Source organism: Streptomyces griseoaurantiacus, assembly GCF_036189845.1.
GTDB classification, from domain to species: Bacteria; Actinomycetota; Actinomycetes; order Streptomycetales; family Streptomycetaceae; genus Streptomyces; species Streptomyces griseoaurantiacus.
Map to the genome: position 1 here is coordinate 1 of NZ_CP108326.1, position 229,467 is coordinate 229,467.

Annotated in this window: 187 protein-coding genes and 14 pseudogenes (1 of these 201 only partly in view); 115 read left to right on the top strand and 86 right to left on the bottom strand. The window is 72.4% G+C overall.

Annotated elements, in window-relative coordinates; genetic code table 11:
- Nucleotides 1–55 precede the first annotated feature (55 nt).
- From OHB09_RS00005 to OHB09_RS00015, 3 genes are all read left to right on the top strand, one after another.
- Nucleotides 56–433 carry a hypothetical protein gene (locus OHB09_RS00005; protein ID WP_328921377.1) on the top strand — a complete coding sequence of 126 codons (378 nt, stop codon included), beginning with the start codon at nt 56–58 and terminating at the stop codon, nt 431–433.
- Between the two features lie 43 nt (nt 434–476).
- The gene (locus OHB09_RS00010) at nt 477–3,140 is read left to right on the top strand and encodes a DEAD/DEAH box helicase (RefSeq protein ID WP_328921378.1); all 2,664 of its coding nucleotides are present in this window, start codon (nt 477–479) and stop codon (nt 3,138–3,140) included.
- Between the two features lie 149 nt (nt 3,141–3,289).
- Entirely contained in the window at nt 3,290–4,060 is a 771-nt protein-coding gene (locus OHB09_RS00015) for a transposase (protein WP_328921379.1), read from the top strand.
- Nucleotides 4,061–4,173: 113 nt separating this feature from the next.
- On the opposite strand, the pseudogene OHB09_RS00020 reads toward OHB09_RS00015, so the two are convergent.
- Nucleotides 4,174–4,830: pseudogene (locus tag OHB09_RS00020) on the bottom strand (DUF4238 domain-containing protein); the annotation flags it as partial.
- A 915-nt stretch (nt 4,831–5,745) separates the two neighbouring features.
- Here OHB09_RS00020 and OHB09_RS00025 point away from each other — a divergent pair.
- Nucleotides 5,746–5,998 (top strand): annotated as a pseudogene (locus OHB09_RS00025) (DUF6332 family protein).
- 37 nt (nt 5,999–6,035) lie between these two features.
- A pseudogene (locus OHB09_RS00030) lies at nt 6,036–6,233 on the top strand (transposase); the annotation flags it as partial.
- Nucleotides 6,234–6,263: 30 nt separating this feature from the next.
- Here the strand turns inward: OHB09_RS00030 and OHB09_RS00035 are convergent.
- Nucleotides 6,264–7,484: an IS256 family transposase gene (locus tag OHB09_RS00035; protein WP_328921381.1), complete on the bottom strand. Its 1,221-nt coding sequence runs from the start codon at nt 7,482–7,484 to the stop codon at nt 6,264–6,266.
- Between the two features lie 161 nt (nt 7,485–7,645).
- On the opposite strand from OHB09_RS00035, the pseudogene OHB09_RS00040 reads away from it, so the two are divergent.
- Nucleotides 7,646–8,259: pseudogene (locus tag OHB09_RS00040) on the top strand (IS5 family transposase); the annotation flags it as partial.
- Nucleotides 8,260–8,297: 38 nt separating this feature from the next.
- Here the strand turns inward: OHB09_RS00040 and OHB09_RS00045 are convergent.
- Nucleotides 8,298–9,087: pseudogene (locus OHB09_RS00045) on the bottom strand (transposase).
- Nucleotides 9,088–9,146: 59 nt separating this feature from the next.
- The gene (locus OHB09_RS00050) at nt 9,147–9,506 is read right to left on the bottom strand and encodes a hypothetical protein (RefSeq protein WP_234525776.1); all 360 of its coding nucleotides are present in this window, start codon (nt 9,504–9,506) and stop codon (nt 9,147–9,149) included.
- Between the two features lie 435 nt (nt 9,507–9,941).
- Here OHB09_RS00050 and OHB09_RS00055 point away from each other — a divergent pair, with 435 nt between their 5' ends.
- Entirely contained in the window at nt 9,942–10,235 is a 294-nt protein-coding gene (locus OHB09_RS00055; RefSeq protein ID WP_328921382.1) for a hypothetical protein, read from the top strand.
- Between the two features lie 602 nt (nt 10,236–10,837).
- On the opposite strand, the gene OHB09_RS00060 is transcribed toward OHB09_RS00055, so the two are convergent.
- From OHB09_RS00060 to OHB09_RS00080, 5 genes are all read right to left on the bottom strand, one after another.
- Entirely contained in the window at nt 10,838–11,122 is a 285-nt protein-coding gene (locus OHB09_RS00060; protein ID WP_167796130.1) for a hypothetical protein, read from the bottom strand.
- Nucleotides 11,123–12,332: 1,210 nt separating this feature from the next.
- Entirely contained in the window at nt 12,333–13,454 is a 1,122-nt protein-coding gene (locus OHB09_RS00065) for a glycosyltransferase (RefSeq protein ID WP_328921383.1), read from the bottom strand.
- Nucleotides 13,455–13,788: 334 nt separating this feature from the next.
- Complete coding sequence (locus tag OHB09_RS00070; protein ID WP_006138753.1) at nt 13,789–15,111, bottom strand: Nramp family divalent metal transporter; 1,323 nt, start codon at nt 15,109–15,111, stop codon at nt 13,789–13,791.
- A 975-nt stretch (nt 15,112–16,086) separates the two neighbouring features.
- The gene (locus OHB09_RS00075) at nt 16,087–16,749 is read right to left on the bottom strand and encodes a DNA-processing protein DprA (protein WP_191892011.1); all 663 of its coding nucleotides are present in this window, start codon (nt 16,747–16,749) and stop codon (nt 16,087–16,089) included.
- A 60-nt stretch (nt 16,750–16,809) separates the two neighbouring features.
- Entirely contained in the window at nt 16,810–17,019 is a 210-nt protein-coding gene (locus OHB09_RS00080) for a hypothetical protein (protein ID WP_328919472.1), read from the bottom strand.
- Between the two features lie 473 nt (nt 17,020–17,492).
- Between OHB09_RS00080 and OHB09_RS00085 the strand changes: the two genes are divergently transcribed.
- Complete coding sequence (locus OHB09_RS00085; protein ID WP_328921384.1) at nt 17,493–18,056, top strand: hypothetical protein; 564 nt, start codon at nt 17,493–17,495, stop codon at nt 18,054–18,056.
- Nucleotides 18,057–18,082: 26 nt separating this feature from the next.
- On the opposite strand, the pseudogene OHB09_RS00090 reads toward OHB09_RS00085, so the two are convergent.
- Both OHB09_RS00090 and OHB09_RS00095 read right to left on the bottom strand, forming a co-directional pair.
- Nucleotides 18,083–18,478 (bottom strand): annotated as a pseudogene (locus tag OHB09_RS00090) (transposase); the annotation flags it as partial.
- A gap of 72 nt (nt 18,479–18,550) precedes the next feature.
- Nucleotides 18,551–20,791: a glycoside hydrolase family 9 protein gene (locus tag OHB09_RS00095; RefSeq protein ID WP_328921385.1), complete on the bottom strand. Its 2,241-nt coding sequence runs from the start codon at nt 20,789–20,791 to the stop codon at nt 18,551–18,553.
- A 584-nt stretch (nt 20,792–21,375) separates the two neighbouring features.
- Here OHB09_RS00095 and OHB09_RS00100 point away from each other — a divergent pair.
- The 3 genes and pseudogenes from OHB09_RS00100 to OHB09_RS00110 form a co-directional block, all read left to right on the top strand.
- Nucleotides 21,376–21,519, top strand: a pseudogene (locus OHB09_RS00100) (aminotransferase); the annotation flags it as partial.
- Between the two features lie 11 nt (nt 21,520–21,530).
- On the top strand, nt 21,531–22,247 hold the full coding sequence (locus tag OHB09_RS00105; protein WP_328921386.1) for a class I SAM-dependent methyltransferase: 717 nt from the start codon (nt 21,531–21,533) through the stop codon (nt 22,245–22,247).
- Nucleotides 22,248–22,319: 72 nt separating this feature from the next.
- Nucleotides 22,320–22,406, top strand: a pseudogene (locus OHB09_RS00110) (IS5/IS1182 family transposase); the annotation flags it as partial.
- On the opposite strand, the gene OHB09_RS00115 reads toward OHB09_RS00110, so the two are convergent.
- Nucleotides 22,385–22,621, bottom strand: a complete 237-nt coding sequence (locus tag OHB09_RS00115; protein ID WP_328923082.1) for a hypothetical protein — start codon at nt 22,619–22,621, stop codon at nt 22,385–22,387. The pseudogene OHB09_RS00110 and the gene OHB09_RS00115 overlap by 22 nt on opposite strands.
- A 134-nt stretch (nt 22,622–22,755) precedes the next feature.
- Between OHB09_RS00115 and OHB09_RS00120 the strand changes: the two genes are divergently transcribed.
- The 3 genes from OHB09_RS00120 (at nt 22,756) to OHB09_RS00130 (ending at nt 24,467) form a co-directional block, all read left to right on the top strand.
- The gene (locus OHB09_RS00120) at nt 22,756–23,286 is read left to right on the top strand and encodes a hypothetical protein (RefSeq protein WP_328923083.1); all 531 of its coding nucleotides are present in this window, start codon (nt 22,756–22,758) and stop codon (nt 23,284–23,286) included.
- Nucleotides 23,287–23,842: 556 nt separating this feature from the next.
- Complete coding sequence (locus OHB09_RS00125) at nt 23,843–24,265, top strand: hypothetical protein (protein WP_328921387.1); 423 nt, start codon at nt 23,843–23,845, stop codon at nt 24,263–24,265.
- Nucleotides 24,222–24,467, top strand: a complete 246-nt coding sequence (locus OHB09_RS00130; RefSeq protein ID WP_319119525.1) for a hypothetical protein — start codon at nt 24,222–24,224, stop codon at nt 24,465–24,467. Before OHB09_RS00125 ends, OHB09_RS00130 begins: the two co-directional genes overlap by 44 nt.
- 123 nt (nt 24,468–24,590) lie before the next feature.
- Here OHB09_RS00130 and OHB09_RS00135 read toward each other — a convergent pair whose 3' ends face one another.
- Entirely contained in the window at nt 24,591–26,189 is a 1,599-nt protein-coding gene (locus OHB09_RS00135; protein ID WP_191854354.1) for an MFS transporter, read from the bottom strand.
- A 265-nt stretch (nt 26,190–26,454) separates the two neighbouring features.
- Here OHB09_RS00135 and OHB09_RS00140 point away from each other — a divergent pair, with 265 nt between their 5' ends.
- The 5 genes and pseudogenes from OHB09_RS00140 to OHB09_RS00160 all read left to right on the top strand — a co-directional run.
- Nucleotides 26,455–27,156 (top strand): TetR/AcrR family transcriptional regulator, encoded by a 702-nt coding sequence (locus OHB09_RS00140; protein WP_328921388.1) that lies wholly within the window; start codon nt 26,455–26,457, stop codon nt 27,154–27,156.
- A 23-nt stretch (nt 27,157–27,179) separates the two neighbouring features.
- On the top strand, nt 27,180–27,707 hold the full coding sequence (locus OHB09_RS33245; protein WP_407077300.1) for an IS5 family transposase: 528 nt from the start codon (nt 27,180–27,182) through the stop codon (nt 27,705–27,707).
- Nucleotides 27,643–27,897 (top strand): annotated as a pseudogene (locus OHB09_RS00145) (nucleotidyltransferase family protein); the annotation flags it as partial. The gene OHB09_RS33245 and the pseudogene OHB09_RS00145, both read left to right, overlap by 65 nt.
- A gap of 357 nt (nt 27,898–28,254) precedes the next feature.
- A complete protein-coding gene (locus tag OHB09_RS00155; protein ID WP_328921389.1) occupies nt 28,255–29,106 on the top strand; it encodes an NAD(P)H-binding protein in 852 nt (283 codons plus the stop codon).
- Nucleotides 29,107–29,250: 144 nt separating this feature from the next.
- Nucleotides 29,251–29,806: pseudogene (locus OHB09_RS00160) on the top strand (transposase); the annotation flags it as partial.
- Here OHB09_RS00160 and OHB09_RS00165 read toward each other — a convergent pair.
- Together OHB09_RS00165 and OHB09_RS00170 are read right to left on the bottom strand one after the other, a co-directional pair.
- Nucleotides 29,781–30,131 (bottom strand): annotated as a pseudogene (locus OHB09_RS00165) (transposase); the annotation flags it as partial. The pseudogenes OHB09_RS00160 and OHB09_RS00165 overlap by 26 nt on opposite strands.
- A gap of 82 nt (nt 30,132–30,213) precedes the next feature.
- Nucleotides 30,214–30,405: pseudogene (locus tag OHB09_RS00170) on the bottom strand (siderophore-interacting protein); the annotation flags it as partial.
- A 226-nt stretch (nt 30,406–30,631) separates the two neighbouring features.
- Between OHB09_RS00170 and OHB09_RS00175 the strand changes: the two are divergent.
- Both OHB09_RS00175 and OHB09_RS00180 read left to right on the top strand, forming a co-directional pair.
- Nucleotides 30,632–31,417 (top strand): helix-turn-helix domain-containing protein, encoded by a 786-nt coding sequence (locus OHB09_RS00175; RefSeq protein ID WP_328921390.1) that lies wholly within the window; start codon nt 30,632–30,634, stop codon nt 31,415–31,417.
- 230 nt (nt 31,418–31,647) lie between these two features.
- The gene (locus OHB09_RS00180) at nt 31,648–32,820 is read left to right on the top strand and encodes a 4-hydroxybenzoate 3-monooxygenase (RefSeq protein WP_191854350.1); all 1,173 of its coding nucleotides are present in this window, start codon (nt 31,648–31,650) and stop codon (nt 32,818–32,820) included.
- 139 nt (nt 32,821–32,959) lie between these two features.
- Here the strand turns inward: OHB09_RS00180 and OHB09_RS33250 are convergent.
- A pseudogene (locus tag OHB09_RS33250) lies at nt 32,960–33,643 on the bottom strand (Tn3 family transposase); the annotation flags it as partial.
- Nucleotides 33,644–33,893: 250 nt separating this feature from the next.
- On the opposite strand from OHB09_RS33250, the gene OHB09_RS00190 reads away from it, so the two are divergent.
- Nucleotides 33,894–34,061, top strand: coding sequence for a hypothetical protein (locus OHB09_RS00190; protein ID WP_319351960.1), 168 nt, complete (start codon nt 33,894–33,896; stop codon nt 34,059–34,061).
- Between the two features lie 177 nt (nt 34,062–34,238).
- Here the strand turns inward: OHB09_RS00190 and OHB09_RS00195 are convergent, their stop codons facing one another.
- From OHB09_RS00195 to OHB09_RS00205, 3 genes are all read right to left on the bottom strand, one after another.
- Nucleotides 34,239–35,666 (bottom strand): aldehyde dehydrogenase (NADP(+)), encoded by a 1,428-nt coding sequence (locus tag OHB09_RS00195; protein WP_328921392.1) that lies wholly within the window; start codon nt 35,664–35,666, stop codon nt 34,239–34,241.
- A 20-nt stretch (nt 35,667–35,686) separates the two neighbouring features.
- Nucleotides 35,687–36,385 (bottom strand): GntR family transcriptional regulator, encoded by a 699-nt coding sequence (locus OHB09_RS00200; protein ID WP_050811105.1) that lies wholly within the window; start codon nt 36,383–36,385, stop codon nt 35,687–35,689.
- Between the two features lie 83 nt (nt 36,386–36,468).
- Nucleotides 36,469–37,353, bottom strand: coding sequence for a dihydrodipicolinate synthase family protein (locus tag OHB09_RS00205; RefSeq protein ID WP_006138719.1), 885 nt, complete (start codon nt 37,351–37,353; stop codon nt 36,469–36,471).
- Between the two features lie 172 nt (nt 37,354–37,525).
- Here OHB09_RS00205 and OHB09_RS00210 point away from each other — a divergent pair, with 172 nt between their 5' ends.
- The 3 genes from OHB09_RS00210 to OHB09_RS00220 are packed head-to-tail and all read left to right on the top strand — an operon-like array spanning nt 37,526 to nt 40,523.
- The gene (locus OHB09_RS00210) at nt 37,526–38,878 is read left to right on the top strand and encodes an MFS transporter (protein WP_191854346.1); all 1,353 of its coding nucleotides are present in this window, start codon (nt 37,526–37,528) and stop codon (nt 38,876–38,878) included.
- The gene (locus OHB09_RS00215; RefSeq protein WP_328921393.1) at nt 38,875–39,882 is read left to right on the top strand and encodes a dihydroxyacetone kinase subunit DhaK; all 1,008 of its coding nucleotides are present in this window, start codon (nt 38,875–38,877) and stop codon (nt 39,880–39,882) included. The genes OHB09_RS00210 and OHB09_RS00215 overlap by 4 nt, the downstream gene beginning before the upstream one ends.
- On the top strand, nt 39,879–40,523 hold the full coding sequence (locus tag OHB09_RS00220; protein ID WP_167795526.1) for a DAK2 domain-containing protein: 645 nt from the start codon (nt 39,879–39,881) through the stop codon (nt 40,521–40,523). Before OHB09_RS00215 ends, OHB09_RS00220 begins: the two co-directional genes overlap by 4 nt.
- 129 nt (nt 40,524–40,652) lie before the next feature.
- On the opposite strand, the gene OHB09_RS00225 is transcribed toward OHB09_RS00220, so the two are convergent.
- Complete coding sequence (locus tag OHB09_RS00225) at nt 40,653–41,585, bottom strand: LysR family transcriptional regulator (RefSeq protein WP_328730311.1); 933 nt, start codon at nt 41,583–41,585, stop codon at nt 40,653–40,655.
- 95 nt (nt 41,586–41,680) lie between these two features.
- Between OHB09_RS00225 and OHB09_RS00230 the strand changes: the two genes are divergently transcribed.
- The 4 genes from OHB09_RS00230 (at nt 41,681) to OHB09_RS00245 (ending at nt 43,889) form a co-directional block, all read left to right on the top strand.
- Nucleotides 41,681–41,998 (top strand): hypothetical protein, encoded by a 318-nt coding sequence (locus OHB09_RS00230; protein ID WP_093598996.1) that lies wholly within the window; start codon nt 41,681–41,683, stop codon nt 41,996–41,998.
- A gap of 509 nt (nt 41,999–42,507) precedes the next feature.
- On the top strand, nt 42,508–43,398 hold the full coding sequence (locus tag OHB09_RS00235; protein WP_328921394.1) for a GNAT family N-acetyltransferase: 891 nt from the start codon (nt 42,508–42,510) through the stop codon (nt 43,396–43,398).
- A gap of 39 nt (nt 43,399–43,437) precedes the next feature.
- On the top strand, nt 43,438–43,587 hold the full coding sequence (locus tag OHB09_RS00240; protein ID WP_328921395.1) for a hypothetical protein: 150 nt from the start codon (nt 43,438–43,440) through the stop codon (nt 43,585–43,587).
- Nucleotides 43,584–43,889: a transposase gene (locus OHB09_RS00245; protein WP_328921396.1), complete on the top strand. Its 306-nt coding sequence runs from the start codon at nt 43,584–43,586 to the stop codon at nt 43,887–43,889. The genes OHB09_RS00240 and OHB09_RS00245 overlap by 4 nt, the downstream gene beginning before the upstream one ends.
- Nucleotides 43,890–43,966: 77 nt before the next feature.
- Here the strand turns inward: OHB09_RS00245 and OHB09_RS00250 are convergent, their stop codons facing one another.
- Entirely contained in the window at nt 43,967–44,461 is a 495-nt protein-coding gene (locus tag OHB09_RS00250; protein ID WP_328921397.1) for a MarR family winged helix-turn-helix transcriptional regulator, read from the bottom strand.
- Between the two features lie 127 nt (nt 44,462–44,588).
- On the opposite strand from OHB09_RS00250, the gene OHB09_RS00255 reads away from it, so the two are divergent.
- Genes OHB09_RS00255 through OHB09_RS00265 form a run of 3 tightly spaced genes read left to right on the top strand, consistent with a single transcriptional unit; the run spans nt 44,589 to nt 47,159 of the window.
- Complete coding sequence (locus OHB09_RS00255) at nt 44,589–45,341, top strand: SDR family NAD(P)-dependent oxidoreductase (RefSeq protein ID WP_093599132.1); 753 nt, start codon at nt 44,589–44,591, stop codon at nt 45,339–45,341.
- A gap of 11 nt (nt 45,342–45,352) precedes the next feature.
- Complete coding sequence (locus OHB09_RS00260) at nt 45,353–46,261, top strand: NAD-dependent epimerase/dehydratase family protein (protein WP_328921398.1); 909 nt, start codon at nt 45,353–45,355, stop codon at nt 46,259–46,261.
- A gap of 40 nt (nt 46,262–46,301) precedes the next feature.
- Nucleotides 46,302–47,159, top strand: coding sequence for an alpha/beta fold hydrolase (locus tag OHB09_RS00265; protein WP_328921399.1), 858 nt, complete (start codon nt 46,302–46,304; stop codon nt 47,157–47,159).
- 679 nt (nt 47,160–47,838) lie between these two features.
- Here OHB09_RS00265 and OHB09_RS00270 read toward each other — a convergent pair.
- The 4 genes from OHB09_RS00270 to OHB09_RS00285 all read right to left on the bottom strand — a co-directional run bounded on the left by OHB09_RS00270 (nt 47,839) and on the right by OHB09_RS00285 (nt 50,952).
- Nucleotides 47,839–48,219: a beta/gamma crystallin domain-containing protein gene (locus tag OHB09_RS00270; RefSeq protein WP_191854338.1), complete on the bottom strand. Its 381-nt coding sequence runs from the start codon at nt 48,217–48,219 to the stop codon at nt 47,839–47,841.
- A gap of 290 nt (nt 48,220–48,509) precedes the next feature.
- A complete protein-coding gene (locus OHB09_RS33255; RefSeq protein WP_191854434.1) occupies nt 48,510–48,959 on the bottom strand; it encodes a hypothetical protein in 450 nt (149 codons plus the stop codon).
- A 208-nt stretch (nt 48,960–49,167) separates the two neighbouring features.
- Nucleotides 49,168–50,025: an aldo/keto reductase gene (locus OHB09_RS00280; protein WP_191854337.1), complete on the bottom strand. Its 858-nt coding sequence runs from the start codon at nt 50,023–50,025 to the stop codon at nt 49,168–49,170.
- 261 nt (nt 50,026–50,286) lie between these two features.
- Nucleotides 50,287–50,952, bottom strand: a complete 666-nt coding sequence (locus OHB09_RS00285; protein WP_191890996.1) for an NADPH-dependent F420 reductase — start codon at nt 50,950–50,952, stop codon at nt 50,287–50,289.
- Between the two features lie 118 nt (nt 50,953–51,070).
- Here OHB09_RS00285 and OHB09_RS00290 point away from each other — a divergent pair, with 118 nt between their 5' ends.
- On the top strand, nt 51,071–51,655 hold the full coding sequence (locus tag OHB09_RS00290; protein ID WP_006138697.1) for a TetR/AcrR family transcriptional regulator: 585 nt from the start codon (nt 51,071–51,073) through the stop codon (nt 51,653–51,655).
- Between the two features lie 203 nt (nt 51,656–51,858).
- A complete protein-coding gene (locus tag OHB09_RS00295) occupies nt 51,859–52,701 on the top strand; it encodes an SDR family oxidoreductase (protein ID WP_328921400.1) in 843 nt (280 codons plus the stop codon).
- Nucleotides 52,702–52,950: 249 nt separating this feature from the next.
- Here OHB09_RS00295 and OHB09_RS00300 read toward each other — a convergent pair whose 3' ends face one another.
- The 6 genes from OHB09_RS00300 to OHB09_RS00325 all read right to left on the bottom strand — a co-directional run bounded on the left by OHB09_RS00300 (nt 52,951) and on the right by OHB09_RS00325 (nt 61,409).
- Nucleotides 52,951–53,568, bottom strand: coding sequence for a dihydrofolate reductase family protein (locus OHB09_RS00300; protein ID WP_006138693.1), 618 nt, complete (start codon nt 53,566–53,568; stop codon nt 52,951–52,953).
- A 286-nt stretch (nt 53,569–53,854) separates the two neighbouring features.
- A complete protein-coding gene (locus tag OHB09_RS00305; RefSeq protein WP_319117516.1) occupies nt 53,855–56,986 on the bottom strand; it encodes a glycoside hydrolase family 38 N-terminal domain-containing protein in 3,132 nt (1,043 codons plus the stop codon).
- A gap of 84 nt (nt 56,987–57,070) precedes the next feature.
- Nucleotides 57,071–58,276, bottom strand: a complete 1,206-nt coding sequence (locus tag OHB09_RS00310) for a glycoside hydrolase family 76 protein (protein WP_319350064.1) — start codon at nt 58,274–58,276, stop codon at nt 57,071–57,073.
- Nucleotides 58,277–58,320: 44 nt separating this feature from the next.
- Complete coding sequence (locus OHB09_RS00315) at nt 58,321–59,136, bottom strand: carbohydrate ABC transporter permease (protein ID WP_006138688.1); 816 nt, start codon at nt 59,134–59,136, stop codon at nt 58,321–58,323.
- Between the two features lie 3 nt (nt 59,137–59,139).
- Nucleotides 59,140–60,099: a carbohydrate ABC transporter permease gene (locus OHB09_RS00320; RefSeq protein ID WP_191854333.1), complete on the bottom strand. Its 960-nt coding sequence runs from the start codon at nt 60,097–60,099 to the stop codon at nt 59,140–59,142.
- Nucleotides 60,096–61,409, bottom strand: coding sequence for an ABC transporter substrate-binding protein (locus OHB09_RS00325; protein ID WP_319117520.1), 1,314 nt, complete (start codon nt 61,407–61,409; stop codon nt 60,096–60,098). The genes OHB09_RS00320 and OHB09_RS00325 overlap by 4 nt, the downstream gene beginning before the upstream one ends.
- A 292-nt stretch (nt 61,410–61,701) precedes the next feature.
- Between OHB09_RS00325 and OHB09_RS00330 the strand changes: the two genes are divergently transcribed.
- The 3 genes from OHB09_RS00330 to OHB09_RS00340 are packed head-to-tail and all read left to right on the top strand — an operon-like array spanning nt 61,702 to nt 65,392.
- Nucleotides 61,702–63,420, top strand: coding sequence for a class I mannose-6-phosphate isomerase (locus OHB09_RS00330; RefSeq protein ID WP_328921401.1), 1,719 nt, complete (start codon nt 61,702–61,704; stop codon nt 63,418–63,420).
- Nucleotides 63,417–64,346 (top strand): ROK family protein, encoded by a 930-nt coding sequence (locus tag OHB09_RS00335; RefSeq protein WP_328919467.1) that lies wholly within the window; start codon nt 63,417–63,419, stop codon nt 64,344–64,346. Before OHB09_RS00330 ends, OHB09_RS00335 begins: the two co-directional genes overlap by 4 nt.
- A 44-nt stretch (nt 64,347–64,390) precedes the next feature.
- Nucleotides 64,391–65,392 (top strand): LacI family DNA-binding transcriptional regulator, encoded by a 1,002-nt coding sequence (locus OHB09_RS00340; RefSeq protein WP_328730296.1) that lies wholly within the window; start codon nt 64,391–64,393, stop codon nt 65,390–65,392.
- A gap of 33 nt (nt 65,393–65,425) precedes the next feature.
- On the opposite strand, the pseudogene OHB09_RS00345 reads toward OHB09_RS00340, so the two are convergent.
- A pseudogene (locus tag OHB09_RS00345) lies at nt 65,426–65,764 on the bottom strand (ABC transporter ATP-binding protein); the annotation flags it as partial.
- Nucleotides 65,765–65,779: 15 nt separating this feature from the next.
- On the opposite strand from OHB09_RS00345, the gene OHB09_RS33260 reads away from it, so the two are divergent.
- The 4 genes from OHB09_RS33260 (at nt 65,780) to OHB09_RS00365 (ending at nt 69,402) form a co-directional block, all read left to right on the top strand.
- Complete coding sequence (locus OHB09_RS33260) at nt 65,780–65,986, top strand: hypothetical protein (protein WP_407077301.1); 207 nt, start codon at nt 65,780–65,782, stop codon at nt 65,984–65,986.
- 154 nt (nt 65,987–66,140) lie between these two features.
- A complete protein-coding gene (locus OHB09_RS00355) occupies nt 66,141–66,896 on the top strand; it encodes a (5-formylfuran-3-yl)methyl phosphate synthase (protein ID WP_319117523.1) in 756 nt (251 codons plus the stop codon).
- Nucleotides 66,897–66,904: 8 nt separating this feature from the next.
- Nucleotides 66,905–68,314 carry an aldehyde dehydrogenase family protein gene (locus OHB09_RS00360; protein WP_328921402.1) on the top strand — a complete coding sequence of 470 codons (1,410 nt, stop codon included), beginning with the start codon at nt 66,905–66,907 and terminating at the stop codon, nt 68,312–68,314.
- Nucleotides 68,311–69,402 (top strand): NAD(P)-dependent alcohol dehydrogenase, encoded by a 1,092-nt coding sequence (locus OHB09_RS00365; RefSeq protein WP_040894263.1) that lies wholly within the window; start codon nt 68,311–68,313, stop codon nt 69,400–69,402. The genes OHB09_RS00360 and OHB09_RS00365 overlap by 4 nt, the downstream gene beginning before the upstream one ends.
- Before the next feature lie 33 nt (nt 69,403–69,435).
- Here OHB09_RS00365 and OHB09_RS00370 read toward each other — a convergent pair whose 3' ends face one another.
- Nucleotides 69,436–70,344 (bottom strand): SAM-dependent methyltransferase, encoded by a 909-nt coding sequence (locus OHB09_RS00370; protein WP_040894262.1) that lies wholly within the window; start codon nt 70,342–70,344, stop codon nt 69,436–69,438.
- 297 nt (nt 70,345–70,641) lie between these two features.
- Here OHB09_RS00370 and OHB09_RS00375 point away from each other — a divergent pair, with 297 nt between their 5' ends.
- Nucleotides 70,642–71,592, top strand: coding sequence for an endo-beta-N-acetylglucosaminidase H (locus OHB09_RS00375; RefSeq protein WP_328921403.1), 951 nt, complete (start codon nt 70,642–70,644; stop codon nt 71,590–71,592).
- Nucleotides 71,593–71,814: 222 nt separating this feature from the next.
- On the opposite strand, the gene OHB09_RS00380 is transcribed toward OHB09_RS00375, so the two are convergent.
- Nucleotides 71,815–73,524 (bottom strand): prenyltransferase/squalene oxidase repeat-containing protein, encoded by a 1,710-nt coding sequence (locus OHB09_RS00380; RefSeq protein WP_328921404.1) that lies wholly within the window; start codon nt 73,522–73,524, stop codon nt 71,815–71,817.
- Between the two features lie 493 nt (nt 73,525–74,017).
- On the opposite strand from OHB09_RS00380, the gene OHB09_RS00385 reads away from it, so the two are divergent.
- The 6 genes from OHB09_RS00385 to OHB09_RS00410 all read left to right on the top strand — a co-directional run bounded on the left by OHB09_RS00385 (nt 74,018) and on the right by OHB09_RS00410 (nt 81,012).
- The gene (locus tag OHB09_RS00385) at nt 74,018–74,644 is read left to right on the top strand and encodes a sulfotransferase family protein (RefSeq protein WP_063822148.1); all 627 of its coding nucleotides are present in this window, start codon (nt 74,018–74,020) and stop codon (nt 74,642–74,644) included.
- A 928-nt stretch (nt 74,645–75,572) separates the two neighbouring features.
- Nucleotides 75,573–76,598: an aminotransferase class I/II-fold pyridoxal phosphate-dependent enzyme gene (locus OHB09_RS00390; protein ID WP_191854324.1), complete on the top strand. Its 1,026-nt coding sequence runs from the start codon at nt 75,573–75,575 to the stop codon at nt 76,596–76,598.
- On the top strand, nt 76,595–77,620 hold the full coding sequence (locus tag OHB09_RS00395) for a polyprenyl synthetase family protein (protein WP_191854323.1): 1,026 nt from the start codon (nt 76,595–76,597) through the stop codon (nt 77,618–77,620). Before OHB09_RS00390 ends, OHB09_RS00395 begins: the two co-directional genes overlap by 4 nt.
- 2 nt (nt 77,621–77,622) lie before the next feature.
- Nucleotides 77,623–78,624, top strand: a complete 1,002-nt coding sequence (locus tag OHB09_RS00400; protein WP_191854322.1) for a UbiA family prenyltransferase — start codon at nt 77,623–77,625, stop codon at nt 78,622–78,624.
- Between the two features lie 232 nt (nt 78,625–78,856).
- Nucleotides 78,857–80,119 carry an FAD-dependent oxidoreductase gene (locus OHB09_RS00405; RefSeq protein ID WP_006138665.1) on the top strand — a complete coding sequence of 421 codons (1,263 nt, stop codon included), beginning with the start codon at nt 78,857–78,859 and terminating at the stop codon, nt 80,117–80,119.
- A gap of 41 nt (nt 80,120–80,160) precedes the next feature.
- Entirely contained in the window at nt 80,161–81,012 is an 852-nt protein-coding gene (locus OHB09_RS00410; protein ID WP_040894261.1) for a TauD/TfdA dioxygenase family protein, read from the top strand.
- Nucleotides 81,013–81,195: 183 nt separating this feature from the next.
- Here the strand turns inward: OHB09_RS00410 and OHB09_RS00415 are convergent, their stop codons facing one another.
- A complete protein-coding gene (locus OHB09_RS00415; RefSeq protein WP_328921405.1) occupies nt 81,196–84,324 on the bottom strand; it encodes a discoidin domain-containing protein in 3,129 nt (1,042 codons plus the stop codon).
- Nucleotides 84,325–84,499: 175 nt separating this feature from the next.
- A complete protein-coding gene (locus OHB09_RS00420; RefSeq protein ID WP_191854320.1) occupies nt 84,500–85,384 on the bottom strand; it encodes an SDR family NAD(P)-dependent oxidoreductase in 885 nt (294 codons plus the stop codon).
- A gap of 68 nt (nt 85,385–85,452) precedes the next feature.
- Here OHB09_RS00420 and OHB09_RS00425 point away from each other — a divergent pair, with 68 nt between their 5' ends.
- Nucleotides 85,453–86,193: a TetR/AcrR family transcriptional regulator gene (locus tag OHB09_RS00425; protein ID WP_328921406.1), complete on the top strand. Its 741-nt coding sequence runs from the start codon at nt 85,453–85,455 to the stop codon at nt 86,191–86,193.
- Between the two features lie 168 nt (nt 86,194–86,361).
- Here OHB09_RS00425 and OHB09_RS00430 read toward each other — a convergent pair whose 3' ends face one another.
- From OHB09_RS00430 to OHB09_RS00445, 4 genes are all read right to left on the bottom strand, one after another.
- Nucleotides 86,362–87,372 carry a YdcF family protein gene (locus OHB09_RS00430; RefSeq protein WP_319117532.1) on the bottom strand — a complete coding sequence of 337 codons (1,011 nt, stop codon included), beginning with the start codon at nt 87,370–87,372 and terminating at the stop codon, nt 86,362–86,364.
- 99 nt (nt 87,373–87,471) lie between these two features.
- A complete protein-coding gene (gene tpg, locus OHB09_RS00435) occupies nt 87,472–88,029 on the bottom strand; it encodes a telomere-protecting terminal protein Tpg (RefSeq protein ID WP_328921407.1) in 558 nt (185 codons plus the stop codon).
- A gap of 12 nt (nt 88,030–88,041) precedes the next feature.
- Nucleotides 88,042–90,282 carry a telomere-associated protein Tap gene (gene tap / locus OHB09_RS00440; RefSeq protein ID WP_328921408.1) on the bottom strand — a complete coding sequence of 747 codons (2,241 nt, stop codon included), beginning with the start codon at nt 90,280–90,282 and terminating at the stop codon, nt 88,042–88,044.
- A 276-nt stretch (nt 90,283–90,558) separates the two neighbouring features.
- Complete coding sequence (locus OHB09_RS00445; RefSeq protein WP_167795545.1) at nt 90,559–91,269, bottom strand: TetR/AcrR family transcriptional regulator; 711 nt, start codon at nt 91,267–91,269, stop codon at nt 90,559–90,561.
- Between the two features lie 111 nt (nt 91,270–91,380).
- On the opposite strand from OHB09_RS00445, the gene OHB09_RS00450 reads away from it, so the two are divergent.
- The 3 genes from OHB09_RS00450 to OHB09_RS00460 all read left to right on the top strand — a co-directional run bounded on the left by OHB09_RS00450 (nt 91,381) and on the right by OHB09_RS00460 (nt 94,918).
- Complete coding sequence (locus OHB09_RS00450) at nt 91,381–92,280, top strand: aldo/keto reductase (protein WP_191854316.1); 900 nt, start codon at nt 91,381–91,383, stop codon at nt 92,278–92,280.
- 241 nt (nt 92,281–92,521) lie between these two features.
- Nucleotides 92,522–93,607: an AraC family transcriptional regulator gene (locus OHB09_RS00455; protein WP_328730281.1), complete on the top strand. Its 1,086-nt coding sequence runs from the start codon at nt 92,522–92,524 to the stop codon at nt 93,605–93,607.
- A gap of 123 nt (nt 93,608–93,730) precedes the next feature.
- Entirely contained in the window at nt 93,731–94,918 is a 1,188-nt protein-coding gene (locus tag OHB09_RS00460; protein ID WP_006138653.1) for an alpha/beta fold hydrolase, read from the top strand.
- 116 nt (nt 94,919–95,034) lie between these two features.
- Here OHB09_RS00460 and OHB09_RS00465 read toward each other — a convergent pair whose 3' ends face one another.
- Nucleotides 95,035–95,568: a 2'-5' RNA ligase family protein gene (locus tag OHB09_RS00465; RefSeq protein ID WP_319117539.1), complete on the bottom strand. Its 534-nt coding sequence runs from the start codon at nt 95,566–95,568 to the stop codon at nt 95,035–95,037.
- A gap of 35 nt (nt 95,569–95,603) precedes the next feature.
- Complete coding sequence (locus OHB09_RS00470) at nt 95,604–96,602, bottom strand: GlxA family transcriptional regulator (RefSeq protein WP_093599084.1); 999 nt, start codon at nt 96,600–96,602, stop codon at nt 95,604–95,606.
- Nucleotides 96,603–96,654: 52 nt separating this feature from the next.
- Between OHB09_RS00470 and OHB09_RS00475 the strand changes: the two genes are divergently transcribed.
- Nucleotides 96,655–97,065 carry a cupin domain-containing protein gene (locus OHB09_RS00475; protein ID WP_006138650.1) on the top strand — a complete coding sequence of 137 codons (411 nt, stop codon included), beginning with the start codon at nt 96,655–96,657 and terminating at the stop codon, nt 97,063–97,065.
- Between the two features lie 44 nt (nt 97,066–97,109).
- Here the strand turns inward: OHB09_RS00475 and OHB09_RS00480 are convergent, their stop codons facing one another.
- Nucleotides 97,110–97,988: an NADPH-dependent F420 reductase gene (locus tag OHB09_RS00480; RefSeq protein WP_328921409.1), complete on the bottom strand. Its 879-nt coding sequence runs from the start codon at nt 97,986–97,988 to the stop codon at nt 97,110–97,112.
- Nucleotides 97,989–98,086: 98 nt separating this feature from the next.
- Between OHB09_RS00480 and OHB09_RS00485 the strand changes: the two genes are divergently transcribed.
- The 6 genes from OHB09_RS00485 (at nt 98,087) to OHB09_RS00510 (ending at nt 107,166) form a co-directional block, all read left to right on the top strand.
- The gene (locus OHB09_RS00485; protein ID WP_328921410.1) at nt 98,087–98,668 is read left to right on the top strand and encodes a TetR/AcrR family transcriptional regulator; all 582 of its coding nucleotides are present in this window, start codon (nt 98,087–98,089) and stop codon (nt 98,666–98,668) included.
- Between the two features lie 257 nt (nt 98,669–98,925).
- Complete coding sequence (locus tag OHB09_RS00490; RefSeq protein WP_328921411.1) at nt 98,926–102,141, top strand: alpha-L-rhamnosidase; 3,216 nt, start codon at nt 98,926–98,928, stop codon at nt 102,139–102,141.
- Nucleotides 102,142–102,357: 216 nt separating this feature from the next.
- On the top strand, nt 102,358–104,040 hold the full coding sequence (locus tag OHB09_RS00495; protein ID WP_319350096.1) for an FAD-dependent monooxygenase: 1,683 nt from the start codon (nt 102,358–102,360) through the stop codon (nt 104,038–104,040).
- A gap of 155 nt (nt 104,041–104,195) precedes the next feature.
- Complete coding sequence (locus OHB09_RS00500; RefSeq protein ID WP_040894253.1) at nt 104,196–105,101, top strand: NADP-dependent oxidoreductase; 906 nt, start codon at nt 104,196–104,198, stop codon at nt 105,099–105,101.
- Between the two features lie 116 nt (nt 105,102–105,217).
- The gene (locus tag OHB09_RS00505) at nt 105,218–106,255 is read left to right on the top strand and encodes an SPFH domain-containing protein (protein WP_328730274.1); all 1,038 of its coding nucleotides are present in this window, start codon (nt 105,218–105,220) and stop codon (nt 106,253–106,255) included.
- Nucleotides 106,252–107,166, top strand: coding sequence for an NAD(+)/NADH kinase (locus tag OHB09_RS00510; protein WP_006138642.1), 915 nt, complete (start codon nt 106,252–106,254; stop codon nt 107,164–107,166). Before OHB09_RS00505 ends, OHB09_RS00510 begins: the two co-directional genes overlap by 4 nt.
- Before the next feature lie 34 nt (nt 107,167–107,200).
- Here OHB09_RS00510 and OHB09_RS00515 read toward each other — a convergent pair whose 3' ends face one another.
- The 3 genes from OHB09_RS00515 to OHB09_RS00525 form a co-directional block, all read right to left on the bottom strand.
- Nucleotides 107,201–108,145, bottom strand: coding sequence for a DUF2071 domain-containing protein (locus OHB09_RS00515; RefSeq protein WP_328921412.1), 945 nt, complete (start codon nt 108,143–108,145; stop codon nt 107,201–107,203).
- A 135-nt stretch (nt 108,146–108,280) separates the two neighbouring features.
- The gene (locus tag OHB09_RS00520) at nt 108,281–108,871 is read right to left on the bottom strand and encodes a YdeI/OmpD-associated family protein (RefSeq protein WP_328922973.1); all 591 of its coding nucleotides are present in this window, start codon (nt 108,869–108,871) and stop codon (nt 108,281–108,283) included.
- Nucleotides 108,872–109,031: 160 nt separating this feature from the next.
- Nucleotides 109,032–109,868 (bottom strand): PIG-L family deacetylase, encoded by an 837-nt coding sequence (locus tag OHB09_RS00525; RefSeq protein ID WP_093599111.1) that lies wholly within the window; start codon nt 109,866–109,868, stop codon nt 109,032–109,034.
- A gap of 352 nt (nt 109,869–110,220) precedes the next feature.
- On the opposite strand from OHB09_RS00525, the gene OHB09_RS00530 reads away from it, so the two are divergent.
- From OHB09_RS00530 to OHB09_RS00545, 4 genes are all read left to right on the top strand, one after another.
- Complete coding sequence (locus OHB09_RS00530; protein WP_040894247.1) at nt 110,221–110,535, top strand: type II toxin -antitoxin system TacA 1-like antitoxin; 315 nt, start codon at nt 110,221–110,223, stop codon at nt 110,533–110,535.
- A complete protein-coding gene (locus tag OHB09_RS00535) occupies nt 110,532–110,915 on the top strand; it encodes a hypothetical protein (RefSeq protein ID WP_006138637.1) in 384 nt (127 codons plus the stop codon). The genes OHB09_RS00530 and OHB09_RS00535 overlap by 4 nt, the downstream gene beginning before the upstream one ends.
- Nucleotides 110,916–111,051: 136 nt before the next feature.
- Nucleotides 111,052–111,723 (top strand): FadR/GntR family transcriptional regulator, encoded by a 672-nt coding sequence (locus OHB09_RS00540; protein ID WP_040894281.1) that lies wholly within the window; start codon nt 111,052–111,054, stop codon nt 111,721–111,723.
- A 58-nt stretch (nt 111,724–111,781) separates the two neighbouring features.
- Nucleotides 111,782–112,639, top strand: coding sequence for an amidohydrolase family protein (locus OHB09_RS00545; RefSeq protein WP_328921413.1), 858 nt, complete (start codon nt 111,782–111,784; stop codon nt 112,637–112,639).
- 52 nt (nt 112,640–112,691) lie between these two features.
- Here the strand turns inward: OHB09_RS00545 and OHB09_RS00550 are convergent, their stop codons facing one another.
- Nucleotides 112,692–113,633, bottom strand: coding sequence for an aldo/keto reductase (locus OHB09_RS00550; RefSeq protein ID WP_191854305.1), 942 nt, complete (start codon nt 113,631–113,633; stop codon nt 112,692–112,694).
- Nucleotides 113,630–114,928: an enolase C-terminal domain-like protein gene (locus OHB09_RS00555; RefSeq protein ID WP_328921414.1), complete on the bottom strand. Its 1,299-nt coding sequence runs from the start codon at nt 114,926–114,928 to the stop codon at nt 113,630–113,632. The genes OHB09_RS00550 and OHB09_RS00555 overlap by 4 nt, the downstream gene beginning before the upstream one ends.
- Before the next feature lie 209 nt (nt 114,929–115,137).
- Here OHB09_RS00555 and OHB09_RS00560 point away from each other — a divergent pair, with 209 nt between their 5' ends.
- The 4 genes from OHB09_RS00560 (at nt 115,138) to OHB09_RS00575 (ending at nt 118,665) form a co-directional block, all read left to right on the top strand.
- Nucleotides 115,138–115,974 (top strand): fumarylacetoacetate hydrolase family protein, encoded by an 837-nt coding sequence (locus OHB09_RS00560; protein WP_328921415.1) that lies wholly within the window; start codon nt 115,138–115,140, stop codon nt 115,972–115,974.
- Entirely contained in the window at nt 115,971–116,711 is a 741-nt protein-coding gene (locus OHB09_RS00565) for an SDR family NAD(P)-dependent oxidoreductase (protein ID WP_006138630.1), read from the top strand. Before OHB09_RS00560 ends, OHB09_RS00565 begins: the two co-directional genes overlap by 4 nt.
- A gap of 88 nt (nt 116,712–116,799) precedes the next feature.
- On the top strand, nt 116,800–118,140 hold the full coding sequence (locus OHB09_RS00570) for an alpha-L-fucosidase (protein ID WP_006138629.1): 1,341 nt from the start codon (nt 116,800–116,802) through the stop codon (nt 118,138–118,140).
- Between the two features lie 87 nt (nt 118,141–118,227).
- On the top strand, nt 118,228–118,665 hold the full coding sequence (locus OHB09_RS00575) for a VOC family protein (protein WP_191854302.1): 438 nt from the start codon (nt 118,228–118,230) through the stop codon (nt 118,663–118,665).
- 103 nt (nt 118,666–118,768) lie between these two features.
- On the opposite strand, the gene OHB09_RS00580 is transcribed toward OHB09_RS00575, so the two are convergent.
- Entirely contained in the window at nt 118,769–119,899 is a 1,131-nt protein-coding gene (locus OHB09_RS00580; RefSeq protein WP_328730536.1) for a metallophosphoesterase, read from the bottom strand.
- Nucleotides 119,900–120,209: 310 nt separating this feature from the next.
- Nucleotides 120,210–122,108, bottom strand: coding sequence for a CASTOR/POLLUX-related putative ion channel (locus tag OHB09_RS00585; RefSeq protein WP_328730264.1), 1,899 nt, complete (start codon nt 122,106–122,108; stop codon nt 120,210–120,212).
- 261 nt (nt 122,109–122,369) lie between these two features.
- Here OHB09_RS00585 and OHB09_RS00590 point away from each other — a divergent pair, with 261 nt between their 5' ends.
- Nucleotides 122,370–123,572, top strand: a complete 1,203-nt coding sequence (locus tag OHB09_RS00590; RefSeq protein WP_328921416.1) for a PP2C family protein-serine/threonine phosphatase — start codon at nt 122,370–122,372, stop codon at nt 123,570–123,572.
- A 6-nt stretch (nt 123,573–123,578) separates the two neighbouring features.
- Here the strand turns inward: OHB09_RS00590 and OHB09_RS00595 are convergent, their stop codons facing one another.
- A complete protein-coding gene (locus OHB09_RS00595; protein ID WP_191854298.1) occupies nt 123,579–124,307 on the bottom strand; it encodes an SDR family oxidoreductase in 729 nt (242 codons plus the stop codon).
- A 243-nt stretch (nt 124,308–124,550) separates the two neighbouring features.
- Between OHB09_RS00595 and OHB09_RS00600 the strand changes: the two genes are divergently transcribed.
- A complete protein-coding gene (locus OHB09_RS00600) occupies nt 124,551–125,540 on the top strand; it encodes a S66 peptidase family protein (protein ID WP_006138623.1) in 990 nt (329 codons plus the stop codon).
- 54 nt (nt 125,541–125,594) lie between these two features.
- Here the strand turns inward: OHB09_RS00600 and OHB09_RS00605 are convergent, their stop codons facing one another.
- Entirely contained in the window at nt 125,595–126,863 is a 1,269-nt protein-coding gene (locus OHB09_RS00605) for a GNAT family N-acetyltransferase (RefSeq protein WP_328921417.1), read from the bottom strand.
- A 390-nt stretch (nt 126,864–127,253) separates the two neighbouring features.
- Between OHB09_RS00605 and OHB09_RS00610 the strand changes: the two genes are divergently transcribed.
- Complete coding sequence (locus tag OHB09_RS00610; protein WP_328921418.1) at nt 127,254–136,268, top strand: hypothetical protein; 9,015 nt, start codon at nt 127,254–127,256, stop codon at nt 136,266–136,268.
- 21 nt (nt 136,269–136,289) lie between these two features.
- On the opposite strand, the gene OHB09_RS00615 is transcribed toward OHB09_RS00610, so the two are convergent.
- The 5 genes from OHB09_RS00615 to OHB09_RS00635 form a co-directional block, all read right to left on the bottom strand.
- Entirely contained in the window at nt 136,290–137,279 is a 990-nt protein-coding gene (locus OHB09_RS00615; RefSeq protein WP_191854294.1) for an NAD(P)-dependent alcohol dehydrogenase, read from the bottom strand.
- 126 nt (nt 137,280–137,405) lie between these two features.
- A complete protein-coding gene (locus OHB09_RS00620; RefSeq protein WP_191854293.1) occupies nt 137,406–138,173 on the bottom strand; it encodes a class I SAM-dependent methyltransferase in 768 nt (255 codons plus the stop codon).
- Nucleotides 138,174–138,272: 99 nt separating this feature from the next.
- Nucleotides 138,273–139,484, bottom strand: a complete 1,212-nt coding sequence (locus OHB09_RS00625) for an aminotransferase class V-fold PLP-dependent enzyme (RefSeq protein WP_006137269.1) — start codon at nt 139,482–139,484, stop codon at nt 138,273–138,275.
- 2 nt (nt 139,485–139,486) lie between these two features.
- Nucleotides 139,487–140,824 (bottom strand): pyridoxal-phosphate dependent enzyme, encoded by a 1,338-nt coding sequence (locus OHB09_RS00630; RefSeq protein WP_191892318.1) that lies wholly within the window; start codon nt 140,822–140,824, stop codon nt 139,487–139,489.
- Nucleotides 140,821–142,347, bottom strand: coding sequence for a Y4yA family PLP-dependent enzyme (locus OHB09_RS00635; RefSeq protein ID WP_191854292.1), 1,527 nt, complete (start codon nt 142,345–142,347; stop codon nt 140,821–140,823). Before OHB09_RS00635 ends, OHB09_RS00630 begins: the two co-directional genes overlap by 4 nt.
- A 192-nt stretch (nt 142,348–142,539) precedes the next feature.
- Between OHB09_RS00635 and OHB09_RS00640 the strand changes: the two genes are divergently transcribed.
- From OHB09_RS00640 to OHB09_RS00650, 3 genes are all read left to right on the top strand, one after another.
- The gene (locus tag OHB09_RS00640; RefSeq protein ID WP_319117564.1) at nt 142,540–143,259 is read left to right on the top strand and encodes a TetR/AcrR family transcriptional regulator; all 720 of its coding nucleotides are present in this window, start codon (nt 142,540–142,542) and stop codon (nt 143,257–143,259) included.
- 161 nt (nt 143,260–143,420) lie between these two features.
- The gene (locus tag OHB09_RS00645) at nt 143,421–143,765 is read left to right on the top strand and encodes a hypothetical protein (protein WP_006137262.1); all 345 of its coding nucleotides are present in this window, start codon (nt 143,421–143,423) and stop codon (nt 143,763–143,765) included.
- A 251-nt stretch (nt 143,766–144,016) separates the two neighbouring features.
- Nucleotides 144,017–145,159, top strand: coding sequence for an FAD-dependent oxidoreductase (locus OHB09_RS00650; RefSeq protein ID WP_191854290.1), 1,143 nt, complete (start codon nt 144,017–144,019; stop codon nt 145,157–145,159).
- Here the strand turns inward: OHB09_RS00650 and OHB09_RS00655 are convergent.
- Both OHB09_RS00655 and OHB09_RS00660 read right to left on the bottom strand, forming a co-directional pair.
- Nucleotides 145,134–145,751 carry a GNAT family N-acetyltransferase gene (locus tag OHB09_RS00655; RefSeq protein ID WP_374192345.1) on the bottom strand — a complete coding sequence of 206 codons (618 nt, stop codon included), beginning with the start codon at nt 145,749–145,751 and terminating at the stop codon, nt 145,134–145,136. The two genes, OHB09_RS00650 and OHB09_RS00655, sit on opposite strands and share 26 nt — an antisense overlap.
- 112 nt (nt 145,752–145,863) lie before the next feature.
- On the bottom strand, nt 145,864–146,838 hold the full coding sequence (locus tag OHB09_RS00660) for a LysR family transcriptional regulator (protein WP_093596387.1): 975 nt from the start codon (nt 146,836–146,838) through the stop codon (nt 145,864–145,866).
- 127 nt (nt 146,839–146,965) lie between these two features.
- Here OHB09_RS00660 and OHB09_RS00665 point away from each other — a divergent pair, with 127 nt between their 5' ends.
- The 3 genes from OHB09_RS00665 to OHB09_RS00675 are packed head-to-tail and all read left to right on the top strand — an operon-like array spanning nt 146,966 to nt 148,554.
- On the top strand, nt 146,966–147,988 hold the full coding sequence (locus tag OHB09_RS00665) for a DUF5937 family protein (RefSeq protein WP_318295256.1): 1,023 nt from the start codon (nt 146,966–146,968) through the stop codon (nt 147,986–147,988).
- A 60-nt stretch (nt 147,989–148,048) separates the two neighbouring features.
- A complete protein-coding gene (locus tag OHB09_RS00670) occupies nt 148,049–148,192 on the top strand; it encodes a hypothetical protein (RefSeq protein WP_319350127.1) in 144 nt (47 codons plus the stop codon).
- A 38-nt stretch (nt 148,193–148,230) separates the two neighbouring features.
- A complete protein-coding gene (locus OHB09_RS00675) occupies nt 148,231–148,554 on the top strand; it encodes a hypothetical protein (RefSeq protein WP_319350129.1) in 324 nt (107 codons plus the stop codon).
- Between the two features lie 25 nt (nt 148,555–148,579).
- Here the strand turns inward: OHB09_RS00675 and OHB09_RS00680 are convergent, their stop codons facing one another.
- On the bottom strand, nt 148,580–149,098 hold the full coding sequence (locus OHB09_RS00680) for a cupin domain-containing protein (RefSeq protein ID WP_040893276.1): 519 nt from the start codon (nt 149,096–149,098) through the stop codon (nt 148,580–148,582).
- Between the two features lie 138 nt (nt 149,099–149,236).
- Here OHB09_RS00680 and OHB09_RS00685 point away from each other — a divergent pair, with 138 nt between their 5' ends.
- The 14 genes from OHB09_RS00685 (at nt 149,237) to rph (ending at nt 165,227) form a co-directional block, all read left to right on the top strand.
- Complete coding sequence (locus OHB09_RS00685) at nt 149,237–149,695, top strand: RrF2 family transcriptional regulator (protein WP_093596379.1); 459 nt, start codon at nt 149,237–149,239, stop codon at nt 149,693–149,695.
- The gene (locus tag OHB09_RS00690) at nt 149,692–150,663 is read left to right on the top strand and encodes a DsbA family oxidoreductase (protein WP_328921419.1); all 972 of its coding nucleotides are present in this window, start codon (nt 149,692–149,694) and stop codon (nt 150,661–150,663) included. The genes OHB09_RS00685 and OHB09_RS00690 overlap by 4 nt, the downstream gene beginning before the upstream one ends.
- A 582-nt stretch (nt 150,664–151,245) precedes the next feature.
- On the top strand, nt 151,246–152,835 hold the full coding sequence (locus tag OHB09_RS00695; RefSeq protein WP_328919440.1) for an ABC transporter substrate-binding protein: 1,590 nt from the start codon (nt 151,246–151,248) through the stop codon (nt 152,833–152,835).
- A 65-nt stretch (nt 152,836–152,900) separates the two neighbouring features.
- Nucleotides 152,901–153,941, top strand: a complete 1,041-nt coding sequence (locus tag OHB09_RS00700; RefSeq protein ID WP_191854286.1) for an ABC transporter permease — start codon at nt 152,901–152,903, stop codon at nt 153,939–153,941.
- A 3-nt stretch (nt 153,942–153,944) separates the two neighbouring features.
- The gene (locus tag OHB09_RS00705) at nt 153,945–154,835 is read left to right on the top strand and encodes an ABC transporter permease (protein ID WP_328921420.1); all 891 of its coding nucleotides are present in this window, start codon (nt 153,945–153,947) and stop codon (nt 154,833–154,835) included.
- Complete coding sequence (locus OHB09_RS00710; protein WP_328921421.1) at nt 154,832–155,716, top strand: ABC transporter ATP-binding protein; 885 nt, start codon at nt 154,832–154,834, stop codon at nt 155,714–155,716. The genes OHB09_RS00705 and OHB09_RS00710 overlap by 4 nt, the downstream gene beginning before the upstream one ends.
- Before the next feature lie 77 nt (nt 155,717–155,793).
- Nucleotides 155,794–156,606, top strand: a complete 813-nt coding sequence (locus OHB09_RS00715) for an ABC transporter ATP-binding protein (RefSeq protein ID WP_328922974.1) — start codon at nt 155,794–155,796, stop codon at nt 156,604–156,606.
- A gap of 97 nt (nt 156,607–156,703) precedes the next feature.
- Nucleotides 156,704–158,044, top strand: coding sequence for an LLM class flavin-dependent oxidoreductase (locus OHB09_RS00720; RefSeq protein WP_328921422.1), 1,341 nt, complete (start codon nt 156,704–156,706; stop codon nt 158,042–158,044).
- 29 nt (nt 158,045–158,073) lie between these two features.
- Nucleotides 158,074–159,108, top strand: a complete 1,035-nt coding sequence (locus OHB09_RS00725) for an LLM class flavin-dependent oxidoreductase (protein WP_191891098.1) — start codon at nt 158,074–158,076, stop codon at nt 159,106–159,108.
- A 1-nt stretch (nt 159,109) separates the two neighbouring features.
- Entirely contained in the window at nt 159,110–159,877 is a 768-nt protein-coding gene (locus OHB09_RS00730; protein WP_191854281.1) for an alpha/beta hydrolase, read from the top strand.
- 78 nt (nt 159,878–159,955) lie between these two features.
- A complete protein-coding gene (gene ssuE, locus OHB09_RS00735; protein WP_328921423.1) occupies nt 159,956–160,510 on the top strand; it encodes an NADPH-dependent FMN reductase in 555 nt (184 codons plus the stop codon).
- Nucleotides 160,511–160,646: 136 nt separating this feature from the next.
- Nucleotides 160,647–161,168 carry a DinB family protein gene (locus OHB09_RS00740; protein ID WP_191854280.1) on the top strand — a complete coding sequence of 174 codons (522 nt, stop codon included), beginning with the start codon at nt 160,647–160,649 and terminating at the stop codon, nt 161,166–161,168.
- 76 nt (nt 161,169–161,244) lie between these two features.
- Nucleotides 161,245–162,411 carry an NAD(P)/FAD-dependent oxidoreductase gene (locus OHB09_RS00745; RefSeq protein WP_328921424.1) on the top strand — a complete coding sequence of 389 codons (1,167 nt, stop codon included), beginning with the start codon at nt 161,245–161,247 and terminating at the stop codon, nt 162,409–162,411.
- Nucleotides 162,412–162,608: 197 nt separating this feature from the next.
- A complete protein-coding gene (gene rph / locus OHB09_RS00750; protein WP_328921425.1) occupies nt 162,609–165,227 on the top strand; it encodes a rifamycin-inactivating phosphotransferase in 2,619 nt (872 codons plus the stop codon).
- Between the two features lie 231 nt (nt 165,228–165,458).
- On the opposite strand, the gene OHB09_RS00755 is transcribed toward rph, so the two are convergent.
- Nucleotides 165,459–166,379: an NADP-dependent oxidoreductase gene (locus tag OHB09_RS00755; protein ID WP_328921426.1), complete on the bottom strand. Its 921-nt coding sequence runs from the start codon at nt 166,377–166,379 to the stop codon at nt 165,459–165,461.
- Between the two features lie 87 nt (nt 166,380–166,466).
- On the opposite strand from OHB09_RS00755, the gene OHB09_RS00760 reads away from it, so the two are divergent.
- On the top strand, nt 166,467–167,036 hold the full coding sequence (locus OHB09_RS00760) for a TetR/AcrR family transcriptional regulator (RefSeq protein WP_319350146.1): 570 nt from the start codon (nt 166,467–166,469) through the stop codon (nt 167,034–167,036).
- Between the two features lie 334 nt (nt 167,037–167,370).
- On the top strand, nt 167,371–174,357 hold the full coding sequence (locus OHB09_RS00765) for a glycoside hydrolase domain-containing protein (RefSeq protein ID WP_328921427.1): 6,987 nt from the start codon (nt 167,371–167,373) through the stop codon (nt 174,355–174,357).
- Nucleotides 174,358–174,446: 89 nt separating this feature from the next.
- Here the strand turns inward: OHB09_RS00765 and OHB09_RS00770 are convergent, their stop codons facing one another.
- Entirely contained in the window at nt 174,447–174,785 is a 339-nt protein-coding gene (locus tag OHB09_RS00770; RefSeq protein WP_191891124.1) for an EthD domain-containing protein, read from the bottom strand.
- A gap of 123 nt (nt 174,786–174,908) precedes the next feature.
- On the opposite strand from OHB09_RS00770, the gene OHB09_RS00775 reads away from it, so the two are divergent.
- Nucleotides 174,909–175,277 (top strand): MerR family transcriptional regulator, encoded by a 369-nt coding sequence (locus tag OHB09_RS00775; protein WP_191891102.1) that lies wholly within the window; start codon nt 174,909–174,911, stop codon nt 175,275–175,277.
- Between the two features lie 7 nt (nt 175,278–175,284).
- Here the strand turns inward: OHB09_RS00775 and OHB09_RS00780 are convergent, their stop codons facing one another.
- Genes OHB09_RS00780 through OHB09_RS00825 form a run of 10 tightly spaced genes read right to left on the bottom strand, consistent with a single transcriptional unit; the run spans nt 175,285 to nt 187,757 of the window.
- Entirely contained in the window at nt 175,285–176,529 is a 1,245-nt protein-coding gene (locus tag OHB09_RS00780) for a 2-hydroxyacyl-CoA dehydratase family protein (RefSeq protein ID WP_328921428.1), read from the bottom strand.
- Entirely contained in the window at nt 176,526–177,644 is a 1,119-nt protein-coding gene (locus OHB09_RS00785; protein ID WP_328921429.1) for a 2-hydroxyacyl-CoA dehydratase family protein, read from the bottom strand. The genes OHB09_RS00780 and OHB09_RS00785 overlap by 4 nt, the downstream gene beginning before the upstream one ends.
- A 2-nt stretch (nt 177,645–177,646) precedes the next feature.
- Nucleotides 177,647–178,915 (bottom strand): CaiB/BaiF CoA transferase family protein, encoded by a 1,269-nt coding sequence (locus OHB09_RS00790; protein WP_006137214.1) that lies wholly within the window; start codon nt 178,913–178,915, stop codon nt 177,647–177,649.
- Nucleotides 178,912–180,045 (bottom strand): CapA family protein, encoded by a 1,134-nt coding sequence (locus OHB09_RS00795; RefSeq protein ID WP_167793821.1) that lies wholly within the window; start codon nt 180,043–180,045, stop codon nt 178,912–178,914. The genes OHB09_RS00790 and OHB09_RS00795 overlap by 4 nt, the downstream gene beginning before the upstream one ends.
- Complete coding sequence (locus tag OHB09_RS00800; RefSeq protein ID WP_328921430.1) at nt 180,042–180,887, bottom strand: alpha/beta fold hydrolase; 846 nt, start codon at nt 180,885–180,887, stop codon at nt 180,042–180,044. The genes OHB09_RS00795 and OHB09_RS00800 overlap by 4 nt, the downstream gene beginning before the upstream one ends.
- Nucleotides 180,884–182,368 carry an alpha/beta hydrolase domain-containing protein gene (locus OHB09_RS00805; RefSeq protein WP_328921431.1) on the bottom strand — a complete coding sequence of 495 codons (1,485 nt, stop codon included), beginning with the start codon at nt 182,366–182,368 and terminating at the stop codon, nt 180,884–180,886. The genes OHB09_RS00800 and OHB09_RS00805 overlap by 4 nt, the downstream gene beginning before the upstream one ends.
- The gene (locus tag OHB09_RS00810; protein WP_328921432.1) at nt 182,365–183,423 is read right to left on the bottom strand and encodes an ABC transporter ATP-binding protein; all 1,059 of its coding nucleotides are present in this window, start codon (nt 183,421–183,423) and stop codon (nt 182,365–182,367) included. Before OHB09_RS00810 ends, OHB09_RS00805 begins: the two co-directional genes overlap by 4 nt.
- Before the next feature lie 8 nt (nt 183,424–183,431).
- Complete coding sequence (locus tag OHB09_RS00815) at nt 183,432–185,375, bottom strand: dipeptide/oligopeptide/nickel ABC transporter permease/ATP-binding protein (protein ID WP_006137206.1); 1,944 nt, start codon at nt 185,373–185,375, stop codon at nt 183,432–183,434.
- Nucleotides 185,372–186,313, bottom strand: a complete 942-nt coding sequence (locus OHB09_RS00820; RefSeq protein ID WP_006137205.1) for an ABC transporter permease — start codon at nt 186,311–186,313, stop codon at nt 185,372–185,374. The genes OHB09_RS00815 and OHB09_RS00820 overlap by 4 nt, the downstream gene beginning before the upstream one ends.
- A 37-nt stretch (nt 186,314–186,350) precedes the next feature.
- The gene (locus OHB09_RS00825; protein WP_006137204.1) at nt 186,351–187,757 is read right to left on the bottom strand and encodes an ABC transporter substrate-binding protein; all 1,407 of its coding nucleotides are present in this window, start codon (nt 187,755–187,757) and stop codon (nt 186,351–186,353) included.
- Nucleotides 187,758–188,200: 443 nt separating this feature from the next.
- Between OHB09_RS00825 and OHB09_RS00830 the strand changes: the two genes are divergently transcribed.
- Nucleotides 188,201–189,148: a PaaX family transcriptional regulator gene (locus OHB09_RS00830; RefSeq protein WP_006137202.1), complete on the top strand. Its 948-nt coding sequence runs from the start codon at nt 188,201–188,203 to the stop codon at nt 189,146–189,148.
- A 35-nt stretch (nt 189,149–189,183) separates the two neighbouring features.
- Here the strand turns inward: OHB09_RS00830 and OHB09_RS00835 are convergent, their stop codons facing one another.
- The 4 genes from OHB09_RS00835 to OHB09_RS00850 form a co-directional block, all read right to left on the bottom strand.
- Nucleotides 189,184–190,155, bottom strand: a complete 972-nt coding sequence (locus OHB09_RS00835; protein WP_328921433.1) for a PaaX family transcriptional regulator — start codon at nt 190,153–190,155, stop codon at nt 189,184–189,186.
- A 119-nt stretch (nt 190,156–190,274) separates the two neighbouring features.
- The gene (locus tag OHB09_RS00840) at nt 190,275–190,661 is read right to left on the bottom strand and encodes a glyoxalase/bleomycin resistance/dioxygenase family protein (protein ID WP_040893392.1); all 387 of its coding nucleotides are present in this window, start codon (nt 190,659–190,661) and stop codon (nt 190,275–190,277) included.
- A 45-nt stretch (nt 190,662–190,706) separates the two neighbouring features.
- Nucleotides 190,707–191,387: an SDR family NAD(P)-dependent oxidoreductase gene (locus tag OHB09_RS00845; RefSeq protein WP_328921434.1), complete on the bottom strand. Its 681-nt coding sequence runs from the start codon at nt 191,385–191,387 to the stop codon at nt 190,707–190,709.
- On the bottom strand, nt 191,384–192,244 hold the full coding sequence (locus OHB09_RS00850; protein ID WP_328921435.1) for an oxidoreductase: 861 nt from the start codon (nt 192,242–192,244) through the stop codon (nt 191,384–191,386). Before OHB09_RS00850 ends, OHB09_RS00845 begins: the two co-directional genes overlap by 4 nt.
- A 147-nt stretch (nt 192,245–192,391) precedes the next feature.
- On the opposite strand from OHB09_RS00850, the gene OHB09_RS00855 reads away from it, so the two are divergent.
- On the top strand, nt 192,392–193,216 hold the full coding sequence (locus OHB09_RS00855; RefSeq protein ID WP_328921436.1) for a helix-turn-helix domain-containing protein: 825 nt from the start codon (nt 192,392–192,394) through the stop codon (nt 193,214–193,216).
- A 242-nt stretch (nt 193,217–193,458) separates the two neighbouring features.
- Complete coding sequence (locus tag OHB09_RS00860) at nt 193,459–194,142, top strand: response regulator transcription factor (protein WP_319350161.1); 684 nt, start codon at nt 193,459–193,461, stop codon at nt 194,140–194,142.
- Between the two features lie 26 nt (nt 194,143–194,168).
- Here OHB09_RS00860 and OHB09_RS00865 read toward each other — a convergent pair whose 3' ends face one another.
- Nucleotides 194,169–194,810 carry a DUF6461 domain-containing protein gene (locus OHB09_RS00865; protein WP_328730234.1) on the bottom strand — a complete coding sequence of 214 codons (642 nt, stop codon included), beginning with the start codon at nt 194,808–194,810 and terminating at the stop codon, nt 194,169–194,171.
- Nucleotides 194,811–195,169: 359 nt separating this feature from the next.
- Between OHB09_RS00865 and OHB09_RS00870 the strand changes: the two genes are divergently transcribed.
- Both OHB09_RS00870 and OHB09_RS00875 read left to right on the top strand, forming a co-directional pair.
- Complete coding sequence (locus OHB09_RS00870) at nt 195,170–196,477, top strand: MFS transporter (protein ID WP_328921437.1); 1,308 nt, start codon at nt 195,170–195,172, stop codon at nt 196,475–196,477.
- 166 nt (nt 196,478–196,643) lie between these two features.
- Entirely contained in the window at nt 196,644–197,045 is a 402-nt protein-coding gene (locus OHB09_RS00875) for a YunG family protein (RefSeq protein WP_328921438.1), read from the top strand.
- 93 nt (nt 197,046–197,138) lie between these two features.
- On the opposite strand, the gene OHB09_RS00880 is transcribed toward OHB09_RS00875, so the two are convergent.
- Nucleotides 197,139–198,770: a tannase/feruloyl esterase family alpha/beta hydrolase gene (locus OHB09_RS00880; protein WP_328921439.1), complete on the bottom strand. Its 1,632-nt coding sequence runs from the start codon at nt 198,768–198,770 to the stop codon at nt 197,139–197,141.
- 406 nt (nt 198,771–199,176) lie between these two features.
- Between OHB09_RS00880 and OHB09_RS00885 the strand changes: the two genes are divergently transcribed.
- The gene (locus OHB09_RS00885) at nt 199,177–201,594 is read left to right on the top strand and encodes a beta-L-arabinofuranosidase domain-containing protein (RefSeq protein WP_328921440.1); all 2,418 of its coding nucleotides are present in this window, start codon (nt 199,177–199,179) and stop codon (nt 201,592–201,594) included.
- A 175-nt stretch (nt 201,595–201,769) separates the two neighbouring features.
- Nucleotides 201,770–202,720 (top strand): SDR family NAD(P)-dependent oxidoreductase, encoded by a 951-nt coding sequence (locus OHB09_RS00890; RefSeq protein WP_328921441.1) that lies wholly within the window; start codon nt 201,770–201,772, stop codon nt 202,718–202,720.
- A 36-nt stretch (nt 202,721–202,756) separates the two neighbouring features.
- Here OHB09_RS00890 and OHB09_RS00895 read toward each other — a convergent pair whose 3' ends face one another.
- The gene (locus OHB09_RS00895) at nt 202,757–203,119 is read right to left on the bottom strand and encodes a DoxX family protein (protein ID WP_328921442.1); all 363 of its coding nucleotides are present in this window, start codon (nt 203,117–203,119) and stop codon (nt 202,757–202,759) included.
- A gap of 271 nt (nt 203,120–203,390) precedes the next feature.
- Here OHB09_RS00895 and OHB09_RS00900 point away from each other — a divergent pair, with 271 nt between their 5' ends.
- From OHB09_RS00900 to OHB09_RS00925, 6 genes are all read left to right on the top strand, one after another.
- A complete protein-coding gene (locus OHB09_RS00900) occupies nt 203,391–204,308 on the top strand; it encodes a LysR family transcriptional regulator (protein WP_328921443.1) in 918 nt (305 codons plus the stop codon).
- 230 nt (nt 204,309–204,538) lie between these two features.
- Nucleotides 204,539–206,014, top strand: coding sequence for an amidohydrolase family protein (locus tag OHB09_RS00905; protein WP_371788858.1), 1,476 nt, complete (start codon nt 204,539–204,541; stop codon nt 206,012–206,014).
- The gene (locus tag OHB09_RS00910; RefSeq protein WP_319117624.1) at nt 206,011–207,144 is read left to right on the top strand and encodes a M20 family metallopeptidase; all 1,134 of its coding nucleotides are present in this window, start codon (nt 206,011–206,013) and stop codon (nt 207,142–207,144) included. Before OHB09_RS00905 ends, OHB09_RS00910 begins: the two co-directional genes overlap by 4 nt.
- Nucleotides 207,141–208,043 (top strand): GNAT family N-acetyltransferase, encoded by a 903-nt coding sequence (locus OHB09_RS00915; protein ID WP_328921445.1) that lies wholly within the window; start codon nt 207,141–207,143, stop codon nt 208,041–208,043. The genes OHB09_RS00910 and OHB09_RS00915 overlap by 4 nt, the downstream gene beginning before the upstream one ends.
- Complete coding sequence (menC, locus tag OHB09_RS00920; RefSeq protein ID WP_006137184.1) at nt 208,040–209,146, top strand: o-succinylbenzoate synthase; 1,107 nt, start codon at nt 208,040–208,042, stop codon at nt 209,144–209,146. Before OHB09_RS00915 ends, menC begins: the two co-directional genes overlap by 4 nt.
- A gap of 93 nt (nt 209,147–209,239) precedes the next feature.
- The gene (locus tag OHB09_RS00925) at nt 209,240–210,937 is read left to right on the top strand and encodes a PucR family transcriptional regulator (protein ID WP_328730219.1); all 1,698 of its coding nucleotides are present in this window, start codon (nt 209,240–209,242) and stop codon (nt 210,935–210,937) included.
- Between the two features lie 94 nt (nt 210,938–211,031).
- Here the strand turns inward: OHB09_RS00925 and OHB09_RS00930 are convergent, their stop codons facing one another.
- Nucleotides 211,032–212,180, bottom strand: coding sequence for an FAD-dependent oxidoreductase (locus tag OHB09_RS00930; RefSeq protein ID WP_328921446.1), 1,149 nt, complete (start codon nt 212,178–212,180; stop codon nt 211,032–211,034).
- 172 nt (nt 212,181–212,352) lie between these two features.
- Here OHB09_RS00930 and OHB09_RS00935 point away from each other — a divergent pair, with 172 nt between their 5' ends.
- The 3 genes from OHB09_RS00935 to OHB09_RS00945 all read left to right on the top strand — a co-directional run bounded on the left by OHB09_RS00935 (nt 212,353) and on the right by OHB09_RS00945 (nt 214,855).
- Complete coding sequence (locus OHB09_RS00935; RefSeq protein WP_319350184.1) at nt 212,353–213,036, top strand: TetR/AcrR family transcriptional regulator; 684 nt, start codon at nt 212,353–212,355, stop codon at nt 213,034–213,036.
- A 185-nt stretch (nt 213,037–213,221) separates the two neighbouring features.
- On the top strand, nt 213,222–213,836 hold the full coding sequence (locus OHB09_RS00940) for a DUF4232 domain-containing protein (protein WP_167795278.1): 615 nt from the start codon (nt 213,222–213,224) through the stop codon (nt 213,834–213,836).
- A gap of 179 nt (nt 213,837–214,015) precedes the next feature.
- Entirely contained in the window at nt 214,016–214,855 is an 840-nt protein-coding gene (locus tag OHB09_RS00945) for an HD domain-containing protein (protein ID WP_191891119.1), read from the top strand.
- 10 nt (nt 214,856–214,865) lie between these two features.
- Here OHB09_RS00945 and OHB09_RS00950 read toward each other — a convergent pair whose 3' ends face one another.
- A complete protein-coding gene (locus OHB09_RS00950) occupies nt 214,866–215,783 on the bottom strand; it encodes an alpha/beta hydrolase (protein ID WP_006137178.1) in 918 nt (305 codons plus the stop codon).
- Between the two features lie 47 nt (nt 215,784–215,830).
- On the opposite strand from OHB09_RS00950, the gene OHB09_RS00955 reads away from it, so the two are divergent.
- Nucleotides 215,831–216,298: a MarR family winged helix-turn-helix transcriptional regulator gene (locus OHB09_RS00955; protein ID WP_006137177.1), complete on the top strand. Its 468-nt coding sequence runs from the start codon at nt 215,831–215,833 to the stop codon at nt 216,296–216,298.
- Nucleotides 216,299–216,622: 324 nt separating this feature from the next.
- Here OHB09_RS00955 and OHB09_RS00960 read toward each other — a convergent pair whose 3' ends face one another.
- Nucleotides 216,623–217,501 carry a cyclase family protein gene (locus tag OHB09_RS00960; protein WP_191891847.1) on the bottom strand — a complete coding sequence of 293 codons (879 nt, stop codon included), beginning with the start codon at nt 217,499–217,501 and terminating at the stop codon, nt 216,623–216,625.
- Nucleotides 217,502–217,654: 153 nt separating this feature from the next.
- Entirely contained in the window at nt 217,655–218,671 is a 1,017-nt protein-coding gene (locus OHB09_RS00965; RefSeq protein ID WP_191891848.1) for a DMT family transporter, read from the bottom strand.
- Between the two features lie 66 nt (nt 218,672–218,737).
- On the opposite strand from OHB09_RS00965, the gene OHB09_RS00970 reads away from it, so the two are divergent.
- Nucleotides 218,738–219,241 carry an Lrp/AsnC family transcriptional regulator gene (locus tag OHB09_RS00970; protein WP_006137174.1) on the top strand — a complete coding sequence of 168 codons (504 nt, stop codon included), beginning with the start codon at nt 218,738–218,740 and terminating at the stop codon, nt 219,239–219,241.
- Nucleotides 219,242–219,630: 389 nt separating this feature from the next.
- Nucleotides 219,631–223,728, top strand: coding sequence for a discoidin domain-containing protein (locus OHB09_RS00975; protein WP_328921447.1), 4,098 nt, complete (start codon nt 219,631–219,633; stop codon nt 223,726–223,728).
- A gap of 73 nt (nt 223,729–223,801) precedes the next feature.
- Here OHB09_RS00975 and OHB09_RS00980 read toward each other — a convergent pair whose 3' ends face one another.
- Nucleotides 223,802–224,689: an alpha/beta fold hydrolase gene (locus OHB09_RS00980; RefSeq protein WP_328922975.1), complete on the bottom strand. Its 888-nt coding sequence runs from the start codon at nt 224,687–224,689 to the stop codon at nt 223,802–223,804.
- Between the two features lie 125 nt (nt 224,690–224,814).
- On the opposite strand from OHB09_RS00980, the gene OHB09_RS00985 reads away from it, so the two are divergent.
- Complete coding sequence (locus OHB09_RS00985) at nt 224,815–226,818, top strand: AfsR/SARP family transcriptional regulator (protein ID WP_328921448.1); 2,004 nt, start codon at nt 224,815–224,817, stop codon at nt 226,816–226,818.
- A 32-nt stretch (nt 226,819–226,850) separates the two neighbouring features.
- Here OHB09_RS00985 and OHB09_RS00990 read toward each other — a convergent pair whose 3' ends face one another.
- The gene (locus OHB09_RS00990) at nt 226,851–227,753 is read right to left on the bottom strand and encodes an alpha/beta fold hydrolase (RefSeq protein WP_191891851.1); all 903 of its coding nucleotides are present in this window, start codon (nt 227,751–227,753) and stop codon (nt 226,851–226,853) included.
- Nucleotides 227,754–227,881: 128 nt separating this feature from the next.
- On the opposite strand from OHB09_RS00990, the gene OHB09_RS00995 reads away from it, so the two are divergent.
- Nucleotides 227,882–228,367, top strand: a complete 486-nt coding sequence (locus OHB09_RS00995; RefSeq protein WP_191891852.1) for a MarR family winged helix-turn-helix transcriptional regulator — start codon at nt 227,882–227,884, stop codon at nt 228,365–228,367.
- A gap of 55 nt (nt 228,368–228,422) precedes the next feature.
- Here OHB09_RS00995 and OHB09_RS01000 read toward each other — a convergent pair whose 3' ends face one another.
- Nucleotides 228,423–229,163 carry an NADPH-dependent F420 reductase gene (locus tag OHB09_RS01000; RefSeq protein WP_093596262.1) on the bottom strand — a complete coding sequence of 247 codons (741 nt, stop codon included), beginning with the start codon at nt 229,161–229,163 and terminating at the stop codon, nt 228,423–228,425.
- Between the two features lie 157 nt (nt 229,164–229,320).
- Between OHB09_RS01000 and OHB09_RS01005 the strand changes: the two genes are divergently transcribed.
- Nucleotides 229,321–229,467, top strand: partial view of a LysR family transcriptional regulator gene (locus tag OHB09_RS01005; RefSeq protein WP_006137167.1) — the start only. The gene runs 702 nt beyond the window's last position; the window shows 147 of its 849 coding nt (coding positions 1–147); the start codon lies at nt 229,321–229,323; its stop codon lies beyond the right edge, outside the window.

The window sequence follows — 229,467 nt, forward strand, 5'->3', positions numbered from 1 at the left end:
GTGAGCGGAGACCGCACAGCGGTTGAGGGGGAACGGTTCCTTCTACACGTTCGAGATGGACCGGGAGCGGTTGGCTTTCATCTGGCTGGCCAAACATGCTGAGTGGCAGCGTGTCAGGGACTTGATGCGTGCGCTGGGTTGGGGTGTGTACCAGCCGGAGCAGGATGTTCAAGGCTCGATGTGGGCTCGTGAGCGTGAGGAACGGCTTGCTGGTGCGCTTGAGGCGCAGTCCTCCTCCGGGGAACAGGGACAGGAAGGAGCGGACGAGCTGCATACCGAGGTCTGGCTGTCCGCCGCTTCCAGCCGACTACTCCGGTCGGTGGCCTACCGGGCGGGGCTCCCTCCCTCTCAGGTTCTGGCCCAGCTCGCCGAGCGAATCGTGGTAGGCGAGGACGGTACGGTGTCCGTGCCGCCCTTCACACCGTCCCAGTGATTCCCGAAGCGAGTGAAAAAGAAGCCAGAGGAAGGGCTTGAGAATGCTGAGAATTCAGCTTCGGGAACACCAGGTGGTCCAGAAAACTGCTTTCCGTAAGTGGGTGAGATTCCCTGCAAGGACGTCTGTGCCCGCTCAGGGAGCACGGGGCACGATCGTGTCCGCGACCGGGTCGGGCAAGACGATCACGGCCGCCGCGTGCGCGCTGGAGTGCTTCCCCACCGGGCGGATCCTGGTGACCGTGCCGACCCTGGACCTGCTCGTGCAGACCACCCAGGCATGGCGCCGGGTGGGCCACCGGGCCTCCATGGTCGCGGTGTGCTCGCTGGAGAACGATCCAGTGCTCACCTCGCTGGGGGTACGCACCACCACCAACCCGATCCAGCTCGCCCTGTGGGCCGGGTCCGGACCGGTCATCGTGTTCGCCACGTACGCCTCCCTGGTGGACCGCGAGGACATCGACGCCCCCGAAGGCCAGCGGAAGGTCCGCGGGCCACTGGAGGCCGCCCTGACGGGCGGAGACCGGCTCTACGGCCAGCACATGGACGGCTTCGACCTCGCCGTCGTGGATGAGGCCCACGGAACCGCCGGTGATCTAGGTCGTCCGTGGGCGGCGATCCACGACAACGCCCGCATCCCCGCGGACTTCCGGCTCTACCTCACCGCCACCCCGCGCATCCTCGCCGCGGCCCGCCCGCAGAAGGGCACGGACGGCCACGAGGTGGAACTCGCGACCATGGCCGACGACCCCAACGGGACCTACGGCGCGTGGATCGCAGAACTCGGGCTCTCTGAGGCGATCGAGCGCGAGATCCTCGCCGGGTTCGAAATCGACGTGCTGGAGATCCGCGACCCCTCCCCCGTTCTCGGGGAGTCGGAGGAGGCCCGGCGCGGCCGGCGCCTGGCGCTACTGCAGACCGCGCTCCTGGAGCACGCCGCCGCTTGGAATCTGCGTACGGTCATGACGTTCCACCAGAAGGTCGAGGAAGCCGCCGCATTCGCGGAGAAGCTGCCCGAGACGGCAGCCGAGCTGTACATGAACGACGCCTCAGACGACGACCTGGCCGCTGCGGACAAGCTGCCGAAGTCCTCCATCGACGCGGAGTCCTACGAACTCCAGGCCGGCCGCCACGTACCCCCGGACCGCGTATGGTCAGCGTGGCTGTGCGGCGACCACCTCGTCACCGAGCGCCGCGAGGTCATCCGCCAGTTCGCCAACGGCATCGACACAGCCGGGCGGCGGGTGCACCGTGCGTTCCTCGCCAGCGTTCGCGTGCTCGGGGAAGGCGTCGACATCACCGGCGAACGGGGCGTGGAAGCCGTCTGCTTCGCCGACACCCGCGGCTCCCAGGTCGAGATCGTCCAGAACATCGGCCGCGCGCTGAGGCTCAACAGAGACGGCTCTACCAAGGTCGCCAGGATCATCGTGCCGGTGTTCCTGGAACCCGGCGAAGACCCGACCGACATGGTCGCCTCCGCGAGCTTCAAGCCGCTCGTGGCCGTGCTCCAGGGTCTGCGCAGCCACGATGAGCGCTTGGTCGAGCAGCTCGCCTCCCGCGCCCTCACCCACGGGCAGCGCAAGGTCCACCTCCGGCGTGACGAGGACGGGCGGATCGTCGGGGCCGGCGGCGAGGGCGACGGCGAGGACCAAGAGGACGACACGCAGGCCGCCGCCGAAGCGGCGCTACTGTACTTCTCCAGCCCGCGCGACGCCGCGACCATCGCGGCCTTCCTGCGCACCCGGGTCTACCGCCCGGAGTCGCTGGTGTGGCTCGAGGGCTACCAGGCCCTGCTCCGCTGGCGGAAGGAGAACCAGATCACCGGCCTCTACGCCGTCCCGTATGACGTTGAGGTCGAAGTCGGCGTCACCAAAGACTTTCCGCTTGGACGGTGGGTGCACCAGCAGAGGAAGGCGCTGCGGGCCGGTGAGCTGGAAGAGCGGCGCAAGAGACTGCTCGACTTGCCGGAAGCCGGGATGGTCTGGGAACCCGGTGAGGAAGCGTGGGAGGCCAAGCTCGCCGCCCTCCGGTCCTACCACCGGGCCACCGGGCACCTCGCCCCGCGTCAGGACGCCGTGTGGGGCGAAGGCGAGGCGATAGCGCCCATCGGGCAGTACATGGCCAACCTGCGCCGGAAGGGTGGTCTCGGGAAGGACCCGAAGCGCACGGCGGAGCGCGCGAAGCAGCTGGCCGCGATTGACCCGGACTGGAACTGCCCCTGGCCGCTCAACTGGCAGCGGCACTACCGCGTCCTCACCGACCTCGCCGCCGACGAACCCGCCGGCCGGCTCCCCGACATCGCACCCGGCGTCCTCCACGAAGGCGACGACATCGGCAAATGGCTCCAGCAGCAAACCCAGCCAGCCACCTGGAAGCTACTGTCGAGCGAGCAGCAGGAACGGCTGGCCCGGCTGGACATCAAGCCGCTGGAGGAGCCTTCCGCCCCGGCCTCCAAGCGTGCGGCGAAGGGCCAGGGCAAGGCGCAGCAGGCGTTCCAGCGCGGCCTCGCGGCCCTCACACAGTGGGTGGAAAGGGAAGGACAGCGGCCCGTGCCACGGAGTCACAGCGAACAGATCACGCTCGACGGCGAGACGAAACCGGTGCCTGTACGACTGGGCGTATGGCTTTCGAACGCGAAATCAAGGAGGGACCGGCTGGACGCCGACCAGCTGGCTGCGCTCGCGGAGCTGGGCATGGACTGGACGTGATACTGCGTGCAGGGGATTCGGCCAGTGCGGAAGTCCGTCTGACTGGCAGCGCCGGACTGATCATCTCCCTTAAATTACCGAGGGTAGGACGTAGTTGCACGTCTAAGGGCTGTCCCGTAACTGCTGGTCACGGGTGAGATGATCTTGTTGTGTCTGGTGTGATCACGGCGTCGGAGCCCTCCTGGATAGCCCCGTTCACCGGGCTGAGCCCGCGCCAGTTCGGCAAGCTGATCACCGCGCTCCGGCGTGAGGGTGCGGACCCGGTGCGCAAGGGCCGGCCTTGGAGCCTGCCGCTGGAGGACCGCGTGCTACTGGTTGCCGCGTACTGGCGGACGAACCTGACCCTGCGCCAACTGGCCCCGCTGTTCGGGGTGTCCAAGTCCGCGGCCGACCGCATCATCGACCACCTCGGGCCCGCGCTCGCGCTCCAGCAACGCAAGCGGTTCCGCAAAGACACCGTGCTGATCGTGGACGGCACCCTCGTTCCCACCCGCGACCACACCATCGCCGAGCAGTCCAAGAACTACCGGTACTCCACCAACCACCAGGTCGTCATCGACGCTGACACCCGGCTCGTCGTCGCGGTCGGCCGACCAGTCGCAGGCAACCGCAACGACTGCAAGGCGTGGGAGCTGTCCGGCGCGAAAGACGCCGTCGGCAAGACCACGGTCATCGCAGACGGCGGCTACCGCGGCACCGGCCTGGTCATCCCGCACCGCCGCGAGAAAGGCCAGACCGAACTCCCGGCCTGGAAGGAGGAGCACAACGCCTCCCACCGCAAAGTCCGTGCCCGCGTGGAGCACGCCTTCGCCCGGATGAAGGGCTGGAAGATCCTTCGCGACTGCCGACTGAAAGGCGACGGCGTCCACCACGCCATGCTCGGCATCGCCCGCCTGCACAACCTCACCCTCGCCGGGTGACGCAGAAACCACCAGGTCACCCCAGCACACCAAAGATCATTTACGGGACAGCCCTTAGGGCCGAAAGGCAACACGATCGCGGTGGAGTCGCCTATTGCGACAGGGAAGGTGGTCCTGGTTTCACTCTGCCGTATTGCCAGGGCCGGGGTGTCGCCCAATATGAACTCCCCAGCGGCGGGCACAAGGATCTCCAACCCCGCACTGCTGATCATCTCTTTCGCCTTGCCGAAGGTGAGCTCGATCCGCGCGCGGAAGTCCGCACCGTTCTCGAAGTTCGCCAGGTGCGGGCTCAAGATCTGGTCTGCCGCCGCGGCCAGGCCCTGCGGTCCGGAAAGGTGAAGCCCGCTGCGTTGCAGCACCGCGAGCCGCAGCAGGTCGGACTTATCTGTAAGCAGGGCGGTGCGGTGCTCGGAGTAGACTTTGGCGAAGGTGCGCTCGTGGATATTGCGGTAGTGCAGCGAGCGGACCAAGTGCAGGGCAATCAGCTCCTTCAGGGTCTGTACATGCTGCTCGTGCTGGAAGACATCGCCCCGTTCCACCGCGCGCGCGGCGTCAGGTATCTGCGTCTCGAGCTTGCCCCACACCTGTTCCAGGGAGGCGGAAGCGAAGCGTGCGAAGTGCTTGACCTTGCCGCACTCGCGCGGACTCGCCCTCTTGTGCAAACGGTCGGGGTGGTCAAGGTTGAAGGGCACGAGCTTGAGCCCGTGGCTGCCGGATGGAGTGGCGAAGCGCTTGAGTAGCACTTGAGAGACCACGTGCTGACCGACCACGTGACGATCGGCCTCAGGGCGGAGTTCCTCGATCCGGGCATCGATCTGCTGCGCCGCCACCAGCCACGGATTGGATGATCCCTCGTTCATCCGCCCAGTGTGGCAACCAGGTCCGACAAGCGAGACGAAATTTCCGTCTGCCCTGATCGCCTCATCCGACAGCCGTAGTCGGCAACCGCGCCACGCCAGGTTCGTCCTTGATCCGCGCTCAGCATCGGATCGCCCTTAACGGCTTCGCCCCAGGGTGCCTGAAGAATCGGAACCCGACCAGATTGGAAGAGGAGCCGTCACTGGTCCAACGCCTCGTCCTCGAAGGCAGACACCTCCTCGTATGGAGCCGGTTCTACTGGGCCCTTCCATGAACGTTTCCCGAACGGCGTCTCCGGGTTCCAGTTGAGCTCGTGCGCTCGCTCCTGCACCGCGGATCTACATCGGCCCCAGACGCCTGGAGGCCGGACTCGATGTCGTCTGCCTCAGCGTACGTGCCGAAGGGAGGTCTACGAAGCGTGAGTGGGACCCCTCCGTCGTCGCGCCGGCTGCGGTGGTCTGACTTACCACACCCACGAGTGAGTAACCTCGGGATGCCCCACCTGCCCGCCTGTCCTACCGCTACGAAGGTCACGACTCTTCGGACTTCGGAAGGACCCGCCCGTGCGCATCCTCGCCGCCTTCGCGGCCGCCGCTGCCGCTCTCGCTGCACTGATCACCCCGGCGCACGCCGACGGCCCGCTCGGGGCCAAGGGCGACACCCTGTCCATAGCTCGCCGACGCACTTGCCGCACTGCCCGCCGCGGGAGAGAACCGCGCCGGCTACCAGCGCAGCGCGTTTAAGAGGTCATCTCAATTGGTGAGGACGCTCGCCCGTCAGGTTGCAGTGCAGGCGTGAGGGCTTGACCGTGATGTGAGACTTTCGGCATGGACATGGGGCGTGAGTCGCGGTGGGAGAAGGACGCGATGACGGTGGAGATCGTCTTCGCTCTGGTGACTGCCGCCGTGCTGGCTGGGTTGGTTTTGCCGTCTCCTGGACTCTCGCCCTGACCCTTGACCTGTCGGGATCGGCAGAGAGACACGTACTCGCGGGGGTGCGCTGCTCGGAGCGGTGGCCGGAGCGTGGCGTCTTGTGCGGGTGCTGCTTCGGTTCGACAAGCAGCGCCGCTTGGGCCGCTGACCACGGATCTTCCTGTTGGGGTCGGTAGCCTCTCAACATGGGGATCGTTGAGCGCCTGGTGCCCGATGAGCTATGGGAGCTGTTCCAGCGGGTGGTTCCGGAGGCGCCGTCACGGCCGCAGGGAGGCGGCCGACGCCGACATGGCGACCGTGAGGTGCTGGCTGCGATCGTGTTCGTGGCAACCTCGGGCTGCACGTGGCAGCAGTTGCCGGCGGCGTCCTTCGGGCCCTCGGGCGGGTTATGTCCCTTGACGTGGTGTAGGGGATCAGTCGTTTGATGCGGCCGGTAGGACGATGTTGTCGTCGGGGTAGAGGGCGTCCATGCTCTCGTTGGAGAGGTAGCGGCGTGGGAAGGCGATCCATTCGTCGTGGAGTTCGGCGAGGACCGCAGTCGCGAGGCGGAGGACGGCGGGTGGGTTCGGGAAGACCTGGACGACGTCGGTGCGGCGTTTGATCTCCCGGTTCAGTCGTTCCAGCGGGTTGGTGGACTGGATTTTCTTCCAGTGCTGGTGGGGGAAGTCCGCGAACGCGGTCAGGTCCTCCTTCGCCTCCAGCAGCATCTCTCTGACCTTGGGGAACTGCCGTCCGAGCATGTCGGCGACCGTGTCGAGCTGGGTACGGACAGCGTCCGCGGTGGGCTGGGCGAAGACCGTGCGGATCGTCGCGGCGACCATCTCCGCCGAGCCTTTCGGGATCGCGGCGAAGACGTTGCGGACGAAGTGGACCCGGCACCTTTGCCAGGCGGCGCCCAGCATGACCTTGCGGATCGCTTTGACCAGGCCGCTGTGACTGTCGGAGATGACCAGGCGGACGCCACCCAGTCCGCGTTCGCGCAGGTGACGCAGGAACTGGGCCCAGAACGCTTCGGTCTCGCTGTCCCCGACCATGACACCGACGACCTCGCGTCCGCCGTCCTGCGTGACACCGGTGGCGATGACGACCGCCTGCGAGACGATGCGGTGGTCGACACGGGCCTTGACGTAGGTGGCGTCGAGGAACAGGTAGGGAAACCGGATGTGGTCCAGTGGCCGGGTCCGGAAAGCGTCGAGCTGTTCGTCCAGCTCGGCGCAGATCCGGGAGACCTCACTCTTCGATATCCCGGTGTCGGAGCCGAGGGCTTTGACCAGGTCATCGACCGAGCGGGTGGACACGCCGTGGACGTATGCCTCCATGATCACTGCATAGAGGGCCTGGTCGATGCGCCGCCGGCGCTCCAGGAGGCTCGGGAAGAAGCTCCCGGCCCGCAGTTTCGGGATCGCGAGTTCCAGGTCGCCGGCCTGTGTGGTCACCGTCTTCTCCCGGTGGCCGTTGCGCCAGGTGGTGCGGGTGTCGGTGTGTTCTCCCCACTCGGCGCCGATCTTTGTGGTGGCCTCGGCCTCGATCAGTTCCTGCAGCAGCCGTTCGGCGACCTCGCGGACGAGTTCAAGACCATCTGCCGAACGTAGTGACTCAAGCAGGCGAAGTAGGTCATGCTGGGACAAGGCCACCGTGCACCCCCTGGGGTCGAACTGCCCGTTCACTCCGGACAGTTGCACGGTGGCCTGCCAGTTGAGCAGGGAGCAGACACCGGCAGACGGTGCACCCGAGGGAGCAGAACCCGCGCACTCAACCGCGGAGATCCCCTACACCACACAGCGGGACGCCATCCTCGGGCGCGACGGCCCACCGCAGGTTCACTGAGTGGACGAAGGCCAGAGTCTGGGCCAAGCTGCACCGCCTGGTCCTCGACGAACTCGGTGTCCGTGGCGACCTGGACTGGTCGCGGTGTGCGATCGACTCGGTGAACATGCGGGCCCTGGAAAGGGGGACCTGACAGGTCCGAATCCTGTTGACCGAGGCAAGTTCGGCTCGAAGATCCACCTGATCACCGAGCGGACCGGTCTGCCCCTGTCCGTCGGCATCTCGGGTACCAACGTCCACGACAGCCAAGCCCTGATCCCGCTCGTGAAGGGCATACCCCCCATCCGGTCCCGCCGAGGCCCCCGCCGGCGCAAGCCTGCCAACCTCCACGCCGACAAGGGCTATGACTACCACCACCTGCGGCAATGGCTGTCACGGCGCGGCATCCAGCACCGCATTGCTCGCAGAGGCGTTGAAGCCTCACAGCGACTCGGGCGGCACCGTTGGACCATCGAACGCACCATGGCCTGGCTCGCCGGCTGCCGCCGACTCCACCGCCGCTACGAGCGCAAAGCCGAGCACTTCCTCGCCTTCACCAGCCTCGCTTGCACTCTCATCTGCTACCGCAGACTCCCCAAATGAGATGGCCTGTAAGGGCTGTCCCGTAAATGATCTTTGGATCACTTCGGGCGTGCTTGGCCGCCGCGTGTCCCGCGCTCGTCTATCCGGCGCCGAGCGAGGTTGTGCAGGCGGGCGATGCCGCGGATGGCGCGGTGGACTCCGTCGCCTTTGAGGCGGCAGTCGCGGAGGATCTTCCAGGTCTTCATGCGGGCGAAGGTGCGCTCGACGCGGGCCCGGACCTGCTTGTGTGACTTGTTGTGTGCTTGCTTCCAGTCCGGCAGTTCCTCGCCCCTGCGGCGGCGGTGAGGCATCACGAGGCCGGTGCCTGGGTAGCCGCCGTCGGCGATCGTCATGGTGTTGTCGACGGCGGCCTTGGCCCCGGACTCCTCCCAGGCTTTGCAGTCATTGCGGTTGCCGGGAAGCGGTCGGCCGACCACGACGACGAGCCGGGTATCGGCGTCGATGACGACCTGGTGGTTCGTGGAGTAGCGGTAATTTTTTGACTGCTGGGCGACGGCGTGGTCGCGCGTGGGCACCTGAGTGCCGTCCACGATGAGCACGGCGTCCTTGGCGAACCGCTTACGGGGCAGAAGCGCGAGCATGGGGCCGAGATGGTCGATCACACGGTCCGCTGCGGACTTCGACACTCCGAACAGCGGCGCGAGCTCGCGCATCGTCAAGTTGATAGGCCAGTAAGCCGCGACCAGCAGTGTCCGGTCCTCCAAGGACAGGCCCCACGGTCGGCCCTTGCGGACCGAGTCCGCACCGTCGCGCCGCAGCAGGGTCACCAGCTCCCCGAAGGCGCCCGGTGAACGGGGTTATCCAGGACGGCTCCGACGACGTGATCACACCAGCCCCCCTGGGATCATCGCACCGGCCCGGCGTGCCGCCACAGCATCCCCCTCGCCTCAGCGGAACTCGTGGACCACCTGGATCTCGCCGACGATGTGGGCGTTGAAGTCGTCCAGCTCCTCGGCCGGAACCCAGAGCTCGAGGATCGTCTGCCCGCCGGCCTGCTGGACGGGATACCGGCTCAAGAACTCCGACTCGACCTCAAAACGGGTGACGAAGCCTGCGCCGTCGTGCTTCACGTTCCAGTCCCGGGCGATCCTGATCGCGTAGTCCTCGTTCAGGACCGGGTAGAAGATCGGCTGCCCGGGCAGCCGGGGCGGCCACGCACGCCAGTTCAGGTCCCGAACCAGATCCAGCTCCTTGGGGCCGGTGGGGCGCCACAGGGTCGTCGTTGCTTGCTGGCTGGTCATGTGCATCGCTCTCTGAACGTGGGCCGCTGGCATGGCGGGGCGTCAGACCGGACGATAACGACACCGCGAACTCAGTAGCGACCCAGTTTCCGCAGCGTGGGCAGCTCCATGACCAGCAGTTACGGGACAGCCCTTAGTAGAGACGCATGACATCCAGATGAGAACCATTGGTGACGCCGAAATGAGAAGTCGCACCGGTCCTTGAGGACGAGGTTGTCCCCGCGGCTGACGGTCTGGAGCAGCTGCGCGCACACGGTCGCTTCAACGGCGAGGCCGGCCGGGCTGCCCAGGACAGGGAAGGCGGCGCGGACGCGGGCCGCGGTGTCCGGGCGGAGCAGCGAGTAGGGCTGCCGTACGGCGACGCGGCCGGTGTCGAGCGACCGACGCCTTGTCCAGCGTCCCGGCGAGGTCGCTCCACCAGGAGTCCGGCAACACGAGACCGTGCCAAAGGACCGGCTCGTCGGACAGGACCGGGTCGTCGACGCGGACCGGCAACTCCGCCCGGTAGGCGATGGTGTCGTCGACGGCGTCGTGGACCACCAGGAGAGCGGGCCGGTGGCCCTCGAGGTCGCCGAAGGCGTGCCGGGCCCGTCGATCTGCACGTCGATGCTTCCTTGGACGGCGCTCTCCCGGCCGCCGGCCTGGGTGACGGTGGAGCCTGCGGTGATCCCTCCGGAGGAGGTGAGAGTGAAGTCCGCCGTGCCGCCGGCGCCGCTGCCGACAACGACCTGGTGACCTACCGGACATCGGACCGGACGACAGCTACAAAACCACCGCCCTCACCGCGACCATGAACTGAACACCGCACGGCCGTCACACCACTTAGCCCCACAAAGATCCGCCAACGGCCGCAGCCCGACACCCGCCGCGACCACCGACACCCTCCACCAGCACGGCACGGCAGCAGGGGACGGCACAGCACAGCACGGCAGCAGGACAGGGTAGGGCACGGCAGCAGGGCAGGGCAGAGCGAACCGTTCCGGATCCGGCAGACACTCGATCACTTGGACAGAAGAACGATGGCGTGCGGGATTTCAGCGCCGTCTTGTGAAGCAGCCGTACTGGTGCAACTTGCAGATGACCACGGGGGCCAGAACCAGCCACAGGGCCAGGAACGCCCATTGCGCCCACGGAGGTCCGTCCGGCCTCGTGCTCTGGGCCGGCTGTACAGCGGCCGCACTCGGCCGAGCCATGCTCCTCCAGCGTCCTCTCCGTCGGTCAACACCACGATGGCGCACCACAGGTGTGAAAGGGGCCCCGCCTCGCGTTCCAAAGCGGTGGGACTCCCTGCTGCCTGGGAGCAGCAGGGAACTCCGCCGGCCCGCCGGGGGAACTGGTCAGCGTCTGCGCGGCCAGGTGCTGCCGATTCCCGCCACATGCAGCGCCAGTGCGGTCAGACCCAGCAGCATGACGTTCGTCGAGGAGAACACATCGTTGGTACTGAGGTCTGCCGCATTGATGAGGAACGAGATGAAGAACAGCACTGCCGCGACTATGCCGAGCATGACGAGTCCCTTTCGGTAGGAAGTGAAACCCGTATGCCCGGCCATCGGCGCTACAGGCCCCGACAGATCCGAAACCGTGTCCTGCTCCCGCAGAAGCCGGCCAGGCTGACGTGCCATCAGGCGTGAGCGTGGCGGGTGTTCGCAGCCTTGCGCGGGGCCGCATGATGCGCAGGCCGACGAGCAGCGGGAGCCCTCAGCGAGCGCAGCAACAGGCCCGCCGCGGCGAGAAGAGCGGTGAAGACCGCCAGGAGAAGGACGGACACCCACATCTGCCGGCTTCCCGGCGCCCGCCATCCGGCCCAAACGGTGGACCCCGCCCACAGCAGAACACCTGCGATGTAGAAGGAACGGACGCGGTGCAACTGCCGCACAGCCCGCAGAAACTGAATACCCTCGGTCTTCGGTGCCATGCGCAGCCGTGTACCCCGTCACACCAAAGAACACCACGTTCCCGTGAAGCTCACGCACGCACTCCCCACAGAAAGATCCCTGCCCCAGCCCCCTGTTGCAATGCAACATGCGGCATGCAACGTCGGCACCCCTTTTGGGCACACCCCAACCCCACACCCCACGGGAAGCAACGCGCATGGTGATACACAAGCGCCTCCCGCACCCGACACTGCCCACTTCAGCACAGCCACAAGCACCATCCGGAGCCGAGTCCTGCGTGGGTGGGTGCGGGTGGGGGAGTGTAATTATTGGTGGTTTTGTGGGTTTCGTTCGTGTTCGTGGGGTCGGTGTCCGTGTTGTGGTGGGTGTAGGGCCTGTCTGTGCTGGTCTGGGTGGTGTTCAAGGGCTCGCGATGCCTGGGCGGGCCTTTTGGGTGTGTTGATGTCTTCATGGCCCACCCGTGGCGTGTGCGCTAGGGGCACGAGCAGCGGTCCGGACCCGGTCGGTATGTCTGTACAGTCCCGTCGCGGTGACACCCACCACCACCGAACCAACCACCACCCCAACACCGAAGACCTGGCGACTTCTTCGCACGCTCCGGTGCTCGACCACCCGAATCACCTGCCGTGTCCCAGGCCATCCTCACCCTGTAACTGGCCAGCTCAGCGTGAGGATGGAAAAGGCTCATCGTCAGCGTGTCCGCACAACCGGGGTCGCCTCACCTGCGGCCGTCTCCGGCATCGACGACGCCATCGACCTGCCCCTGCCCGATCCCGACTTCACCGACCACATCACCGCCCTCACCTCCTCCTCCCTCCCCCCACACACACCGCCGGTCGCCGCGGCCCTCACACCGCTCCCCCACTGCCGCCCGAGAGGTCACACGCCGTCGATGATGTCGAGAACGGCATGCACTGGGTCTGCGGACCGGTACTCCTCACTCAGGTCCTTGCGCCCGGCGTCGGAACGCCGGCTCGTCAAGCACCCGCCGGACGGCCTGTCCGACCGCGGCGGTTCCCGGTCGTCCGGTGCGCAGGTCGACACCGACTCCGAAGTCCGCGACCCGGGCGGCCACGGCGGGCTTGTCCTCGCTGCCGCCCGCCACGACGAGCGGCACACCGTGGTGCAGGGCGAGCTGCACACCGCCGTATCCGCCATTGGTGACCACGACGTCGGCCAGTGGGAACAGCGCGTCGAACGGGAGGAACGACTCAACACGCGCGTTCGACGGCACGCGCAGCTCGCCGGCGACTATTTCGCGTCCGCCGAGCCCGGCCACGACGAGCACGCCCTCGTCGGCGAGCGCGTCGAGCGCCGGTTGGACGAGATCAGTCAGGTCGTGGTCGGCCACGGTGCCCTGCGCGAGCGCGACGACCCGGCGCTGCGACAGCTCGGGCCACCAGGAAGGCGGCTGCCATGCGGTGGGCGGCCCGGGCGGCAGCGCCCCGATCAGCCGCAGTGCCGGCGGCGCATCGATCCGGGGATACTCGAAGGACGGGACGGTGAGCTGAGCGAACACGCCAGGCAGCAGGATCTGTGCGTCGCTGATCACGGGCAGCATGGCCGTCGCGCCCAGCCCCGCCATGACGTACTGGGCGTGCGCGGTGGCGCCGGTCAGCTGGGCGGCGAGTTCCGCGTTGAACGCCGCAGCCGCTCCCCGCACGTCGAGCCCGGCGCGCGGGGGAGGAGGTCCCATCATGGTCAGTTCTGCCCCGCTGAGGGTCAGAGGGAAGATCCCGAGGCCGACGGTGCGCCGTGACCGGATCCCGGGAGCGCCCAGCAGCTGCGGCCACGTGCCGCAGAAGCCTGCCCCGTGGATGACGGCAGCGTCCGGCTGCTGTGCCAGCACCTGTTGCAGCACAGCATTCTGCGTTAATGCCATACCGGTCAACCAGCCGAACAAGGCCCCCAGGAAGACCCGACCCGGCGACAGCTCGTGCAGCCACGGCCGCAGCTCACCGACGCGGCGGTCACCGAAGCCGGCCGGCCCGGCCAGCGGGACGAACACCACCCCCACCGCGTCGGCCAGCCACACGAACCAGCTGCCACTGACGACCAAGACCCGTCATCCAGCCGCCACAAGGTGCCGGACAAGGCTCAGGACCGGCCGGACGCGACCAGTCAGCGGGCTCGCGGCAAACACAACGGGAGCAGCCGTCATAGGGGGCTTCCCCGGGGTCGACGGAGGCCCGCCCGCAGGCACGACCGACCCGATAAACCCGACCCTGACCCCCACACCCCGGAGAAACCACCAGACAACGACCAGACAACACCCGTACGGACAGACGACCCGGCTCAACCCCACCCAGAAACCGCCCCGACACACCAGACAAGCTCCCACAACCGCACACCAAGCCGATCGGAGCCCAAAACCGAACCCAAACCAACCACCGTTAGAAGAACTCCGACCACGGCTGGTCCCAGATCTGCTTCACGCACAGGACCAGGAACAGCAGCCCCGCGATCGCGAGCATGCCGTTGCTGAGGCCGCCGTTGCGCCATTCGCGGGGTGTGCGGGAGGAGTTGAGGAGCCACATCAGGGTCAGCGCGAGGAAGGGCATGAAGGCGGCGCCCAGGACGCCGTAGATGATGATCAGGCGGAAGGGCTCGTCCTGGAAGAGCAGGATCATGGGCGGGAAGGTCAGCCAGAGAAGGTAGGCGCGGAAGGTCCAGGACTTCTCGCGGCGGCCCGAGGCCAGTTCGTCGCCGCGGGCCTCGCGTTCGCCGCGCTGCCGGGCCAGGAAGTCGGCGAACATCAGGCTCACGCCGTGCCAGACGCCGATCAGGGAGGTGAAGGAGGTGGCGAAGAACCCGATCAGGAAGAGCTTGCCGGTGGCTGTGCCGTACTGCTGCTCCAGGATGTCCCCGAGCTGGATCAGCCCCTTGTCGCCGCTCGCGATCGCGATGTTCGCCGAGTGCAGCAACTCCGCGCCCACGAGGAGCATGGCGATCACGAAGATGCCGGTCGTCGCGTAGGCGACCCGGTTGTCCAGGCGCATGACCTTCATCCAGCCGGCGTTGGTCCAGCCCTTGGCGTTGACCCAATAGCCGTACGCGGCCAGCGTGATGGTGCCGCCCACGCCGCCGATCAGGCCCAGGGTGTTGAGGACCGAGTCCTTCTCGTCCGGGAGGACCGGGAGCAGGCCGGCGAAGGCGTCGCCGAGGTTCGGGGTGACGCGAATGCCCAGGTAGACGGTCACGACGAACATGACGCCCACCAGGATGGTCATGACCTTCTCGAAGACGTCGTACTTGTTGAACCAGACAAAGACCAGGCCCACCAGACCTGAGGCGATGCCCCACCATTCGAGGCCCATCACGTCCGGGAAGAGGGCCTGGAGGGGCAGGGCACTGGACGACATCGCCGCCGCGCCGTAGACGAAGCCCCAGATCACGGCATAGATCGCGAAGAACCACATCGTCCAGCGGCCGAGGCTCGCCCATCCGTCGAACAACGTGCGGCCGGTGGCCAGATGCCAGCGGCCGCACGCCTCGGCAAGGAAGATCTTCACCACGCAGCCGATGACGGCCGCCCACAACAGGGTGTAGCCGAAGTTGCTGCCCGCGATGAGGGTGGCGACGAGGTCGCCGGCGCCCACCCCGGTCGCCGCGACGACGATGCCAGGGCCGATATAGCGCCAACTGGACTTACGAGGAGCCGGACCGGCCCCGACCGGTACGCCTGCGCCGGTGGTGTTGCCCGTGGTGTCCGCCATGGGAGCCAAGAAAGCCCATGGCGGGCAGCGGGACAAGAGGGCGTACGCGGATCTTCACCCGATGCGCTTACTCAGCGCGGGCGGCGTGCGTCCTTGCCGGTCCCTTCGTCGGTCTTTCGTCCGCCTTGTTGTCGTCCCTACGCATCTCTGCAGGGGTTCGTCGGATGCGCACTGTCATCGCCGGATGGGAAAGTGATGCCTCTCCCCCTTGCCTGCGCGTGGTGCGAAGGCGCCGGGTCATCCGCTCCAGGGGACGCGCGCAAGGACGAGTCCGCGGACGTCGGCGGCGCCGGAGGTCCGGAGCCGGAGTGCGACCTGCTGGAGTTGCGACCCGCTGGTGAAGACGTCGTCGACGAGCAGGATCGCGGCCCCCTCGATGTCGCCTGTGTCGCCGGTCCAGGTGAGGGCGGCAGCGTGTGCGGTTGCGGCCGCCCGTTCGTCGTCCAGGTTCCGGTTTGCGGATCGGGGCGTCTGGCTCCCTCCGACCAGGCGGTGCGCGCTCGGAGGGCTGAGCGGGAGGGCGCGGTGACGTCCTCGGTGTAGACGGCGTCCATGATCGCTTCGGTGTGCTGGAGGGGCTGGCGGCCGGTGTGGGTCGGGTTGCCGACGACGTGGTCGATGCCACGCATCCGCTCGGGGTGGCTCTCCGTCCAGCCGACGAGGAGCCGGCCGAAGATCATCGCCCAGCCGTACGTCCCGTCGTACTTCAGCTTGTGGATCTTGTCGCGCAGGGCTCCGGAGTGCACGGCCACGGCGTCGACTCGGGAGAAACCCTGCTGGTCTACCGGCCGCGCGCACAACCGGTTGGCGCACGACTTGCCGGGCAGGGTGGTCTGGGAGCAGACCGGGCAGTGGCTGTCGGCGACGGGCTGAAGGGTGCGGCCGGCGCAGTCGGAGCACAGGCGCGCGGTGCCGGTGACGGCGTGGCGCACACGGGGCAGTGGGGGAAGCCCGCCGGGTCGGGAAGACTGGTCGTCACAGGCCGGCCAGGGCCGGCTGCTGGCGCTGCTGTCCGGCGTGCTGGATGCCGGCGGCGCGTCCGAGGCGGTCGGTGATCTCGCTGGAGGCGGTGACCAGGATCGCCCTGCTTTCGTCCAGCGTCTTCCTGGCCCAGGGTTGGGTGTCAGCCAGGGAGTGGATCAGGAAGACGAGCTTGCCGTGCTCGGCAGCCAGGCGTGCCTGCATCTTCGCGCCGGAGGTGCAGGAGGCCTCGATGACGACGCTGCCGAGTGTGGTACCAGACGTGACGACGTTGCGGCGCGGAAGGTGTACTTCGCCGGCGGGCTGGTGGGCCAGAACTTGCTCAGCAGCGCTCCCCCGCGCTCCCCCAGCGCTGAGGATCGCCTTCGCGAGCGGACGGTTCTCGGCCGGGAAGATCGGGGCGGCGATGCCGGTGCCCGTGACGGCGAAGGTCCGGCCGCCTGCGGCCAGAAGGGCCTGGTGGGCGGCTGCGTCGATGCCCTTGGCGAGACCGCTGGCGATTACGACGTCGTGCTCGAGGAACTCGCGAGCCATCCGTGCCGCCCGGCGCAGTCCGTCCTCGGAGCCCTGGCGGGTGCCGACGACGGCGATGGAGCGGGCGTCACGTGCGTCGAGTTCGCCGCGATAGAAGAGGAAGGGCGGCAGGTTGCCGATCAGGCGGAGATTCGCCGGCTAGCTGACGGCGCCGACAGTTCTCCTCTGTGCGCCCGGTTGGGGTCAGCGGACGGGGCCGGGCTGTGGCCCTTGGCGTGGGTCCGGCCGCTGGGGGTGATGCGTGCGTTGGTCGTCCTGGCGCGTCGGACGCACTGCGTCGGCGTCAGCCTGTCCGGCGTATCGGTGCATGGTGGCGTGGGCGCGGTCGGCGGCCGCGGTGGACGCCTCCTCGAGGTAGCGCAGGCGTTCGGCGGTGAGATCGAGGGCTGCCATGTCCGTGCGGCATTCCCGCAGGGCCCGCAGCGACGTCAGGTCCGGCCCCTCGCGGCGGCCGGGCTGTTGCCTCCTGGTCGTCGTATTCGGAGTCGGTCAGCTCGGGCGCGAGCAGCTGCTCGGGCGTCGCCTCCTGTCGGTGGGCGACGACGTTGTACGCCCGGCTCCGCACGGCGGTGGTGTGCAACTGCTCGCGCACGACCGCACCAGCGAGGACGGCGCGCTCGTACTGGAGCGGGATGCGGGGGTCTCCCACTCCCCCGCATCCTGGCCCGGGGGCCGCATGGCCGGGTCGCCGGGATCGGCCGGGGGTTGCCGGTCCGGGTCGGGCACGGGGGTCGGAGGGCGGCGGCCGGGGAGATCGGACAGGGCCCACCGGGCGGTGAAACAGCTCAGGCGGTCAACGTGTCAAGCTGCGGCTCCCAGCCCGCTGTGTAGCCTGTCGATCTGTTCGAACGGGATGGGGGTGAGACGTGGGGACGCTGGTGGAGGGGGCCGTCGAGCAGGCGCTTCGCGACGGGCGCGGCCTTGCGGTCCGCCTCTATGTCGCCGCCTGTGCGGAACGCGTGGCGCCACTGTTCGTGGGCCTGCGGGCGGGCGAACCAGGGCGGGCAGCAGACGTGGACCTCTATGTGGAGTCCGTGAGCGCTCTTTGGCTTGCCGACAGGCCACTCGCCGACGCCGCAGAGCGACTGCGCGGGCTGGAGCGGTTTCCGGAACTCCAGCCGGACGAGGAGGGGATCACCGGTATCGCGGACACGTACGCGTTCTTCGCAGCCCTCTGCATGCGTTATGCCCTGCTGGCCCACAGCTCGGGCAACGCTGATGACGCGGTGTCCTGCGGCCACGCGGCCCTCACGGCGATGGGCATGCTCGACCAGAATGTGGCGGGTGCCGGCTTTCAGGCTGACGAGCAACGGCTGCAGTCGCTCTCGCTGAGCGGTGACGCCGCAGGTCTGTGGGACGCGAGCGTCATGGCAGGGCGGGAGAGGTTCCGTGTCGTGGTGGGCCGCTTGTCTCGACAGGCGTCCTCGTGATCGCTGTCGTGCGACATCGCCTCTGCTCACGCGGCCGCTGTGACGGCTTTGTCGGTCGGAGCCGGGAAGGCCAATGCCTCATCGTATCGCTGCCCCTGTTGGAGGCAGTGATCAAGCCGGCCGAGGATGCGTGAAGAGGTTTCTCTGGGGGCAGCGTGCCAGTCGCCGTGGTCGTCGCGGCAGCGTCGGTAGTGGGTCTTGGCGCTGGGTGAGGCGGTGATGGAGGCGAAGGCCCAGAGGTGGCCCGCGTGGTTGAGCCGGTCGTTCTTGATCCGCCTGCGGGTGACACTGGACTTCTTCCCGGAGGCCCTGGTGCTGGGCGAGGCGCCGGCGTATGCCTTCAGCCCTCGGGGGTCCGCGAAGCGAGTCCTGTCGTCACCGACCTCGGCCAGCACCCGAGCCGGCATGTCCTTAGCGGTACCGCTCGGGTACTGACCCGCAAGTATTCTCAGGTCAGTGCGGTACCCGAGCGGTGCCTCAGGCGTGCCGGACGGTCACCCCTGATCGGCCGCGAAGGAGGCCATGCGGGCGAGGGCCGCGTTCCAGTTGATCGCTGTCTCGTTGGTCGACCAGGACTGGATGTCGTCGATGTAGCAGAACTGGCCGACGCAGCCCGTGAGCTTGGACTGGGCGTACGGGTCCTGGATGCTCGAGTTGGGGCCGCCGGCGAGGGTGCCGGACGGCGGGTTCGGCAGGGTGGGGTCGAGCTCGTGGGCGTACCAGCGGCTGTGCTGGTTGTGGGAGCTGACCTCGCCGTAGCCGGTGACGTAGGACATGTTCAGGGCATTGCGCCCGAGGACGTAGTCCATGCCCTGCAGCGCTCCGTCGCGGTACTTGGCGACGCCGGTGAGGTCGTATGCGCTGGCGAGGACCACGCCGTTGTTGAGGACCTGATGGCTGGAGCCCCAGTCGTAGCGGTTGCCTGCGGGGGCGTACGGCATGCCGTAGGGGTGGGCGGTGAGCGTGGCGCGGTAGGTGTCGGCGGCCCTGATGACCGAGCGGCGTACCTGGTCGCGGCCGGGAAGCCGGTTGGGCACCAGGGCCAGGTCGAGCCGGCCGGCAGTGGCCGTGTGGCCCCAGTCGAAGCCGATCGGGCCGAAGATGTCGGCGGTGTGGAGCGGGGAGGCGAGGACGTGGTCGGCGAACTGCCGCTCCCCCGTGGTCAGGTAGAGCTCGGCCGCGGCCCAGTAGAACTCGTCGGTGACGTCGTCGTCGTTGTAGGCGCCTCCGCCGGTGCCGTCGTTCGGGTCGGCGTAGAGGTCGGGGTGGGCGAGAGCGGCTTGCCAGGCCGTGCGGGCGGCCGTCAGCGCCCGCGCGGCGAACACCTTGTCGAAGGGCCGGTACAACCGGGCGGCCTGAGCGGCCGTCGCGGCCAGGTTGAGGGTCGCCGCAGTGGTCGGCGGGTGCAGCTCCCGCTTCTGCGGGTCCTGGCTCGGCAGCAGGGGCAGGCCGGTCCACTGTTCGTCATGCACCTTGTGGTGGGCCATCCCGGCCAGCGGCTGCCCGGCGGGCACCTGCATCTTCAGCAGGAACTCCAGTTCCCAGCGGGCCTCGTCGAGGATGTCCGGCACCTTGTTGCCACTCTCGGGCAGCGCCAGGGTGCCGTCGCCGAGGGCGGCCGGGTGGCCGGTGCGGGCCAGCAGCGACCGTTCGTAGGTGCTGAGCAGCTCCCAAGTGGCGATGCCGCCGTTGACGACGTACTTGCCGTGGTCGCCGGCGTCGTACCAGCCGCCGGTGACGTCGAGGGTGTAGTCGCACACGCCCGGCTGGCAGGGGACCTTCCCGTCGCCCTCGTTGGGGGCGACGTCCAGGTGGCCGGCCGCGCGGCCGTAGCCGGGCCTTAGGTGGTCGCGGATCGCGATGCCGCTGCGCTGCGTGTAGTAGTACTTCACGGAGTCCAGCCGCAGGCGGCGGTAGGCCGCCGCGTCGATGTCGAACGGGTGGCTGGTCTCGCCGTCGGTGACCAGGGTGTAGCCGGTGCCGTGCCGGCGGTAGGAGCCGAAGTCGATCGAGTGCACGTTCTGCCCGGAGGAGGCGTCGACGCCGCGCGGCACGGTGAGGCCCCGGGCGACCGTCGCGCCCTTGGCGTTCCTGAGCTGCCAGGGCAGCCGGGCGGTGGCGTCGGTGACGAGGGTGGCGTTCTTCGGCCCGGCGGGCAGGTAGGCGACCTGGTTGACGCGCACCCGGGGCCCGGTGTCCGGCTCGTAGACCTCCGGGGGCACCCCGCCGAGCAGGGACACGTCGTCCACACAGAACCGCCAGGCGTCGGTGCTGCCGCCGACCTGGAAGGCGACCTGCCCCTGGGTGGTGTCGACGGGCGCGGTGAAGGTGTAGGAGTACGAGCCGTCGGCCTCGGTGAGCACCGGGCTCGCCTCCTGCCAGGTGTCGTACGGCGAGACGGCCAAGCCCACGACCGCCCGCACGACGTGCCCCTCGGGGATGCCGGAGGCGTGGAAGGAGAACCGGTACGTCTCCCCCTTCACCAGCGTGATGTCGTTCTGCCCGATCGCGGAGTCCCAACGGTTGGTGGTGCCGCCGGGCACGTCCGCGCACAGCCGGCCGTCGCTCAAACCCGCTGTGACGTTGCTGGTCCACCAGGGGTCGCTGGTGGTGTCGAAGGTGCCGTTCCTGACCTGCTCGACCTCCTCGGCACCGGCCTGCTGCACAGGTAGCGCGGTCAGCGCCGTGCCCAGCAGGGCGGTGAGGGTCAACACGGCGGTTGTGCGTCGTTTCACGTCTGGGCTCCTCGGGATGTGCGGGGGCACCAAGGGACGTGGGAGCGCTCCCATGGCTCGGACGCCAGTCATGCTTGCCGCGCACATGACGCCCCGTCAACGGTCCGGACACGACAGATTTATGCCTAGTGAGGCCTTCCGGGATCGTCGCAGACGGTTCCCCTCCAGTCGGCCTCTGCGGGCCGGCTGTCGCACTCAGATGCCTACCGGCGTGCTCGAGGGTCAACCACGGCGCTCAGTCACAGTTCTCCGGCGGAATTTCGCGCGAGGAGTGCAGGATGCCGCCGAGCTGGGCGTCGAACTGGCCGGTCTTACCCGGGAAACTGGCGGTGGGCGCTTCTCCTACCAGCGCCGCCCTCATCCTGGAGACCCTCGGCCCGGGGCCGTGAATGCCCCCCCCTGGCCAACGGCGACGCTCCGACACACTGGATGTGACTGAGCGCTCTGGCCGGCCGCTCTGGGTGTCACAGTTGGCCACGTCCCGTGCCCTCAGCCATACGACGCAGCCCAGACGAGATGTTGGCTTCCCAAGCGGCAACTTGGTAAAACCAAGCAACACCACATTCCGGAGGGGCGGCACACGCATGGAATTCCGGCAGTCGAGCAAGCTGAGCGACGTCTGTTACGAGATCCGCGACCCGGTCATCGAACACGCGGACGCCCTGAAAACGGCCGGCCACAGGGTGCTGCGCCTGAACACCGGCAACCCCGCCGCGTTCGGCTTCGAGGAGTGTCCTTGGTGAACTCGATCGTGCAACCGGACGGAGTCGCAGGCGAGTGGCGGGAGCGAGTGGCCGCCGTACGCCGCGAGCTCACCGAACACGGGCCGTCGCGGAGGCCTGATGGCGCTCCGGACTTCGCCACCGTCACGTTGCCGGAGCGCGACTGTGACCAGGTACGTGACCTCCTGGTGGATGAGCGAGTCGGCACGGTCGTCGAGATTGGGCTCGCTTATGCCAGCTCGGCGCTAGCGATCAGTGAGGCGCTTCTGCGCACCGGTTCACGAAACCTGCGACATGTGCTGATCGACCCGTTCCAGTACACGGCGTACGACGGTGTCGGGTGGGAGCTGCTGCTCAGCGCCGGCCTGGAGGACATCGCCGAGCTGGTGACCGAACCATCGCAACGGTTCCTTGCCCGGTTGGCCGACGCGGGTTTCACCGCGGACGCGGCGTTCGTCGACGGCAGCCACCACTTCCACAACGTGTTCGTCGACCTCCACTTCCTAGGCGAAATCGTCCGTCCTGGCGGCGTCGTGCTGCTCGACGACGTCTGGTGGCCCTCCGTCGAAGCTGCCGTGGCGTACTTCGAGGCCAATCTCGGCTGGCGTCCGATACCGGGCGCTCTGGCCGACGGGACCGCCGACCCGGACAGCGGTCGGCCGCGGATTGGCGCCTACCGGCTGCCCGATCCGCGCCCGACGCCGGACTTCAAGAAGTTCCGACCGTTCTGCTGATTCAGGTGGGCTCGCGAGGCCCACTTCAACCGGGCCGCCGCACGTCAGCCACAGCGATGACACCGCGTTCCTGTGGCTGGTGTGATCACGGCATCGGAGCCGTCCTGGGCGGCCCCCTTCGCCGGGGTGAGCCCGCATCAGTTCGGCAGGCCGATCACGGACTGGCTCTGCGGGCGTCGTCCGTGCGTGCGGCCGGTGGCGATGAGAGCGCCCTGCTCCATGGGGGCGACCATCCCGTTGCTCCAGTCCGCTGTGCGCGCGGGGATCTGTCCGTTATCGAGGATGCCGAAGCTGCCTTCAGGAACGAACGCAGTGTCTGCTGCGGTGATCGGTCCTCCCTGCCTTTCCCAAATGGTTGTGTCGGAGCCTGCCACCCCCCGCTTCCGGGCATGGCGGGCGCACGGTGCGGTCGCTGGAGTCCCGACTTGCCGCCAGGCGATGCGGGGACTGGGGGTGTGCCGGTCTCCAGTCCGGCTGATCGGTCACCGGAGGCTGCGATACTGCGGTCGTGCTGCAAGCTCAACTGGCTCCCCTGGCCACTGCGGTGGGACAGGTCATCGTGTGCGAGATCGACATACCCGAATGGGGCGCTACCGGCCCTGACCGCTACACCCATGCCTATGTCGCCGTCATCACCCGGCCCACTCCCCTCTACGAGGGTGCGCGCCTTGGGATGATCGTCAAAGTCCATGATCCCCGCGAGGCCCCAGCGGCGCTGCGCGAGGACCCTCCGCCGAGTGCGACCTGGCTGCGCGCTCCGCTCAAGCCCACCGTCGCGGATGCGTACGCCCGCCCGTCCTTCCGCGTGCGCGCCGCACCACAGGGCAGGCCTGCCGTACAGGTGGGGCGCCAACTCGTCCAGGAAGGCCTGCTGTTGCGGCATTCGACGGCCCGTTCCAAAAATGGCAGCGAGTGGGCTGAAGCCGTCGGCGGGGACATCCCGCCACTCGAGGAGGACGTCACCAGCAACAGCTTCGGCCCCTGGGCCGAGCGTGAACTGGACCGGCTGGAGCACCAGCCGTGGTGGCAGAACCTGTAGGCACCGCAGCGCACGCTGCCCTGAACGCTGGCTCCAGCGGGTGTTCCGCCGCCTGCCCCTCGGCCCGCCGTGGCCCGGCGCGCACGGCACCTGGCGAGACAGCCGGGTGGCCGCCCGAACCAGTCCGTCTGTCTTCCAGCCGACATTTACCACACTGCGCGCATCGGATGACCAGGGCTTTCCCGGCTGGGTACAAGGATTCAGCCAGCGAGGCCAGGCCGGTGCCGCTCGGAGCGGCACCGACGATGAGATGCCACACCACGGCAGTGGGATTTCTCCGAGCGGTACCTGCGACGACCACATCGACCACCCCCACGGCCGCCTCAGTCCGCCGTCATCGGTATCCAAAACGACGGCGCCCTGGGCGAGTTCGACAACTGCGGCATATGGCCGGATCAGGGCTCTGAACCCCCACTGATCCCCTTGATGGACCACTCCCGCTGTCCCCGCTCAACGCGCCGCGGCGGAGGACGAAACTGCGCCACCTGACCTCGACGAGCGGGTGCGGCAGGCTGTACGCACCGTTCTTGCCGATGAACTCGGCACGCTGCGGACCATGCTGGCCGGACTCCACGACGCCCAGGACAGGCAGGCCCCCTCCCGCGGCGAACAGCACCAGCAGCTCACGGAGATCCGCCAGGAGCTGACAGCGCTGACGGCGCTGACGGCCACGCTGCAGGAGTGGCAGCTCGAACAGGCCGCGTCCGCACAGGGTGCAGGCGCTCCCGATGTCACCGAGGATCACAGCGGCCTGCTGCAGCAGGCCGCGCGTGTTTCTTCGGCCATCGTGATCTGCCGCCGCGACATGTGGGAGTTCATCACCGCGCACGCCGGACGCCACGCCCACTTCCGCGTCCCGCCACAGATCACCGATCACCGATCACGGCGACGAACGCGTCAGCACCACCATCTCCGGGCGTTCCTTGATCGCCGTCTTGATCAGCCTGTACAACGTCAAGCACAGTGCCGAAGAGGGTGACGGTGACTGGGAGCCGGCCACCACCCTCTATCACCGGATCCATCACGGGCTGACCGCCCTTGCGGCCGACGGAGAACCTGTCACCATCACCTTGGACGACCGTTCCTACCCCGTCCCGGAAGACATCACGGACGATACGACACCACTCGCCGACCCGCCCGAAGCACCCGACACCACCCTGCCTCCGCATCCGTCGAAGTAGAGGGCTGCCATACCTGGCTGCACCAGGGTATTGCAGGCGTCCTCCACCCAGGTGAGGTTGGATCCGACGGGCTCGTCGAGGACCGTCACGTCGGCGGGCCCGTCTGTCCGGTCTCCTACGGGATCATCGGGCAGCGACGTTCTCGGTGACCTCTGCCTCGTCCGCGGCCACGGGGGCCGGGTTCTTCGGTCCGCGCAGAACGATGTAGACCAACAGAGCGCCCATGATGGCGGTGCCCACCCACATGGCCTGCTGCCATCCGTCGACGAAGGACTGCTGGGCGGCGTGGACCAGGTCCTGCGCGCGCGGGCCTGCGCCGGGTGCGGTCTCCAGGGCGTTGGCGATGCCGTCGCGTGCGGTGTCCGCGGTGCCCTGCGGGATGCCCTGAAGCTTGCCGTCGATGGAACTGCGGTAGCCGGCCGAGAGCAGCGCGCCCAGCAGCGCGACGCCCAGTGCGGTGCCGAACTCCCGGGTGACGTCGTTGAGGGCGGAGGCGACGCCCTGCTTCTCGCGTGGCAGTGAGCTGGTGATGGCCTCCGTGGACGGCGTCATCGCCAGCCCCGAGCCGAATCCCATGGCGAGCAGGCCGGCCAGGACGGACAGATAGCCGCCGTCGACGGAGACGAACAGGGCCAACAGGGCCAGGCCGACACCGGTCAGCGCGATGCCGAGGGCCAGGGTCCAGCGGACGCCGATCTGTGCGGCCGACCTGGGGGCCACGCCGGAAGCCACGATCAGCGCCACGGCCATCGGCAGCATCGCCACCGAGGAGAGCAGCGCCGACCAGCCCAGCACGGCCTGGAAGAACGGCAGGAGGACCACGGTGATACCCGCCTGGACACCGAAGGTCACCAGCAAGGTGATCGCACCGCCGGCCAGGCCGCGCTCACGGAACAGCCGCACGTCCAGCAGCGAGGCGTCCCGGCGGTGCAGCTCCCAGAGCGCGAAACCGACGGTGGCGACGGAACCGACGGCGAGGCTGATCAGGGTCACCGGGGCGGTCCAGCCGCGCTCCGGCCCCTCCTGCAGGACGAAGATGAGGCCGACGACGGCGACCGTGGACACCAGCGCGCCGATGGTGTCGAAGGAATGCCGGGACCGCTCGAAGGAGTTGGGAATCGACTTCAGCGTCATGGCCATGGCCACGACGACCAGGACCAGCGGCAGGACGAACAGCCAGCGCCAGTCTGCGGCGTCGACCAGGAACGCCGCCAGGAACAGGCCCACGACGCCGCCTCCTCCGCCCACCCCGGTCCACACCCCGATGGCCTTCCCACGCTGTTCCTCGGGGAAGGTGGAGGTGATGACGGCAAGGGTGACGGGCATGATCATCGCCGCTCCGACACCGGCGCCCGTCCGCGCGGCGATCATCACCTCCGCGTTCGGCGCCAGGGCGCCCGCGACGCTCGCGACACCGAAGACGGCCAGCCCGGCGATCAGCATGGGCTTGCGGCCCAGACGGTCACCGATGGCGCCGAACGGCAGCAGCAGGGCGGCCAGGGCGAGGGTGTAGATGTTGATGATCCACAGGACGGTGCTCTGCGAGACCCCGAAATCGACGGCCAGGTCGGTCTGAGCCACGTTCAGCCCCGACACCGAAGCGATGACGGCCATCAGCGCGACCGAGACAGCGATCAGGATCGTCCGCAGCTGACGCGCATCCGGCGCGCTGCCGTCACTCGCGGCAACGGCTGCCGTCCGGGGAGACTGACTCAGGGGCATGGGCACCTCTCAGAAATGGGCACGGGAAGTCAGCGCCGGCACAGTGCCGGTCGCCGAGCGAGGGGGTGGGGCCCGGTCACGGCGGCGCCCTCGGGGCGCTCGCGCGAGTCCGGGATTCGAGCGGTGGCGGTCGCGTCCTGCGCCGCGGCGACGGCCGCGCCGGCAGTGACCGCCGGGGCGCGAGCGGAAGGGGATCCTCCTGCTTGCTCATCCACCGTATCGGCGTAACCGGGCGACACCTTCCACTTCCGTTAAAGTGGGAGACATGCCTGCTCGGAGCTCTCGAAAACCAGGCCGACCACTACCGGTTCCCACCGAAGGACCTCCGCCGCCCGCGCCGGCCACCGGGCTGCGCGCCGATGCCAGGCGCAACCGCGACCGGATCCTCGAAGCCGCCCGCGAGGCATTCGCGATGCAGGGGATCGACGTACCCATCACCGCGATCGCCCGCCGCGCAGGAGTCGGCGCGGCCACCCTCTACCGGCACTTCCCCACCCGGGCCTCGCTCGTCACCGAAGCCTTCGCCGCGCAGATGGCCGACTGCGTCGCCGCCCTCGACGACGCGCTGGCCGACCCTGATCCCTGGCGTGGGTTCTGCAGTGTGATCGAGAAGGTGTGCGTCATGCAGGCCACCGACCGGGGCTTCACGGCCGCCTTCCTCTCCCAGTTCCCCGACGCCGTCGACTACGAGCGCGACCGCACCCGCGCGGAGAGAGGCCTCGCCCAACTGGTGCAGCGGGCCAAAGACACGGGACGACTTCGGGCCGACTTCCACCCCGCCGACCTCACACTCCTGGTCCTGGCCAACAGCGGCGTCGTCGGAGAATCCCAGCAGGTCTCGCTGGCCGCGTCCCGCCGCCTGACCGCCTACCTGCTCCAGTCCTTCCGGACCGCCCCCACCGAGCCCCTGCCCCCGCCCGCACCGCTGGGGCTCCAGCACATCCACCAGCCTCAGTCCACCCACTAGGGTCCGTCTTCAAAGATCGCTAGATGGTGGATCATGGTGGGGGGGTACACCGTCATGAACTCACCGACCAGGAGTGGGAGTTACTCGCTCCGCTCATACCGAGAGCCTCGACAGGGCGTCCGCGGGTGGAAGACCGTCGGGTGATCAACGGCATGGTCTACAAGATCCGGACCGGGATCTCCTGGCGTGACCTGCCGGAACGCTACGGGCCATGGAAGACGGTCTACACCCGCTTCCGCCGCTACGCCCTCTACGGCATCTTCACCCGAGCCCTGCAGCAGGTGCGGGCCCGGGCGGATGCAGCTGGAGACATCGACTGGCTGCGCCAGATCGACTCCATCCTCGTCTGCGCCCACCAACACGCTGCCGCCACGGGCCGAAAAGGGGGACCCGCCGGAAGGGCGAACCGGATGATCACGCCCTCGGCCGGTCCGGGCTTCGCGAAGTGGATCTGCCGTGGTCCTGGGCGAGTTCTGGCAGGCAGGGATGGTGATCAGTGGACTTCCTCTCGACGAGCAACTCGAGTCTCCGCGTGCGGTGCTGTCGCGTGACGATGTGTTGACGGAGGTGCTGGCGCGGACTGCGACGTTGGGTCTGCCTGGGTGGAATGTGTCCGCGGGATGCCTGTTCCAGGCCGCGTGGAACGTGGCCACGGACAGACCACCGACCAGCGGCATCAAGGACCACGACGTCTTCTACTTCGACGCGGCCGATCTGTTCTGGGAAGCAGAAGATGCCGTGACTCTCAGCCCACACCGGTGCGGACATCCGCCGCTGGGCGAAGAAGAACAAGGTCGAACTGTGCTTCACCCCGACGTCCTCGCCGCACAACGCCGAGAGCGTCTCCGCATCCGCAGTGAGAAGGGCATCCGCTGGGGCGGATGCCCCCTCACCCCAGCGGCCTGAACACAACCCGGCGAACCTGATGCGGTCACAGCACGAGCAGGTGGTTGGTTGCTGTCGAGGCTCAGGATCCTGGGGCTCGGAAAAGGCTTTGACGCGCGGTTCGCTGTTCATCGATGGTGAGCCGGACGTCCGGACCGAGCGGCCACGAATCGCCGCGTCGGCGACGGCTACACCACGGTGAGGGAGTTGTGGATGATTGTTGTGTCGGCCGCTTCGGGAGCTTTCGGCCGACTGGTCATCGACCAGTTGCTGGCCCGGTGCCCCGCTGATCGCATCGTCGCCGCGGTGCGCAATCCGAAAGGGGTCGCGGATCTCGCCGCTCGCGGGGTCCGTGTCCGCCTCGGTGACTACGATGACCCGGCAACGCTGCGCACCGCTTTCGAGGGAGCCGACCGGCTGCTGCTGATCTCCTCTCCGGAGCTGGAACCCTCCCGCCGCGTCGGCCAGCACCAGGCAGCCATCGACGCGGCCCGCACCGCCGGAGTCGGTGCGATCGTCTACACCAGTTTCCTGGGTGCCGACACTCAGGCCCACGGTGTCACCGCAGCTCATCACGCCACCGAGCGCACCCTGTTCGCAAGCGGGCTGCCCCACACGCTGTTGCGCCACCCCTACTACAGCGAGGCATTCCTCAACGCGGGCCTGCGCGCCGCCGTCACCTCAGGTGAACTGGCCAGCGGCACCGGCGGGCGTGGCATCAATACCGCTTTCCGCGGTGAACTCGCAGAGGCCGCCGCCCACGTCCTCACCGAGGATTGCCACCTCGGCCGCGCCTACGACTTCACCGGCAACCTGTGGACCTACGGCCAGCTCGCCCACGCACTCAGCCGTATCTCCGGCAGACCCGTCGTCCACCGAGACCGGCACGGCCGCGCGCCCGGTGCCCAGGGCTGGCTTGAGGACCAGGTACGTGCCGGCGCACTGGAGCGACAGACCGACGATCTCCAGCGCGTCCTCGGTCACCCAGCCGCCACCCTCGACCAGGCCGTCACCGCAATCCTCGCCGAACCCGCCCCACCAGCCGCCGGCCCTGCCCCGGAGTGACATTCTGGTCCTACGCGATGATGTCGCATGGGAGCAGGAGTGGAGAATGTGCATGCCCCGACGCCCCGGCGCACCTATGTGGTCACAGCACTAGGCTGGTCCCGAAGCCATCGCAAGGCGCCCAGCGGGTCCAGGGAACACCACGTGGTCCAGCGGCTGCTGGACGATGCCTTCGAGGCGTTGGACGAGCAGACCACGGTGGTCCCGGGGACCGGCACCCTGGACATCGTCGTGCCCGCACTGGCCCGCTCGCTCGCCGCTGTCCACGAACAGCGCCGGGCCCTGGAAGCCCAGATCAACGCCCTACTGGAGGCCCCCGTCCTTCCCCGGTCCTGACGTCGACGTCAGGACCGCCACCCTCCTGCTGGTCACCGTCGGCGACGGCACCAGCTTCCCGAGCGCCGCCCGCCTGGCCTCCTACGCCGGACTCGCCCCGACCACGAAGTCGTCGGGGACCTCGATCCACGGCGAACACGCACCCCGAGGCGGCAACCGCCTGCTCAGACGCGCCATGTTCCTCTCCACCTTCGCCTGCCTGAATGCCGATCCCGCCTCCCGCGCCTACTACGACAAGCAACGAGCCCCCGGCAACACCCGCGCCCAGGCCCTCCTCCGACTCGCCCGCCAACGCATCGGTGGCCTGTTCGCCGTGCTCCGCGACGGCACCTTCCACAAACCTCAACCCGCCACGTCAGGCTGAATCGTCGAGAACCTGTCGCGCCGCACGAGGCGGTGTCGGTGGCGGCATGGACACTGACCTCGACCTGGCAGTTCGCCCGCTTGCCGACCGCTGCGCGGTACTGGCGGGCCACCCCGACCGACGCCTTGCCGCACTTGGCGAACGACACGTCGTCGATCACCCACACCTCAGGGCGGATGGCCTCGCACAACCACTCGGCGATCCGCCGCCTGACCGGTAACGGATCCCACGGCGACCGGTTCACGAACTGCCGCAGGGCCTGCATGTTCCCGTCCGGCAGACGCTCGGCCATCGGCTGGACGGACTTGCGCCGGCCGTCGAGCATCAAGCCTCGCAGACAGCACTCGCCCCGGAGCCGCTCCACTTCCCCCCAACCACTCCAGGAAGCTGTCCACGATCAGCCGAGATCAGATCTCGATGTCGAACTCCGACACCTCGGGCCGAAGGCGCCGGATCGAATAGGTCCGCACCCGCGGACGCTGCTTGCCGCCCTGGAGCGTGGACTGGAGAATCCATCGCTCACTGCCGGGCAGGAACACCTCTGCGTCCTCGTCGGAGTCGGCGAAGAACGGACGTCCCGACTGGTCGAAGCCCTGACCGCTGAAGGTGTCGGACGTCCTCGTCGTCCAGCGTGACGGTCATGAAATGTGGACTGGGCTGTTCGCTTCCCCGCACGGTCAACGACAGCATCCGTCGCTTGCACACGGGCGCTGGACCGGGCGGCCACCACTGCCTGCCCCGGGGAAGGGACTTGAGCTTCATCGTGGTCATGCGACCACTGTCGGCGAGACGCTTCGTGCGACGCCACCGGTAAACTGACGTCTGATGCCGAGAACCCGTCAACCATCATCAACGCCCGCCGATACAGGCGGTGGGATCCTGCAAGGGGGCGCCTGGCTGCCGCACGGCTTCCAGCTCGCCCCTCACAGCCACGTTCAGGGCCAGCTGGTGTACGCCGCCGCCGGCGCCCTCGCCACGGCGACGGAGCGCGGCACCTGGGTTGCTCCGGCGGATCGGATTACCTGGACGCCCCCGCGCTTCGCCCACTCGCACCGCTTCTACGGCCAGACCGACGTGCGGCTGGTGTCCGTACCGCCTGATCTGTGCGCCGAGCTCATCGATCACCCCGGTGTCTTCGCGGTGAGCCCACTGCTGCGCGAGGCCCTCTTGACGCTCACCGACGAACCAGAACGAAGGGCCGGCGCCCACCGGCGCCTGCTCGCCGTCATCATCGACGAGCTGGCTGACGCCGCCGAGGCCTCCCTGCACCTTCCCGAAGCCAGTGACGACCGGCTGTGTGCCGCCACCGACCTGCTGCGCGCGAACCCCGCCCGGCCTTCCACCCTGGCCGAGCTGGGCCGGGCGGTGGGAGCCAGCGAGCGCACGCTCAGCCGCCTGTTCCGCACCGAGCTGAACATGAGCTTCCACCGCTGGCGGACCATCCTGCGCATCCACCACGCTCTGGCACACCTGACCGACGGCATGACGGTGACGGAAACCGCGGTCGCATGCGGCTGGTCCAACCCGTCCACCTTCATCGACGCCTTCACCGAGGTCGTCGGCCAGACACCCGGCCGTTACCAGGCCGGGCTCCGCATTCGCGGACGCTAGCCACTGAGCCGACCTGTCCGCTTCGAAGCTGTCGAGTGTGCAATGAGCGTCACCCGAATCGACTTGGCGGGTTTCCGGTATCGAGTGTCGACCTACCAGTGGTTCGCAACCCGCCCGGTCTTTCACAGTGGACAGCGAGCGGGCACCGGCCTCCGACCTCATGGCCGGCGCCGCGACGTACGCGCTCGGCGCGTATCGACCACCGTACGGATCATGAAGGGCCTGAACGCATGACTGAGACACGCGACGACACGTCCGTCGTCATCATCGGGGCCGGCGTCGCCGGTCTGACCCTCGGCAGCTTCCTGCTGCGCAACGGCGTCGACTGCTTCGTGCTGGAGAAGCACCCGCGAGCCTATGTCGAGAAGCGCCAGCGCGCCGGAACGATCGACACCTTCGGGGTTCGCCTGTTCCGCGACTGGGGCTTGGAGGAAGTTCTGGAGGGCGACCCGATTCCGCACAGCGAGGGCGGTTTCTACATCGACGGCCAAGCGATGCCGATCGACGTGGACGAGGGCGACAACGAGAGCCTGTACTGCCCGCAGCAGGTCCTGGTGCGCAACCTCACCGAGGTCTTTCTCCGCGAAGGCGGTGACCTGCGCTACGAAGCTGCGGACGTCGCCCTGGAGAACATCGCCCAGGGCCGCCCGGTGGTGCGCTACCGAGATGCCGACGGTGCGGCGCGAGTCATCGACTGCGACTTCGTCGCCGGCTGCGACGGCTTCCACGGCGTCTCCCGCCGCTCCATCCCCGCCTCCGCGCTGACCGAGTACTCCTACGAGTACGGCTACTCCTGGCTCAGCGTCCTGGCCGCCACCGAGACCAGGCCCTCGGGCATGGCGATCCATGAACGGGGCCTGGCCGGGATGATCCCCCGCGGCCCCGCAGGCAGCCGCATCTACCTCCAGTGCGCGGTCGACGACACCCCCGAGCAGTGGCCGGACGAACGCATCTGGAGCGAGCTGGAGGCCCGGTTCGGCACGCGGCCCTCACACGGCGAGATCCTTTCCAAGCAGATCGTTCCGCTGCGCAGTGTGGTGTTCGACCCGATGAGCTACGGCAACCTGTACCTCCTGGGCGACGCCGCGCACATCGTTCCTCCAATGAGCGCCAAGGGCATCCACCTCGCTCTGCATGACACCGAGGTCTTCGCCCGCGCGGTGATCCGCCATGCCGCCGAGGGCGACTCGAGCCTCCTCGAGAGTTACTCGCAGACCTGCCTGCCGCACATCTGGAACTACCAGGCGTTCGCCACGTGGATCACCGACACCATGCACAACGCCGGATTCACGGGTTTCGAGGGCGAGTTCAAGAGGCAGATCGCCCGCGCTGAGCTCCAGCGCCAATTCGCCTCGGAGTCGGCGAACAAGCTGTTCAGCGAACTCACAGCCGGAACCAACTAAGGCCCGCTTCCTCCGGGACTGCGCTGCGTCCTCCTCATCCGGTTCCGGGCCCTCCGGGTCGCGCAGGGGGCGCAGGGCACGGGCCGCCGGGGCGGAGGCGTCGAAGCCGTGGCAGGTCCGGCAGGTCCGGCAGGTCCGGCAGGTCCGGCAGGTCGATCTTCGGGAGCGCCTTCTCGACCCGCTTGCGCAGCCAGGTCAGGGACGTCGACTCGCCGAGCGCGCCGAGCCCAGCGACGTTCAGCTTCACCCGCCCGTCGTCCTGCACCTCGATGGAATCTTCGCGGGCGGCCTCGCTTCTGCAAGGCGCTCGGTGAGCTGCTTCCACGCGGCGTCCGGGCCCCGCGCCGGCTCCACCAGGTGTTCCTCTCGGCGGGCGGTCCCGGCTCAGTGCCGTCAGGACCTCCTCCTCGGCCGCGCCCCAGTCGGGCCGGTCCAGCGGCGGGCACGCAGGCTGGACCGGCGGTGCGAAGGTGAGGCAAAGACATCGCGGTTGTTCAAGGCCCGGTGCAGTTGCTCCAGCACGCACACCACGTATGCGTCCCGGCCCAGTGCGCTCTGCGGCAGGCCGGGGTTGGCGCACACCGCCCTGCGCCACGCCGGCGGCACGAACTCGTCGTCCACCTCCCGGCAGCAACGGCTTGGCTCCCGCCTTCCGCCGCGCCAGCACCGGCAGGCAACGGACCTCGCCCAGGGCCCACTTGCCCGCGCTCACCGCATCAAGCGCCTTCGACTCGCCCAGCAGCGACAGGAACGGCCGCACCGTGGCGCACTGGGTCGCGAGCCCAGCCCGCAGGGCGATCTCCGCGGAGTCCTCGTCCTCGGGCGCAGCGGGGCCGGGCCGCCGCCGGCTTTCTTGCAGTCGCGTGCGCACCGAGACACGGGAGGGCTGGGGGTCGTGGAGTTCAACGGCGGCGGCGACGCAGAGGCAGGAGGGGTGGTGGGAAAGACGTCGACGGCGGCGAGGAAGGGTGTGCGGGGCGTGAGATCGGGGCGGTCCAGCACGTCGGGCAGCACAGAGGCGTCGAACCGGCGCAGCGAGGGACAACGCGGTACGGCCCGCACTGCAGCGCCTCATGGTCCGGGAGATCGACGCCGTCTCCGCGCGGCCGACGAGAGTCGTGGAGATCGACTCCTCCCACTCACCGTTCCTCTCCCCGCCGGCCACGCTCGCGGAGGTCATCGAGGCGGCACACACAGCACTGCGCGCGGCCGACGAGCCCGCGCGGACTGCCCGGGTCTGATTCCGCCCGGGTGGCCGGCGGGCTTCGAACAGGCGGCGTTGTCCGGTGGGTCGGCCGGTGCGGAGGCGTGCCGGTGAGCCGGTGGCAGGGCGATACAGGACGCGAGAGCCCACTCACCGGCCTGCCCCTCCGGCAGGCCCTCGAAGCGTCGGCGGACGGCCCGGACCCGACGAAGCACTACCGGCGGTCCCGGACGGCGGGCGGCAGGCCGCGCTCGGGGACGTTCTGGAAGGCGACCGGGCGGCGGAAGCGGTGCACGGCCGCCGTGCCGACGGAGGTGGTGGTGGGCGCCGTCGAGGCGGGCCAGGGGCCGCCGTGCTGCTGGGCGTCGCTGACGGTGACCCCGGTGGGCCACTCGTTCCAGATGACGCGTCCGGCGTGCCGGGTGAGGGCGTCGAGCATGCGCAGTCCGTCCTCGTCGAGGGCGTGGCCCCCCTGGACGGTGCCGGTCAGGGTGCCCCCGAAGTCGCCGAGAACCTCCTCGACCTCGTCCAGGGTGTCGTACTCGACGAGAAGCGAGGCCGGGCCGAAGACCTCCGTGGAGATCAGCGAGGGGGTGGTGCGCACGGCCTCGGTGGTGGTCCGCAGCACCACGACGTCGGGGAGCCCGTCGCCGCCCGGGGTGCGCGCGGCGACGCGTACTCCGTCCTGGGCGGCGAGGTCGTCGAGCGCGGTCGCGTAGCCGGTGGCGGTGCGGGCGTCGAGCATCGGACCGGCGACGAGTGGCGGCATGGCCGCGAGGAAGGCGTCGACGTCGGGGACGAACACCACGCCGGGCTGGGTGCAGAACTGCCCCGAGCCGAGGGTGAAGGACGCGGCGAATCCGTCGGCGATGTCCGCGCCCCGTTCGGCCCACCCTGCGGGGGTGACGACGACCGGGTTGGTGGAGCCGAGTTCGCCGTAGAACGGAATGGGGTCGGGACGGCCGGCGGCCAGCTGGAAGAGCTGGTGCCCGCCGCGCGTGGACCCCGTGAAGCCGACGGCCTTGATCCGGTGGTCGCGTACGGCGTCGGCACCGTCCCGCTCCCCCTCGATCAACTGAAGCAGGTCGGGGGCGGCTCCCACGTCGGCCAGGGCCGCCGCCGCGACGGACGCGGTGAGCCGGGAGAGCGCGGGATGCCCGGGGTGGGCCTTGACGACGACGGAGCAGCCCGCGGCGAGCGCGCTGACCGTGTCACCGCCCAGCACGCCGAACGCGAAGGGGAAGTTGCCCGCGGCGAAGACCAGGACGGGGCCGAGCGGCACGGTGGTGCGGCGGATGTCGGGGCGGGCGCCCATCGGCCAGTCGGGGTCGGCGTGGTCGATGCGGACGTCGTCCAGGGCGCCGGTGGCGAGGCGGTCGGCGAACAGCCGGCACTGGAAGGTGGTGCGGGCGAGCTCGCCGGTGAGCCGGGCCTCGGGCAGATGCGTCTCGCGGTGGGCGACGGGGATCAGTCGGCCCGCGGCGGCGTCGAGCGCGTCGGCGAGCACGGTCAGCAGCCGGGCGCGGTCGGCCGGCGAGGAGGTGCGGATTCGTTCTGCCGCGGCCGTCGCCCTGGCGAGGACGGTGTCGAGTGGTGGCGCGGCGGGGGCGGAGGTGAGGGTGGCGGGTGGTGCGGAGTGCATGTGGAGGACCTCGTAAGGGGTCAGGTGACGATGTCGTGGGAGGCCATGTCGGCCAGCGTCCACTCCTCGACCTCGGTCAGATGGAGTGCGGCGGCCTCCTGGGCGGCGGCGATGTCGCGCGCGGCCATGGCGTCCAGGATCTCCAGGTGGCGCCGGGTGGAGCCGGCGAGGCGGTGCGGGCCGGTGGCGCCGAGGACCCGCAGCCAGTAGACGAACGGTTCGACGGACTCGCGGGCGGCGATCAGCCGGCTGTTGTCGGTGTGGGCGATGATCTCGTGGTGGATGCGGGTGTCGCTCGCGAAGAACGGCTCGTAGTCGCCCTGTTCGGCGGCGCGCAGCGCGGCGACGGCCTCCTCGCGCAGGTCGGCGATCTGCTCCAGGGGCATCGCCTCGGCGGCGACGCCGGTGGCGAGCCACTCCAGGCCCTTGCGCAGCTGGCACACCTCGTGGACGTCCTGACGGGAGGGCCGAGTGACGAAGGTGCCCGAGCGGGGCCGGGTCTCCACGAGGCGGTCGTGCTCCAGGCGCACCAGCGTGTCGCGGACCGGGGTGCGCGACACGCCGAACTCGGTGGCGATGGCCTGCGGGTCGATCCGGGAGCCGGGCGCGTAGACGCCGGTGGTGATCCGGTCGCACAGGATCGAGTAGAGCTGTTCGGAGATCGACTCCACGACGAGCGGGGCGGCGCCGCCGCGGCTACGAACGGAGGGAGTGGCCATGATCGCCCTTCTTGTCCGGCTTCCGAGGGACCCGCCGGCACCGGCCGACGCGGTACCGGCGCCGGTCGACAGCATCTGATGGATCAGATCAGGTTAGCGGCTTCGAGAGCGGCGCGGATGCGTCCCCGTTCTGCGTCCGTGGCGGGCTTGAACGGACGGCGCGGGAGGCCGGGCGAGCGGCCCTGGAGCTCCAGGGCGGCCTTGAGGGTTGCGGGCAGGTTGGGGGCGTCGATGGCCCGCCAGACGGTGAGGATGCGCTCGTGCAGTGCGAGGGCCTTGGCGTGGTCGCCGGCCTGGACGGCGTCCCAGAGTTCGACGCTGAGGCGCGGTGTGACGGTGGGGATGGCGGCGAGCGCACCGTGGGCGCCCATGACGAAGGCCGGGTAGTGCAGGTCGTCGAGGGCGGCGAGGACGGTGAACCGGTCGCGCATGCGGTGCAGCAGGTCTGCGAGGAGGTGGATGTCGCCGCCGGACTGCTTGACGGCGACGACCTGCGGGACGTCGCGCAGCAGCTCGATGGTGTCGACCGGGACCAGCGCCCAGGGCACCACGTTGTAGAGCACGATCGGCAGGTCGGTGGCCTCGCCGATCTCGCGGTAGTGGGCGACGGTCTCCTCCGGTGAGGGCGCGAAGACGTAGTGGACCGGGGTGACCTGGAGCGCGTCGACGCCGGCGTCCTTGAGCGCGAGCGAGTACCGCTTGGCCTGGGCGGTGGAGTTCTGGATGACTCCCCCGATGACCGGAACTCGACCGCCGACCTCGTCGACCACGGTGGCACAGATCGCCGCGCTTTCCTCCAGGGAGAGGGTCTGCCCCTCGCCGGTGCTGCCGCAGGCGCAGATGGCGGTCACGCCCTGTTCGAGGAGGTACTTGACCTCGCCGCGCAGCAGAACCAGGTCGACCTGGTCGTTCTCGTCGAACGGCGTGACGACGGTGGAGATCATGCCGCCGAGCTGGATGTCCTTCACGTGTGTCTCCCGGGTATTGCCGCGACCTCAGTGCGGATGTAATGTCTGATGCATCAGATGCTAGCACGCGGTTCCAGACATAAGAACCGTCGATTTCCGGACACGGTCCCCCTCCTCCACTCTGGGGGAGTGCCCACCGCGTCATCCGAGCCGCCACCGCAATGGAGCGAGCATGCCCCAACCGGCCGCCACCCCCGCTTCCCGGGAGTCCTCCCTGCGCAAGGTCGTCACCGCCAGCGCCCTGGGAACCACCGTCGAGTACTACGACTTCACCCTGTACGCCACCACCGCGGCGCTCGTCTTCGACAAGGTGTTCTTCCCCGACGCCTCTCCCCTGGTGGGCACCCTCGCCGCCTTCGCCACGTACTTCGTCGGCTACGCCGCCCGACCACTGGGCGGCATCTTCTTCGGACACTTCGGCGACCGCCTCGGCCGCAAGAACGTCCTGATCATCACCATGCTGATGATGGGTCTCGGCACGTTCGCGATCGGCCTGCTGCCCTCCTACGACAGCATCGGCGTCGCGGCCCCCGTCCTGCTCGTCCTCATCCGGCTGATACAGGGCCTGGGCATGGGCGGCGAGTACGGCGGCGGCGTCCTGATGGCCCTGGAGTACAGTCCCCGCTCCCGCCAGGGCTTCTTCACCTCACTGGTGCACATCGGTACTCCGGCCGGTGTACTCATCCCCGTCGGCCTGGTCAGCATCCTCGACGCCACCCTGCCCCCGGGCTCCTACGACTCCTGGGCCTGGCGCATGCCGTTCCTCGCCAGCATCCTGCTGGTCGGCGTCGGCCTCTGGATGCGCCTGCACGTCACCGAGAGCCCCGAGTTCGTCAGGATGCGCGAGGACCGCGAGGTGCAGAGCCTGCCCGTCAAGCAGGTCCTCACCCGGCAGCCGGCCACGGTCGTCCTCTCCGTCCTGGCCAAGATCGCCGAGAGCGGTCTGTTCAACATCTACTACGTGGTGGCCATCACCTACGTCACCACCGAACTCGACCTGGCCAAGGGACCCGTTCTCCTCGCCGTCCTGATCGCCTGTGCCGTCGAGTGCGTCACCCTGCCCTGGTTCGGTGCCCTCTCCGACCGCATCGGCCGGCGCAAGGTGTACATCTTCGGCGCCGCCTTCCAGGCCGTCCTCGCGCTGCCGTTCTTCCTGCTGATGGAGACCGGCCAGTTCTGGGGCTACACCGTCGGCATGACCCTCGGGCTCGGCGTCGGACACGCCGCGATGTACGGCGCGCAGGGCGCCCTGTTCTCCAACCTCTACCCGGTCAACGTCCGCTACACCGGACTGTCCGTCACCCAGCAGATCGGCGCCACCCTCGGCGGCGGACTCTCCCCGCTCATCGGCACCGCCCTGCTCTCCGCGGCCGGCGGCCACTGGTCCTGGCTGATCGCCTACTGCGTCGGTGTCGCCGTCCTGTCCGGACTGGCCGCCACCCGCCTGCGCGCCGGCGAGGCCCCCGAGCACACCGCGCCCGCGACGGACGCCGCACCCCACCCTGAAAGGACCCAGGTCTCGTGAACCGCCTGTTCCTGCCGGCCGAAACCCCCGTCGAGCAGGCCCTGCACGGCCTGGCCGCCGCCCACCCCGGGCTGCTGGACCTGCATGAGGACCCTCTCTACGTCACCGCCCGCGAACGCCACCCCGCCCGGCGCGTCGGCCTCGTCTCCGGCGGCGGCTCCGGCCACGAGCCGCTGCACACCGGCTTCGTCGGCGCCGGGATGCTGGACGCCGCCGTCCCCGGCCGGATCTTCGCCTCCCCGCACAACCGGCAGGTCTACGAGGCGTCCAAGGCCGTCACCGGACCCGAGGGCGTCCTGCACGTCGTGAAGAACTACACCGGCGACCGCATCAACTTCGGCATCGCCGCCGAACGCCTGCGGGCCGACGGCATCCCCGTCCGGCGCGTCCTCGTCGACGACGACCTCGCCACCGAGAGCGAGGAGACCGCGACCGGACGACGTGGCACCGGAGCCACCGTACTGGTGGAGAAGCTTCTCGGCGGCGCCGCCGACACCGGCGCGGGGCTCGACGAACTGGCCGCGCTCGGCGCCGAGTTCTCCGCCGCCTCGCGCAGCGTCGCGGTCGCCGCCCGCGCCCAGACCGCGCCGTCGCGCGGCGGGGAGGCGTTCGCGCTGCCGGACGGCACCCTGGAGTACGGCGTCGGCATCCACGGCGAACGCGCCGCCACCACCGTGGAGCACCCCGGCTTCGAGCGGCTCGTCGACCGCATGACCGCGCAGGTCGCCGACGCCCTGCCCGCGACGACCGGCTCCGTCCTCCTGCTCGTCAACGGCCTGGGCGCGACCACCCTGCTGGAGCTGTACGCGATCCACGCCCGGGTGTCCGAGACGCTCGGGAAGCGGGGCCTGGAAGTGGCCGGCCGGCTCGTCGGCACGTTCGTCCCCGCCCTCGACATGAGCGGCTTCTCCCTCACCCTCACCGCGCTGCGCGAGGACTGGGCCGCCCACTGGCACGCCCCCGCCCGCACCCCCGCCTTTCCCGCACCGGAGTCCGCCCGATGACCACCGACCAGAGCCTGGTGCTGCGCACCTACGCCGACGCCGCGCGCACCGCCCACGCCACCCTCACCGCCCTCGACCAGCTCTCCGGAGACGGCGACTTCGGCGACAACCTCCGCGAGGGCCTCGACCGCGTCACCGCCGCCCTGGACGCCCACCCGGACCGGCCGCCCTACGCCGTCGCCGCCTCCGTCTTCCTCGACGAGGTCGGCGGCACGAGCGGCCCGCTCATCGGGCTGCTCTTCCAGGAACTGGCCCGCGCGCACGAGGCCCACTCCGACGAACGGGACGCCTGGCGTGCCGGGACCGGAGAAGGGCTGGCGGCGATCCAGCGGGTCGGCGAGGCCGAGCCCGGGGACCGCACCATGGTCGACGCCCTCGTTCCCGCCCGGGACGCCCTCGAAGCGGGGTCCGGTCCCCGCGAGGTGGCCCTCGCCGCCCTTGAGGGCGCCCACGCCACCGCCGCCCTGCGCGCCCGCCGCGGCCGCGCCTCCTACGTCGGACAACGGGCCGTCGGGTTCCCCGACCCCGGCGCCCTCGGCGTCGCCCTGCTGTTCTGGTCCCGCGCACGGGCACGGAAGGAGGCACCCGGTGAACTCAGCGCGTATCTGCCGACGGTGCCGGGGACGGAGCCACCGGCCTGACTCCCCCGCCGCCGCGGACTCCTCGGGCCGCAGGCGCGGCGCACCGGCAGAGGGCGGACCCCGCAAGCGGGGAACCGGCCGGGCGTCTGCCATCGGTCGCCACCGTCGGCAGCGGGCTCGACCGCCTCATCAGGGTCGACCGGCGGTCTCCGGCGGCGCTGCCGGGCCACGACCCGCAGCCCCGGACACCACCCCGTCCGCCTCCTCCGCCTCCTCCGCCGCCTCCACCGCGGCGGCGACGAAGGAGGCGACCAGGGGGCGGCGGTCGTCCTGCGCCCAGGCGACGACCAGTGCGCTGCGGGCCGCGTCGGCCACCGGCCGGTAGACGAGGCCGGGTCGGGCCGGCAGCGCCAGCGAGCGGGGCAGGACCGCCACCGTGCGCCCCAGCCTGATCATGTCCAGGAGGACCGCCCCGTCCTCGACCTCGGGACCCGGCCGGCCCTCGGGCGCCCCTGTCCAGCGCACACCCTTCCAGCGGGGCAGTGCCTCCTGGGCGAGGTCGGCGAGCGTGATCTCGGGGCGGGAGGCGAGCCGGTGGCCCGGCGGCAGGATGGCGACACGTCCCTCGACCGCCAGCGTCTCGTGGTGCAGCCCGGTCGTGTCGTCGAAGGGCACGTACAGCAGGGCGGCGTCCGCGCGGCCGTCGCGCACATGGTCCGCGCGATCCGTGGCGCCGCCGAAGAGCACGTCCACCTGGCGGGCGTCGGGTCTGCGGGCGTAGGCGGCCAGGATGCCGGACAGGAGGTTGGCGTCGCCGCCGGCCTTGATGACCAGGCGCAGCCGGCCCTGCCGGTCGCCGGCCCGGCGGGCCTTCTCGGCGGCGGCGCCGACGGCGTTGAGCGCGTGCCGGCCGTGGGTCAGGAGCGCCTCGCCCGCGGGGGTGAGGGCGACCTGTCTGCTGGAGCGGTGCAGCAGCGTCGTACCGAGCCGGGACTCCAACCGCCGTACCGCCTTGGACAGGGCGGGCTGGGCGATGGCGAGTCGCGTCGCGGCACGGCCGAAGTGCAGTTCCTCGGCGACGGCGACGAAGTACTCCAGCTCGCGGGTCTCCAGCTCGGCCATGCGGACCAGCCTACCGGTCGATCCATTCCCCCTAGGCATGGATCGGGAACGGACGGATCTTGGACGGACGGGAAAAACGCCTGTTCACTGGCCTCATGATTCACCACACGATGATCGTCGCGTTCGACCGTCCGATTCCCCCGAGCGAGCTGGAGCAGTATCTGAAGGAGTTCGAGGAGCTGGTGACGGGCTCCGGCCTGGTCGACTCGTGCGCGGTTCGGCCGCACCTGCGCGTCCCGGGCGACGACCACGCCCCGGTGGCCGTCGCCGACGCGATCGTGCGACTGGGCGTGGCCGACCTCGACGCCCTGAACGCCAGCTTCGCGATGCCCGGTGTCGGCGAGTTCGTCGCACGCTGGCAGGCCCGCCACCCGTACAAGGCGATATGGGCCAACCACGAGCCACTGAGCTGAGGACGCGGAGACCGGCGGCGCGGCTCGAAGCCCATGCCCGGACCGCCCGGTCGGCCCTGCCGACTGCCGGGGTCCGACATCGATCCGGCACCCTGGCCGGAGCCGCCGCCCTCCCGTAGCCCGATCCCGCATCACCGATACTCCTCGACGGACGCCGAGGGCCGCTCCGCCCGGGCACCCGGACGCGACCCACCGCTCTCCGCGGCACCGCTGCGGCCGAGCGTCTTCGTCGTGGCCCCGCCGTCCTATGCGTGGCACGGCACGGCGCTCGGACACACAACCCCCGCGGGACCGCCCGGGCACATCGATCACGGATCAGGGCGTGAGCAAATCCGTGGACGGGCCCTCAGCGCATCACTTAGGGTGTGGCTCCACGCCCTGAGAGAACGGAAGGAGGCGAGTGCCGTGCGGTTCACACCTTTCCAGCGCTCCCTCCTTCCGCTGTCCTTGCGTGGTTCGTGAGTTCTGACCGGGAGCGCTCCAAGCAGCCTGTATCCCGGAGGAATCCCATGACCGATCCGGTCATCCGCGCGCTCTCCGCGAGCGACGCTCATCTCTTCGACGCACTCCCCGACCCCCTGGGCGCCCGTGAAGGCCATCGGCGTACCCGGTTCCGCCCCGACTGGAAGCGCGTCGCCCTTCGCGACGGCGAGGTCGTCGCACGTGGCGCGTGGTGGGGCGGCCCCGACGACTCGGAGCCCGTCAACATCAACTGGTTCGACGTGGCCGAGGGCGAGGAGGAGGCCGGGGCCGAACTCCTGCGCTCCGCTCCCTGGCAGGTCGAACTCGAGATCAACCTGCCCGGTGGCTGGCGGGAGAAGACCGGCCTGCGCGCCGCCGCCGAGGCGCGCTTCGCCGCCGCACGAGCCGCGGGGTACGCACTCCTGGTGGAGCGCTTCCTGTACCGCTGGACCCCGCGGCGAGGTCTGCCCGAGCGGCCCGGACGCCTGCGCTTCAGCGCCGAACCCGACGACACCGTGTTCTTCGACGCGTTGCGCCGCATCCATTCCGTGACCCTGGACGCCCACGCGCTCAGGGCTGTCGAGGAGGGCGGCCTCGACCGGGCAGCCCAGGACGAACTCGACTTCTTCCACTGGTGCCCCTCCCCACGGGAGTGGTGGCGGATCGCGCACACTCCGGAAGGCGACCTGGTCGGCATTCACATCCCGGCCCACAATCCCTCCGGCCCGACCATCGGCTTCATCGGAGTCGTCCCGGAACAGCGCGGTCACGGCTACGCCTACGACCTCCTCGCGGACTGCACCCACCTCCTCGTCGAGCAGGGCGCGGAGTTCATCGGCGGAGCGACGGACCAGGGCAACTTCCCCATGGCCGCGAACTTCTCCAAGGCCGGCTTCCCCGTCATCGCCGAACGCATCAACTTCCACCCGGCGGGCTGAACTGCCGAGGTGTGTCGATCACGGGCGTCGTTGACGGTCGTGATCAACACACCTCGGCAGTTTCGTTTGGATCAGCCGGTCGTCGGTCCGGGTGTGCCGTTGGCTGATGCGCAGTTGACGCAGATCGAGCCGTTGCTCCCGGACGGACGCGAAGGCGGGGTGGCCGCTGGCGTGACCGTCGTGAAGTGATCGACGCAATCGCCTTCGAGTTCCAGACCGGCACGCAGCGGGTCCACCTGCCTGAGAAGTACGGCAACTGGCGAGGGGTCTACAACCGGCTGCGGATGTGGGCCGTGGACGGCACCTGGGAGCGGGTGTTCACCGCTCTGGTGGCGCAGGCCGACGCGGACGAGGACCTCGACCGGGCCGTCTCGGTCGATTCCACGATCGTGCGGGCCCACCAGCACACGGCCGGAGCCCGAAAAGAACTGGGGCGGTCCGCCCCAGCGAGCCCACCGACCATGCACTCGGACGCTTCCGAGCCGGCCTGAGCACCCGTAGTCAGGTGGACGTGTGCTCTGGATGCCGCCAAGCGAGCCGTTGCCGACCTGCGCCGGCGGCTCTCGCGTCAGCAGTCGACGTCACTGGCGGTGATGTTGTCCTGCGCGGTACGGGCGACGCGGGCGAGCAAGGCGCGCAACTGAAGGTTGTCGTGTTCGTCGAGGTCCATGAGCAAGTCCGCTTCGGCGGCGGCGAGCTTCTCTCGGACCTCGCTCAGGCGCATGCGGCCGGTGTCGGTGAGCAGGACCTGTCGGGCACGGCGATCGCGGGGGTCGGGCCTACGGCTGACCAGCTCGTGGTCTTCGAGGTCGTCGAGGAGATAGGTCAGCACGGTCCGGTCCAGGCTCACTGCTCGGGCGAGGGCCAGCTGGGAGGGCGGCTCGCCGTCGGCGAGGGCAACCAGGATGAGGTAGGCGCGTGCCCCGCCCGGCAGGTCGGCGACAGACGCGGTGGCGAGCCGACTGAACGCCGACGAGACCATGCGGATCGCCCAGCCCAGGTCAGTTTCCAGCGCCAGCCCAGCGGCCTCGCCGGCGGCATTGTCGGACATGGGTGCGCTCATGCCCCGAACTCTAACACGATGAGCGTCAAAGCAGATGTTCTTGCGAACAGAACATCTTGCGTCCATAGTGTTTTGGGTGGTTGGCGATCTCTGACCACCCGCAACCCCTACCGCAAGGGACATGACCATGAGCAGCAGCAGTGTTCTGCAGGGCCGCACGGCACTGGTGACCGGAGCCACATCGGGGATCGGCAAGGCCATTGCCCAGAACCTGGCACGTCAGGGCGCAATGGTCGTGCTGCACGGTCGGGACCAGTCGCGGGGCGAGACGCTGGTGAAGGACCTCGTGACCCAGGGGGCCACGGCACGCTTCATCACCGCTGACCTCTCCGACGCCGAGGGCCCCCTGCGGTTGGCCGCCGAGGCCGGATCGGTCGACATCCTGGTGAGCAACGCGGGCCTGTACGAATTCACGCCCACCGCCGCGACGGACGCGGCGAGCTTCGACCGGCACATCGCTGTCAACACTCGCGCGCCCTTCCTCCTGGTCGGCGCGCTGGCACCGGCGATGGCTGAGCGCGGGCAGGGCTCGATCGTGCTGGTCGGCTCCAACGCCGCCCGCTTGCCCGCCCCGATCGGCGCAGCCTACGGTGCCTCCAAGGCCGGTGTGGAAATCCTCACCCGCTACTGGGCCACCGAGTTCGGGCCTTCCGGCGTACGGGTCAACACCGTCTCCCCGGGCCCCGTCCACACCGAAGGCACGCAGGCGATCTTCGGCGAGCACCTCGCAGTCCTGGACTCCACCAACGCCCGCGGCCGTGCCGGAGACCCCGCCGAGATCGCCGAGATCGTCTCGTTCCTCGCCGGTCCGGCCAGTTCGTACGTCAACGGCGCCGTACTGTTCGCCGACGGCGGCGAGCGCAGCGTTCTTCCCGTGTGAGGAGCGGCGTCATGAACGTATTCATCATCGGTGCCACCGGCTTCGTCGGCGGCCACCTCGCCCGCCACTTGATCGCCGAGGGCCACACCGTCACCGGTCTGGCCCGAACCGAAAGTGCTGCCCTCACCCTCCGGGCCCGGGGCATCAGCCCGGTGGCCGCCGATCTGGACACCCGACGTGCCGGCGCAGTCGAGGCGGCTCTGCGTGCCGATGCCGTCATCTACGCGGCCCAGGCCGACCCGGAGCACGAGACCGCGACCGTCGCCGACCTGACCCGGGCGCTGACGGGAACAGGCAAGACACTCATCTTCCTGTCCGGCAGTGGGGTGCTGATGCAGCGCACCGCCGGCGCCTGGAGTCCGGATACCTTCGCCGAGGACGACCCGTTCCTTCCCGAGCCACTGGCAGGCTCCCGCAAGGCCGCCGAGGACACCGTCCTGGCCGCCGTAGCCCACGGCACGCGCGCCATGGTCGTCCGCCCCGGCCTGATCTGGGGACCTGGCGACCACGGCCACATGTCGATGATCTACCAGTCCGTCGCCGTGGTCGGGGCTGCTGCCTATATCGGCAACGGGCTGGCCACCTACAGCCACGTCCACATCGACGATATGACCCGGCTGTTCGGCCTCGCACTGGCCAGGGGCAGGTCGGGCGGGCTCCACCATGCGGTGGCTGGCGAGACGCCCAACCGGTGGATCGCGGAGAGAGTCGCCCAAGACCTCGGCGTCAAGGCGCGCAGCGTCACGCTCGAGGAAGCCGAACAGGTGTGGGGGCCGTTCGGCGCCCTCATCATGGCCGCCTCGAGCCGCATCCGTGCCGTCGCCGCCCACCGGGAACTGGGGTGGCAGCCTCAACACGCCGACATGCTCACCATGATCGGCGACCAGCAGCTGCGAGCCCTCGCAACCCCCAGTCCCTGACTCATCCGCAGAACATCCCAGCGATGAAAGGAAATGTGTAGTGAACACAACCGACTGGCTACCCGACGGCTTCACCATCAAGCGCACCGCCACCAACGACCCACACCTCTCGGTAGCGGTCGCAGGCAGCGGGCCTGTCCTGGTCCTCCTCCACGGCTGGCCCCAAACCTCCCGCGCCTGGGCACGGGTCATGCCGGCCCTGGCCCGCACCCACACAGTCGTCGTCCCCGATCTGCGCGGCACCGGAGACAGCGACCGCCCCGCAGACGGCTACGCCAAGACCAACCAGGCCGACGACATCCGAGGCGTCCTCCACGCCCTGAACCTGACAGGCCCCGTCGCGGTGACTGGCCATGACATCGGCTCGATGATCGCCCTGGCCTGGGCAGCCTCCCACCCCGAGGACATCTCCCATCTGGTCCTGGTCGACGCTCTGTTGCCCGGCCTCGGCCTGGAAGAAGCGATGAACGTCGCGGAGGGCGGCATGTGGCACTTCGGCTTCTTCATGACTCCCGACATACCAGAGATGCTCCTCGACGGCCACGAACTGGAGTTCGTCACCGCCACGTTCACCGCCATGTCCAATCCGGGCACCTTCAGCGAAGCCGACCTGGCCGCCTACGCCCAGGCCTACACCGGCAGGGAGAGACTGCGCGCAGGCTTCGCCCACTACCGCACACTCCTTGATGACGGTCACGACAACCGCACCCTGCTCGCGCGGCGCAAGCTGTCCATGCCTGTCCTGGCCGTCGGCACCACGCACTCCGGCACCAGCCTCGCCGAGTTCCTCGCCCCTCACGCGGACGATGTGCAAGGCGCCGTCGCACCCACCGGACACTTCGTCGCTGAAGAAGACCCTGACTGGTTCCTCACGACCCTGACCGACTTCCTCTCCTGACATCACCTTTATGACCTCCTGCACCTTGCCGCACGTAGATCCGATCGGATCGGGCCAGGCAGGGCAGGGCCAACACGGCCTCGCCTGGCCGGAGGCAGAGGCGCGCCGCTCTGGTGTACGGCCGCGGGCAGAAGTCTGTGCCGGCCCCCGCTGAGGATGTGACGGGGGCGAGATAGGGCCGTTGGTATGGAGCAGGAGGGTGTCTCCGGGCGGCGATACGGCAAGTGGGACTGGCCTCACTGTTCACTCCGCGGGGACTCCTGAGCACCCATGGCGGCGGCAATGTGTGTGCGGGAGGTGACGCCGAGTTCGGTGAGGATGCGTACGACCTGGGTGTCGGCGGTGCGTTTTCGAGGAACGCGGTCGTCCGTTCCCCGCGTCTGATCGCCTCCTCACGATGAGACCGTGCGTCGCTGCCCGGTGCCAGCAGCGCCCGGGAACGTGGGACGAACATCGCGAGATGGCCGGAGTTGCTGGAAGCAAGGACGACCGTTGCCATGTCGAGCCGGCCCTCCATTGCCTCCGGCCGGCCAGCTGTCACGGCGGCTTCGGTAAGGTCGTCACCCGCCCGGACGCCGATGGGCGGATGCTCGATCCTCGAAATGGCACTGCCGACCCGGGACGGCCAGGAAGGGAATTCTGGCCGTCGCGGGCAGAGGAGTTCGTCAGTGCTGCCCGGTCACCAGATAACCACCGAAGTCACGCGGGCAGTGAGACCGAACGTCAGGGAGTGGTCCTGCCACTTCTCCAGAGTGAGGGCGTTCTGATAAGTGCCCCCTTCGATAGTGTAGAAAAACGTGACCTTATTGTTACCCGAATGGAAATTCGCGACATCGTGAATATTCACGTTCATCGAACCAGAATTCGCGAAACATGTCGGCAAGCCGTATGACGTCACGCGAGCATACTCGTCGATCGTCGAGGGCCATCCACAATTAACGGAGCTGACTGCAGCGGCGGGAGTCGCTGGGATTGCTATCGTCAATCCGGCAGCAACTGCCGCCGCGACGGAAATCCTCTTAAGTAATCCCTGAACTCTACCGGGGTTAGTTTTTTTCACGGGGAGAACGGTACTTGAATCCCAGGAGCCCTTGCAAGATCGAAGATCGCCTGGTTCGCCGGGAACGTCGCGAAGTAGGGGTGAGTGTTCCTGTTCGGATAGGGTAAACGCAGTACAAACATGGTCCCAGCGGTCATGTGAGTGACGCCGGACTGGTGTAGAGCCCGCGAGAGCGAGGGCCGTCCCGTACGAGGAATGCCGGAGAGAGCCGACGCTCCTACAGCTAGCGGGCCATGGAGTTCTCTGAATTGACATCTACATGAGAATCGCATGCGGCACGCCAGTAAGAGTCAGCAGCGTCGACGTGCGGCTTCGCGGCGTTGTCCGACTTCGCTCCGTCTCGGGCTCGGGCCCGGGCCCGACGCCGTCTCCGGTCCGTCGTCCTCGAAGTAGGCGTCCAGGACCTCGTCGACGGCGAAATCCCACTCCGCGAAACGGCACCGGGACGCCGCCTCGATCTCGATCGGGCACCAGCGGCGGTCCGGTGTGCGCACCGTGACGGCGGCGAACCGCTTGCCGAAGCGGCCGGTCTCCGTCGCCACGAGCCGTGGCTGCCCGGGTCGCACTGCGACCCCCTGCTGATCAGCCGCACCCACCTGCACGGCCCTGGGCCTGGAACACTGCCCGCTGCCGGACGGCGATGCCCGCATCCTCCGGGCCCTTGCCACCACCGCGGCCGAGAGATGGCATACCACCGTGAGCACGGCCACGAGGCCCTGGAACAACTCTTCGATGAGCACACGATCGTCCCCACCGGTCCCAGGCGTCCGTCCGTCGCCTGCTCCTCGTGCCAGGCCGGGCACAAGCGGCAGCCGGGGAGTGGGCGAAGCCACGGCCCCGGCCCCCCCGGGTCGCAACCACCTCCAGGTGCCGTGACACGTCACACCGTCCGCAGAAGCGGGTGTGACGTGTCCGGCGGCACCGGACGAGAACCGAGTACCGGACCTGTCAGGCGGACAGCCACGCGACCTGCTCGGCCGTGAGGTCGAGGTCGGCCGCGGCTGCGGAGTCACGGATGCTCTCCGGGCGAGAGGCTCCCGGGATCGGGACGACGACAGGAGCGAGCGCGAGCTCCCACGCCAGGGTGACCCGGTGGACACTGACACCGACCTCGTCGGCGACCTGCTGGAACGCCCCGTGGTGCTCCGCGAGGTCCTTGGCGTTCGCGATACCGCCCAGCGGGCTCCACGGCAGGAAAGCGATGCCGAGCTCGGCGCAACGCTCCAGCTCCGGCAGACTCGAACGGAAGGCGGGCGAGAACTGGTTCTGCACCGACACCAGTCGGCCGCCGAGCACTTCCTGTGCCACGTCGATCTGCGTCACGTCCGCGTTCGAGATCCCGGCCATCAGGATGACGCCCTCGTCCAGCAGCTCACTCAGCGCACCGACGGACTCGGCGTACGGCACGGCGGGATCGGGACGGTGGAACTGGTACAGGCCGATCGCCTCGACACCGAGCCGCCGGGCGGACTCCTTCGCGGCCCGCTTCACGTACTGCGGATCGCCGTTGAGCGTCCACGTCCCGTCGCCGGGACGCAGGTGCCCGCCCTTCGTGGCGACGAGCACGTCCGCGGCGCCCGAGCCGTACTCGCGCAGCGCCCGGGCGATGAGTTCCTCGTTGTGACCGACCTCCCCCGCCTTGAGGTGATAGGCGTCCGCCGTGTCGATCAGGGTGACACCGGCCTCCAGCGCGGCGTGAACGGTCGCGATCGAGCGCTCCGCGTCCGGACGCCCCTCGATCGACATCGGCATCCCGCCCAGACCCACCGCGGAGACGGCTCGCCCACCAATAGTGCGCTCCCGCATGGAACTCCTCCAGGACATCCTCGTACGTGCACGGCGCCGTACGGCGCCACACCCCCACACTAAAAACCAACGGCCCAGGAAACCAACGCCCGTTCCTGCTGACACCCACAAGCACAACAGGTGAATCGCCTCCGACCAGCGCAAACAGCCTTGGACCACCGAGGGCGGGTGACGTGAGGGCGCCCCCGACCGGGTGTCGGACCTCGCCCACCCACCCATGCGCTGCCGGGGAAGAGCCGGGGGTGCCGGTCATGGCGTTCCTCAGGCCGAGAGGAGCCTCGCGAGGTCGGCCGCCGACACGGGACGTCCGGGGGCGTCGAGCATGCCGTCCGGGTCGAGATGGGCGTGCTGGGCGGGCGTGCCCGGGGCGAACCGGCGGCTTTCGTCGAGAGGACCGACGTCGTATGCGTCGTAGCCGACTGAGTCGATCAGCGCGGCGACTTCCCTCTTGGCGTCGGTGTCGTCGCCTGCGATGGGCAGTGCGCTGCGGTCGGGGGCGTCGGCGGGGCGTCCCAGGGTGGCGAGGTGTCTGAAGAAGATGCTGCTGAATGCCTTGACGACGTGCGATTCGGTCAGGTGTGTCCGTAGCAGGAGGTGTGCCGGGGTGGGGTCGGCCTCTATCTCGGGGACACGGCCCTGGCGGACGGGGTCGTAGTTGAGGGTGTCGATGACGACCTTGCCCCGCAGGGGCTCGGTGGGGACGTGTTGGTAAGCCCTGATCGGGATGGTCACCACGACGAGGTCGCCGGCGGCCGCGGCCTCGACGGGGGTCGCCGCGCGGGCCCGCGGGCCGAGCCGCATGACCAGGTTCCTCAGGGTGTGCGGACCGCGGCTGTTGCTGAGGACGACGTCGTGGCCGGCATCGACCGCGAGGCGGGCGAGCGTGCTGCCGAGGTTTCCGCTGCCGATGAAGCCGATGGTGGTCATGATCTCCCGCAGGGTCCGAATAAGGTAAGGCATGCCTGCGCATAGGTGAAGGCATGCCTTGACTTTAGCGCAGGCCTCCCTTCGTTTGACAAGGGCTGGAGATCAGGAGGAATGCGTGATGGCCACCACCGGGTCCGGCGGGCGACCTCGAACCGGTTTCGTCGTGAGCAGACCGACGCGCGCCGATGCACGCCGCAACTTCGACGCACTGCTGGACGCCGCTCGCGAGGTGTTCGCCGCCGAGGGGGCCGGCGCCTCGCTGGAGGGCATCGCCCGACGGGCAGGGGTCAACATCGCGACGCTCTACCGCAACTTCCCCACACGCCAGCATCTGTTCGAAACCGTCTACCTGGACGAGGTCGAGGCCCTCGGCCGCCTTGCGGCCGAGCCCGGCGGCCTGGGACCGTGGGACGCCCTGGAGAGCTGGCTGCGCCAGTTCGTCAGCTACGCGACCACCAAGAAGGCCATCTACGACGCCATCGCGCACCGCGCGGAGATGTTCGCGACCGGCCGCGACATGATCCATGCGGCGGGCCGACCGCTTCTCGAACGCGCCCAGGCCGCCGGCAAGGCCCGGACCGACGTGAGCTTCGACGACGTCCTCTTCCTGGTCAACGGCGTCAGCGGGGCGAACTTCGTCCAGGAGGCCCAGCGGGACCGGGTGCTCGCCATGGCACTGGACGGCATCAAGGCCCCCGGGTGAGCGGCACGCTGGGGCGGGGCTTCGCCCTGGCCGAGTTCCCCGGATCTTGAACCGGTCGTATCCGACGTGCTTGCCGCCACGACATGACAACCGCCCCGACACCGCGCCCCGGCGTCGCTGAGGGGGTGCGCCGCACCCCGGGACGGCATGCCCGGGCGAGGGCCTGCCTGGTAGCCCGCGTCGCACGCCCCGACAGTGGACGCATGACTTCTTCCACAACCTCCTCGACCTCTTCGACCTCCTCGATGTCCTGGACCGCGCCCGCGGCGCGCACCGGTTCTCCGGCCGCAGCGTCCCTCCCCCTCGCCGGGCGGGTGGCGGTGGTCACCGGGGCCACCGCCGGCATCGGGGCCGCCACCGGCCGCCGTCTGGCACTCCTCGGTGCGCGCGTCGCCCTCATGGGTCGGCGGGAGAGCCGGCTGGTGGAGCTGGCCGACGAGTTGCGCTCCAGCGGCGGGCAGGCTCTGCCGGTCGCCGTGGACGTAACCGATCCGCAGGCACTGAGCCGGGCGGCGGACTCCGTCCGCTCCGAGCTCGGACGGGTGGACCTCGTCGTGGCCAACGCCGGCGTGATGCTGGGGTCGCCGTTCGAGGACGCCGACACAGCGGAATGGGACCGCATGATCGACGTCAACCTGCGCGGGTTGATCCACACCGGGCGTGTCTTCGCCGACGACCTGCTCACCGCGGCGGAACACGGCCCTGCCGACCTGGTGCACGTCGGTTCCGTCGCGGGTCACCTGCTCTACCCGAACTGGTCCGTCTACAGCGCCACCAAGGCGGCGGTCGCCCACCTGACGCGCAACCTGCGGGCCGAGTTCGGACCGCGCGATGTGCGGGTGCACAACATCGAACCGGGTGTCACGGCGACCGAACTGGGTGACGACATGAGCGACGAGCGGATGCGCGAGGGACTGGCGCAGATGCGCCGGGGCCTTCGTCCCCTCTCCGCCGACGACCTCGCCCACGCGGTGGCCTTCGCGGTCTCCGCGCCCGCCAACGTCAATGTGGCCGACATGGCCGTGGTCTCGGTCCGCCAGGGCTGACATTGTCCGTCCGGCGGCGGTGGGAGTACGCCTCGGCAGGGGCGTGCTCCCACCGCCGCGCCACGACCGAACCCCTCCGCCGGTGGCGCGTGGGGCGGACGGTTCTGCCGGCGGACCCACTGCCGGGTCCGCTGCGCGGCGGCCTCGCACCACAGCGCGTGGGCATGGTCAGCCACGGGACGCGCAGGGTCGCCGGACTCCGCCGGGAGGAGGCTTCGGTCCTCGCCCGGGTGAACGTACTGCCGGCCGTCACAGCACGCGATAAGTCACATGTGTGACCGAGTCCGCTGTTCGCGACTCCACCTGCTCAAGATTCAGTGCCGGCACGCCGTCGAACAACCGCGTGCCGGCGCCGAGTGTGAACGGCACGATGTGTAGCCGCAGCTCGTCGATCAAGCCTGCGGCCAGGTACTGGTTGATGGTGGTCGCGCCCCCGTGGATCGACACGTTGCGGTCGCCTGCCGCCTCACGAGCCTGCCGCAGCGCGGATTCGATTCCGTCGGTGACGAAGTGGAAGGTGGTACCGCCGTCCATCGGTTGCGGGTCACGCGGGTGGTGGGTCAGCACGAAGACCGGTGCGTGGTACGGCGGATTCTCGCCCCACCAGCCCTTCCACGGCCGGTCCCACCCGCCGCGTACGGGGCCGAACATATTGCGCCCCATGATGAAGGCGCCGACCGCTGTCAGCCGGTCGAGCTCGGCCTGCCGCTGCTCCGGGGTCTCGAACATCCACGCGTGCAGCCTGTCGCCCCAGCCGTCGCCGGCGTCGTCGCCGAACGGGCGTTGCTCGGTCTGATCGAGCCCTGCCGAGTAGCCGTCGACGGAGATCGAGAGGTCGCAGGTCACCGCGCCCGAACGTCTGGTCACTGTCTCCTCCTCCTGGCGACCTTCCGTCACCTGCGGAGTGGGCCACCTGATCCGTTGATTACTGGAGTAGACCGCTTCGAGCCCACGAACTCATCGCGCAGCCGTACCGGCGTTTCCGACCCCGCCGAAGAGGGACGGCCCGCGGCGGGAGTGGAAGGCCGCCACGACGGTCGGCCGGTTGCCTCTCATGGCGGCCGAGCAGCGGTCGAGCGGCTCGGGCACCCGACACAGAGGCGGGTGTGCCCGTGGGCCGCGGGCGCAGACCGTCCGCGGGAGCCGCCGCGGATCAGGCTCCACTCCCGGACGCGGACAGGTGCAGCACGACCGCCGCCGTACCGAGCGCCGGAACGTCGACCGCGACCGTGCCGTCCGGCTCCGGACCGATGTCGCGCGGGCCCAGCCCCAGATAGGTGGTGCGCGCCGCGCGGGTCACCGGGAAGGGGGTGCGCAGGCGGCAGGTGACGGGCGTGCCGGCCACCGACTGCAGGCGCACCAGGAGCCGGCCCTCGGCGGGGACGGTGAGCCCGACAAGCCGTACCCGGGGGTCGTCCACGGTCAGGAACTGCGTCCGCGCCGGGGATGCGGCCCCGGCTCCGGCACGGGCGCGGACCGGCACCAGAGGGTGGCTGGTGACGGCGGCGACACGTGCGGCGTGGGCCGAGGGGTCCTCCTCGGCCGTGGTGAAGCCGACGCTGTAGCGGAAGACGTGGTCGAACGCCTGCTGGGCGGGGAAGTTGGTGTCCCAGATGTTGTTGTGCACCCAGGAGAAGACGGTTCCCGGCTCCTCACGGGGCAGCGACGGCGGGTAGGGCACGTAGGGGATCGCGATCCCGCCGAGCTGCACGAGCGGGGCGTCGGCCGTCGCCAGGGCGGCGTGGTGGGTGCCGTCGCTGAGGCTGATCCAGCGCCGTACGGCACGCATGTGGGCCGCCGAGCCCGGCACGGTCTCGCGGTCGGTGCCCAGGACGCCGCCGGTGGCCTCCGTGCGCACGGTGGGGTGGTCGAGGGCGAAGGGGAAGGCGAAGAAGGCGCTCTCCTTGGTGAGGGTCGCGGTCTTGTCGATCCGGTTCTCGATGTCGACACGGGCAGCGTGGTGCGGGAGGTGCACTCGTACGCGGAGCCTGCGGGTACCGGCGGGCGCGCATTCGTAGACGAGCGTCTGGCCGGTGGCGTCCGTGGTGCGGTCGACGAGTGCCGCGGGCGGGGCGGTGCTGCGGGAGGCGAGCAGGTGCATCGAGTCGTCGGCAACGGTCTTGCTTGACTGGTGGTTGAAGCCGCCGGCTGTGGCGTACTCGTCGTAGACGTACCCGTTGAGGCCGACGGCGGCGTCCTGGCGCACCATCTCGCGGCCGGTGGCCTTGTCGACGACGGAGGAGACGCACGCCTCGCGCAGGTCGACCGTGACGCGCAGGTGGTCGTTCTCCAGGACGGTGGCCCCGCCGACCGCTTCCGCCGGCTCCCGCGCCGGGGAGGCCCCGGCGGCCACGACGTCCAGGCGTACGGCCCCGCAGGCCGGCACCTCCGTGACGGGTACGTTCAGGAAGCGGCCCGCCGCGCGGTGGCGGTCGTTGCTCTGGGCCTCCTCGGCGAACGAGAGGGGCTCTCCGGTGCGTCCGTCGAGGACGTGGACCGCCTCGTCGAGCGCGACCGTGCTCTCGGGGAGGAAGAGCCGGGCCGTCTCGGTCCGCGGCCAACTGCACGTGTTGACGGCGTAGAAGGACGCGAGCGCGTCGGCGGCGGGGGCGAGGGCCTCCCCCAGCAGGGCGGAGGCGGCGTCCAGGAGGGTCTCGGCGTCGTCGTGGGCGCGCAGGGCCTGGGCGTACTTCCAGTGCCACTGCTTCTCGCCGGAGCCGTGGCCGTGGTCGCCGTGGGTCCAGGGGTCGCCGGCGCCCCAGGTGTGCTCGTTGAACAGCGAGGCGGAGCGGTAGACGGCCGGGGCGGCCGCGGTGACCGCCGTGCTGTCGGGGACGCCGAGCAGCTGGGCGTACCCGGCGACGGTCTGTGCCTCGGCGAGGGCCGCCTGGCCGCGCCGGGTGGCGGCCAGCGGGACGGCGCCTGCGCCGACGCCGTCGACCCACCAGTCGCTCCAGTCGCCCCGGTAGGTCTCCAGGCGGTCCCCGACCCGCTTCTCCGCGTCCTCGAAGAAGTCCTGGTTGCGGGAGGCACGCAGACGCGGGTACGCCCACTCCTCGTTCCAGCGGCGCACGGTGTCGGAGATGACGCGGCGGGGCGGACCGTTGTCCGCGAACTTGCCGAGCACCCGCAGGTGCAGGACGTCCCACGGGTACGGGTCCGCCGTGCCGGGCAGGTCGAGGGCCGGGAAGCCGGGGATGCCGCGCCCCTGGTGCGGGTACGGGAAGCGGGCCAGGGCGCCGAGGTAGGCGGGCAGCAGGTCGTCGACGTGGTCGTAGGACTCGTCGAAGCCGAGGATCGAGCCCTCCATGTAGGCCAGGCCGTGCGGGGTGTCGGTGCGCCACACCAGGACGCTGTTGCCGCTCGGTGCCTGCCAGCGGAACAGCCGGGGCAGGTGCTCCCCGCCGACGAGGTGGGGCACGGCGCGGCCCGCCCAGTTGTGGGCGACGGACAGGTAGCGGATGCCGTTGTCCGCGAGGACGTCGGGCAGCCCGACGACCTGGCCGGGCACGTCCGTCTGCATGGCGGTGGTGAGGTCGATGCCGTGCCGTTCGCGCAGTTCGGCCACGGGGCGCAGCAGTTCGTGCAGTTCGTCGGTGGAGCAGGTCTCGGTGTGCAGGTTGAACGGCATGGCCGTGAGTTCGACACGCCCCTCGCGGACCCGGTCCAGGAAGCGCTCCACCTGGCGCCGGGGCCGGTGGGCCCGCCAGTCCTGGAAGGAGTGGAACCCCTCGACGGCCCAGCGGAACCGGGCGGGGTCCGGCCAGTCGTCGGTGTCGCTGCACAGTTCCAGGAGGGAGTCGAGGTAGGCGCGGCTCTCGGCCATCACCCTGCCCTGCGGGTCGGTGTAGCCGATGTCCAGGTGGGAGTGCTGGACGAGGTGCAGGGTCCAGTGGCGCTGCGGGTGTGCCTCGAAGGGGAGGTGGGTGCCTTCCTGGAGTTCGGGGAGTTCGATCGACAGGGGGGTGGGCGCGGTCACTTCGGGGACGAGAAGGCGGGTGTCGCCGTCCGGGCCCGGGAGCAGCTCGCAGTGGACGGGGGTGCCTCCTGCGGTGGTGACCCGGGCCCTGGTGAGGCGCGGCGGGCGGGTGCCGTCGGGGTGGTCCACCCGCAGCCGGACGGACTGCAGCAGGCCGCCCCTGCCGTCGTGACGCAGCAGTGGCTCGCCGGAGAGCCGCACCCGAGCGCCGCCGAGGTGGGCGGTGGTGGCCACGCGCTCCTTCAGCAGGTCGCGCGCGAGGTCGGCGTCCCACCAGGAGGGCCGGGTGAGCGGTGGCTTGGACATGGTGCGTCGAGGTCCTTTGCGTCGGGGTGCGGTGGTGCGGTCCGTCGTGTCGGGAACGCCGGTGAGGGTGGTGGGTTCCGCGTGTCAGGAACGCCGGTGCTTGTGGTGGGTGGCGTCGGCGAGGGTGGCGAAGATCTGGACCATGGCCGACTGGTTGAGGGTCGCGGCCGGCGCCGCCGGGTCGTAGTCGCCGCCGTTGGAGGGCTGGAAGCGGAACAGCCCGGTAGCGGAGTCCCGGTTGGACTTGTACGTGCTGTCGGCGTAGGCGCTCATGGCCTTGAGGTAGGCGGGGGCGGGCCGCACGGCGTCCAGGTCGAGCAGGTCCTTGAAGTAGAAGGAGTTGAACACCGCCGGCTGGTCGTGCAACCTGCTGCCCTCGGTCCAGTACGCCAGGGAGCCGCGGGCGTCGGCCACCGCCTTGTCGAGGTATCCGGTGTCTCCGGTGCCGCGGTAGAGGGCGGTGGCGGTGCCGATCATGGCACCGGAGTTGTAGGTCCACAGGGTCTCGTTCGTGCTGCCGTCGTCGCCGCGGTCGTTGACGTACAGGCCGGGCGCCTTGCGCATGCAGGAGTACACCCAGCCGTACCACTGCCGCGCCTTGTCCAGGTGGGCGCGGTCGTGGGTGTGCGTGTAGAGGCGGGCGGCGAGCTGGGCGGACAGAGCGGTGACGTTGGTGGCGCGGATGGTGTTGTTCGGCGAGTCGTACCAGTCCATGCCGCCCGGGCACGCCTTGGTCGTGTCGTCGTCCCAGGCCCGGGAGACGACGGGCAGGATTCGCTCGGCCCGCTCCAGGTAGCGTGCGTCGCCGGTGGCCTCGTACTGGTCGAGTTCGGTGAGGGCGACCACGGCGTTGTCGTCGTAGTACGTGTCGCCGCCCGTGCCGAGGGGGGCGGGCAGATAGGAGGCGTAGCCGGGGCGGTCGCCGCCGGTGTGGTACAGCTCGGCGGTGTCGAAACGCTCGGCCGCGTCCTGCCGGTAGGCGGACCCGGTGCCCGGCAGTTCCTGCATGTCGACGGCGGCCTGCGCGGCCTCGCGGAACGGCCAGAGGAAGGAGTGCTCCTGGTCGCCGGCCTGCCGGGGGGTGTGCTCCAGGTACAGGCCGTGCCGGCCGGAGCCCTCGTACAGGTGGTCCTGGAGCGCCCGGTAGGCGTCGGTGGCGCGGTCGGCCCAGGTACCGGAGGAGACGGGGCGGGCGGGTGCGGGGCTCTGGGCGTGGGCGGGGGCGGCGGTCCAGAGCAGTCCGGCGCAGAGCACGGGGGCGGTGGCACGGGTGAGCAGTGAGCGCGGCATGGAGGTGTCCCTTGGTGACGGCGGAAGGGGGTGGGGGTGCGGGATCAGCGGTGGATCTTCAGGCTGCTGACGAAGAAGCGCTGGGCGGAGAAGAACAGCACCAGGGTCGGCAGCGAGACCAGCAGGGCGCCGGCCAGTACGACGGGCGGCCCGACGTTGGAGTAGTTGCCCTGCAGATCGGCGAGCGCGGCCATCACGGGGCGGATGTTGCGGCTGGTGACCATGGTGATGCCGAACATGAGGTCGTTCCAGACGGCCACGAACTGGAACACGAACACGGCGATCATCGCGGACCGGGTCAGCGGGACGTGGATCTGCCAGAACACCCGCCACCAGGAGGCGCCGTCGATCCGCGCGGCCTCCACGACCTCGCGTGGCAGCGTCAGGGCGTAGTTGCGCAGGACGAAGAACGCGAACGGGACCGCGATCGCCGTGTAGATGAGCACGAGCCCGAGCTGCGTGTCGTAGAGCGAGGTGTGCGCGTACGACAGGAACAGGGGCCGCAGGAAGACCTGGAGGGGCAGGAGGGTGCCGGAGTAGATGACCCAGAACCACACCGCCTGCCGTCCGACGGGCATGATGACGGTGGCGAAGGCGGCGAGGCCGGCGAGCACCGCGGCGGCCACGGCGCTGACCACGGCGTACAGGAGGCTGTTGCCGAGGGCCGGTCCGAGGTGCGCCTTGTCCCAGGCCTGGGACATGTTGTCGAACAGTCCGAAGTCCTGGGGCAACCAGTGCGGGCTGCCGGAGTAACTCGTCGCGGGGACCAGCGCGTTGACAACGAGGAGCCAGGTGGGGACCAGCCACGTCAGGGCGAGGACGGCGAGGGTGGCATTGCGCAGAACGCGGCCGAGGGACATGGGTCACACGCCTTTCACGTCGAGCTGGCGGCGCAGATAGAGCCAGGAGGCCGCCAGCACGATCACGGTGAGGACGACCGCGATCGCCGCTCCCGCGCCGGGCCGCAGTTCCAGGAAGGTCTCGTTGTACATGGACACGGCGAGTGTCTCGGTGGCCCGTCCGGGGCCGCCCTGGGTGAGCACCCAGATCAGGTCGAACGACTTGAGGCCGTTGACCAGGCTCATCCCGATCACGATGATCGACACGGGGCGGAGTTGGGGCAGGACGATGTGGCGGAACTGCTGCCAGCCGCTCGCACCGTCCAGGGCGCCGGCCTCCAGGGTCTCGGGCGGGATGGACTGCAGTCCGACGAGGAAGAGGATGACGGCCACGCCGGTGGCCTGCCAGGCGTTGGCGAGGATCATCACCAGGGTGTTGCCGGGCCAGGTCAGCAGCCACCCCTGCGCCAGCGAGTCCAGGCCCAGGGTGGTCAGGACCTGGTTGACGGCGCCGTCGGTGGTGAGCATGAAGTTCCACACCACCGCCACCGCGGACCCCGAGAGGGCGTAGGGCAGGACGACGCAGAGCCGGACGAGACGGGAGAAGCGGCCCGCGTCGGTCATGCAGGCGATGGCGAGGCCGAGCACGAACGGGAGGGCGACCGTGCCCACCACCCACAGCAGGGTGTTCTGGACGGAGCGGGCCAGGGCCGGGTCGGAGGCGAACAGCGCGTAGTTGTCGAACCAGCTGAACGGCGAGGTCCGCGAGTCGCCGAAGAAGCTGCGGTAGACCGTCCACACGAACGGGGCCAGCAGGAACAGGGCGACCAGGACGACGGACGGGGCCAGGAAGCCGCCGGCCACCAGCCGTTCGCGCACGGTGTGCCGGGAGCGCCCGGCGGGTGTCGCGCGCCGGGGTGCGGTCGGTCCGCCGGCCGCGCTCGGCGGGCGTCGGTCGGTGAGGGAGGTGAGGGAGGTGCTCATGCTTCGTCTCGCTTCCAGGCCGCCCATTCGTCGTGTGCGCGCTCCTGCATCCGGCGCAGGGTCGTGGCCGGAGAGGTCTGCCCGGCCATGAATCCGCCGAGGTCGTCGGTGTTGCCCTGGATGAGGCTGGGCGGACTGGCCTCCCAGTAGCGGACCAGCGGCAGCCGGTGGTCGCGGGCGATGTCCCGCTGGAGTGCCGCCACCACCGGATTGCTGGAGCGGACCTCGGGGTTGGCGGAGCTGTCCTGGAGGAAGTCGCTCCACACCCGCTGCACGGACGGGTCGAGCCAGGCCGCGACGTTCGCCATGGCCGCCCTGTGCGAGGAGGCCCGGCTGGGCACGACGAAGACGCCCGACTCGGCGATCACGCTCTTGGCGGTGGTGGGGCGCACCGTCGGCAGGAGGAAGGCGCCGTAGTCGGTGCCCGGTTTCATGCCCGCCGCGGCCATGCCGGCGGCCTGCCAGGTGCCGTGCAGGAACATGCCCAGCGTGCCCTCCTTGAGGGCGCCGGGGCCGCGCGCCTGGTCGAAGTCGGGGGGCGTCATCCAGCCCTTGCGCATGAAGTCCTGCCAGAGGTCCATCGCCCGGCGGGCCGGCTCGTCGGTGTAGGAGGCCTGCCCGGCCACCAGCCGCTGGTAGAAGTGCGGATCGGTCTTGCTGACCAGCTCCTGGAACCACTCGATGGCGGGCCAGCCGCCCACCTGGCTGGCGAGGAACGGCGTGATCTTGTTGCGTTTGAGGACCTCGGCGCAGTGCAGGAGCTCGTCCCAGCTCGCCGGGGCGGACAGGCCCAGCTTCTTGAACACCGGCTTGCTGTAGAAGAGCACGTAGTACGACTCGTACAGCGGGATGCCGTACACCGTGCCGCGGTAGGAGAAGGCGTCCCGGGACGCGCCGCGGACCCAGCCCTTGTCCGCGTAACTCTTCCAGACCCCGCCCAGGTCGGTGAGCCCGCCGGCCCGGGCCAGCCGTTTGAGCTGGTAACCGGAGGCCCATTTGACGAGGTCGGAGGATTTCGAGGTCTGCAGGGTCATCTGCACGACCTGCTGGTAGGAGGTGACCGACGGGTTCGACAGCGGCCTGAGCGAGTACCCGGTGATCTTCTTCAGCTGCCGGCCGGCCGTGCGGTAGCCGTCGTCCCAGGTGGCGTTGTCGTTGGAGATGCTCGTGGTTCCCGGCTGCGCGGACGTGCTCGTTCCCCGTGCGCACCCTCCGGCCGTCAGAGCGGCCGCACCGGCGGCCACCCCGGCGAGGAAGCGGCGCCGGGCGAGCGGCCCCGCCGCACGGCTGGTCCTGCCCGATGCTGACATTGATCACCTTCACGGAATCGGGCCACTGCATGGCCGGATGTGAAGCACAGGGCGCGTGACGCCGGAGGAACCCCGGAGCTGCCCGGTACGTGTTGCGTGGAGGTTAACGACACCATTCCAGCAGTAGCAAGACTCCGAAGGGAAAAGAATCCATCCCGCGAGCAGCACTCAGTGAAATCCCTGGTCATTGATGTGCGGATGTTCCGAGAAGGTTGGCCTGGCCACCATGGACACCTTCGGCCAAGCGTTGTTATCGTTAACTGACACCGTGGAGCCGAGCAAGGAGCAAGCTGTGCCCGTGTCCCGTTCGTACGACCCCCTGCCCAGCTATCCGCCCGCCGCCGGGGAGGTGGCCGTCGGCTGGTCCGTCCCGGCCGCGGCGCTGCCGCCCGGCCCGCTCGTCCTGGCGGTGGAGGGTCCCGCGGCGCTCGACTGGGCCGCGCTGGCCGACGGCCTCGCGGAAGCCGTGCGCGCCACCGGCCGCGAGGTGTCGCTCCTCGACGTCCGTGCGCACTACGCGGCGGACGCCGGCGAGCGGATCGCCGCCCGCCCCGTCCCCGACGGCGACCCGTTCTTCACTCCCCTGTCCACGGCCCGGGTCGCGGACCTGTTCGACGCCGTTCCGCGGCCCGGACGCCCCGCCGGGGACGGGGTGTCGGTGGTGTACGGGCCGGGCGCCGCGCTGTGCGCGCCGGACGTGCTGTGGTACGCGGACCTGCCGAAGCGGTACGCCGAGGCGGCCGTGGCCAAGGGCGAACTGCCGGTCGGCGTCAATCTGGGACGGCCCGCCGCACCCGGCGGTCTGGTCCGCCTGTTCTACACCGACTGGCCCGTACAGGACCGGCACCGTGACGCGCTCGCCGGCCGCGTCGAGAGGTGGATCGACGTCCAGGACCCCGCCCGGCCGGCCTCGCTGGACGGTGCCGCGCTGCGCGCCACGCTGGCCCGTCTGGCCCGGGGCCCGGTGCGCACCCGTCCGTACTTCAACTCCACCCCGTGGGGCGGTCAGTGGGCGGCGAGCGAGCTCGGCTTCACCCCGCAGGCGGGCAACACGGCCCTCGGCTACGAGCTGATCGCGCCCGAGGCGGGCGTCCTGGTCGGCGAGAAGGGCGGGGCGCAGGTCGAGATCCCGTTCCAGCTGCTGTGCGTCGAGCATCCCCAGGAGATGCTCGGCGAGGAGGTGCACCGCCGGTTCGGCACGTCCTTCCCCATCCGGTTCGACTACCTCGACACCATGGGCGGCGGAAACCTGTCGCTGCACCTCCACCCCCGCGAGCAGTACATGCGGGAGGTCTTCGGCTGGCCGTACACCCAGCACGAGACGTACTACGTCACGGCGGGCGAGGACGGCTCCCGGGTGCTGCTGGGACTCACCGACGAGGCGGACCCCGAGGCCATGCGGCGCCAGGTGGAGGACTCCATCGCACACGGCACCCCGATGCCGGTGGAGGACCACGTCCAGTCCCATCCGGCGACCGTGGGGCAGCTCTTCATGATCCCGGCGGGCACGCCGCACGCCTCCGGCGCGGGCAACCTGGTGCTGGAGGTGAGCGCGACGCCGTACCTGTACTCGCTGCGGCTGTACGACTGGCTGCGCAAGGACGCCGCCGGCGCGTCCCGTCCACTGCCCTACGCACACGGCTTCGCCAACCTGGACACCGCCCGGCGCGGGGCGGACGTCACCAAGGACCTTGTCCAGCAGCCGCGCACGCTCCGCTCCGGGGAGGGCTGGCGCGAGGAGGTCCTCGGCGCGCTGCCCGAGATGTTCTACGCGGTGCACCGCCTCGTGGTGGCGCAGGGCCGCGAGGCCCCCGACGACACCGCGGGCCGCTTCCACATCCTCAACGTCGCGCAGGGCGAGGGCGCCGTCGTCGAGACGCGGGACGGCCGTACGCACACGATGGCGTTCGCGGAGACCCTCACCGTCCCGGCCTCCGTCGGCGCCTACCGCGTCCGCGCGGTGGGCGGCGACGAGGTGCGGATCGTCAAGGCGCTGGTGGTCGAACCGTGAGCGACGCCCGCGCGGGAGGGGTCCCGGTGCCGGTCCTCGACATCGGCGGTACGCATGTCACCGCCGCGCTCGTGGACCCCGGCACGCGTCGGCCCGTCCCCTCGACGGTGCTCCGCGCCCCGCTGGACCCGCGGGCGGCGGCCGGCGACCTCCTCGACGCCGTCGCCGGGGCCGCCCTCGCGTTGCCCGCCGGGCACGGCGGGTGCTGGGGTGTGGCGATCCCCGGCCCCTTCGACTACGCCACGGGTGTCGGCCGCTTCACCGGCGTGGGCAAGTTCGAGTCGCTGTCCGGCGTCGACGTCGGGGCCGGTCTGCGCGCGCGACTGGCCGACCGGGCGGAGCGGCTGTGCTTCCTCAACGACGCCGACGCGTTCGCCCTCGGCGAGTACGGCGTCGGTGCCGCCGCGGGCCACGACCGTGTCGTCTGCCTGACGCTGGGCACGGGGGTGGGCTCCTCGTTCCTGGCCGCCGGACGCCCGGTCCACACCGGCCCCCTGGTCCCGCCGCACGGACACGTGCACCGGCTGACGGTGCACGGCCGCCCGCTGGAGGACACCGTCTCCCGCCGAGGCATCCGGAGGCACTACGCGCGCCTCTCCCCCGAGGTGGGACAACTCCTCCCCGACGTCCGCGAGCTGGCCGCACGTGCCACGGCGGGCGACGCCGCCGCGGTGTCGGCCTTCCGCTACGCTTTCGAGGCACTCGGCCTTGCCCTGGCTCCCTGGATCGACCGCTTCGACGCCACCGCGGTGGTCGTCGGTGGCTCCATGGCCCGGTCGTGGGACCTGATCCACCCCGCGCTCACCGCGGGGCTGGCCTCGGCCGGCGGACCGGACGACGTACCCGTCCGGCCGGCCCGGAACCCCGAGGAGGCTCCCCTGACCGGGGCGGCCGAGTGGGTGCGGGGCGTCCCGGAGACCCGGTGAGGCCGGGGGTGCCGGTGCAGGCAGACGGAGGAAGGGGCAGGGGCATGACCGCTCGCCGGGGCAGCGGGCCGACCATGCACGATGTCGGCAAGCTCGCGCAGGTCAGCGCCATGACCGTGTCCCGCGTGCTCAAGAACGACCCCGGCGTGTCCGAGGCGACGCGCGAGCGGGTCTTCGCGGCGGTCGACCGGCTGGGCTACCGCCGCAACCAGACCGCGCGCAGTCTGCGCCTCGGGGGCAGCGGGATGATCGGCCTGGTCGTCACCAACCTCGCCAACCCCTTCTACTCACGGCTCGCGCTCGGCGTCCAGGAGATCGCGACGGAGTACGGCTTCCGCATGCTGCTGAGCAACTCGGGCGAGCAGCCCGAACGGGAGCCCGAACTCATCGACGGGCTCGTCGACCACCAGGTCGAGGGACTGATCGTCGTCCCGGCGGGCAGCAGGCAGCAGCATCTGGCCGCGGCCATGCGGCACGTCCCGGTCGTCTTCGCCGCGCGGCCGCCCGCCGGACTCGACACCGACTGCGTCCTGGTCGAGGACTTCCACGGCGCCCGCGAGGCGACCGCCTGCCTCCTGGCCGACGGACACACCCGGATCGCCTTCCTCGGCAATCCGCCGGCGCTCTACACCGGCGCCGAGCGCCTGCGCGGTTTCTGGGCGGCGCACGAGGAGGTCGGCACCGAGCCGGACAACGCCCTCATCCGTCAGGGTCTGGTCGACTCGGCCGCGGCGGAACGGGCCACCGTCGAACTGCTCGGGCAGTCCGAAGGCCCCACCGCGCTGTTCTGCACCAACAACCGCATCAGTCAGGGTGCGATCCGGGCCCTGTACAAGGCGGGGGTCACCCTTCCCGTCGCCGGTTTCGACGACTTCGACCTCTCCGACGTCCTCGGTCTGCCGCTGACCCTCGTCTCCTACGACGCCGACGAGATCGGCAGGCAGGCCGCGCGGCTGCTGATCGACCGCCTCGAACACCGGGACACGGCTCCGCCGGCCGCCCGCCGCGTCACCGTTCCGACCCGGGTGGTCCGCCACGGCCCGTGACCCGTTCACCCCTTCCCCGTGCCCGAGGCCGTGTGCGAGGGGGCGGGCGGCGTAGGTGAGGCGGACGACGCCGTCGGTGTGGCGTGCGGCGCTCGCGCGGACGCCGAAGACGTCGGCGAGGAGGTCCGGCGTGAGCACCTCCAGGACGGTCCCGCCGCGGCCACGGCGCCCTCGTGCAGGACGACCTTGCGATCGCAGAAGCGGGCGGCGAGGTCGAGTCGTGCAGGACGGCGAGGGCGGCGACGCCGGTGGCACGGATCTGGTCCAGCAGTTCGAAGCGGGCCCGGACGCCTAGGTGGTCGGTGAGTTCGTCCCGCACGAGCAACCCGGGGTCCTGGGCCAACGCCCTTGCCGCAACACGCGTTGACGCTCCCGGTCCTGCGCGACGTGAGCCCGCGGGTCCGCAAGGGCGACATAGTCGGCCTCGTCGCCCCCAACGGCAGCGGCGAGTCCACTCTGCTGCGGAGCGTCCACCGCTCCCTGCGCCCGTCGGACCACCGGGCCGTCTCCGACGCCGTCGACCGCTGCGGGGTACGGCCCGGGGGCCGCCGCGCCCGACGTGCCGGATGGGCACCGGCGCGGACGGCGCACTGAGGGGGTGTGCGGTGCACGGTGGGTGGTCGGGTCGGATTCCGCGCGCTCTACCGGTGACCGTCGGACCGCTGTGACCATGAGGTGATCGCCCGGGATTCCGTGACGGCGCGGCCTGCCCGTCGTGGCCCGTGCGCACACGGGGAAGGAGTGCACGGTGTTGCTTCTCGTCTCACCGGACAGTGTCGAGGAGGCCCTCGACTGCGCCAAGGCGGCCGAACACCTCGACATCGTGGACGTCAAGAAGCCCGACGAGGGCTCGCTCGGCGCGAACTACCCCTGGGTGATCAGAGCGATCCGCGAGGCGGTCCCCGCGGACAGGCCGGTCTCCGCCACCGTGGGGGACGTGCCCTACAAGCCCGGTACCGTGGCCCAGGCCGCGCTCGGCGCGGTCGTCTCGGGGGCCTCGTACATCAAGGTCGGGCTCTACGGCTGCACCACGCCCGAGCAGGCCGTCGAGGTCATGCGCGGCGTCGTCCGGGCCGTGAAGGACCACCGGCCCGACGCGTTCGTCGTCGCCTCGGGCTACGCCGACGCCCACCGGATCGGCTGCGTCAACCCGCTCGCGCTGCCCGACATCGCCCGCCGTTCCGGCTCCGACGGGGCCATGCTCGACACGGCCGTCAAGGACGGGTCACGGCTGTTCGACCACACCCCGCCGGAGGTCTGCGCCCGGTTCGTGGAGCTGGCGCACGAGGCGGGTCTCCTCGCCGCTCTCGCGGGCAGCGTCAAGGCCCCCGACCTGGAGGAACTGGCCCGTATGGGCACGGACATCGTGGGGGTGCGCGGGGCCGTCTGCGAGGGCGGCGACCGCAACGCCGGCCGGATCCGGCCCTCTCTGGTGGCCGCCTTCCGGGCGGAGATGGACCGGCACGTCCAGGCGCACGCGGCGGCCGTCGCCGCCGCGAACTGACCGCCCGGATGCCGGCCCGGCGTGTCCGCCGTGCGCCCACCGTCCGCGCCGGACGGTTCCCCGTGGCCGATCCGGCGACGGGCGAGGTCGTCGGCACGGCCGCCGAGCTGCGGCCGGGGGAACTGGACGCGGTCGTCGACCGTGCTCGTGCCGCCTGGTACGGGTGGCGTACGGACGCCGCCGCCCGTACGGCCGCGCTGTGTGCGGCGGCCGACGCCGTGGAGGCGGCCGGGACCGACCTCGCGCCCCTGCTCACCCGGGAACAGGGCAAACCTCTGGCCGAGTCGCGGGCGGAGGTCGCCCGTACGGCCGCGCGGCTGCGCTATTTCGCCGCGCTGGACCACGGCCCCCGCCCCCTCGTCGACGAGCGGCCGGTCCGCAGCGAGCTGCGCTGGCGTCCGCTGGGGCCGGTCGCCGCGATCGTGCCGTGGAACTTCCCGCTCCAGCTCGCGGCGGCGAAGTTCGCCCCGGCGCTCGCCGCCGGCAACACGGTGGTGCTCAAACCCTCCCCCTACACGCCGCTGTCCACCCTGCTGCTGGGGTCCGTCCTCTCCGCCGCCCTCCCCGCCGACGTCCTGACGGTCGTCACCGGACGTGAGCCGCTCGGTGCCCGTCTGGTTGCCCACCCCGGGATCCGGCACGTGACCTTCACCGGTTCGATCCCCACCGGGCGGGCCGTCGCCCGCGCGGCGGCGGACACACTCGCCCGGGTCACCCTGGAGCTGGGCGGCAACGACGCCGCGATCCTGCTGGAGGACGTGGACGTGGACGGCATCGCGGACCGGCTGTTCTGGGCGGCCTTCCGCAACTGCGGCCAGGTCTGCATGGCCGTCAAACGGCTCTACGTCCCCGCCCGGCGCCACCCGGAGGTCGTCGAGGCGCTGGCGCAACGCGCCCGGGACACGGTCGTCGGGCCGGGGCTCGATCCCGCCACCCGCCTCGGCCCGCTCAACAACGCCCCGCAGCTCGCCCGTGTCGCACACCGCACGCGTCAGGCGCTGGCGGCCGGCGCCCGCGCCGCGGCCGGTGGCCGACGGCTCCCCGGGCCGGGCCACTTCTTCGCCCCGACGATCCTGACCGATGTGCCGGCCCACAGCCCGATCGTGACCGAGGAGCAGTTCGGGCCCGTCCTGCCGGTGCTGCCGTACACACGTCTGGACGACGCCGTCGAGGCCGCCAACGGCACCGGCTTCGGGTTGGGCGGTTCGGTGTGGGGCACGGACCTGGACCGGGCCGAGGAGGTCGCGGACCGGCTCGACTGCGGCACGGCGTGGATCAACCACCACGCCGAACTCTCCCTCGCCCAGCCCTTCGCGGGCACCAAGGAGAGCGGTGTGGGGGTGGCGGGCGGGCCGTGGGGTCTGTACGGCAACCTCCAGCCGTTCGTCGTGCACCGCCCGGAGGAGACGTGTCCTTGAGGTTCGACGCGGCGGTGCTGCGTTCGTACGACGCTCCCTTCGCCGTCGAGGAGGTGCTCCTGTCGGCCGGACCGGCCGAGGGCGAGGTGCTGGTGCGCGTCGCCGGCTGCGGGATGTGCCGCACGGATCTCGCGGTCCGGAGCTCGGCGGGCCGCTCTCCGCTGCCCGCGGTCCTGGGCCACGAGGGCGCGGGTGTCGTGGTGGAGACCGGCGGCTCCGGCACGGGCCTGGACGTCGGCGATCATGTCGTGCTGAGCTTCGACTCCTGTGGGCACTGCGCGCACTGCCGGGGCGCGGCGCCCGCCTACTGCGACTCGTTCGCGCCGCTGAACCTGTTCGGCGGGCGTCAGGAGCACGCCGCACGGTTCACGGACGCGGCCGGGGGCGCGCTCGCCCCCCGCTGGTTCGGCCAGTCCGCGTTCGCCGGCTTCGCGCTGGTCCTGGCGCGCAACGCGGTCCGGGTGGACCCCTCGCTGCCCCTGGAACTGCTCGGGCCGCTCGGCTGCGGCTTCCTCACCGGGGCCGGCGCGGTACTGAACACCTTCGGCGCGGGCCCCGGCGACACCGTCGTCGTCCTCGGGGCGGGGGCGGTGGGTCTGGCCGCGGTGATGGCGGCGACGGCGGCCGGGGCGAGGGTCGTCGCCGTGGACCGGCACCCCGAACGGCTCCGGCTCGCCGAGGAATTCCACGCGTCGCCGCTGCCCGCCGCGACGCCGGATCTGCCCGGGCACATCCGGCGGCTGACCGACGGCGGCGCGCGGTACGCGCTGGACACCACGGGTTCGGGCAGGCTCATCAACGACGGGCTCCTGGCGCTGCGGCCCACCGGGCACCTCGGTCTCGTGGCCCGGCTGCACACCCCGTTGTCCCTCGATGTGGGCACTCTGGAGCAGGGCCGCAGGATCTCCCACATCTGCGAGGGGGACGCCGTGCCCGCGCTCCTCGTCCCGCGGCTGACGGCGCTGTGGCGAGCGGGGCGTTTCCCGTTCGACCGGCTGATCCGTACGTATCCGCTCGCCGACGTCAACGAGGCCGAACGGGACTGCGACGCGGGCCTCGTCGTCAAACCGGTACTGATCCCGTGGTGAGGCCCTACGCGCCGTCCTCCCCCGGCCCCCGGGTCAGGACCCGGCGGGCTTGTCCGCGAACACCCAACGGTTGCCCTCCAGAGCGTCGTTGGGCTCGGGCAGCGGTCCTCGTCCGTACCGGCGGGTGAAGTCGAAGGGCGTACGGACCACGGTGGACCAGCCCCGGCCCACCAGGTCTCCGACGGAGTCGGGGCGCGGCTCGCCGTTGAAGAGGTCCAGCAGGTCGATGCCGATCTGTTCCCTCGTCGCGGTGTAGAGCGCGCTGTCGCGGTACGCCCGCAGGTCCTTCTCCAGCTTGACCTCGTAGGCCAGGGTGCTTCCGCGCGCGCTCAACCGGTCGACGGCGTCGACGAGTTGCCGCTCGGCGGCGGGAGGCAGATAGAACAGCAGCCCCTCCGCCAGCCATGCCGTCGGCACGCTCGGGTCGAAGCCCGCGCCGGTCAGCGCGCCCTCCCAGTCGGCACGCAGATCGATCGGCACCGGGACCCGGGTCACCCGGGGCGTCGCCGGTGCCCCGGCGAGCACCCGGTGCTTGAACTCCAGCACGCCTTCCCGGTCGAGTTCGAACAGGACGCGGCCCTCGGGCCAGTCGAGCCGGAACGCCCGGCTGTCCAGGCCCGCGCCGAACAGCACCACCTGGCGTGCCCCTTCCCGCACCGAGCGGAGGAGGTGGTCGTCGAGGACCCTCGTGCGCAGGCCGAAGTAGCGTGCGAAGCGCCCCCACAGGGGATCGGTGTCCACGTCCGGCACCTGGTGCGGTCGCACGGGCCAGCCCGCGGAGGCGACGGCCGCCCGCACGAAGTGCTCGGCGTGGACGTCCCGCACCAGGCTGTCCTCGCGGTGGGTCTCCAGCGCCCGGGCCGCGGCGACCAGCAACGCGGTGGCGCCTACTCCCCCGTCGACGCCGTACGCTGCGGCGTTTCGTGACTCCGTGTCGACCATGGGTCCTCCTGGGCGGGGGTGAGCAATCGCGGTGGGGCGGGCGGAGAGAAGGGCGAGACGGTACGAAGCGCCTTCCTGTCCCCCACTATCCGGTCGCCGCTCCTCCCCCATCCGCGAATCCTGCGGCATTCATCCCCCCGGGTGACCGGGGCCAGTCGCACGTGAGGCACGTGGGGAAGCCGTGAAGAGTTCACGCACGCTTGTCGGTGTGCAGTCATAAAGGTGGAAAACTTGGAGGGCTCACCAGCGTCCTCGAGCACGTCGGACACCAACCACGCGAGGGGAGACCGGCCACCGATGTTCACTCCGCTACGGAGCACGATACGAACCGCCGCACTCACGCTTTCGGCCGTCACGGCCCTGGTCCTCGGCACCACCGCCATGACCGGCGCGGCAGCCGCCCCGGCCACCGCACCCGCACCCGCACCCGCACCCGCACCCGCACCCGCCAAGCAGGGTCCGACCTCGGTGGCCTACATCGAGGTGAACAACAACAGCATCCTCAACGCCGGCAAGTACACGCTCGCCCGGGGCGGCAACGTCTTCGACATCGCCGTGATCTTCGCGGCGAACATCAACTACGACACGGCCACGAAGACGGCCTACCTCCACTTCAACGACAACGTGCAACGCGTCCTGGACAACGCCGCCACCCAGATACGGCCACTGCAGCAGAAGGGGATCAAGGTCGTCCTCTCCGTGCTGGGCAACCACCAGGGCGCGGGATTCGCCAACTTCACGTCACAGCGGTCGGCCGCGGCGTTCGCACACCAGATGTCGGACGCCGTGCGCACCTACGGCCTCGACGGCATCGACTTCGACGACGAATACGCCGAGTACGGCAACAACGGCACGGCGCAGCCCAACGCCAGTTCCTTCGTGCAGTTGGTGACGGCACTGCGCGCGGACATGCCTGACAAGATCATCAGCCTGTACAACATCGGCCCTGCCGCCTCGCGCCTGTCCTACGGCGGCAACGACATCTCCAGCGCATTCGACTACGCCTGGAATCCCTACTACGGCAGCTGGCAGGTGCCCCGCATCGCGCTGCCCAAGTCGAAGCTGTCGCCGGCGGCCGTCGAGATCGGCCGCACCTCACGCAGCACGGTCGCCGACCTCGCCCGCCGCACCGTCGGCGAGGGATACGGCGTCTACCTGACATACAACCTCGACGGCAGCGACCGCAGCGCCGACATCACCGCCTTCACCAGGGAGCTCTACGGCAGCGACGCCCTCTACACACCGTGAGAACCCGCGCGGGCCGCGCTGCCGACATCGTTGTCGACACCACGGCCCGCCACCCCCGGCCGACCCGCAGCGCAACCTGGCGCCGGCCGCGGGCCGGTTCTGCGACCACCTCGGCGGCCGACATGCCCGATATCGTGCTGCCGCCGCCCGCCTCCCTCCACGCGGACCGGCAGCAGGCCGGTCCCGGCCGACGCCCGCACCCCGGCCATGCCCCTTCGGGTGTCAGACGACCCGGCCCGCGGAGGCGTCGAGGAAGGCTGCCAGGGCGCGCAGCGCGAGGCCGTTGGTCAGTCCGCCGTTCGGGAAGCGTGAGGCGCCGCGGATGAACTCGCTGACCGGGGCCTGCGGCCACCGGCCGTCGGATTCCTGGGCGAGCAGCCAGACGACACCCCGGCGGACGGCCTCCTCGTCCGTGCCGCGCCCGGCGGCCAGCAGGGCGCACACCGCCCATGCGGTCTCCTCCACCGTTCCCGGTGCGACCCCGTCCCCGGTACTCCACGAACCGTCCGGACGCTGGGTGCGCGCCAGCCATTCCGCGGCCCGCAGAGCGGCAGGATGCCCACCGGCCCCCGCCTTCACCAGCGCCTCCAGCACGACCGACGTCCCCGAGGTGTAGCTGCGGTACCAGACCGAGTCGAAGGAGCCGTCGGGGCGCCCACTGGACAGCAGCCAGCGCAGCGCCGTCCGAACGACCCGGCCGTCGGCGGGCACCCCCGCGTTCAGCAGCGCCAGGAGGGCCTGGGCCGTGGTGTGGGGGCAGGGGCCGCAGTTGTCGACCCTGGTGTTGCGGACGCACAGGCTCCACGAACCCCGGCCGTCCTGCTGCGCGAGCAGCCACTGCACACCGCGGGCGACGTGTTCGTCCTCGCGTCCGCCCGGCATGCGCGCCAGCGCGGACGTGATCTCGGCGGTCTCCACCGCCGCCGGCCAGCCGTGCGGCGAGGACCAGCCCCAGAAACCCGCGGGGCAGCCGAAGGCGGTGAACGGCCGGTCCTGCTGGCGGTCGTGGAACAGCGAACGGGACAGGGACAGTCGCGGGTCGGCTGTGTGACCGGCCTCCATCAGGCCTTCGACGGCGTAGACGGACCAGGTCAGATCCAGCGGCATCATGTTCCACGAACCGTCCGGATTCGCCTTCGACCGCAGCCACTCCACAGTCGACGCCACCAGGTCCGGGGCCGCACCGGACCGTGCCAGTGCCTCGCAGGTCAGTCCGGCCGCCCAGGGGTCCTCACTGAACTCCCCCGTCATCCCCTCGTGCTCGTAGATCTGCCGGATCAGCCGGAGCGCGGAGGGCCTGCCCACCCGGTTGAGCAACCTCCGCACCGGGCCCTGCGCGCGGGTTCGGGCCTGGGCGAGTGCCGCGGCGGCGACCAGAGGAGCGCGGAAGTCGAGCAGCTCACGGAACAGCCGGGGGAACGCGGCAAGTTCCAGCGGGAGCCGCGGAAGGTCCTCGGGGTCGAGCCATCCGGCACGGGCGTAGAACCGCCGGCACACCGCGGCCATCTCCCGATGAGAGATCGCCTCCAGCCCACCGAAGTCCTCGAGCCACGACCGCGCCGCACGGATCGTCTCGGCCGCCCGCTCCGGCGCGAGGTGCTGCAAGGTCGCGGCGGCGACCGCAGTGGGACCGGCCTCGGTCGGCATGTGGGGAATGGTGCTCCATCCGCCGTCGGCGGCCTGGGTGCGGCACAGCCACTCCACGCCCTTCCCGACGAGGTCCGCGGACCGCACGGGATCGGCACAGTGCAGTGCCGAGACGGCCCCCACCGTGGCCAGGACCGAGGTCCATCCCTCGGCTCCGTGATCGAAGACCCCGTCGGGCCGCTGCACTTCCCAGAGGGCACGCGCGCCGGCGTGCATCGCGTCATTGGCTTGGTCAAGCAGTCGCGGACTCGTCGGCTGCAACTGCTCCTCCTTTCTCCTGGTCACAGTGGCCTCGAAAGGAGCTGGGCCGGCGGGGCGTCCCATCTCTGGAATGGCGCATCCGTGTGACCGGTCCGCCATCGAGGGTCTCTGGTCATTGTGTGTCGGAGGGCCTTCACGAGCTGTCCGGATCGGGCGCACACGGGCGCGACAACTCTTGTTCGGGTGCGGGCAATGCGGCGAGAAATTCACGCGGGTGATTCCCGCCTGCTCGCCAATCCGCACGTCACGGAGTTGCAGACCTGCCTTCCCACGAGAGTTCCCCAGCCTTGCCCGGAATGTCAAGAGGCACCCCGTGCGCCGGCCCGTCTTTAATTCCTCCCCCGTCGGCGCCTTTATCCAGTAACCATCTCAGCGAGGGACAAAGCCACCCTTACTCGAAACCAAACCCCACCGCACGCAAAGAATCATCCGTCTCACGAAATCGCCATTCCTTGACAACGCCGGATCACTTCTCGTAGCTTTCAGCCGACTGCGCCGAATCGAACGGAGATCGCCAGTGTCATTACGCGCCATCGGAGCAGGAATCGGTCGCACCGGAACGTTCTCTCTCCATCTCGGCCTGAGCGCATTGCTGGGCCAGAAGTGCTATCACATGCTCGAGGTGACCCAGCGTCCCGAGCATGTATCGCCGTGGGAACAGGCCTTCACGGAAGGCAGCCCCCCATCCGGCTGGGAAAGCTTCTTCGACGGTTACGGGGCCGCGGTCGGCGGCCCGACATCGGCGTTCTGGCGGGAGTTGCAGACCGTGTTCCCGGAGGCGCTCGTGGTGCTTTCGGTCCGCGACACCGAGGAATGGTGGCGGAGCTTCTCGCAGACGGTCGTCCCCGTGCTGGAGCGGCACCTGGCGCACCCGGAGCACGCGGACGCGCGGATCATCGAGCTGGGCCACCTCACGACCGTCGAGCACCTGACGACCGCATGGTCCGACGAGACCGCAGCCAAGGCCGCCTACGAAGCGCACAACGACGAGGTGCGCTCGCTCGTGCCGGCCGAGCGGCTGGTCGAGTGGTCCCCCGCCGACGGATGGGGTCCGCTCTGCCGCGCGCTGGACGTCCCCGAGCCCGAAGAACCGTTTCCGCACCGCAACACCACCGCGGAGTTGCGGGCCATGGCCGAGTTGTGACCGGCCCGGCGTCCACCGCGCCCCTCCGCGGCGCCCGACGCCGGGGAACGGCCGGCCGCTGTCGGGCCCCTCGGGCCCGGCGGCGGCCCGACGCCTTCCGTCCTCCTGCCGGAGCCGGTGTTCCGCGTCGGCGCACGGCGGTATCCACATCTTTTCCTTTCCTGGCCGGTGACCAGGCCGCCGTCCGGATTCCAGGGCGGGGTCGCGAGAGGAGAGCTGGGGTCTGTTTTCGGACGATGAGCAAGTAATCAGCCATCGTTTTCGGAAGCGCCGGCATTACCGGTTCCGTGGTACCAGCAACCCTCTCCTTTGTCAGGAGTGCGGCGGCCGACGGCGGCCGCGCCCGTACCGGATCGTCACATGGAGCCGGGGGCGCCGTCGTCGCCTCGGGCCCGGTACCGTCCACGCCCTTCATCACGCCAGATCAGACCGGCGCGAAGGAACGCGGCAGCCGTCGCTCCCGGGCCCGGTCGCGGCCCGGCCCGCTTTCCCCCACAAGTCGTCGCGACGCGGAAATAAACATGGCGAAGGTCACACCGTGACACCGAGAAACGTCCCCTGACTACCGCCCACAGTCCTCGCCCGCAGCCCTCCGCGCGCCGATTCGGCAATTGCTGCTCCATCCGTTCATCCGGAACAAATCGCCCTCTTCCGGGTTTCATCGGACCGGTCTTGCGCGGGGAGCCGTCTCATGGTCACACTGAGAGAGTCGGCGCTCTTTCAGTCGCCCGGCGGAACAGTGCCCCCATTCTCGTGCCTGTTCTCTTCCCCGGCCTCTCCCCCACTTCTCCCCCTGCCGATTCCTGCACATCACCCCCCGCTTCACAGCGCCTATTCCTTTCGCCGCGCCGTCTTCTGCAGACGGTCGCGGTCGCCTTCTCCATGCCCCGTGGCACGTCGACAGGAAGGCCATCCCGTGGATCCGGCAATGTACGAACTCTCTCTCAACGAAAACCATTCGGCACTGTTACCGGGTGTGGCCCGGGCGGTCCGGGATTCCGGCGAGCGCGTCAACCTCACCCTCGACGCGCTCGCCACCGGGCTCACCGAGGAACTCGCACGCCGGCTCGGCCTTCCGCCCACCCGGGTCGTGGCGGGCCCGGGGTCGGGCGCGCTGCTCCAGCAGTTCCTGAACGCGCACGCCGGGCCGGGCACCGAGGTGCTGCACGCCTGGCCGTCGTTCGAGATGTATCCGCTCCTCATCCGCAACGCCCGGGCCGAACCCGTCGCGGTGCCGCTGACCGGCCAGGAGCACGACCTGACCGCCATGGCCGCCGCCGTGACGGACCGCACCAGGATGGTGCTGCTGTGCAACCCGAACAATCCGACGGGCGAGGTGCTCGGGCACGACCGCCTGAGGGACTTCGTGGCCGCGCTGCCGCCGGGCGTTCTGGTGCTGGTCGACGAGGCGTACCGCGAGTTCGCCCCACCCGGCGAGCTCGCCGACGCCATGGCGCTGGCCAAGGAGGACGAACGGGTCGCGGTCGTGCGGACGTTCTCCAAGTCGCACGGGCTGCTCGGACTGCGGGTGGGTCACCTGGCCGGCGCGGAGGCGGTGGTCGGGCCGCTGCGGAGGATGACGCCGTTCTTCCGGGTGAGCACCGTCGCGCAGGCCGCCGCGATGGCCGCGCTGGAGGCCGAGGACGTGATGCGGGAGCGATGTGCGGAGGTCGCCCGGGAGCGGGACCGGGTCCGGGCCGGACTGCTGGACCTGGGCCTGCGGGTGCCGCCCAGTGGCGCGAACTTCCTCTGGCTGCCGCTCGGTGAGCGGAACAAGGCCTTCGTGGACCATCTGGCCGCCCACGGTGTGGTGGTGCGTGAGATCGCGGGAGCGGGCGTACGGGTGAGCACCGGAACCCCGGAGGCCAACGACGCCGTCCTGGCGCTGGCGAAGGACTTCGTCGCGAAGGAGCCCACCGCTCAGGAGAGCCCGGCGCCGGAGTGTGCCGGATGACCGCCGAGGCCGTGGCGGCGCGGACGGCGGTGCGGGAGGTCACGCTGTCCCCCGCGGCCAGGGAGCTGCGCCGGGAACTCGACCTCCGCTGGCCGGCCGGCGGGGACCGGATGCACGAGATCGCCCGCTACGCGCTGCTGGCCCCCGGCAAGTTGCTGCGACCGCTGCTGCTGGTGGCCTCCGCCGAGGCGACCGGCGGATCGCGCAGCGAGGTGGTGCCGGCGGCACTGGCCGTGGAATACCTGCACGTCGCCTCATTGATCCACGACGACGTCATCGACGGTGACGACCTGCGGCGGGGCCAGAGTTCCGTGCACGCGCTGTACGGCGTGCCGGACGCCATCGCCACCGGGGACGCGCTGCTGTTCCGGGTGTTCTCGGCGGTCGCCGAGTGCGTCGCGCTCGGGGTGCCGGACACTGCCGTGCTGGCCGCGGTCCGGGTGCTCGCGGAGGCCGGCGAGGACTTGTGCCGGGGGCAGGTCCAGGAGGCGGAGCTGGCCGCCGCGTGGCCCGGCGCGGGTGGTCTGGAGGCCTACCGGGAGATGGCCTCGCTGAAGACCGGGGCCCTGCTGCGGGCCGCCTGCCGGGCCGGTGCGCTGCTCAGCGGCGGCTCGCCCGAGGAGACCGAGGCGGTCACCGTCTTCGCCGGTCACCTGGGACTCGCCTTCCAGATGTACGACGACCTCTTGCCGTATCTCGCGGACCCGGCCGTCACCGGCAAGCCCGGCACGAGCGACGCCGCCAACCTGCGCCCCACCTTCCCGGTGCTGCTGGCGCATGAGGCCGCGGGACCGGAGGACCGGCACCGTCTGGAGCAGGCCCTCGGCGGCGATTTCACCCCGGAGCGCACCTTCGCCGTGCTGCGCGAGGTGCTCCTCGCGACCGGCGCCCTCGACCTCGCCCGGGACCGGGCGTACGCCGAGATCGCGCGGGCGAGGGCGGCGCTGGCCCCGCTGCCCTCCGGTGACGCGCACGGGCTTCTCTCGGCGATCGCGGACCTGACCGTGCACCGGGACCGCTAGCGATGGCGGGCCGGTGGACACGCGGCCGGACGACCGTCCTGGCCCATGTGCAGACCTGGCGTCCGTACACGACCAGCTATCCCGCCCTGCTCGGACTGGCCGGCGCCGCCTGGGCCGCGGACGCCGGTGTGCGGCGGCCGGCCGTCGCCGCGGGCGCGGCGGCACTGGGCTGGCTGTCCGGGCACTACCTGGGTGACTGGTTCGACCGGGGGCTGGACGCGATCGCCAAGCCGCAGCGGCCGATTCCCTCCGGACGTCTGTCGGCGGACGCGGCGCTGGTGGGCGGGGTGCTGTGCGCGACGGCCAGCGCCGTCCTGGTGGTGGCCGCCAACTGGGCCGTCCTGCCGCTGTTCCTGATCGCGATGGCCGGCATCGTCGGCTACAGCCGGGTCTTCAAGAAGCGTGGCCTGTCCGGGAACGTGTCCCGGGGCGCGCTGACCGCCCTCGCGGTCGTGATCGGCGCGATGATCGCGCGTCCCGCACCGCCCTGGTCGCTGCTGCCGGTGGCGGCCGGGCTCCTGCTGCACGACACGGCGTCGAACCTGGTCGGCACCGTACGGGACGTGGACGGCGACCGGGAGGGCGGGTACCGGTCGGTGCCGGTGCGGCACGGCGTGCGGCGCGCGGTCCGGCTGGCGTTCGCCCTGTACGCGGGCGGACTGGCGCTGGTCGCCTCGGCCGCCGGATGGGCGCCGCGCGACGCGGCCGGGCAGGTGGCGCTGCTCGTCGTGGCCGCGGGCTGCGGTGCGGCCGCGTTCGTCCCACTGCTGCGCTCGGGTCCGGTGATCGACGCCCGGTCCGCGCTGCGCGCGCACGAGGTGCTGGTGGCGGAGCGGCTGGTGCTGGCCGCCGCCGTCCTCGCCGGCGCCCGGGGGGTGGTGACGGCCACCGTCGTGCTGCTGCCGGTCCTGCTGTTCTCCCTGGTCACCCAGAAGCTGATGCGTGCGGGCCACGAGTTCCCGCCCGCCCCGGCTCCCCTCTTCGGAAAGGATCCCTCGGCGTGAGAAGTTCCCTGCTCGTACGCGTGGGCCGCCCCGCCCGCGGCCGGAGTGCCTCCGCGGAGGCTGCCGCCCGGCGTGCGGTGACTCCCGGCGGTCCGGCCGGCGTACGGGGACGGCCGGCCGGGACGGTCGGCGCGGGCGTACGGCACGCGTCGCGCTGTCACATGCGGCCGCTCCCGCTCACCCAGGGTCTCGCGCCGCGGGCGCCGGCCCGCTACCGGCAGGAGAACACCCGATGAACGTGGATGTGGTGGTGTGCGGCGCGGGCGTCGGCGGCCTGGCCGCGGCCTGCGCGCTCGGCCGGCTGGGCCTGCGCGTGCTGCTGTTGGAGAAGCAGCCCCGGCCCCGGCCGGTGGCGAAGGGCGAGGTCTTCCAGCCCGGTGCGCTGCGGGTGCTGCGCGAGTGGGGCGTGTCCGGCCTGCTGGAGCGGGCGGGTGCGCTGCGCCTGGACAGGCTCGTCGCCCGCGACCGGGACGGCACCGCGCGGATGGCGCTGGACTACCGGCGGCTGCCCGTCGACGGGAACTGGCTGCTCGCGCACGACTACCCGGCCATCCTGCGCGCGTTCACCGAGGCGTTGCCGCCCTCCGTCGAGCTGCGCCGCGGCGTCCTCGCGGACGAGCCGGCCCGGTCCCCCGACGGCCGGGTCACGGGAGTGACTCTGACCGAGGACGGCGCGCGGCGCACCGTGTCGGCGGCGCTGGTCGTGGCGGCCGACGGGATCTCCTCCCGGCTGCGGCGGGCGGCCGGGATCGACCTGGACCGGCGGGAGTACCCGCACCGGCTGGTCGCGATGGAGCTGACCGGCGCGCCGGAGGTCGAGGCCGACTTCTCGGCGTACGTCACCGCGCGCGGGCTGCGACTGCGCTACCCGCTTCCGGGGGGCCGGATCCGGCTGTACGCGCAGGCCGGGCCCGGGGAACTGCGTGGGGCGGGGCCGGGTGAGCTGGACCGCTGGGCCGCCGCGCTGGTCCGGGACACCCCGGCGCTGGCCCCGTTGGAGGACGCGATCCACGAGGCCCTGCCGCGGCGTCAGACCCTGCCGGTGGTCCGGGCACTGGCGCCCCGGCTGACCGTGCCGGGCCTGGCGCTGGTCGGTGACTGCGGGCACGTCGTGCATCCGATGGCGGCGCAGGGCATGAACAGCGCCGTCGCCGACGCCGACCGTCTGGCCGAGGTGCTGCGGGAGTGCGGCGACCTGACGGCCGCGTCCGTGGACCGGGCACTGCACGCGTACGGGCGTGCTCGTCACGCCGATCTCGTACAGGTGGGGCGGACCAGTCACAACGCCGCGCGGATGGTGACCGACCTGTCGTGGACGGGCCGGCTGCTGGGTCGGCGTGCCCTGCGGTACACGGGCGCCAACGACCGGATCCGCTACACGGTCATGCACAACATGGCCGGGCTCGGGGCGCATCCGCTGACCCCTCTGGACCGGCTGCATCAGATCGGGCTGCTGCCGGACCCGAGGGCCCGGCGGCGGCCGGTGTGGGCGTAGCGGACAAGGAAGCCAGGAGACCAGGGGAAGGTGATGTGGTGATGACGAACGACGGGACCCGGTTCGAGGTCCGCCCGATGTCCGGCGCGCTCGGCGCCGAGGTGCGCGGGGTGCCGCTCGACCGGATGACGGAGGCGGATTTCGAGGCCGTGCGCGACCTGCTGCTGGAGCACCTGGTGTTGTTCTTCCCGGACGCGGCGGGCCTGGCTCCCGAGGCGCACAAGGAGTTCGGCCGCTGGTTCGGCGAACTGGAGGTGCACCCCTTCCTGCCCAAGCTGCCCGGACACGAGGAACTCGTGGTGCTCGACTCGGAGCAGGGTGCGAAGGCCGACGTCTGGCACACCGACGTGACGTTCTCGCCCTCTCCACCGTTGGCGTCGGTGCTCCAGCTCGTCGAGTCTCCGCCGGCCGGCGGGGACACGATGTGGAGCAACCAGTACCTGGCTTACGAGGCGGTGTCCGCGCCTCTGCGGGAGATGCTCGACGGGCTCACCGCGGTGCACGTCTTCGAGCACCCGTCCATGCCGTTCCGCGGTGAGGCGGAGCATCCGGTGGTCCGCACGCACCCGGAGACCGGCCGCCGGTCCCTGTACGTCAACCGGCTGTTCACCCGGCGCATCGCGCAACTGGCGCCCGGGGAGAGCGACGCGCTGCTGCGATACCTGTTCGAACTCTCCGAGAGCCCGCAGCGGGTGTGCCGCTACCACTGGCGGCCGGGCGCGCTCGCGATGTGGGACAACCGGGCCACCCAGCACTACGCGGTCAACGACTACACGGGCCGCCGCGTCGGCTGGCGGGTGACGGTCCTGGGCGACAAGCCGGAGGGCGAGGAGCCGCGTTGGCCGCACTGGTCGTCGGGAACGGAGGGCGACAGCGCCGAGAGCACACGGTGAACGGAGCGTCACCCCCGCGCCCTCACGGTTCCTGACCTCACCGTTCGCAGACCCACCGCCGGGCGGGGGCCCACGGCCCCCGCCCGATCGACGGCCGGGTCTCCCCTCGGTGGGGACCGGTGCCGGTGGAGGGGAGAACCGCGCGGCGTCAGAGGGAACGACCGGCCTGTCACCGGCCCGGCGTCACCGCAGGGAGAGGTGGACCAGGCGGGCTCCGCTCTCGTGCCCCGCGTCGGTCGCCAGGGCCACGTAGCGGGCGGTGACGTCCGTGCCGAGGTGCCGGGTGCGGGCGCGGCCCGTGAGCCGGCCGGCCGGGGTGTAGGTGAGGCCGTCACCGCTGAACTCGGCGTGCAGTGCGGGGACACGGCCGTTCGTCCAGTCCGTCCGGATGTCACGAACACGGACCTGGGCGCCGAGGTCGACGACCAGACGGCCGTTCGGACCGGGCGTCCACGCCGTCGCCGGATCACCGTCGACAGCCGCGGAGGGGTCCGACATGCCCGTCGGCAGCGGGCTGGTCGGGAACACCGTGCGGCCCAGTGCCAGATCGCGCAGGGGGTAGGCGGTCGCCCGCTTCAGGGTGACCGTCGTGGGGCGGCCCGGGCGGACCACGGCCACCTCGCTGCGGCCCTGGGCGGTCACCCGCACGCGACAGGCCGGTCCCGTGAGCTCGACCGACGCGGCGTCGATCACCCGCGCCCGCAGGCCCGTCGGCAGCCGGCGGCCGTCGAGGGGACGCAGGGTCAGTCGTGGCGGCAGCAGCCGGGCGTCGGCCGCGTCGAGTGCGGCGTCGTATGCGGTCCCAGCGTCGGTGAGGGTCTGGCTTCCCTCGAAGAGCAGCCTCGCGGATCCCGTCTGCGGTATGTCGACGCGCGTGGTGACGGGCTCGTCCGACAGGTTGAACAGGCTGAGGTGGTCGTCGGTGAGCGTCGCGCGGACGGCTTCGGCGTCCGCGCGTGGCGTGGGTACCGCGGCCCGCTCGCGCAGCGTACGGGAGGAGGCACCGGGGAGTCCCTCGACCACGAGGGGTGCGGCCGGGCCGTCGGCCAGGATGATCTCGTCCTGGTGGACCGTCAGGGGAGAGCCGGAGCCGCGCACCACGAGGCCCGCGCGGCCGTCGACGTCCAGCCACCCGCCCCGGCTGGTGACGTCGGGCACCGGCCAGGACGCGAGGTCCTTCCACCGGAGTCCGTCCGCCGACCCCTGCACCGTGTAGGCGCGCCCGGCGGCGGCCTCCCAGCGCAGGGTGACCCGGTCCACCGCGTGCGGAGCCCCCAGGTCGACGGCGAGCCAGCTGTCCGCGCGGGGGCGGTCCGCCCGTGAGACGGCCCACCGGGTGGTGGTGCTGCCGTCCACCGCCAGTGCCGGCTCCTTGCCGGTGTCGTAGGAGGAGGCGGTGGCCGTGCCGCTCCGGGCCAGATCGGCGCCGTCCGCCCCGTCGCGCGCCTCGAGCGCGAAGAGCGAGTATCCGTAGGCCGGGTCGGGACGCAGGCCGAGCATGCGCACATGCCGTACCTCGGTGCGCGCGAACGTCACCTCGTCGACGCGCCCGGCCGACGGGGCGGGCTTGGAGTCGGAGGAGGCCACGGTGGCGCTGCCCTCGGCGAAACGGTAGGTCCGCGCCCCGGTCAGGCCCGGCACACCCGGCATGGTCAGGTTGTGGATCTCCAGGTGCCCCTCCCCCGCCGCGACGCCCGACGTCGCGTAGACGACGGCACCGGTGGGAAGCGTGGTGAATCCCGCGTATCCGGGTCCCACCTGCAGCATCGTGGCGCTGCCGTCGAACCCGTCCCGGCTCCTGTGGTACGTCCGCACCTGGCGTCGCGTCGCCTTCAGGGACGTCGCCGGCAGGAACATCGCCGTGGCGCCGCTGAGCTTGAACAGCCAGTCGTCGTGGCCCGGTTGCCAGGCGAACTTCACGAAGCCGGGCTTGGTCACCGCGCCCGCCCACGCCGCGGGCGTCTGGTGCGACACCAGGCCGGGGCCGGGGCCGAAGTCGGTGACCCCCGCGGCGCGTTCGAACAGCTCGTCCGAGGTGAGGGGGCGGACCGTGCGGCCCCGGTCGTGCGCCCACTGATGCAGGAGACAGCTGATGGCGAGTTCCGCGCGCGCCTCCGGCTCGTACTTCGGCTCACCCGAGAACTTGGCGATCCTGTATTCGGGCGGGTAGCTCTGGTACGCCTCCAGTCGCTCCGCCAGCGCGGCTTCCGCCCGTGCGGCCGCCCTGTCCCCCAGCACCTGGGCGAGGAACGCGAGCGGGATGACGTCACGGCCGTAGAGGTGCTCACGGTCGTTGACCATGGGCATCAACGGCTCACCGGCGTCGCTCATCACGCCGAGGAGGGTGCTCCAGAGCTGGTCGGCGTTCGGCTGGTTGGTGAGCACCTGCGGCATCGCCCGGCCGGCGGCGATGAAGTGGGCGGCGTTACGGCCGGACGTGCGCCACAGTTCCTCCTGGTAGTGCGGTCCGAACGAGCCGTGGTTCTCGACGATGAAGGTGTCGTACAGGTTGCGGGCGGTGTTGTCGGAGACGGGGGCTCCGTCCACGCGCGCCGGGTTCGCCAGATCCGCCTGGGGCAGTCCGGTCTCGTTGCGCGACCACGCACCGAATGCCGCGGTCCAGTCGCCGTGCCGCGGGTCGTCGGCGGCCCACGCCAGTCCCGGGGCCAGGGACTGCGCGTAGACACCCATCTCCTCGAGCTTGGTGTCCCCTTCGTGACCGCCGAGCAGCCCCCGAGGCGTCCAGCTGCCCGATGCGGGGTCGTTGCCGGTGCCCAACGCGGTGGTGTACGCGGCCTGTTCACGGGCGATGGTGTCCACATGGGCGCGCGTGGTCTCGTCGAGGTCGTCCCACAGCAATCGCGCCGCGAGTACGAAGTACAGCTGGAACGTGGTGTCGAAGAACAGCGTCCGGCCCCATTGGGTGCCCCCCGTCAGCCTGTTGGACGCGGCGAAGTGCTTGATGGTGGCTATGGTGCGGGCCTTCAGGACCTGCTTGTCGATCCCCGCTCGGTCGGCGTCGTAGCCGCCGCGTGTGAGCAGGACCGCATGGCCGAGCACGACGGCGAAGCCGAAGTCCTTGTCCGTGTAGTAGCCGCGGGCCGCGTCCCACTGGGTCTCCGTCCAGCGGGTGTGGTTCAGCAGGACGCGGTGATAGATGTCCGCCACCGGGGCCGACTCCGTGTGGCCCTGCTTCCGCCCCTGAGCCCGAGCCTCGCCGCTGCCGAGGGTCAGCGGCAGCGAGGCGAGCGCGCCGGTGGCGCCGAGGAGTTGGACGAAGCGACGGCGGTCGATCGGGGATCTCGGCAGCACGTGCGGCACCTCTCGGTCGGACAACGTTGTCAGGGGTGGCCTGAATTCTTCGGTCCCGCAGGTCGCTACGTCAAGGGGTCGGAGACACGGGAGCGGGAGGCCGGGGAGCGCCCCTTCGCGTCGCGGGAGGGTGCCGGCCTCCCGCGGACAGCTCGCCCCCCTCCCCGGGCCCGCCCTACGCCGGCGGCAGCTCCACGGGGAACGGCTCCGCGAAGTCGGCCGAGCGGCTCACCGCCTCCCAGTCACTCGCCTCGGCCACCTGACCGCGGGAGTACTCGAGCGCCATGGTCACCGCGTTGACCCCGAGCAGCAGATGGCTCGGAACCTCGCCACGCCGCACCGTACGCACGACGATGTCGGCGGCCCGCTCCGGGTCGCCCGCGGCGCCCACCGCGCTCTGGCGCACCCGCCGGTTCATCGCGCCGACCGTCTCGTCGTAGGCCTCCGGGATCGCGTGGACGGTCATGGACGAGCCCGCCCAGTCGGTGGCGAAGCCGCTCGGCTCGACCACCATGAACCGCACCCCGAAGGGCGCGGTCTCCGCGGCCAGGGACCGGGTGAATCCGTCGACCGCGAACTTGGCCGCCTGATAGGAGGCGATGCCCGGGGACCCGCCGACGCGTCCGCCCACCGAGCTGAACTGGACCACGGTGCCCGATCCCTGCCGGCGCATAGCGGGCAGTGCCGCCTTGGTCACGTGGTAGACGCCCCAGAAGTTCGTCTCGAACTGGGCGCGGAAGTCGTCGTCGTCCGCCGTCTCCACCGGTGACACGTTGGCGTATCCGGCGTTGTTCACCAGCACGTCGATGCGGCCGAAGCGGTCGAGCGCGGCGTCGACCGCCTTCCGGGCCGCGTCGGCGTCGGTGACGTCGAGCGGCAGGACCAGCGCGCGGTCGCCGTGGCTCCCCAGTTCCTTGGCGAGCGCGTCGGGGCGGCGGGCGGTGGCGACGACGAGATCGCCTGCGGCGAGGGCCGCGGTCACCAGGGCGCGGCCGAGCCCGCGGGACGAACCGGTGACGAACCAGACCCGTGCGGCATGTGCTTCTTCAATCTCACTCATACATATAGTGCAACACCGTTCTCTAAATAATGCAACACCGTTGCGCTACCTGTTTCTATGATGGCCGTATGACTCAGCCAGCCGCCTTCCGGCGAGCCCGCAGCACGGAGGCCAAACAGGCGCGAGAAGCATCGATCCTGGAGGCGGCCCGGCGGCTCGGCCGGGAGCGCGCCATCCGCGAGGTGACGCTCACCGACATCGCCGCCGAAGTGGGCATGCACAAGTCGGCACTGCTGCGCTACTTCGAGACGCGGGAGCAGATCTTCCTCGAGCTGACCGCGGAGGGCTGGCGGGAATGGTCCGCGACGTTGCGCGCCGACCTGGGGACGAGGCGGGAGGCCACCGCCGCGGAGGTCGCGGAGGTGTTCGCCGGGACATTGGCCGCACGTCCCTTGTTCTGCGACCTGCTCGCCCAGGCCCCGCTCAACCTGGAGCGCAATGTGTCGCTGGAGACGGTGCGTGCGTTCAAGCTCGTGACGCTGCACGAAGTCGCTCTGATCGGCGCCGAGCTGGACCGTCTCCTGGGGCTCGACGAGCAGCAGGTCCTCGACATGATCTCCACCGCCACGGGCATGGCCGGCGCCCTGTGGCAGATGGCCAGTCCCGGCCCCCGCCTGCGGGAACTCTACGCCGACGACCCTCGGCTCGGGCACGCGGTCGTCGAGGTGGAGCCACGCCTGCGCCGCGTCCTCGGCGCTTTCCTCACGGGTACGGGTACGGGCGCGGGGGCCGGCGCCCCGGCCCGGGGCGCGAGCGCGGCAAGCGGGACGAGCGGAGCAGGCGGGGCCACCACGGCCAGAAACGGCTGACCCCAGACACCCCGCCCCGGCCCACCCCACCCGTGGGACCGGGGGCTCGCCGGTGCGCACGGCGGCGGCGATCCCGTCGAACGGCTGGGCCCGGTCACCGGCTCCCCGCCCTCGGGACCGGGCAGTCGTCCCGCTGGGGATGCTCGACCTCTACGCAGCGGTCCCCGGCTACGGCCACCCCAGCCACCAGATGAACAGGCCGCTCAGCAGGACGAGCAGGAAGAGCGCGGCGTTGGTGCGACGGTAGGCGACCAACAGGGCCACGAACTCGCGGATCATGGCGCTGGGCCAGAAGTACGCGGCTGTCGGGGCGCCGATCACGTGGCCCCGGACGCCGGTGCGCCGGGCGGTGACCGCCGCACGGAAGACGTGGTAGTTGTTCGTGACGATCACGCACCGGTAGTCGGGGTTCGCCCGTTCCATCAGGGCCTTGCTGAACGTCAGGTTCTCGTCCGTGGTCGTCGAGCGGTCCTCCCGTTCGATCAAGTCGGCGGGGAAGCCCTGGGCGACCAGGTAGTCGGCCATCGCGTGGGACTCCGGTACCTTCTCGTCGGGTCCCTGTCCTCCCGAGGTGAGCATGACGGGGCGCCGGCCCTTCCGGGACAGCCTGGCGTGTTCCTTCCGGGCCCGGTCGAGGCGCCCGGCCAGCAGCGGGGGCACGGTGGTGCCGCCGATCAGGCCCGAGCCGAGCACCACCACGTAGTCCGCTCGGCGCCGGATGCGCAGCCGGCCGTACATGGCCCCGTAGACGAGGAAACAAAGGAACAGGAAGGCGATGTATCCGGCGAGCGCCATCGCCGTCGCCGCCACCACCACGAGCGTGTGCGTGCGCAGCACGAGAGCGGTGATCAGCAGCGCGAGCAGGGCGACCAGGGCGATGCCCGCCCCCAGGGACAGCAGGTTCGCCGGGCTCCTGCCTTCCTTGCGCACCATGTTGATCCCGTTGGCGATGAGGAACCACGCCAGCGTGATGACACCCACGCTCGCAAGGGTGAGCAGCACGACGGCCAGATCGCGGCCCGACTGGGCCCGTTCGGAGGCCACATGCAGGAAGAGCGCGACCCCCGCGAAGACGGCGGACAGGCCCAGGAGGACCGCGTTGCTCACTCGGCGGCGGTCTCGTGCCACACCCACGCAGAACAGGAAGAAGCACACGGACGACGGTACGAAGGCCACCATGCGCCGATCCTACGAGGCGTGGCGGGGCCCCGGGCGAGCGGGTGAAGGTCCGCTCGGAACAGTCTCCTCCTCCCGCCCCTGCCCCGGCCGTCGCGGCCGTTACAGCTCGAACTCCAGGTGTTCGATGTCGGTGAAGCGGACCTCTTCCAGTTGGCCGGCGCGGCGGCCGCCGTCCTGGAAGTACACCTCTTTGAGTCCTTCGGCGGCGATCTGCCGGAGCCGCTGGTCGTCGGCGCCGGCCTCCCGGGCGTCGAAGAGGCGGGCGGCGTACTGCGGGGGCAGGGCGACGGTCAGGTGCCGGACGCGGTCCTGGTCCGTCGAACCGATCGGTGCGGTGTAGCCAAGGCGGGCGCGGGCGTCGATGACGATGCCGCCCGTGGACGCCGCCCGCTGCCTGGCCCTCGCGCGGACCTGGGGCTGCCAGCGCTGTTTCACCTCGCGCTCCAGGCGGGCGGCGAGGTCGGCGCGCGGCTTCCTGATCTGGTCCTTCACGTAGCGTTCGACGGTGCGCTGGGAGACGCGCAGGAGCTGGGCGGCCGCCTTGGTGCCCTTCATCCGCTTGACCAGGTACCGCATCTGCGCGCCGGCCGACTTCGGTGCCGGGCGGGTGAACGTCTTCTGCTCCGCGGCGTCCAGGCCGTCCCCGAACAGGCTCATCCCCGGCTTCCCCTACTCTCCGTCGTCGGCGCCGGTGACGGTGCCGTCCTTGATGTACCGGGCCAGGTTGAGCTCCGGTGCCTCGAAGCGTTCGCGGATCTCCTCGCCCCACAGCACGGGCTGCGTCCCCTCGTGCTTGACCAGGCCCGGGTTGACGCCCAGTCTGAACCCGCCCGGCAGCGGTTTGCCCTCCCGGTAGGGCAGGAAGTCCAGGGGTGAGGGGCCGGCGGCCGCGTAGACGACACAGTCCGAGAGGATCGCGACGGGGTACTGCCCGGTGAACGCGGCATGCTTGACGATCTTGCGGTGCAGGTTGATCCGGGTGCGGGAGATGACCGCCGCCCGGATGTCCGGCCGCCAGGTCGGCCGGGACAGGGCACGCCAGGGCTCGCCCGGCCGCCAGCCCTCCCCGCGCGGTCGTTCGCGCAGTTTGCCCAGGCCGCCCTTGACCGTCGCCTTGATCGCCGAGACGACGAGCGCCAGTTCCGGGTCACGCTCCCGATAACCCTCCATCGCCGTGAGGAAGTCGGCCGGGGCGAGGTCTGCGGTGACACCGAGGTCGGCCATCGTGGCGAGGTAGGCGTCGCGCAGCCGCTGGTACCAACCGTCCAGGTAACGGCCGTTCTCGCGGCGGACGTAGGCCTCCGACGGGCGCACCGCGTAGCCGAGTTCGACCGCGTACGCCACGGTGGGCGTCGCGTACCAGGCGGGCCCCTCGGGGTGCTCGCCCGTCGGCGTGAACGGGGAGGGCAGGAGCGAGCCGTCCAACTCCACCCACTGCTTGCCGGACTTCACCCGTGACAGGTCGACGTGGGAGAGGTCCACCAGCCACGAGCCGGGCAGTTTCGGGTCGAACTCCGGCCGCGTGAGGTGTGTCGGGGTGCCGAGGCCGACGACCAGGCCGTTGGCACCGGCGGCGAAGGCCATGTTGACGTCGAGGCCGACGAGATGGCGCAGGGTGCACTCGGCGTCGGTCATGGGCCGCGCCCAGTCGTACGCCTCCTCGAACAGCTTCTCCGCCGGGCCTCGGACGTGGAAGCGCGGCAGGTGGGCGAGGACCGGGTGTCCGTCAGGGGCTTCGCACGGTGCCGGGTCGACGGGGTCCTTGCCGAGGCTGCCCGGGTTGTGCACGGAGTGCCGGGTGCCCTCGGCGTCCGGCTCGGAGGCGCGGGTCGGGGGGTGCAGGGCGGTCATCAGTTCCAGGCCGGTCACGGCGGTCGAACCGCGCGGTGTCATCACCCTCGACGCGTAGATGCCCAGCACGCGCGCGAGTTCGGCCGGTGGAAGCTGCGCGGCCCCGCCCCAGTGGCGGGCGTCCAGGGCCTGCCAGGAGGGGATGCACAACTGGACGCACGCCCGTTGCGAGCCCTGGGCGGGGCGGTAGATCCGCGCCCACGGCCCGAAGCCGCGCTTCGTCAGCTGCCACTCCGCGCGCGCCAGCTGTTTGACGACCTTGTGGGCCTCGGGGAGGCGCCCGGCGAGCCGCTCCTCCTCGGTGAGGGCGGCGGGCAGGCCGTAGCGCTCCAGGGCCGCCTCGGTGAGCACGAGCAGCGGGTCGGCGTCCTTGCCCGGCCCGGTCAGTCTCGGCCGGCCGAGCCTCGCCTCGCGGAGCGTCCAGTCCACCAGGGCCGGAAGGGTCTTGGCGGGCACGTCCAGGACCAGGCCCCCGGTGCAGTACGCCAGCACCTTTCCGTCCTCGACGTCGACGACGGCCAGGGGACCGTTCTCGAAGCGCGCATCGGGCGCGCTCGCCGAGGGGCCTGCCGGGGGCGCCGGCTTCGCGCTCGGCCGGTGCGAGGCCGGCGGCGGCCCGGTCCCGGCGGTGCGCGTCGGGTCGCCCTCGGTGGTGGGGCCGTCGGGCGCGGGTACGGGAGTGGGTGCCGGTGTGGCCTGGGGCGCGGGTACGGCCGCGGCTTCGGGCGTCCTGTCCGGGGACACGGCCCGCGTCTCCACCGGGGCAGGTGCGCCGGTGAACACGACGGACACGGGTGCGGTCGGCTCCTCCGGCGCGGGGTAGAGCTCCCCGAGCTGTCTCAGCAGCCGCGCGTACGCCTCGCGCTCCGGGCCGCGCGGCTCGGTCGGCTTCTTCGCCGACTCCCAGCCGGACACCGTCGCCCGCCGCACCTTCAGAGCGGCGGCCACCTCGTCGAGCGTCAGGCCGTGCGCGGTGCGCAGACGCTTGCGCTCCTCCGCCGGCGGCAGTGGGGAGCGGGACGCCACCAGCGCGTCGACCGCGTCGAACAACTCGGACATGAACACCTCCCACGGCTCACTGTAGTCACGAAACCGTATGCCTGGCGCACGTTTCGCGTACGCGTCGCGTACGTACGGCGCTCGGGGGCGGTGGGTGGTGAGCGGTGGGTGGTGGTCGGCCAGCCGATGGCGGTCCGGGTGCCGCCGCCGGCCATGAGTGCGGTGAGGTCGCCCTCGCCGTTCTGCTCGACGGCGGTGTCGAGTTGTCCGGCCATGAGGGTGTCAGCACAGGTGAGGCACCGCCGCGGCCTGCCGGTGCGCGGCGGTGCCTCACGGTCACCCGTCCTGCCTGGCGAGCCGCTGGAGCCAGTCGCGCAGGAGGGCGGTCTCGGTGGGGCGGAGGGGGACGGCGGTGGGAGGCGTTTCGGCGAGGGTGGCGTCGAGTGCGAGGGCGCGGGCGGCGAGGGCGGGTTCGGGTGCCGGGGCCGCGTCGGTGGTGAGGGCGGCGACGAGCGCCTCGCGCATGCGGGAGGACACCTCCGGGTCGCGCTCGCCCTCGGGGGTGCCGATGAGGGACAGCGTCACTCCGGTCACCGCGGCCAGGACGAGGTGGGCGGCGAGGCCGGGTGGCACCCGGAGGCGGCCGGCGGCGGCGGCGCGGTGGAGGAAGGCGAGCAGGAGTTCGTGCGCCTCCTGCGCGGCGGGGGGACGCCGGTCGGGACGGTCGGTGCCGTACATCAGCAGGTAGAAGGCGGGATGCCGCAGGCCGAAGCCGACGTGTGCGTCCCATCCCCGGCGCATGTCCTCGACCGGATCGCCCTCGGAGGGCACGGTGTGCTTCTGCGCGAGGTACAGGTCGAAGCCGTGGATGGCCAGTGCGGCGAGCAGCCCGTCCTTGTCGCCGAAGAGCTGGTACAGGGAGGCGGCCCGGATGCCGGCCGCGGCCGCGACGGAGCGGGTAGAGAGCGCCTGGACGCCCTCCCGTTCCAGGAGTTCGGCCGCCACTTCCAGGATCTGCCGTCGGCTGCGGGTCTTCGCGTCGTCCACGGTTGCAATGCTACGGCATTGGGCGTATCACTGATTCGCACAGCGACAGGCAGTGATACGTATTTTTGCGTTGCAGTGATACGCGACGCAGTGACGACCAGGGAGCGATCCATGCAGCGTGTGGGATACGGGGCCATGCAGCTCGCGGGGCCGGGCGTCTGGGGTCCACCGGAGGACCCGGCGACCGCGCGGCGCGTGCTGCGCCGGGCCGTCGAGCTCGGCGTGACCTTCTTCGACACCGCGAACGCCTATGGCCCCAGAACCGTGAACCGGCTGATCGGGGAGGCGCTCGGACCGCTTCCCGCGGACGTGATCGTCGGCAACAAGGTCGGCGCGGAGCGCGGCCCGGACCGGTCCTGGATCGTCGACGGGCGCCCCGAGACGGTGCGGCGCCAGGTGCACGAGGCACTGACCGACCTCGGCACCGAGACGAGCGAGCTGACCTACCTCCGGCTCGTCGGCGACACCCCCGGCGCGCACCGGGACGTACCGCTGGAGGAGTCGCTCGGCGCACTCGTCGAGCTGCGCGAGCAGGGGCTGATCCGCCGCATCGGCCTGTCCGGCGCCTCCCCGGAGATGCTGGCGCGCGCCCGGCGCATGACCCCCGTCGCGGCGGTGCAGAACCGCTTCAACCTCCTCGACCGCAGCGGCGTCCAGGTGCTCGCCGACTGCGAGGCCCAGGGCATCCTCTTCGTCCCCTACTTCCCGCTGGCCGCCGGCCGGCTCGGCGGGCATCCGGAACTGGCCGCCCCGGCGGAGCGGCTGGGGGTCACACCCGCCCAGATCGCGCTCGCGTGGCTGCTGCGCCGCTCGCCCGCCGTGGTCGTCATCCCCGGCACGAGGAACCCGGAGCATCTGCGGTCCAACGTCGAAGCCTCCGCGATCGCCGGGCAGCTGACCGAGGAGGAGGTGGCGCGGCTGACCGGACTGGTCGACGAGTCCACGGCGAGGCTGGACCGGCCCTCACCCCCGGCGGAGGCGTCCGCCTATCGGCCGCCGCGGACGGAGTGAAACGGAACGGGAGTCCACGACCTGCCCGGCGACGAAACGCCCGCCGCCGCGCTCCCGGTCCCGCTCCCGGTCCCGGTATTCGGCCTTCGCGGAGCCGGCGGAGCGGCTCGGGCCGGCGGAGCGGCTGGGGCCGGCGGCGGGACTGAACGGTCCGGACGTGTGCACCACGCGCGTGCGTCCGCCCCCCGGGGAGTGCACCGTGGCGGGCGAGGAGCCCGTGCCGTGCTCGTACGATGGTTCCATGCGTGAGGCCGAGTCGAAGCCTTGCCCGCCGGACGGGCCGACGAGGCGCCAGGAGCCGATCGGGCGGGGGCCGACGGCGCACGTGTCCGTGGCCCGTCTGCTCGTCACCGGTCTGGAGGGGACGGGCGGTGACGGTGCCGCTCTCGCCCGCCGGGCCGGCCTGCCCGAGCAGGTGCCGGACAACGACGACGCCCGTGTCCCCACGGACCACCTCAGCAGGCTCTGGCGACTTGGGCTGGGCGCGAACGACGATCCGTGTCTCGGGGTGAAGGCGGCCGGTCGGTGGCGCTTCGGCCGGCTCCGGTTGATGGACTACCTCGTCGCGAACGCCCAGACGGTGACGGAGATGTTCACGGTCATGCAGCAGTACTCGGCCCTGCTGAACACGGCACCCAACGAGATCCGGCTGACCGGCGGCGCGGGGAGCACGGGGAAGGGGACGGTCACCTACCAGATCCGGTCGGGCGATCCCGATGTCGACGCGATGGCCAGCCAGTACGCGATGGCGACGGTCCTGTTCCGGGCGCGGTACGTGGCCGGGCGGGAGATCCGTCCGCTGCACGTCGGGCTGACGTCCGGCCCTCCGGCGCAGCACCGCGAGCTGGCCGACCGACTCGGCGCGCGGCGGCTCGACTTCGGCGCCGACGCCACCACGATGACGCTCGCCTCCGCCGATCTGTCGTTGCCGCTGCCGGACGCCGACGCCCGGCTCGGCGCCGTCCTGCGGCAGCACGCGGCCGACGTCATCGCGGCCCAGGCGCGTCCCTCTCCCTGGTCCGACAGGCTCCGTCAGGTGATCGTCGCCCAGTTGGCCGGCGGCGGCCTGTCGCTGCAGGCGGTGGCGCGGGCGCTGGCGCTGAGCCCGCGGAGCCTGCAGCGCCGGCTGGCGGAGGAGGGGACCACCTGGCGGGACCTCGTCGAGACGGTACGGCACGACCGCGCCACCGCGCTGCTGGCCGGAGGGGCCACCCGGAAGGAGGTCGCGGCCCGCCTGGGTTTCAGCGACACCCGCGCGCTCCGTGCTGCGCTGCGCCGCTGGCGCACGGACCCCGGCGCCGCCGGCGCACGGATCCCGCCCTCATGACGTCACCGGGCCGGTCCTGACGGTGACGCGAGAGAGCCGCCTCTTGTCGCACCGGAGCCTCCGTCCGGGCCTGCCGGGGCCGCGAGGATCGTTCACGGAACTTCTCGCGAAAAAGGCAGGCAGATGATGGTGAGCGACCAGGAGATCATCGATCGGTTCCCGGTGGGGTACCACCCCCTGCACCCGAACGTCTCCCTCAACTTCCAGCTCAACCGGTTCTACGGCTGGACGAACGAGGAACGCATGCTGGAGGAGTTGCGGACGGTGGCGCCGCGCGTCTGCGACTACGCCGACTGGACGCGGCTGATGCTGGAACTCAGCGACAAGGCACTGGCGGCCGACCGCCGCCTGCCCGCCGCCTACTACGCCCGTGCGGCGCAGTTCTTCCTCCGCCCCGACGACCCGCGGTTCGCGCCCGCTCAGCGGCGCTTCCTCGACAACGTCGAAGCCGGTAACGGCGTCACCGCCAGCGACCGGCACCTGGTCCCCTACGGGACGACGCGGCTGACGGCCTACCGTTTCACCCCGGCGCGGGCGCGCGGCACGATCGTCGTTTTCGGCGGGTACGACAGCTATATCGCGGAATGGCTGCCCGCGGCGCTCGCCCTGCGCGACGCCGGGCTGGACACCGTTGTGTTCGACGGACCCGGTCAGGGCACGGTGCTGGACGCGGGCGTGCCGATGACCCCGGACTGGCATCTGCCGGTGGCCGCCGTCCTGGACCACTTCCACCTGTCCGACGTCACCCTCGCGGGCTTCTCGCTCGGCGGGGGCCTGGTGATGCGCGCGGCCGCACGTGAGCCACGGGTCGCCCGGGTCGTCGCCTGGGACATCCTGACCGATCTCTTCGAGGCCTTCCGCGCGCTCCTGGGGTCCATGGGCCTCGGGGCACTCGCGGCGGACTTCGAGGGCCTTCCCGCGCCGGTGCTCGACGCCGCCGTCGCGGAGGGCTGCAGGGCCGACCTGCTGCTGGACTGGTTCGTCGAGCAGGGCAGGCGCGTGATGGGCGTCGACACGGCGAGCTCCCTGTTCCGGGCCTGGAACACGTACCGCACCGACGACGTCTCACATCTGGTCACGCAGGACGTCCTGCTCCTGGCAGGTGCCGCGGACCACTACGTGCCGCTGCGCATGCTCGGCGATCAGGTGCTGACGCTGCCTGCCGCGCGATCGGTCGTCGCACGCGTGTTCACGGAGGCGGAGCAGGCCCAGAACCATTGCCAGATCGGGAACCAGGGCCTGGCGCTCAAGGTGATCCTCGACTGGCTGGACCAGGTCGGCGGCCGGAGCCCGGAACCCGCCGCCTCCTGACCTGCGGCCGCCTCCTGGTTCCCGGGCCGTCCGCACTCCCCGGGCCGCCGCGCACTCCCCCGGCCCCGCCCAGCTCCCTCCCCGCGTCGCGCGGTGTTCGTGCCGGCGTCGCGCGGTCAGGGGCGGGGGCCGAGGATCTCGACGGTGCGGGTTTCGGTGTCGAAGCTGCGCAGGGTGGTGAGGGCCGCCGGCAGCGGTGGCACCGGCAGCAGTCCGGGGACGCGCCGACCCGCGAAGGCGCCTGCCCGCCGGGTGCGGCCCAGGGTGATGTGCGGGCTCCAGCGGCCGGGCTCGTGGAAGGGGTTGAGGGTCTCGGGCGGACTGTCCGAGGCCACCGCCTCCCACACCCGGCGGTGCAGGCCGGTCAGTGCGGGCTCGGGTTCCAGTGACCAGGCCAGCACCGAGGTGGGTCGCTCGAAACGGACGATGCCGGTGAACCGCACCGGCAGTGGCAGGCCGGCGGCCACCTCGGCGAGCTCCCAGCGGATCGGGGCGGTCAGCTCGGGGCAGGCGGCCAGGGTGAGGTGCGGACTGTTGGTCGGGGAGCGGTGGTGTGCCTGGCTGGGCAGTCCCGCGTCCGCCAGCCGTCGCCAGGCCTCCCGGACCCTCGCGTCCGCCGCCTCGTCCAACAAGAGCTCGACCGTGCGCACCGCCCCACCCTATCGAGCCTCGATTCCGCCCGGTGTCAGGTGGTGCCGGGCCCGAAGCGGCGTCTGTACGCCGAGGGCGTGATGCCGGTCTCGCGGCGCATCAGCCGGCGCAGATTGGCGGCGCTTCCCAGACCGCTGCGCCGCGCGACCACCTCGATCCGGGACTCACCCCGTTCGATCAACCGGCTTGCCAGGGCCAGCCGTTCGCCCGTGAGCCAGGCCAGGGGCGTGGTGCCCAGTTGGGCCTGGAACCGGCGGTGCAGCGTCGCCGGACTCACGGCCGCCCGCGCCGCGAGGCCGGACACCGTCAGCGGTGAGTCGAGCCGTTCCTGGGCCCACGCCAGTACGGGTGCCAGCGACTCGTCCCGCCCGTCGGGCATGGGGCGCTCCACGAACTGCCGCTGCCCGCCGTCACGGTGTGCCGCGAAGACCAGGCGCCGGCTCACCCGGTTGGCGATCTCGGCGCCGTGGTCGAGGCGGACGACGTACAGACCGAGATCGAGGGCGGCCGCGCTGCCCGCCGCGGTGAGGATGTCGCCGTCGTCCACGAACAGCACGTCCGGTTCGAGGCGCACGGAGGGGAACCGGGCCCGGAAGGAGTCGGCCCACTGCCAGTGCGCGGTGGCCCGGCGGCCGTCGAGGACGCCGGCCTCCGCGAGGGTGAAGGCGCCGCTGCAGAGGCCGAGCAGGCGCGCCCCCCGTGCGTGGGCCCGCCGGACGGCCTCGAGCACGGCGGGGCGCCGGGGGACGTCGACGTCCGGGCGGTTGGGGACGATCAGGGTGTCCGCCGTGTCGGCCGCCTCCAGGCCGGCGACCCCGGTGAGCGTGAAGAACCCGTCCCGCATCCTGGTGAGCGGCTCGGGCGAGCAGAGCCGGAAGTCGTAGAGGTCACGGCCGAGCTCCGGTCTGCGCAGGCCGAAGATTTCGCTCGCACAGCCCAGCTCGAACGGATTGGAGTTCTCGTCCACGAGCACGACGACCCTGTGCGGGTCGGCCTCCGCCTCGGGAGTCACGTGCGAGGAATCTTGCGTCATGTGCGATTTATAGCACTCACGCTCCTCCCGCAGCACGGCGCAGGATGGACCCATGAGCAACGAATCCCCTGCCGACGCACCTCTCGTCCTCGACGAGGCCCTGGCCTCCTTCGACGCCCTGTGGAGCCCCCGCATCGTCACCCGCGTCAACGACTACGACGTCCGGGTCGCCAAGGCGGAGGGCGAACACATCTGGCACGTCCACGACCACACCGACGAGTTCTTCCTGGTGCTCGACGGCGAACTGCGCATCTCCCTGCGCGAGCCCGGGGGCGAGCGCACGGTACGGCTTCCGAAGGGCGCGGTCTTCACCGTGCCGCGCGGCACGGAGCACAAGCCGCACGCTCCGTCCGGTGCCGCGTTCCTCATGCTCGAGCCCTCCGGAACGCCCACGGTGGGCGACCGCCACGACGACGTCCCGGACCATGTGGACGCGACGACCGGACACGCGCTCCACACCTGACCGGGAGCGCTCCGCACGCCGGCCTCCGGTCGCGGTGCCGGCGCTCAGCGTGCGGCGCCCGCCGGCAGCACGCCTCCCGCCGGGCCGCGCACGGCCGTCTCCGTCAGCTCACGGACCAGGCTCGCCGGGACGGGGCGGCCGGGGTTCCGCAGGAACCAGGGGAAGTACTCCTCGGCGGTGAGGCCGGGAGGCGTCTCGCCGAGGTAGGGCCGGGTGTACACGGGGGTGCCCGGTTCGCTGCGCCAGCTCTCGGCGAGCGGGCCCATGTCCACCGCGTCGTACCCCAGGACGTCCAGCAGCCGTGCGGCTACCCGCCTGGCCGGCTCCTCGTCGCCCGCGAGGGGCAGGGCACTGCGGTCGGCCGCTCCGGCGGGCCGGGCGAGGCTCAACAGCTGGTGGGAGCCGATGTTGTTGAACACCTTGACGACGGACGCGCCGGCGAGGTGGCGTTGCACCAGTTCGGAGGTGGTGAGCCGCCCCGCGTCCAATTCGGCGATGCGGCCGTCGCGCTGGGGGTAGTAGTTCATCGTGTCCAGCACCGTCCTGCCCCGCAGGGCCGCGACGGGCAGCCGGTCGTAGGCCCTGAGCGGGATGGTGACCACGACGAGGTCGCCGGCCTCGGCGGCCTCCTCCGGTACGGCCGCCCGCGCGCCGCTCCCCAGGGTGCCCACGAGTTCGGCGAGCGATTCGGGTCCCCGGGAATTGCTGAGGACGACCTCCATCTCGGCCGCCACGGCCAGACGGGCCAGGGACGTACCGATCAGTCCGCTGCCGATGAGTCCCAGTGTGCGGGGCATGACCCGCTCCCTTCGCTTGCGTCGACGAGGTGCCGAAGACGGGTGGTGACGGAGGCGTACCGCCTCCGCGCCGCCAAATGGAGGCCGCCTCCGCTTTGTATCACGGAAAACGGAGGTAGCATCCATTTCAAGTCCGGGCCGGTGCCACCGGCCCGGGCGGACCACCCGGACACCCCGGGCGCCCACGAACCCGGAACCCGGCAGCCCAGAAGGCCAGGAACCCCATGAGCCCAGCACAGCCGGCCGCGCGCAAGCCGCGTGCCGACGTCGCCCGCAACCGGGCCCGCATCCTCGACACGGCGCTGCGGCACTTCACCGAGCACGGGGTGGGCACCTCCCTGGAGGCCCTCGCCAAGGACGCCGGCGTGGGTCCGGCCACGCTCTACCGCCACTTCCCCACCCGGGAGGCGCTCCTGGCCGCCGCACTGGACGTGCGCGGCGAGGCCCTCCTGGCACGACTGGAGCCGCTGCAAGCCCTCGCCCGCTCCGACGCCGACGAGGGACTGCGGCAGTGGCTGCTCGCCCTGGAGAAGTACCTCAACACCTTCAGCGGGCTGCCCGAACCCGTCCTCGCCGCGCTCGCCGCGCACAGCTCCCCCCTCGCCGCCAACTGCGAGAGACTCGTCAAACTCACCGACGACTTCCTCCGCGCGGCGCAGCGGGACGGCACCGCACGCCCCACCGTCCGCGCCCGGGACCTCTTCCTCTCCGCCCTGTTCCTGGCCTGGACCGACAGGGCCCCGCTCGGCGAGGACGCCCTGCCCACCCTGCGGGAACTGCTCGAAACCGGGTACAGCACCCGCTGACCGAGCCGACCGGGGCATGCGTCCCCGTCCTCGCGCCGGACCATTGAAAGCGTTCAGTGCGCCAGGAGCGCGCGCCTTGGAACGGCGGCACCGTCCGCCTCTTCATGTCACGTTCATGACGCCCTCCTGCCCCTCAATCTCCGTGTCAGCGTGCCAATTTGGCGCAGACGCATTGACCCGCTCACACGGGCGCCTCTACGGTTGCCGCGCTCCTCAGCTTTGAATCGATTCACTCCTACTCCGCGCGAGGTGGCGCAGTGATCAGTCGTAGAGGCATCCTGGCGAGTACGGCGGCCGCGGTCGCCGCGACGGCCGTGCGACCCGCCGCGGCCGGTGCCGCGGCGGCGTCCCCCGGCACCGGTACCGCGACGGCGGGGCGGTCACCCGCGGCGAAGGTGACGGCGCCGACCGTCGAGTACGTCCGGCATCCCCTGGGCCTCGACACGGCCCGTCCCCGGCTGAGCTGGCCGACGGTGTCGAAGGGGGCGGGCGTCCGGCAGACCGCGTACCAGATCCGCGTGGCGTCCAGCGCAGCCGCCCTGCACCGCCCCGACGTCTGGGACAGCGGCAGAGTCACGTCCGCCGAGTCCGCCCTCGTCACCTACCGGGGGCCCGAACTCAAGCCCAGGACACGGTACTTCTGGTCGGTACGGGTGTGGGACGACAAGGGCTCGGTGTCGGGCTGGAGCGAGCCCTCCTGGTGGGAGACCGGACTGCTCGGCGCCGAGCAGTGGACCGCCCGGTGGATCTCGCCCCCGAAGGAGCTGACCGGCGCACCGTCCTTCCAGGGATGCCGCTGGATCTGGTTCCCCGAGGGCGACCCGGCCGCCGAGGCGCCCGCCGGCACCCGGTGGTTCCGCCGCACGGTCGACCTCCCGGCCGGCATCACCTCGGCCACGCTGGCCATCACCGCGGACAACGTGTACTCCGTCTCCGTCAACGGCACCGAGGTGGCCCGCACCGACCTCGACACCGACAACGAGGGCTGGCGCAAGCCCGCCGTCGTGGACGTCCTCCCCCACGTCCGCTCGGGACGCACCGTCCTCGCGGTCGCCGCGACCAACGCCTCCGCCAGTCCGGCCGGCCTGCTCGCCGTGCTCGTCGTGCGCACCGCCTCCGGGGAGCAGCGGGTCGTCACCGACGCCGCGTGGAAGGCCGCCGACCGTGAGCCCTCCGGCGAGTGGCGGGCCCCGGACTTCGACGACAGCTCCTGGACGGCCGCCAAGGAGGTCGCCCCGTCGGGCTCCGGGCCCTGGGGCACGCTCACCCCCGCCTCGTTCGCGGTCACCCGGCTGCGCCACACCTTCCGGCTGCGCCGCAAGAAGGTCGCGCGCGCCCGCCTGTACATCACCGCGCTCGGTCTCTACGAGGCGCACCTCAACGGGGAGCGCGTCGGTACCGACCAGCTCGCCCCCGGCTGGACGGACTACCGCACCCGGGTCCAGTACCAGACCCACGACGTCACGACGATGCTGCGGGCGGGCGCCAACGCACTCGGGGTGTACCTCGCCCCCGGGTGGTACGCGGGCAACGTCGGCATGTTCGGACCGCACCAGTACGGCGAACACCCGGCGCTGCTCGCCCAGTTGGAGGTCGACTACGCCGACGGCAGCAGTGCGCGCGTCACCTCGGACACCGACTGGGTCGCCTCCGCCGGGCCGATCGTCTCCGCCGACCTGCTGGACGGCGAGACGTACGACGCCCGCAAGGAGACGCCCGGCTGGGCCTCGCCCTCCTTCGACGACGGGGACTGGCTCGCCGTGCGCGGGACGGACACGGACGTCCCGGGGCGGATCGTGGCCCAGGTGGACGCTCCGGTGCGGGTGACCGACGAGCTGAAGCCCGTCGAGGTGAGCGAGCCCAAGCCCGGTGTCTTCGTCTTCGACCTCGGCCAGAACATGGTCGGATCGGTGCGGCTCACCGTCTCCGGCCGTGCCGGGACGGCGGTGCGCCTGCGCTACGCCGAGGTGCTCAACCCGGACGGCACCGTCTACACGGCCAACCTGCGCACGGCGAAGGCCACCGACACCTACGTCCTCAAGGGGCGCGGCAAGGAGGTCCACGAGCCCCGCTTCACCTTCCACGGCTTCCGCTACGTGGAGGTCACCGGCTTCCCGGGCACCCCCACCGCCGGGGCGATCACCGGCCGCGTCATGCACACCGACGCCCCCGCCACCCTCGACTTCGCGACCGACTCGGCCCTGCTCAACCAACTGCACAGCAACATCACCTGGGGCCAGCGCGGCAACTTCCTCTCCGTCCCCACCGACACTCCCGCCCGGGACGAGCGTCTCGGCTGGACCGGCGACATCAACGTCTTCGCGCCCACCGCCGCCTACACGATGGAGTCGGCCCGCTTCCTGAGCAAGTGGCTGACCGACCTGCGCGACTCGCAGACCTCGGACGGTTCCTTCACGCATGTGGCCCCCGACGTCGGCCACGTCGGTGACGGCGCGGCCGGCTGGGGCGACGCGGGTGTCACCGTGCCGTGGGCGCTGTACCAGGCGTACGGGGACCTGCGGGTCCTGGAGGACGCCTGGACGTCCGTGGTGGACTGGCTCGACTACCTGCGCCGGCACAGCGACAGCCTGCTGCGGCCCGCGGACGGCTTCGGGGACTGGCTGAACCTGTCCGACGAGACCCCCAAGGACGTCGTCGCCACCGCGTACTTCGCGCACAGCGCCGACCTCGCCTCGCGGATGGCGCGCGAACTCGGCAAGGACCCCGCCCCTCATGAGGACCTCTTCCACCGCGTCCGCGCCGCCTTCCAGAAGGCGTACATCGGTGCCGACGGCAAGGTGAAGGGCGACACCCAGACCGCCTACGTCCTCGCCCTGTCGATGGACCTGGTGCCGGACGCGCTGCGCGGAGCGGCGGCCGACCGGCTCGTGGCGCTGATCGAGGCGCGCGGCGGGCACCTGTCGACGGGGTTCCTCGGCACCCCCCGCCTGCTGCCCGTGCTCACCGACACCGGGCACACCGACCTCGCCTACCGGCTGCTCACCCAGCGCACCTTCCCGAGCTGGGGCTACCAGATCGACCGGGGCGCCACCACCATGTGGGAGCGCTGGGACTCCCTGCGGCCCGACGGCACGTTCCAGGACGCGAGCATGAACTCCTTCAACCACTACGCCTACGGGTCGGTGGGGCAGTGGATGTACGCGAACATCGCGGGCATCTCCGCCGCCCGCCCCGGCTATCGCGAGGTCCTCATCCGCCCGCGTCCCGGCGGTGGCGTCGACTCCGCCCGTGCGACGTTCCGTTCCGTCCGCGGCCCGATCTCCACCCGCTGGAGCCGACGGCAGGGCCGCTTCGAGCTGACCTGCTCGGTGCCGCCGAACACCACCGCAGAGGTGTGGATCCCGGCCGCCGCCAGGGACAAGGTCACGCACTCGGGCGGAACCCCCCTGCGCCACGAGGACGGCCACCAGGTGTTCCGCGTGGGCTCGGGCACCTACCGCTTCGCGGTCTGAACCGCCCCGGACGGCGTCCCGGGCGGCCGCCCGGGACGCACCGCACTACTCCGGTCGGTTCCGGCCGATCCGGTGAACCTGGAGGCCCTCCGCGCCGCGCTGACCAGCGGAACTGCCTCCACGGGGCGACGAGGAGAGTTCCTCCCGCCGAGTGGGGCCGCGCTCGCCGCAGCACACTTGCACGGACCCCGTCGCCGAACGATGAGAGGGCCGATCATGGCCGATGTCGATGTACTCGTGGTGGGCGCGGGCCCGGTGGGCCTGACGGTGGCGGCCGAGCTGCGCCGGCACGGCGTGGACTGCCGCGTGATCGACCGGCTGGCCGCCCCCCAGCCGCACGCGAAGGCCATCGGCGTCCTCCCCCGCACCCTGGAGGTGTGGGACGCCATGGGCCTGGTCGGCGAGGTGCTCGACGAGGCCGTGCCGCACCTGGGCCAGTTGGTCTACACCGACGGCAAGCCCCAGGACGAGCCGATGCGGCTGACCCTGCCGCCCGACATCCCCTACCCCTTCGCCACGCTGCCCCAGTACACGACCGAGCGGCTTCTCACCGAGCACCTCGCGCGGTTCGGCACGCGGGTGGAGCGGCCGGTGGAACTGCGCGAGGTGACTGAGCACCCGGAGGAGGTGGAGGTCCTCCTCGCGGGCGCCGACGGCCGCACCGAACGGCTGCGCGCCCGCTACGTGGTGGGCTGCGACGGCGCGCACAGCCTCGTGCGCGAGCAGGCGGGACTCGCCTTCGAGGGCGACGTCCTGCCCGAACGGTTCATGATCGCCGATGTGGAGATCGACTGGGACATGCCCGCCGGGTACAGCGTGCGGTCCGTGCACACCGGCGCCGACGGGGCGGTGGACGACATGCTCGTCTGCATCCCGATGCCGGGGGTGCGGCGTTACTGGCTGTCGATGCTGCGCCCCGGCGAACAGGCCGCCGAGGACGGCCGGGGCGCGCCGGAGGTGTCGGACAGGTCGCGCCCGGAGCCGGGAGCCGGCGAGGGGCTGGACCTCGACCAGATCCAGGCGGTGCTCGACCGTCTGTCCCCGGAGCCGGCGAGGGTCTCCGCGCTGCGCTGGTCGTCCGCCTTCCGGACCGGTCACCGCCTGGTCGACCGCTACCGGGCCGGACGTCTCCTCGTGGCCGGGGACGCCGCGCACGTCCATCCGCCGATCGGCGGGCAGGGGCTCAACACCGGTGTGCAGGACGCGTACAACCTCGCCTGGAAGCTGGCCCTCACCGTCCGCGGTCTGGCGAGGGAGGACGTGCTGGACAGCTACCACGCCGAACGGCACCCCGTCGCCCGTGAGGTCGTCGACCGCACCGTCCGCCACGCGCGCACGGTGCGCGACGCCCGTCCGAGCGCCGGTGGTCCCGGGGGCGACCCCCACGTGTTCGTGCGGCGCCAGGCCCAGTTGCTGGTCGGCTATCCGGACAGCCCCCTGGTCCGGTCGCGGGCCGCGGAGGGTGCCCGGGCGGACGGTCCCGCGCCCGGCGAGCGGGCACCGGACTGCCGCGGCCTGCTCGGCGACCTCGCCGCCTACCCGGTGCGCCTGTTCGACCTGCTGCGCACCCCGCGGCACGTGCTGCTGATGTACGCGGGCCCGCGGCACGTCTCGGGAGAGGGCGCCGCACGTCTCGAAGCCTGTGCGGCCGAGGCCCACCGTGCCGCCCACGGTCTGCTGAACGCCTATCTGGTCACCGCGCGGGAGCTGCCGCGCGACGCCCGCCCCGTCGGTCTGCGTCCGCCGCGGCTGCGGGACGCGGAGGGCGGCTTCCACGCCGCCTACGCGCCGCGGGACGGCGAAGCGGTCCTGATCCGCCCGGACGGCTACGTCTCCGCGCGGTTCGACCCGGCCGCGCCGGAGGACCTGGTCGCGCACCTGCGGCGCACCTTCCGCTGACGTCCGGCACGCCGCCGCCCGGGGCCGGCGGACCGGCCGACTTGCCCCTCACACCGGTGTCAGGTTCTAGCGTTGCGATCGTCGGCGCTCGCCGAACAGTCGCACCCTTGATCCGACGAACGGCCTGTTCAGGCCGCGTGGAAAGGCAGAACGTCATGCGCGCAGCCCGTTATCACGAGTACGGCGGTGTGGAGACCCTCGTCGTCGAGCAGGCGCCGGATCCGCATCCCGGGCCCGGTGAGATCCGCATCCGTGTCGCGGCGGCCAGTGTCAATCCCGTCGACTGGAAGGTGCGCTCCGGAGCGGTGCGCGAGGTACTCCCGGTGGATCTGCCGGCGGTTCCCGGGCGGGACGCCGCGGGCGTGGTCGACGAGATCGGTGAGGGTGTGCGGGGGGTGGGCGTCGGCGACCGGGTGTTCGGACTGGGCGGAGTGACCGGCGCGACGGCCGAGTTCGCCGTGCTCTCGGCCTGGGCGCGGACGCCCGACACCTGGAGCGACGAGGAGGCCGCCGCCGCCGCTCTGGGGGCGGTGACCGCGATGGGCGGGCTGAACGCGCTCGGCCCCCTGAAGGGGCGCACTGTGCTGATCGAGGGTGCCGCCGGGGGCGTGGGAAGTGCCGCGGTCGAGATCGCGGTGGCGCAGGGCGCCACGGTGATCGGGACGGCCGGCGAGCGCAATCACGAGTTCCTCACCTCTCTCGGCGCCGTTCCCACCACCTACGGCGCCGGTCTCGCGGAACGTGTCGCCACCCTCGCTCCGGACGGGGTCGACGTCGTGCTCGACACCGCCGCCTCCGGCTCGCTGGCCGATCTCGTCGCCCTCGTGGGCGACCCCGCCCGCGTGTCCACGGTCGCCGACCACGCCAACGCCCAGCGTCTGGGCGTCCATGTGGCCAACGCGGAGAACGACCCCGCGCTCCTCGCCGAAGCGGCCGAACTGGGCCGGCTCGGCCACTTCACGCCGCGCGTCGAGGCGACCTACCCGCTGGAACGGATCGCGGAGGCCCACGCGCACTCGGAGCGCGGCCACACGCGGGGCAAGATCGTCGTCCGCCTCTGACGAGCCGCGCCAGCACCCTCCCCTTGACCGCGCCAGCACCCTCTCCTTTTCTCGTCCCCTTGACGATAAGCGGACCGCCGGAATATCGTCACCGGGACGAGAAAGAGGGGGCTCTCATGGCCGACATCACCCGGCGCCTGGGATGGCGCCACCTGCGTTCCACGCCCACGGCGCACATCCGACACCACCGCGGCGGCACGCTGGTGCACGACGGGCCGGGACTCGCCTTCTGGTTCCGCCCGTTGACCGCCGCGCTCTCCGAGGTGCCGGTCGAGGACCGCGAGCTGGCCATGACGTTCCGCGCCCGCACGGCCGACTTCCAGGACGTCTCGGTGCAGGCGACCGTCACCTACCGGGTCGGCGACCCGGCACTGGCCGCCACCCGCCTGGACTTCTCCATCGATCCCGACACCGGGGTCTGGCGCGGTGCCCCGCTGGAACAGCTGGGCACCCTGCTCACCGAGACGGCCCAGCAGCACGCGCTGCACGTGCTGGCCCGCACACCGCTGGCCGAGGCACTGGCCGACGGCGTGGCGGCGGTGCGCGAACGGATCGCGGCCGGCCTGGACACCGAACCGCGACTGCCGGCCACCGGAATCGAGGTGGTGGCCGTGCGGGTCATGGCGGTGCGCCCCGAGGCGGAGGTGGAACGCGCGCTGCGCACCCCCGCCCGCGAGCTGATCCAGCAGGAGGCGGACCGGGCCACCTACGAGCGGCGGGCCGTCGCCGTCGAGCGCGAGCGCGCCATCGCCGAGAACGAGCTGGCCAGCCAGATCGAACTCGCTCGCCGTGAGGAGCGGTTGGTGGAGCAGCGCGGGGCCAACGCGCGCCGCGAGGCGCAGGAGAACGCCGCGGCGGACCAGGTGCGCGCGCAGGCGGAGGCGGCGCGCACCGTGCGGCTCGCCGAGGCCGAGGCCGCCAAGTCGGTGGCACTGGCCGAGGCGGAGGCCCGGGCGGCGCGCGAGGTCGGCGAGGCCAGGGCCGAGGCCCAGGCGGCCTGGCTGCGCGTCCACGGCGAGGTCGACGTGGCGACACTGCACGCGCTCACGGGAAGCCGGCTGGCGGAGAACCTGCCGCACATCGACAGCGTGACCCTCTCGCCGGACGTGCTCACCGGGCTGCTGTCCCGGCTCGGCGCCGGGGACCGGGGATGAGCCTCGCCCCGCGAGCCGTCCTGGTCCACCGCACCACGGAGTACGAGGAGTTGCTGGCCCGGCACGGCACACACGGGCAGGCCGCCTTCTTCCTGGCCTCCAGGGGCCGGGACCTCGCGGAGATCGCCGAACGTCATCACCGCGCGCACCGGGCGCTCGCCGAGGTCACCGCCGCGGTCCCCCGGACCTGGCGGCAGGCCCGGGTCGAGCGCGGCGACCTGGACCGGTTCCTGTTCGCGCCGGAGGACGTCGTGGTCGTGGTGGGGCAGGACGGGCTGGTGGCCAACGCGGCCAAGTACCTCGACGGGCAGCCGGTGATCGGAGTGGACCCCGAGCCGGGGCGCAACCCGGGTGTGCTGGTCCGGCACCGGGCGGCCGACGCGGCGGCGCTGCTGCGGGTCGCGTCCACCGCGCCGGCGGACGAGCTGACCATGGTCGAGGCCGTCGCCGACGACACCCAGCGGCTGCTCGCGCTCAACGAGATCTACCTCGGCGCCGCCGGACACCAGACGGCCCGGTACCGCCTGAGCCTCGAGGACGACGGGGGTGTCGTCGAGGCCCAGGCCTCCTCCGGGGTGCTGGTGGGCACGGGCACGGGCGCGACCGGCTGGCTGCGGTCGGTGTGGCAGCAGCGGGGCGGCACCCCGGTGGTGCCGCGGCCCACCGAGGACCGTCTGCTGTGGTTCGTCCGCGAGGCCTGGCCCTCGCCGGTCACCGGAACGTCTCTCGTGGCCGGTGAGCTCTCGGCGCCGGGCCGACTGTGCCTCACCGTGGAGTCCGAGCGTCTGGTCGCCTTCGGCGACGGCATGGAGGGCGACGCCCTGGAGCTGACCTGGGGGCAGACCGTGCGGGTCGGCGTGTGCGCACGGCGGCTGCGGCTGATCGCGGGCGCCCCGGGACGACGCCGGTGACGGCGGCTTCGGCGACCGCCCTCCGCGTTCGGCGTCAGAGCGGCTCGTACGTCTCTCCCTCGAAGCGGAACCGCACGAAGGGGACCAGGAAGGCGAACGGCTCGGCCTCATCGACCAGGGCACCGGCGGCGGCGGACGTGACCGTCCCGGACAGGGGGACGCACCTTTCGAGAGGGATGCCGAGAGAGATCTCCTGCCGCACCAGCCGGCCGCGCCACGGCTGGACGGACAGTGCGCGGTCCTGGGGCACGCAGTGGGCCAGCATCTCCTCGTAGTCCGCGAAGGCGGAGCGCCAGGGACCGTCCACCGGCCGCTCGGGCAGCGGGACGAGGCGAGCCGTCGCGTCGGGCGCGGTGCCGCGTCCGGGATCGAGCCGGAGATCGATCCGTCCGTCGGCGGTGACGAGCCGTGAGGCCCGCCCCAGAACGTGCATGGGCAGGCCCTCGGCGAGGAGGCGGGCGCCCAGGGCGTGCGGCGTCCGGCCGATGGCCGTGCTGAGGAAGTGGACGCCCGCCATGCCCGTACGCGCATGACGCACGTAGAGGCGCCAGTTGCTCTGCAGCGGCGAGGGCAGCAGCCGGCGCCACCGGCCGAGGCGCGCGGGGCCCAGGTGGCCGTGGCGGTAGCCGAGGAAGGTCAGGACGGCCAGGTCGCCGCGCTCGCCCACGCGTTGCAGTTCCAGCCCGGCCGGGACCAGGGGCGCGAGACGGCGGGCGTCGACGACGTAGTTGACGTACACGACGTCCGTGATGTCACTGACGAAGGCCACCGGCGGGACGCGCTCCCCCAGCAGCCGCAACAGCCTGCTGCCGGCCACCCGGTTGAGCGGTGCCGCCCGCCACCGGCCGGCCGGATGGACCCACCGGGCGTACCGGCCGTACCGGGTCTCCGGCCGGCTGCGGGTGAGGAGGCGCTCGGCGGCCCACACCGCCGCGCCGGCCGCCGTCACCGAGGCGGCCGCGGTGAGCAGCACACGCATCAGGGCACGACCGTCCGGCGGTGCGGTGTCCCGGCGGGGGACGAGGGGCCGGCCATGGGCCGATCATGCCAGGCGGGCACGGCGCCCTCGCGTGCGGCCCGTCCCCGCCCCGGTACGAGGAAGGACGCCGATCCGCTAGTGCGGTTTCTCGCCCCTGGCCAGCATCGCCACGAACTTCTCGATCCGCCGGGCCCGGGTCTCGGCCTTCTTGGCGTCCTGCACGCGGTACAGGACGGCGTAGCGGTTTCGCCGGTCGAGGGTCTCGAAGAACGCCGCCGCGGCCGGGACGGCGGCCAGGGCCGCCGCGAGGTCCTCGGGAACGGTTGCCGTGCGCGCACCGTCGTAGGCCGCCTCCCAACGGCCGTCGGCCCGGGCGCGGTCGATCTCGGCCTGCCCGGGCGGCCGCATCCGCCCCTGCTCGACGAGGGCGGTGGCCTTGTCCCGGTTGATCTTGGACCATCGGCTGCCCGGCCTGCGCGGGGTGAACCGCTGGAGCCACCACTGGTGGTCGAACGTGGCCTTCTGCCCGTCGATCCAGCCGTAGCAGAGGGCCACCTCGAGCGCCTGGGCGTAGTCCAGGGCGACGGCTTCGGGGCCCTTCTTGCGCAGTTTGAGCCAGATGCCGGGTGAGGCGGCATGGTTCTCGCCGAGCCATGCCTCGAATGCCTCGGCGGATGCGAACGTGACGGTCTCCGGGTCCTGGGTCACCCGCACAGCGAACCACATCCGGCCGCTCGTCACGAGGTCCGCTCCCTGAGGCCAGGTTCCTACTCCCCGTGCCCGGCCGTCCCTGCGGGGGCGCGGGGAACACCCTGCCCGGCGGCCCCGTCGCCGTACTCGGCGCGGGCCGCCGGGGTGTGGAGGGCGTCGGACCCGCGCCCCGGGGTCAGCGGAGGCCGGCGAAGAGGTCGTTCTCCGGGAGGGCGGCGCCGGTGGTGTCCCTCACTCGCAGGAAGGTCTCGACCCCCATCAGCTCGGCGAACTTCTCCTTGCCCATCTTGAGGAAGAAGATGTTCTCGCCCTGGCTGGCGTGCGCGGCCAGGGAGTCGTACTTCTGGCCGCTGTACGCGGTCGTGTCCACCCAGGTGGTGATCTCGTCGTCGGGGGAGCCGATCTCGGCCATCGCGGCGCCTTCCTCGGAGTCCGGCTCCGGGATGTCCTCGCCGAGCTCACGCAGGATCTCGCCGAACCGCTGCATCCCCGAGCGGGGCACGGTGGTCCAGTACACCTTCGGTACCGGCGGCCCGGCTATCTCCAGCGCCGCCATCGTGATGCGGTGGGCCTGGATGTGGTCGGGGTGGCCGTAGAAGCCGTTCTCGTCGTAGGTGACGACGACGTCGGGCCGGTACTGCCGCATGAGTTCCGCCAGGCGGGCCGCGCCCTCCTCCACGGGGGTCTGCCAGAAGGCCCCGGGGGCCTCGTTGCTCGGCCAGCCCATCATTCCGGAGTCGGCGTAGTCCAGGGTCTCCAGATGGCTGATGTTCAGGACCTCGCGGCTCGCCTCGAGCTCCTGACGGCGCATGCGGACGACCTCCGCCGGGTCGTGCCCGGGGTCTCCGGGCTTGACGCCACCCGGCCCGTCGCCGCACCCGCCGTCGGTACAGGTCACGAGCACCGTGCGGATTCCTTCGGCCGCGTACCTGGCGAGGACGCCTCCGGTGCCGGTGGCCTCGTCGTCGGGGTGGGCGTGAACCGCCATCAGAGTCAGGGGCCGGTCGGTCATGGGAAAAGTCCTCTCGTGAACAAACATTGCGGTCCGGGGGTACGACGGATGTGCCGCCGGGGAACACGGATTCCGGTCGGGACGGACGACCACGTGGTCACCGTGGTTCCCTCCCGAAGGCCACCGACCCCCCGGTCGGTGCAACAGCGCGGATCGGACCGGCTGTTCCCGGGCGGCCACACGGTCTCCCGGACGTCGATGCTCGACGTCAACGAGGTTACAGGCGCGGGCCGTTGCGTTCCTCATGGGAGGAGGCACACGGCGCGGGCGTCGCTCCTGGTGGCGCCCGGCTCACACGGCGTGCGCGCCCCGGGACGTGCACGGGTGACAGGACGCTGGTACCGCCGGTACCATGAGGGCCATGTCGGACTCCGGTGCCACCAAGGCGATGAATCTGCGCTTCCCCGATCCCGCGCAGCGGGCGGCCATCGCGGCGGCCGCCAAGCAGGCGGGCGTCAGCATGCAGGAGTACATCCTCTCCGCCGCCTACGACCGGGCGACCGCCGTGGAGCGGCGGTTCCTCGACGGCTTCAAGGCGTCGATGGCGCGCAGCGGCGCGGCCTTCGCAGCCGAGTCCGGCGGCGCCGACCCCGCGGCCGAGCAGCGGGACGCCGAGCGGGAGGCGCTGCGGGAGCTGGAGCGGCCGGAGCGGGGTCACGCCGCGTGACGCAGCCCGACTCCACCCCGCTCGACGTCACGTTCCTGCTGCACGCCGCCGAACTGCTCGACGGCGATCCCCAGGTCGACGACTACGGGCCGCTCTACGCGGCCGTCGCGCGGGTCAACGCCCGGGCGATGGAGCGGCACGTCTACGGCTCGCCGCACCTCAAGGCCGCCGCCCTGCTGCACACCCTGGCGAAGCTGCCGTGCCTGGAGCATTCCAACGAAGCCTTCGCCTGGCACGCGACGGAGGCCTACCTGGCGCTCGGCTCGCTCACCCTCGACTACCCGCCGAAGGCCGCCGTGGCGCTGGTGCGCGACGCGGCCTCCGGAGCCCTCGGCGTCGCCCGGATCGCCCGGCAGCTGCGGGACTGGACGACCGGCTGACCCGGGTCCGGGCCGCCGCGTCCGGGAGCGCCCTCGCACGATTCCCTCGTCCCGGACGCCGTGGGAGTCCCGGACGCCGTGGGACATCCGCCTCCGCTCGTCCAGACATCCGATGAATAGACCTGGAGTGGAGTCCATGGCGGTCACCGACGCGGCAATTCTCAAGATCAAGGAAATGATCGTCTCGGGCGAGCTCTCGCCCGGCTCCCGGCTTCCGCCCGAGAAGGAGCTGAGCGAGGCGCTCGGCCTCTCCCGCAATTCGCTGCGCGAGGCCGTGAAGGCGCTGGAGGTCATCCGCGTCCTGGACGTGCGGCGCGGTGACGGCACGTACGTCACGAGCCTCGAACCGCGGCTGCTGCTCGAGGCCATGTCCTTCGTCGTCGATCTGCACCAGGACGACTCCGTGCTGGAGGCACTCGTGGTCCGGCGGATGCTCGAACCTCAGGTGGCCGCCCTCGCCTGCCGCACGATCACCGACGAGCGGATGGCCGCGATCGAGGAACTGCTCGCGGGCGTCGGCGCGGACGCCGACGTGGAGAGCCTGGTCGCCCACGACCTCTGCTTCCACCGGGCCCTGGCCGAGGCGACCGGCAACGCCTATCTGACGAGCCTCCTCGACTCCCTGTCGAGCGACACCGTCCGTGCCCGGGTGTGGCGGGGCATCACGGAGGACGGTGCGGTCGCCCGCACGATCGACGAGCACCGCGGCATCCTGGACGCCGTACGGCAACGGAACGCGGAGCTGGCCCAGGCGCTGATGTTCGTCCACGTCTCGGGCGTGGAGCACTGGCTGCGGAAGGCCCGCTGACGCGCGCCGCACCGCGCTCCGGGAGCGGTGCGGGCGTCGTCGGCCCGACCGGGCCGGGGTGACCGACGCGCACGGGGCCGAGGTGATCGAGGCGCATGTGCACGTCCGGGACCCGCGCCGGCTGCGGTACGACTGGCTCGCCGGCTCGGCCCTGGACCGGCCGCGGCTGCCGGGTGACATCGACGACGCGGGCGGGGCGGTGACCCGCTGGGTCTTCGTGGAGGCCGACGCAGCCCCGGAATCCGCCTTCGAGGAGGCGCGCCGGGCCGAGGAGCCGGCCTGGCCGGGGCCGGCGGCGACGGTCGTGGCGGCCGACCTCGAGGCGCCGGACGCGGGCGAACGGATCGAGCGGGTGGCCGGGCTGCCGCTGGTGCGCGGGATCCGCCACCTGCTGCAGGACCTGCCGGGCGAGCGGCTGGCGGCGCCCGCGCTGCGCAGGGGGCTCGCCGCGGTCGCGCGTGCGGGTCCCGTCCTCGACGCGTGTGTGCGCCGGACCCGGCTCGACGGCCTGGACCGCCCGCTGGGCGATGTCCACGAGGGCGTCACGGTCCTCGACCGTCTCGGCAAGCCGCCGGTGGACGAGGGTCTGGGCTCGGACGCCGGGCGGGCCCGGCCGACGGGCCTGCGGCGTCTGGCCCGTCATGAACGGCTGGTGGTGAAGCTCTCGGGACTGCCCGCCGAGGCCCGCGACGCGGCGACCCTGCGGGGGCACGGCCCGGACCTGCCGCGGGCCGCCCTCGACCTGTCCGGCCAGGAGCGCTGTCTGCCGGGCAGCGACCGGCCGGTGAGCACGGGAACCGGGGGCACGACGACGACGGCCGCGTGGATCGCCCTGGTGCCCGAGGTCGTCGGGCCCACCGCCCGGCCCCGCGGCGCCGCGGGCACCGCCCGCGAGGTCCACCGGATCACCGATTGACCCGGCGCGTGCGCGGGTCGGGCCGGCAGCCCCTCCTCCGGCCCTGACCGGGTCAGGACAGCAGCCCCTCCTCGCGCAGGGCCTCCCACAGTGCGGCGGGGATCTCCATGTCCAGGTGCCGCAGGTCGGCGCGGAGTTCGGCCGGGTGCGCCGTGCCGACGACCACCTGGTCCACCGCGGGGTGGCGCAGCGGGAACCGGAGGGCGGCGGCGGCCAGGGGGACGTCGAAGCGGGCGCAGACCTTGCGCAGTCGTTCGGTGCGTTCGGCCAGTGCGGGCGGCACCGGCCCGTAGTCGTAATGGGCGGTGGCGGGCGTGTCGGAGGCGAGCAGTCCCGAGTTGAACACCGCGGCCGCGAGCACCCGGATGCCGCGTTCCCGGCACAGCGGGAGGAGTTCCTCGGCGGCGGGCTGTTCGAGCAGTGTGTAGCGGCCGGCGATCATGACCACGTCGAGGTCGCCCTCGCGGACCGCGCGGAGCGCCGCAGCCACGCTGTTGACGCCGATGCCGATCTCCTCGACCACTCCGGCCTCGCGCAGCCCGGCGAGTGCGGGCAGTCCCTGTCGCAGCCCTTCGTCGAGGCCGTAGACGTCGGGATCGTGCAGGAGGAGGGTGTCGACGCGGTCCATGCCGAGGCGTTCCAGTGAGGCGTCCAGACCGCGCCGGATGCCCTCGGCGCTGGGGTCCCAGTGCCGTACGTGGTCGTCGGGCACGAGGAATCCGCCGGCCGCCTCGTCCGTGCCCCGGCGGGGGCCGGTGTTCGGCACGATCAGCCGGCCGGCCTTCGTCGACAGGCGGAAGGAGTCGCGGGGCCGCTCGCGCAGGAACGCGCCCAGCCGGCGCTCGCTGAGTCCGAGCCCGTAGTGGGGTGCGGTGTCGTAGGAGCGGACGCCGCCCGCCCAGGCCTCCTCCAGTACGGCGCGGGCGTCCTCCTCGGAGACCTCGCGATAGAGATTGCCGATCGGCGCGGCGCCGAATCCGAGCCGGGTGGTCATGCGGGGGCTCCCGTCGGTGCGGGCCGGCGGTGGGCGGCGAGGGAGGCGGCCCGCATCTCGGTCCCGGCGCCGGGGGCGGTGGGGGCGCGGTAGCGGCCCTCGCGGACCGCGGCGGGCGTGACGAAGTGTTCGTGCAGGTGGTCGACGTATTCGATCATGCGACCCTCGGTCGTGCCGGAGACGGCGACGTAGTCGAACATGGCCAGGTGCTGGACGGCCTCACACAGGCCCACTCCCCCGGCGTGGGGGCAGACGGGGACGCCGAACTTCGCGGCCAGCAGCAGGTGGACGATGTTCTCGTTGACCCCACCGACGCGGGTCGCGTCGATCTGGAGGACCTGGACGGCTCCGGCCTGGAGGAACTGTTTGACCATGACGCGGTTGTGCAGGTGTTCGCCGGTCGCCACCGGTACGGGGGCGATGGCGCGGGCGATGGCGGCGTGGCCCAGGACGTCGTCGGGGCTGGTGGGTTCCTCCACCCAGGCCGGGTCGTAGGGCGCGAGGGCGCGGACCCACTCGACGGCGGTGGCCACGTCCCAGCGCTGGTTGGCGTCGATCGCGAGGGGGAAGCCCTCGCCGCAGATCTCACGGGCGATCCGCAGACGTCGGATGTCGTCCTCGAGGTCGGCGCCGACCTTGAGCTTGATCTGCGGGAAACCGGCGTCGAGGGCCTCCCGGCACAGGCGGGCGAGGGTGGCGTCGGAGTACCCGAGCCAGCCGGGGCTGGTCGCGTAGGCGGGGTATCCGTCCGCGAGGAGGGCCTGTTCGCGCGCGGCCCGGCCGGGTTCCGCGCGGCGCAGGATGTCGAGGGCCTCCTCGCGGGTGAGGGCGTCGGTGAGGTAGCGGTGGTCGACGAGGTCGGCGATCCGCTCGGGGGGCATCCGGGAGAGCAGCTGCCACAGGGGAAGCCCGGCGCGTTTGGCCTTGAGGTCCCAGAGGGCGTTGAGGACCGCCCCGATGGCCATGTGCATGATCCCTTTTTCGGGGCCCAGCCAGCGCAGTTGCGAGTCGTGGACGAGGAGGCGCCAGGCCTCGCCCATGTCGTCGAGGAGCGGTTCGGCCTCGCGTCCGACGAGGTGGTCCTCCAGCATGCGGATGGCGGCCGTCTGGACGTCGTTGCCGCGGCCGATGGTGAAGGCGAAGGCGTGTCCTTCGTGGCCGTCCGGCGCGTCGGTGCGCAGCACCACGTAGGCCGCGGAGTAGTCGGGGTCCGGGTTCATGGCGTCCGAGCCGTCCAGCGACGCGGAGGTCGGGAAGCGGACGTCCGCCGTGGAGACGGAGGTGATCGTGGTCATGGGACCTCCCATGACGCATCAAACATCGGATCAATTGAGTGGTCAACTGGTACGATGCCCTCTGCTTGCCCTCTGCTTGCCCTCTGCTTGCCCTCTGCTTGCCCTCTGCTTGCCCTCTGCTTGCCCTCCGCTCGCCCCACAAGGGGCCGGGAGTCCCCACGAGGGGCCGGGAGTGGTGATGCCGGGTTCCGTCGTCCGGAAGGGGTCTGATGAAGTTCGCACGGATCGGGGAGGCCGGCCGCGAGATTCCGGTCGCCCTCACCGAGGACCACTATGTCGACCTGTCGGCCCTCACGGACGACATCGACGGGGCCTTTCTCTCCCAGCCCCTGGAGGACGTCGCCGCCACGGTGCGGTCCGGCGGGCTGCCGCGCATCCCGCGCGAGGGGCAGCGGGTCGGCGCGCCGATCGCCCGGCCCTCCGCGGTCGTCTGCGTGGGCATGAACTACGCCGCCCACGCCGCGGAGTCGGGGGCGAAGCCCCCCGAGGACCTGGTGGTGTTCCTCAAGACCCCCAACACCGTGACCGGGCCCGAGGAGGAGCTGCGCATCCCGCCGGGCAGCGAACGGACCGACTGGGAGGTGGAGCTCGGCGTGGTGATCGGGCGGCGGGCGAGCTACCTCGGCTCGCCGGAGGAGGCCCTCGGCCATGTCGCCGGGTACACCCTCGTCAACGACGTCTCGGAACGCGAGTGGCAGCTCGAGCGGTCCGGGGGCCAGTGGGGCAAGGGCAAGTCCTTCCCCGGGTTCTCCCCCGTCGGCCCCTGGCTCGTCACGGCCGACGAGGTCGACCCCGGCGACCTGCGGCTGCGCAGCTGGGTGAACGGCGCCCCGCGCCAGGACTCCCGCACCTCCGACATGATCTTCGACGTGGCGCAGATCGTGTGGCGGCTCAGCCAGTTCCTGGTCCTGGAACCGGGAGACCTCGTCATGACGGGCACGCCCGAGGGCGTCGCCCTGTCGGGCCGCTTCCCCTATCTGCGTCCCGGGGACGTCGTCGAGGTGGCGATCGACGGACTCGGCCGGCAGCGGCAAGCGGTCCGGTGACCGACTTCGAGGGTGTCCGGGTCCTGGTGACCGGCGGTGCCTCGGGAATCGGCGCGGCGATCGTCCGCAGGCTCCGTGAGGAGGGCGCGCGGGTCGCCGTCCTGGACCTCGCTCCGCCCGAGGGGGACCCGGACGCCCACCGGGTGGACGTCGGCAGGGACACCGAGGTGCGGGCGGCGGTGGCGCGGGTCGCCGAGGCGTTCGGCGGGATCGACGTCGTCGTCAACAACGCGGGCATCGGCGCCCGGGGCACGGTGGCCGACAACTCCGACGAGGAATGGCACCACGTCCTCGACGTGAACGTGCTCGGTGCCGTCCGCGTCAGCCGGGCCGCCCTGCCGTGGCTGCGCGCGTCCCCGCGCGCGGCGATCGTCAACATGTGTTCCGTCGCGGCGCGGGCGGGGCTCCCGCAGCGTGCCCTGTACGGGGCGAGCAAGGGCGCGCTGTACGCGCTGACGCTCCAGATGGCCGCCGACCACGTGCGGGAGGGAATCAGGGTGAACGCGGTCAGTCCCGGGACCGCGGCGACGCCCTGGGTGACCCGGCTGCTGGACTCGGCGCCGGACCCGGAGGCCGAGCGCGCGGCCCTGGAGGCCCGGCAGCCGCACGGCCGGCTGGTGGAGGCGGCGGAGGTCGCGGACGCGGTCGCCTATCTGGCCAGTCCCCGCGCGGGCTCGACGACGGGCACGGTCGTCGAGGTCGACGGCGGGATGTCGGGACTCAGGCCGCGCCGCTGACCGCCTCACCGCCCCGGCACCGCAGACAACCGGGCAACCGGGCAACCGGGCAACCATGCAGACACCCCTCAGAGAGGACCGCCCTCGTATGGCCCTGTCCATGAACGACCCCGAACGCCCGCTCCCCTACCGGCGGTTCGAGCATGCGACGCCGGCCTGGTTCAGGGACGCCAAGCTCGGCGTCTTCGTCCACTGGGGCCCCTACGCCGTTCCGGCCTGGGCCGAGCCCATCGGGGCGTTCGGCACCCTCGACGACGAGGAGGAGTGGTTCACGCACAACCCGTACGCCGAGTGGTACCACAACACCGTCCGCATCGACGGCAGTCCGGCCCGGCGGCACCACCTGGAGACCTACGGCGGGGCGGACTACGACACGTTCCTCGACCTGTGGCGGGCCGAGTCCTTCGACGCCGGCTCCGTCATGGACCTCGTCGCCGCCACCGGCGCCCGCTACTTCGTGCCCACCACCAAGCACCACGACGGTGTCACCCTCTGGGACGCCCCCGGGACGGGGGACCGCAACACCGTCCGCCGGGGCCCCCGGCGCGACCTGGTCGGCGAGTTCAGCGAGGCCGCCGCGCGCAGGGGCATCCGCTTCGGCGTCTACTACTCCGGCGGCCTCGACTGGCACGTCGCCCCCACCCCGCCCATCGTGCGGCACATCGACGACTCGGTGCGCCCCCGGGACAGGGCCTACGCCGACTACGTCTTCGACCACGTCGCCGACCTCATCGAGAGGTACCGTCCGGAACTGCTGTGGGGCGACATCGAGTACCCCGACGCCGGCAAGGCGGAGGGCGGAAAGAGCCTCGTCGAGCTCTTCCGCCGCTTCTACGCCGCCCGCCCCGAGGGAGTGGTCAACGACCGCTGGGGCGAGACACATTGGGACTTCCGCACCAGCGAGTACGCGCACGGTGCCGGCAGCGAGGGCGAGGGGGCCTGGGAGAACTGCCGGGGTGTCGGCTTCTCCTTCGGTCACAACCGGCTGGAGGACGAGAGCCACTCGCTGACCGGGCCGGAGGCGGTCCGCCACTTCCTCGACGTCGTCTCGCGCGGCGGCAACCTGCTGCTGAACATCGGGCTCACGGCGTCCGGCGAGGTCGCCCCCGTCCAGCGCCGCACCCTGGAGGCGCTCGGCGCCTGGAACCGGGTCCACGGCGAAGCGGTCTTCGGCTCCCGCCCCCTCGGTGCGGACCTCGCCCGTCCCTCCGAGCGCCCCTGGGTGCGGTGGACCCGCACCGCCGGGTACGCCCACGCGTTCGTGGACGCCCCGCCGGGCACCCCCGTCCCCCTGGACGCCGACGCCGGTGCCCTGGACCTCCCGGCCGCCGGGGGCGCGCGCGCCGAGGTCGTCGACGGCACGCTCCTCGTGACCCCCGACGAGCGCGTTCTCGCCGGGCCCGTGCGGGTGGATGTACCCCTGCGCTGACGCCGGCCCCGCTCCGGCACCCACGGCGGCCCGTTGTTTCCGCCGTGTCCCGCCGCGGGCGCCGGGGCAGGCCCTACCATGCGTCGCATGACCATCAGACTGGAGAACGTCGGCATCGCCGTCCGGGATCTCGAGGCGGCGATCTCCTTCTTCACCGACCTCGGTCTCACCGTCATCGGCCGTGACACGGTCAGCGGCGAGTGGACCGACACGGCCGTCGGTCTGGACGGCAATCACGCCAGGATCGCGATGCTGCGGACCCCGGACGGTCACGGCCGCCTCGAGCTCTTCGAGTACCTCCACCCCGAGGCGATCGAGACGGAGCCCACTCGGCCCCACGAGATCGGCATGCACCGGGTCGCCTTCTCCGTCGACGACCTCGACGCGGCCCTCGAGATCGCCGCGCGGCACGGGTGCCGTCCACTGCGCGGGGTGGCGACCTACGAGGACATCTACCGGCTCACCTACCTGCGCGGCCCCAGCGGCATCCTCGTCATGCTCGCCGAGGAGCTGAAGAAGGGCTGAGCAAGGCGCGCCTCACCGGTGACGCGGTCCCTCGACGAGACCGTGCGGGCCGAAGTCGAAGTGGGCGTCGCGGTGATCTCCCCGCTCACAGTCGGTGCGGCCCTCACACGGGCGAGCGGAGCACCAGGAGGCTGATCTCGCTCGGTGCGAAGATCCGGAACGGCGGCCCCCAGTAGCCCGCTCCACGGCTGGTGTAGAGCTGGGTGCGCTCACCGTGGCGGCTGAGCCCCTGCACCACGGGTTGGTCGAGCCGTACCAGATAGTGGAAGGGCCACATCTGACCGCCGTGGGTGTGGCCGGAGACCTGGAGGTCGACGCCCGAGGCCACGGCCTGGGCCACCTGCTTGGGCTGGTGGGCGACGAGCAGGACCGGCAGGTCGGGGTCGGCGCCCGCGAGCGCGGTGTCGTGGTCGGCGCTGTGCCCGGACAGTCCTGAGGAGGCGGCGGTGCGGTCGTCCACGCCCGCGAGGACGAGCCGGTCGCCGCCGCGTTCGACGATCAGGTGCCGGTTGTGCAGCGCGTCCCAGCCGAGGCCGGCCATCAGGTCGAGCCAGCCCTGTGCCTCCCCGTGATACTCGTGGTTGCCCGTGACGTACACCCTGGCCAGCCGGGCCCGCACGGTGCCCAGCGGCGCGACCTGCTCCCGGCGCCTGGCGATCGTGCCGTCGGCGATGTCTCCCGCGTGGCAGACGATGTCCGGTTCCAGGGCGTTGACGACGTCGGCGACCCGCGCCGACCAGCGGGCCCGGTCGATGGGCCCGTAGTGGGTGTCGGCGAGGACGACCACGCGGGTCCCGTCCAGGCCCGGGCCCAGCCGGGGGACCGTGACGTCGACCCGCCGGACCCGGGGCACCCGCATGGCCTCGACGTGACCCCACGTCAACAGGATTACGGCGACGACCACGACCGTGAGAGAAACCCCCCTGGCGGTCGTCTGGCCCCCGGCCCCGAGGACGGCCGACACCAGCCGCACCGCACCCCCGAGGGCCGACCACACGAACAGGACCCAGACCACGCCGAGGGTGGTGTCCGCCATCCGGGCCGCCCGGTCGGACTGCCGGCGCCCGTGGCCCCGGACCATCGCCACCGGGAACGCCGCTTCGGCGGCCCCGCACAGGACCGCGCCGCCGACCACGACCGGTACCGGCCACCCGGTGCCGGACGCGAGGAGCACCCACCACGGCAGGAAGAACAACAGGGTCAGCACGGTGAGCAGCACCAGCACCCGGCCGATCCACCTCCGGCGCCGGCCCGCCGGGGCTTGTGCCGCGCCGTGCTCGTCGACCGGGACGTCGGAGACCGCGGCATCCTCTTCGCCGGCCCGCCCGGCCCGCACGTCCGTCACGCTCCCACCCCAACCCACTCGCGCCCGATGTACCGATGAATCGATCTTCCGATGAACGCTTCCATCTTCGTCCATCGGCGCCGTCGCCGGGCACCCTTCGTCCGAGGACCGGCACGACGACCCGGCCACGCGGCCGCAACTGGACGGCGGGACGCGGCGGAGGCGAACCGCCGGCCGGCCGAGGATTCGGTGGTGCGCGTCAGTCCTCGCCGACGACGACCACCTCGTCGTCGGCCGTCCAGCGGCGTCGCTCGGCCTTGTCCGGGTTGATGCGCAGGCCGTTGCCGGGCGCTCGTGACGAGCCCCGGCGCGTCCGGTAGCCGAGGGCGCACTCGCCGCGGCGGCGGGCCGCCGCGACCACGGTGGCGAATGTCGTGTCGCATCCGGGCAGCACGTAGTCGCCGGCCGGCCGCAGTCGCACCCGCGGGCCGTCGGCGGAGAGGAGCTGCTCGAACACCGCCGCCAGGTGCCGGTTCTGGGAGATCTGCGCCATGAGCAGGCCGATGACCTTGCCGCTGATGATCACGTCGGCGCCGTCACCGAGGGGGACCAGCGCGCGGTTGCGGTCGTCGATCAGCTCGGTGACGATCGGCAGTCGGCGCCCGGTGGCCTCCTCCAGCCGGCGCAGCAGCAGGAGGGTGACGAGCGTGCGGTTGTCGGGGTCGTCCGGCGGCTGCCCGGGGACGGGGTCCTGCCCGAGCACGATCACGCTGTCGTAGGAGTGGACGTCCAGCCGGTGCAGGGTCTCGGGACGCGTGATGTCTCCCTGGTGCAGGGCCGGGACGGAGCGGGCCTCCTCGTGCGCGTCGGCGCCGATCGTCTGACGCGCCGCGCTCCCGGCGGTGTCCGCCATCACGTCGACGGTCGATCCGGGCGGACCGCACCGGTGCAACTGGTCGACTATGAGCGGCGCCCGGCGGTTCCAGCCCAGTACGAGGTGGCGTTCCGCACGTGCGGGCGTCGGCGGGCCGGAGGCCATGGCCGCCTCCTCCACCAGTGCCGCGCAGTCCTCCGGGTGGGCCGTGTCGTCGTCACGGGTGAGGACGACGAGCAGATCCTCCGGCGCCAGGGGCATCCGCGTCGGCGGATTGAGCAGGGGAACGTCTCCCCGCACCACCCCGACGACGCTCGACGTCCGGTAGGACAGCAGCGCGTCCCCGAACGGGCGCCCTGCCAGGGAGGCTTCGGCGACCAGGTAGAACTCCTCGCCGGCGAAGTCGAGGAGTTCCTGGTGCACGAGGGAGAGTCCGGGGCGGCGGGCGGCCTGGACGATCATCCGCGCGGTGACGGTGTCGCTCTCCAGGACGACGCCGTCCGGTCCGGCGGCGAGGGAGGCGGCCAGCCGGTAGCGGTCGTCCCGGACCGCGGCGACCACGGGCGGGCGGCGCTCCGCTCCTGCCAGAGCCCTCCTGAGCGCGAGCAGCGTCTTGACCACCTCGGCGTCGGCGTCGGGATCGTCGTGGGGCAGTACCAGCACGACACCGGCCGTGGCCGGACCGGCCAGGGCGAGCACGTCGGGGTCGGTGGTGGGCCCACTGCGGCAGATCAACCGCGTACGGCCGAGGGGGCCGACCTTCGCGGCGAATGCCTCCTCCATGGCCGTCTTGTCCCGGTCGGCCAGGACGGCCACCGCCGCACGGGGCTGGTTGGCGTTGGCGGCCACGAGTTCGCCGACCACGGTGAAGACCTGCTCCGACCAGCCGAGGACGACGGCATGCCCGTGTTCGAGCACGGTGGAGCGGCCCCGCCGCAGCGCGGTGAGCCGTTCCGTGAGCGCCGTCGTGATCAGTCCGACGAGCGTGGAGACGTACAGCAGGGCGACGAGTGCGAGGAGCAGCGACATCGCCATCCGCAGGGGGGTGCCCGTCGCGTCGCCCAGTCGCAGGGTCTGACCGGTCAGCCGCCACACCCGGGCCAGCCGGTCGGGCAGGGAGGCCGGTGCGTGCGGGTCGGTCCACACCAGCACCGCGCTGGCCGGTACGACGATCCCCAGGCACAGCAGTGCCATCCAGCCGAAGAGGGCGGAGGTGCCTCGTGCGAGTGTGCTGTCGAACCAGTAACGGGCCCTCTCTCCGAAGGGAACACGGCGCTGCGCCATCCCCTCCCCCTCCCCCCTCCGCGCCCGCACGGGTGCGGGCACCCCTCTGGAAGTGTGCGGGAGCGTCCGGGACGGCGGACGGAGTCCGGACGGCATTCATTCCTTCGGGTCTCGCGACGACGGGTGAGCGGGCTTCGGGGGCTGTCCGTATCACTCGGTGCAGAACACGTCAGGCTCGACCAAGAACGATCGCAACCGACCGCGCCAGGTGACCTCCGAAGAAGCCGGGGAAGGAGAAACGGCAACCGTTGGGAGGTTGTCGTGGAGAACGCCGATGTCGAGCTGGGTGAGCTTCTCACCGCTGCGGAGGCCGCGCCGCCGGGAGAGTCCGTCGACGTGGTGGCACGTGATCTGCAGAAGAGGTTCGGGGCGGAGCGGGTGTCCTTCCTGTTCGCCGATCTCGTCGGCCAGCAACTGGTGCGGCTGACACCGGCCGGGGACGAGGAGGACACCGGCCGGGCCGCGCCCTTCGCACTGCGGGGCACCGTCTACGACGAGGTCCTGCGCAGCCAGCGGCAGTACGTGGGGCCGAGCGCCCAGGGCGGGCGGCACGTGATCACACCGGTCACCAACCGGGGCGACTGCCTCGGGGTTCTTGAGATGACCCTGCAGCACGCCGACGACCTCACGCTGGAGCAGATCGGCGAGGCGGCGCACGTGCTGGCGTACATCATCGTCACGGACCGCCGCTTCACCGACCTCTACCACCTGGGCCGGCGCACCACCCGGACCAGTCTGGCGGCCGAGATCCAGCACCAGCTCCTCCCCTCGGCCTCCTGCTGCGAAGCCACCCAGTTCGCCCTCGCCGCGGGGCTCGTGCCCGCCGACGACATCGGCGGCGACACCTACGACTACTCCCTCGACCGCGACACGCTGCACCTGTCGATCACCGACGCGATGGGGCACGACACCGACTCCGCGCTCCTCGCGACGCTGCTGGTCGGTGCCCTGCGCCGGGCCCGCCGCGACGGGTGCGACACGCTCAGACAGGCGTCGGAGGCCCATCAGGCCCTCCTGAGACACGCCCGGGGCCTGGCCACCGGGCAACTGCTCTGCTTCGACCTGAAGTCCGGCACCTGCGAGCTGGTCAACGCCGGTCACCCCTGGCCCCTGCGGGTGCGGGAGGGCGTCGTCGAGGAACTCCGGCTCGCCGTGAACCTGCCGTTCGGGGTGGTGGCCCCCACCCCCTACCGGGTGCAGGAACTGAGCCTGCTGCCCGGGGACCGGCTGGTCCTGCTCACCGACGGCATGCAGGACCGCGGTGCCGCGGCCGTCGACCTGCCCGCGCTGATCCACGACACCCGCGCCCTGCATCCCCGGGAGGCCGTGCGCGTCCTGACCGGCGCGGTGCTGGAGGCATGCCGGGGGAAGCTCCACGACGACGCCACCGTCATGATCCTGGACTGGTACGGCACCCGGGGCGAGGACACCCTCGGGACGGGAGCGGATCCCGTCCCGCGGTGAGACCGGTCAGGCCAGCCAGTCGGCGTAGCGGGTGGGGGCGAGGTGGGCGTCGGCGTCGGTGAGGACGTCTCCCTCGACGGCCGCGAACATGCCGGCGGTGGGGTCGGTGACCACGGTGCGGGAATCGCCCCGGTGGGAGAGGGTGAGGCGGCCCAGCTCGTCGAGGGGGAGGATCTCGGGGCCGCCGATGTTGCGCACGCCGTTCAGCGGGGCGCCCGCGGCCACCTCCGCGACCGCCGCGGCCACGTCCTCGGCGGCGATCGGCTGGATCGGCGTGGCGGGCAGCCGGACGGTGTCCGCGTCGGCGGTCCAGGACAGGACGGCGTCCATGAACTCCATGAACTGCGTGGCCCTGACGATCGAGTAGGGGATCGGGCCGGCCTTGAGGATGTCCTCCTGCAGCACCTTGGCGCGGTAGTAGTCCAGCGCCGGAACCCGGTCGACCCCGACGATGGAGAGGATGACGGCGTGACCGACGCCGCCCTTGTCCGCGGCGGCCAGCAGGTTGTCCATGGAGGTGCGGAAGAAGGCCGGGGAGGCCTCGTCGAAGGTCGGTGAATTGGTCAGGTTGACGACGACGTCGGCCCCGTCGAGGGCCTCGTCGAGCCCCTGGCCGCTCAGGACGTCCACTCCGGTGGACAGCGAGTGCGGCACCGCCTGGTGTCCGGCGGCGTCGAGGTCCCGGACGACCCGCGAGCCGATCAGACCGGTCCCTCCGAGAACTGCGATCCTCATGACGTATTCTCCCTCAGCCGTGTGGCACATGTGGACATGCTCGGTGTGGTGTGCGGACGTGACGGGGGCGCGGCACCATTCTCCCGCGCTCCCACCCCGTACACAGTGATGACCGGGGAGGCGGTCCGGGTGTGACACGAGACCGGTGCGAGCCGTCGGGGCGGTTCGGGAGACCCGTGTGGCGGAATATCGTCGGCGGAGGCCTTGCCGGCCGCCTTTACCGATCATCCAGGAGGAGATTCCATGCCCGCGATCCTTCGGCCCCGCGCGCTTCGTCCCGGCGACCTCGTGGTCGTCGCCGCACCCTCGGGCCAGCTCGAACCGGGCGAGGAGCCACTGCTCGCCCGGGGCGTGGCGATACTCGAGCGGATGGGGTTCCGGGTACGGGTGAGCCCGAGGGTCGATCCCGCGCGCAGCCGCTGGTGGGCGGCGGGCACGCCGGCGGAACAGGCCGAGGAGCTCAACGCCCTGCTCCGTGACCCGGAGGTGCGGGCCGTCGTCGCGCACACGGGCGGGCAGGCCACGATCGGCTACCTCGACCTGATCGACGTGGACGCGATCCGGGCCGACCCCAAGCCGATCATCGGCTACAGCGACATCTCGCTGCTGCACATGGCCCTGCACTCCAGGACCGGTCTCGTCGGGTTCCACGCGGACATCGCCACCCACGGCTTCGGCAGCGACTGGTACACCCTGGGCGACAAGGCCCGGCGGGCCGAACTCGTCGACCTGTACACCCGCGTCCTCACCAAGGCAGAGGCGCCGGGCGCGCTGCCGCCGGGGGAGGTCTGGGAGACCTGGCGGCCGGGCAGCGCGGAGGGCCGCCTCTTCGGCGGGCTGCTGAACCGTCTCGTCCTGCTGCAGGCGACTCCGTTCGCGCCCGCCCCCGAACTGTTCGACGGCGCCGTGCTGTTCTGGGAGGAACTGCAGCGGCCGGTCTCCCGGATCTGGAACGACCTGCACACCCTGCGGCTGTCCGGTGTGCTGGACCGGATCGCGGGCATGGTGGTCGGCATCCCGATGGAGGTCACGGCCCACGAGAGCGGCGGGCAGCGCGCGGACCTGCGCGATGTGGTGCTCGACGTCCTGGGCGACCGCGACCTCCCGGTCCTGGCCCAGGTCGACTTCGGCCACACCTCGCCCAACCTGCCGCTGCCCCTCGGTGTGCGCGCGCGGGTGGACGCGGACAACAGGACGCTGTCCCTGCTCGAACCGGCGGTCGCGGAGGGCTGAGAACCGCTTCCGGTCCGGGCCACCGCCCGTGCGGGCGGTGGGGGCGGCGGCCGGTCAGAACCAGTGCAGGCAGTGGGGGCGGCGCTCGGGCCGGAAGAGTGCGTCGGCGAGGGCGGCCGCGTCCGCGTGGTGGGCGCGGACGTGTCCGGCCCGCACGAGCGTGCCGGGGGCGGTGCCGCCGAGGTAGAGCGAGCCCAGGTCGCGGACGTCCAGGGAGAGGTCCGGGGCGCGGTCCGTGGGGACGCAGTCGGCCCTGCCGTCCCTCACGGTCAGCAGATGGCGGCCGCGCTCGCCGAGGAACGGGTCGGTGACGTCGAGGACGAGGGCGCCGTCCGTGAACCAGCCGCGGGCGGTGAGCGCACGCGGGACGTCGAGCAGGCGCACCCAGAGCCAGTCGGTGTCCTCGCTCACCTGCCCGGCACGGAAGTCCGCGAGCTGCCAGCGGAGCGGGTGATCGGTCGGGAGGTGCTTGAACACGATCCTGTCGACCAGGTCGTGTCCGAGCAGGAATCGGGTCAGCGCGGTGTGGGCGGCGTCGTCGCCGGCGATCGTCTCGTCGACCGTGAGGGTCCGGTCCTCGCCGACGGAGTAACTGGCGTAACCGTCCGGGACGCCGGCGCCGTCCCGGTGGAGTGCGAGGTAGCGGGGCGCGGGAGAGAGCGGGGGCCGCCCCGCACGGCGCGCCCACCAACGGTGGGGCCGGGACAGTGCGCCCGGCTGGGCACGGCGGTAGCGGTCGTAGATCTCCTCCAGCAGATCGCCGCACTCCTCGCGCGGCAGCACCTCGACCGGTCCGTCGTCGACTCCGTGGTTCGGTCCGTCGTTCGGTCCGTCCTCCCCGCCGGCCCTCGGGGAGCCGGCCGCGTCGCGTGCCCGCGGGGCGGCGAGGGCGGCCCCACGGCGCGGCACCGTCAGCCGCGCCGTGCTGGTGGCGGGTCCGTAGCCGTACCGGCCGTAGATCGTGGCCTCGGAGGCCAGCAGCACGGCGAGGAATTCCCCGCGCTCCCGGAACTCCGCGAGTTGGTGGCGCATCATCCCGCTGAGCACGCCCCGGCGGCGGTGCGAGGGCAGGACGCCGACGGCGGACACCCCCGCGACCGGCGCGAGGATCTCGCCGGGGAGGGTGAGCTCGAAGGAATACGCGGCGGCGGTGCCGACGGGGCGCCCGTCGGCCGTCAGGGCGAGCACGCCACGGTCCATCTCGAGCGCCGACCACCAGAGCCCTCCCCCGTCGACCGGGGTCTCCGGGTGGCGCCCGAAGGCGGCGTGGACCGTGTCGACGAAGACGTCGAGGTCCTCCTCGGTCGTGGAACGGATCCTCATCGGCGCCGCCGCCCTCTCGCAGTCGCGGCACCACGGCTCGTGACGCCGGGCCCAGTGCACACCTGTTCCGTGGCCGGGGCAACCGCATTACGGCCGCCGCCGGCAGAAGGCTCGGATCCCTGCCGGACCGCGTCGTGCGCCGACCGGTCCCGCACACGACAGGATTGTGGCATTCACGTTTCATTGTAACTGCCACGTTTCTCCCCCATGAAATCACCGGCGGCAAATCGCGCATTCGCCACGGAGCGCGTCTTCCGCACTGTCCGCCCCGCCTGACGTCGCATTAGGCTCGCGCCCGCCCACCCCAGGAATCCGCCGCAATGGCGGCGACGCCGGGTGTGCGAGGAGGAAGCGGTTCCGCGTTGTCGGTGAGCGACGGGAATTCACCCGATGAGCATTCATGTTTCCGAGAAGCTGAACAATCTGTTGTTCGTGCTGATCGGTGAGCGGATGCTGCAGGGGGACGAGGACAAGGCCGACGCCAACGGCAAGCCCTACGGGCGGCTGGCCCGGCGCATGCGGGAACTGTCGGACCTGATCGGGGCGGTCGCCGGGGGCGTGGGCCGGTCACTGCCCCCGCGGGTGGGGAACAATTACGTGCGCGCGATGCACATGTTCCTCGACGACGGCGGTGTCAACCACCTCAAGGCGTTCGCCAAGCAGCTCGACGACCTGGAGCGGTCACGTGTCAAGTCCGGCATGGACATCATGGAGGCCAAGTGGCAGATCATCGCCGAACTGGTCCGGCTGCTGATCGAGCTCATGGTCATCGCGGTGCTGTCGGCGTTCACCGGCGGCACCGCCTCCAGCCAGGCAGCGGTGGCCAGGGCGCGCAGCACGGTCGCCATCCTGACGGTGATGCACGAGCTGAACAAGCGCACCCATGCCGTGCCGGCGGTCTCGGAGATGTTCGAGGAGGCGTTCCAGACCTTCGCCGTGCGTCTGGCCATGATGAAGGGCGCGCCTCCCGGGCGGCGCCCGGACGGTTTCGACTGGAATCAGATCGTCCAGGACGGTGTCTTCGGCGCGTTCACGGGACTCTTCTACGGATTCCTCAACGACATCCTCAAAGGTCTCAAGAAGAACTTCAAGAACCTCTCGAACAGTGGTCTGTTCAAGGACGTTCCCGGAAGCAACAACAAGTTCGACATCAAGATCGACGGTTCGCACAACAACTACACGCCGAATCCGACTCCCCACCCGCACGCCGATCCCCACCCGGGTCCGGAACCGAAGCCGAACCCGCACCCGGACCTCACTTCCGTGCCGCCCCCGTCCTTCACGCCGGTCAAACTGAGCCCGATCGACCGGTTCAAGCACGAACTGGGCGAGGACGCCGGGCACTTCCTCACCGAGGGCGGCGCGGAGGCGCTGGGTGAGCTGGCCACGGCGGCCATCTTCCACTTCCCCACCGAGGGCCTGACGACCTTCCTCGGCGGCGGTCTCAGCTCGGTCAGCGAGCGCCACCTGGGCCAGGGCGCCTCATGGCTGGGCGGCAAGTTCAACTTCAGGCAGCCACCGAGCGTCAACACCGTCGGCCCCGACGACATCTTGGGCTCCCAGGACAACGACAGATCCTCCTCGTCCTCCGGCTCCTCCGACAGCCCGGGCGGAGGCAACGGCGCCCCCTCCCCGGGGCCCGGGTCCTCCCTCACCGTGCCCCCGAGCACGACGTCCTCCGCACCCGGCGGAGGACAGAACCGTCCGGGTTCCGGCTCCTCGCAGACGGGACCCGACGGCAACGGGATCACCACCGAGGTCCCCGGCGTCGACCTCGACGACCTCGAACTCAACGGTCCCCGGCCCGGCGCCGGACACCTGGACCCCGGCCACCTCGGCACGATCCCACCCGGAACCTCCCCGGGCACCAACGGCAACGGACAACACGCCGACAGCCTCTTCGACGACAGCGATGCCGAGACCGACCTCGACAGCATCTTCGACGGAAACCCCGATGACCCGGGAAACAGCGCCAGCGACAGCCTCACCGACACCGACGGCCTCTTCGGCGACGACGAAGCCGTCACGCACACCGGAGGACCGGGGACCGACCGCACGAAGGGAACCCCGGACCCGGGGGACACCTCCGGTACTCCCCTGCCCATGACCGGCACACCCCTGCCGCAGTCGGCCCCGGTGGTGGGCGTGTACGCCGCGCCACCCATGAGTGGCGGGCCGACGACGACGGACCTCCCGGACGCGGAGGACGGCCGGCAGGCCGACAACCCCACCGATACGTCGCGGGCCTCCGACGGTGGCGGCCGGCCTGCCGCGCACGACGCCACCGACCCTGTCGTCGAGCCGGACATACTGCCCGCGACCGCCGAGTTCACCCGAACACGTGTGCTCGTCCCGGACGGTGTGGAGCAGCCCGCCACGTCCCGCACGGAGGTCGGCCGCATCCTCAACCGCATGCTCCGCGACCCCGGCATCGCCGAGAACGTCCTGCGCAGCGGCGCCCAGGTGGTCGTCGTGCCCCGCGACACCCGCGTCACCGACCTTCCGGAATTCGCACACCTCACCGACATCCCCGAACACACGGACGCCGGCACCCGTACCGCGAACACGCTGCGCGCGCTCACCGACCCCGTGCGGCGGATCGTCGCCGTACCCGAGGAGAACCTCGTCGGCGAGGTCACCGCGACGGACGAGCACGGCCACTTCCCCGACGGCTATTCGGCCGTGACGCACGAACTCGCCCACCTGGTCCACCAGTGGGGCCTCGACGACGGCCAACGGGCCCTGCTCGACTCCCTCCACGCGGCGAAGCTGAAGCAGGGCCCGGCCGTCCAGTGGCCCGACGGACCGCGGATGCTCCACAACGGCACGGAGGCCGAGAACTACTCCTCGCGCAGTCCCGCCGAGTACTTCTCCCAGCTCACCAACGCCTACCTCGGCACCAACAAGGGGCCCGACCCCTTCACCAGGCAGGCGCGCAACAACGGCACGGAAGCCGTGCGCGCACACGAGCCTGCCGAGATCCACGAGCTCCTTCGCACCGTGTACGGGGCCCGTCCCCTCGCGCTGGTCACCAATCCCGTCACCGCGACCCGGCGGTCCAACGAGATGTACGAGGCCTTCAACGACTTCCAGCGGTTCATCGGCTCCGGCCCGGTCGAGACGGAGGCTGAGGCCGAGGCCGAATCTGAGACGGAGGTGGAGGCCGAGGCCGGGACCGAGGTCGCTCCGGCCGACGCGCCCCTGGTGCCTGTCGTGACCGTCACGCCGCCCCTCGACGAACTGCCCACCATCGTGGTCACACCGCCCCTCGACGAACTGCCCACCATCGTGGTCACACCGCCGGCCGAGGAGCAGCCGGCGGTTTCCGTCACGACCGGGGTGGCGGCACCGCTCACGGCGGCCGTCACCGATCCGGCACGGAGCGATCAGGTATCGCCCCTCCCCCAGCCCGCGCTCCCTCCCGACCCCACCCCCGAACTCACTCCGAAGGACGACGACCCCGACCCCGACCCCGGCGAAGTCGTCACCACGTTCGGAACCCGTCGTGACGGGGCGCAGGCGCTCACCAACATCACGCCCGTCCCGGACCACGTCGTGGAGTGGCTCCAGGAGCGGGCCATGGAGACCGCCGAAGCGGGCGCCGCGGAGGATGCCGCCTTCCGCGAGGCCGTGCGCGGCACGCTGAGTGCGCGGTTGCTCACCGCTGAGTGGCCGCGCCTGTTCAGTGACGCCGGTCTTCCCCTGAACGTCACCCTGCGCGGGCAGCGTTACGCGGTCTCGCTGCGGCTCCGGCTCTCCTTCCTCGGGCCCGCGCCCGAGCAGATGCGGCCCATGCCGGACGGGCCGCCTGTGGGCATCCAGCGGTGGGCCTTCGGCATCCACGAGGACGGCGACACGTCCGGCGCCGGTGACCTGCGCGCGCTGAGCCTCGGTTTCAGCCGGCCGTGGGCAATGAAGCACGGCGCGCTGAGCAGCATCACCTTCGCCCCGCAGATCGACATGACCTGGAACCAGCTCAGCACCACGACGACGGCCGGGCGCACCGTGCAGCCGATGGTCCTGTGGCGCAGCAAGGGCCGTTCGCTGCCCTTCGACTTCGCCATGACATGGCAGGTGCGCCGCAACACCGGTTCCTCGCGGGACGTCCTCGCCGGCATCGGGCAGCCGGAGTGGCAGGACGCCGGTGAGACCCCCGCGCCGCCGGCACCGGCGGGCACGGCCGGGGCGGCCGGGGCGGCAGTGGTACCGGGAGCCCGCACTCCGCTCACCGTGTGGTTCCCCACCTATCTGGCGCAGGCACCTGTGGCACCGGTGTCCTCCCCGGAGGGTGCGAAGGAGGTGGACGACGCGAAGTCCCGTCCGGCCCCGCTGGACCGTCTGCTCGACGAACTCCCTCTGTTCGGGCCGGAGTCGCTCGTGCACCACGACGGGATGTTCGGCGATCTGCTGGAGGCCTTCCCCGTTCTCGGGGAACTGTCGGAGCGGTCCGTGGACGAATTGTTCGAGTTCATGAAGGAGGGCAACCAGCGCAGCAACCTGCCTCAGTCCTGGGACGGTTCGGTGGCCTCGCCGACGCTGTACTCGGCGTCGGGGGCCGCGCTCGGCTATCTGCGGTTCTCCACCACCCTGAGCGGCGGCACGACGGTCACGGGTCCGGCGAGCGCGTCGTCCGTGCTGGAGTCCTACGTCCTGCGTTCGCTGCGTATGCAGGGGGCTTCGCAGATCACCAACTCCCTCGGGATCACGCTGCCGTTGCAGTTCGGTCTGTCCTCGGGCGAGCCCGATCCCGTGACGGGTGCGGAGCCGCTGGGTGGTTCGGTGAGCGGGCAGGTGGGCGCCTCGCACCAGTTCGCCCACACCCTGGCCTCGGCGGGTAGCGCGCGCCTCGCGCACTCGCTGCGCACGGGGGACCCGCTGCTGCCCGTCCGCCCGGATCTGGCGCTGCGCGTCACTCTCGTCCGCCCCGACAGCGCGCCGGTGGGCCCCGCCGCGGGTTCCCGGCTCGGGAACGGCGCGACGTACCCGCTGCACATGCGGGTTCCCTCGGAACACACCCTCGGCAGGGCGCCCGAGGAGACCCGCTACCTTCCGCGTGAGGTGCTGCACCTGACGCAGCTCGGCGTATCGACGACCCCGTTGCGGGTCACCGGCACCGAGCCGCTGTTCGACCAGGCGGAGACGTGGCTGCGCGACAACGGCTATCTGCCCTCGGACCGGCCGCAGCCGCGTCTGTGGGACTCCGCCACGGAGGAGTCGCTGCGCGTCCAGCGCCTCAACAACAAGCGCAAACTGGACCGGATGCGGTCCCGGCTCGCCCTGCGCGGCGCCCTGGACGAGATGATCGAGGGCGGTGACGCGATCACCTTCGAGCTGCCGACACCGGGCGGTACGCGCCGGGCCACGGTGCGTCTGCGCACGGCGCGCCGCTACACCCACCCCGCAGCCACCGCAGGCACCGCAGGCACCGCGGCCACCGGCTCCGTGGAGGAGGGGCGGCGTTCCGACAACGACGGGGTGGTCCACGAGCGCACCCTGCCGAACGTGCAGACGCTGAACTACGTCGGCTCCACGCTCGCGGGTGACGAGCAGTTCCAGCGGACGCCCTTCGGCTGGAGCGCCGGCGGCGGCGCCTTCGTGACCAACCCCTTCGGCGCGGACGGCGACCGGGCGCTGCAGGAGCTGGGCGCGCGGTACACGTACAGCCGGGCCCGTTCGACGGCCGCCGGGTCGAGTGCGGGGACGGGCCACGAGTACTACATGCTCAGCCCCACCGCCAACGGCACGCAGGTCTTCTCGGTGCCCGTGACCCACACCATGACGATCAGCGACAGTCATGCCGAGGGGCTCGCTCCCGCCCCGGAGAGCGGCACGGTCCGGCTCGCCGTGCCGACGGACCGCACGTCCACGACGCCGCACACCGGGCCGCGGCCGAAGCCGGCCGTCGTGCGGGACGTGCGGGAGTCCGACACCCGGAGGCTGGCCGGGCCGGGCCCCGGCCACACGTACCACGACGGCGTGCTGCGGCTGCCGGAGACGGCCCTCCTCGAACGGGCGCCGGGCAGCGCGGAGCTGCGCGAGGTCGTTCCCGCACTGCTCGACCGGCTCGACGAGGAGGCGGCCCGGCAGGAGGAGCGGGCACTGCGCGCCCGCGAACCGTTGCCGGGCGCCTTCCCCGAGGACATCGATCTGGAGGCCCAGGACCAGGACGAGGTGGACGCGCGGGACCACGAAGGGGACACCGCTCCCGCCGACGGCACTCCCGCGGACCCCGACCCGCCCGCCGCCGGCACCACCACGCCCCCCGACACCGCCCCGCCCCGTCACGGTCTGCTGTGGGACCTGGTCTCCGGTGCCGGCTCCTGGCTGGGCGGGCAGGCGACGGGGGCGGCCCGCTGGGCCTGGCGGACCGCCTTCGGCGAGCCGGCGATGCGGGAGGAGTCCTCGGGGCGCGAGGTGTTCGACACGGCCTTCTCGCCGCAGCACATGGCGGGCAACGCGCTGCGCGTCTTCCGCGACTCGTACGTGGTCGAGAGCGCCGGCACGCCGGGGCTGGTGACCGGCACTGACTACCTCGTCGAGGTCGAGGGCTACCTCACGGACGTGGAGCTGCTGCCCGAGGGCGAGCCGATGGACGCCGAGCGGTGGCTGCAGTCCGTAGACGCCTCGGCCTTCACCCTTGGCGTGAACTCCTCCCACCAGGTCGCCTTCACCTCGGCCGGCCGGTACGGTCCGGCGGGCAGCGCCTTCACTCCCTCGGGGAGCTACGCCTACCGTCGGGGCAGCGGGCGCACCGTCACCTCCAACGACGTCACCGGGGTCTTCCGGGTCACGGTGGAGGACACCACCCCGGTCTACCGGTTCACCGCGAAGGCGCATCTCGTCGTCACCGCGACGCGCGGCCGCCGCAACGCCGTCTCGGGGAGCTTCGACCCGAGTCCGGGGCTGAGTGCCACGAAGGTCGTCGAGCCCGAGGGGACGCTGGAGTTCCTGCTGGTCGACAACGACCTGCAGAACCATCCGGAACTGGCCGCGCTGGCCCTGCGCGCGGGGCGCTCACCGCTCGGCGCCAACCGTCCCGACCGGCTGCTGCCGTCCCCGTACGTCTCCAGTGGCGGCGTGCTCGGCTTCGGGGCGGCCAGCGACGTCCATCCGGGGGGCGGCCGCAAGGCGTTCACCGAGCGGGTGCGCCGCCTGGTGGAGCGTGAGGCGCCGGGCACGACCGTGCCGGGACACGCCGGTCACCTGCCCGGCGTGCTCTCGCGGATCAACGAGCACGGCACGTCCCTGGGACTGCGCGCGCTGGTCAACGCGGGGCCGCGCGGGCACACCGCCTTCCATTTCGTGCACCGTTCCTGGCTGGGGCCGCGGCTGGTGGAGGTGGCCCTGGTCGCCCGGCCCGCCCGGGGTGCCCGGCTGACCGAGCTGCGCGGCAAGCTCGTCACCCGTTCCTCCGGCCTGGACAACGTGTTCGGGCATTCGCGGGGCGCCGGCACGGCCCTCGACGTTCCCGGCGCCACCCGCATCGCGCGCAGCACGGGCAACAGCCACGAGCTGACGTTCTCCCCGGCCGGGCGGCACGGCAGCCACCGGTTCCGGCCGACCGTGGGTGCGGCCCGTCGCACCACCTGGCAGGACGCCCAGCTCTCCAGCCGTGAACTGCGCTCCTGGCAGCGGACGTTCGGCAACACGGCCGAGTTCCGCGTGCCGTACGAGTACGTGGTGACGGTGCGGTCCTGGCCGCTCGACGACGCGCTGATCGGCCGGCTGATCGCCGGGCTCGGCGACGGCCTCACCTCCCTCGCCCAGGCGGCCGGGGTCGTCGACCCGTCCGCGCACGCCCTGTCCGGCCTGCCGTGGGCGCCCGGACGCACGGGCGTCGAGCCGGCCGAGGTGGTCCTGCGGTTCAACTCCTCCGAAACGACGGGCGAGAGCCCCGCGCTCACCGCGGGGCCGGGCCTGTTCCTCTCGGACCCGCGCATCGCGCCGCCGCCGGCCGACCCGGGCGACGCGGTTCTGGAGATGGATCTGCCGGAGGGCCTGCGGGAGGTGCTGAACGGGCCCCCCTGGGTGCCGTCCCGGCCCTTCCAGGTGTACGACTTCGCGGGCGTCGACCGGCTGGGCGAGGCGCTGCGGGCGGTGGACCCGTCCCTGCGGCAGGACCTCGACCCGCGCACCTCGAGGTCGGCCGAGGGCATGTTCATCCGGCTGACCACGCTCGCGGCCGAGGGCAGGCTGGCGCTCCTCGATCCCGCGGCGACCGCCCCGTACCTGGGCAACCCGGGCGGCGCCCGCACCTCCGTGTCGGTGCGGCTCCACGCGCCCCGCGCGGAGGTGACGACCAAGGACACGGCGATCGACCGGATCGAGTTGTCGGCGGACGGGTTCCAGACCCAGGCGGACACGGTCCTGACGACCAGCGCGACCTTCGAGTACTCCGGCGGTTCCGGCCTGCGCGGCGGGGTGTCGGGACCGCTGGGCGGCGAACGGGCCTCCTTCGGCCAGAGCGCCACCGCCTCCAGTCAGCGCCGCGAACTGCTGCGCTTCGGCACGCCGATGGAGAACGACAAGGGCGAGGGCATGGAGGGTCACCGGGTGCGGGCCGTGGCCGTGCTGGAGGTGCGCGGGCCGGGCGGCACCCGGTTCGTCACCGGTGACATCCTCTTCCGCACCACCGAGGCACCGCCGGAGCACGGGAGCACCGGTACGAGCAGGGACGGCGCGAAGGCCCCCGCGAGGACCGCGGGGACTTCCGTACCCGCGCCGGCTCCGCCGGTCACCACGTACGACTCGCGCCGTCCCGTCGGCAGGTACGGGGGCGGGCAGCGGCTGCTCACCTCCTACCAGTGGGGGCGGCTGGACAGCACCGGCGAGACGCCCCGGGACGTGCCCGGGGACGGCGACTGCTTCTTCCGTGCCGTCCTGGAGGTGGCGGGTCCGCATGTGCGCGGCCGGCTGGGCCTGACGGAGTCCGACGGACTCGGCGACGTCCTCAAGAAGATGCGTGCGGAGACCGCCGCCGAGCTGACCGAGCACCCCGAACGGTACGCCGAGCGCATCCGCGCGGTCGACGCCGGCACGTCCACGGCGCGGCTCGCCGCGGACATCCGGACCCGGGGGAACTACGCGAACCTGGCGGGCGACCTGACGCCGTGGATCGCCTCCGTGCGCCTCGGCCTGCGTCTGCGGATCGTCACCCCTTCGTACGAGATCTCCATGGGACCGAAGGACGGTCTGCCGGTCACCCTGGTGCAGGTCACCGACGGCCCGCTGCACTTCCTCGCGGGCGTTCCACGAGGCCCGGTGGTGCCGGCGGTCACCCTCTCCTCGCCCGGCCCCGGGGAACCGGCCGCGAAGGCGGAGGCTCCCGAACCCTCACCGGTCCCCTCCCTGGCGGACACCGCGTTCGAGATACTGACCGGACTCGGCCGAGGCCCGGTGGTCTGAGGCGCGGCGTGGCGTGTCGCGTCAGCGCACGGTGAGCACGGTCTTGCCGCGCGAGTGGCCCTCCTCCACGTGGCGCACGGCCGCGGCCGTGTCGGCCAGGGTGCGGGTCCGCCCGACCACGGGGGCGAGCCGGCCCGCCTCGATGAGCGCGGTCACGGCGAGCAGGTCCTCGTGGACCGGGCCGTCCGGGGTGGCGGGAACGATCGGGCGCATCCGCCGCCGGCCGGCGGCGGCGACCGCGGCGACCTTCAGCATGGACCCGATCGCTCCGAACACCCGGCCGGGCGAGCCGCCCCCGTTGGCCACCAGGGTTCCGCTCGGGGCGAGGACCCGGCGCAACCGCACCGGCGAGTAGTTGCCCACGTTGTCCAGGATCACGTCGTAGCGGGTGGTGCCCTGGGTGAAGTCCTCGTGGGCGTGGTCGAGGACGTGGCGCGCGCCCAGTGCGCGCACCAGGTCCACGCTGCCGGCACCGCACACCCCGGTGACCTCCGCGTCCAGCCCGGCCGCGATCTGCACGGCGAAGGTCCCCACGCCGCCGCCCGCCCCGTTGACCAGCACGCGGTGTCCGGCCCGTACTCGGCCCACCGTCCGGATGCCGCGCAGCGCGGTCACCGCCCCCATGGGGACGGCCGCGGCCTCCGCGAAGGACAGGCGCTCGGGCTTGGGCACCAGCCACTCCACCGGGGCGCACGCGTACTCGGCGAACGCGCCCCGGCAGAAGCCCAGCACGGGAGTGCCGGGCCGGAGCGCGTCCACACCGGCACCGACCGCCTCCACCACTCCGGCGGCGTCGATGCCGGCCACCCGGTGCTTCGGACGGCGCAGGCCCATCCCGCCCAAGAGGCGTGCTGCGTACGGGTCTCCGCGCATCATGTGCCAGTCGTAGGGGTTGACCGCGGCGCAGTGCACGCGGACCAGCACCTCGCCGGGGCCGGGCCGAGGCCGGTCGATCTCCCCCAGCCGCAGGAGGTCCGGCGGTCCGAACCGCTCCTGGAGCACTGCCCTCATCGCCTCGCCCCCTCTGCCCCGGAGCCGTTCGGCGGGCGGCCGAGCGGCGCGGGGTGAGGGCAAGGTAGGCGCAGGCGGCACGGCCGTCAACGGCACGCGCGGCCGGATGCCGGGCGACCGCCGGCCTCACTCCTTCAGGGCGACCAGCACCCGGCTGTCCCCCGCCTGCCACACCGGGGTGACATGGCGGAATCCGGCGCGGTGGAGCAGGCGGGTGTGCCCCGGCACGGAGAGGTGCTGATTCCCGTCACCCGGGGACGCGCCGGCAGGCGCGCGCCGCTCGTACAGATCGGCCAGTTCGGGGTCGGCGGCGACCGCCCGCCACCAGGACTCCCAGTCCTCCTCCGCGTGCCCGGGTGCGCCGGTGCGCTCGGCCCGGCGGCGGCCCACGTGGGCGGTCAACTCGGCGCAGGGAGGCTCGTCCGGGGGGAAGTGGTCGCCGTTGACCAGCGCGCCGCCGGGGCGGAGCAGGGCGGCGAGGCCCCGGTAGGTGCGGAGGAGGGCGGGGGCGGGGAGGTAGTGCAGCGCGGTCGTGGAGACGGCGACGTCCACACCCCGGTCCAGTCCCAGCGCGTGCGTCCAGCCGTCCTCGCCGATCACCGCGTCCACGTACCGGGCGGCCTCGCAGTGGTGGGTACGGCCCAGTTCGAGCAGGACGGGGTCCCTGTCGACGGCGACGATCTCCGCGTCGGGCAGGCGGCGGGCGAGCCGGGCGGACAGGGACCCCGGGCCGCAGCCGAGGTCGAGCAGGAGCGGCCGGCCGCGGCCGGCGCAGAGGTGCTCGGTGACGTCGGCGATCACCGTGAACCGCTCCTCGCGGTCCACCGCGTAGCGCTGCTGCTGCCGTTCCCAACGCTCCACCCATGTCCTGGCCGTTCCCATGCTCACGCCCATCCGGCCGCCACCTCGTCCGTTCCTCGCCTGTCGGTCGGCATTCAATCTACAGGTGGAAACGGTTATCAAGTGCGTTCGGCGGTTCCGTCGCCCCGCTCCTCAGCCGAGTGAGTCCAGCACCGCAAGCAGCCGGTCGACCTCCTCCTCCGTGTTGTGGACGTGCAGGCTGACCCGCACGGACCCGCCGTCCTTCTCGGCGCCGGCCTGGCACAGGGTGTCGGCGCGGACCATGAAGCCGTGGCCGTACAGGATGAAGCCGAGGTCGTCGGCGGGGATGTCACGGTGCCGGAAGGTGACGATGCCGTGCCGCCGCTGGGCCGGAGGGAGCCGGCTGTCGGCGGTGAGGCTCGCGGGGCAGCCGAGGATCTCGTACGGCGCCAGGCGTCCCAGTCGGTCGGTCAGACGAGTGGTCAGCCGGCCGACATGGCGGGCGATGCGTGCGGGGCCCGCCTCCTGGAGCCAGTCCAGTGCCGCCAGGAGGGAGACGATGCCCACGGTGTTCGGGGTGCCCTGCCAGCCCTCGGGCCGCAGCGCGGGGCCCCTGGTGTTGCGCGCCCACACCGCCCCGGTGCCGGGCAGGGCCATCGCCTTGTGCCCGGAGAAGACGAGGAAGTCCACGTCGAGGTCGGGGGCGTCGACCCGGACGGGGAGGTGGCCCACGCTCTGCGCGGCGTCCAGGCAGATCGGCACCCCGGGACCGACGGCGGCGCGCAGACGGTGCACGTTCATGTCGCCGCCGAAGACGTGGTGGACGTGGGTCGCCGCGAGGAACCGGGTGCGGGGGCCGACGAGTGCGGCCAGGGCGCGGTGGTCGTAGTCGCCGGAGGGCTCCTGGCGGGGCAGCGCCCGTACCCGCACCTCGGCGCCGCGCTCGGCCGACAGCCGTGCGGCCTCGAGCCAGGGGTCGAGGTTGGCGCGGTGGTCGGCGAAGGGGACGAGGATCTCGTCGCCGTCCCGGAGCCGGGGCACGAGCCAGTCGCGGGCGATCATGCGCAGGCCCTCGGTGGTGCCGCTGGTGAAGTGGACGGTGGAGTGCGGTGACCGGGTGTCGCCGAGGAACTCCTTGACCCGGGCGCGGGTGCGTTCCACCAGTTCCGTGGTGCGGTTGGCCCAGGGGTAGGTGCCCCGGCCCGCGTTGGCGTTGGACGTGGTGAGGTAGGTCTCCACGGCCTCCAGGACGGCCCGCGGTTTCTGCGAGGTGGCCGCGCTGTCCAGGTAGGCCAGGTCCGGGTGTGCGGTGACGATGGGGAACTGCGCCCTCAGTTCCGCCTGCCAGGCCCGGGCCTCGCCGGGTGTCTGTGCCGAGGCCACGCTCACTCCCTCACCAGGGGGGCGCCGGCGTCCCGCCAGGCCACGATGCCGCCCGCCAGGGACCGGACGTCGGGGTGCCCCATGCGGGACAGCAGCGCGGCGTAGCGCCGTGACCTCTCCCCCACCGGGCAGGCGAGCAGTACCGGTGTGCGTTTGCTGAACGGCATTCCGCCGCGCACCAGCTCCTCGAAGAGTTCGTCGACGAGGTTGACCGAGCCCTCGATGTGCAGGGCACGGTAGGCGTGCGGGCCGCGCAGGTCCACGACGAGGGGCGGGGGTTCGCCTTCCGCGATCCAGCGCCGTGCGCCCTCGACGTCGACCGTGCGGGCCTCCGCCTCGATCTCGTCCTCGCCGAGGGAGGCCGGGGAGGGGCCGCGCCGTGTCCTGCCCAGGAGTTCCGGTCGGCGTGCGCGCACATAGCTCAGATAGCTCTCGGCGCGGTCGCAGACGATGAAGACGGCGCTCTGGCGGCGGCCGGTGCCGTCCAGTTCGGCGTCCACGGCGGCGAGTTGGCGCACGGCTCCGTGGTAGGCGGCGCCTCCGGTGGGTCCGGAGAGCAGTCCGCAGCGGCGGATCAGGGTGAGCATCCCGTCGATGGCCTGCTGGGAGGTGACGGGGGCGAGGATGTCGTAGGTGGCGGGGTCGAACAGGCCGACCTGGTGCACCTCGTCGAGGGTGCGGATGCCGGGGATGAAGTCGGACTTGTCGGCGACCAGTCCGAGCACCCGTACTCCGGCGTCGTGTTCGCGCAGGACGCGGGCGATGCCCGTGGAGGAGCCCGCGGTGCCGACGCAGGCCACGAACCAGTCCGGTGCCCGCCCGTCGAGGTCCTTGAGGATCTCGGGCCCGGTTCCGGCCGCGTGCGCCTCGACGTTGCGCGGGTTGAAGTACTGGTCGGTGTGCAGGTAGGTGCTGTCGGGCTCGGAGAGCGCCTGGTGGAAACGGGTGAGCGGGTCGTCGGTGTCGGTGGGGTCGAGACACTCGCTGCGGCCGGGCAGTTCCTCGATCTCGGCGCCCAGCAGCAGGAGCAGTTCCTTGATCTCGGGGACACGCATCCGGTTGGTCACGCTCTTGAACTTCAGGCCGTGCATTCCGGCGAGCAGGGCGAGTGCCTTGGCCGTGTTGCCGCTGGAGAGTTCGACGACGGTCGCACCGCCCCCGGCCGCCTCCTCGAGGTGCGGGCGGGCCATGTGCCAGGCGGGCCGGTCCTTGACGGAGCCGAAGGGGTTCAGCATCTCCAGTTTGGCGTAGAGGTCGATGTGGCGCAGGCCGTGCACCGCCGGGTCGATGCGGACGAGCGGTGTGTTGCCGATGGCTTCGGTGATGCTGTCGTACCTCAAGACGGCACTCCCTGCGGATGTGTGAGCGGCCAGTAGTTCTCGTCCGGGCACCAGCGCCAGGTTCCGTCCTCCTCGGTGACCGCCACCGTGCGCGCGGACGGCTGGCGTTGCGCGTGGTGGGCGTGGAAGTCCATCAGGTATCCGGCGGTGTTGACGAAGGCCAGCAGATCCCCCGGCCGGGGCAGGCGGGGCAGGAACACCAGGCGGCGGGTGATGAGGTCGGCCTCCAGGCAGAGGTTGCCGACGAGATGGACCCCGACCGGTCCTTCCGTCTCCGCCGGCCCGCCGTCCGCGGCGCCGGACACGGGTGCGGGCTCGCCGCGGGGCAGCAGCACGGGGTCGGCCAGGACCCCGTGCTCCTCCATGCTCACGTCCCCGGCGTTCATGGCGAGCCGCACCAGGTACCGGTCGGGTGCCTCGCCCAGCGGCCGCACCTCCACCACGCGCGCCAGCGAGAGCCCGCACTGGTCGACGAGGGCGCGGCCGGGTTCGAGGTACAGGTCGTCGAGGTGTTCCAGGAGCAGGGTGGCGGGCGCCCGGCCGAGGACGGGCGCCGGACGGGAGAGCAGCGCGTCGAGGTAGCCGGGTCCCGCCGTGGGCCGGTGGGCGGGGTAGAGGGCGGCGGTGCCGCGTACCGTGCCCGCCTCGTTGCGCAGGCCGTAGGCGTGGCCGCGCCAGGTCAGTGGCGGGCGGATGCCGAGGACGGCCTCGCTCAGCGCGGTCGTCCAGCGTTCCCACTCCCCCGCGTCCTCGACGTAGGCGGCTCCGAAGCCGCCCCCGATGTCCACCGCGCGCGGCGCGAGACCCCGTGCCCGGCACTCGTCCATGAGCAGGACGCAGCGTTCCAGGGCCCGGGCCTTCTCCTCCAGGCCGGTGGTGTCCAGGTGGTGGGCGAGGCCGACGAGACGGACGCTGTCGGCGTGCCGTTCCAGGGCCGTCCAGAGCTTCTCCGCCTCGGCGACCCGGGTGCCGAACCGGCTGCGGCGTGCCAGCAGTCGCGTGCCGGCACCGGGGCCGGGGTCGGACTCGAAGCCGGAGAGCCGCACGAGGACGTCGGTCCTGGCCAGTCCGTACTTCCGTACGAGAGCGGCGAGTTCGTCGAGTTCCCCGGGCGAGTCGAGGTTGACCGTCGCGCCCACGCGGGCGGCCAGCCACAGGAACTCGGGGTCCTTCGGCCCGGTGGCCATCACCCGGTCCCCGGTGAAGCCGGAGGCCAGTGCGTGGCGCAGTTCCTCCAGGGAGGCCACGTCGATGCCTACGGCGGCCGGGTCACAGGCCGCGAGTCTGCGCACCAGGGCGCTGGAACGATTCGCCTTGTGGGCGAAGTACACCTTGCCCGCCAGGTGGTGGCGGCGCAGGACGGAGCGGAAGCGTTCCGTGTTCGCGGCGACCGCCTCCGGGAGGAGCACATTGAGCGGCGATCCCAGCGCGTCGGCCAGGGAGTGCAGCAACGGCGCGTTCCCGAGCAGTGAGGCGAGCGGTGGGTCGACCCGCGGCCTCAGATACAAGGGCGCGTCCTTCACGTGGTACCTCCCCGTGTCGGCCTCGGGTAGATCACCGCGGCGTTCCCCCGGTGGTCCCCCCGGCGATGATCAGTTCGTGATAATCGTTTCCAACTGCACGCGCCGTTAAGCATCCCGCTCCGTGCGTGAGGCGAAGGGGCGGTCGGAAGCGGGCGTTCCGCCCGAGCGAACACGTTCGTTACGATCGCGGTCATGACTGCCAGAAGAGAGCCGATCAGCCGCCGGGAGCGGCCGGCCAAGCCCGCCCTGTCCCGGCACGTGATCGTGGACGCCGCCGTGCGGCTCATGCGGGCGGAGGGGCTCCACAAGGTGACGATGCGCCGCCTCGCACAGGAGCTGGACACCGGCCCGGCCTCGCTGTACGTCTACGTCGCCAACACCGCCGAGCTGCACGCGGCCGTGCTGGACGCCCTGCTCGGCGAGGTCGACCTGAGCGGGCGGCAGGGCGGCGAGGACTGGCGCGAGCAGCTCCGCGCCGTCATGACCTCGTACACCCTGGTCCTGTTCGCGCATCCGCAGCTCGCGCGGTCCGCGCTCGTCGCCCGCCCGAGCGGCGAGAACTACCTGCGCCTGGTGGAACGGATCCTCGACCTCCTCTCGCGCAGCGGGGCGGCGCGCGCGCAGGTCGCCTGGGGAGTGGACAAGCTGCTCCAGGACGCGACGGCCACCGCCGCCGAGCACGGGGCGCACGAGAGCGACCCCGCCTTCGAGGACGACTGGAACGCGACCGTACGCACCCTCGGCGAGGCGGACGCGGGCACGTACCCGGCGATCACCGCGCACATGCCCGAACTGATCGGCGGCCCCCCGCGAAACAGGATGCGCTGGGCCTTCGACGTCCTCGTCAACGGCATCACGCACACCCCCGTCCCCGCCACGGACGACGGGACGGACCGGGCCGCCGGGGACTGACCGCGAGGCGCCCGCGCGGACCGCCTTCACCTGGCGGCCCGAACATTTCGACGGTGATGGAAAGGATGGCCGCCCCACCCCGAAGGCGACACAGTCTGTCCCGGACCCGGCGGCGGCCCGACCTCCGCCGCTGACGTACTCGACAGATGGGGGAACGAGAGATGCGCAAGATCGCCATGACCGTCGCGGGGGCCGCGCTCCTGGTGGGCGCCGGACTCGCCACCGCGCCCGGCGCCCAGGCGGCGACGCCCTGTCCGAGCGGTGCCGTCTGCATCCGCGAGACGAACGGCACGATCCTGAGCAAGAACATCTTCTACAGCTACGGCGCGCACAACCTGTCGAACGTCACGGGCTACCGCGTCGTCGTCAACTCCCAGACCGGCGGCGCCGGCTTCCAGGAGTGCCTGGGGTACAACGGCACGAACTGCTCGCCGGTGTACCGCGCCACGGGTGACTACGCGGCGATCGACTACACGCCGATCAACTCCCTCGTCCTCGTGCCGTGACGAGGCGAACGGCGCCGACCCACGGCGGCGCCGGCACCTGAGCGCGGTCCCGCCTCCGCCCGGGGGCCGGGTGGCGCCTCGAACCTGCAGCCCCGGTGGACGACCGATCCTCGCGATCGGCGGTCCGCCGGGGCTGCGGCGTGTCCGCCCGCAGCCCGGCGAACTTGTTCGTGACGAACATGTTCGTTACGCTGGCCGGGTCGGAGCGCACACGGGTCCCTCCGGCGTTTCCCCTTCTTCCGGAGGCTTGTATGAGCACCCCGCACTTCCCCCTCGCGATCATCGGCGGCGGGCTCGGCGGACTGACCGCCGCCCGCGTCCTGCACGTCCACGGCATCGAGGCGGCGGTCTTCGAGGCCGAGGCCTCGGCGGCGTCCCGCACCCAGGGCGGCATGCTCGACATCCACGTGGAGAACGGGCAGAAGGCACTGCAGGCCGCCGGTCTGCACGAGGGCTTCCGCCGGATCGTCCACGAGGGCGGCCAGGCCCTGCGCCTGCTGGGCCCCGACGGCACGGTCCATGTGGCCGAGGAGGACGACGGCTCCGGCGGCCGCCCGGAGGTGGACCGCGGCGACCTGCGTGACCTGCTGCTCGGTTCACTGCCCGACGGCACCGTCCACTGGGGCCGCAAGGTCACCGGTGCCCGGCCGCTGGACGACGGGCGGCACGAGGTGACCTTCGCCGACGGCCGGGTCCTCACGACGGACCTGCTGATCGGTGCGGACGGCGCCTGGTCCCGCATCCGGCCGCTGCTCTCGGACGCCCGCCCCGCGTACACCGGCATCTCCTTCGTCGAGGCCGACCTGTTCGAAGCCGAAACCCGTCACCCGCGCGGCGCGGCGCTCGTCGGCGGCGGGTTCTTCCTCGCCCTCGGCGACGAGCGCGGTCTTCTGGCCCACCGGGAGACGGACGGCAGTCTCCACACCTACGCGGCCCTCAAGACCGAGGAGGGATGGCTGGACGCGGTCGACTTCACCGACCCGGCCGCCACCAAGGCCGCGGTCCTCGCCCACTTCGACGGCTGGGACGGGGACCTGCGCGGTCTGGTCGCCGAGGCGGACAGGCTCACCCCGCGCCGTGTGCACGCCCTTCCCGTCGGGCACCGCTGGGACCGCGCGCCGGGGGTGACCCTGCTCGGCGACGCCGCCCACCTGATGTCGCCCTTCGCGGGCGAGGGCGCCAACCTCGCCATGTTCGACGGCTCCGAGCTCGCCCTCGCGCTCGCCGCCCACCCCGGCGACACCGAGGCCGCCCTCGCCGCCTACGAGGCGGCGCTCTTCCCGCGCGGCGAGGCCTCGGCGGCCGAGTCCGCGGCCGCCCTGGAGATGATGTTCGGCGAGCGGGGCCTGGAGCGGACGGTCGCCTTCTTCAGCTCCGGTCCGGCGGCGCACTGAGGTCCCGGCCGCGTCCGCGTGGCGCCGCCGCGTAGCAGTGGACGGTCACCCGCGTGAGCGGACCCCAGCGCTGCTCGACCGTGGCCATCCGCTGCCACCCGAGCCGTTCGTACAGGGCGATCGCGGCGGTGTCGGAGGCCACCACGTCGAGCACCGGGTGCAGGCCGCGGCCGTGCGCCTCACGTTCCGCGCGGTCGAGCAGCAGCGCGCCGAGGCCGTGCCCTCTGGCTCCGGGGTCGACGAACAGCCGGCCGACCACCGCCGTCGGCGCCGTCGGCTTCCCGCTCCGGCCGTGGCGACGGCTCCACAGTCCGGGGGCGGCGTCGCCCTCGCCACCCCGGAAGAGGCCGACGTGGCCGGCCGGGCGCCCGTCGAGTTCGGCGACCCAGGCGCCGAGCGGGGCGGGGCCCGCGAGCCATGCGGCGGGCCGGTCGGGCCAGTCGACCGGGTAGCCCTCGCAGGCGTGGACCCGCGCGAGGACTGCCACGCAGGTCTCGACGTCCTCGTCCGTCCGGGGCCGGATCCGGGGTGCCGCACCGGAGTCACCGCCGTGCGCTCCGTCCACCCCGGTCGCCCTGTTCATTCCGCTCATCCCGTTACTCCTGCCCGTCTCGCTCGCCCCGTTACTCCAGCCCGCCCCGCTCACCCCGTTCCTCCCACCCGCCCCGCTCGCCCCGTTACTCCCACCCGCCCCGCTCGCCCCGTTACTCCAGCCCGTCTCGCTCGTCCGGTTTCCGACGCCTCGCCCGGTCCGAGGACTGTCGGAGGATGCCGTGCGCCGCCTCGCGCAGGGCGGTCACGGCCGGATCGTCGCGCTTGCCGGGCAGCCAGGCCAACTCGCCCGTCGATTCGCCCAGTTCGGGGCAGTCCACATAGGTGATGCCCGCCCTGGGGTACAGCCGGCGGGCCGCCGCGGGCAGGAAGGTGATCGCCCGCCCCTGAGTGACGGCGAGGACCATGGCCTCGGTGTCCCTGACGACCGGCCCGAACCGCACCGGGGTGCCGTCCGGGCGCGGGTTGACCGTGAGGTGGTCCCACCACGCGCGGGGCACCTCGGGCGGCATGTCGACGACCGCGCGGTCGCCGAGCTGGGCGAGGGTGAGCGTGTCCCGGCCGGCGAGCGGGTCGTCGGCGGACAGGCAGACCACCCGGGGCTCCGTCGCCAGGCGCAGCGACTGGATGCCCGGGGGCAGCGGGCCACGCAGGAAGGCGGCGTCCACCTCCCCGGCGAGCAGGGTGCTGAACATGTCGGTGAAGGTGAGGTTGCGGACCTCGATCTCCAGGTCGGGATGCCCGCCGCGCAACCGGGAGAGGACGGCCTGGGCGTAGGGCATGCCCGCCTCGGCGCCGAGACTGCCGATCCGAAGCCGTCCCCGGGCGGCCCCCGCGTGCCGGTCGGCGGTGCGGCGCAGCCGGGCCATGGCGTCCACCACCGCCCTCGCCTCCTCCACGAGGTCGAGCCCGGCCGCCGTCAGCCGCACGGCCCTGCCGCCCCGCTCCACCAGCGCGACACCGAGCCGCCGTTCCAGGGACCTGATCTGCTGGCTGAACGCGGGCTGGGTGACGTAGACGCGTGCCGCCGCCCGGCCGAAGTGCAGTTCCTCGGCGAGGACGAGGAGAAGGCGCAGTTGGTGAACGCTCGGCTCCGACGCACCGACGGAACCGCGACCGGGAGTCATACACGGCAGGTTATCGACAAGGTGCCGATCCTCTGCGTGCCCCGGGCTTCCGGCCCGGGACGTGGTGCGTCAGGGTCGTCACCATCGCCCTCTCCGAGCCGTGTTCGCCACGACCCCGAGGAATCACTTGTTACGCATCCACTTCGGCTGGCGCGATATCCAGAACGTACGACTGGCTCAACAGCCGGATCCCTTGTGGGAGTTGATGTGCGCGGTCTGCCGCTGGCAGACGGGGCAGGGGCCGTTCGCGTTCGGCCACTGGCGCCACGAGACCGCCGGGCGGCTCGCCCGGGACCCACATGCCGCCCGCGCCCTGCACACCCTGCGCGCCTTCGTACCCACCTCCGGCTACATCCCCGACCTCCTGACACCGCCGGTCACCGGTGAGGGCCTGGAGGCGGGGCTCGAGAACGTCCGGGCGACCCCGCGCGGGCGGCTGGTGTCGGAGCTCACCCGGCTCGCAGAGGCGCGCCCGGTGGCGGGAGGGGCGGGAAGCCCCCGCATCCCGGCGGCGGTCTCCCTCGGGCTCGTCACGAACCTCCTGCGGGACTCCTTCCACACGCTGCTCGAACCGTACTGGCAGCATGTGCGGTCCTCCGTCGGCGACGATGTGGCGGTCCGGGCGCGCACCGTGCTCGGCGGCGGGACGGCCGCACTCCTGGAGAGCCTGCGACCCTTCGCCCGGTGGAATCCCCCCTACCTCGAGGTCGACTACCCCGCCGACCGTGAACTGCGTTTGGAGGGGCGCGGGTTGACGCTCGTGCCCTCCTACTTCTGCTGGCGCAGGCCCACCGCGCTCGCCGACCCCGGGCTCGACCCGGTGCTGGTCTACCCCATCGCCAAGCAGCCGCTCGACATCGTGCGGGCGGGTGAGGAACGGCTGGAGCATCTGCTGGGCAGGACACGGAGCGCGGTGCTCGCCGATGTCGCCTCGCACCGGGTACGGACCACCACTGAGGTGGCCCGCAGCCTCGGCCTCGCGCCGGCCAGCGCGAGCTACCAGGTCGGGGTGCTGCGCGGCGCGGGCCTCGTCGTCAGCTGCCGCCAGGGCAAGCATGTCGCGCACGCGGCGACGCCGCTGGCGCTCAGCCTGCTGGCCGGGAACGGACGGTCGATTCGACCAGCATCGAAAGCCTGGTCCGCCTCGTAGGCCCGTGCCAGTGTCTCCGTATCCACCGCCGAACGACCCGGCAGAAGAACGGAGCGAACGATGAACCTGCGCAAGCGTGCCCTGACCGTGATCCTCCTGACGGCCACCGCCTTCGGCGCCGTGGGCGCACCGGCCATGGCGATGCCGATGCCGTGGGAGACCAGCAACGTCACCGTGCTGTGCGGAGCCCCCTGCTACCAGTAGGCGCCTGGGACGGTGGCCAGTACGAGAAGGAGAAACCCATGAACCTGCGCAAGCGTGCCCTGACCGTGGTCTTCCTGACCGCGACCGCCCTCGGCACCCTCGGAGCACCCGCCATGGCGATGCCGATGCCATGGGAGACCAGCAACGTCCCGGCCGCGGAGAACGACACCCTCGGTGTCCAGGAGGGCAACCCCTGGCACGGGGTCGCTCCGGCGGGATCCCTCGCCCAGTACGGCAACCCGTGGCACGGGGTCGCTCCGGCGGGATCCGTCGCCCAGTACGGCAACCCGTGGCACGGACTCCTGCCCGAGGGGCAGGACGGCACCGTCACCGTCCTCTGCACGGGGAGCTGTTACGAGTAGCACGGCCCGCGCCACCGGCGTGGCCTCACGCCGGTGGTGTGCCGTTCTCCTGCCCCAGGGCGTACAGGTGCGGGAGGTTGACGACGATGGCCTCCTGCGTGCTGCGGGCGATGACGACCACCGCCTCCTCGGTCGGGTCGGGGTTCTCCTCGCGGTGCGGGACGAACGGCGGGACGAAGATGTAGTCACCGGGCGAGGTGCGCAGCCGCACCTCCTCGGGTCGCGGGCCGGAGTCGTCGATGAAGACGAACTCCGGGTGGCCGCTGACGATGTGGATGGCGGTCTCGGACTCGCCGTGGTGGTGGTCGGAGGACGAGGTCGCGGGGGCGACGTGGGTCTCGCCCATCCACAGCTTCTCCGAGCCGACCGTCCTGCCGCTGATGGCGGCGAACCGGCGCATGCCGGAGGTCTGGGCGGTTCCGCCGTCGAGGGCATCGGCGCGGATGTGGTGAAGTCGCCTGCGCAGGGGGGCCTTCGGCTCTCCCGCCGCGTCACCGAGGTGGGGGTGGAAACCTTCGCCGGGGGTGGTCAACGGCTCGCTCATGGCTCGGACGCTAGAGCCGGCCGAAAAAGGCTGTCAAGAGGTGTCCATTGCACTTCACCTGCGGCAATGTTCCCGCAATGAACGGGCGAACCATACGGAACCCCTCCCGGTGAAGGTCCCTTCGGGCATCATGAACCCATGCACATCTCCGCGAAGGCGGACTACGCCACACGGGCCCTGCTGGAGCTCGCCCGCGAACCCTCCCGCCCCCTGACATGTGAGGCCATCGCCTCCTCGCAGCACATCCCGTTCCGCTTTCTGAAGTCCGTGGTGGGTGAACTGCGCCGGGCCGGCCTGGTGCGCAGTCAGCGCGGCTGCGAGGGCGGCTACTGGCTCGGCCGGCCCGCCGAGGCCATCACGCTCCTCGACGTGGCCCACGCCGTGGACGGCGAGTTGATCACTCTTCGGGGCGAGCCCCTGACCGGGCTCGACTACCCCGGCCCCGCCTCCGGTCTGCCCGCCGTGTGGCGCCGTATCGAGGAGGAGGCCGCCTCCCTGCTGCGCTCCACGACACTCACCTCGCTGCTGCCCGGGGAGGCGAGCGCGCCGCTGCCCGCCGGTTCGGGCGCGCCGGCGGCGAGCAAGGGCGCCGCATGACCATGCCGACGGATCCCGGACGGACGAACCCCGGGCCGAAGGACCCCGGGCCGGCCGGGGCCGACGTCGAGGTGGACGTCGAGGTGGTCGAGTACACCGACCCGCTGTGTCCCTGGGCCTGGGGTTCGGAACCCGTGCTGCGCAGACTGCGCGCGGCACTGGACGGCCGGGTCCGCTGGCGCCGGGTGTACGGGATCCTCTTCGACCAGGACGAGGACCCGGCCCCCGACCCGGCCGCGGAGACGCTCTGGTACGCGCGCCACCTCGAGGAGATCGGGCGTCACACCCGGGCGCCCCGGGCCTTCCGGCTGCGGCGCGTGGCGGAGAGTTCCTGGCCCGCTTCGCTCGTCGCCGCGGCGGCCGAGGCGCAGGGCCCCGAGGTCGCCGAACGGGTGCTGCGCCGGCTGCGGGAGAGCGTGTTCGTCCTCGGCGAGCCCGCGGACTCCCCGGAACTGGCGCTGGCGGCGGCGCGGGGCGTGCCGGGTCTGGACGGGGAGCGGCTCGCGGCGGACGCCGCCTCGGACGCCGTCCGGGACCGGGTGCGCGCCGATCACGCCGAGACCCGCCGGCCGGTGCCCGAGGTCCTGTCCGCCGGGGGCGACTCCCCGCACCCCGGGGCCGCGAAGGAGACCCCGGACGGCGGTCTGCGCTACGCGCTGCCCACGCTGCTCGTGCGCCGCGCGGGCGCCGTGCGCGCGGTGCCCGGCCGGCGGCCGTACGAGGAGTACGCGGAGGCCGTCGAGGCGCTGCGGCCGGGCCTGCCGGCCGATCCCGCGCCGCTGTCGGCCGGGGCCGCCCTCGCCCGGTACCGCAGCCTGACCGAGCCGGAGCGGACGCTCCTGACGCACGGTCCGTGGCCCCCGCCGGGGGCGGTACGGATCGACACCGCCGGGGGTCCCCTGTGGCTGCACCCGGAGGAGGCGGCGGTCCGTCCGGCCGTCCGGGCCACTCCCCCGCCGCAACGCTGACACCCTCCCGAGCTGCGAGGACGATCCGTCCCGCCCAATGAGACACCTATTAGTGTCCATTGACAGCGGGTCACGCCTCACCTCAGGATGAGCACCATGCTTACGACGCACCCCGGTGTGGTGTGCCGCTACGTGGACCTGCGGCGCACCTGCAGCGCCCTCTGTCGCTGACCGCCCGCCGCCCACGGCTCACAGGCGCCCGCCTCTCCCCCGCCGGCACCGGCCTTCCGCCGGTCCGCCGCACGGCGCCCGTTCCCCCCACCGTGTTCCCGGCGTCCCGCACGTCCCCGTCCCCCTCGTCCGTCGGCTGACGCCCGCGCGAGGCGGGACTCCCTCTACCCCGAGTGCTCCGGCCCGTCCCTGAGCGCGGTGCGGCCCCGTGCCCGCCGCCGCGACCGGGCATGCCCGGACCCGCCCGCCCCGCCGTACGACGACGTCGCCGGGGCGCCCCGCTCCGTTCGCCAAGCCCCGCCGCCGAGCCCGCTCCTGCCCCCGAGGCCGAGGCCGTCATCCCCGAGTCCGCGCGCCCGGGGACCGGACACGGCCCGGCACCGGCGCGCGCCCTCGTAGAAGGAAACCGCGATGCTCCCACCGTTCACCCACCCGCGTACCGGCCAGGACCGGCACCCCGCGCGTCCCGGACACCGCCCCGCCCGGAGGAGCCGGCTGCGCACCGCCGCCCTCGGCACCGTCCTCCTCACCGTGCTCACCCCCGCCCTGAGCGCCTGCGGCGGCGACAGTGCCGCCGCGAGCGACACCCCGACCCTGAAGTGGGCCTCCTCCTACTTCCCCTCGCACTGGGACCCGGTGGTCGGCGGCAGCGGCGCACAGTTCCGCGAACTGGCCCTGGTCTACGCATCGTTGACGCGTACCGACGAGAAGGGCGACGCCGTGCCCGACCTGGCGGAGAGCTGGGACTACAACGCCAGGGGCGACCGGATCACCTTCCACCTGCGGCCGCACCTGAAGTTCAGCGACGGCGAACCGGTGAACGGCGCCGCGGTGAAGGCCGCCGTCGAACGCGCCAAGAAGCAGAAGAACTCCGCGCTCTTCGGCGATCTGACGTCCATCGAGTCGGTGGAGGCCAAGGGTCTCGACGCGGTCATCCACCTCAACCAGGTCGACTACCAGATACCCCAGTTGCTGGGCGAGCGGGTGCTGCAGATCGCCAGCCCCAAGGCGGCGCGGAACGCGAGCGCGCTGGACCGGAACCCGGTGGGCGCGGGCCCGTTCACCGTCACGCAGATCGTCCCGGGCACCAAGGCGGTGCTGAGGAAGAACCCCGACTACTGGGACGCGGAGAACATCCACATCGACAACGTCGAACTCACCTCCGCGCCCGACGCCTCCACGGTCGTCTCCGGACTGCGGACCGGCGTCTACAACTTCGCCGACATCGACCCCAGTCAGGCCGAGGCCGCCAAGAAGGCCGGACTCGACGTCTTCGTCCAGCCCGGGTTCAACGCGTCCAACATCAGCCTGAACGTCAACAAGGCGCCGTTCGACAACGGCAAGGTCGTCGACGCCGTCCGGCACGCGGTCGACCGGCAGGAGTTCGTCGACAAGCTGACCTTCGGCTACGGCGAGACGACCGACCAGCCCTTCCCGAAGGGATACGTCGCCTACGACCCCGCCTCGGCCGACGCCTACCCCTATGACCCGGCCAGGTCGAAGAAGCTGCTCGCGGAGGCCGGTTACCAGGCCGGTGAGCTCAAGCTGAACCTGGTCGTCCCGGCCGAGGACCCGCAGGCGGAGATCGTCCAGTCGCAGCTCGCGAAGGTGGGCATCAAGGTCACCATCAAGATCGACAAGAACTGGGCGACCCCGTTCTTCGCCAAGAACCTGGCGTTCTCCCTGTACTCGACGACCGGCCGCGACTCCGCGCTGCAGACGCTCACCGCCCACTTCGGCCCGCACGGCCCGCTCAACCTCGGCTCCCCCTACGAGCCCTCCGGTTTCGAGGCGGCCGCCGCGAAGGTGCGCCGCACGCCGCTCGACTCGCCCGACTACGCCGAGGTCCTGCGCGCGGCGACCCGGGCCGGGCTGAAGAGCGAGGCGCTCGTCTTCACCTACTCCCAGCCCAACCTCATCGCCAAGAGCAGGTCCGTCTCCGACCTGCCGAGGAACCCGGCCCACATCGACTGGACCGGCGTGACCATCGGCGGCCACTGACACCCCGTCCGCCCCGCTCCACCCCTCATTCACCCCGTCCCGCACTCCTCGAAAGGAGGCATCCCATGACGACGACGAAGGAGCAGGCGCGGGAGCCGGCCGCGCCCGCGGACGGCCGCAGTACCGCCGGCGCCCGGGCGCGGCACGGCCTGGGCCGTGTCCTGGCCACCGTCGCCCGGTCGGCCGCGCTCTTCGTGCCCGTCTTCCTGGTCGCGACCTTCGTGACCTTCGCACTGCGCTCGCTCAGCGGGCTCAGCCCCGCCAGGATCCAGCTCGGCGAGCAGGCCACGCCCGAGGCCATCGCCCGGGTCGAGGCCCAGTGGGGCCTGGACCGCCCCTTCCTGGTGCAGTACGGCGACTGGATCGGCGGCGTGCTGCACGGGCAGCTCGGCGCGAGCTGGACCAACGGGGCCGACATCTCCACCCTCATCGGACTCGGCCTCGGCGTGAGCCTGTCGGTGGCCACCCTGGCCCTGGTCATCGGCGTCCTCGCCGGCTTCGCCCTGGGCACGCTCGCGGCGTTGCGCCGCACCACCTGGATCGACCGCGCCGTCACCGGCTTCGTCACGGTCATCTCGGTGATGCCCGCCTTCGTCGTCGGGATCGTCCTGGTGGCGGTCCTCGCGGTCGGCCTGGGGCTGTTCCCCTCCGCCGGCTACGTCGAGCCCGGCCAGGGCATCGGACCGTGGCTCGCCCACATCACGCTGCCGGCCGTGGCCCTGAGCCTCGACGTCGTCGCCGACGTCGCCCGCCAGCTGCGTTCGAGTCTCGTCGCCGCCTACCGCGAGAACTACGTGACCGGCGCGCTGGTGCGGGGCCTGAGTCCGCGCCGGATCTTCTTCACCCACGTCCTGCGCAACGGCCTCGGGCCGGCACTCGCGACCCTCGGTCTGAAGTTCCCCTCGCTCGTGGGCGCCTCCGTCGTCACGGAGTGGATCTTCGGTCTCCAGGGCTTCGGCCGGTTCGCCAACGACTCCGCCCAGTCCGGCGACGTACCCGCCGTCCAGGGCGTGCTGGTCGTGTCGATCGTCCTGGTCGTGGCGTTCAACCTCGTCGTCAACCTGGTGCTGGCGCGCGTCACGCCCGCCTCGCAGAGGGGAGTGTGACCCATGGTGCGCCGTGTGCTGTCCCTGTCGTCCGGCCGCATCGCCGTCTGCGTGCTCGCGGTGATCGCCCTCCTCGCGGCGTTCGGGCCGCTGCTCGCCCCGCAGGATCCACTGGCCGCGGGCGACACCCCGCTCGCCGCCGCCTCCGGCGCCCACTGGCTGGGCACCGACTACCTGGGGCGGGACGTGCTGAGCCGGTTGCTCGACGGCTCCCGCGTCAGTGTGCTGGGCTCGCTGGAGGTGGCCCTGACCGCGCTGGTGGTCGGGGTGGTGCCGGGAATCCTGTCGGTGTACCTCGGCCGGACCTTCGAGTGGCTCACCCTGCGGCTGGCCGACACCCTCGTCGCGCTGCCCTTCCTGCTGTTCGCCGTCGCCGTCGTCGCTCTGCTGGGCAACGGCATCACCCAGGCGATGCTGGTCACGGGGGTGCTGGTCTCCCCGCTGTTCTACCGGGTCTCCCGCGCCGCCACCCTGGCGGTGGCCCGCTCGCCCTACGTCGAGGCGGCCCTCATCTCCGGGGCGGCGATCGGCTGGGTCGTGCGCCGCCACGTCCTCGCCAAGGTGCTGCCGCCGATCGCGGTCGCGCTCGCGCAGACCGTCGGCACCGGCTTCGTGATCGTCTCCAGCCTGACGTTCCTCGGCATCGGCGTGCAGCCGCCCGCGCCCACCTGGGGCGGGCTGCTCGCCTCCGATCTGGGCTATCTCGGCCAGCGGCCGTGGGCGCCGGTCGCCCCCGCGCTCCTGATCATGGTCACCGTCTGGGCCTGCAACGTCCTCGCCGACGCCCTGCGCGACGTCTCCGGCGAGGCCGGCCGCGCACTCCTCAACAGCCGCCGGGCCCGCGCCCACCGGCTCGACGAGGCCGATCCCGCTCCCGCCGGAGGCACACGATGAGCACCCTGTCCCAGAAGCCGCTCGCCGAGCGCCGTGCCCCTCAACGGCCCGCTCCCGCACGGCCGGTGGCGCCCGCACTGTCCGTGCGTGACGTGCGCATCAGCGACCGGGCCGCGGGACGCGAGATCGTCCGCGGGGTGAGCTTCACCCTCGCCCCCGGCCGGACGGTCGGCATCGTCGGCGAGTCCGGCAGCGGAAAGACCCTCACCTGCCGGGCCGCGCTGGGCATCCTGCCCCCGCACTTCGAGATCACCGGCGGCTCGGTCGAGATCGAGGGCCGCGACATCGGCGGTCTGACGCCCGCCGAGTGGACGGCGCTGCGCGGTGCCACCATCAGCGCCGTCTTCCAGGACCCGGCCTCCTACCTCAACCCCTCGATCCCGGTGGGCAGACAGGTCGCCGAGGTCGTGCGGATCAAGAAGGGCGCGGGCCGGCGCGAGGCCCGCCGGCAGGCACTGGAACTGCTGCGCGCCGTGCACCTCAGGGATCCCGAACTCGTCTACTCGCAGTACGTGTTCGAGCTGTCCGGCGGCATGCTCCAGCGGGTGCTCATCGCGGCGGCCGTCGCCGCCGATCCGCACATCCTGATCGCCGACGAGGCCACGACCGCGCTCGACGTCACCGTGCAAGCCGAGATCCTCGACCTGCTGGCCGATCTGCGCGAGCGCACCGGCCTCGCCCTCGTGGTGGTCTCCCACGACCTGGCCGTCGTCGCCCAGCTGTGCGACGAGGTGCTCGTCATGCGCCGGGGCGAGGTGGTGGAGCAGGGGCCCACCGAGGAGGTGCTGCACCGTCCGCGGCACGCGTACACCCGGCTGCTGATCGCCGAGCACGAGCAGTACGGCCTGGAGAGGTTCCGCACCGCCGAGGAGGACGCGTGAGCAGGCCCGTCGACCCCAGCGACCACGACGACGCCGTCGACGGCGCCACGGACGGCACCGCGGGGCCCGCCCGCCCGGTGCTCGACGTCCGGGATCTGCACGTGCACTACGGGGCCCTCCGCCGACGACGGCCCGCCCTGCGCGGCGTCTCGCTGAGCGTCGCCCCGGGCGAGACCGTCGGCATCATCGGCGAGACCGGCTCGGGCAAGTCCACCCTCGCGCGGGCCGCGCTCGGTCTGGTGCGCGCCTCCGCCGGATCGGTCCTCGTCGACGGCGAGGACGTCACCTCGTACGGCACCCGCCGATGGCGCGCCCTGCGCCGCAGAGGGGTGATCCAGTACGTCTTCCAGGACCCGCTGCGCAGCCTCGACCCCGACCTGAGCATCGGGACCTCGCTCGCCGAGCCCCTGCTCATCGGGGGCGCCGGCCGCGAGGAGGCGGCGGCCCGGGTACGGGAGTTCCTGCCTCGCGTCCGCCTCGAGGAGGACCTCCTCGACCGGCTGCCGGGCGAGCTGTCCGGCGGGCAGCGCCAGCGGGTCGCGGTGGCCCGTGCGCTGGTCACCGGGCCCCGGCTGGTCATCCTCGACGAGCCGGTCAGCGCCCTGGACTCCGCCAACCGGGTCCAGGTCCTGGAGATCCTCAAAGACCTGCGCGCCGACGGCGTCGCCCTCGTGTTCATCTCCCACGACCTGGGCTCCGTCGCCGGGGTCGCCGACCGTGTCGCGGTGCTGTACCGGGGTGAACTGGTCGAGGCGGGCGCGACCCGCGAGGTCATCACCGCGCCCCGGCACCCCTACACGCGACTGCTCGTCGGCTCCGCGCCCACCCTGCGCGGCGCCCCCGCCGACCGCGCCGCACGCGAGGCCCTGCGCGCGCTGCTGCACACCTGATCGCTCCTCTCCCCGAAGAAAGCCCGCGAAGGGCGAGAACCGGCCGCCCCCGACGGGCGGGAACGCTCGGCCCCCGACGGGCCGGAAAGGACACCCCATGCCCCGCACCCTCCACCTCGCGCTCCACCCCTACGGAGTCGGCGGCCCGGGCCAGCACGGCCTGTGGAAGGACCCCCGCGTCGCGAAGAACGCCAGCATCGACATCGACTACTACATCCGGCAGGCCCAGGCGGCCGAACACGCCCTGTTCGACGCCCTGTTCATCGTCGACAGCCAGTTCATCAACGCGACCTACCCCGCGCACTACCTCAACCGCCTCGAACCGCTGACGCTGCTGTCCGCGGTCGCCACCCACACCCGGCACATCGGCCTGGTGGGCACCGCCAGCTCGACCTACAACTCGCCGTTCAACCTGGCCCGCCGGTTCGCCTCGCTGGACCTCATCAGCGGCGGCCGGGCCGGCTGGAACGTGGTGACCAGCTTCGACACCGGCACCGCGCGGAACTTCGGCCTGGACGAACACCTCGACTACGCCACCCGCTACGGCCGCGCCCTGGAGTTCGTCGAGGTCGCCCGGGGGCTGTGGGACTCCTACGAGGACGACGCCTTCCCCGCCGACGTCGCACGCGGCGTCTTCCTCGACCCGGACAAGCTGCACGCGCTCGACCACGTGGGCGAGCACTTCTCGGTGGCCGGTCCGCTGAACGTCTCCCGTTCCCCGCAGGGCCAGCCGGTGATCTTCCAGGCCGGGGTGTCGGAGGAGGGCCGGGACCTCGCCGCCCGGGTCGCGGAGGGCATCTACGCGCCCGGCGGGACCCTGGAGCAGGCCCAGGAGTACTACGCCGACATCAAGCGGCGCACCGCCGCGTACGGCCGGAACCCCGACCACATCAAGATCTTCCTGCACGGCGGCCCGGTCGTCGCCGCCACCGACGAGGCCGCCCGGCGCCGTGAGCGGGAGATCTTCGAGGAGGACAACGACTTCGACCGCAACCTCGCGCTGCTCGGCCGCTCCTTCGGCGCCTACGACTTCAGCGTGCACGACCTGGACGCGCCGTTCCCGGACGTCGCCCACCTCGCCGAGAAGGGCGGGCGCACCGGGGCAACGAAGCTCATCGAGCGGGCCCGCGCCGAGAAACTGACGCTGCGTCAAGTGGCGGAGAGCGTCAACCAGTTCCGTCGCTCGCCCTTCGTCGGGGACCCGCGCACGGTCGCCGACACCATCGAGCAGTGGTACGACGCCGGCACCCTCGACGGCATCAACCTCGCCTTCCGCACCGAGGAGGAACTGAACCTCTTCGTCGACGGCGTCGTCCCCCTGCTGCAGAAGCGCGGCCTGTTCCGCACCGAGTACACCGCCGACACCCTGCGCGGCAACCTCGGCCTGCCCGTCCCGGCGAACCGCCACGCCCGCGAGCGGACGCTCACGGCCGGCTGAGACCGCCCCCGACGCGAAAGGCACATGCCATGACCAGCGACAGACCCCGCTTCCGGCTCGGTTTCCTGACCCATGTCCAGGGCCGTGGCGACGACTTCGCCCGCACCTACCGCAACGCGCAGGATCTGTTCACCGTCGCCGACGAGCTCGGCTTCGACACCGGCTGGGTCGCCCAGCACCACGTCGCCCTCCAGGGCGGCGGCCTGTCCTCGCCGTGGACCTTCCTCGCCCACGCGGCCGCCCGCACCAGGCGTATCCGGCTCGGCACCGCGATCACCGTCCTCCCGCTGGAGGACCCGCTGCGGCTCGCCGAGGACATCGCCACCGTGGACGTCCTCAGCGGCGGCCGGGTCGAGATCGGGGTGGGCAGCGGGTCCAGCGCCCTGGAGTACGCGGCCTTCGGCCGGGACGCCGCCCGCAAGCGGGAACTGACCAGCGACCACCTCGACACGCTGCGGCGGGCCCTGGCGGGCGAGGAGGTCGGCACGCCCGGCTTCCGCGTCCAGCCCCCGGCCGGCGACTTCGGCGGGCGGATCTGGCAGGGCGTGTTCAGCGCCCGTGGCGCCGAGCACGCGGCCGCGGGCGGCTCCCACCTGCTGCTCAACCGGGCCGCCTACGGCTTCGACGCCCCCACCGACGAGGTGCAGCGGCCGTGGGCGGAGGCCTACCTCGCGGCCTGGGACCGGCCCGCCCGGCCCCGCGTCGGCCTGTCCCGGCTGGTCTTCCCGGCCAAGGACCGGCGGACCGCGCTGCGTCACATCGGCGAGGACGTGCGCCGTGCCGCCGCGCGGATGGCGGAGTCCGGCGCCTTCCCCGGGGGCCTGGACACGGAGGAGGCACTGCGCCGCTTCCACTCCTTCCACGGCCATCCCGAGGAGATCGTCGCGGCCCTGCGCCAGGAGAAGGCGCTGCCCCTCGCGACCGATCTGATCACCCAGTTCAACCCGGCCGTCGTGGACCACGACGCCTCCGTACGCGCCCTCGAACTCATCGCGACCGAGGTGGCACCCGCCCTGGGCTGGACGCCCGCGCGCGCCGCCGGTCCCGTACCCGCAGGAGTCTGACATGACCGAGTACGACGACCACTTCGCACCGCAGGGCCTGCGCGTACGCGGCACGGTCGTGGTGGTCCCCGGCCGCGGCGAGACCCGGGCCACCTACGGCCGCCTCGGCAGGCGTCTCGCCGCGGACGCCTACCGCGTACGCGTCCTGGACGCGCCGGCCCTCGACGGGGACGGTGACACCGCCCTCACCGAGCTGGGCGCCCGGCTCGGCGCCGCCGTCGCCGGCACCGCGGCCGAGGGGGAGGACGTCACGGGGCCGCTCGTGGTCCTCGGCGCCGACTCGGGGGCCGCGGCCGTGGCCGCGCTCCTCGGCGGGACCGAAACCGCCTCCGCCGTACGGGCCGACGCGCTGGTCCTGGCCGGCCTGCCGGGACGGGGCACGGGGGCCGCCGGGAGCTGGGAGGACGAGCTCGACGTGCGCACCGCCTGCCCCACCCACCGGGGCACGCTCACCGAGGACCCCCGGGTGCGGCGCGGCTCGCTGGGCCTGAGCCTGCCGGACGCCGTGCTGACGGCGGCCCAAGAAGTGCGCACCGCCCTGCCGGTCCTCTTCCTCGTCGGTGACGCCGACCCCCTGGCCGACCACGAAGGGCTGCGGCGCACGGCGAAGGCCGCGCCGCAGGCCCGGCTCTCGGTCGTCCGCGGCGCCCACCACGACGTCCTGAACGACCTCCAGCACCGCTCGGTGGCCGCGGAACTCGTCGGCTTCCTCGAAACCCTCCGCGAGGGCCTGCGCCCGCTGGTCACCGTGGAGTCCAGCGCCTGGTGAACGGCCTTCCCGCGCCGTCCCGTTCCGTCCCCCGCCCCGTCTCCTCCCGCTCCGCCTCCCTCCCGAAAGGTGACCGTCATGGCCGTCGTCCTGTCCGTCTCCGGAAGCCCCTCCCCCACCTCCCGCACCACCCGGCTCCTGCGCCACCTCGACGAACGCCTGCGGCAGCAGGGGCACGAGGTGACACCGCTGGAGGTGCGCACCCTGCCCGCCGACGTCCTGCTCGGCGCGAACGTCCGGCACCCGGCCATCACCGCCGTCGCGGGGCTGTTCGCGCAGGCGGACGGGGTGGTGATCGGCACCCCCGTGTACAAGGCCGCCTACTCGGGCCTGCTCAAGTCGCTGCTCGACCTGCTCCCGCAGTACGCGCTGAGCGGCAAGACCGTGCTGCCCCTGGCCACGGGCGGCAGCCAGGCGCACGTCCTGGCCATCGACTACGCGCTGCGCCCGGTCCTCAGCTCCATGGGCGCGAGCCACATCGTGCCGGGCTGGTTCACCCTCGACCGGGACATCCCGCGCGGCACCGGCCCGCTCGTCGTCCCGGACGCCACCGCCCGCGCCCTGGAGGAGGTGACCGACCGCTTCTCGGCCGCCCTCGGCGGCAGCGTCCCGGCCCTGGCGCGCACCGCCTGAACCGGCGCCCGCCGGGCCGGGCCGCGCACGGAACGCACGGACCGGCGGCGGGGTCCGCGGGAGGCGCCCTGCGCACGGCGGGCCCCGTGTCGGCCAATCACTCGCGGAAAAAGGCGAATTGGGCGATGCTAAGTGCGTGACGAACGAGGTGACGGGCCCGGTCGCGGGCAGTGAGGTGGGGGCCCTGCTGCGGGCCCTGGACGGACAGCGGCGCCATGTCCTCGGCGCCCTCGACGGGCTCGCCGAGGAGGATCTCCGCCGGCCCGTGCTGCCTTCCGGTTGGCACTGCCTGGGGCTGGTCCGGCATCTGACGCTGGATGTGGAGCGGTTCTGGTTCCGCGCGGTCCTCGCCGGCGAGGAGGAGGTCATCCGCACCCTGCCGAGCGGCGACGAGGCATGGCAGGTGGCCCCGGAGACGGCGGCCGCCGACGTGCTCGACCGCTACCGGCGGGAGGCGGAGCTCGCCGACGCCCTCATCACCGCCACCCCCGCCGAGGCCCCCCTGGCCTGGTGGCCGCACGAGCTGTTCGGCGCACCGCATCTGCACACCCTGCGTGACGTCCTGCTGCACGTCATCACCGAGACGGCGTGCCACGCCGGGCACCTCGACGCGGCCCGGGAGCTGATCGACGGCCGCCGCTGGCTGGTGCTGACCTGAGAGTGCCGAGCCACGCACCGCCGGCCCGGCGCCGCGCTCCTCCCGCCGGGCCCGTCCCGAAGGGAGCGCGCGGACCATGAGGATCATCGTCGTCGGGGCCGGCGTCCTGGGCCTGAGCGTCGCGGGACGGCTCGCCCGGGCCGGAGCGGACGTGCTGCTGCTCGACCGGCAGGGTGCCGGGACAGGGACCAGCGCGACCACCTTCGCGTGGGTCAACTCCAGCCGGAAGCCGGACCCCGCCTACCACCGGCTCAACGTCGAGGGCATGGCGGAACACGCCAGGCTGGCCGGGCGACTGCCCGGCGCACGCGCGTACTTCCCGAGCGGGGCACTGCAATGGGCGGACGCGGCGAGCGAACGGTGGCTCGGCGAGAACGTCGAACGGCTGCGCGCGTTGGGCTACCCCGCCCGCTGGGTCACGCGCGAGGAGGCGGCACGCCTCGCGGCCCCGCTGCGCGTCCCGGACGGCGTCACCGCCCTCGCGCACTTCCCCGGCGAGGGTTACGTGCTGCCGGACGTCTTCGTGCGCGGCCTGCTCGCGGACGCCCTCGGGCACGGGGCCGCGTACGCGACCGCCGAGGTGGTGGCCCTCGACGAGGTCCCGCACGGCGTGGCCGTCACCCTGGCCGGGGGCGAGGTCCGCAGGGCCGACCGGGTGGTGCTGGCGGCGGGCCGCTGGACGCACCGGCTCGCCGCGGGTGCCGGGATCGACATCCCCATGGTGACGGGGACCGGCCGCGGGGCGGCGACCGTCGGACTGCTCGGCTACGCCAGGTCGCCGCGGCTCGGCCTGCGCTGCGTGGTGCACAGCCCGGGCCTCAACCTCCGCCCCTCGTCCGGCGGCCACACCGTCCTGCAGGCCCTCGACCTGAACGCCGAGGTCGACCCGGCGCGGCCGCCCGCTCCGGACGCAGAGGTGGCGCGCATACTCGCCGGGCGGTTCTCGGCGCTGCTGGACGGCTCCGAACGGGGGCCGGAGATCGACCTGCGCGTCGGCTTCCGCTCACTGCCCGCGGACGGCCGCACCGTCGCCGGGTACGCCTCGGCGGATTCGCGCGTCTACTGCCTCGTCTCGCACAGCGGGATCACCCTGGCACCGCTCCTGGGACGCCTGGTGGCTGCCGAGGTCACCACCGGCGAGGAGCAGGAACTCCTCGGCCCCTTCCGGCCCACCCGGTTCGCCGGGGCGCGGCGCTCGGAGTTCGAGGTGGACCAGCGTGCCACGGGACTGGGAGAGCAGTAGCCGGACACCGTCCCGGCACGGCGTGCGGACACGACGGGCGCCGGGGCGCGGGCGGCGTGCGGACATGACGAAGGCGAGGAGTCAGCCTCTCCTCGCCACTCTCAAGGTATAGCTCACCGGGGGGCTTGCGGCAAGGCCCCCGTCGTACCGGACAATCTGCGGCTCGGGCCACCACCTGCGGAAAGGGAGCTGACGCGGTGAGCGAGCGGTACGTGTGGGATCTGCGAGAGGTCGACGGGGAACACGTCGCGTTCGTAGGAGGAAAGGGAGCGCACCTGGGTGAGCTGTCCCGGATCGAGGGCATCCGGGTGCCCGGCGGTTTCTGTGTGACGACGGCGGCCCACCGGAGGGCGCTGGAGGGGGTGCCCGCGCTCGCGGAGGGCATCGGGCGGCTGGCGCGCGTGGATCCGGAGGACCGGGAGTCGCTCCGCGCGGTCTGCGGGGAGATCCGCCGGACGATCGAGGACACTCCCCTGCCGGAGGAGGTCGTCGAGGCGATCACCGGAGCACTCGCCGGGTCAGGCGAGGGCGTGGCGTACGCGGTGCGGTCCAGCGCGACCGCGGAGGACCTGCCGACGGCCTCGTTCGCCGGACAGCAGGACACCTACCTCAACGTCCTCGGAGCCGAGGAGGTGCTGCGGCACGTCCGCCGGTGCTGGGCCTCGCTGTTCACCGAGCGGGCGGTGGTCTACCGGCGGCACCACGGCATCGAGGACCGAACGGTCGGCATGGCCGTGGTCGTGCAGCGGATGGTTCTCCCCGAGGCGGCCGGCGTGCTGTTCACGGCCGACCCGGTCTCGGGCAACCGCACGGTCGCCACCGTGGACGCCGGCTTCGGTCTCGGCGAGGCCCTGGTGTCCGGCACGGTGACCCCGGACGTGTTCACCGTGCGCGGCGAGGAGATCCTCGCCCGGTCGGTCGGCGCCAAGCAGCGGGCCGTGCAGGCCGTCCCGGGCGGCGGCACGCGGACGGTGGAGGTGGAGCCGCGGCGGCAACGGGAGCCGGCGCTGAGTGACGCGCGGGTTCGGGAACTCGTGGCGCTGGGGCGGCGGATCGAGGCGCACTTCGGTCGCCCGCAGGACATCGAGTGGTGTCTGACCGGGGACGGTTTCGTGTTCGTGCAGAGCCGGCCGATCACCACGCTGTTCCCGCTCCCCGAGAACCCCGCCGGGGGCAACCACGTCTACCTGTCCGTCGGCCACCAGCAGATGATGACCGATCCGATGAAGGCCCTCGGGCTGTCCGTGTGGCAGCTCATGGCCATGGCGCCGATGCTCGAGGCGGGCGGCAGGCTCTTCGTCGACGCGGCCCCACGGCTGGCCTCGCCCGCCCGGGCCGTCTTCCTGGACATGATCGGCAGGTCCGACCCGGTGACCCGGGACGCGCTGGAGACCGTCCTCGCGCGCAAGGACTTCCTCCCCGCGCCGCCGGACGAGGTGCCCTCGGGGCCCCCGGCCGGGGCCGCCCCGCCGCCCCCGCTCGAGGCCGATCCGGCCCTCGTCGCCGAACTGATCGACCACAGCAGGGCCTCCCTGGCCGCCCTCCGCCGCGACCTCGCCGACAGGAGCGGACCGGAACTGTTCGACTTCCTGCTGGGGCCGGCCGCCCAGGAGCACAAGCGGGTCCTCTCCCACCCGCCGAGCCTGCGCGTGATCACGGCGGGGATGGAGGCCGCGTGGTGGCTCAACGACAAGCTGGAGGAATGGCTCGGGGAGAAGAACGCGGCCGACGCGCTCACCCTGTCCGCCCCGGGCAACATCACCTCGGAGATGGGGCTGGCGCTGCTCGACGTGGCGGACGTCGTCCGCCCGTACCCGGAGGTGGTGGCGTTCCTGCGCAACGTCGAACACGGCAAGCACGACGAGCGCGGCGGCTTCCTGGACCGGCTGGCGGACCTTCCCGGCGGGGCGCACGCCCGGGACGCCCTCCGGGACTACCTCGACCGGTACGGCATGCGTTGCGCCGGCGAGATCGACCTCACGAGGGAGCGGTGGAGCGAGCGCCCCGGCACGCTTCTGCCCGTCCTCCTCGACCACGTCAGGAACGCCGAACCGGGCGCCGCCGAGCGCCGCTTCGAGGAGGGGCGGCAGGAGGCGCGGCACAAGGAGCGGGAGGTGCTGGAGCGCCTGCGGGCCCTGCCGGACGGGGAACGCAAGGCCGCCGAGGCCAAGGCGATGATCGACCGGGTCCGCGCCTTCGCCGGCTACCGGGAGTATCCGAAGTACGACATCGTCAACCGCTTCTTCCTGTACAAGCAGGCGCTTCTCGCGGAGGCCGACCGGCTGGTGACGGCGGGTGCGCTCACCGACCGTGAGGACGTCTTCCACCTGACGCTGCGGGAGTTCCGCGAGGCGGTGCGCACGGGCCGGGTGGACGAGGGGCTGGTCCGGCGGCGCAAGGAGGAGTTCCGGTTCTTCGGGACCCTCACGCCGCCCCGGGTGCTCACCTCGGACGGCGAGACGGTCACCGGCTCCTACCGGCGGGAGGGGGTGCCGGAGGGCGCCCTGGTGGGACTGCCGGTGTCGGCCGGGACCGTCGAGGGCCGGGCGCGGGTGGTGCGCGACATGGCGGAGGCCGAGCTGGAGGCGGGCGACATCCTGGTCACCGCCTTCACCGATCCGAGCTGGTCGCCGGTGTTCCTCGGGATCGCGGCCCTGGTGACGGAGGTCGGCGGTCTGATGACCCACGGCGCGGTGATCGCCCGCGAGTACGGGCTGCCGGCCGTCGTGGGCGTGGACGGCGCCACCCGGCTGATCAGGGACGGACAGCGGATCCGCGTCCACGGCGGCGAGGGGTACGTCGAACTCCTACCCTGACCGGGGCCGGTCGGGGCCGGGGCCGGGGCTGGTCAGGGCCGGGGCTGGTCGGGGCCGGGGCTGGTCGGGGGGAGCATCGGGGACGGGTGCGCGGGGTCGGGGTGCGGGGTGCTCCCCGGCCCCGCGCACCCCGGCCCGCCTGGCGCCCTCCGTCCTCACGCCCGCGCGTCCGCCGCGCGCCCCCGGTCCGCGGTCCGCCGGTGAGCCCGCGTGTCCACCCGCGTGCCCCCGTCAGAGGGTGACCACGACCTTGCCGTGGACGTGGCGGCCCGCCTGCAGCTCCACGGCCTCCCGCAGCCGTTCGACGGGGAACGTGGCGGCGAGGGGCACCCTGATCCCGCCGGCGGCGATCACGGCGGCGATCCGTTCCAGATCCTCGGGCCGGGCCTGGAAACCGCCGGTCGGCCGTACTCCCGCGGGCACGTCGGTGCCGGCGGCGATCGTGGAGATCCGTGCGGCGGGGACGCCGAGGGCGAGCGCCGCCTCGGCGGTCTCGGTGCCGAACAGGTCCGTCGCCGCGCTCACCCCCTCGGGGGCCAGCGCCCGCACCCGCTCCACCAGGCCGGGACCGTAGGTGACGGGTTCGACCCCGAACTCCCGCAGGAAGTCGAAGGTGCCCTCGGAGGCGGTGCCGATCACCCGGGCGCCGGCCCGTCGGGCGAGCTGCACGGTGAGCACGCCGACACCGCCCGCGGCACCTCCGACCAGCAGCGTGTCGCCCTCCTTCAGGCCGATCGCGTCGAGCGCCGCCGAGGCCGTCAGCCCGGCCACCGAAAGCGTGGCGGCGACCTCGTCGGTGACTCCCTCGGGCGTGTGGAGGAGCTGCTCCGCGGCGGGGTCGACCACCACGAGATCGGCGAGGGCCCTGCCGGTCGCGCCCCCGTACACACGGTCGCCGACGGCGAATCCGGCCACCCCTTCACCCACCTCGTCCACGACACCGGCGAAGTCGGTGCCGAAGCCTCCGGGGAGGGAGAGCCCGAACCGTTCCGCGATCGCGGGCGACGAGACGAAGATCCAGTCCATCGGATTGAGACCGGCCGCCGTCACCCGCACACGGACCCGGCCGGGTTCGGCGTGCGGCTCGGGGATCTCGCGCAGTTCCAGCACCTCGGGACCGCCGAACCTCTCGTGCACCACCGCTCGACTCATGACATACCTCCACACGGAACACTCAGTGATGAGACTTGGTCCCATCACTGTACACCCCGACGGGACCAAGTCCCGTAAGCTGTGGGCATGGCCCGCTGGGAACCCAATGCCGCGCAACGACTCGCCACCGCCGCCCTCGACCTGTTCGACGAGCGCGGGTACGACCACACGACCGTGCTCGACATCGCGCAACGCGCCGGGCTCGCGAAGAGCACCTTCTTCCGCCACTTCCCGGACAAGCGGGCGGTGCTCTTCGGCGAGGACACGCTCACCGGGCCGCTCCTCGCCGCGCTCACCGCGGCACCGCCCGCCGCCACGCCCCTCGAAGCCGTGGCGCGCGGCCTCGACGCGCTCGGGCGTGAGGTGTTCACCCCCGAGCGCCACCTCTTCGTGGCCCGCCGTCGTGCCGTCATCGACGCCCACCCCGAACTCCAGGAGCGCGAGGCCCTCAAGGGCCTGCACCTCACCGCCGCGCTGACCCGGGCCCTGACGGACCGCGGGGCACCCGTCCTCGCCGCGGAGGTCGCCGCCCAACTCGGCGCGCTCGCGCTGAAGACGGCGTACGAGCGCTGGAGCGGTACCGGCGGCACGGGCGAGTTCGGCACCCTCGCCCGGCAGGCACTCGACGAGGTGCGGGACGCCACCGCCGCGCTCTGAGCGCCCCCCTGACGGAAGGCCGTCCCCGGCCGCGCCACTCGCTCTCGCGAGCCGCCCGCTCGATTCCGGCCTCCCCGACCGTCCACCCCCGCATGCGGGCATCCGTACGCCCGCGGTTCGCCTTCCGGACGCCTTTCCCCTGTCTGATGAGGGAGCGGTCGGGCACACGGCGACCGCGATTCCGCACGCGGCGGGTGCAATTCCGCGAAGGTCCATTAATGTCGTCCACCGAGTGCGTACGTACCGGCCGTTTCGATGTTGACAACGTTGTCCAAGCGGGGTCGTCACGTGAGGGCGGGGCGTGCGCGGGTATCGCGAACGCTGGAGAGGTCTCGTGCCGAGAAGACTCATAAGACCCCACGTCCCCCCGCGCCGGGCCGCCTCGACGCCGGCCCCGGTCGGCCGCCGTCACCGGCCGCTGCGCGCCGCGGTGGCCGCGCTGCTCGCCGGGTCGCTCGGCCTCGCCGCGCTGGCGGGCGGCGGCGGTACGGCACTCGCGCTGCCCGGCACGGGCGCCCCCGCGAAGTCCGCCGCCCCCGGGGGGACTTCCGGCGGCACGGACTACACGAAGCTCGTCGACCCGTTCGTCTCGACCGCCGGCGACGACGGCAACGACCTGCCGGGTGCCCAGGCCCCGCACGGTCTGGCCAAGGTCAACCCGATGACCACGCCGGGCCGCAACCACTCCGGGTACGACTACGACGAGGACCACATCGCCGGGTTCACCGCCACGAACCTCGACGGTGTCGGCGGCTCCGGGGGCGGCGGCGACCTGCTGGTCGTGCCGACCTCCGTGCGCTACGACAGCCGCCCCGCCGCGAGCAGTTACGCGCACCCGTACAGCCACGAGGACGAGGACGCGACGCCCGGTCACTACCGGGTGGGTCTCGGCGCCCTCTCCGGCACCGGCTCGAAGGTGACCCCGGACTCCGGGACGATCGACGCCGAGGTGACCGCGACGACGCGGACGGCGCTGGAGCGCTACCGCTTCCCCGCCGGGGCCTCCCCCCAGCTCGTCCTGGACCTCGCCAACAACTTCACCAGCCGCACCCGTTCGACCCTGAAGGCCACGACGCTCGAGGACGGGACCACGTCCCTCACCGGGCAGATCGCCGGCTCCTTCAACGGCGCCTCGTACCGGATGTACTACGCCGCCACCACCGACGCCCCCGTCACCTCGTTCAAGAGCTGGGGCGCGGACGGCAAGCTGAGCGGCGCCACCTCGCAGGACGGCACCGACACCGGAGTCGTCCTCGGTTTCGACCCCGCCGCCGGGAACGACATCGAACTGCGCGTCACCCTCTCGCCGATCAGCGCGGACCAGGCCCTGGCCGACCAGCGCGCCGAGGTGGGGAACCTCAGCTTCGACCAGGCACGGGCCCGGACCAAGGCCGAATGGAACGACACCCTCGGCGCGGTCGCCGTCAAGACGTCCGCGGCCTCGGACCCCGGCGCGAAGCTCAGCAAGCTGTTCTACACCCACCTGTACCGCATGTACGCGCTGCCGGTGAACGCCACCAGCACCGACGGCACCTACCGGGGTGTCGACGGGGCGGTGCACGAGGCGAACGGCTTCACGTACTACGACGGCTGGTCCACCTGGGACGACTTCCGCAAGTACTCCGTCGAGGCGTACATCGACCCGGCCACCTACCGGGACATGGTGCAGTCGGCCGTCCTGCTCTTCGCCGACGCGCGTCTGACGGGCAAGGGCCTGAGCAGCCTCACCCACACGGTGCCGACCGTGCGCTGGGAGCGCTCGGCCGTGGTCATCGCCGACGCGCTGTCCAAAGGTTTCAAGAACTTCGACCGGCTCGACGAGGCCTACCCGGCGCTCAAGGCGTACACCGGGTACTACACGGGCACCCAGTTGCGGCAGGGCTACGTCGCGGGGGACCCCGGGACGACCGCCCAGCGCGGCTACGACCAGTGGGCTCTGTCCGTGATCGCCGACGCGCTCGGCGAGGAAGCGGACGCGAAGAAGCTGCGCACCCAGTCCACGATGGCCATCGACAACCTGGTCAAGCCGGGGGCCTGGAGCGCGCCGGACGGCACGAAGGTGGGGCTGCTCACCCCGCGCGCGGCGGACGGCGGCTGGGAGAGCGCCGACCACGAGAAGTTCGAGGCGGCCAAGCTCTACCAGGGCACGCTCTGGCAGTACCACTGGTACGACGCCTACGACATGGGCGGTCTGCTCGAGGCCATGGGCGGCGAGAAGGCCGGCCGGGCCGCGGTCAGGCACATGTTCGGCGAGGACTCCGACGCCGACGACGGCTCGACCATGCTGCACTCCAACGCCAACGAGATCGACCTCCAGGCGCCCTACCTGTTCAACTACGTCGGCGAGCCCGGCCTGACGCAGAAGTGGGTGCGCGCCATCTACACCGGCACCACCTGGAACCGCTACATCGCCACCGGCTCCACCAACGAGGCGCCCAGCTCCGGCGGCGAGTTCAGGCCGCCGGTGAAGACCGAGGTGTACAAGCTGTCGCCCCACGGCTTCCTGCCGACGATGGACAACGACGCCGGCACCATGTCGACGATGTTCGTCGCCGCCGCCCTCGGGCTGTTCCCGGTGACCGCCGGCTCCAGCCAGTTCCAGATCGGCAGCCCCTTCTTCGACTCCACGACCATCACCTACGCGGGCGGCACGAAGTTCACCGTGCGGGCCGACGGCGTCTCCCCGGACGACTACTACGTGCAGCGGGCGACGCTCGACGGCAAGCGGTTCGACAACACCTGGCTCGACTACTCCCGCATCGTCTCCGGCGGCACCCTGCGCTTCACCATGGGGTCCGAGCCCTCGCGTTGGGGTGCGGACACCGAGCCCGCGTACTCGCTGGACACCGACGGCGGCGACACGGGCGGCGGCACGGGGACGGGCAAGGACGACACGGTCCTCTCCGCCCGCCCGGCCACGGTCGCGGCCGCCGCGAACGGCACGGTCGACGCGAGCGTCAAGCTCACCCTGTCCGGGCGGGCCCGGTTCGCCGCGCGCGCGGGCACCAGCCTGACCGCGACCGGGGCGGCCTCGGTGACCGGCCTCGCCAAAGGCCTCACCGCCAACCTCCGGGTGACCGGGGCGCACACGGCGACGCTGTCGCTCGACGGCTCCGCGAAGGTGGACGCGCGCATCGGCCTCACCTTCGCCGACAAGGCCTTCGCGCACGGCGTGCCCGCCTCCTCGGTGCGCGGCACCGGGGTGTCGGTGACCGATCCGCTCCTCCTCTCCACGGCCGCGGCCCACCGGAAGAAGCTGGCCGCCCTCGTCGACGAGGCCTCGCTGGTGCGCGGCACGCACTATTCCGACGGCTCCTACAGCCTGTTCCGCTCGGCGCTCGAACGCGCGCGGACCGTCCTCGCGGACACCGCCGCCCCGACCGCCACCCTCATGGCCGCGCACGACGCCCTGCGGTCCGCCGCCGACGCGCTGGCCCTCGACGAGGGCGGCTACGCCGTCCTGCAGGCCGAGGACCCGGACGCGATGGAGGGCCCGAACCTGGTGAAGGAGGCGTACTACTCCGACGGCGACCTCGGCGGCGTCACCGAGGGCGCGTGGGAGAGCTTCACCAGGCTGGACTTCGGCGGGGTCGCCCCGCGCAGCGTCTCCGTGCGCTACGCCAACTCCCATGCGACGACGGCGAAGCCGAGCAGCGTCGACATCCACGCCGGTGACGCGGACGGCCCCGTGGCCGCCACCGTCTCGCTGCCCGGTACCGGGAGCTGGCAGAACTACACCACGGTCCGGGCGGACGTCGGCGACCCCGAGGCCCTGCTGAACGCCTCGCGCGCGACCTTCGTGTTCCACGCGCCCACCGGGCAGCAGTGGGTGTCGAACTTCGACTGGTTCCAGTTCTCGCCCTACGAGGTGTCCGACTCCCCCACCACCACGCTCGCCACGCTGACCGCGGCCGACAGCACCGCGACCGGCGACGGTTCGCAGCCGCTCAAGCTCTCGGGCGGCATCTTCGAGAACGTGACGGACGGCGCCTGGGCCGAGTGGCGGGACACCGACCTCGGTGACGGCGCCGACACCCTGACCGTCCGCTACGACAAGCCGCAGTCCCGTGCCGCCTCGGACTCGCACCTCGTCCTGCACCTCGGGGCGAAGGACGGCCCGAGGAAGGTCGAGGTCCCCCTCGACTACACCGGGCCGGGCTGGGGAACCGTCGCCACCACGACCGTGCGCCTCGCCCCTGACGTCTTCACCGGCGTCCAGGACGTGTACGCGGCCTTCGCCTCCACCACCCAGACCGCCGACCGGCCCTACGTGGGCAACATCCACGCGCTCACCCTGACCAGGAGCGCCGAGCCGCCGGTGTTCCTCGACGCCACGGCGTTCCGCTCGCACAGCGGCGGCGGACTCAAGAGCGAGCCGGCCGGCTGGAGCGGCGCGGGCTCGGCCACCGACCTCGGCGGCACCTACGACGGGGCGTGGCTCGACTACGGGGACATCGACTTCGGCCGCTCGGCGAAGAACACCGTCACCCTCACCTACGTCAACAACTCCGCGCGCTGCGGCACCGGTTCGGCCGTACAGCTCTACCTGGACGGCTTCGACCCGGCGCACCCGGGCACGCCGTACGCGACCGTGCCGCTGCCGGTCACGGGCAGCGCCTGGTCCTCGGGCGGCACGACGAGCCTGACCCTGCCGAAGGGGATCAGCGGCACGCACGGCGTCCATCTGCGGCTGACGACGCAACCCGACTCCTCGCACCCGTACGTCGCGAACCTGGGCCGGATCACGTTCAGCCGTGTCGAGGCTCCGGCCGAGACGGACAGGACCGCGCTGAACAAGGCGATCGAGCGGTACCAGGGGCTCGCCGAGGACGCGGAGCGGTACGGCGCCATCGACTTCGGCGTGTTCCGCCGCGAACTGGACGCCGCCCGCACCCTCGCCGGCGCCGAGGACCCGGCCCAGCTGGAGGTCGACACGCAGACCCGTTCCCTCACCCTCGCCGCGGGGCAGCTCGTCCCGCTGCCCAGGCTGCGCCTGGAGGAACTGGTCGAGACCGCGTCGGCCCTGGTCGACGCGCGCTACACGGACGCCTCGTGGAAGGCGTTCACCACGGCTCTCACCGCGGCGAAGGCCGCGCTGGCGGACGAGGCCGCCGGTGACGAGACGCTCACCGCACGCCGCAAGGCCCTCGCCCACGCCATGGACGGGCTCGCCACGAAGCGGAAGACGGTGCCCGCGGCGCCCGGCGCCGTGTCGGCGACCGTGTCCGGCAGCGGGGTGAAGGTGAGCTGGTCCGCTCCCGAGGACACCGGCGGCTCCCCCGTCACCGGCTATGTGATCACCCTCGACGAGGAGCACCGGGTCGAGGTCCACGATCCCGAGAGCCGGGCCACGACCTTCACCCGGCTGCCCGCCGGCCGGTCGTACTCGGCACGGGTCGGCGCGGTGAACTCCGTCGGCACCTCGCGGCCGAGCGCCGCCACCGCACCCGTGGTGACCGGCGGCGCCAGGCCGCAGGCACCGGCCGTGACCGGGGTGCTCACCGAGGGCAAGCGGGTCCGGGTCACCTGGCGGGCCGCCGGCGACGGCGGATCCCCGGTCCTCGGCTACACCGTCGCCCTCGACGACGGCACCACCGCGTACGTCCCGGGGACGGCGGAGACCGCACTGCTCACCGCCGGAAGCGGGGCGAGGGCCCACACGGCGACCGTCACCGCCCGCACCCTGGCCGGGGCCTCGGGGGCCGCCGTCACGGCCGGCACGAGAGCCGCCGCGAAGGGCGGGGCCGCCGACCCGGGCACGTACGAGCCGACGCCCTTCCCGGACGACGTGCTCGGTGCGGACTACACCTCGGACGAGTGGCCGTCCACCGGCGACGGCACGGACTACTTCACGTCCCTGCTCGACGGCTTCGACGACCTCCCGGCCGGCACCCTCGGCGCCAACAGGAAGGTGCCCGCCGGGACGCCGCCCACCGCCGAGAACGACACGATCTCCGTCCGCATCAACAACGCGGCGACCCAGAAGGAGGTGGACCGGGCCGAGGTCGACGCCACGCACAGTCCCACCGTCACGATGGCCGACGGCCTCGGCTCCCGGCTCGGCGCGCTCTACGAGGAGGCGCTGAAGGACAACCGGCTGCCCAAGACCAGCGCCCTGTTCTCCCGCGTCGCCAAGAAGCTCGACACCCACGACGCGGCGAAGAACCACTGGACCTACCTGCGCCCGTACGTGCGGCTCGGGTTCGTGGGCGAGGGCGGCGACATCTACGAGTCGCAGGACGGCTCCTACGGCGGTCTGGCCACCAGCGGGTCCTACCCGAGCGGCCACACCTACAGCGGCTACGAGGCCGGCACGGTCCTGGCCACGCTGCTGCCGGAGCTGGCGCCCTCGATCCTGGCGCGCACCTCGGAGTACGGGGACAACAGGGTGATCCTCGGCTTCCACTACCCGCTGGACGTGCTGGGCGGCCGCATCGGCGCGCAGGCCACCGTGGCGCACCGGTGGGCGGACCCCGCGTTCGAGGGGCTGCTCCAGCAGGCCCACACCGAGATCGAGAACGTGCTGCTCGCGCGGTGCGAGGAGGAGGGGTACGGGACGACCCTGACGGCCTGTGCGGGTGATCCCTACGCCGGTCTGAGCCCGGCGCGGGCGGTCGACCTGTACACCCAGCGGCTGACCTACGGGTTCTCCCGGACGGGGAAGGCCGGGCAGGCCCTGAAGGTGCCGGCCGACGCGGCGGCCCTGCTGGTGACCGCCTTCCCCGACCTCACCGAGGAGCAGCGCGCACAGGTTCTGGAGCAGACGGCGACGGACTCCGGGTACCCGCTCGACCTGACCGGGGAGGGCCGCGAGAGCTGGCAGCGGATCAATCTGGCGGCCGCACTGGCGGCGGACGTGGTCGTGCGCGCCGACGGTTCGGTCAAGGTGACGAACTTCGCCGACGCCACCCGGGCGAGCGTCGCCGACGCCCGCTCCCTCGCCGTGGGCGGGGCGGAGCTCGACGGCTTCGACCCGGCGGTGTCCACGTACGTCGTCGACTGGCCCTCGAACAGGCCGCTCCCGGCGGTCACGGCCGCCGCGGCCGCGTCCGGGGCGCGGGTGAAGGTCACCGACGGCGGCACCGTGCTCACCTCGGGCTCCTCCCGGCTGAGCACGCGGAAGGTGACGGTGACCTCGGCCAACGGGGCGGTCACCCGGACGTACACGGTCGGGTTCCTGCGTACGGGCCACGCCCACGGGCCGCATCCGGCGGACGGCACGGCGGGCGCCGGCCGGATTCCCGGCGGCAGCCCTCTGTGGTCCCCGGCGCGGGAATGGTGGGACCGCTCGGGGCGGTCCGCGACGCGGGGCGGGTGGTGAGCACCACGCCTCCTCGGTCCCGCGACGGGTCCCCCTGAACGGACCACGGCCGCCGGCGCCCTCGCGCGCCGGCGGCCGTGGCGTTCCGGCTACGGCAGGACCACACGTTCCTCGGTGACCATGACCCCCACCGAAGCCATGTCGATGAAGGTCGCCTCGTCGGGGTTGACCCGTTCCCTGTAGTTCGCCGAGGCGAAGAACGCGTCGTGGTCCTCCCAGTTCTCGAACCAGATCTCCGTCAGACCGTCGTAGGCCGGAGCGGGGTAGGCGTCGGCCCGCACCGGATGGGACACGGTGTACCGCCGCACGTAGCGCCGCGCCTCCGGGATGGAGGTGAACAGCGGGGCGTGCCGGTTCCTGTGGTGGTCGACGAACTCCTCGAAGGACAGGCCCTCGACACGGTTGATCATGAAGGCGAGCTTGAGCACTTCCGGTTCCCTTTCACCCATTGCGGTACTGAACGGGCCGCGCGACCACGGGAGTAACGTAACCCTTGACATCCATGTGAGGGGCAAGCCGGAGTGACCCGGCCCACAGGGGAAGGAGGCGCCGTGCGGATCGGGGAACTGGCCGTCCGGACCGGCGTCAGCCGTCGGTCGCTGCGCTACTACGAGGACCAGGGGCTGCTCGTCAGCGCACGCTCGCCCAGCGGGCAGCGGCACTACGACGAGGAACACGTCCGACGGGTGCGCCTCATCCGGTCGTTCCTGGCCGCGGGCATGTCCAGCGGCACCATCGCCGAGATGGTTCCCTGCATGGCGGAGCCGAGCAGGGGCAGGGCCGAGCGGGCGCTGGTACTCATGGGTGACGAGCGGGAGCGGCTGTGCTCGGCCCTGGACGGGCTCGCCGCCGCCCGGCGCGAACTCGATCGCCTCATCGAGGTCAACCGGCGCTACCTGGCGGCGGACGAGCAGTCGTAGCACCCCCTCAGGGAAGTGCCCGGATCCAGTCGGCGACCTGCCGGTGCAGGGCGGACGGGTCCAGGGAGCGGCCGTCGGCGTTGTCGGCGCGGATCTCCAGGACGGGGACGCCCGCGGCCTCGAGGGCGTGGGTGGTGAACCAGCTGCTGCGGCTGTCCGGGCTGATCAGGTGGACGACCCCGTCCACCCGGTGCTCCTTGGCCTCCTTGACGTACCACTCCACCGACCAGGGCGGGGTGTACATCTGGTCGCGGAAGGCGCAGAACCTGGCGGCCAGCGCGCGCAGGGGGTCCTCGCCGTAGCGGGCGTAGGCGTCGGCGGCGAGCGCGAGGTACATGGACCAGACGAAGACCGCCCCGTGGCTCTCCTCGAAGGACCGGTAGAAGTTCATGTCGAACCAGAGCCCGCGGCCGATCCACATGAGCCGGCGCCGTTCGTCCTCGACCACGGCGTGGTCCTTCTCGACGAGGGCGCTCACCTCCCGGTACAGGTTCTCCGCGGCGGACGTGGCCCACCGGGTGCCGCGGTGCCACTGGGGGATCATGACCGCGGGGATGACGTCGTTCACCGGGACCGGGCACCTGGGGGCGCGGGCCAGGAGGTCGCGGGTGCGCCGGTTCCATTCGGCCTGTTCGTTGGAGAGGGCCATGACCTCGGCGAGCCGGTCGGGGTCGTAGGCGGCCCCGGTGAGTTCCTCCAGCCGGGGGACGAGGGCGCGCAGCTCCTGTTCGAGGAGGTCGATGCGGGCCGGTCCGACGGCCGACTCCCAGTCGTGGCGCATCAGCGTCCACCACTCGGTGGGCACGTTCTCGCCGACGGCGCTCTCCAGGGGCAGGAAGGGCACGCCCAGTTCGCTCTCCCACAGGCCGAACATGCGGCGCATGCTGTCGCCGGTGCACTCGGCGAGTACGAGGGAGGGCCGGGGCAGTCCGCCCCAGGGGGCGTCGTCGGCCCTCGGGGCCAGGGCCTCGGCGAGGGGCAGGGCGCTGTACTGCTCGATGTCGTCGGGCAGTCCGCGGCCGCGCAGGGCTTCGAGGTAGCGGCCCGACATGCGCTTGGCGGAGATGATCGAGGCCCACCACTGGTTGACGACGTAGGGCACGTCCATGGCCCGGAAGATCTCCTGGGGCGCGTCCGCGTTGACGAGCGCCAACGGTCTGCCGCGCTCGGCCTCCGCCCGCATCCCGGCGAACCATTCGCGCTGGTGGCTGAGTGCGGCACCGGCCGCGGCCAGTCGCTGTGGGCCGGTCATGAGGCCACCTCCGTCGCCGGCCGGTCCGACAGCGCGTCGAGTCCGGTCGTGTCGATCTCTCCGTAGGGCTGGGCGTGGAGCAGGGCGGAGGGCACGGGTGCGGCGGCGCGCTGTGCGGGGAAGTCCCAGCGGTGGGCGTCGTCGTGCCGGCGGCAGTAGCAGAGGAACGCCTCGGCCCGGCCCTCCTTCACCCCCGCGGCGGCGGCGCCGGCCCGTTCGCGCGCGGTCCGCGCGGTCGCCGGCCGCACCTCGCGGGTGTAGTGCTCGGCGAGTCCCTCCAGGGTCGGTTCGGCGACGGGGGGCTGGTCGGCCGAGTCGCCGCTGTCGTGGTCGTCGCCCACCACGCGCCATCCCCCGGCCTCCAGGGTGTCGTAGACCGCGGCGGTGTCGTGGGCGCTGCCGGAGAGGAACAGGGGCCGGCCGGGTGGCGGGGTGCCCGGTGCGGACAGGGCCTCGGTGAGGGTTCGGGCGTACAGGCCGGGCGGCATGACCGTCCCGGCGGTGTACCAGCGCAGGGCGTCCGCCCCGGACAGTTCCGCGGCACGCCGCCCGCGCAGTTCCCGGCGGGCGGCGCGTGCCGCGTTGTGCGCGGCGACGGCCTCCTCGAGTTCGGCGGGGGTCAGCGCGGCGCCCCGCCAGGCGCCCAGTTGGTCGGCGAGGCGGCGCAGACCGCGCAGGTTGTAGCGGCGGGTGGCCTCGCCCGGCAGGTGCAGCAGGTCCGCGAAGTGGAAGGGGGGCAGTTCCTCGGCGCGGATGCGGCGCAGTTCGCGCAGGGTGTGGAAGAGCTGCACGGAGGCGTCGCAGTCGTGGGTGAGGACGAGGAGGTCGAGGGCGAGGCCCTCGGGGGCGAGGAGCCCGGCGAGGAGGTTCACCGTGTGCGGATCGACCGCCCCGTCGAGGTAGGCGCGGGCGCGCCGGGTGTCGCGCCCGGGCCGGCCGGTCAGCCGGACGGGCAGGGCGCCGGCCGCGGTGATCAGTTCGACGGGGGTGTCCGCGCCGACGTAGCCGACGACGGGGCGTCCGCGCGCCGCCCAGTCGCGGGCGTGCAGCAGCGGGTCGTCGTGGGCGGCCCGGAGCGCGGCGGCCGCCCGGTGGGTGGTGTCGGAGGGGGCCACGCTCAGATCACCCCCTCGTCGCGCAGCAGCGCGATCTCGTCCTCGGTCAGTCCGCCGAGCCGGGCCAGCAACTCGGCGGTGTGCTCGCCCAGGTGGGGGGCCGGGCGGTCCAGCCGGGCCTCGGAGCGCGAGAAGCGGATGGGGATGCCGGGGCCCATGAGTCCCGTCGGGCCCTGCTCGGGGTGGCCGAGTTCGACGACCTCCTCGCGTTCCAGGACGGCGGGGGCCCGCAGGGCGTCGGCGGGTTCCAGGACCTCGGCGGCCGGGACGCCCTCGGCGGCGAGGGCGGCGACGGCCTCGGCGCGGGGCAGGGACCGGGACCAGTCCTCGATGAACGCGTGCAGCCGGTCGGCGTTGCGGACCCTTCCGTCGCGGGTCGCGAAGTCCTCGTCCTCGATGAGTTCGGGGCGTCCCAGTGCGCGGAAGACACCGCGCGCGAAGGTGTCGGTGGGGCCGCACAGGGCGAGGAACCCGTCCTTGGCGGGGAAGATGCCGAACGGTGCGAGCCGGGGCACCTCGTTGCCGGTGCGCAGGGGCAGCCCGACCTGCTGGAAGGCGTCGAAGGGCTCGGTGGACAGCAGGGAGGTGAGGGCGCCGAGCATGGAGACGTCGACGTGCTGTCCCTGGCCGGTCGTGTCGCGGTGGGTCTTGGCGGCCAGGGTGCCGATGACGGCGTACAGGGGGGCGAGCAGGTCGCCGACGGGCAGGCCGAAGCGGACCGGGTCGGCGCCGGGGTCACCGGCGGTGAACATGACGCCGCTGAGCGCCTGGACGATGGAGTCCATGGCCTTGCCGGGGCGGCCGGCGCCGAAGCCGCTGATGGAGGTGTAGATGACGGCGGGGTTGACGGCGCACACGTCGGCGTAGCCGATGCCGAGGCGGTCGGCCGTTCCGGCGGCGTAGTTCTCCACGACGACGTCGGCGCCGCGCGCGAGGCGCAGGAAGGTGTCGCGGCCCCGGGGGTCCTTGAGGTTGAGGGTGATGCTCCGCTTGTTGCGTCCGCGGCCCATCATCGACACCGACATGTCGGTGTCGCCGCCTCGGGCGACGGTGAGTCCCTCGGGGCCGTAGTAGGGCGAGTTGTTGCGGGAGGAGTCGCCGCCGGTGGCGGGGTTCTCCACCTTGACGACCGTCGCGCCCAGCCCGGCGAGCAGCAGGGTGGCGTAGGGGCCGGCGAGGGCGGTGGTCAGGTCCAGGACGACGAGGCCGTCCAGCGGGCGGCCGGCGGCCGCTTCGGCCAGGTCATCGGTGCTCGGGTGCTCGGCGGTCACAGTTCCTCCTCCAGGACGTCCACGGCGGCGTCCCCGTTCCAGACGAAGCGGGTGGTGAGTCCCGCCCGCCGGGTGATGTCCCGTACGTAGTCGAGGACTTCCTCGCCTCCGGTGGTCCGGGTCACGGGCACGGGGCGGCCCAGGTCGTCGATGCGGCAGGGCACGAGGCCGGCCCGTGTCCCGTCCTCGTCCACCCGCAGGGAGGCGATGACGGTGTTCCGGCTCTCGGGGTGGAAGGGGTAGTACGGCATGTCCGGGTCGGGGGCGAAGCCGTACAGCTCGACGCGGCGGCGTGCCCATGCGGCCCGCTCGGGGCTGTCGTTGCCCTGGGGGGTGAGGGCACGGGTGACGGTGACGAAGTTGCCGAGGCCGTGGAAGACGGGCCGCCCCCGGTACATCTCGACGCCGCGCATGATGTGGGCGTGGTGGGCGAAGACGGCGTCGGCCCCGGCGTCGACCGCGGCCTGCGCCACGGGCCGTTCGTACATGGCGATCTCGGCAGGGGTGTGGCCGACTCCCTTGTGCAGGCCGACCACGACGACGTCCGCCTCCTGCCGGGCGCGCGCGATGTCGTCCGCCATGCGCCCGAGGCTGTCGGGGGCGGCGAAGGTGTAGACGGCGGGCGGGCCGCCGGGGCTCGCGTGGTCGAGTTCGTAGTGGGTCAGGACGTGGACGTAGGCGCAGCCCGGTTTGGCGCTGGTGGCCCAGCTCTCCCTGGGGCCGACGCAGTTGTAGCTGAGCACGGCGACGGTGCGGCCGCCGGCGCGGACGAGGGCGGGGCGCCGGGCCTCGTCGAGGGTGGCCCCGGCGCCGGCGGTGGCGAGCCCGTGGGACCGGGCGTGCCGGACGGTGTCCAGGACGCCCTCGGGTCCGGCGTCGGCGATGTGGTTGCCGGCGAGGGTCGCGACGTGGAAGCCGGCGCGGGCGAGGGCGCCGAGCGCGGCGGGGTCCGCGGGCGGGGCGGGCACGTCGGTGCTGGACTGGGTGTCGGTGGTGGAGTGGGGCACCTCGACGTGGCCGATGACGGCGTCCCCGGTGCCGAGCACGGTGCGGCTGGGGTCGAAGAAGGAGTCGGGGCCGGGCTCGTCCAGGATGATGTCGCCCACGGCGAGAACGGTGGTGGTGGTCACCACTGGCCTCCCTTGCTTTCGTAGCCGGCGAGTTCGTCGAGGAAGACCCGCACCTCGCGGGCCAGCCGCTCCGGGCGTTCGCGGGCGATGAAGTGGCCCTCGTCCTCGAAGAACACCGATTTGCAGTGGGGTACGCGGGTCGCGGCGCGCAGGGCGGAGGCGGGTGAGATGACGCCGTCGCGCATGCCCGCGAGGGACAGCACAGGCACGTCGATCGTCTCGAGGATCCCGGCGACCTCCTCGTCGGTGGTGGCCTCGGGGAAGGGCATGCCCTGGTTGACGGCGGCCTCCTCCTCGCTCAGGGCGAGCTGGTGGGCGACGAGGGCGCGGACGGTCTCCTCGCGGAGCGCGAGCCGCCGTTCGCCCTCGGTGCGGCCGCCCAGGACGCGGAGCTGCTCCTCGACGACGGCCGGGTCGTGGCGTCCCTCGATGATGCGGCGGCGGCCCTCGGAGGAGGAGGTGTCGCCGGTGCGGTCGTGGGGGGTGCCGACCACGCTGATCAGCGCCCGCAGCCGTTCGGGGTGCCGGCGGGCGAGGTGCCAGCCGATGCCGGCGCCGTGCGAGACGCCCGTGTAGACGAAGGTGTCGATGCCGAGGTGGTCGGCGACGGCCAGGACGTCCTCGCCCCACTGGTCGAGCCATCCGGCGGCCGGGGGTTCGGCGAGGTGGCTGGAGCGGCCGAAGCCGCGGGCCTGCACGGTGACGACCGTGCAGTCGTACGGGGGCCGGGCGAGGATCGCGGGGTAGGCGTCGAAGCCGGCCGCGCTGGAGAGGACGACGTCGTCTCCCGAGCCGTGGCGTTCGTACCGGACGTCGGCTCCGGTGAGGCGGAGGACGCTCATGTACGGGGTCCCTTCTCGTCGGTGGTGGCCGCCGCGTGGTGGTCCGGCGGGGTGGGGAGGCGGGTGCGGCGGGCCGCGTCGAGGAGGGCGCGGGCGTCCTCCTCCAGGAGCAGCCCCTGGCCGGTGAGGCGCGCGCAGGCCTCCTCGAAGCGGTGCGTGCGGTCTCCGGGGCCGGGGTAGAGCCCGGCCAGCCGGGTGGGGGGCAGGGGGGTCATGTGGCCGATGAGCCCGGCGACCGCGCGGGGGTCGGCGAGCGGTGCCCAGGGCGAGGGGAGGCAGGATCCGGGGGCGGGGGTGCTGTGCGGGCGGTAGGAGGCGAGCGGGGCCTCCACCCAGGGGGTGCGGACGCCTCCGGTCACGTTGCCGTCCTCGTCGCGCAGGAGTTCCTCCGCCGTCCCGGCGGGTGCCTCGCTCTCCGCCGCCGCGAAGGTGAAGCGCGCGGCGCGCGGCGGTGCCTGCCCGGTGGCGGCCCAGCGGTGCAGCAGGGCGTAGACGGCGCGGGCGACGGCGTCGGGGCGGGCGTCGCTGGTGGGCTCGGCGATCCGCCAGTCGGACACGTCGTGGCCCTTGCGGCGGAACTGGGCGGTGTTCGTCAGCACCGTCGAGGTCAGCGGGTCGTGGTGGGAGGTGCCGGCGACCTGGTAGAGCCGGTAGCGGTCCTCGGGTGCGTCGCTGTCGGGGCGCAGGGCGGCGCGGTGGGTCTCGCTCTCGAACTCGCTGAGCAGCTCGATCACCGGGACGCCGGCGGGGCCGATGGTGCGCCGGGGGTCGTCGGGCGGCAGGACCTCGGAGTCCTCGGAGAGCGGCGGGTAGCCGGAGGCGCCGGCGGCGCCGGAGGAGATGCCGATGAGGTAGCCGTCCACGGCGGGCCGCCCGTCGGGGAGCCGGTGGCGCTCGTGGAAGCCGTCCTGGAGGAAGACCCGGCAGAAGCTGCCGGTGTTCGACCATCCGGAGAGGTACACGTGCCGGACCCGTGCGGCCGACTCGCCGAGGACGCTCCGTCCCGGGGTGCGCAGGTCCGCCAGGACGCTGCCGACGATGTCCCAGCCCAGTCCGGCGGCGGGCAGCGACACCTCGCGGTAGCGCTCGGGGTCGTAGTGCTCCCGCAGGGTCGCGGCGCTGCGGTGGTCCTGGGTGATGCCGACCCAGGCGGCGCCGGTGGCGGTGATCCAGCCGTGCGCGACGCGCCAGGCGGGTGCGCTGTCGTAGTCGGGGTGGAGGGGTTCGGCCGCGACGACGCCGTTGAAGTGTCCGGGGGCGGGGACGCGGACCAGGACGCGGGTGGTGAACGGGAGTTCGCCGACGCGTTCCCGGACTCCGTCGCGGTGGCGGTGGAGCCCGGCCGTGCCGTCGACCAGGTACTCGCGTTCGGTGTAGCCGAGGGGGGCGAGGTCGACGCCGACGCCCTCCTCGGGGAGGTGGCTGGTGCCCAGGGGCGGCGACGCGGGATCGCCGGGCAGTGCGCGGAGGTGCGGTGTCACAAGGTTCCGTTCTCGTGGTGCGGCGTGGAGGCCGGCGGGCCGAACGGCTCGGTCCAGTCCGGGAGTTCCTCGACGCGGTGGCAGGCGACGCGGCCGCCGTGGGGTGCCTCGCGCAGGGCGGGGCGCTCGGTGCGGCAGCGGTCGACGGCGAAGGGGCAGCGGTGGGTGAAGGGGCAGGCCTCGGCGAGGGGCAGGGCCCGGGCGGGCGGCGGGGTCATCGCCTCGCGGCGTTCGCGGCGCTCGCGCTGCCCGCCGACGCTGTGCAGCGGGGCGGACATGACCAGTTGGCGGGTGTAGGGGTGGCTCGGGGCGCGGCAGACGTCCGCCGCGGTGCCGGACTCCATCACCCGGCCGCGGTAGAGGACGACGAGGTCCTCCGCGATGTGGTGCACGACGGCGAGGTCGTGGGTGATGAACAGCAGCGACAGGCCGAGGTCCTGCTGGAGTTCGAGGAGCAGGTTGAGGATCTGCGCCTGCACGGACAGGTCGAGGGCGCTGACCGCCTCGTCGCAGATGACGAGTTCGGGCCGCACGATCAGCGCCCGGGCGAGGGAGATGCGCTGGCGCTGGCCGCCGGAGAACTGAGCCGGGTAGCGGTCCGCCGTGTCCGGCGGCAGCCCCACCCGGTCCAGGATGGCCCGCACGGCGTCCTGGCACTCGGCCCGGCCGAGCGGGGTGCCGGTGCGGTCGGCGCGGGCGCGCAGTGGTTCGGCGAGCGTGTAGCCGATGGTCTTGGTGGGGTCCAGGGAGCTGTAGGGGTCCTGGAAGACGACCTGGATCTCCTGCGGTCTGCTGTCGCGGCGGCCCGCCTCGTGCAGCCGGGCCGGGCCGTAGGTGACGGCGCCGGAGCCGATCGGCGCCATGCCGAGGACGGCCTTGGCCACGGTCGACTTGCCCGATCCCGACTCCCCCACCAGGCCGACGCTGCGGCCCGCGGGGACCCGCAGGCTGACGCCGTCGACGGCGCGGCGGTGCCTGCGCCGGCCGAGGGGGTAGTCCACGACCAGGTCGTCGATGACGAGGCCGGCTTCCTCGCGGCCCGATGTCTCGTGCACGGGAGCGCTCATCGTCGGGCCTCCAGGTGGGCGGTGTGGATGCATCGGCTGGTGCGGTGCTCGCCGACGGGGAGCAGGGGGATCTCCTGCTCGGCGCAGTCGGCCTCGGCGAGTGGGCAGCGGGTGCGGAAGCGGCAGCCCGCGGGCCGGTCGCCGGGCGGCGGCACCGTCCCCTCGACGGCCTTGATCGGGGTGCGGCGCGGGGCGTGTTCGGGGCCGGCGGCCATGAGCGCGGCGGTGTAGGGGTGGGAGGGGCGGGCGAAGACGTCCTCCACGGGGGCGCTCTCGACGACCTGGCCCGCGTACATGACCGCCACGTCGGAGCAGATGTCGGCGACGACGCCCCAGTCGTGGGTGACGATCAGGACGGCCATGCCGGTGTCGGCCTGGATGCGGCGCAGCAGGGCGAGGATGTCGGCCTGCACGGTGACGTCGAGCGCGGTGGTCGGCTCGTCGGCGATGAGCAGTTCGGGAGAGCCCGCGAGGGCCGCGGCGATGGCGACGCGCTGCGCCATGCCGCCGGAGATCTGGAAGGGGTAGCGGGTGACGATCTCCTCGGGGTCGGGCAGTTCGACCATCTCCAGCAGTTCGAGCACCCTGCGCCGCGCGGCCCCGCGGGACATGCGGGTGTGGGCGCGGACGACCTCGCCGAGCTGGGCGCCGATCCGGAACGAGGGGTCGAGGGCAACCATGGGTTCCTGGGAGATCAGCGCGATGCCGGTGCCGCGGATCGCGGCGAGTTCCTTACGGCTCGCCCTGGTCAGTTCCCTGCCCCGGAAGCGGACGGAGCCGCCGGTGACGGCGCCGTTGGCCTCCAGCAGGCCGAGGACGGCGCGGGCGGTGACGGACTTGCCGCTGCCGGACTCGCCGACCAGGCCCAGGGTGCGGCCGGCCCGTACGTCGAAGCCCACCTTGGTGAGGACCTCCCTCTCGCCGTGCGGGGTGAGGAAGGAGACGTCGAGGTCGCGCACGCGGAGCAGTACGGGAGCCTCGGCCTCGGACCCGGGTACCTCGACGGGTGCCTCGGGTGCCCGGCGTCCGGACGCGGGACGGGCCCGCAGGCCGCCGGAGGAGGTGTGGCTCTGCGCCGTGACGTCGCGGACGACATCGCCGAGGATGCCGAAGGCGAGCACGGTCAGGGCGATCAGCCCGCCGGCGGGGACCAGCAGCCAGGGTGCCCTGGACAGGGTGACGGCGGACTCGTTGATCATGCCGCCCCAGGTGGGGCTGGGGGGCGGCGGGCCCAGGCCGAGGAAGGTCAGTCCGGTCTGGATGCCGATCGCCACGGCGGCGAACAGGGAGGTCTGGACGATGATGACGCCGCGGCAACGGGGCAGGATGTGCCGGAAGATGATCTGCACGCGGCCGAGCCCGAGCAGTTCGGCGGCGGAGACGTAGAGCTCCTGCCGGACCGTCATGGCCGCGCCGCGCACGACGCGGAGCGTGCCCGCGGCGCTCAGTACGCCGAGGGTGATCATCGCGGCGGCGATGGAGCGGTCGAAGATGGTGAGGACGCCGAGGAGGATCACGATCGTCGGCACCGACATCACGATGTCGCAGACGCGCATCACGAACCGGTCGAAGCGCCCGCCGAGGTATCCGGTGGCGACTCCGAGGGGCACGGCGACGACGAGTTGGGCGAGGACGCCCTCGAGGACGCCGGCCAGGGCCGGGCGGCCGCCGTACAGGAGCCGGCTGAGGAGGTCCCGGCCGAGACTGTCGGTGCCGAGCCAGTACCGCGAGCTGGGCGTCTCCAGGACGTGGTGCAGGTTCTGCCGCAGCGGGTCGGCGGGGGCGAGTACCGGGGCCAGCAGGGTGGCCAGGATGAGCAGGAGCAGGAATCCGCCGGCGATCGAGCCGCGGGGGGTGCGCAGGACCGAGCGGAGGATGCCGCGGTGCGCGTCCGCCGCTGCCGGGAGCGCGGTGGGCGTCTCGGGGGCCGTGGTGGTCATGCCGCACGCACCTTGGGATTGAGGAGGCCGTAGGCGATGTCGATCAGCAGGTTGACGACGATCACGGCCAGGGTGAGGACCACGCCGACGCCGAGGATGACGGGGACGTCGTGGTCGAGGGTGGCCTGGGTGGCGAGGGTGCCGAGGCCCGGCAGCACGAACACGTTCTCGATGAAGACGGCGCCGCTGAGCATGCCGATGGAGACGAGGCCGAGGGAGGTGACCACGGGGATGGCGGCGTTGCGCAGGACGTGCCGCAGCAGCAGCGAGGTGGTGCCCACGCCGTTGGCCCGCAGGAAGCGCACGTAGTCGGCCTCGAGCACCTCCGCGACCGAGTCCCGGGTCTGCTTCGCCACCGCCGTGATGCCGTGCAGGCTCAGGGCGATGACGGGCAGCACGATGGAGCGCAGCCAGTCGCCGGGCGACTCGGCGAACGGTGTGTAGCCGGTGGCGGGCAGCAGATTGGCGCGTTCCGCGAGGGCGGCCACGAGGAGCAGGGCGATCCAGAAGCTGGGCAGGGCGAAGCCGAGCAGCGAGACGACGTCGATGACGCGTCCGAGGAAGCCGCCGCGCACGGCGCTGGCGAAGCCCAGGGCGATACCGGCGACGGCGCTGAGCAGCATGCTCGGCACGAGCAGGGAGAGGGTGACCCCCAGCCGGGTGTCCAGGCTCGACATCACGTCGACGCCGCTGATGATGGAGGTGCCGAGGTCGCCGTGGAGGGCGCCGGCCAGCCAGTCGCCGTAGCGGCTGACCAGGGGTTCGTTCAGGCCGAGCTGGTCGCGCAGCGCGGCCACGGTCTGCGGGTTGGCGTTCTCGCCGAGGATGGTGCGGGCGGCGTCTCCGGGGACGAAGGCCTGGAGGACGAAGACGATGAGGGTGACGATCAGCAGCAGGGGGATCGACGTGGCGATCCGGTTCCCTATCAGACGCAGCACGGCCTGCCTCCGGCTCCTTCGCGGGGGTGTGCGGGTCTCATCGCAGCCGCCAGGAGAGGTCGGCGCGGGGTCCCGTGGGGACGGGGTTGGGGTTGACCACGGAGGACCTGATGTTCTCCAGGTTCTCGGCGGCGTAGGAGATGTTCTTGGTCGCGAAGACGGGCACGAACCATGTGAGCTCCTCGAAGCGTGCGGAGGCCTTCCGGTACAGCTCGGTGCGGGCCCCGGCGTCGGTCTCGGAGGCCGCCTGGCGCAGCAGCGCCTTCAGCTTCGGGTCCGAGGAGCCGAAGGGGTTGAAGGCACCGGTCATGACCTGGGAGGCGACCTCGGCCGTGGTGGTGCCGACGTTGGGGAAGAGGGTGACGGCGTACTTCTTCGACAGCGCGTCGGCGGTGAACTGGCCGATGCCGGTGGTCTGCACCTGGAGTTTCACGTCGATGCCGATGTCCTCCAGCGCGGCGGCCACGGCCTGGGAGTAGTTGGTGTTGGGGTCGATGAGGGACTGGGTGAGCACGGTGAGCCGGAAGCCGTGCGGGTAGCCGGCCTCGGCCAGCAGCTTCTTGGCCCTGCGGACGTCGTGGCCGTAGCCGAGGGACTTGTCGTAGCCGTCGGTGCCCGGCAGCAGCATCTGGCCGCTCGGGGTGGCGTAGGCGCCGGCCAGTCCGTGGGCCATGGTCGGCCGGTCGAAGGCCAGCGCGATCGCACGGCGTACGCGGACGTCGGCGAGCGGGGGTGCGACCTTGCCCTCGCGGTCGACCAGGTTGAGGGCCCAGTTGTAGAAGGGCGCGGTGCGTACGGTCAGTCCCGCCCGCTTCGCGGCGTCCGCGGTGTTGGCGTTGCCGGAGGAGGCGTACTGCACCTGTCCGGTGCGTGCGGCGGACAGGACGGCGTTGGCGTTGCCGATGACGTGGATGACCACCGACCGGAAGTGCTGCGCCTCGGGCCGGAAGTAGTGGGGGTTGCGCCGGTACACGTATGTGTTGCCGGCGACGGAGGCCTTCCCGTCGTACACGTACTGGCCGGTGCCGCTGCTGGAGGTGAGCAGTGACTGGGGGGCGGCGAGTCCGGCGGGGCCGATGATGTTGCCGATGCCGTAGTACTGGGTCATCGTCGACGCCGCGTCGGACTGCGGTTCGGCGTAGGTGACGCGCACGGTCATGGGGCCGGTGGCGCGGACGCTCTCGACCGCTCCGACCTTGCCGACCAGGCCGCCGCCCGCCTTGAGGAAGTACTTCATCGACGCGACCGCCGCCTTCGCGGTCAGGGGTGAGCCGTCGGAGAAGGTGACGCCCTCGCGCAGCTTCAGCTCGAAGACGGTGTTCGTGTCGTCGAGGTAGCGCCAGTCGGTGGCCAGGTCGGGCACCAGCTCGCCCTCGCCGCTGAGGTAGATCAGCGGGTCGTAGGCGAGTGCGGAGAACATGGTCGAGCCGCCGTTTCCGGCCATGGCCGGATTCATACTGATGGGAGGTCCGGTGAACTGGAGGGAGAGCTGCTCCCCGGCGACGCTGCCGCTTTCCGTTCCGGCACAGGCGCTCAGCAGGAGGGCCGAGGCCAGAGCGAGGGCGGCGAGACGGAGGCGACCGGCCGGGCGGCGGCCCCGCCCTGTTCCACGAAGAGGCTTTTTCATCACGCGCTCCGGTGGGTGTGATTCGGCCACGAGTTGCAGTGAACGTATACGTGGCACTTACGAGCGTCAACATAAGTGCAACAGATATTTTCCCGACCCGACATACGACGCCCGTATGGCACGGGGTGCCTCGATCGGGACCTGCCTACAGACAGGGATCACATGCGAGCTGTAGCATCTGCCCTGCCATCCGGGCGTAACGAAATCTGTAACGCGTTCGGAGTTCCGCAAGGGTCTTCACACAGCTAAGGACACAGAGCGTGCGATCCGATTCCGTTCCCGTCCGGGAACTGGAGGACGTGGCGCTGCCCCGCGCACAGGGCGGTTCCTCGCCTCAGCACCTCCTGGTCACCCTCCTCGGTGACTACTGGATACGGCAGGACGGGGACCTGCCCTCGGCCGGGCTCATCGACCTGCTGGCCGAGTTCGAGGTGAGCGCGTCCAGTGCCCGCGCCGCGCTCAACCGGCTGCTGCGCCGGGGACTCGTCGACATCCGCAAGGCGGGCCGCCAGACCTTCTACCGGCTCAGCCACCAGGTCGTGGAGCGGGTCGTCGAGGGCGGCCGGCGCATCGCCTCGTTCGGTCTGCCGACCGACTGGGACGGGCAGTGGACGATCGTCGCCTTCTCCATCCCGGAGAACCGCCGGGAGAGCAGGCACCTGCTCCGCTCCCGGCTGAGCTGGTTCGGGTTCGCCCCGCTGTACGACGCGCTCTGGGTGTCCGCGACCTCGACGGCGGCCGACGCCCGGGCGGTCCTGGCGGCGCTGGACATCACCTCGGCGACCGTCTTCACCGCGACCGCCGAGACGACGGTCGACCGCTCGCCCCTGTCCGCCTGGGACCTGGACGCCCTCGCGTCGGTCTACACCACGTTCCTCGCCGAGACCCGCCCGCTGCTCGACGCCGTCCTCGCGGGACGGGTCGCCCCGCGGCAGGCACTCATCGCCCGGACCCGGCTGATGGACACCTACCGGCGCTTCCCCGGCACGGACCCGGGCCTGCCCAGCGCCCACATGCCCGAGGGATGGCCGCGCGAGGAGGCACGCGCGCTGTTCACCGAGGTCTACAACGCGCTGGGGCCCCTCGCCGAGTCACGGGTCAAGCAGATCATGGGCGCGCACGACGCCGAGGCCGCGCGGCGGGCGCGGTTCCAGTCCGTGGAGCAGCTCCGCGACCGGCCCGCGACGGAGGAGGGGACGCCGGCGTGAGGCGCGGCCGGTGACCCGCGCGGGGCCGGGGCGCGCTATCCGCGGGCGTTCTCCGGCTGCCGGGTCCGGCTGCCCTCCCCCGTCCAGTCCCCGCAGGTCAGGTGTGTCGCCGACGCGGCGAGCGCCTCGTCGTGGGCGGCGACGATCTGGCGGAACCGCAGTTCGGCCAGGGGGCCGAGGCCGTCGTAGAGGCTCTGGAACGTCTCCCTGGCCCGTGCGCGGGGCCAGTCCCGCGGCAGCAGGTCCCCGGGCAGGTCGGAGTCGAGCCCGGGGAACGTGCGCCAGCCGTCGAAGACCCGCAGCCGCTCGGCGAACGCGTCCGCGAGGGTGAGGGTGCCGGAGGCCAGGCGTGCCGCGGACTCCCGGTGCGCCTCGACGAAGGCGCGGTAGGCCTCCGCGACCGCGTCCAGGTCCCAGGCCGTGAGCGGCGAGATCCCGCCGGCCTCCGAGGCGCGCAGCACCGTCAGGTTGCCGACCCCGGCCGCCCGGAAGATCGGCTCCAGCGCCTCGGGATCGGCACGCGGGGAGACCCACAGACCGTCGAAGAGGGGCGCGAAGCCGAGCCAGCGCAGATAACTGCGCACCCGGTGACGCAGGTGCCGCTGCTGCTCGGGAATGCTGAATCCGGCCACCGTCCACAGGCCGTCCCAGTGGTCGGACCCGGTGCCGAAGCGGACGATGCTGAGGATCTTCTGCCGGGCATCCTCGCGGCCGTTCTCGCTGAACCGCAGATAGGACTGCCGGCCGGAGCGTTCCGCCTCCAGCACCCCGCGCTTGACCAGGCGGTTGGCCGTCGCCCTGGCGCTGGTCTCGCTGACGCCGAACTCCGCGAGCAGGGAGATGACCGCGCCCATCGGCAGGGCCTGCGGGACGTCCAGCCAGTACTCGCCGAGCAGGGTGGTCAGCAGGCGCTGCGGGGAGGCGCCTGTCTGCTGCCGCGGGAGGACACTGCCCTCCTCCGCACGCCGGAGGACCAGTGCTTCGAGGGACGGCTTCTCGGACGGCATCGCCCCAGCCTAGAGCCTGCCCGGCGCTTCCCGTCCGCCGGGCGGCGAGTGCGCCTCCTGGCAGCGGGCTGCCGTGCCCGGGTGTCGTGCCGGAGTGCCGGGGCCCGTCGGGACCGCCCTCAGGCGGGACGGCCTCCCGCGCGTTCCCACTGCTCCTCACTCCACTCGACGTACTCGAGCTGGAGGCCGCCGGGCAGCCTGGCGGTCAGGTTCCGCCCGGTGGGTACGGCCCGCGGCCCGCGCACGAGTTCCGCCCCCGCCTCGTCGAGCCGCTCCCGGCACGCGTCGAGGTCGTCGACGAGCAGCGTCGCCACCGTCTCCCGGTACGGCGCGAGCGCCTCCTCGTCCCCCGCCACCACCAGGACCTCCCCGACGGTGGCCAGGTCCGGACCGTTCGGCAGCGAGAAGCGGCTGGTGACCGGCTCGCCGGTGGCGGCGGCGAGCGAGGCCGACACGGTGTCGAGGTCGGTGGTGTACACGCGGGCGTAGGTACGGAGGATGCGCATGGCACACAGCATGGCAGGGTGCCCACCGGGGGCGGCCGTGCGGGCTCACCGCAGGACGAGCAGGGGCTCCTCACGTGCGGTGTGCAGGCGCCACAGCTCCCCGGCCACCTCGTCCGGTTCGTGACGGGCACCGGGCCCGAGGGAGCCGACGACCGTGACCTGCGCGGCGTGGATCCCCTCGCCCGCGAGCGTGTCGTGCAGCATGCGCGTGTAGGCGGACTCGGCCGCGTAGGCGATGCCCGACACCGCGCGGTCCCGGTGCGGTTCGACGGCGGCGCCCCCGGTGGTGAACAGCAGCGTGCCGCGTCCGCGGCGGCGCATGTCGGGCACCACCGCGCGGACCGCGACCGAGGCGGCGACGACGCTCAGGGACAGTGCGTCCTCGAGGTCCGCCGGGGCGGTCTCCAGCACGGGTCTGATCCACTCCAGGGCCGGCCGCGGGCTGAACAGCAGCACCTCGACCGGTCCGAGCGTCTCCCGCAGCGCGCCGAGCGCGGCGGTGAGCGCCGCGGCGTCGGTGACGTCGGCGGTGCGTGTCGCCGCCGTGATCCCCTCGGCGCGCAGGCCGGCGGCGATCTGGTCGAGGCTCCCGGCGCTGCGCGCGATCAGCCCGACCGGGTGGCCGTCCCGGCCGAACCGCCGGGCGGCCGCCGCCCCCAGGCCCGGTCCGGCACCGACCACGACGAACGCTCCCCTGTCCGCTCCCTTGTCGCTCACTTCGCTCACCTCTCCTCCAGGTCGGCGCTCACGGTCAGCGCCTGATTGGCCTCGATCTCGTCCCGCATCCGGTCGAGGCGGGCGCGGATGCCGGCCAGCGCGTCGGATCCGAGCAGCAGCCGCAGCGGTGCCGACTCGGCGTCGACGGTCGCGGCGATGGCCGCGGCCGCACGGTCCGGGTCGCCGGGCTGGCGGCCGGATACGGCGAGCGTGGTGGCGCGGCGGGCTCCGGCGGTCGGCTCGTAGTCCTCCAGGCGCACCGGGGACCGGCGCATGGACTCCCCCGCCCACTCGGTGCGCATGCCGCCCGGTTCGACGATCGTCACCCGGATCCCGAGCGGGGCGAGCTCCCCGGCGAGGGATTCCGACAGGCCCTCCAGCGCGAACTTCGTGGCGTGGTAGTAGCCGGTCGCGGGGAAGGCGGCCAGGCCGCCGAAGGAGGAGACGTTGACGACGTGCCCGCAGCGGCGGGCGCGCATGCCGGGCAGCACGGCCTTCAGCACGGTCACCGCACCGTGCACGTTGGTGTCGAACAGGGCGCGGACCTCGGTGTCCTCGCCCTCCTCCACGGCGGCCAGGTAGCCGTATCCGGCGTTGTTGACCAGGACGTCGACGCGGCCGAAGACCCGTTCGCACTCCTGGACGGCCGCCGTCACCGAGGCGGGGTCGGTGACGTCGAGGCGCAGGGCCAGGGCGCTGTCGCCGTACTTCGCGGCGAGATCGGTGACGGCCGATCGGTCGCGGGCGGTGACCGCCACCCGGTCGCCCCGTTCGAGGGCGTGCACGGCGAGGGCGCGCCCGAGTCCCTTCGAGCAGCCGGTGATGAGCCATACCCGTGTGTCGTTCGGTGTCGTTTCCCTGTGCATGTCCTCCATGACAACGGGCGCCGGGCGGACGTGCCACACCCCCTTGGGGGTGGCCCTCGCAGGGCCTGTTTCGCGGCCTCTCGCGCGGGTGCCGCGGCCGCCCGGCGGCGCGGGTGCGGCACGGCGGGGCGCGGTAGCGTGGGCCGGGTGGCAGGTGAAGACAATCAGCTGGGCTCCTTCCTGCGCAGCCGCCGGGAGAGGATCGACGCCGCGACCGCCGGTGTCGTGGACAGCACCCGGCGCCGGGTGAAGGGGCTGCGCCGGGAGGAGCTGGCGCTGCTCGCGGGTCTCAGCCCCTCCTACTACGCCCGGCTGGAGCAGGGCCGCGACCGGAACCCCTCCCGGGAGGTGCTGCGGGCCCTGGCCGACGTGCTGCGCCTGGACGACACCGAGCGCACCCATCTGTGGTCGCTCGCGATGCCCGCGTTGCCGCCGGCCGGGAACGAGGGGGCGCCCGCTCCCGCCGTGCGGCCCGGGGTGCTGTCGCTGCTGGAACGGTGGGCGGACCTGCCGGCATTCGTGGTCGGACCCGGCCGGGACGTGCTGGCCGGGACCCCGCTCGCCGAGCGGGTCAATCCCGCCTGGAGCCCCGGGCACAACCTCATCGCCTTCACGTTCCTCGATCCGAGGTCCCGCGCGGTGTACCCGGACTGGGAGGAGATCGCCCGGCAGGCCGTCGCCGGGCTGCGTGCCACCGCCGCCGCGCGGCAGGGGGAACTCGACGGTCTCGTCGCCGATCTGCGTGCCCGCAGCGAGACCTTCCGGGCGCTGTGGGACTCCCACGACGTGTACCAGCGCACGACGGGCGACAAGCGGCTGCGTGTAGAGGGCGTCGGCGTCCTCCGCCTCGCCTTCGAGACCTTCGCGCTCACCGGCCCCGAGGGGCACGTGCTGTACGTGTACTTCCCCGAGGCCGGCAGCGCGGACGAGGAGGCGCTGCGCGGGCTGGGCCGAGCCCCCGGCGGCGTGTGACCGACGGGGGGGGCGTCGGCGGACCGTGCGGACGGCCGCTTCGACCAGGCGTGTCACGGCCCCGGGGTGGGAGACGGACACCGCGTGGGAGGTGTCGATCCCGCCGGTGCCGGGCAGCCGGTCCGCCGGGACCGCCGGCCCGCATGCCGAGACGGCCGCCCGGCCGCTCGGGCCCGGCCGCCTACGATGCCCGCGGCGCCGGATGTCCGGCGGGACGACGAGACAGCGGGACGGGACACACGATGAGCCTCAGGGTGCTGGTCGTCGACGACCAGGGGATCGTACGGGCGGGGTTCGCCGCCGTGATCGACGCCGAGGAGGACATGACCGTCGTCGGTGAGGCCGCCGACGGTGCCGCCGCCGTCCGGCTGGCCGGGGAACTGGCGCCCGACGTGGTCCTCATGGACGTGCGGATGCCGGAACTGGACGGCATCGCCGCGACGAGGCTGATCACGGCCCGGCCTCGGGCGCCCCGCGTCCTGGTACTGACCACGTTCGACCTGGACGCCTACGTCTTCGACGCGCTGCGCGCCGGCGCCTCCGGGTTCCTCCTGAAGGACGTGCACGCCGCCGAACTGCTCAGCGGCATCAGGGTGGTGGCCTCCGGCGAGAGCGTCCTCGCACCCTCCGCGACCCGCCGGCTCATCGGCCACTACGCCTCGGGGCCCGGGGTGCGGACGCCGGACCCCGAGGCGCCCGCCGCGCTGGAGACCCTCACCGCCCGCGAGCACGACGTCCTCCGGCTGATCGCCTCGGGGCTGACCAACGCGGAGATCGCGGGACACCTCGGCATCGCCGTCGGCACGGTGAAGTCACACGTCAACGCGGTGCTGCGGAAACTCGAACTGCGCGACCGGGTGCAGGCGACGATCCTCGCCTACGATCTCGGCCTCACCCGTCCGAACGCGCGCCCCTCCCCCGCCTGAACGCGCGCGGCGACCCTCGTCCGGCATCACCCGAGCGAGGCGCCCAGCAGCGGGAGTCGGCGCAGGTCCTCGGTGGTGAAGACGAGGCCGGCCAGGGCGCAGGCGACGCGCATGGTGAGGTCGTAGTCGGGCTCACCGGGATCGAGGTGCTCGGCGTCGAAGGTTCCGGCGGCCTCGAAGGCGGCGCGCACCTCCTCCGGCATGGCCGGGAGGTCCTGTGCGAGGTCCAGGTCGTCGACGCTGGTCCTGAGGACCGTCTCGCCGTCGACGGCGTAGTCGAAACTCGTGTCGAGGTTGATCGTGACCACGCTGGTGGCGGCCGTCCTGCCGTCGGCGGACAGCGCCTTGATGTCCTCGTCCCCGCAGGTGACTCCGGCGGCGTCGTAGACGAAGGTCCACTCGCCCACGCGTCCCGCCAGCAGCACGTCCTCCGCGGCTTCCGCACCGAGGGCGGCGGCGGGCAGGCAGGTCCAGTCGTCCGGCCTGGCCGCGGGCAGCTCCAGGGGGCGCACCGCGTCCGGCTCGGCGCCCAGGAGGCGCAGGGCCTCGGCCGGGTCCAGGCCCCGCACGACGTGGAGGGCGTGATGGGGGTCGGCGACGGCCAGGTCACTGATCCAGACCGGTCCGCCTTCGTCGAGTGTGTGTGGCGGGAATCCGGGTGTCGGCATGGGCGGGTCCTCTCCGTTCCGGTCGGTGTGCGGCCCGGTGATCATAGGCCGTCGGTGAGAGCAAAGATCTGTCGGCACGCCCCAACGGCCCTTGCACAGTAGGAGGTTGAGGGGGCGCCGGTCGACGCCGGTGCCTGTTCCGGCTCCGCCCCGCGGCGGTTCCGGACGACGCCTGGTGACACGTTTCACATCACATGGGAGCCTTGGCCGGAATAGGCGGCTCCTCACCGTGGCTGGAGCCCTGAGGGGCCTCCCCCGCCCAGGGGGCCGCCGAGCGAGGGTGCTCGGCGCGCGCGGACACGCCCGTCCGCCCGCGCCTCCGGTCCCGTCGCCGTCGCTGTGAAAGGTTCCCTCTCCCCATGCCACTGGCTCTGCTGGCCCTGGCCGTCGTCGCATTCGGCATCGGCACGACCGAGTTCGCCACGATGGGCCTGCTGCCCGAGATCGCCGACGGAGTCGGCGTCTCGGTACCGCGCGCGGGAAACCTCGTCTCGGCGTACGCGCTGGGCGTCGTCGTCGGCGCGCCCGTGCTGACCGGCATCGGCGCGCGCATTCCCCACAAGCGGCTGCTGCTGCTCCTGTCGGGGGTGTTCGTCGTCGGCAACGTGGCCTCCGCCTTCGCGCCGAACTTCTCCCTGCTGTTCGCCGCGCGCTTCCTGGCGGGTCTGCCGCACGGGGCGCTGTTCGGCGTGGGCGCCGTCGTGGCCTCGCGGCTGGTCGCACCGGACCGGGCGAGCCGCGCGGTGTCGCGGATGTTCCTCGGGCTCACCGTGGCCAACATCGTCGGCGTGCCTGCCGGTACCGCCCTCGGGCAGCACCTGGGCTGGCGCTCGGCGTACATCGCGGTCGGGGTCCTCGGGCTGCTCGCCCTCGCCATGCTGGCCGCCTTCGTGCCGCACCAGCCGCGCGGGCGGCAGTCGGGCATCCGTCACGAGCTGCGCGCGATGGGCAACCGGCACGTGGGGATCGGCGTGCTGACGGCGATCGTCGGCTTCGGCGGGTTCTTCGCCGTCTACAGCTACCTCGTGCCCATCCTGACGCATGTCACGGGCATCTCGAACTCCTCGACGACGCTGGTCCTCTCGCTCTACGGCGTCGGCATGACCATCGGCACGCTGGTCGCCGGTCCGCTCACCGACCGTGCCCTGCGGCCGACGCTGTACGCCGGGCTGGGCTCGCTCGCCCTCGCCCTGGTGGCCTTCTACTTCACCGTCCATTCCACCGTGCCCGCCCTGGTGACGCTGGTCTTCATCGGCGCGCTGGGGGCCCTGGTCACCACGCCGGTCCAGATGCTGCTGATGGCCAAGGCGAAGAACGCGCCGACGATGGCGGCGGCCTCCAACCACTCGGCCTTCAACCTGGCGAACGCGGGCGGTGCCTGGCTCGGCGGGCTCGCCATCTCGGCGGGCTGGGGCTGGACCTCGCCCGCGCTGGTCGGCGCGGTGATGGCGGCGGCGGGCCTCGCCCTGGCGGTGGCCGGCGGGCTGATGGACCGGGGCGCCCCCTCGGAGGTGGTCGCCTCGGCCGCCGACGGCCAGGAGGCGGCCCTGAACGCACCGGCAACCAAGACCGCTGCGGCCCCGGTCGCGCCTGCCGCTCCGGCTCCCGCTTCGGCTTCGGCTTCGGCTTCGGCTTCGGCTTCGGAGGGGACTCCGCCTCGCGGTTAGGGTCTTTCGTCCGGATCAGCCGGCAACGACGCCGCCGGGGCACCCTCACGCCCGTTCACGGCAGTGGGAAGTGTGTGCCGGGCCCCGCGACGCCGGGACGATCCAGACGAGAGGCCCCAGCGGCGTATCGGGCCCGTTGTCAGTGCCGTGCGGCAGTATCGGCGGCATGACACCTCTGCTTCTCGCCGACATCGAGGCCGCCGTCCGCGACAGTTGGAGCGCCGAGACCTGCCCGCCCGAGTCCCGGGCGCAGTGGACCGACGCCGATCCGGCCCGTGACCAGTGCGGCGTGACCGCCCTGGTGCTGAACGACCTGCTGGGCGGCGAGCTGCTGCGCGGCGAGGTCCTCGTGGACGGGGAACGCGTGGACTACCACTGGTGGAACCGGCTGGGCATGGGCGTCGAGATCGATCTCACCCGTGAGCAGTTCGGCCCGAGGGAGAAGGTCACCGAGGGGACCGTGATACCCCGCCCGCCCGTGACCGAACTGCGCAGGCTCCGCGAGGAGTACGAGCTGCTGCGTGACCGTGTCCTGGAGCGACTCGACCGGCGGCGGGCCTCGGTGTGAGGCGGGCGCGGCCCGTTCCCGGAACGGCCCTCCGGGCGCTCCCCCGGCACCCCGGTCCACTCCACTCGGACCGGGGTACCGCGGCGGCACGGGTCAGCGTGTGCAGACGAAGCTGGTGGCGCTGTCCGGGTCGCCCGTGCGGTAACGGGGCCACTCCGGGTACTCGCACAGCGGGCGGGTGCGGGCGTGGGCCGCGTCGGTCACGACCGGGTTCGCCGGCGCTCTCCCCTTCTCGACCCACTGTTCGAGCGCGGTGAGCGAGTCCCAGCTCGCGGCGAAGGCGGGCGAGCCGAAGTTCGCGTGGTTGGCGCCGGGGACGACGTAGTACCGCAGGAAATCGTGGGCCGTCCGGGCGCCCACCCTGGCGCGCACCCGCTCGTAGTAGTCGTTCGTGGAGCGGGGCGAGACCAGTTCGTCGGCGCCGCCGTGGAGCAGGAGCAGTTTGCCGCCGGCGCGGGCGAAGGGGCGCAGATCGGCGTTGTTGCGGTCCTGGACGGTGGACAGTTCACTGATGCGCGCCCGCCACTTCCCCGGGTGCCGGGGGTCGATGTCGAGGGAGTTGTGCCCCGGGTCGCGGGTGAGGAAGTACTTGACCCACTGGTCCCAGTACTGCATGCCGTAGCCGCTGGTCACCGGCATGGGGTCGGCCGGGGCGGTGGTGCCGAAGCCGAGGAAGGGCGTCCTCATGTCCGCGCCCGAGAGGAAGGGGAAGCCGGGGTACTGACTCTCGCCGCTGGCGACGCGGTACCCCCACCGGAAGGGGGAGGACATGGCCATGACGGCCTTGATCTGGGGGTCCGAGAGACAGGTGGGGCCGGTGTCGGCGCCGCGCGGGCAGCGCAGCGTGACGGGGTCGAAGCGGCAGCCGTCGGGGTCGGAGACGACGCCGTCCTCGGCGCCGTCGCGTCCGTCGCAGGCGTGGACGACGCTCTCGTAGAGGAGGGTCTGCTTCTCGACCCCCGGGAAGGCGCCGGGGCGGGACAGGACGCGGGTCAGATGTCCCAGGTCCAGGGCCTCCGCGAGGTTGTTCCAGGCGGGGTAGCCGGAGATGACGCCGTCGAAGGCCTTCGGCCAGCGCTGGGTGACGACCAGCGCCTCGCGGCCGCCGGTCGAGCCTCCGGCGAAGTAGACCTCGGCGGGCTCGGCCCGGTAGGCCCGGTGGAGGAGGAACAGGCTCGCGTCGCGTGTCTTCTTGAGGGCGTCGCCGGCGGAGAAGTTGCGCAGCGCCTCGTCGTTGACGCCGAAGGAGCCGTCCAGGGAGGGCGGGGCGGCGGGGTTCTGCCGGTGCCCGGAGTCACTGGCGAAGGTCGCGTAGCCGCGGGCCAGCGGCGCGGGCCGGTCCGTGGGGCCGAACGGCACGTTCCCCGTCACGTCGGGGACGGTGCCGTTGTAACCGCCGCCCCCGAACATCAGCGCCTTGCGGTTCCAGTCGCGGGGCAGGGCGAGGCGCATCCTGATGTCGGGCGCGGAGGGGTCCACGGGGTGGAGGTCGGCCTCCACCCGGCAGTACTCGACCGTCGTGCCGCTGACGGCGCCCGTCACGACCGAGGCCGAGGTGACCCGGCCACCGGTCGTCGGGAGAGTCATGGCCGAGGCCGGGATCCTCGTCCCGTCCAGGGCGGCGCACCCCGCCGTCGCCGAGGGGCCGCTCGCGGTCCCGGGTGTCGCGGCCCGGGCCCCGAGCACCTGCGTGGCACCCGCCAGCAGGACCATGCTCGTCAGCACGGCGACCCGACGGGTCCTCGCGCCTCTTGCCGATGTACTGCTCACGCCGACCTCTTCTCTGCCTCGCACGGGCACGGATCACGGGCGAAGTGATGCCGCGACAGTAGGGCGCCGTCTCCCGGGGGTTCAGGTGTGTACCGCACACTCCTCGCGGTCGCACGGTGGGGTGTTGTTCCACCAGGTGCCGTGCGCCCGCCGAGGCCCGACCGGCGCGGGGACGCTTCGGGGCCGTCCCCCGACCGCCCTCCGGTCCCCCGCTCGTTTCCTGCGCACACGCTGGACAGGTCCTGTCCGCCGTGCTGTCATACCTGCGGCCGTTCCCACGTTGTACAACCGTCGCTCCACCCACCCCCCACCGCACGCGACAACGTTGTCATCCCCGTCCCCGTGAGAAGGCAGGTCCCCCATGCCCGTCAGCAGACGCACGCTCCTGGGTGCCGGCGCCGCGACGCTCGGCGCGGCGGCACTCGGCGGTCCGCTCTCCGTCCCTGCGGCCGCCTCGCCCCTCGCCCCGACCTCGGTGAACCGGCGGGCGGAGGGGCGGACCCCGGACGCCTTTCGGCGCCTTCCGCCCGGCAGCGTGACCGCCCAGGGGTGGCTCGCCGGACAGCTCCGGCTCCAACTGGACGGTCTGTGCGGCCGGTTCGAGGAGGGCTCCCACTTCCTCGACTTCGCCACCAGCGGCTGGGTGCATCCCGAGCGCGGGGCATGGGAGGAACTGCCGTACTGGCTGCGCGGCTACCTCCCGCTGGCGATCGCCACCGGCGACACGCACGCGCTGTCCCGTTCCCGCGCGTGGATCGACGCCGTCCTGGCCACCCAGCAGAGCGACGGCTTCTTCGGGCCCCGCGCCCTGCGCACCTCGCTCGACGGCGGACCCGACTTCTGGCCCTTCCTCCCGCTGCTGCAGGCCCTGCGCACCCACGAGGAGTACAGCGGGGACACGCGTGTCGTCCCCTTCCTCACCCGGTTCCTGCGGTTCATGAACGCCCAGGGACCCGGCGCCTTCGACCACAGCTGGGTCTCCTACCGCTGGGGCGACGGCCTCGACGTCGCCGTGTGGCTGTACGACCGGACCGGGGAATCCTTCCTGCTCGACCTGGCGGCGAAGATGCACACCCGGGGCGCCGACTGGACGGGCGCCACACCGAGCCGGCACAACGTCAACATCGCCCAGGGCTTCCGCGAGCCCGCCCAGTACGGCCGGCTCACCGGCTCCGAGGAACTGACCCGGGCGACCTACCGCGCCTACGACAGCGTCATGACCGCGTACGGGCAGTTCCCCGGCGGCGGCCTGGCGGGCGACGAGAACTACCGGCCGGGCTTCGGCGACCCCCGGCAGGGCTTCGAGACCTGCGGGATCGTGGAGTTCATGGCCAGCCACGAGCTGCTCACCCGGCTCACCGGCGACCCGGTCTGGGCGGACCGCTGCGAGGACCTCGCCTTCAACATGCTCCCTGCCTCCCTCGACCCGAGCGGCAGGGGCGTCCACTACGTGACCGCCGCCAACGGCGTCGACCTCGACGACCGGCCCAAGACACAGGGGCAGTTCGACAACGGGTTCGCCATGCAGGCCTTCCAGGCCGGGGTCGACCAGTACCGGTGCTGCCCGCACAACTACGGCATGGGCTGGCCGTACTTCGCCGAGGAGCTGTGGCTCGGCACCCCCGACCAGGGGCTCGCGGCGGCGATGTACGCGCCGAGCACGGTCCGCGCCCAGGTGGCGGGCGGCACGACGGTGACGGTCACCGAGGAGACCGGCTACCCCTTCACGGACACCGTCACCCTCACCCTCGCCACCTCCCGGCCGGTGCGCTTCCCGCTGCGGCTGCGGGTGCCCGGCTGGTGCCGGAACCCCGAACTGAGCGTCAACGGCAAGCCGGTGAAGGCCCCGGACGGTCCGGACTGGGCGGAGATCACCCGTACCTGGCACGCGGGCGACGTGGTCCGGCTGCGGCTGCCGCAGCGGGCCCGGCTGCGGCAGTGGCCCGGACAGCACGGGGCGGTCAGCGTGGAGCGCGGCCCGCTGACGTACTCGCTGGAGATCGGCGAGCGCTACGAGCGCAACGGCGGGAGCGACACGTTCCCCTCCTACGAGGTGCACGCCACCACCCCTTGGAACTACGGCCTCGTCCCGGACACGCCGCTCACCCTGGCCCGAACCGGCGGCGCCGTGCCCGCGCAGCCCTTCACCCACGACACGGTCCCGCTGCGACTCACCGCGCGGGCCCGGCGGATCGAGGAGTGGATCGCCGACGACGAGCACGTCCTCGCCCCGCTGCAGGACGGCACCGCGCGCAGTACGGCGCCGGAGGAGACCGTCACCCTCGTGCCGATGGGCGCGGCCCGGCTGCGCGTGACGTCCTTCCCGACGGCCGCGCCCGACGGGCGGGCATGGACGCCGGAGCCGCCGTTCCGCCGGATCGCCAACAAGAACAGCGGCAAGGTCCTCGCCGTGGACGGCATGTCCACGGAGAACAGCGCGCGGGTCGTCCAGTACGACAACACCGGCACCGGCGACCACGCCTGGCAGCTCGTGGACCGCGGTGACGGCTGGTTCCTGGTCCGCAACGGTCACAGCGGCAAGGTGCTGGGGGTCGACGGCATGTCGACCGCCGACAGCGCGATCGTCGTCCAGTACGAGGACAACGGGACGGCGGACCACCTGTGGACGCGGGTCGACGACGGCGAGGGCTGGTTCCGGCTGCGCAACCGCAACAGCGGGAAGGTCCTCGGCGTGGACGGCATGTCGACCGCCAACAGCGCGCAGGTGGTCCAGTACGAGGACAACGGCACCGCCGACCACCTCTGGCGGCTCCTGTGAGGCGCCGCTGAGACACCGCGCGCGACGGTGACCGCCCGCGGTGCGCGTCGGCGCTCCCTCCGTAGGGCGGCGGGCGGTTCGTCGGTGGGTTGTCGGTGGGTTGTCGGTGGGTTGTCGGTGGGCCCGGTCACCCTGGCCGGGTTGGCACACCACACCCACCGAGGAGTCCGTCATCGTGTTGTCCGCACGTCAGGCCCAGGCCTGGAACGTCCACCGGCCGCCCTCCGCCCACGGTGCGACGTTCCTGGTCACCGGGGGCAACGCCGGGATCGGCTACTTCGTCGCGGAGCAGCTCGCCGCCACCGGTGCCGTCGTCGTGCTGGGGTGCCGCGACGCCTCGAAGGCCGAGGCCGCCATGGCGTCGATCGGCGGGCGGGTCCCCGGCGCGCGACTGCGGCACCTTCCGCTCGACCTCGCCGACCTGTCGTCCCTGCGCGGCGCCGTGGCCGGGCTGGACGTCGAGCGCCTCGACGCCGTGGTGCACAACGCGGGGGTGGCGCTCGACGAGCCGCCGCGCCGGGAGACCGCGGACGGCCACGAGTTGATGTTCGGCACCAACCACCTCGGTCACTTCGCGCTCACCCGGTGGCTGGCCCCTCTGCTCAGCGCGGCGCCGGCGGGCCGGGTCGTGACGGTGGGCAGCTTCGCGGCCCGCTCCGAACGGCTGGACCTGGACGACCTCCAGTCCTCGCGGGACTACCGGCCCAAGCGCACCTACGGCCGGTCGAAGCTGGCGCAGATGTCCTTCGGTTTCGCGCTCGACCGCCGGCTGCGCGCGGCCGGCAGCACGGTGCGCAGCGTGGTGGCCCACCCCGGTGGGGCGCTCGACTCGCTGACCCCCTCCCGCCCCGGGGTGCGGGTGACCACGGCCGGTGAACGCCTGCGGGGCCTGCCCGCCGGGCTCCTCGTGCAGGGCAAGGACGCCGGAGCGTGGCCGATCGTCCGGGCGGTCCTCGATCCGGAGGTGGTGGAAGGGCAGTTGTGGGGGCCGAGGGTGTTCGGCATGCGCGGGGCGCCCCGGAGTGAGCCCGCCCCCTCGCACATGACCGACCCCGGCGTGGCCGACCGTCTGTGGTCCCTCAGTGCCGAACTGACCGGCCTGGACCCGGAGGCGGGGCTGCGGTAGGGCTGCACGCCCGGCGTCGGGCGCGCCCGGCAGCCGTCACGCCCACGCCGTCGCGGTCCACACGGTGACGGCGGCGGTGAGCAGGAGCGTCAGGTTGAGGGCGATCTGCCGGTCGCCCCGCCGCAGGTGGACCCGGGTGGCCCCGATCTGGAGGAGCACGAATCCGGCGGCGGCGGCCACCGCGAGCCAGGGGGCGACGCCGGTCAGCGGCGGGAGGATCAGACCGATCGCGCCCAGCACCTCGAGGGTGCCGATGGCCCGTACCGCGGGCATCGGGGTGGTGTCGACCCATTCCATCATCGGCAGGAGCCGTTCCCGGCTGCGGAGCACCTTCACCCCTCCGCCGTAGAGGTAGAACAGGGCGAGCAGCCCGGCGATGATCCAGTGAGCGGTTTCCACGGTCGCGTCCAAGGGGTGGAGGAGGGCGCTCCGCCGGAAGCGACAGGAGCGCTTGCGGTGGAGCGCGCCGGGGCGTCGTTCCCGGCCGTGCCCCGATCCCACCTCCCGGGCGGTGCCGCTGTCCAAGTCCCGTTGCGCAGCGGCGATACCGGGCGGGTATCGGCGCAGCCAGGCGGGTCGACGGATGCCCCCCCCCGCGGCCGATTGCCGTGGCCGCAACCCCCGGAGGGGGTCATTGCGTCAGGCGCAACCGGCCCACGACAATCGGCGTATGGATCATGTCGATCTGAATCTCATCGAGGTGCTGGACGCACTGCTGGCGGAGAACAGCGTGACGAGGGCCGCGGAGCGTCTGCACACCTCGCCGCCGGCCGTGAGCCGCGCGCTGGCCCGGCTGCGGCGCGCCTTCGGCGATCCGCTCCTGGTGCGTGCCGGGCGTGAACTCGTTCCCACGCCACGGGCGTTGGAACTGCGTGGCGAGGTGCACGCGGTCGCCGCGAGGGCGCGGGCGTTGTTCGCGCCCTCGGCCGTCGCGGACCCCCGCACCGCCGTCCGGATGTTCGACCTCCAGGTCACCGACATGCTGTCCACGACGTTCCTGCCCTCCCTCATCGACGATCTGCGGGTGCGGGCGCCGGGGATCTCGCTGCGGCTGCGGCCGGAGAACACCGAGGACACCCCCGCGCTGCGGGAGGGCCTGGTGGATCTGGAGATCGGGATCATCCGCACCGGCGATCCCGAGATCCGCTCCGTGACACTGCTCACCGAGACGCTGATCGGCGCGGTGCGGCCGGAACATCCGCTGGCCGGGGCGAAGACGGTGACCGCGCGGAGGTTCGCCGCCGCCGACCACATCGCGGTGTCCCGGCGCGGAAGGACCCACGGGCCGATCGACGACCGCCTCGCGAGTCTCGGGCTGAGCCGCCGCGTGGTCGCGGTGGTGCCCACGTTCGCGAGCGCGCTGTTCATGGCCCGCGAGACCGATGTCGTCTGCGTGGCCCCGGCCGGCCTCGGGCGGCGGATGCTCGACGCGCTGGGCCTGCGCGCGTTCCCCGTCCCGCTGGAGCTGCCGTCCCTGACGATCGGCATGGCATGGCATCCGCGCAACCACCACGACCGCACCCACCAGTTCCTGCGCGCCCGCACCCGCCACCTCATGACCGCTGCGGCCGCGCCCGCCACCTCATGACCGCCGCGGCCGCGCCCCACGGGGGCACGCGCACCCCCTCGGACCAAGCACCGCGGTGACCCCCGGCCACCCCGCCGTCCCACCTGTGCCCCATGCACCGCCTCCCGCCCCACCCGCTTCGTACGGGAGGACGGACATATGTACGCGCGTTCGTATCCACGGACGAACCCAAGGCGGTGCCTGCGCTCCTAGGGTCAAAAGCCACGGCGGGCGTTCACGAGGAGGCGGCCATGCAGACGCTGGTGAGGGGCGGCCGGGTCATCGACCCGGGCACGGGGTTCGACGGGCCGGCCGACGTGCTCGTGGACGGTGACAGGATCGCCGCCGTGGGCCCCGGTGTCGCGGCACCGCCGGGTGCGGCGGTCGTCGAGGCCGCCGGGCTGGTCGTGGGACCCGGCTTCGTCGATCTGCACAGCCATGTGCACTCGGTGGCCGGGCAGCGGCTGCAGGCGATGGACGGGGTGACCACGGCGCTCGATCTGGAGGCCGGGCTGATGCCGGTGGCCCGCGCCTACGCGGAGGCGGCCGCCGAGGGGCGCCCGCTGCACTACGGGTTCTCCGCCTCCTGGGGCGGCGCGCGGGCGGCGGTGCTGACCGGACGGACACCGGACGCCCGGTTCGCCTCGTCCCTGGCCGTGCTCGGCGACCCTCGCTGGCAGCGCACCTCCACCCCGCGCGAGCTGGCCGCCTGGCTGGCGCTGATCGAGGACGAGCTGGCCGGCGGCGCCCTCGGCATCGGCGTGCTCATGGGGTACGCCCCGGCGAGCGACCCCGCGGAGTACCTCGCGGTCGCCCGGCTCGCGGCGAAGGCCGGCGTGCCCACGTTCACGCACGTCCGCGAGCTGACCGAGGTGGACCCGGCCACCCCCGTCGACGGTTCCGCCGAGGTGGCGCGGGCGGCGGCCGAGACCGGGGCCGCGATGCACCACTGCCATGTGAACAGCACCTCCGGCCGGCACGTCGACCGGGTCCTCGGCACGCTGGAGGAGTCGCGGCGGGCGGGATCACGGGTGACGGTGGAGGCGTATCCGTACGGCGCGGGCAGCACGGCGGTCGGTGCGGCGTTCATCGCTCCGGAGCGGCTGCGCGCGAAGGGACTCGGACCGAGGAGCGTCGTCATGGTCGAGACGGGTGAGCGCATCGCCGACGAGGCGCGCCTGCGCCTGCTGCGCGCGCGGGACCCCGGCGCCCCCTGTCTGCTGGAGTTCCTCGACGAGGGCGCCCCCGGCGACCGGGCGCTGCTGCGGCGGGCACTGGCCTTCCCGGACGCGGTCGTCGCCAGCGACGCGATGCCGGTGCACTGGCCGGACGGCGCGCACGACAGCGCCGCGTGGCCGCTGCCGCCGGGCGGGACCACGCATCCGCGCACCGCCGGGACCTTCGCCAAGACGCTGCGACTGATGGTGCGCGAGACCGGGACGTGGAGCTGGCCGGAGGCGTTCCGGCGCTGCTCCTACCTGCCGGCGCGGGTCCTGGACGACGTGGCCCCGGCCGCCCGCGCGAAGGGCCGGCTCGCGGTGGGGGCCGATGCCGACCTGGTGGTGCTGGACCCGGAGACGGTCTCCGACGCGGCGACGTACGCCGAGCCCACCCGGCCCTCCGTGGGCGTGCGCCACCTCTTCGTGGCCGGGGTCCCGGTGGTCGCGGACGGCGCCCTGCGCACCGACGCGTTCCCCGGACGGCCGCTGCGCGGGGAGGCACGGTGAACACGCCGGACCTCGGCGCGCTGCTCGCCGACATCGAGACGCTGGTGACGTGCGAGTCGCCGTCGAAGGACCACGAGGCTCTCGCCCGCAGCGCGGCCGAGGTCGCCGCGATCGGCCGGCGTCTGCTGGGGACCGAGCCGGAGTACCTCCTCACCGAGGGCTGCCCCCATCTGCGCTGGCGGTTCGGCCCGGGTCCGGCCCGCGTGCTGCTGCTCGCGCACCACGACACGGTGTGGCCCGCCGGTTCGCTGCTCACCCACCCGTACGGGGTGCACGAGGGGGTGCTGCGCGGTCCCGGCTGCTTCGACATGAAGGCGGGCCTGGTGATGGCGCTGCACGCCCTCGCGGCCCTCCCCGAGCGGGCCGGGGTGACGGTCCTGGTCACCGGGGACGAGGAGATCGGCTCGCCCCGGTCACGGGTGCTGATCGAGGAGGAGGCCCGCGGCTGCGAGGCGGTGTTCGTGCTGGAGGCCTCGGCCGACGGGGGCGCGCTGAAGTGCCGCCGCAAGGGCGTCTCGCAGTACCGGGTCGAGGTCGGGGGCCGGGCCGCGCACTCGGGGCTCGAACCGGAGAAGGGCGTGAACGCGGGGGTGGAGCTGGCGCACCAGATCCTCGCCGTGACGGAACTGACCGATCCCGCGCGCGGGACGAGCGTGGTGCCCACGGTGCTGTCGGCCGGTACGACGGTCAACACGGTCCCGGCGGCCGCCGTCGTGGCGCTCGACGTGCGGGCGTGGGACCTGGCCGAGCAGCAGCGCGTCGACGCGGGCCTGCGCGCCCTGTGCCCGGTGCTGCCCGGAGCCCGGGTGCGGGTCACGGGCGGTGTGAACCGGCCGCCGCTGGAGGCGGCCGCCTCCGGCGCCCTGTTCGGCCTCGCCGACTCCCTCGCGCGGGACCTGGGCCTGGGCCCGCTCGCCGCCGCGGCGGTCGGCGGCGCCTCCGACGGCAACTTCACCGCCGGCCTGGGCGTTCCCACGCTCGACGGCCTCGGCGCGGTGGGCGGCGGGGCCCACGCCGACGACGAGCATGTCCTCGTCGCCGAACTGCCGCGTCGCACGGCCTTGTTGACGGCGCTCGTGGAGGCCGTGCTGAGCGGCCGCCCGGGGCGGTCCGAAGGGGTGTCACGATGAACGAGCGGGTGCCGCACATACCGTCCGCCCCGGCCGGGACCGACGGTCCGCCGCCCCCGGTGGTGGCGCGCGCGGAACGGGCCGCCGCCGAGGCCGCCCGGGAGGCGAAGGCGACCGTCCGGGAGCTGACGGAGGTGGGCGACCTGGCCGCCGTCTCGGCACTCCTGCGGTCGGTGTGGCGCTCCGAGCGGGGCGACGGGCCCGTCCCCGCGGAACTGCTGCGGGCGATGACCGTGGCGGGGAACTACGTGTCCGGCGCCTTCGACGGTGAGGAACTCCTCGGCGCCTGCTTCGGGTTCTTCGGTGCCCCCGGGCACGGCTCCCTGCACAGCCACATCACCGGCGTGCTGCCCGCCGGGCTGGGGCGCGGGCTGGGCCTGGCGCTCAAGCTGCACCAGCGCGCCTGGGCCCTGCGCCGGGGGGTGGACACCGTCTCGTGGACCTTCGATCCCCTGGTGCGCCGCAACGCCCACTTCAACCTGGCCAAGCTGGGCGCCCGTCCGGTCCGCTACGTGCCCGATTTCTACGGCCCGCTGCACGACGGGATCAACGGCGCGGAGGCGACCGACCGGCTGCTGGTCGCCTGGGACCTCACCGGCGGGGCGGGGCCGGGCGGCGGGGCGCCCGTCGATGCGGCGGCGCTGCGGGCGCGGGGCGCCGTCCCGGTGCTGTCGGCCGGCGCGGACGGCCGGCCGGTGACCGGGGCCGGCAGGGGGTCCGTGCTCCTGGTCGCGGTGCCGCCCGACATAGAGGGGCTGCGGCGCAGCGACCCGGCACTCGGCCGGGCGTGGCGGCCGGCGGTGCGGGAGGTGCTGGGCGGTCTGATGGCCGAGGGTGCGGAAGTCACCGGGTTCGACCGGACCGGGTGGTACGTCGTGGAGAGGAAGCGGGACTCGTGAAGCTCGACGGTGTGGAACTCCTGCGGGTACGGATGCCGTTGCGGACGCCGTTCCGGACCTCGTTCGGCACGCAGACCGTGCGCGAGGCGCTGCTGGTGCGGGTGGAGACGCCGGACGGGGAGGGCTGGGGCGAGTGCGTGGCGATGGCCGATCCGCTCTACTCCTCGGAGTACGTCGAGGGCGCCGCGCACGCGCTGCGCACGTACCTCGTGCCCGCGCTGCTGGAGGCGGACGGGGTGAGCGCGCACCGGGTGGCACCGCTGCTCGCCCCCTTCAAGGGGCACCGGATGGCGAAGGCCGCGGTGGAGATGGCCGTCCTCGACGCCGAACTGCGCGCCCAGGGCGTCTCGTTCGGCGCCGCGCTCGGCGCGACGAGGGACACGGTGCCGTGCGGGGTCTCGGTCGGCATCATGGACTCCGTCCCCCAGCTCCTGGACGCCGTCGGCGACTACCTCGCGCAGGGGTACGCGCGGATCAAGCTGAAGATCGAGCCCGGCTGGGACGTGGAACCGGTCCGTGCCGTGCGCGAGCGCTTCGGCGAGGAGGTGCTCCTCCAGGTCGACGCGAACACCGCGTACACCCTCGCCGACATCCCGCGTCTGCGCCGGCTCGACCCCTTCGACCTGCTGCTGATCGAGCAGCCGCTGGACGAGGAGGACGTGCGCGGCCACGCCGAGCTGGCCCGGCACCTGAGCACGCCGGTCTGCCTCGACGAGTCGATCGTGTCGGCCCGCTCGGCCGCCGACGCGATCGCGCTGGGCGCCTGCCGCATCGTGAACATCAAGCCCGGGCGGGTCGGCGGCTATCTGGAGGCCCGGCGCGTGCACGACGTGTGCGCGGCGCACGGGGTGCCGGTGTGGTGCGGCGGCATGCTGGAGACGGGGCTCGGCAGGGCGGCGAACGTCGCGCTGGCCGCGCTGCCCGGGTTCACGCTGCCCGGCGACACCTCGGCCTCCGACCGCTACTACCGCACCGACATCACGGAGCCGTTCGTCCTGGACGCCGGGCACCTCCCGGTGCCGTCCGGTCCCGGCCTCGGCGTCGTCCCGGTGCCGGAGGCGCTGGCGGAGGTGACGACGCAGACGGCCTGGATCGGCGCCTGAGTTCGTGGCGGGCGACGGAACGGGTGTTAGATTCCGTCCCCCGGGACGAACGGAGCCGGGCGCGCGTGCGAGGTCGAGGTGGTGGTGTCGCCGATGCCCGGAAGACCGCGTACCCGGCTGAGCCGGGTGCTCGACGACCTCGGGGGCGTTCTGCTGGAGCCGCTCGCGGGGCTGCGGCGCCGGGGCGCACGGCTCGACCACGTCGTCATCCACGATCCCCTGGACAGCACGCCCGGGACACCTCCGGGCACGCCTTCGCACGCTCCGGCGAGCGGCGGTGCCGCGCATGCCGTGGTGCTGTGCGTGGGCGTGCGCGCGCCGGAGGAGATCGTCCGGCTGCTGCGGGAGTACGGCCGCCGGGAGGCGACCGCGCTCGTCGTCCGGCAGCCCGTGGAGACCGGGCCCGAGGTCGTGCGCGCCGCCGAGGAGGCGGGCGTCGCCCTGCTCGGGCTGGCGGCGGGGGCCTCCTGGGCGCAGCTCGCCGCGATGCTCCGCACCGTGCTCGCCGAGGAGGACCTCGGTGACGCCTCGCCGCAGACCCTCGACGGGAGACCGGCCGGGGACCTGTTCGCCGTGGCCAACGCGGTGGCCGCGCTGCTGGACGCGCCGGTGACCATCGAGGACCGGGCCTCGCGCGTGCTCGCCTTCTCCGGACGGCAGGACGAGGCCGACCAGCCCCGGGCGCGGACCATCCTGGGCCGGCAGGTGCCCCCGCACTTCACCCGCCACCTCGAGGCCAACGGCGTGTTCGAGCGGCTGTACCGCGAGCAGGGCCCCGTCTACGTCGATCCGCGGTCGCAGGACTTCGAGATGGGCATGCCGCGGCTGGCCGTCGCGGTCCGCGCGGGCGACGAGATCCTCGGTTCGGTCTGGGCGGCGGTCCCCGGCCCCGTCGGCGAGGAACGCGCGCAGGCGCTCGTGGACGCCGCCAAGGTGGTGGCCCTGCACATGCTGCGGCTGCGGGCGGGCGCCGACGTCGAACGGCGGCTGCGGGCGGACCTGGTGAGCACCGTGCTGGAGGGCGGCACGGCGGCCCCCGAGGCGCTCGCCCGCCTCGGCCTGCTCGGCCGGCCGCTGGTCGTGCTGGCGATGGGCCTGGCCGACCCGCCCGGGACGAGTACCCCGGAGGAGGACGTCAGCCGGACGGCCGAGCGGCAACGACTCACCGACGCGCTGGCCACCCACCTGACGACGGTGCAGCCCCGTGCGGCGGTCGCGCTGCTCGGGAACGTCGCCTACGGGCTGCTCCCGCTGCCGGGCGAGCAACCGGAGGACGTGGCGCGGGCGCTGCGCCTCGCCACGGCGTTCCTGGAGCGCACCGGGCGCGACACGGAGGAGGCGGCGATCGGCATCGGCCCGCCCGCGCGGGACGGTACCGGGGTACGGCGTGCGCGCGAGGGCGCCGACCGTGCCCTGCGGGTTCTGCTCGCGGCGGGCCGGGGGCGCCGGGTCGCCACCCTGGAGGACGTGCACATCGACGCCCTCCTGCTGGATCTGGCCGACCTCGCGGCCGCCCGCGGGGACCGCCCGACGGCGGCGATCGCCCGTCTCCTCGACCACGACGCCCGGCACGGCTCCCGTCTCGTCCACACCCTGCGGTGCTGGCTGGACGCGTTCGGCGACGTGCCGGCCGCGTCGACCAGGGCCCATGTCCATCCCAACACCTTCCGCTACCGCCTGGGCCGCCTCGCCGAGGTCGGCGAACTCGATCTGAAGGACCCCGACCAGCGCTTCGCCGCGATGCTGCAGCTGCGGCTGCTGCCGGCGTCCGAGGACGCGCCGGAGGCGTGAGGGACGGCGGCCGGGCGCGGGGCGGGCCGACCTCCGGGCTCGGCACGGGGCGGGCCGACGTCCGGCCTGGGTCCGGCTGCGGGACGGAGCGGGCTCAGTCGCGGGACGGGCCTGCGGTCGGCCGGGCGGCGGTGAACATGTCGGCCAGGCCGTACGGGGCCTCGTCCCCGAGCAGCAGCGGCAGGAGTTCGGCGGCCTCGGCGGCGTGCTTGGCGCTCCGGGGGAACAGAGCGGCCTCGTAGGCGGCGAGGGCGGCCTCGGTGTCGTCGGGGTGGGCGGCGAGCGCCTTGCCGAGTTCCGCGCCGTCGAACATGGCGGCGTTGGCGCCCTCCCCGGAGGGCGGCATGAGGTGGGCGGCGTCGCCGAGGAGGGCGACGCCGGGGCGCCGCTCCCAGCGGTGCTCGTTCGGCAGCGTGTGCACGACGCGCGGGACGGGCGCGGTCTCCCCGTCGGTGAGCAGTGCGGTGAGCCGGGGCGCCCAGCCCTCGAACTCCTCGGCGATCCGGGCCGTGGCCACGGCGGCGTCGGCGAAGTCGATGCCGTCGATCCACTCGCGTCCCTTGAGGAGCTGGACGTAGGTGTGCAGCACCCCGCCGGGTTCCCGGTGGGCGGTGATCCCCTTGCCGGGTGCGAGCGCGAACATCGAGCCGCCGCCGACGGCCGCGGCGCTCGCGGGGTGGCGCTCGTCGCTGTCGAACAGGTAGGTCTCGACGAAGACCACTCCGGCGTACTCGGGCCGCGCTTCGGACAGCAGGGGACGGACGCGTGACCAGGCGCCGTCCGCGCCGACCAGGAGGCCGGTGGTGACCGTCGTGCCGTCGGCGAAGGTCACCTCGTGGCGGCCGTCGCCGAGGGAGCGGGCGGCGGTGACCTTGTGGCCCCAGCGCACGGTGCCGGCGGGCAGGGAGTCCAGCAGAAGCTGCCGCAGCGCGCCGCGCAGCACCTCGGGCCGCGTGCCGTCGCCGTCGTCGGGCTGCTCGAACACGAGGGTTCCGTGCTTGTCGAGCACGCGCAGTGCCTCACCGCCCTGGTGGACGAGACCGAGGAACGCGTCGAAGAGACCGGCGTCCTTGAGGGCGAGCTGCCCGTTGTGGTCGTGGATGTCGAGCATGCCGCCCTGGGCGCGGGCGCTGGACGAGGCCTCCGCCTCGTGGACGGTGACCGGAATGCCGTGGATGTGCAGGACCCGGGCGAGCGTCAGCCCGCCGAGCCCGGCGCCGATGATCGTGACGGGTGTGGTCATGGTGCCACCTCACTGGTGCGTGCGGTGCCCGCCGGGACGGAGGCCCGGACGACGGCACACGGGAAATCTCTGGAACGACGTTCCAGCACGCCTCCACAGTGGAACGGCGTTCCAGGTCCTGTCAAGCTGGAACATGGTTCCAGCGGACCGCGCGGTGTCTAGAATGACCGGCATGGCAAGCAGAACGCGTGGCGCGGAACGCCGTCGGGAGCCGCTCTCCCGGGAGCGCATCGTCGCCGCCGCCGTGGAACTCCTGGACACCGTCGGCGAGGGCGGGCTGACGTTCCGCGCGCTGGCCGAGCGCCTCGCGACGGGACCCGGGGCGATCTACTGGCACATCGCGGGCAGGTCCGAGCTCCTCGTCGCCGCCACGGACGCCGTCCTGACGGCCGCCGCCGTCGGCGACGAGCCCGACGCCACGCCGCACGAGACGGTCCGCGCCCTCGCGCTCGGCCTCTTCGACGCGATCGACGAGCACCCCTGGGTGGGCGCGCAGCTCGTGGGCACACCCTCGCAGTCACCGATGCTGCCAATCTTCGAACAGCTCGGCCGCCAGGTCCGGGCGCTGGGGGTGCCGCAGGGCGCCTGGTTCTCCGCGGTCTCCGCGCTGTGGAACTACATCCTCGGCGTGGCGGGCCAGAACGCCGCCAACGCCCGGATACCGCAGCCCGCCACGGACAGGACCGCCTACGTGGGCTCCGTCGCGGACCACTGGGCGGCCCTCGACGCCGACCGGTACGTGTTCACCCGCACCGTCGCCGATCAGTTGCGCGAGCACGACGACCGGGCCGAGTTCCTCACCGGCATCGACCTCATCCTGACCGGCATCACCGCGCACCGCTGGCCCACCGGCTGACCGGAGGCCGCCACGACGGGCCTCCGGACGAGCGACTGAAAAGTCGTACCGGGTTTCGGCGAACTTTCCGGCCCGCTCCCCCATCGAATCTCGTGTACGGCACGTGGCCGTCGCGTGGACGGGGACCCGACCCCTCCGCCGCCGCACACGTGCACCCGCACACGCACGAGTGGAGAGCGATCGCTGTGACCGAGTACCGGACCACCACCACCGAACAGACTCCCGCCGTCCGGCCGACCGGGGCGCGCCTCGCCGGGCGCCGGTTCGGCCGCGCGGCGCTCGCCCTGGCAGCCGTTGCCGGGCTGGGCCTCGCCGGCGCGGCCGCCGCGCGGGCGGCGGACGGCGGCGCCACGAGCGGCACGGCGTCCACGCCCACCTGCTCCCCCGCCGCCCTGAAGACCACGTTCGGCCGGCATCTGACCGGCGGGATGAACCACGCGGGGGTCGTCCTGACGTTCCGCAACCTCAGCGGCACCACGTGCGCGCTGCGCGGCTTCCCCGGGGTGGGTCTGGAGGACGCCGCCCACCGGACGCTTCCCACCCACACCCACCGGGGCGACACCTGGTACGCCGGCGACCCCGGGACCAAGACCCTCCTCCTGAAGGACGGCGAGGCGGCGGAGGCGGTCCTCGCCTGGACCCACGTCGACGCCGGGACCTCCGAGGCCGTGCACGCCTCGTACCTGGAGATCACCCCGCCCGCGGCCACCACGCACCGGACGCTGGCCTTCCCGGAGTGGGTCGACAACGGCGACCTGCACGTCACCGCCCTCGCCCGGCACATCGACGTGTCCGGCTGACCTCCGCCGCGCGGGCGCGCGGGACCTCGACGCCCCGGCGGGACGGCGTGGCGAGAAGGCGTGGCCACCCGGCATTTTCGCCACTGTCGGGTGGTCGGTGCCGTTCATAGGCTCCTGACATCGGTCGTTCGATCACCGGGAAACACCGATGAACACCTGGGAACACCTGGGAAGGGGTCATGCACGTGTTCGACAAGAGCGGGTCCGCCGAGGGCGACGAGGCTGCCGGGAAGGGCGCGGAGAGGCACGTCAGCCGGCGCGCCGCACTGGGGCGGGGCGTCGGCGCGGCCGCGATCGGGGTGACCGCCGCGCTCGCCGGCCCCCTGTCCGCCCCGGCCGCCGCGTCCCCGGGACGGACGCGGCCCGCGGACGGCGGGGCGCTCCCCCGGTCCGTGGCCGGGATTCGCATCCCCTCCGGCGAAGTGACCCGCGCGGCCGCAACCCTGGCCCGCGAGGCGTCCTCCGAGACGCTGTTCAACCACGTCATGCGCAGCTACCTGTTCGGCTGTGCGCTGTTCGACCGGCGCGGCGTCCCCTACGACCGCGAACTCGCCTTCCTCTCCGCGGTCCTGCACGACCTGGGGCTGGTCGAGGCGTACCGGACCCCGGACGAACGCTTCGAGCTGGACGGCGCCGACGCCGCGCAGCGGTTCCTGAAGGCGCGGCACGTTCCGGACGACCGGATCGCGGTCGTGTGGGACGCGATCGCCCTGCACACCGATGCCGCCATCGCGGCCCGCAAGCGGCCCGAGATCGCCATGGTGGCGGTCGGTTCCGGGGCCGACTTCTCCGGCAACGGCCTCGACCGCATACCGTCCGGCACTCTGGAGGACATCCTCGGCGCCTTCCCCCGGAAGGGTTTCAAGCAGGACGCGGTCGACACCATGCTGTCGCTGTGCCGCACGAAGCCCATGTCGGTGCTGATGCACCCCTTCGCCGAGGTCGGCCGCCGCCACCTGCCCGGTTTCCCGGTGCCCACGGTGGAGGACCTGGTGCTCGCGGCACCCTTCGCGGAGTGAGGCCGCTCGCTCACCCACCCACGCGGGTGTCGCGGGCGCGGATCCGCTGGGTGAGGAAGAGGGCCGCGCGGTCCAGCGCCTCCTCCGCCTCGTCCAGTTCGCCGACGAGTGCCTGGAACACGTGCGGCGCCTCGGCGGTGACGTCCAGGACGACGTCCACCCCGGCCTCCCGGGCGCGGACGGCCAGCCGCGTGGAGTCGTCCAGCAGCAGTTCGTTGGTGCCCACCTGGAGCAGCATCGGGGGGAAGCCGCTCAGGTCGGCGTGGACGGCCGGGCTGAGCAGCGGCTGACGCGGGTCGGCGCCGGCGAGGTACAGGGCGCTGGTGCGGTCGAAGTCCGCACGGGTGAAGACCGGGTCGGCGCCGGCCTTGCCGTCCATGCTCTCGCCGCTCCGGGTGGCGTCCAGGCCCGCGGAGAAGGCCAGGATGCCCGCGGGCAGCGGGAGGCCGGCGTCGCGGGCGGCGAGGCAGGCGGTGACGGAGAGCCCGCCGCCCGCGGAGTCCCCGGCGAACACGATGCCGGCCGGGTCCTCTCCGCCGTCGAGGAGGGCCCGGTAGGCGTTCACGCCGTCCTCGATCGCGGCCGGGAAGGGATGTTCGGGGGCGAGCCGGTAGTCCAGCGAGTACGCCCCGAAGCCGGTCTTGGCGACGAGGTGTCCGGTCAGGGACAGGGCCGTCTCGGGGGAGCCGAACACCCAGGCTCCCCCGTGGAAGTAGAGGATCGTTCCGGCGCGCGGTCCGGCCTCCGGCTCGACCCGCAGGGCCGGTCGCCCGCCGAGTTCCGCCGGCGTGGTGCGGAGGCCCTCGGGCACCTTCATGCCGGCCATGAGCGCACGGAATCCGGCGCGCATCTCCTCGACCGTGGCAGGGCCCTCGTGGCGGCCCTGCCGCATCATGGCATCGACGCGGGCACGCTGTTCTCTGCTCATACTGGTGTGCTCCCAGAGTGAAAGTAGCTGCCGCTACACTATATGCCGTGGCATATAAATCAAGCGACGCGCTCGACCTGGTCGCCTTCTTCGACGACCTGGTCCGCTGCGAGACCCGTGTGTACAACGCCCTCAGCGACCGTCTCCGCGCCGAGCACTCCATCGTGACCTCGCAGTTCGAGTCCCTGCGCCATCTGCGCGACCACCCCGGGGCCCGGGTGGCGGACATCGCCGCCGCGTTCGCGATCGGGATCGGCGCGACGAGCAAGGGGGTGGACCGGCTGGAGAAGCGGGGGTGGGTGGTCCGGCAGCCCAACCCCGACGACCGCCGGTCGAGCCTGCTGGCCCTGACCGACGAGGGCGCGCGACTCGTCGACGCGGCGGAACGGACCGCCACGGCGTGCCTCGCCGAACTCATCGGCGAGGCGTTCGGCGGCGCACCGGCCACGGTACGGGCGTTCGCGGACCTGCGCGCCGCACTCGAACGCGCCCGGATCGGCACACCGACGGGCTGAGCACGTACCGGCACGCCGACGGACTGAGCACGTTCCGGCACGCCGACCGGCCGAGTACGGGCCGCACACCGACGGGCTGAGCACGGCCCGGCGCACCGACGGGCCGAGTACCGGCTGCCCGCCCGCCGACGGGCCGCGCGCCCGTTCGGCACGACGGACGGGCCGGGCGCGGGCCGGCCCGCGCCCCGCCGTCGCACGCACCGGCCGGAGCCGGAGCGGGGCGTCGAGGCCGGCCGCGCGCACGGGACCGCCGCCGGCGGAGGCCGGGGGCCGGAAGCCGGGGCGTGCGCCGGCCGTCCTGCGCTCGGCCTGCGCTCCTGTCCGTCAGAACAGGGCGATCGGGTTCACCGGCACGCCGGTGAGGCCGTGAATGCGCGGCGGGGCCACGGTGAGCAGGAAGCTGTAGCGCCCCAGTCGCGCGCACAGCGCCGCCAGGTCGTCGAGCTGCGGCACGTCGATCAGCGGCATCGCCATCCGGCCGAGCGCCACCCCGTGCAGCGGGGAGGGTTCGTCCGGGTTCAGCGGAGGGTGCGCGTCACCCCTGTCCGGGGCGATGACGGCGACCCCGCGCTCGTGCATCCAGCGCACCGCGTCCATGCTGATCCCCGGGCTCGGCGTGTCCGCGGGGCCGCGCCCGGTCCAGCCGAGCCGGACCACCAGTGCGTCGCCCGAGGCCACCTCGACCCCCTGACGCTTCTCCGCCTGCTCGAAATCGTCCGGCGTCACCGCGTGGGCGGGAGGCAGGGGCCCTTCGACGGCCAGGTCGAGCAGCACCCCGCGCGTCACTATGCCGGCGGCGAAGGCTGCCGTCGACGCGTGCGTGATGCCGAGGGGGGTGACGACCTCGGCCCTCGGACGGCCCGGATAGACCTGCTCGTCGGTGGACCAGTGTGCGAGGGCGTCGAGGTGCGTCGACTTGAAGTGATGGTTGTAGATCAACGACATGTCGGCCGCCACGGGGCCACCGGTGTGCGACACCATCTGCTGCACCGGGGACGTCTCGACCGTGTCCGGCAGGAACGGACTGAAGAACATGGCGCTGGGCGTGATCGGCTGCGCCAGCGACACCCAGTCACCGGTCCGCACCTCGGCTGCGGCCCGGGCGCGCACCTCGTCGGTGATCAGGTTGAGGGTGCCGAGTTCGTCGTCGGCTCCCCATCGCCCCCAGTTGTCCGGCAGATCCGCCTCGCTGGTACCGGTCATGTGAACGACCCCTCTCTCCTGGTCCGCCGGGGCCGTGAGGGCCCGCGTGAAGCCGCGTGCCCGTGACGGCGACGCGGCTTCCAGCGTAGGGGCAACAGCCCTGAGACGATCATCCACCCCATCCCAACTCACCCTACGAGCAGGTAAGTTGACTCAGTTCAGCGCCTGCGCGTCCTCGCGGTCCCGGGGCAACGGAACGGCAAGCACGGGCTCGACCGGGCCGGTGGGGCCGGTGGGCGCGGGCTGTGCCGGCTCGCGGCGGGCCGGGGCGGGGGACGCCGCGGCGGGGAGGCACGCCAGGACCAGGCCGCCCATGATCAGCAGGCTGCCGGTCGCCGCCGTCGCCGTGAGGTGCTCGTGCAGGACGAAGACGCCCAGGACGGTCGCCGCGAGGGGTTCGGCGAGGCTGAGGGTGCCCACGGCGGCCGCGCCGGTGGTGCGCAGGCCGACGGAGAAGAGCCAGTAGGCGAGGGCGGTCGCGGCCAGCCCCAGCCAGGCGACCAGCCCGAGCGCGGCCGGCCGCGCGAGGGCGGTGAGCGAGCCGGCCATCCAGGGCAGCAGCGGTACGGAACCCAGCAGCAGGGCGAGGGCGGACACGGTCGGCAGATGGACGCCGGGGTGGTCGGTGGCCAGCCGGCGGGCGTACACGGTGTAGAGGCCGTAGCAGACGCCCGAGGCCGTGGCGGTCAGCAGTCCGAGCACATCGACTTCGGCCCGTCCGGCCCCGTCCGGCACGAACAGCAGCGCGCACCCCAGCACCGCGGCGGCGGTGGAGAGCGCCCAGGTCCTGGTGAGCGCCTCGCCCGTGACGAGCCGGGCGATCACTCCGGTGGCGACGGGGGCGACGCCCAGCGCGACGACGGTGGCCAGCGCGGCGCCGGTGCGGGCGGTGGCGTAGAGGAAGGCCGCCTGGAAGACACCGGTGGCCAGCGCGCAGACCAGCAGCGGCCGGACGAGCCCGCGCCGCAGAACGGGACGGAGCCCTCGCAGATGGCGCCGGCACAGCAGGGCGAGCACCGCGCCGCCGACCACGAGCCGCCAGCCACCGAGCGCGGCGGGGTTCATGACCTCGCCCGCCAGGCCCTGCGCGGGGCCGACCGTGCCCCACAGCAGCGCGGCCCCGAGCACCAGTCCGGCGCCGCCGGAGATTCCGTACGTCTGTTGCCTCATGACCCGTAGGCTAGGCATTGATTTCAGTGGGATGGCAGGTCACCGAACTTCATGAGGCTTAGGGACATGAACACAGGACTTGATGCGATCGACCTCGCGCTTTTGCGGGAGCTGCAGAACGATGCACGGCAGACGAACCGGGACCTGGCCGCGAAGACGGGCATCTCCCCGTCCACCTCGCTGGAGCGGGTACGGCTGCTGCGGGAGCGCGGTCTGATCACGGGCTATCACGCCGCCCTGGACCTGGAGGAGGTCGGCCGGCCGGTGCAGGCGCTGATCTCGGTGCGCATCCGGCCCCCGGCCCGGGCCGTCATCGAGGGGTTCCGGGAGTGGGCGCACCAGCTCCCCGAGGTGATCGCCATGTTCGTCACCTCGGGACCGCACGACTTCCTCCTGCACATCGCCGTGCCGGACGTGAACAGCGTGTACGCCTTCGTCATCGACCGGCTCACGGAACGGCGGGAGGTGGCCGACGTGCAGACGACCCTGGCGTACGAGCACGTACGGTCCCGGGTCATCCAGCCGGCCCTCCCGGCCGAGCAGCCGCGAAAGCCTCGTCGGCAGCGTTGACGGCTGCCGGCAACGTAAGCGTTAGCGGCCGCCACCGCCGGCCGGGGAGGGGGCGGGCCGGAGGCCGCCGAACGCCCCCACCCAGGCCCGCCGAACGCCCCCGTCCAGGCCGCGGAACACCCCGATCCGGGCCTCGGAACATCCCGATCCGGACGGCCGGACCACCGGCCGCCCCCGGGGCCGCGCACGGCCTTCGTCCGTTCGCTGCCGCAACGGCACCCACCCCGCGGCCTGCCCCGCCCCACTGGCCGACAGAAGTGTTTCCCCCACCGGGGGTTGACAGGAGACCGTGCACGACACAGCCTTTGGCAACGTTGTCATACCGGCTCGCGCGACACGGTCGCGGGGCCGGATCGGGCCAGCGTCGTTTTCGATGGGACGTCACACTTATGCCAGATCAATCGGGTCCGCCGCGCTCTCCCTCGCGCCGTACCGTCGTCGCCGCGGGCACCACCCTGTTGGCGGGCTTCGGCCTGGGTGGGGTGCTCCCCGCGCCGGCCGCCGCCGCAGCCCCCTCCGCCGCTCCCGAGGGTGCCCCCTCCCGCGGCTCCTCCCCCGGCGAGCTGGCGCGGTACCGTCCCGTCACAGCCTCCTCGACGGCCTACGCCCCCACCGTCGGCTCCTTCGTCGTCGACCGCCTCGCCACCCCCGGCGTCGAGGGCAGCGGCTGGCGCGCCGAGGACGGCGACCCCCAGTGGATCGCCGTCGACCTGCAGTCGGTCTGCGAGGTCACGCAGGTGCGGCTCGTCTTCGAGGCGGACGCCTCGACGCCCGTGTTCACACCGCCCACCGAGGGCAATCCGCACAGCGGCACCACGGGCAAGGAGGTGCAGTCCAGCTACGCGCTGGTGTTCGTATTGGAGACCTCGCTCGACAACGAGGCGTGGAGCACGGCGTACCGCACGACGGCGGGCACCGGTGGTGTGGTGAACATCCAGCTGCCGCGCCCGACGCGGGCCCGGTGGGTGCGCATGACCTCGCGGAAGCGGTCCAGTCCGCTGCCGCTCGGCCTCAACGGCTTCGAGGTGTACGGCACCGCCCGGGGCCACCGTCCCGCGGTCACCGGCTGGACGGACTGGGGCACCCAGCACGGCGAACCGCCGCGTCTGGAGGTGGCCGAGGACGGCAGCGTGCCGCTGGAGTCGGGCTGGCGGCTCACCATGGACGACTGGGCCGGCGGGGAGGGCGCGGAGCTGTCGCGCACGTCCGTCGACACGAGCGCCTGGCTGCCCGCGACCGTCCCCGGCACGGTGCTCGGCTCCCTGGTGGAGCAGGGCAAGCTGCCGGACCCGGTGGCGGGTCTGAACAACCTGCGCGTCCCGGAGGCGCTCTCGCGCCATTCCTGGTGGTACAAGCGGGACTTCGCGCTGCCGCGCGGCCTGCGCACCGGGTCCGGCCGGCACGTGTGGCTGGAGTTCGACGGCGTCAACCACAAGGCCGACGTGTGGCTCAACGGCAAGCGGGCCGGTGACCTGACCTACCCCTTCGCCCGGGCCGCGTTCGACGTGACGTCGCTGCTCGCGGCGGAGGGCGAGAACGCCCTGGCGGTGCGGATCACACCCATGCCGGTCCCCGGCAGCCCCGGGGACAAGGGTCCGGACGGGAGTGCCTGGGTCGACGCGGGCGCGGGGCAGATGAACCTCAACTCGCCCACCTACCTGGCCGCTTCGGGCTGGGACTGGATGCCGGCGGTCCGCGACCGCGCGGCGGGCATCTGGAACCACGTGCGGCTGCGGTCGACCGGTCCTCTCGTGATCGGCGACCCGCGGGTGGACACCGTGCTGCCGAAGCTGCCGGACGTGTCGGTCGCCGAGGTCACCGTCGTCGTCCCCGTCCGCAACGCCGACTCGGCGGACCGGCGGGCGACCGTGACCGCGGTCTTCTCCGGGGTGCGGGTGTCGAAGACGGTCACCGTGAAGGCGGGCGAGAGTGCCGAGGTCGTCCTCGCCCCGGACGCGTTCCACGAACTCCGGTTGCGAGAGCCGAAGTTGTGGTGGCCCAACGGCATGGGCGAGGCGCACCTGTACGACCTGACGCTCACCGCCTCGGCGGACGGCCGGGAGAGCGACCGGCGCACCGTCCGCTTCGGTGTCCGGCAGTTCGGCTACGAGTACGAGGTGCCGCTGCCGTTCACCGCGACCGGCGACTCGGTCACGCAGACGGTGAGCTTCGACCGGCAGGAGGCCCGGCACGTCCGCATCAGGTGCCTGACCCGGGCCACCTCCTGGGGCAGTTCCCTGTGGACGCTGGCCGTCGGCGACAGCGCGCGGCCCGGGGTCGACCTCGCGCTGCACGCGCACGCCGAAGCCTCCAGCACCGATCAGGACGAGCATGCCGCGGCCAACGTCACCGACGGCGATCCGGACACCCGCTGGTCCTCCTCCTACGAGGACGACCAGTGGATCCGTGTCGACCTCGGCTCCGCCCAGTCCTTCGACCGGGTCGATCTCACCTGGGAGCGGGGGTACGCGAAGACGTTCCTCGTGGAGGTCTCCGCGGACGGCTCGGCGTGGACGGAGGTGAAGTCGGTCGACAACGGCGCGGTCCCGCTGCCGTTCAGCAACGGTGACGCGAGCCTGCAGGTCACGGACTTCGAGCGGCAGAGCGCGCGGTACGTCCGTCTGAAGTGCGGTGTCCGTGCCACCAGTTGGGGCACCTCGCTGTGGGCCTTCGGGGTCGTCGACAGCGCCGATCCGGGCACCGACCTCGCACTGCGCCGGGACGCCACCGCCTCCACCGAGGAGTCCGGCCACCCGGCCTCGCACGCCACCGACGGCGACGCCGGCACCCGGTGGTCCTCCTCCTACGAGGACCACCAGTGGATCCGCGTCGACCTCGGCGCCACGCGCTCCTTCGACCGGGTGTCCGTCGTCTGGGAGACCGCGTACGCCAAGACGTACGTCATCCAGGTGTCCGACGACGACAAGACGTGGCGGGACGTGAAGTCCGTGTCCAACGCGGGCCGGCCACTGCGGATCAGCGTCAACGGGGTGCGGGTGCTGGCCCGCGGCGGCAACTGGGGCTGGGACGAGCTGCTGCGGCGGATGCCGCCGGAGCGCATGGACGCGGCGGTACGCATGCACCGCGACATGAACTTCACGATGATCCGCAACTGGGTCGGCAGCAGTGACCGGGAGGAGTTCTTCGCCGCCTGCGACCGGTACGGCATCCTGGTGTGGAACGACTTCCCCAACGCCTGGGGCATGGACCCGCCGGACCACGCCGCGTACAACGCGGTCGCCCGCGACACCGTTCTGCGCTACCGGATCCACCCCAGTGTGGTCGTGTGGTGCGGCGCCAACGAGGGCAATCCCCCGCCCGCGATCGACAAGGGGATGCGGGAGGCGGTGGAGCGGCAGGTGCCGGGCGTGCTCTACCAGAACAACTCGGCGGGCGGGATCGTCACCGGTGGCGGCCCCTACGGTTTCATCGACCCGGAGCGTTACTTCGACCCGTCGACGTACGGCAGCAAGGACTTCGGTTTCCACACCGAGATCGGCATGCCGGTGGTCTCCACCGCGGCGAGCGTGCGCAACATGACGGGCGACGAGCCGGAATGGCCCATCCGCGGGGCGTGGTTCTACCACGACTGGAGCGAGCACGGAAACCAGGGGGCGCCGAACTACAAGGCGGGGATCGAGGCCCGGCTCGGGGAGTCCGGCGGCCTCGACGACTTCGCCCGCAAGGCGCAGTTCGTCAACTACGAGAACACCCGCGCCATGTTCGAGGCGTGGAACGCCCACCTGTGGGACAACGCCTCCGGTCTGATGCTGTGGATGTCCCACCCCGCGTGGCACAGCACGGTGTGGCAGACCTACGACTACGACTTCGACGTCAACGGCACCTACTTCGGCGCCCGTTCCGGCTCCGAGCCGCTGCACGTGCAGGCCGACCCGGTCAAGTGGCAGGTCCTCGCGGTGAACCACACCGCGGCCGACCTGCGCGGCGCGACCGTCACCGCGCGACTGTACGACCTGTCCGGCCGTGAGCTGGGCCGGCGCAGGACGGCCCGGCTGGACGTGCCCCGCGCGGACACCGCGAAGGCCTTCACCGCCGGGTGGACGGACGACCTGCCGGACCTGCACCTGCTGCGGCTCACCCTGGAGGACGCCAAGGGAAGGGAGGTCTCGCGGAACACCTACTGGCGCTACCGAGAGGCGGCGTCGCTGCGGGCCCTGAACAAGGCGAAGCAGGTGCGGCTGACCGGCTCGGTCACCGGGCTGTCCCGCTCCGGCGACCGCCACAGCCTGACCGCGACCCTGCGCAACCGGGGCGCGGCGGTGGCCGCCATGGTCCGCCTCTCCCTCCTGACCGACACCCGCGGCCACCGGGTCCTGCCCACCCTGTACAGCGAGAACTACCTGTGGCTGCTGCCGGGCGAGTCCCGCACGGTCCACCTCTCCTGGCCGTCCACGGCGGCCCCGACCCACCACCCCGTCCTGACAGCCGAGCCGTACAACGGCCCCGTCACGACACTGCGGGCCTGAGCCCGTACCGCCGTGCCCCGGCCCTCGCCCGCCCTGGCGGGGGCCGGGGGCACGGTGCCGTCCGCCGGTGGTCTCAGCGGGCCAGCAAAGCGCGGAGCACCCCCGTGATCTCCTCGGGGGACGTCTCCGCCATGAAGTGGCCCGAGCGGGTGAGCCGGTGGTCCAGGTCCGGGGACCAGGCACGCCAGACCCCGGCGGCGTCGTAGCCGAGTTGGCTGCCCCAGTCCTGCTGGACGACGGTGACGGGCATGGCGAGCTGGGAGCCGGCGTCGAGGTCGGCCCGGTCGTGGACGATGTCGATGCCGGCGGAGGCGCGGTAGTCGGCCACGATGGAGTCGACGGCGGCGGCGCTCGCGCGCAGGTAGGCGGTGCGGATCTCCTCGGGGATCGCGCCCGTGTCCGTCGTCCAGCCGTCGAGGAAGGAGCCGAAGAACGCGTCGGCGCTGTTGGCGATCATGGTTTCGGGCAGGCCGGGCGGCTGTGCCATCAGGTACAGGTGGTGGGCGACGGCGGCGGAGACGCCGTGCAGCACGTTCCACATGTCCAGCGTCGGTACGACGTCGAGGATGCCGAGGTGGGTGATGGTCTCCGGGTGGTCGAGGCCGGCCCGGAAGGCGACCAGGGCGCCCCGGTCGTGGCCGACGAGGGCGAACCGGTCGTGGCCGAGCGAGGCCATGGCCCTGACGATGTCGGCGGCCATGGTGCGCTTGGAGTACGTGTCCTCCTCGGCGGCCGGGGGCTTGTCGCTGTCGCCGTAGCCGCGCAGGTCGGGGCAGACGACGGTGTGCTCCTCCGCGAGCCTCGGGGCGACGTGCCGCCACATGAGGTGGGTCTCGGGGAAGCCGTGCAGCAGGACGACGGGGCTGCCGTGGCCGGCCACGGCGGCGGACAGTTCCACGCCGCCCTCGCCGGGCAGGCGGACGTGGTCGAAGCCGGGGAGGGTGGGTGTCGCGGAGGTCATCTCGGGCGCCTTCTTGTGGTCGGGGAGGCTGACAGGACCACCGTGCGCGGTGCCGATCAGCAACCGATCAGTGGACGGGCGGGCGCGTGCGGCGCGGTGGTGCCGGTGCCCGGATGATGTGGGGTATGCGGATCGACGTACTGGGTGCCGTGCGGGCGCGGCGGGAGGACGGCGGCGAGATCGCCCTGGGCGGGCCCCGGCACCGGGAGGTGCTCGCCCGGCTGGTCGCGGCCGAGGGGCGGATGGTCACCACCGACGCCCTCGTCGGAGACCTGTGGAGCGATCCGCCGGCCCGTGCGGTGGGCGCGCTGCGCACCTTCGTCGCGGCGCTCCGCCGGGCCCTGGAACCGGACCGGGCGCCCCGCACCCCGCCGAAGGTCCTCGTCACCGAGGGGCCGGGCTACGCGCTGCGGCTGCCGCGCGGGGCCGTGGACGTGTACCGCTTCGAGGACGCCCTGGCGGCGGCCCGCCGCTCCCCCGCGTCCCCCGAGGGCGCGGACGTGCTCGGTGACGCCCTGGCCTCGTGGCGCGGCGTCCCCTACGCCGATCTGCCGGACGCCGGGTGGGCGCAGCGGGAGCGCACCCGGCTGGAGGAGCTGCGCTCGCAGGCCGTGGAGGTGCGGGCCGGGCTGCTCCTGGACTCCGGTGCGGGGGCGGAGCTGGTGGCCGAGCTGGCCGCGCACGCGGGCGAGCACCCGTGGCGGGAGTCGGCCTGGGCGCTGCTGGCCCGCGCGCTCTACCGGGACGGCAGGACGGCCGACGCCCTGGCCACCCTGCGGCGGGCCCGGACCCTGCTGCGTGAGCAGCTCGGCCTCGATCCCGGGCCCGTGCTGCGGCGGTTGGAGCAGGACATCCTGCACCGGGCCGACGCGCTGGAGCCCTTCCACGCGGCCGGGCGACCGCCCTCCCCGCCCGCGGGTGCGGCGGGACCGGTTCCGGAGGGCGCCCGGCTGGGTCCGCGCACCACCGTGGATCTGGCCCGGACCCTCGCGCTGGCGGGCGGGGACGCCCTGGTCCTCTCGCGCCGCGATCGGCTGGCCGCCGCCGAGGCGGCCGAGCGTACGGGGGACGCCGTGCTGACCGCCCGGGTCATCGGCGCCTACGACGTGCCCGCGATCTGGAGCCGTGCCGACGACCCCGCCCAGGCCGGCGCCGTCGTCGCGGCCGCCGCGCGCACGCTCACCGCTCTCGGCCCGCAGGCGCCCGCCGGGCTGCGGGTCCGGCTGCTCGCCACGATCGCCGTCGAGAGCCGCCCCGCCGATTCCTCGGGGCCCGACGCGGAGCGCGCGCGGGCGGCCGCACGCGAGGCGGAGTCGCTGGCACGCGGCCTGGGCGACCCCGAGCTGCTGGCCTTCGCCCTCAACGGGGTGTTCCTGCAGTCCTTCGCGCGCCCCGGCCTCGCGGCGCGGCGGGACGCGATCGGCGCGGAACTGGTGGAGCTGGCCGCGCGGCGGGAGCTGCCGGCCCACGGCATCCTGGGCCGGCTCGTGCGGCTGCAGTCCACCTCGGCGCTCGGCGACCTCGACGGCGCCGAGGCGCACGCGCGGGAGGCGGAGCGGCTCGCCGCCGTGCACGAGTCGCCGCTCGTGCCGGTGCTGACGCGCTGGTTCCGGGTCCGGGCCGACGCCGCCCGCAGCGCCGGGCCGGGCGGGCCCTCCGCCGCCTCGGTCGCCGCCGCCTACCGCGCGGCGGACGAGGCCCTCGCGGCGGCCGGGATGCCAGGGCTGCACCGCGGGCTGCTCCCGCTCGCCCTGCTCGGCCTGCGTCTGCTGCACGGCCGTCCCGCCCCGGTCGACGAGCGGCTCGACTGGGGACCGTACCGGCCCTGGGCGGCCCCGCTCGTCCTCCTCGCCCGGGACAGGGCCGAGGAGGCGCGCGCCGCGCTGGCCGCGACCCCCGATCCACCGCACGACCATCTGCAGGAGGCGCTGTGGTGCCTCACCGCGCACGCCGCCGTCCTGCTCGACGCGCCCGCGACCGCCGCCCGCGCGGCAGAGGCCCTGCGCGAGGCCGGGGCCGAGGACGCGGGTGCCGCCACCGGGATGCTCACCCTCGGCCCCGTCGCGCGCTACCTCGCGGCGGCCGAGGCCTGCGCGGCGCGGGCCGGCGGCAGCGGTACCGGTGGCTGACCGGCCGGGCGGGGCCGGCCAGGCCGGGGGCCTCAGTCACGGCGGGTGGCGTCGACCTCCGCGAGGAACGGGAGCAGCGCCTCCGCCAGGGCCTCGGGCGCCTCGAGCGCGGCATAGTGGCCGACACCGTCGAGTGTCACCGACCGGACGGCGCGCGGGCCGCCGACGGCGGCCGCCGCGGCCCGGGACAGGGTGTCGGTGGTGAACGGCGCGCCGGCCGCGTCGACGGCGAGCACGGGCACGCGCAGGCCGGGCTTCTCGGCCAGCGCCCTGATCTCGGCCCCCTCGGTCAGCATGGACCGGTAGAGGCCGCTCGCGCCCCGCCAGCCCTCGGCACGTCCGTAGGCGCGGGCGAACTCCTCGAGGTCGGCGTCCGTCACCGTGCCCGGTCCCGCGAAGGCGAAGCGCGCCATGAACTCCCGCTCACGGCCGGCGAGGAGGAGTTCGGGGGCGCCGGGGGTGGCGAGCACGCCGATGTACCAGGCGCCGCCGTGGGTGACGTCGGCCAGTGCCTCCAGGCCGAACCCGGGCAGGCCCATCTCGATCCCGGTGAGGCTCCGCACGAGCTCGGGGTGCGTGGCCGCCAGGCGGAAGACGGTCGCCCCCGCGATGTCCTGGCCGGTGACGTGGACCGGGCCGACGTCGAGGTGCTCGACGAGCAGCCGCAGGTCCTCCGCCGCCGTCGCGCTGTCGTACGGGCCGGGCCCGGTGCCGGAGTCCCCGAAGCCGCGCAGGTCGACGGCGTGGACCCGGTGGGTCCGCGCGAGCAGCGGGAGGAGTCGGTGGAACGCCCACCACGTCTCGGGGAACCCGTGCACGAGGAGCACCGGCGAGCCGTCCGTGCCGGCCGCCGCGTAGTGCAGCCGCGTGCCCTTGATCTCCACGTGGTGGTGGGTGAGGCCGGGGAGGGTGGCACCCGCAGGTGTGAGGGTCATGACGGTCCTAGGAGGGTGATGCGCCGCGACTCGGCAGGTTCGACAACCATGTTGTCCATTACTCCCGCCAGAATAGACAACAAGGTTGTCGTTGTCGAGCGTCCGGCCCTACGCCGTACGCTGCTGCCATGTCACGTTCCGGCGCCGATCTCGCCCTGCTCCTGCTGGGGGGCTTCCGCTCGCTGGTGGACTCCGCGACGGCCGAGCTGGCCCGGCGCGGGCACGAGGGAGTGCGCCCCGCCCACGACTTCGCCATGCGGGCAGTCGCCGCCGGCGCCGACAACGCCTCCGAACTCGGCCGCCGCCTGTCGGTGACGAAGCAGGCGGCGGCCAAGACCATCGCGGTGCTGCAGGAGCGCGGTTACGTGACCCGTGAGGCCGACCCCCTCGACGCCCGCCGCAAACGCCTTCGGGTCACCCCCCTCGGCTTCGAGGTGATGCGGCAGGGCGAGGAGATCTTCGAGGAGCTGCGCGCGCAGTGGGAGCGGCGCATCGGCCCGGCCGAACTCGCCCGGTTCGAGGACCGGTTGAGGGAGCTCGTCGGCACCGAGCCGGTACGCCTGGACGCGCCCGGCTGGGTGGCCCAGGACCTCGGGGGCACGGGCGGGGGATAGCGACGGCCCGGAGGGGCCGGGCCCCGTCCGCCGCGGCCCGGGCCCGGAGGCGGGGCTAATCCATCCGGAAGCCCGCGGGTCCGCGTACCGTCGCGGCGGCGAGTTCCTCGACACGGGCGGCGGACACCGGTGTGCCGGGGGCCTGCTGCACCCAGGCCACCAGCTCGGGAACAGCGAGGCCGGCCGGGGGCGAGCCCACGTAGGGGAAGGCGTACAGGGGGGTGTTCGGCTCGCTGCGCCAGCTCTCCGCGAGCGGACCGAGGTCCACGGTGTCGAAGCCGAGGACGTCCAGCAGTGCCGCCACCTCCTTCTTGGCGCCCGTGTCGTCGCCGGACACCGGCAGGGCGGTCCGGTCGGGGGCCCCGGCCGGGCGGAACAGCTCCAGGAGCTGCTTGGGGCCGATGTTGTGCAGGGCCTTGACCACCCGGGCGCCGGGGAGGTCGCGTTGCACCAGTTCGCTGGAGGTCAGGGCGTTGCCGTCGAGTTCGGGCAGGTTCCACGCCGAGCTCGGCGCGTAGTTCATCGGGTCGATGACGATGCGGCCCACGAGGTCCTCGCGGGGCAGCAGCTCACGGGCCTTGAGCGGGACGGCCGCGAGGACGACCTCGGCGGCGCGAGCCACCTCGGCGGGCGTGGCCGCCCGCGCCCGGGGGCCGAGCCGGGCGACGAGCTCGTCCAGCGTGCCGGGGCCCCGTGAATTGCCGAGGACGACGTGCAGGCCCGCGTCGACGGCGCGTCGGGCGGCTCCGGCACCGACCATGCCGGTACCGATGATGCCCAGGGTCGTTGTGCTCACTTCTGCTCTCCGTTCGGGTGCGGTGCCCGGCCGCGGACTCGATGTCTCGCGCGGCGGGCTCGGCATCCATCACAGTTCACGTGGCCCGGGCGAACAATGACCGGATCGATCCGGCAGCGATCACATTTCGTGATGGATCCCGTGGTAGAGCTGAGGAGTGGAACTGAGAGCGCTGCAGTATTTCGTGACCGTCGCCGAGGAGCTGCACTTCGGGCGTGCCGCGCAGCGGCTCAACATCGTGCAGCCGGCCGTGAGCCAGCAGATCGTCCGGCTCGAACGGGAGCTGGGCGTGCGCCTGCTCGAC

What these genes read in the sequence shown, in the direction of transcription:
- OHB09_RS00230 (WP_093598996.1), top strand. Translation starts at nt 41,681, where the DNA reads ATGATTCACCACACGATGATCGTCGCGTTCGACCGTCCGATTCCCCCG.
- OHB09_RS00655 (WP_374192345.1), bottom strand. Translation starts at nt 145,751, where the DNA reads ATGAGCGGAATGAACAGGGCGACCGGGGTGGACGGAGCGCACGGCGGT.
- OHB09_RS00155 (WP_328921389.1), top strand. Translation starts at nt 28,255, where the DNA reads ATGATTGTTGTGTCGGCCGCTTCGGGAGCTTTCGGCCGACTGGTCATC.
- OHB09_RS00005 (WP_328921377.1), top strand. Translation starts at nt 56, where the DNA reads ATGGACCGGGAGCGGTTGGCTTTCATCTGGCTGGCCAAACATGCTGAG.
- OHB09_RS00700 (WP_191854286.1), top strand. Translation starts at nt 152,901, where the DNA reads ATGACGACGACGAAGGAGCAGGCGCGGGAGCCGGCCGCGCCCGCGGAC.
- OHB09_RS00640 (WP_319117564.1), top strand. Translation starts at nt 142,540, where the DNA reads ATGACTGCCAGAAGAGAGCCGATCAGCCGCCGGGAGCGGCCGGCCAAG.
- OHB09_RS00195 (WP_328921392.1), bottom strand. Translation starts at nt 35,666, where the DNA reads ATGCACTCCGCACCACCCGCCACCCTCACCTCCGCCCCCGCCGCGCCA.
- OHB09_RS00860 (WP_319350161.1), top strand. Translation starts at nt 193,459, where the DNA reads ATGAGCCTCAGGGTGCTGGTCGTCGACGACCAGGGGATCGTACGGGCG.
- OHB09_RS00705 (WP_328921420.1), top strand. Translation starts at nt 153,945, where the DNA reads ATGGTGCGCCGTGTGCTGTCCCTGTCGTCCGGCCGCATCGCCGTCTGC.
- OHB09_RS00605 (WP_328921417.1), bottom strand. Translation starts at nt 126,863, where the DNA reads ATGAGGATCCGTTCCACGACCGAGGAGGACCTCGACGTCTTCGTCGAC.
- OHB09_RS00615 (WP_191854294.1), bottom strand. Translation starts at nt 137,279, where the DNA reads ATGAGGGCAGTGCTCCAGGAGCGGTTCGGACCGCCGGACCTCCTGCGG.
- OHB09_RS00995 (WP_191891852.1), top strand. Translation starts at nt 227,882, where the DNA reads ATGTCACGTTCCGGCGCCGATCTCGCCCTGCTCCTGCTGGGGGGCTTC.
- OHB09_RS00885 (WP_328921440.1), top strand. Translation starts at nt 199,177, where the DNA reads ATGCCCGTCAGCAGACGCACGCTCCTGGGTGCCGGCGCCGCGACGCTC.
- OHB09_RS00425 (WP_328921406.1), top strand. Translation starts at nt 85,453, where the DNA reads ATGACTCAGCCAGCCGCCTTCCGGCGAGCCCGCAGCACGGAGGCCAAA.
- OHB09_RS00825 (WP_006137204.1), bottom strand. Translation starts at nt 187,757, where the DNA reads ATGGCCGGAAACGGCGGCTCGACCATGTTCTCCGCACTCGCCTACGAC.
- OHB09_RS00455 (WP_328730281.1), top strand. Translation starts at nt 92,522, where the DNA reads ATGCGTGAGGCCGAGTCGAAGCCTTGCCCGCCGGACGGGCCGACGAGG.
- OHB09_RS00800 (WP_328921430.1), bottom strand. Translation starts at nt 180,887, where the DNA reads ATGAGCGTCCTCCGCCTCACCGGAGCCGACGTCCGGTACGAACGCCAC.
- OHB09_RS00280 (WP_191854337.1), bottom strand. Translation starts at nt 50,025, where the DNA reads ATGCGGGAGCGCACTATTGGTGGGCGAGCCGTCTCCGCGGTGGGTCTG.
- OHB09_RS00485 (WP_328921410.1), top strand. Translation starts at nt 98,087, where the DNA reads ATGAGCCCAGCACAGCCGGCCGCGCGCAAGCCGCGTGCCGACGTCGCC.
- OHB09_RS00515 (WP_328921412.1), bottom strand. Translation starts at nt 108,145, where the DNA reads ATGCGTGTGCTGCTCACCGCGGCCGCCTCGGTGACGGCGGCCGGCGCG.
- OHB09_RS00070 (WP_006138753.1), bottom strand. Translation starts at nt 15,111, where the DNA reads ATGGCGGACACCACGGGCAACACCACCGGCGCAGGCGTACCGGTCGGG.
- OHB09_RS00815 (WP_006137206.1), bottom strand. Translation starts at nt 185,375, where the DNA reads ATGACCACCACGGCCCCCGAGACGCCCACCGCGCTCCCGGCAGCGGCG.
- OHB09_RS00135 (WP_191854354.1), bottom strand. Translation starts at nt 26,189, where the DNA reads ATGCCCCTGAGTCAGTCTCCCCGGACGGCAGCCGTTGCCGCGAGTGAC.
- OHB09_RS00970 (WP_006137174.1), top strand. Translation starts at nt 218,738, where the DNA reads ATGAACACAGGACTTGATGCGATCGACCTCGCGCTTTTGCGGGAGCTG.
- OHB09_RS00620 (WP_191854293.1), bottom strand. Translation starts at nt 138,173, where the DNA reads ATGGGCGTGAGCATGGGAACGGCCAGGACATGGGTGGAGCGTTGGGAA.
- OHB09_RS00080 (WP_328919472.1), bottom strand. Translation starts at nt 17,019, where the DNA reads ATGGCAGCCCTCGATCTCACCGCCGAACGCCTGCGCTACCTCGAGGAG.
- OHB09_RS00235 (WP_328921394.1), top strand. Translation starts at nt 42,508, where the DNA reads ATGACCGATCCGGTCATCCGCGCGCTCTCCGCGAGCGACGCTCATCTC.
- OHB09_RS00295 (WP_328921400.1), top strand. Translation starts at nt 51,859, where the DNA reads ATGACTTCTTCCACAACCTCCTCGACCTCTTCGACCTCCTCGATGTCC.
- OHB09_RS00140 (WP_328921388.1), top strand. Translation starts at nt 26,455, where the DNA reads ATGCCTGCTCGGAGCTCTCGAAAACCAGGCCGACCACTACCGGTTCCC.
- OHB09_RS00780 (WP_328921428.1), bottom strand. Translation starts at nt 176,529, where the DNA reads ATGACCGGCCCACAGCGACTGGCCGCGGCCGGTGCCGCACTCAGCCAC.
- OHB09_RS00685 (WP_093596379.1), top strand. Translation starts at nt 149,237, where the DNA reads ATGCACATCTCCGCGAAGGCGGACTACGCCACACGGGCCCTGCTGGAG.
- OHB09_RS00975 (WP_328921447.1), top strand. Translation starts at nt 219,631, where the DNA reads ATGCCAGATCAATCGGGTCCGCCGCGCTCTCCCTCGCGCCGTACCGTC.
- OHB09_RS00375 (WP_328921403.1), top strand. Translation starts at nt 70,642, where the DNA reads ATGTTCACTCCGCTACGGAGCACGATACGAACCGCCGCACTCACGCTT.
- OHB09_RS00990 (WP_191891851.1), bottom strand. Translation starts at nt 227,753, where the DNA reads ATGACCCTCACACCTGCGGGTGCCACCCTCCCCGGCCTCACCCACCAC.
- OHB09_RS00290 (WP_006138697.1), top strand. Translation starts at nt 51,071, where the DNA reads ATGGCCACCACCGGGTCCGGCGGGCGACCTCGAACCGGTTTCGTCGTG.
- OHB09_RS00255 (WP_093599132.1), top strand. Translation starts at nt 44,589, where the DNA reads ATGAGCAGCAGCAGTGTTCTGCAGGGCCGCACGGCACTGGTGACCGGA.
- OHB09_RS00875 (WP_328921438.1), top strand. Translation starts at nt 196,644, where the DNA reads ATGACACCTCTGCTTCTCGCCGACATCGAGGCCGCCGTCCGCGACAGT.
- OHB09_RS00935 (WP_319350184.1), top strand. Translation starts at nt 212,353, where the DNA reads ATGGCAAGCAGAACGCGTGGCGCGGAACGCCGTCGGGAGCCGCTCTCC.
- OHB09_RS00695 (WP_328919440.1), top strand. Translation starts at nt 151,246, where the DNA reads ATGCTCCCACCGTTCACCCACCCGCGTACCGGCCAGGACCGGCACCCC.
- OHB09_RS00660 (WP_093596387.1), bottom strand. Translation starts at nt 146,838, where the DNA reads ATGACTCCCGGTCGCGGTTCCGTCGGTGCGTCGGAGCCGAGCGTTCAC.
- OHB09_RS00430 (WP_319117532.1), bottom strand. Translation starts at nt 87,372, where the DNA reads ATGGTGGCCTTCGTACCGTCGTCCGTGTGCTTCTTCCTGTTCTGCGTG.
- OHB09_RS00525 (WP_093599111.1), bottom strand. Translation starts at nt 109,868, where the DNA reads ATGACCGACCGGCCCCTGACTCTGATGGCGGTTCACGCCCACCCCGAC.
- OHB09_RS00985 (WP_328921448.1), top strand. Translation starts at nt 224,815, where the DNA reads ATGCGGATCGACGTACTGGGTGCCGTGCGGGCGCGGCGGGAGGACGGC.
- OHB09_RS00730 (WP_191854281.1), top strand. Translation starts at nt 159,110, where the DNA reads ATGACCGAGTACGACGACCACTTCGCACCGCAGGGCCTGCGCGTACGC.
- OHB09_RS00960 (WP_191891847.1), bottom strand. Translation starts at nt 217,501, where the DNA reads ATGACCGGTACCAGCGAGGCGGATCTGCCGGACAACTGGGGGCGATGG.
- OHB09_RS00325 (WP_319117520.1), bottom strand. Translation starts at nt 61,409, where the DNA reads ATGTCAGCATCGGGCAGGACCAGCCGTGCGGCGGGGCCGCTCGCCCGG.
- OHB09_RS00835 (WP_328921433.1), bottom strand. Translation starts at nt 190,155, where the DNA reads ATGCCGTCCGAGAAGCCGTCCCTCGAAGCACTGGTCCTCCGGCGTGCG.
- OHB09_RS00555 (WP_328921414.1), bottom strand. Translation starts at nt 114,928, where the DNA reads ATGACCACGATCACCTCCGTCTCCACGGCGGACGTCCGCTTCCCGACC.
- OHB09_RS00505 (WP_328730274.1), top strand. Translation starts at nt 105,218, where the DNA reads ATGGCCGACATCACCCGGCGCCTGGGATGGCGCCACCTGCGTTCCACG.
- OHB09_RS00315 (WP_006138688.1), bottom strand. Translation starts at nt 59,136, where the DNA reads ATGTCCCTCGGCCGCGTTCTGCGCAATGCCACCCTCGCCGTCCTCGCC.
- OHB09_RS00495 (WP_319350096.1), top strand. Translation starts at nt 102,358, where the DNA reads ATGGCCGATGTCGATGTACTCGTGGTGGGCGCGGGCCCGGTGGGCCTG.
- OHB09_RS00720 (WP_328921422.1), top strand. Translation starts at nt 156,704, where the DNA reads ATGCCCCGCACCCTCCACCTCGCGCTCCACCCCTACGGAGTCGGCGGC.
- OHB09_RS00310 (WP_319350064.1), bottom strand. Translation starts at nt 58,276, where the DNA reads ATGCCGCGCTCACTGCTCACCCGTGCCACCGCCCCCGTGCTCTGCGCC.
- OHB09_RS00200 (WP_050811105.1), bottom strand. Translation starts at nt 36,385, where the DNA reads ATGGCCACTCCCTCCGTTCGTAGCCGCGGCGGCGCCGCCCCGCTCGTC.
- OHB09_RS00285 (WP_191890996.1), bottom strand. Translation starts at nt 50,952, where the DNA reads ATGACCACCATCGGCTTCATCGGCAGCGGAAACCTCGGCAGCACGCTC.
- OHB09_RS00460 (WP_006138653.1), top strand. Translation starts at nt 93,731, where the DNA reads ATGATGGTGAGCGACCAGGAGATCATCGATCGGTTCCCGGTGGGGTAC.
- OHB09_RS00395 (WP_191854323.1), top strand. Translation starts at nt 76,595, where the DNA reads ATGACCGCCGAGGCCGTGGCGGCGCGGACGGCGGTGCGGGAGGTCACG.
- OHB09_RS00840 (WP_040893392.1), bottom strand. Translation starts at nt 190,661, where the DNA reads ATGCGCATCCTCCGTACCTACGCCCGCGTGTACACCACCGACCTCGAC.
- OHB09_RS00950 (WP_006137178.1), bottom strand. Translation starts at nt 215,783, where the DNA reads ATGAGCAGAGAACAGCGTGCCCGCGTCGATGCCATGATGCGGCAGGGC.
- OHB09_RS00420 (WP_191854320.1), bottom strand. Translation starts at nt 85,384, where the DNA reads ATGAGTGAGATTGAAGAAGCACATGCCGCACGGGTCTGGTTCGTCACC.
- OHB09_RS00690 (WP_328921419.1), top strand. Translation starts at nt 149,692, where the DNA reads ATGACCATGCCGACGGATCCCGGACGGACGAACCCCGGGCCGAAGGAC.
- OHB09_RS00865 (WP_328730234.1), bottom strand. Translation starts at nt 194,810, where the DNA reads ATGCCGACACCCGGATTCCCGCCACACACACTCGACGAAGGCGGACCG.
- OHB09_RS00980 (WP_328922975.1), bottom strand. Translation starts at nt 224,689, where the DNA reads ATGACCTCCGCGACACCCACCCTCCCCGGCTTCGACCACGTCCGCCTG.
- OHB09_RS00710 (WP_328921421.1), top strand. Translation starts at nt 154,832, where the DNA reads ATGAGCACCCTGTCCCAGAAGCCGCTCGCCGAGCGCCGTGCCCCTCAA.
- OHB09_RS00190 (WP_319351960.1), top strand. Translation starts at nt 33,894, where the DNA reads ATGGTCCGGGAGATCGACGCCGTCTCCGCGCGGCCGACGAGAGTCGTG.
- OHB09_RS00210 (WP_191854346.1), top strand. Translation starts at nt 37,526, where the DNA reads ATGCCCCAACCGGCCGCCACCCCCGCTTCCCGGGAGTCCTCCCTGCGC.
- OHB09_RS00900 (WP_328921443.1), top strand. Translation starts at nt 203,391, where the DNA reads ATGGATCATGTCGATCTGAATCTCATCGAGGTGCTGGACGCACTGCTG.
- OHB09_RS00470 (WP_093599084.1), bottom strand. Translation starts at nt 96,602, where the DNA reads ATGACGCAAGATTCCTCGCACGTGACTCCCGAGGCGGAGGCCGACCCG.
- OHB09_RS00340 (WP_328730296.1), top strand. Translation starts at nt 64,391, where the DNA reads ATGACCGCTCGCCGGGGCAGCGGGCCGACCATGCACGATGTCGGCAAG.
- OHB09_RS00870 (WP_328921437.1), top strand. Translation starts at nt 195,170, where the DNA reads ATGCCACTGGCTCTGCTGGCCCTGGCCGTCGTCGCATTCGGCATCGGC.
- OHB09_RS00050 (WP_234525776.1), bottom strand. Translation starts at nt 9,506, where the DNA reads ATGCACATGACCAGCCAGCAAGCAACGACGACCCTGTGGCGCCCCACC.
- OHB09_RS00370 (WP_040894262.1), bottom strand. Translation starts at nt 70,344, where the DNA reads ATGGTCGACACGGAGTCACGAAACGCCGCAGCGTACGGCGTCGACGGG.
- OHB09_RS00405 (WP_006138665.1), top strand. Translation starts at nt 78,857, where the DNA reads ATGAACGTGGATGTGGTGGTGTGCGGCGCGGGCGTCGGCGGCCTGGCC.
- OHB09_RS00745 (WP_328921424.1), top strand. Translation starts at nt 161,245, where the DNA reads ATGAGGATCATCGTCGTCGGGGCCGGCGTCCTGGGCCTGAGCGTCGCG.
- OHB09_RS00175 (WP_328921390.1), top strand. Translation starts at nt 30,632, where the DNA reads ATGCCGAGAACCCGTCAACCATCATCAACGCCCGCCGATACAGGCGGT.
- OHB09_RS00260 (WP_328921398.1), top strand. Translation starts at nt 45,353, where the DNA reads ATGAACGTATTCATCATCGGTGCCACCGGCTTCGTCGGCGGCCACCTC.
- OHB09_RS00560 (WP_328921415.1), top strand. Translation starts at nt 115,138, where the DNA reads ATGAAGTTCGCACGGATCGGGGAGGCCGGCCGCGAGATTCCGGTCGCC.
- OHB09_RS33245 (WP_407077300.1), top strand. Translation starts at nt 27,180, where the DNA reads ATGGTGGATCATGGTGGGGGGGTACACCGTCATGAACTCACCGACCAG.
- OHB09_RS00575 (WP_191854302.1), top strand. Translation starts at nt 118,228, where the DNA reads ATGACCATCAGACTGGAGAACGTCGGCATCGCCGTCCGGGATCTCGAG.
- OHB09_RS00905 (WP_371788858.1), top strand. Translation starts at nt 204,539, where the DNA reads ATGCAGACGCTGGTGAGGGGCGGCCGGGTCATCGACCCGGGCACGGGG.
- OHB09_RS00585 (WP_328730264.1), bottom strand. Translation starts at nt 122,108, where the DNA reads ATGGCGCAGCGCCGTGTTCCCTTCGGAGAGAGGGCCCGTTACTGGTTC.
- OHB09_RS00500 (WP_040894253.1), top strand. Translation starts at nt 104,196, where the DNA reads ATGCGCGCAGCCCGTTATCACGAGTACGGCGGTGTGGAGACCCTCGTC.
- OHB09_RS00320 (WP_191854333.1), bottom strand. Translation starts at nt 60,099, where the DNA reads ATGAGCACCTCCCTCACCTCCCTCACCGACCGACGCCCGCCGAGCGCG.
- OHB09_RS00725 (WP_191891098.1), top strand. Translation starts at nt 158,074, where the DNA reads ATGACCAGCGACAGACCCCGCTTCCGGCTCGGTTTCCTGACCCATGTC.
- OHB09_RS00570 (WP_006138629.1), top strand. Translation starts at nt 116,800, where the DNA reads ATGGCCCTGTCCATGAACGACCCCGAACGCCCGCTCCCCTACCGGCGG.
- OHB09_RS00645 (WP_006137262.1), top strand. Translation starts at nt 143,421, where the DNA reads ATGCGCAAGATCGCCATGACCGTCGCGGGGGCCGCGCTCCTGGTGGGC.
- OHB09_RS00550 (WP_191854305.1), bottom strand. Translation starts at nt 113,633, where the DNA reads ATGACCACCCGGCTCGGATTCGGCGCCGCGCCGATCGGCAATCTCTAT.
- OHB09_RS00530 (WP_040894247.1), top strand. Translation starts at nt 110,221, where the DNA reads ATGAGGGCCATGTCGGACTCCGGTGCCACCAAGGCGATGAATCTGCGC.
- OHB09_RS00670 (WP_319350127.1), top strand. Translation starts at nt 148,049, where the DNA reads ATGAACCTGCGCAAGCGTGCCCTGACCGTGATCCTCCTGACGGCCACC.
- OHB09_RS00060 (WP_167796130.1), bottom strand. Translation starts at nt 11,122, where the DNA reads ATGGCACGTCAGCCTGGCCGGCTTCTGCGGGAGCAGGACACGGTTTCG.
- OHB09_RS00180 (WP_191854350.1), top strand. Translation starts at nt 31,648, where the DNA reads ATGACTGAGACACGCGACGACACGTCCGTCGTCATCATCGGGGCCGGC.
- OHB09_RS00305 (WP_319117516.1), bottom strand. Translation starts at nt 56,986, where the DNA reads ATGTCCAAGCCACCGCTCACCCGGCCCTCCTGGTGGGACGCCGACCTC.
- OHB09_RS00400 (WP_191854322.1), top strand. Translation starts at nt 77,623, where the DNA reads ATGGCGGGCCGGTGGACACGCGGCCGGACGACCGTCCTGGCCCATGTG.
- OHB09_RS00915 (WP_328921445.1), top strand. Translation starts at nt 207,141, where the DNA reads ATGAACGAGCGGGTGCCGCACATACCGTCCGCCCCGGCCGGGACCGAC.
- OHB09_RS00760 (WP_319350146.1), top strand. Translation starts at nt 166,467, where the DNA reads ATGGCCCGCTGGGAACCCAATGCCGCGCAACGACTCGCCACCGCCGCC.
- OHB09_RS00220 (WP_167795526.1), top strand. Translation starts at nt 39,879, where the DNA reads ATGACCACCGACCAGAGCCTGGTGCTGCGCACCTACGCCGACGCCGCG.
- ssuE (WP_328921423.1), top strand. Translation starts at nt 159,956, where the DNA reads ATGGCCGTCGTCCTGTCCGTCTCCGGAAGCCCCTCCCCCACCTCCCGC.
- OHB09_RS00480 (WP_328921409.1), bottom strand. Translation starts at nt 97,988, where the DNA reads ATGGATGCTACCTCCGTTTTCCGTGATACAAAGCGGAGGCGGCCTCCA.
- OHB09_RS00650 (WP_191854290.1), top strand. Translation starts at nt 144,017, where the DNA reads ATGAGCACCCCGCACTTCCCCCTCGCGATCATCGGCGGCGGGCTCGGC.
- OHB09_RS00475 (WP_006138650.1), top strand. Translation starts at nt 96,655, where the DNA reads ATGAGCAACGAATCCCCTGCCGACGCACCTCTCGTCCTCGACGAGGCC.
- OHB09_RS00610 (WP_328921418.1), top strand. Translation starts at nt 127,254, where the DNA reads ATGAGCATTCATGTTTCCGAGAAGCTGAACAATCTGTTGTTCGTGCTG.
- OHB09_RS00450 (WP_191854316.1), top strand. Translation starts at nt 91,381, where the DNA reads ATGCAGCGTGTGGGATACGGGGCCATGCAGCTCGCGGGGCCGGGCGTC.
- OHB09_RS00410 (WP_040894261.1), top strand. Translation starts at nt 80,161, where the DNA reads ATGACGAACGACGGGACCCGGTTCGAGGTCCGCCCGATGTCCGGCGCG.
- OHB09_RS00945 (WP_191891119.1), top strand. Translation starts at nt 214,016, where the DNA reads ATGCACGTGTTCGACAAGAGCGGGTCCGCCGAGGGCGACGAGGCTGCC.
- OHB09_RS00675 (WP_319350129.1), top strand. Translation starts at nt 148,231, where the DNA reads ATGAACCTGCGCAAGCGTGCCCTGACCGTGGTCTTCCTGACCGCGACC.
- OHB09_RS00250 (WP_328921397.1), bottom strand. Translation starts at nt 44,461, where the DNA reads ATGAGCGCACCCATGTCCGACAATGCCGCCGGCGAGGCCGCTGGGCTG.
- OHB09_RS00125 (WP_328921387.1), top strand. Translation starts at nt 23,843, where the DNA reads ATGCTGGCCGGACTCCACGACGCCCAGGACAGGCAGGCCCCCTCCCGC.
- tpg (WP_328921407.1), bottom strand. Translation starts at nt 88,029, where the DNA reads ATGAGCCTGTTCGGGGACGGCCTGGACGCCGCGGAGCAGAAGACGTTC.
- OHB09_RS00680 (WP_040893276.1), bottom strand. Translation starts at nt 149,098, where the DNA reads ATGAGCGAGCCGTTGACCACCCCCGGCGAAGGTTTCCACCCCCACCTC.
- OHB09_RS00595 (WP_191854298.1), bottom strand. Translation starts at nt 124,307, where the DNA reads ATGAGGATCGCAGTTCTCGGAGGGACCGGTCTGATCGGCTCGCGGGTC.
- tap (WP_328921408.1), bottom strand. Translation starts at nt 90,282, where the DNA reads ATGTCCGAGTTGTTCGACGCGGTCGACGCGCTGGTGGCGTCCCGCTCC.
- OHB09_RS00600 (WP_006138623.1), top strand. Translation starts at nt 124,551, where the DNA reads ATGCCCGCGATCCTTCGGCCCCGCGCGCTTCGTCCCGGCGACCTCGTG.
- OHB09_RS00850 (WP_328921435.1), bottom strand. Translation starts at nt 192,244, where the DNA reads ATGCACAGGGAAACGACACCGAACGACACACGGGTATGGCTCATCACC.
- OHB09_RS00925 (WP_328730219.1), top strand. Translation starts at nt 209,240, where the DNA reads ATGCCCGGAAGACCGCGTACCCGGCTGAGCCGGGTGCTCGACGACCTC.
- OHB09_RS00360 (WP_328921402.1), top strand. Translation starts at nt 66,905, where the DNA reads ATGCCGGCCCGGCGTGTCCGCCGTGCGCCCACCGTCCGCGCCGGACGG.
- OHB09_RS00965 (WP_191891848.1), bottom strand. Translation starts at nt 218,671, where the DNA reads ATGAGGCAACAGACGTACGGAATCTCCGGCGGCGCCGGACTGGTGCTC.
- OHB09_RS00930 (WP_328921446.1), bottom strand. Translation starts at nt 212,180, where the DNA reads ATGACCACACCCGTCACGATCATCGGCGCCGGGCTCGGCGGGCTGACG.
- OHB09_RS00510 (WP_006138642.1), top strand. Translation starts at nt 106,252, where the DNA reads ATGAGCCTCGCCCCGCGAGCCGTCCTGGTCCACCGCACCACGGAGTAC.
- OHB09_RS00010 (WP_328921378.1), top strand. Translation starts at nt 477, where the DNA reads ATGCTGAGAATTCAGCTTCGGGAACACCAGGTGGTCCAGAAAACTGCT.
- OHB09_RS00390 (WP_191854324.1), top strand. Translation starts at nt 75,573, where the DNA reads ATGTACGAACTCTCTCTCAACGAAAACCATTCGGCACTGTTACCGGGT.
- OHB09_RS00225 (WP_328730311.1), bottom strand. Translation starts at nt 41,585, where the DNA reads ATGGCCGAGCTGGAGACCCGCGAGCTGGAGTACTTCGTCGCCGTCGCC.
- OHB09_RS00755 (WP_328921426.1), bottom strand. Translation starts at nt 166,379, where the DNA reads ATGAGTCGAGCGGTGGTGCACGAGAGGTTCGGCGGTCCCGAGGTGCTG.
- OHB09_RS00540 (WP_040894281.1), top strand. Translation starts at nt 111,052, where the DNA reads ATGGCGGTCACCGACGCGGCAATTCTCAAGATCAAGGAAATGATCGTC.
- OHB09_RS00520 (WP_328922973.1), bottom strand. Translation starts at nt 108,871, where the DNA reads ATGTGGTTCGCTGTGCGGGTGACCCAGGACCCGGAGACCGTCACGTTC.